The sequence below is a fragment of the Pollutimonas harenae genome, from assembly GCF_004153685.1.
GTDB classification, from domain to species: Bacteria; Pseudomonadota; Gammaproteobacteria; order Burkholderiales; family Burkholderiaceae_B; genus Pusillimonas_C; species Pusillimonas_C harenae.
Map to the genome: position 1 here is coordinate 1,255,897 of NZ_SDQD01000001.1, position 174,736 is coordinate 1,430,632.

Below are 174,736 nucleotides of genomic sequence, written 5' to 3' on the forward strand. Positions count from 1 at the left end.
GTCGTACCCTGGCAGGCCACCCAGTTCTCCCTCTTCTCCGAATCCAGAGATACGGCAATGTATCAGCCGAGGAAAGCGTTCGCTGATCTCGGAAAAATCGTTCACACCCCATTTCTTCCAGGTGCTCATTTTGAAGTTCTCAATGAGCACGTCGGCTGATTCCAGCATATCAAAAAGCAGTGAGATGCCTTCTGGGCGTGATAAGTCCAATGCCAGGTCTTTTTTGTTGCGATTCAGGCCTACGTAGTATGCGGCGGTGTCGTGTACGAACGGCGGACCATAGGCTCGGGTATCGTCCCCGGTGAAGGACTCGACCTTGATCACTTCGGCGCCGTGATCGCCCAGGATTTGTCCCGCCAGGGGGCCGGCCAGCACCCGTGATGCATCAATAACGACCGTGCCGTCCAAAGACGCTTTAGGAAAATTATTCACTGCTGATTTCGCCTTTTAACTTGTGTGAAGACAAGCAGTGAATTCTAGGTATACTTTTTTTATGTGTCAATATGCAGTATATAATACTGCATAGCGAGTTATTAGCTTATGCGATTTTTGTCTTTTTCGTGATGTAATGCGACTTCGAATTCAAGCGGTGAACACATGGCACGTACCTCAGAATTGCTAACCGATACTTCCAGTTCGCTGGACGAGAAGAAGGCGTCGCGCCATTTCGTGACGGCATTGGCCCGTGGCCTGGATATTCTGGCGCTGTTTACCCGCGAGGTGACAGAACTGGGCAACGAGGAAATAGCCCGCAGGACGGGGTTGCCGCGCGCAACGGTTACGCGGCTTACGTACACGCTGGTCACCACACGTCATCTCGTTTATATGCCCGCAACACGCAGGTACAGATTGGGTGCGGCCTCACTGTTGTGGAGCTATGCTGCGTTGGAAAATATGCAAGGAGCGGCAGCGATTCGGCCTTTTCTGCAAGAGCTGGCTAACCAATTGTCTGCATCGACGGTTGCACTCAGTGTCAACGCTGGTCTCGAGATGGTTTACGTGGCTCATTGCGCAGGTCCATCGCTATTTTCTATTAGAACTGGCGTAGGGACACGCTTGAAAATCTGGGAGTCGGCTGCAGGCAGAACTTACTGGAGCGCAGCACCCACCAAAAGACGCAAGCAGCTATTGGCTGAGCTGGACTCCTTGAGTGCCCAGGAGGCAGAACAAGCCAGAGAGCAGCTGTTTGAGGCGGACAGGGAGTTTGTACAGTATGGCTTTTGCACCAGCATCGGAGGCTGGCGTGCTGGCGTGAATGCTGCAGGTTGCCCGGTATATACAGGCAACGAAGGGATAGATGGTGGGATATACGTCGTGACGTGTGGCGGAACCCATCCTGATTTCAGCCAAAGCATAGTGTGTGACAATGTTGGGCCAAAGCTGAAAGACTTTGCACGATTCATTGAGCCCAAGCTCGCCAATTACGCTCGGTAAATTTCATATGCGTCTTGGTGTTTCAGGCCTCAAGAAAGCTGGCGCCTCGGCATAGTAATTCCTTGTCATTCAGTCAAGCTCGAACTGGCCGACGATAAAATCAATAAACACTCTTACCCGGGTCGGCAGATTCTGTCGGCTGGGGTAGTACAGAAACAGGTCGGCGGGTTCCGGTAGAAAATCCGGCAGCACTACTTTCAGGCGCCGGGCCGCCACATATTTGTTCAAGTCCCATTCCGAACGGACCATGATGCCATGGCCTTCCAGTGTCCAGCCTAGTGCGATATCGCCGTCGTTGCTCGACATGGCGCCCTTTACCTTGATGACTTCCGTATGCTGCTGATGCGAGAAACGCCATATGCCATGCGCTTCGTCATTCTGGTTATGGATAATGCAGCGATGGTGTGCCAGGTCGGCCAGTGTTTTTGGCTCTCCGTGCTTCTTCAGGTATTTGGGCGAGGCGCACAGGTAGCGGCGGTTGCTTAACAGACGGCGAGCCACGAGGCGCCGGTCGGGCAGGGTGCCGAAGCGTATGGCCAGATCGATGTTGTTGGCCACCAGGTCCACCGGTTTGTCGGTAACCTGCAAATCAAGCTCGATATCGGGATATTTCAGGGCAAACCTGGAGGCCAGGGCCGAAATGCGCCTGCGGCCAAATCCCAGGCTGGCATTTACGCGCAATAGACCACGTGCTTGCCGTCCATGATTGATAACCGAGTCTTCCATGGCCTTGATGTCGGCCAGTATGCGCCGGGCCTGCTCTAGAAACAGCTCGCCTTCGCTGGTCAGGCTGATGCTGCGTGTGGTCCGGTTGGCAAGACGCACCCCCAGGCGATCTTCCAGTTGCATCAGTTTGCGCGTGGCGGCCGGCGGCGTGATGTCGAGCGCACGCGCTACAGCAGACAGATTCTTGTGCTGCGCCAACAGCACAAAGAAGGAAAGCGTCGAATCCATATTTATTAATTAAATGCAATAGTGTATTTATTATAAGTAAATAAACTTGGGCCCAAGAGTGGTTAATCTGTCTATGTCCGCGCTGTCAGGCGCCACCGTCATATCCTTCAAGTAAAGCCACATCATGAAAATTCTGGAAATCCGCGAAGTCACGCTGCCCATCAGTTCGTCCATCCGCAATGCCTACATAGACTTCAGCAAAATGACGCTGAGCCTGGTCGCCGTCATGACCGATGTCATCCGTGACGGCAAGCCGGTGGTGGGCTATGGCTTTAATTCGAATGGTCGTTATGGGCAGGGTAACCTGATGCGTGAGCGATTCATTCCCCGGGTGCTGGCGGCTGATCCCGCTAGCCTGATGAACGGAGCAGGAGACAACCTGGATCCTCACAAGATCTGGGACTGTATGTACACCAACGAAAAACCCGGCGGCCATGGCGAGCGCTCGGTAGCCATAGGCACCATAGACATGGCGGTTTGGGATGCAGTGGCCAAGATTGCCAACAAGCCTTTGTTTCAGCACTTGGCGGACGAATACGGTAATGGACAGCCCAACCGCAAAGTCTTCGTCTACGCGGCAGGAGGCTATTACTATCCCGGGCAGGACCATGGCAAGCTCAAGGACGAGATGCGCAGTTACCTTGATCGTGGCTATACCGTGGTCAAGAAGAAAATCGGAGGCGCCTCGCTCGACGAAGACCTGCGACGCATCGATTCAATACTGAGCGTTCTGCAAGATGGTCAAAGACTGTGCGTGGACGCCAACGGACGCTTCGACCTGGACACCGCCATTGCCTACGCCAAGGCGCTTTCGCAATACGACCTGTTTTGGTACGAAGAGCCGGGCGACCCCCTGGATTTCGAGTTACAGGCTGCCCTGCGCAGTTACTACAAAAATCCCATGGCTACCGGCGAGAACCTGTTCTCGATGCAGGACGCCAGGAATCTGATCCGCTACGGCGGCATGCGCCCCGACCGCGACTGGCTGCAGTTTGATTGCGCACTGAGCTACGGCCTGGTCGAATATTTGCGCACTCTGGATATGCTGCATGAACATGGCTGGTCGCCCAGCCGCTGCATTCCTCATGGCGGGCACCAGATGTCGCTGAATATAGCGGCCGGCCTGGGCCTGGGTGGTAACGAATCCTACCCGGATTTGTTCCAGCCTTTTGGCGGCTTCCCCGATGGCGTGAAGGTCGAGAACAGCTACATCACCATGCCCGATCTTGTCGGCATAGGCTTTGAGGGCAAGGCCGATCTGTACAGCCAGATGCACAAGCTTTCTGATTGAAGCCTGAACAAGGGGGAATAACCATGAAACTGGACGCGAGCGCTGAGGCCTTGATTGCCTTTACCCAGCAGCAAAATAATCCGCCTTTGGGGGCAGTGCCTGTTGCGCTGTCACGAAAGCAATCGAATGCGGTGCGTGCGCAATTGCAGCCCGACTCTCCTGTTCTTGCCAGCGTAGAAGATGGCGAGATAAACGGGTCCAAGAGCGCTATTCCATTCAGGATATATCGGGCAGTTGCCGATTCCACCAGCGTGCCAGCTGTGGTTTTCTTTCATGGTGGCGGTTTTGTTCTGGGCGACCTGGATAGCCACGATATCGTGTGTCGGCAAATATGCCATGAATCCGCTTGTACGGTGATCGCCATTGATTACCGTCTAGCCCCGGAACACAAGTTCCCCGCGGCGGTAGACGATGCCATTGACGCCACAGCCTGGGTGCGCGAGCATGCCGCAGAACTCAATATTGATGCCGACCGTATTGCTTTGGCAGGTGATAGTGCGGGGGCCAACCTGGCGACTGTCGTGGCCATCGACATGAAGCGCAAAGGCTTGCAGCCACTGGCACTGCAGATATTGTTCTATCCGGTCGTGGATCAATACGCTGAATACGACAGCAAGCAACGCTATGGAAGTGGCTATTTGCTTACGCGGTCAGCGATCAATTTTTATGCTGATCAGTATTTCGGAAGTGAAGGCGATAAACAGGATTGGCGGGCGTCACCGATGCTGCATGACGACTTGTCTGGCCTGCCCGAGGCTTTGGTCATTACTGCAGGTTTTGATCCCCTGGTCGATGAGGGGGAAGCCTATGCCTTGCGCTTGTCACAAGCAGGCGTTCGAACCACTGTACGGCGGTTTCCGGGGCAGGTCCACGGCTTTATCACGCGGGGCCGGATCATACCTGAAGCGTTCGAGGCCATTCAGGAAGCAGCCCTATTGCTGCGGACACGCCTCGCATAAGCCGGGATGATTGCTGACTGAAAGCCAGAATAATTAACGGTTCAACAAGGAGAGAAGACTATGTTTGGAGATGGGAAATTCGCGATGCACGTGGGCAAGACTGTAGCAGTGGCAGCCCTGTTGGTGGCGAGTACGGCTTGGGCGCAGGACAAATATCCGGCCAAGATGGTGGAGGTCGTTGTCCCCTGGACGGCAGGCCAGGCTACCGATATTGCGGCCAGGACCTTTGCCGAGGAGCTGACTGCCAAGCTGGACGAGACTTTCTTCATATCCAATAAAGCGGGTGCAGGTGGTGCGGTTGGCAGCGCCTATGTGGCACGCGCCAAGACAGATGGTTATACCTTGCTGGCCGCCTCGACGGGTTCAGTCATTGTCAGTCCGCTATTGAACATAACCTCTTATGCTGCCTCTGATTTTGTGCCCGCAGCCATGATTGCAAAAAGCCCGTCGATATTGATTACAGCATCGGATTTCCCTGCCAAGAACATTAACGAGTTGATCAAGCTGCTTAAAGATAACCCGGGGAAATATACATTTGCTTCATCTGGCAATGGATCGGCCACCCATCTGATGGCAGAAGCATTTAACATGGGTTATGGCATTGAGGCCACACACGTACCTTACAAGGGCAGCTCTGCCGCCTTGACCGATGTGTTGGCCGGGCGCGTGACGTATATGTTCGATACGGTGGCGTCGGTGTCGGGGCAGCTGAAGGCCGGTAAGGTAACCGCCTATGCCATTTCTTCCAAGGATCGCAGTGCGTCGGTGCCTGATATTCCTGCCATTGCAGAAGTGACTGAGCTGAAGGACTTTGATATTGCATCGTGGATAGGGTTGATGGCGCCGAAAGGCACCTCCCCGGAAAGCCTGAGCGTCATCGAAGAAGTGGCCAGCGCATACTTGAAGACTCCCGAAGCCAAAGCCAAGTATCAGGGCATGGGGCTGGGAATTAATCCCATGTCCAATCAGGAGTTCCAGAAAGTAGTCGACCGTGAGGTTGAACTTTATTCCGGTTTGCTGGAGAAACTGGGATTGAAACAGTAGCGCCTCGATATAAGGGAAGCTCATAAGAATGGGCGGCACTTATGAAGTGCCGCCCATTCTGTTTATAACCCCTGCAGTGCCTACAGCCTATTCGATCTTGATGCCGGCACGTTTGATGACGCCGTCCCATTTTTTGACTTCATTGTTGACCAGAGTCTTGAATTCGGCCGGTGAGCTCGCGACAATTTCGACGCCTTGCTTATTGAATTTATCGATGACTGATTGTTCATGCAACATGTCGACCATGCCGGCGTTGACCTTTTTAATGATCTCGTCGGGCGTCCCTGCCGGAGCCTGCATGCCAAACCAGACGTAGACTTCATATCCTGGGACACCCGCCTCGGCTACGGTTGGGGTGTCGGGCAGCAGCGGCGCACGCTTGGTGCCGGTTGCGCCCAGGGCATTCAGTTTGCCGGCCGAGATATTCGGGTAGACGTTGGGAAGGTTATCGAACAGGACGTCGATGTCGCCAGCAAGCAGGGCGGTGACGGCGGGCGCGCTGCCTTTGTATGGAATATGGGTCATTTTGGTGTCAGTCATTTCCAGAAATAACTCCATCGACAGATGGTTGGACGAACCTGAGCCAGTGGATCCGTAATTGAGTTTGCTCGGATTGGCCTTGGCGTAATCGATCAGCTCTTTCACGCTCTTGAACTGGGAATCAGCCCGTACGGTAAGAATGTTTTGCGTGCTGCCCGCCCATATGACAGGTTCAAAATCCTTTAGTGCATCGTAAGGCATTTTTTCGCCGTACAGGCCGGGCAGCGCTGAAAACGGCAGTGGCGTAATGAGCAGGGTATAACCATCAGGCTTGGCCTGTGCGACGGTCGTGTTTCCAATCAGGGTATTGCCGCCAGGCTTATTTTCCACCACTACCGACTGATCCCAGGCTTTGGTTAGGTATTCGCTGGCTGTTCTGGCCAGGGTGTCGTTGAATCCACCAGGTGTGTAAGGGACGACGAGGCGCACGGGCTTGTCAGGATAAGATTTAGTGTCGGCTGCGGCGGCGCTTAATGAGGCAAGGGCCAGGCTGAATCCACCTAGCAATAACGTCAATTTACTTATTTTCATGGTTGTCTCCTCGACTGTGTAATCGTTATTGGTACTTAGAATTTCACAACATATCCCGGCCCATCGATCACCGGAAAATCTTTAAATATGGACTCATCCACTTCTACGCCAAGACCCGGGCCGGACGGTGGTTCGACGCAGCCGTCTTTACCGATAGAGAAGGTTGGGCCAAACATATCGCGAAAAGGGTTGAACTGCGAGACACAAGCCTCGAAGTATCCGGAGTTCTCGGTCGCGGCAAGAAAATGCAGGCTTGCCGCATGGTTCAGGCCTGTTGCCGAGCTGTGTGGGTTGATAGGTATGCGAAAGGCGGAAGCCAGGGCCGCGATTCTAATTGCTTCGGTGATCCCGCCCGTCTTGGACAAGTCGGGTTGCCAAACCTGTACCGCGCCAGCCTCCAGCATTTGTGCGAACTCAAAGCGCATGAAATGATTTTCACCGGCGGCCAAAGGGACTAGCGGGGTGATTTTGGCGGCTTCGCGGTACGAGGCGAAATCGTTGCATGCAAACGGCTCTTCGAGCCAGCCGGCGTGAATATCCGCCAGCACAGGCAGGACACGCCGCGCTTGTGCGATGGTATAGGCGGTATTTGCATCGGTCAGGATGTCAATGTCGTCGCCTATGGCTTTACGAACATGCAGGCTACGCTTGATATCGTCCTTTACGTTGTCGCCCAGTCGCAGCTTGATGGCTCGATAGCCTTGTTCGATGTATGACTGAGCCTCTTCTGCCAAACTTTGTTCAGGCTGGTAACCCAGTGCGATACCGCCTGCGTAGGCGGGAAGGCGTTTATGCGAACCACCCAGCAACTCATACAAGGGCATGTTGGCAGCCTTGCCCCGGATGTCCCATAAGGCCATGTCAATGCCTGATAGGGCCATGGCAGCGCCCGCCCCCAGGCCGTGGCTCGAGAATTGCATGCGATGCACGCGCTGCCATGTGCCCACGACATCGGTGGCAGACATGCCCACGAGCATAGGTGCCAGGGTATTGTGTATGTGGCTGACAATGGCGCCGGGGCTACGGCCTGGATGTGACTCGCCATAGCCCACGAGGCCTTCGGATGTGTCAACCCGGACAATAATGGCGTCTCGCTTCAAGGTGCTGCCCACACCCATGGTGACGGTTTTTCCCTCAGGCAGGCGATAGGAAAGCGGGATAGCGGTGATGCGGGTGATGTTCACTGTTTCTCCTGGTTCTTAAAACATTCGGGATTGACGATATTGCCGGGGCGTTCACCGCGGATCAGAGCGAGCACTGTACTGACAGCCATCAGACCCATGGCCCGCTCGGCATCGCCAGTTGTGCCGGCCAGATGTGGCGTGAGCATAACGTTGGGGTGGGCGCGCAGCCTGCTGTCCGTGGGCAGAGGCTGGGTGGTAAACACATCCAGCGCAGCGCCAGCAATGCGACCGGATTCGAGCGCCTGCACCAGGTCTGGTTCATTGATTACCGGTCCTCGTCCAACATTGATCAACACCAGGCCAGGTTTGGCGTACGAGAATATCTGGCTGTTCAGCATGCCCCGTGTGTGTTCGGTTAGCGGGCAAGCCACCACAATGAAGTCGCTGCCTTCAAACAACGCTTCCAGGCTCATTGCGGTGATATTGCCTGGCAGCTTGGACGGGGTGCGCGTATGGGCGGCAACCTGCATGTCAAACCCGCCCATGGCTATCTGTGCAATACGCTTGCCTATGGCACCAAAACCTACTATCCCCAACTTACGGCCCTGCAGCTCAAAGGTGCTTGATCCGGCGGTTTTCCGCAGACCCCAGTTTCCCTCACGGACTTGTTGATCAAAATGCCGGAAACGGCGGGCGCTTTCCAGCATAGCGGCGATGGCATATTCGGCCACGGCATTGGCATTGACTTCGGGGGTGTTGGCCACGGGCAGCCCATGCTGTGTTGCGCTGTCGACTGGGATGAAATCCAGTCCGACGCCATGGCGAACGACGCCGCGTAATGTATTGGGTTGGTCAAAAAGATCAGCGGGCAGCTGCCGGCGCACAATCAGCCCCTGGACACTTTGCACCTCAGCGTACAGTGTCTCTGTTGCGGCAGCGGTGTCCAGCTTTGAGTCCAGAGTAAGGACAGTTGCAACAGCTCTTAATTCAGCGTCGGCCTCGGGATGAATGGCATCGGTCAACAGGATTCTGGGTCTGGCTGCTTCAGGTATCATGATTTTTGTGGGCGTTGGCAAGGTGGTCGATCAGCGTTGGTACCGGCGATTGTTCAAGACCCGCATTGGCGGCTTGCGCATACAGCTCTTTGATGGCTTGCGCGACCGAGCCTTGGGTGTCTTGTTCTTCGGTCATGGTGCAGTAGTACCCCATGTCCTTCAATGCATTGGACATGGAAAAACGGAAGCCGGATGAGTCTTCTGATTCGATGTAGGGACGCAAGCGGTTCAGCACGACTCCGCCTCCTCCGCCTGCGGCCAGGATGTCGCAGAATGTTTTAGGGTCGGTGCCTGCTTCGCGCGCGCATGCCGCTGCCTCAGCCAGTACGGCCGAGAATCCCAGCGATACGTAGTTATGCAGAAGCTTCATCTGATGGCCAGCCCCCACGTTGCCAGCGTAGGCGATATTTTCAGAGTAGCTCTGAAGTACAGGAAGGCACTCTTCGAAAACCTTGCGGTCGCCGCCCACGATCAGGTTCAATTTACCCTCGGCGGCTTCTTTGGGCGTTCGGGTCATGGGCGCATCCAGGAAGCGCCCACCGGCTTTCTGCACCGCTGCCGCGATCCTGAGGGTGGATGAGGGTATGGCAGTGGAACAGTCAATGACTGTAATTCCTTGCTTCAGGCCCTCGAGCACGCCGTCCTTCTGGAAGAGGATTTCTTCTACCTGGGGCGAGCCTGTGACACAGAGGATGAGTATGTCGACCTGGGCGGCCAGGTCGGCGGCGCGCTGGCTGGTCTTTGCGCCAGCCTTCAGCAAATTGTCCAGGGGCTGGTTGCCGGGGTGCTCAAGCACCGTCAATGGAAAGCCGTTACGCAGCAGGCTGGCAGCGATGCCCGAACCCATCAGGCCGGCGCCAATCAGGCCGATTTTTGTTTGTTGTTCTGTCATTGGAATTTCCTGGATATGGCTGGGTTCGGTTTATGGAGTACCCAGTCCGCCGGCGCAGATATATTTGATCTCGACATAATCATCGACGCCATACTTGGAGCCTTCGCGTCCGACACCCGATTCCTTGATGCCGCCGAAGGGGGCCAGTTCGGTGGAGATGATGCCTTCATTCAGGCCTACGATGCCGGTTTCCAGTGCTTCTGCAACACGCCATGCGCGGCTGTAGTCGGAGGTATAGAAATAGGCGGCCAAGCCAAACGGCGTGTCGTTGGCAAGCCCAATGACTTCTTGCTCGGTGCTGAATCGTATCAAGGGAGCCACAGGTCCGAAGGTTTCTTCCTGCATGAGCTTGGCCTGCCGGGAAACATTCAACAGGATGGAGGGCTCATAAAACAGGCCGCCCAGCTTATGTGCACTACCGCCGGTCAGGGCAGTGGCGCCGCCGGAAACTGCGTCATCTATGTGCTCTTGCACCTTATCGATGGCCGCTTGATCGATGAGCGGACCCAGGTCGGTGTTTTCCTCCAGGCCGTTGCCCACGTGCAGAGCCAGTACTGCCTGTTTAAGACGTTCAGCGAATGCGTCATAGACGCCCTCCTGGACAAAAATCCGGTTTGCACACACACACGTCTGACCCGCGTTACGGAATTTCGATGCCATGGCGCCTGCTACGGCCAAGTCGAGATCGGCATCATCAAAGACGATGAAGGGTGCGTTGCCGCCCAGTTCCATGGATATCTTTTTCATGGTGCCTGAGCACTGTTGCATTAAGTACTTACCCACGCTGGTGGATCCGGTGAACGAGAGTTTACGGACGATAGGGTTGCTGGTCAGCTCCTCACCCACAACGCCTGAATTTCCGGTCACTACATTGAGTACGCCGACAGGTATGCCGGCTTGCTGCGCCAGTTCGGCCAGTGCGAGCGCCGAATAAGGCGTAGCGGTGGCAGGCTTGATGACGATGGTGCAGCCGGCAGCTAGCGCTGCGCCGGCTTTGCGGGTGATCATGGCATTGGGGAAGTTCCATGGGGTGATGGCGGCGACCACGCCCACTGGCTGTTTGATGACCACGATACGCCGGTCGGCGCTTGCAGAAGGAATGACGTCACCATAGACGCGTTTTGCTTCTTCGGCAAACCACTCCAGGAACGAGGAACCATAAGCAATCTCGCCGCGGGACTCTTTAAGGGGCTTGCCCTGCTCGAGGGTCAGCAACGTGGCCAGATCTTCCTGTTGCTCCATGCATAAGTCGTACCAGCGACGAATCAGCTGTGAGCGCTGTTTGGCTGGCATGGCACGCCAGGCGGGAAGTGCCCGGTTAGCTGCGTCGATGGCCTGGCGTACATCCTCTGTGGTAAGAGCGGGTATGGTGCCAAGCACAGATTGATCAGCGGGGTTGGTAACGTCAATGGTTTTGTTATTGGATGCGTCGACCCAATTGCCGTCTATATGACATTGCTGGCGAAAGAGTGAGGGGTTTCTCAGTTTCATCATTAAGGCCTCGTGCAAAGGTAAGAAGGATTATTCAGTAAGTTGTCTGGCCTGGTGCCCTGATAAAGAGCGTCCAGACCATTGATGAGCAACCAGCCCATCGCGTCGCGTGTTTCCTGAGTGGCGCTTCCCAGATGGGGGGAAAGAAAGACATTGTCGAGCTCGCGATATCGGGGATCGATATCGGGCTCATTGGCAAATACGTCCAGCCCTGCCGCAAAAAGACGGCCAGTGGCCAGGGCAGTGATCAAGGCGTCATCATCTACAAGCTCGCCGCGCGATATATTCACCAGCACGGCGCGTTCGGGCAGAAGTGCCAGGCGTTGGGCGTTGATGATTCCTTTTAACTGGGGGGCGCCAGGTACGGCAATCACCAGTACGTCGGCGACTTTCAGAGCATCGTCGAGGTTCGCGTGATAAGTTGCGTTGGCAGCCAGTTCAGGTGAAAGAGGGCGCCGATTGTGGTAATGGATCTCCATGCCAAAAGCCCGGGCCCGCACGGCGATTTCGCGTCCAATGCGGCCCATGCCAAACACGAGGACACGTTTTCCTTTCAAGCCTGTGCCTAGTAATTGAGTCGGGCTCCAACCCGTCCAGCTGCCACTGCGCACCATGCTGTCTGCTTCGTGGCCGCGGCGGCATGCATTGAGCATCAGCATCATCGCTATCTCTGCGCAGGCGTCGCTCAGTACGTCGGGCGTATGCAATATGCCTATATCCAGGTCTTGGGCTGCTGCCATGTGGATATGGTCGTAACCCACCGAAAGCGTCGCGACATAACGCAAGGTGGGCGCAAGCTCGCGCAGAACATGATCAGTGATTCGTTCAGTGGCGCTGGCGAATAATATTTCGCAGCCTTGCGTGTTCTGGATGATCTGGTCCGGGGACAGGATGCTGTCATTCTCGTTGACCCGCAAATCGTAACGCGCCCGCATAGCGGTTTCCACATTCTTGGTGAACCGACGGCACAGAAAAGCCTTGGGTTTTGTCACGCTGGGTTCCATCCTGTGAAATGTCTCCTGATTTTTTAGTACTATTAATTCATATGACAAATTTGTCAAGAGGTTTTTAACCTGCTAGTATTTAAATCAGTCTTCAAGGGCTAGCCCTTGATCCGGCCGCGAGGGGTGAACTGGCTCGCAGCGATAGAACGATAAAAAAGGCAGCCGCACTTTATGCAAACAAACCAGCCAGCCAACGAAAGAACGCTATCTGATCGGCTTACAGACATGCTGGCCCGAGAGATACGCAGCGGCGCGTATCCCGTGAACTCCCGACTTCCCACCGAAAAATTCATGACAGAAGAATATGGGGTAAGCCGTACGGTTGTCCGGGAAGTCCTGTCGCGTCTCAAGTCTGCTGGTCTGGTGGAAACCCGCCAGGGTAGCGGCACAGTAGTGCTTGATCCCGCCTCCAGTGACGCGTTCAGATTGGGGCGCCCCGATGACGATCCGGCACGCGGCGTCCTGCGCATTATTGAATTGCGTCGTGGCCTGGAAGGCGAGATGGCCGCTTTGGCTGCGGCACGGCGCAGTAAGCAAGACATGCTGCGGATTAACCGGGCGCTTGCCGCCATAGACAATGCTGTGGAATTGGACGGCGATGGAGTAGAAGAAGATCTGGCTTTTCATATTGCCATTGCACAGGCCACAGGAAACCCGCATTATCCGGAGCTGTTGGGCATGCTTACGCGAGCCCTGAAAGATGCCATACGGGTGACGCGTGGAAATGAAGCGCGCCAGGCTCAACTTGCCGAAGATGTGCGCAAGGAACATGAGGCGATACGCGCTGCCATTGAAGCGCAAGATTCCGAAGCAGCCAGAGTTGCGGCATTTCGTCATATGTCGAGCACTGCCCAGCGCATACAGAATGTTGATACCGAATACTGGAAAGGCGCCAGCAGCGCCGCAGCGGGGCGCCTGGCTCGTACACGCCTGGCCGCTGAGCTCAGAAAGGCAAAGTAGCTGGCGCCCGTGGGTACAAAGTATGGCCGCCAATTACGGCGGCCATAAGGTTAGCTCAAGACGGCCAGTTGTTTTCTGGATATCAGTTCGAAGTCAATGTTTGCACCCAGACCGGGCTCTGTTGGTGCGAGTACCATGCCCTCCTGGTTGACGGTGATGTCGTTGATCAACCCATATTTTTGCGCCTCATCGGGCATCAACACTTCAAATAATTCCGTGTTGCGAATAGCCATGGTGACGTGAAGATTGGCCACGTTGTTCAATGAGTTTCCGCCATGGTGAATTTCGAAATTCATACCGAACGCTTCTGCAAGGTGGGCCGCCTTCAGGATGGTGGTGATGCCTCCTTTGACTGCAACGTCGCCGCGCAAGAAGTCAGTAGCTTTTGCCGTCAGCCAGGCAACATAGGTGTCCAGACCAGCAATCGGGTACTCCGTCGCCATGATGGGTATGTGAAGCTGTTGCTTGAGTTTCTGGTAGTTGTAGATATCCCATTCCGTCAATGGGTCTTCGTACCAGTAAAAGTTCATGTCTTGTATTGCGCGTCCGACACGAAGCGCTTGTGGGTAGTCGTAGCCCCAGGTGGAGTCCAGCATCAATTTGTAATCGTCACCTACGGCCTTGCGTACCGTTTCGCATAAGCGGATGTCTTCCTGCCAGTTTTGCGGTGGATGAATCTTGTAGGCAGCCCAGTTTTTTGACTGAAATGACAGCGCTTGCTCTGCGTAAGATTCATGATTCGGTAGTACGGCGGAACTTGCGTAGGCGGGAATACGGTCGCGGTATGAGCCGATCAGACGGTGAATAGGCAAGCCGGCAATCTTGCCGGCAATATCCCATAGGGCGATATCGACAGCTCCGATGGAGCGGATGCTGGCATTTCTTGCGCGCTGCCAAAGCGTCTTGTTCAAGGCCTCGCGATCCAGCGGATTTTTGCCCAGTAATGCAGGCTTCAGGAAGCTTATCAGGCCGGGGCCATCCATATCGGCCGGGTTACGCGCCGAGCCCAGGAAGGCGTGTCCTACCGGGCCTTCATCTGTAGAAATTTCGAGCAGACCCAGCTTGCTTTCACCCCCAAAACTGCCGGTGTGTTTGCCGTAGCTTGTTGCGGTGATGCCGTCCCAGGAAAAAAGGGTCAGCTTGACGTCAGTGATCTTCATTGTGGCCTTCTCCTCCATCAGTTATTTTTAGTATTATGAATTAGTATTACATATTGGTGTGTAAAATAATGCTCTGGTTTAGGGTTGGCGATCTTGAGGGTTTTGCTTATCCAGCTGAATCGACAGCAACAACAACAATAAGCCGCCCAAAGCCAGAAGCGAACCCACCCAACCGGTCGATGCCCAGCCAAAGCCGTGAGCGATGGCCATGCCGCCCAGCAAGGGCCCAAGCGCGTTTGCAAAATTGAAGGCTGAATGATTCAGCGCTGCGGCCAGACCTTGTGCATTGCGAGCTATATCCATCAGTCGGGTCTGGAGCACGGTGCCTAAGGCACCACCGATGCCGATAAGAAACACAGTAATGGAAACACCCCACAGGCTGGAGGCCGTAAAACTGAACAGGGCCGTGGTGGCAGCACTCCAGATTAGTACTCCGCCTATCGTGGGGATGAGTGCATGGTCGGCTAATTTCGGTACCAGGATATTTCCTGCTGTCATGCCCAGGCCGAAAATACCCAGCACTAGTGGCACGGTTTCGGGTGACGCCATGGTGACCTGCATCAGGGTGTCTGCAAGATAAGTGTAGACGGCAAATAGTCCGCCAAATCCGATGGCTCCGATGGCTAGCGTCAGCCAGACCTGGCCCTGCCTGAGCGCGCCCAATTCGCGCAGCGGACTGGCGCCCGGTGCCGTGGGCGTGTTGGGAGCCAGCAGGACAAGTAAGGCCACCGTCAATGCGCTAGTGAATGCAACCAGCGCGAACCCCCAGCGCCACCCGATGGACTGGCCCAGCCAGTTGGCCAAGGGCACGCCTATGATCGTGGCCACTGTCAGGCCAAGAAACATGCGTCCGACGGCTTGATTGCGTTTGTTAAGCGGGACTAACGACACGGCGACCAAGGCTCCGATGCCAAAGTAGGCGCCGTGCGGCAGGCCACTGAGAAAACGCAAGACCAGCATCCATTTGTAGCTGGGGGCGAAGGCTGACAGCGCATTGAACAGGGCGAACATGGCCATGAGCCAGATCAGCATGGTGCGCCGGCGAACGCGCGCACCCAGCACAGTCAGGACGGGTGCGCCGATGACAACGCCCAGCGCGTAGGCGCTAATCACATGACCGGCGGTAGGTGCATCGACACCCAGGTCCCTGGCAAAGTAGGGCAGCAGGCTCATGGTGGCGAATTCCGTCGTCCCGATGGCAAACGCGCCGACGGCCAGGGCGAAGAGTACCCAGCCTGATGAATGGTTTTTGCTTGATTGAAGTGAGGCGGGCATGATGTAGCCAGGAAATACTGGGCTAGGGTAAACCCCGATTATACTGTTGGGCTATGACTTGATCATGGCCGTGCTGCGCCGGATTATTGAATCAGAATCCACAAAGCGCCGCAAAATTGGCCCATTGCAAGCGCATTTCCGGCGATAGATAACCGGCGAATGCCAGCGCCATGACCAGCAGCACTGCAGCAAGACCCAGATAGCGCCACAGCCCTTTTTGGGGCAGGGGTGCGTCAGTTTCGTGCAGGTGGTTATCGTGCGTAGTCATGGCCGTATATCCTTAAGCGGGCGCAGGTATAGCCCTGGCTTGCTCTTTGATCGGTAGGCAAAGTACTGCTGCAACAACGGCCAATACAATGCCTGCCCACCAGACTATTGTATAGCTGCCGGTCGTTTGATACACATAACCACCCATCCAGACGCCGATGAAACTGCCTATCTGGTGTCCAAGAAAGACAATGCCCGAGAGCGTGGCCGCGTAGCGCAGGCCATAGATCTGGCCAATCAACCCTTGTGTAAGCGGAACGGTGCCCAGCCAGAAGACGCCCATCCAGGCGGCGAACAGATAGGCGACGAGGGGGGTGGTGGGCAGCGCGATCAGAAAAAGAATGCCAAAGGCGCGCAGGAAATACACACCCGCCAACAGTGTTTTTTTGCTAAGTCGCTCCCCCAGTTTGCCGGCGTAGAAGCAGCCAAACACATTAAAAAGACCAATAAACGCGATCGCTGTGGCGCCATGGGTGGCGGTCAGGCCGCCATCGACCAGGAAAGCAGGCAGATGCAAGGTAATAAAGGCCGTGTGGAAGCCGCAGACGGCGTAGCTCCAGAACAGAAAGTGAAATGAGCGATCGGCAACGGCTTGTCGGACGGCGGTCTTCAGGCTGTGTTCGCCTCGCTGGGTTTCCGGCTTACCTCTTACGAAATAGGCCAATGGCGCGCCAACCGCCACGAGCATGGACAGCACCCATATGGCGCCGGTCCAGTCCATGCTGCTGATCAGCAACTGGCCGGTTGGCACCACGGCAAACTGACCCAGTGAACCGCCGGCACTGGCGATGCCCATGGCCGTGCTGCGGTATGCAGCAGGCACGGCGCGGGCGACAACGGGAAGAATGACGGGAAATGTGGTGCCGGCCTGACCCAATCCGACCAGCACACCGGCCGTCAGATATAGCGACAGTTCGTCGGTGGCGAACCGCATGCCGATCAGGCCCAGTGTGCCCAATATGGCGCCCAGCACAATGGTCCGGCCTGCACCGTAGCGGTCGGCCAGCATGCCGAAGAAAATGCAGCCTATACCCCAGACCAGGTTCTGGATGGCGAAAGCCATGGAAAACACATCACGGCCCCAGCCATGGGCGGTACCCATGGGTTGCATGAACAGGCCGAAGGTGGCGCGCACGCCCATGACCAGCAGCACAATGAGCGCGCCGATATACAGGGTGCGTAAATAGGGGGTTGGGGCGTGAGAGGACATGTGGGTGGACCTGAGTCGGCCCCTGGGGGGCGCCTGCCAATGAAGAACGTCAGATATTAGCACCGGCAGGGCGCTTTTATTTGAAAAGGCATTTATGAGGGCATCAATACCCTGGTTGGCTTCAGGAGCGTGGCTTGGACCGCTTTTCCATGAATGCCTGAACGGATCGGGCATGGTCGTCGGATTTGTGCGCCATGGCCTGGAAGGCGGCGGATAATTCAAGCACGGTATCAAGGCGGTTGTGCTGCCCTTCACGTAGCAGGCGTTTGCTCATGCGTACGGCCTCGGGAGAGTTGGCCGCGATGCGCAGTGCAAGCTTGCGGCTTTCGTTCAGCAGTTCTTCGGCCGCTACCACTTTCGATACCAGGCCCCACGCATAAGCTTGTTGCGCGTCGATGGCATCACCCGTCAGCGTCATCTCGGCGGCGCGCGACATGCCGATCAGGCGTGGCAGAAACCATGCGCCGCCGTCGCCCGGAATGATGCCCAGCTTGACGAAACTCTCGGCGAACCTGGCGTGCTCGGAGGCAATTCGAATGTCGCACATGCAGCTCAGATCGAAGCCTGCACCGATGGCCGGTCCATTGACTGCGGCAATGGTAGGTACTTCGAGTTTGTAAAGGGCCAGCGGCAAGCGTTGTATGCCTTCGCGGTACTCATGACGCAAAGCCATGCTTTCGTACTCAGGCTTGAGCTGGCGCTCCATTTCGTCGATGCTGCCGCCAGAAGAAAATACCTTGCCAGCACCGGTGATGATGACCACGCGGGCGGTGTGCTCGGTTTCGATGCGTTCGAACGCAGCCAGGAAGGCATTGACCATGGTGTTGCCCGTCAGGGCATTGCGGGTGGGTGGATAATCCATGGTCAGCGTGACTATGCCGTGCTCGTCCTGTTCAAAATGGAGAATGTCGCTCATGCCTCTTCCTTGCAAATGTTGGAATATTCAGTGTGTGGGTTTGGTTTTGTTTGTGATGGCCATCCGGCATCGTTGCTGTAAAGTACTGCTGATACCGATTTGATGTCAGTTTCAAGCCCAATAATATTAGATAGCACACGAGACATGTTGAAATGATGATAGATACACTCGAGCTCACAGAGATTCCGGCTGAAGATGAGGCCTCGCGCGCTGAGATTCGCGCCTTCCTGATGCAAGCAGTAAGCACCCTGGAGCCTGATGTCCGGGCGCGATCCTGGCTGGGTTTTGATGCAGGCTTCAGCCGCAGCCTGGCTGAGCGTGGCTGGCTGGGCCTGACCTTGCCGGTCGAGTACGGCGGGGCTGGCAAGGGGCCTTTTGCGCGTTTTGTGCTCTCGGAAGAGCTGCTGGCGGCAGGGGCACCGGTCTCGGCGCACTGGATTGCCGATCGTCAAAGCGGGCCGCTCATCCTCAAGTATGGCACCGAGGCACAGAAGCAGTTTTATTTGCCTCGCATATGCAAGGCGGAAGCTTTCTTCTGCATAGGCATGAGTGAACCAAATTCGGGCTCCGACCTGGCCAGTATCAAGACCAGGGCCACGCGCAACGCGCAAGGCTGGACGCTTAACGGCAGCAAGATCTGGACGACCAACGCACAGCATTCCCAATACATGATTGCTCTCGTGCGCACTTCAGGTGAAACCGCCGATCGCTACAAGGGTTTGTCGCAAATCATTGTTGACCTGAGTCTGCCGGGAGTTACTGTGCGGCCCATCAAGGATATGGCGGGCGACGCCCATTTTTCCGAGGTGTTCTTTGATAACGTGCAGTGTCAGGAAGATGCGCTGATAGGCACCGAGGGTGATGGGTGGGCGCAGGTCAATGCCGAATTGGCTTTCGAGCGCAGTGGCCCGGAGCGCCTGTACTCCAGCATGGTGTTGCTTGAAAGCTGGCTTTTGCATTGCCGCCAGGCAGATGTCTCCGATGCGCAAACGGCGACCGCGCTGGGCACAATCGTTTCGTGGCTTGCTGTCTTGCGATCCATGTCAATTTCGCTGACGGCCAAGCTAGTGCGTGGGGAAAGTCCCGCCATCGAGGCAACGCTGGTCAAAGACCTGGGTACAGAGATCGAGCAGGCCATACCCAGAATCATTGGTGATCTGATGGGCGCTACACCCGATGTCGACATCCCGGTTTCCTTACGCAGGACATTGGTTTATCTGGAACAAATGGCGCCATCGTTTTCTTTGCGTGGTGGTACGCGTGAAATTCTACGTGGCATCATCGCGCGCGGCCTGGGATTACGGTAGGAGCACTCATGGATAACTTATTTACAGATTCGGTAGAACGCCTGTTTGCCGAGATCGCTACACCCGAAGTGATACGCCTCATCGAGGGCGGTGGTCGCGCCGATGCGCTTTGGCAAGGGCTGGAAGACTCCGGCTTTCTCGATGTTTTATTGCCCGAAGAGTCTGAGGGGGCCGGGTTGTCGCTGGCCGATGTCTTTCCCTTGTTTTTGCTGGCGGGGCGTTACGCTGTCCCTGTTCCTTTCGTGCAAACCCTGCTTGCACGCGCCTGGCTGCATGCTGCAGGTATCAAGGCCCCGCCGGGTTCGATCGCCATAGCGGGCTTTGGTGTGCGTCAACATGGCGATGCGCTGGAAGCAGGTACGGTGGCTTTTGGCCGTGTGGCCGATTGGGTGCTGGCACAAGTGGAGGCGCAGCACGTATTGCTGCCGGTCGCCGCAGGCCGGCGTGAACTTGACTCCGGTCATGGCAGCTTGAACGCAAGCTTGCGCTGGGCCGCCCAGCCCACCGATGCCGTGTTGATAGCGGCCGACGCTTTGCCCAGGATTGGTTTGGCCGCGTTGGCGGCCGCAAGTCATGCCCCCTTGCTGGCGGGTGCGGCCAGTCGCGTACTAGAACTGACGCTGGATTACGCCAATCAGCGTACACAGTTTGGAAAAAACATAGGGCGCTTCCAGGCTATCCAGAATCAGATCAGCATCATGGCCGAGCGTACGTGGGCGGCGCGAATGGCGGCCCAGCTGGCCTGTCAGGGTAGCGGCTGGGAGCCTGGCTACTTGCGTGCCGCAGTGGGTAAAAGCCGTTGCAGCGAGGCCGCGGCAGTTATTGCTGATATCGGGCACGCTGTACATGGTGCCATCGGTATTACCGAAGAATACGATTTACAGCTATATACCAGGCGACTGCGTGAATGGAGGCTGGCCGCCGGTACGGAAACCTATTGGGCTCGTCAGATAGGTACCCACCTGCTGCAGCAGTCCAACCATACGGCACTTTCCTTTATTTGCGAAGATATTTCGCCTTGAGCCTCGTGCTAGCATCGTAGCCATTCGGTTTTCTCATATCGAACGCTCATGCTCAGATGGCTTGCAGGGCGCGGCGCGGCGCCAAGAAAAATATCGCGTGAACTGGCGCATATTACGCCCGAGGCCTGGCTTACGGTATTGAGCGGCCTGCCTTTCCTTGCAGGGCTGACCCCCTCCGAAAGTGAAGCCCTGCGCCAGCGGGCGGCATGGCTGTTGGCCAGCAAAAACTTCAGTGGGGCGCAAGGCCTGGCATTGACCGACAACATCATGCTGTCAATTGCTGTTCAGGCAGCCCTGCCTATTTTGAAATTGGACCCGGCACTATACGAAGGCTGGATAGAAATCATTGTTTATCCGGGTGGCTTTCTGACTCCGCACATTGAAACCGATGAAAGCGGGGTGGTGCACGAATATATGGCCGAGGCATCGGGCGAGGCCTGGGAAGGCGGCCCGGTCATTTTGTCATGGGCTGATGCCGGGCCGGGCCGGCAGCAACACGCCAATGTGGTCATCCACGAGTTTGCTCACAAGCTTGATCAGTACGGTGGAGATATTGACGGTATGCCCAGCCTGGAGGCGCATGCACAATTGCGGCCACACCAGTGGGGCACTGTGCTGGAGCAGTCGTTCGATGCATTCAGCAAGGCACTGACGGCTGTGGAGGACTCGATCCCGCAAGATGTTGATCCCGAGTCAGCAAGCGCGGCAGCCTGGTTCGACACGCTGCCGCTGGATCCTTATGCCGCAAGCAATGAGGCCGAATTTTTTGCAGTGAGCTCAGAGGCTTTTTTTGTGAATCCCGGCCCGCTGGCCAAGGGTCTGCCGGACTGGTATACCTTGCTGGCACAGTACTATCGGCAAGACCCTTTGCGCCGGCTGGCTTAGCCTCGACCAATAAAGGGCATTTTCGTGGCCATGACGGTCATGAACTGCACATTGGCATTCAGTGGCAGACTGGCCATGTAAAGTACGGCGCGGGCGACATCTTCGACGTCCATCAGGGGTTCGGGTCTGGTCGAGCCGTCTGCCTGCAGCACACCGCGATTCATGATTTCCGTCATGTCGCTGGCAGCGTTGCCAATGTCTATCTGGCCGCAAGCAATATCGTATTGGCGTCCATCCAGCGAAGTGGCTTTGGTCAGGCCGGTGATGGCATGCTTGGTGGCGGTATACGACACCGCATTCGGACGCGGCGCATGTGCCGAGATGGACCCATTGTTGATGATGCGGCCGCCTTGCGGTTGTTGCGTCTTCATCAGGTGGAAGGCGCCTTGGGTGCATAAAAAGGCGCCGGTCAGGTTGATGTCGACGGCTGCCTTCCATTGCTCGTATTCCAGATCTTCCAGCGACACCGCTCGCGCAAAAATGCCAGCGTTGTTGAACAGCAAATCGAGGCGGCCAAAATGTTCTGTGATTTGTTCAAACAGATGTTTGACCGCTGCAGGGTCGCTGATGTCAGTGGGGACGACGAGTGCGCGTACACCTTGGTCACGCACTTGCTTGGCGGTTTCTTCCAGAGGTTCCTGGCGGCGCCCTGCCAGGGCGATCGAATAGCCGGCGCCTGCCAGTGCAAGCGTGATGCTTTTACCAATGCCCGAACCTGCGCCAGTAATCAGCGCAAATTTTTCCTGTGTTGCCATTGCCTGCTCCTTAGTGTGGCCTTTCTGTATGTGCAGGGCATTATACGAGTCGATGCCCAGGGCGCCACCTGCATGATCAATCCGCTGTGGGTTTCTTCATGCGCTGCGACCACTCCCAGGCAATATCGCGTTGCACCCTGGCGTTGATGGCTGCGGTGATCAGCATGGCCAGCAGTGCTCCCAAGGCAGCAAGAGCCATGTCTTTGTGGGCATCCCAGATATCGCCCTGGGTGCCCAGATAGTGCATGCCCAGGTCACCGCCAAAAATCATGGCAGCACCCCATTCAATCAGTTCGTACAGTGCCGAGGTGCTGAGCGTAAAGTCCAGCGGCAGGAAGTACGCCCAGAAGCCGCGCACCTCGACGATGCGCAGAAAGAATTCGCGTATGGGGTAGGCGAGCAGCAGCCCATATGAAAAGTGCACCAGGCGGTCGTAGTGGTTGCGTTCCCATCCGAATACGCTGTTCAGGGTGTGTCCGGTCTGGGCCTGCCACCATTGATCGTAGGGGACCTCGGAGTAAGTGTAGTGGGCCCCCAGAGTGTGCAGTGACAGGAACAGCAAGATCAGCAACAGTGCAGCATTGGAGAAGCGGAATTGATGCCGGATGAACCAAAGCAGGCAGAGCAGCGCCAGAACCAAGGCGTTTTCGAGCAACCAGGCTGAGCGGTCGCTGGGGTGGATGGCCAGGACTATCCACAGAATGGCATAGGCTGCTGCCGCAATCAGGACGATCTTGCGGCCGCCAGGCCACTGGAGTGTTTCAACTTGGGCTTGTGCCGACATCTTTTACCTCTAGCGCGTGTGTTCAGATGCAGTGTGCCGCAGGAAGCAGGCCGCCAGTTACTCGGGCATTGTCGCAGAAAAAATGTCGGAGTCATTCTGGGTGACTATGTTGGGCAAATACACAGAGGACGGCTTGGTGGCAAAATATGGCTGGACGTCGCGGATGGCCGCTGGCGGGTATTGCCCTCACAGATCACATGACAGAAACACCTTTCCGCTGGCGCCAGATTGTCATTCCCGCCTTCGGGCCTTCCTTGTTGTTTGGCATTTCCAACGGTGCCATATTGCCCGTCATAGCCCTCAGTGCCATCGCCTTGGGCGCCTCGCACGCCATGTCCGGCGTTATCGCTGCGCTCATTGGTTTCGGTTCCCTTATGTGCAATATTCCCGCAGCCGTGATTACCTCCCGCTTCGGAGAGCGACGGTCATTAATGGGGGCGGCTGTTGTCGGTGCGTGCGCCTTGGCGATATGCATACAAGCGCATCATCCGGCGGTACTGGCGCTAGGGGTGTTCCTGATGGGCATGGCGACGTCGGTTTTCTATCTGGCCCGTCAAGCCTTTCTCATGGAGGCTGTCCCACTCAGCATGCGGGCACGGGCGTTTTCGACCCTGGGTGGTACCCAGCGCATGGGTATGTTCATTGGTCCTTTCGCTGCAGCCGGGTTGATGCATTTCATAGGGCTGAACGGTGCGTATCTGGTCGCCATCGTGGCGCTGCTCGGTGCTGGCGCCTTATCGTTTGTCTTGCCCGAGCTGCAGCCTCGGGCCGAAGATTCGGCGGTGGCACAGCCACGGCCGCGCATGGCAACCATCGCCGCCGAACACAAGAGGGTTTTCCTGACACTGGGTCTGGGCTGCATGCTGATTGCCGCCATGCGGGCTTCGCGGCAGGTCGCCATTCCCTTGTGGGCTGACGCTATTGGTTTGAGTCCGACGACAACCGCCCTTATCTTCGGCTGCGTGTCCTCCATAGATATGCTGGTGTTTTATCCGGCCGGGAAAATCATGGACCAGTATGGGCGGCTTTGGGTGGCTTTGCCTTGCGCCTTGACGCTGGCCGTGTCCTTGCTGGCCATACCCTTGACGGCCACCATGATCCCCTTTGTGCTGGTTTGCCTGCTCATGGGCCTGGGTAATGGCATAGGCTCGGGGATCGTAATGACACTGGGCGCCGATGGCGCGCCGGCAAACGCCCGCCATGAGTTCCTGGGGATATGGCGGCTGATTACCGACACGGGCACCAGCGCCGGCCCTTTCATTCTTTCCGGTATTACGGCGCTGCTTTCACTGGGTGCGGGCATTGCCGTCATCGGTACATTCGGGCTGGGGGCGGCCTGTATCTTCTGGCGTGCACTGCCGCACACGCATGCGGTGAAGGATGCTTAGCGGCTAGGCAGGAAGTTAACCGGAGTTGCGCAGCCCGGCCGCAATGCCATTGATAGTCATGTGTATGGCGCGTTGGCTGCGGCTCTCTTCGCCATCGTCCTGGCTTTCCTGCGCCTGGCGATGACGTCGAAGCAGCTCTACTTGCAGATGATTCAATGGGTCTATGTAGGCGAAGCGTTCGCTCAGTGCGGCGCCCAGCTGTTTATCCTTGGCCAGCAGGTCGTGCTGGCTTATCTTCCTGAACATACTTAGTGTCAGATTGAATTCGGCCTCGATGCGGCCAAATACCTGCTTGCGCAGCTTTTTGTCGGGCACCAGGCTGGCGTAGCGCCGGGCTATTCCCAGGTCTGTTTTGGCCAGTACCTGTTCCATATTCGACAGCAGGGCCCTGAAGAAGGGCCATACTTCGGCCATTTCCTGCAGTTGCGCTAGGCGTAGCGCGGGTGTGGCAGGTGAACCGTCGCTGCCTTTTTCAATATAGCTGTGCAAGGCTGTGCCCATGCCATACCAGCCGGTCAGCATAAGACGACACTGTGCCCATGAAAATCCCCAGGGTATCGCACGCAAATCCTCGATCTTTTGGCTGGACTTGCGTGAAGCAGGGCGGGAGCCGATGTTGAGGCCGGCAATTTCCAGGATGGGGGTCGAGGCAAAGAAATAATCGTTGAAGCCGGGCGTACCGTAGACCAGGTCGCGGTAGCTCTGTTGGGCGACGTTCGACATGACGTCCATGGTTGCGCCAAACCGGGACATATTCTTGTCTTCGGACTGCGACGTGGAGGGGCCGGTGACCAGGCTGGTTTCGAGCACGGCGGCGACGAAGTTTTCGAGGTGCCAGCGGCCGACTTCGCTGTCTTTGTATTTGCCTTGTATGACTTCGCCCTGCTCGGTCAAGCGTATCTGCCCGTTGACGGTGCCGGGAGGTTGGGCCTGGATGGCTTCGAAACTGGGGCCGCCGCCTCGCGCGACCGAACCGCCACGGCCGTGGAACAGGCGTAGCCTTACCTTGTGTTTCTTGAAGACTTGCACCAGTTGTCGTTCGGCGAAATACAGCGACCAATTGGAGGTCAGGTAGCCGCCATCTTTATTGCTGTCGGAGTAGCCCAGCATGACTTCTTGCACGCCGTCCTGGGCGCTTTTTATCCGTTTGGCGACTTCAGGCAGGCCCAGCCATGTGTCCATGATTTCGGGGCCACGCATCAGGTCGGGAATGGTTTCGAACAGGGGAACAACCATCAAGCCGTCGCTGCCGCGGTCCGGCGCTTCGCCAGCATCAGGTGCGATCAGGCCGGTTTCCTGCTGCAGTACGAGTACTTCCAGCAGGTCGCTGAGTGTTTCGGTGTGCGACACAATAGATTGCCGAATAGCGGCGCTGCCATATTTGCGTCGGCAGGCGGCGGCCATGCGCAAGATGGCCAGCTCTTTCTCGGTTTCGGGCGTATAAGATACCCAGGGTGACACCAAGGGGCGGATCTGCTGGATCTCGTCGCGCAGCAGACTGATGCGATCTTCTTCCGGGAGGCTGCGGTAGTTGACTGGCTTGTTGTTCAGGCGCACGCCTGCCGCCTTGAATAGCTCGGTGAGTACGCGCTCATGCACGTCGGAACTTTGACGCAGGTCGACACTGGCAAGATGAAAGCCAAAGATGCTGGCCGCCTGCAACAGACTCGAAAGGCGCAGTTGCGCGATCAGGCTGCCATGATGCTGATCGAGTGAATCGGCAATGACTTGCAGATCGTGCAGGAAGGCGGCCGGGGTTTCGTAGGGAGGGGCATCGTAGGTGGGACGCAAGGCCAGCTGGCGTCCAGTCAACGTCACGGCGGTGGCCGCCAGGCGAGCATACAGGTGTATGAAGGCACGCCGATAAGGTTCATCGACCCGGTGGGCCGAGCTGTCCTGGCTGACCAGGGAAAGCGCAATCAGCTCTGGACTGGCCGTGCCCAGGGTGCGCGATAAGGAGACCTCGGTACCCAGAGCTTTGATTTCCTGCAGGTAGTGCCGTAGAACATGTGTGGACTGCCTGAGCAAGGCCTGTTCAAGCGTTGAGGCATCGACGTTGGGGTTGCCGTCGCGGTCTCCGCCTATCCAGCTGCCCATTTGCAGAAACGGCGGCAGCGGCCGGGTTTTGATGTCGAAGAGCTTGCGCTCGGGCCGCAAGCGGGTGGCCAAATCCTGATAGAGGCGTGGTATGGCGGTCAGGAAGGTGCTGGTGTAGTAGGTCAGGGCATTGTCGATTTCGTCGAGAACAGTCAGCTTCTGGCGGCGCAGCATGCGTGTTTGCCATAGTGTGGCCACCAGGCCCGTCAGGGTTCGATCCAGCAGCTTGCGTTCCGACGGCGTCAGGTTGGCGTCGCTTTGTGCCAGCTGGCGGGCGATCTCGCGATGCAGGTCGAGCGTACTCTTGCGCTGTACTTCGGTGGGGTGCGCGGTCAGCACCGGGACAATGCAGGTGCTTTCAAGGTAGCGCAATATCTTGCGGTTGCCGACGCCTTTGCTGTGCAACAGATCAAGTGCGTGCTGCAGGCTGCCCCGCATGGGTGTATCGGCGTGCAGCTCGTGGTGCCGCTGGCGCCGGTTCTGGTCGCGGTCTTCGGCAATATTGGACAGATGCAGAAAATAACTGAATGCCCTGGCGACCGAGTTGGCTTCCTCGTCGGGGAGGCGGGCAATTTGTTGCTCCAGCACGCGACTGTCTGCCGGGTTGCCTTCGCGCCGGAACTTGACTGCTGCGCGGCGCAATTTTTCAATGACGTCGTAGGCCGCCTTGCCTTCACATTCTTTGATGACCTCGCCCAGTGTCTTTCCAAGCTGCCGGATATCGTTGCGCAGAAAAGCGGGTTCCGTACTGGTGGCATTGGGTTGGTTCACAAAGTCTCCTGGGGGGGGGCGAGTGTCTTGTATGGCCTTACGGACGGGACACTAGGGTTATAAGGCGATAGTAGCAATTCTCAGTGTCAAGAACCGTCAATTTCGGTCCGCAGAACCAAAATGTAACACTCCTGGAGGCCACTGCTTGCTAGCATAAATAGCGGCAGTCATCATTCTGCTGAAAAAGGAATAAGGAGAACTACATGAAAGTATCTATGCGTGCTGGACGAATCACTACTCTCGTCGCTATGGTGGCACTGATGGCTGGTTGTGCCAATATGAACGAGATGGGCACTGGCGGTAAGACAGCTGTTGGTGCAGGCGCGGGTGCTGCAGTAGGTGCTGGCTTGGGTGCCCTGATTGGCGATAGCAGCAAGGCGGCTGCTATTGGTGCAGGTATCGGTGCCGTAGCCGGCGGTATTGTCGGTTATAACTGGAAAGGCGTGAAGAATGACGTCGAAAAATCCGGCGCCAGCAATCTGGGCGTAGATGTCACTGAAATGCCCGATGGCACATTGCGTGTGAATATTCCAAGCAATGTTTCGTTTGACACGGGTAAGTATGCCTTGAAGCCAGCCTTGCTGCCGGTGCTTGACAGCGTCGCCCGTGCCTTGGTGCAGCATCCCGAGCTGCGTGCCAAGTCCATTGGCTATACCGACAGCACTGGTTCGGCGCAAGTGAATCAGACCTTGTCGGTGAACCGCGCACGGGCAGTAGCCAACTATCTGTCTAACCAAGGTGTGCCTGTTGCCAACTTGACGGCTGAAGGTCGTGGCCCAAGCAACCCCGTCGGCGATAACGCAACAGCTGAAGGCCGGGCAATGAACCGCCGGGTCGAACTGTATTTGTACGCTGTACAGCAGTAAGGCGATTGCGGTAAAACAAATCGGGCGGCCCGTTAAAAGGCCGCCCGATTTGTTTTTGCGGCATGAATGCGGTGGCAAGTTATGGAGCAGTTGAACAACAAACAGTAAGTAAAAGAAATAATTATGGTCATTAAGTTAGTTTGTTTTTTAAATTAAAGGCATAATAAGTCGGATTGGAATAAATTGTTACTTTAGAAAGGTCTGGGCCAAGGCTGTCTGGGGAACTGACTTGCCAGCTCCCCAGCCTCAAAATGGGGTTGATGTCATTGATGAGGGGGCGTCTTATGAAGCAGGATCTGAATATATTGTTTTTCGTGCCTCGAGCCAGGGCCGGAACGGTCCCCGACCGGATGGAAAGAGTCAGAGGGCTGCAGGAAAGCGGGTTTCAGGTGCAGCGCTGCACCACTATCCCGATGCTGCACAAATGTTTGCAGGCAAGCGCGTCGGGCGGCATGCCGCCTGTAGTGATTCTGGCGGGCACATTGCTTGAAAACTGCTCCGCTACAACATACTTGCGCGCCTTGCATCCATCCATGGGCATCGTGGCCATGGTGGGTCCCAGGCAAGACGCAGAAGTCATACGCCTGTTGCAAAGTGGCGTCGATAATCATTTTGTACATACCGCCTCCAACGAGTTGCTGGCGGCTATCCTGTTCCGCTTACTTGCCCGGTCCGACAGCGGTCCGGCTTCTGCCGAATCCGTCTCCAGCGTCACGAAGGGCAACTGGTCGTTGAAAGACCAGGCCTGGAGGCTGATCAGCCCAGACGGCGTTGAGATTGCCTTGACCACGGGTGAAAGAGCCTTTCTGTCTGTACTGTTTCACGCACCTGATCGGCGAGCAACGCACAGTCAGCTTGCCGATGCCGTCGATCAGGATTATGCCCTGGCCTCGGCCCGGAAACCTCAGGGACGCCTGGGTGTACTGGTCAGCCGCATGCGTCAAAAGTGCTCCAGGCTGGGGGCGCCGCTGCCATTGAAATCGCTGCACAATTGGGGCTATATGTTTACCGGGCCGGTATAAATTCATGGTGGCTCGCGGCGACGGCCTGCGTCGCCGGCTGCCAGGTCACGACTGATATCTATGTATCGATAAGTCGTCGCTGCGTATGGCGGTAGGCTTGCCCGATACAATATCGGCGATCAATTGGCCGCTGCCGCATGCCATGGTCCAGCCCAGGGTACCGTGGCCAGTGTTCAGGAAGAGATTGGGCAAGCGAGTGGGCCCCACTATCGGGGTGCTGTCAGGCGTCTTGGGACGCAGGCCCGTCCAGAATGATACGTCGCCCGATACATAACTACCCGGAAACAGGTCGCTCAGCACCATTTCAAGCGTTTTTTTGCGCCGCTCATCCAGGCGCTTGTCGAATCCGACGATTTCGGCCATGCCACCTACACGTATGCGTTGGTCAAAACGTGTCACGGCAATTTTGTAGCTTTCGTCCAGCAGCGTGGAGACAGGTGCGCGGCTTTCATCGGCAATAGGAACCGTTATTGAATAGCCTTTCAGCGGATAGACCGGCAGTTTGCCTATATGCTTGAGCAACTGTGTGGACCATGAGCCGAGGGCGACGACGTAGGCGTCAGCGGTCATCAGCCCGGCGTCGGTTTCCACACCCGTAACACCTGAGCCATCAGCATGCAGGGCCTTTATCACAGTGCCATAGCGGAAGGATACGCCCAGTTTCTCGGCTTCAGCCGCCAGCTTGGTGGTGAACAGATTGCAGTCGCCGGTTTCGTCGTTGGGCGTACGTAATCCACCCACCAATTTGTTTTTGGTCAGGGCCAGTGCGGGTTCGGCTCTTTCGAGCTCATCGCGCCCAAGCAGTTCGTAGCGTATGCCTGCATCGTGCAGCACTTTCATGTCCTGGCCGGCAGCATCAAGTTGTTGTTGCGTACGGAACACCTGAAGCGTCCCTTGGCGGCGCCCTTCATACTGGATGCCTATTTCGTCACGCAGGGCGTCCAGGCAGAGGCGGCTGTAGCCCGACAGCCTGAGCATGCGCTCTTTATTGGTCGCGTAGCGGCTGGCCGTGCAATTACGCCACATTTTATAAATCCATTGCAGCTGGAACAGAGACCCATCAGGTCGAATGGTCAGTGGCGGGTGTTTGGCGAACATCCACTTGACTGCTTTGAGTGGCACGCCGGGAGCCGCCCAGGGGCTGGAGTAGCCGTAAGACACCTGGCCCGCATTGGCAAAGCTGGTTTCCAGCGCTGGCCCGGCCAGACGTTCGATGACGGTGACCTCATGGCCCTGGCGGGCCAGATAATAGGCGCTGCTGACGCCCACTGCGCCAGCTCCTAAGACGATGATTTTCATTTGATCCGGAAAAATATGGCTTGATTCAGGCATGTTAGGGCAGGATGCCTAGCAATTTTTAATGAAGAAGTCGGTTTTCCAGTGCTTTATATGGTTTCCAACGCAAAGAAGGCGGTTTTCAGCAATAATTACTGATGCGGATATTCCACCATGCAAATCGCCTCACGAGAGGCAGCTCATCAAGGACAATACAGTGAGAATTCAAAGAACCCCTGTATCGGCTTTAGACAAGCTCGACCGGCATATTCTCGATCTTTTGCAGCGTGATGGGCGCATGTCCATGACCGAGCTTGCTGATGCCGTGGGCCTGACGGTTACGCCGTGCATAGAGCGGGTGCGTCGCCTGGAGCGTGATGGCATTATCACCGGCTACCATGCCAGGGTGGCACCCGGAGCGCTTGATGCCGGCTTGCTGGTGTTTGTCGAGATATCAATGTCCAGCAAATCAGATCGTACTTTCGATGATTTCCGGCGCGAAATCCTGTGCATCCCGCAAGTTCAGGAATGCCATCTGGTGTCGGGAGATTTCGACTACCTGGTCAAGGCCCGCATCAAGGAGATCAGCCAGTATCGCAATCTGCTGGGCGACATTTTGCTACGCCTGCCAGGTGTCACCCAGACCAAGAGTTGCGTGGTCATGGAAGAGGTCAAGGAAACACTATTCATCGCGGCCCAGAAATAACCGGAGGCCGGCAAGGCGTCGTCTGTTTGCGTAGTTGCCTGGTTCAGGTCTTGGCCATCAAGTCACGCGAGCGCGCAAAAACCATATTGTCGCGGTGCATGAGTTCCGGGTCGGACATCGACCCTAGAATGTCTATGATGTGACTACTGGGCTGGCGCATGATGCGCCGGGTGTCGGCGGCCGAATAATTGATGAGTCCGCGGCCGCACTCTACACCATGCTGGTCTACACAGGCCACGACATCACCACGCTCAAACTCACCTTCCACTGCCACCACACCTATCGGCAGCAAGCTCTTGTGGCCTTGCGTCAGTGCCCGCACGGCGCCGTCGTCGAGGGTGATGCGGCCTCGCAGGCGCAAATGATTTGCCAGCCATCGCTGGCGTGCCGAGCGTACGGGAAGTATGGCACGCAGTTCGGTACCTATGGCTTCGCCTCCCGCCAACCGGAGCAGTACATTGGGCTCGCGACCAGAAGCAATGATGGTATGGCCACCGCTATTGGCGGCCCGCTTGGCAGCCAGAACCTTGGTCAGCATGCCGCCGGTGCCTATGCTGCTGCCAGAGCCGCCGGCCATGGTTTCCAAGGCGGGATCACCGGCCTGACCCAGGGCGATAAACTGGGCATCGGGATTCTTGCGCGGGTCGGCGCTGTACAGGCCGGACTGGTCAGTCAGAATGACAAGGGCTTCGGCCTCGATGAGATTGGTCACCAGTGCCCCTAATGTGTCGTTGTCTCCGAGGCGGATCTCGTCGGTGACGACAGTATCGTTTTCGTTCACGATGGGGACAACGCCCAGGCCCAGCAGGGTATACAGCGTGCTGCGTGCATTCAGATAGCGGCGCCGGTCAGCCAGGTCTTCGTGCGTCAGCAGGATTTGGGCTGTACGTATTCCGTGGCGTGCAAAAGCGGCTTCGTAGGCCTGAGCCAGGCCCATTTGTCCTACAGCTGCTGCTGCCTGCAACTCATGCATGGCATTCGGGCGGCGTGGCCAGCCCAGTCGAGCCATACCTTCGGCGATAGCGCCGCTGGATACCAGAACCATCTGTTTGCCCTGGCCATGCAATTGGGCAATTTGCTCGGCCCATTGTTCGACAGCGAGGGTGTCTATGCCTTTGCCTTCGTTGGTGACGAGCGATGAGCCGACTTTGACGACCAGACGTTTGGCGTATGAAACGGCAGAAGACGAGGGTTTGGATTCGGCCATGGGTTGGGGGCGATGAATACGGGACTCAAACAGAGTCGGAACGTGTGTCGTCGAAGCGTGGGTCTTCGGCAATGTAGCTGCCATCGGCCTTGTCCTGGGCGATATTGGCTTGTTCGCGTTCTGCGTCCAGCCATTCCTGCAGGCGCCAGGTGAGCTCTTGTGCACCTTCGCCGGTCAGGGCCGAAATACCAAAAACGGGACCGGTCCAGTCTAGTGCGTCGCACAGACGTTGTTTTACGTCATCGGGATCTTCGACCATATCGAGCTTGTTCAGCACCAGCCAGCGCGGCTTTTCGTACAGGTCTTTGTCATACAGGCGCAGCTCTTCAGCGATGGCGCGAGCATCTTGAGCGGCCTGATCGACCGGATCGATGGAGGGATCGGGTGACGAGACGTCGACCAGGTGCAGCAATACCCGGGTGCGAGACAGATGGCGCAGGAACAGGTGCCCCAGGCCGGCACCCTCAGAGGCGCCCTCGATAAGGCCGGGAATATCTGCGATGACGAAGCTGTGCGAAGGTGAGGTGCGGACCACTCCCAGATTGGGGTGCAGCGTGGTGAAAGGGTAGTCGGCGATCTTGGGCCGCGCGTTGGATACCTTGCTGATAAGGGTGGACTTGCCGGCATTGGGCAGGCCCAGCAGACCAACGTCGGCCAGTACTTTCAGCTCCAGCTTGAGCTTGCGCTGCTCGCCTTCCTGGCCGGGCGTAAATTGACGGGGAGCCCGGTTGGTGCTGGATTTGAAATGCAGGTTGCCCAGCCCGCCGTGGCCGCCCGCCGCGAGGGTGGCGCGCTCGTTGTGGCGATCCAGATCAAAGAGTTGTTCGCCGGTTTCGGCATCGAAAATGGTGGTGCCTACGGGCACACGCAGCGTGATGTCGGCAGCAGCAGCGCCGTACTGGTCTGATCCTCGACCATTTTCGCCGTTTTTGGCGCGATGCAAGCGTGCAAACCGGAAGTCGACCAGGGTGTTGATGTTGCGGTCGGCGACAGCATAGATGCTGCCACCCCGGCCGCCGTCGCCACCGTCGGGCCCACCCTTGGGAATGAATTTTTCGCGGCGAAAGCTCGCCGCGCCATTGCCGCCTTTACCGGCAATGACTTCGATGGTTGCTTCGTCTACGAATTTCATTGTGCTGTGACTTATAAAGAGGGGGGGGGCTGCCCCCGGCTTGCGTGATGCCTTGCGGGCAGGGCCTGGCGTGATGCCGTGAACCTGCCGATCTATTCTAAAACAAAAAGCCCTGCCTCAAGGGCAGGGCTTTTCTGCGGGTGTGTGCCGATGATTACTCGGCCGCAATCACCGATACGGTGCGCTTGTTCAGTGCGCCTTTGATGGCGAACTTGACAGTGCCGTCTACCAGCGAGAACAAAGTGTGATCTTTGCCTATGCCGACGTTCACACCGGGGTGGAACTGTGTGCCGCGCTGGCGAACAATGATGGAACCAGCCGAGATGGCCTGACCACCGTAGGTTTTTACACCTAGCCGTTTCGATTCTGAGTCGCGGCCGTTACGCGTTGAGCCGCCGCCTTTTTTCTGTGCCATGTTTAGCTCCTGCTATACAAAACCGTTAAGTCTATCGTTAAGCCGTGATGGCTTCGATGCGGACTTCGGTGTAATTTTGACGATGACCTTGACGCTTTTGGTAGTGCTTGCGACGGCGCATCTTGAAAATCTTTACCTTGTCGTGGCGGCCTTGTGCAAGAACGGTAGCCTTGACCACGGCACCGGCGACCAAAGGCGTGCCAATTTGCAGCTGCTCGCCTTCGCCAACCGATAAAACCTGGTCTAGCGTGATTTCTTGTCCAATGTCTGCCGGTATCTGTTCTATCTTGAGTTTTTGACCTGCAGCAACACGATACTGTTTGCCGCCGGTTTTTATGACCGCGTACATGTGGGAATTCCTAAAATAAAAATCTTGGCTAAAATGCCAAGCTCATGATTCTACCGTGTTTTATTCGTAAGCGTCAAGCTGCAAACCCCACTAGGATCGGTAGTCGGCATTGATGGTGACGTATTCGTGCGAAAAATCGCAGGTGTAGACGGTTTCGCTGGCCTCACCGCGCCCCAACGCAATGCGCATGGGAATTTCGGCCTGCTGCATGACACGCTGACCGTCTTCTTCCTGGTAGTTGGGGTGGCGGCCACCCTGGCTGGCCACCATGACGTCTCCTAGCCACAAATTGACGCCGCTAACGTCAAGGTCGGCGATACCGGCATAACCGATGGCGCACAAGATGCGCCCCAGGTTGGGGTCTGATGCATAGAAGGCCGTCTTGACCAGTGGCGATTGCGCCACCGAATAGGCTACTTTCAGTGCTTCTTCGGGGGTCTTGGCCTGTTCGACATGCACCGTCATGAATTTGGTGGCGCCTTCGGCGTCACGTACGATTTTCTGGGCCAGCTCGGTGGCGGCTTCAGCCAACGCTTTGTATAGCGGAGCATAAAGCGGGTCGGAGACGGATTCGATGCGCACTGCGCTCTGGCCGGTGGCCATGACAATGAACGAGTCGTTGGTGGAAGTATCGCCGTCAACCGTAATACGGTTGAACGAAAGGTTGGCAATGCTGCGTACCATGTCGGTGAGCAATTCAGGTGCAATACCAGCATCGGTGGCCAGGAAACCCAGCATCGTGGCCATATTGGGCCGTATCATGCCAGCGCCTTTGCTGATGCCCGTGATGGTAATGGTGTTGTTACCCAGCGCTACGCGGCGTGACACGATTTTGGGTTGAGTGTCGGTGGTCATGATGCTGTGAGCGGCCATGAACCAGTTGTTGTCCGCTGTGTCGGCCACGGCCTGCGGCAAAGCCGCCACCAAGCGATCGAGCGGCAAGGGCTCCAGGATGACGCCGGTGGAAAAAGGCAGTACCTGTTGTGGCTTGATATCGAGGATATTGGCCAGTTCGACGCAGGTTTGTGTTGCCGCTTGCAGGCCGCTTTCGCCAGTGCCCGCATTGGCGTTGCCGGTATTGATGACCAGCGCGCGTATGCCCTGACCTGCGGCGAGATGGGTTTCGCAGACCTGCACCGGGGCGGCGCGAAAGCGATTGAGCGTGAATACGCCTGCTACGCTGCTGCCTTCCGCCAGACGAAATACTGTCAGGTCGCGATGATTGGCCTTGCGTATGCCGGCCTCGGCAGCGCCGATCTGTACGCCTGCAACAGGGTGAATATCTGATTCCGAAGGGATGTATAGATTGACAGCCATGAATGCGCCAGCAGTAAAAGGTTCAAAACCTTGATTTTAACCCGGTAATCAGTGGAAAAATCAGTTTCGGCCCGAGAGCTGGGGTTGTGCCAGCAGCTTCAGTTCGCCTAGTGCTTCGAACAGGTTGTTACGGCTTTTTTCCGAGAGGCCCCCGAGCATGGCCCGTACCCATTCTTCATGCGATTGTGCCATTTTCCGGAAAATGCGCTTGCCCTTGGTGGTGAGGCGGATCAATGAGCTGCGGCGATCGCTGGCTACCTTCACGCGTTCTACCAACCCTTCTTTTTCGAGCTGATCGGTGATGCCTGTGATATTGCCATTGGTCACCATCATGTGCCGTGATAATTCGCTCATTTTCATGCCACCAGGCACGCGCAGCAATTGCGCCATGAGATCAAAGCGGGGCAGGGTGGTTTCGTATTCGGTGCGCAGACGGCTGCGCAGCTCGCTTTCTATCAGATTGCAGCAGGTGAGCATGCGTAGCCACAGGCGCAAATCTTGATGGTCTTCGGGCGCTGCGCGGCTTTCCAGATCGGGCACATTGTGTGCGGGCCCTGGAGCGATGGGGGGCATGGAGTGACTCATAAGCGGTAGCGGCGGTATCCCGAATGTTGTTGTGGCATCGATAGTTTAATCTTCAATTACATTTTCGTGGGAAATGTCCGGCGTGAACAAAATATCTTGCAAGTCATTTTCTTTGACTATATAGTTTAAGCTTAAAGAATATCTGCATAAGGCCACGCTGCATAGTGCACATGGTTGGCAAAGTGGAATACCCGGAGACGACATGAACATCGTATGCATAGGCGGCGGCCCGGCAGGTTTGTATTTTGGCCTGCTGATGAAATTGCATGATCCCGGCAATGAGGTCATCATCGTCGAGCGCAATCGACCCTACGATACCTTTGGCTGGGGCGTGGTTTTTTCAGATGCCACGCTCGATAACCTGAAGCAGGCAGATGCCATTTCTGCAGAGCAGATCAGTGCGGCCTTCAATCACTGGGATGATATCGAGATCCACTTTAAAGGCCAGAGCCTGCGCAGCAGCGGCCACGGCTTCATAGGCATAGGCCGCAAGAAACTCTTGAATATCCTGCAAGAGCGTTGCGAGCAGTTGGGCGTGCGCCTGGTGTTCGAAACCGACGTGACCGACGACCAGGCTATTGCCGAACAATATCAGGCGGACCTGCTCATAGCGTCCGATGGCTTGAACAGTCGCATACGCACCCGTTACACCGAGACTTACCGCCCTGACATCGACACCAGGCAATGCCGATTCGTCTGGCTGGGCACTCACCAGACTTTTGACGCCTTCACCTTTGCCTTTGTGCAAACCGAGTACGGCTGGTTCCAGGCGCATGCCTATCAGTTTGAGCCTGGCATGTCGACATTTATTGTTGAAACCCTGGACGAAACCTGGAAGGCGGCGGGGTTGGACACCATGAGTCAGGAAGACGGCATAGCCTATTGCGAGCAATTGTTTGCGCCGTGGCTGGATGGCAATGCATTGATCTCCAATGCCGGTCACTTACGAGGTTCCGCCATCTGGATACGTTTTCCGCGTGTCATTTGCGACACCTGGGTGCATCAGCAAACCCTGCCTAGTGGCCACAGCGTGCCCGTGGTCCTGATGGGTGATGCGGCGCACACGGCGCACTTTTCCATAGGCTCGGGTACCAAGCTGGCACTGGAAGATGCCATAGAGCTGCATGCCTCACTCAAGGCACATCCGGGTGATGTGCAGGCCGCACTGACTCACTACCAGGAAGTGCGTAGTGTCGAGGTCCTCAAAATCCAGAATGCTGCAAGAAACTCCACAGAATGGTTTGAGAACGTCCAGCGTTATGCTCAGCTCGAGCCGCAGCAGTTTGCCTATTCCCTGTTGACCCGTTCGCAACGCATTTCGCACGAGAACCTGCGGTTGCGTGACGCAGCCTGGCTGGCCGATTACGAGCGTTGGCTGGCTGTCAGGGCGGGCATGGCGCCAGATGGCCAGCCTGCCGTACCGCCCATGCTCACCCCTTATAAGGCACGCGACATCCGTCTAAAGAACCGGATTGTGGTGTCTCCTATGGCCATGTATTCCAGCGTAGACGGTATGCCTGGCGATTTTCACCTGGTGCATCTGGGCAGCCGGGCCATGGGCGGAGCCGGTCTGGTCATGGTCGAGATGACCTGCGTGTCGCCCGAAGCCCGCATTACGCCGGGATGTCCCGGCTTGTGGAATGATCAGCAAATGCAGGCCTTCGCGCGCATTGTGGATTTTGTGCATCAGAACAGTGATGCGCACATAGGCATGCAGCTGGGCCATGCCGGACGCAAAGGTTCGACACGGGTCAGTTGGGAGGGCACCGACATGCCGCTCGCCGAAGGCAACTGGCCGCTGGTCTCCGCTTCGGCCCTGCCTTATATCGAAGGGGTGTCGCAGGTGCCGCAAGCCATGTCGCAAGCTCAAATGGATCAGGTCTGCGAGCAGTTTGTGCAAGCGGCGCAGCGAGCGGCGCAAGCAGGCTTTGACTGGCTGGAGCTACATTGCGCGCATGGCTATCTGCTGTCCAGCTTCATTTCGCCACTGACCAATCAGCGCAACGACGAATACGGTGGCTCGCTCGAGAACCGCCTGCGTTACCCATTGCGTGTGTTCAATGCCATACGCGACGTCTGGCCGCAACACCTGCCAATGTCAGTGCGTATTTCGGCGCACGATTGGGTAGAAGGCGGGATTACCGCCGACGATGCCATACAGATTGCCATGCGTTTCAAAGAGGCGGGAGCCGACTTGATCGACTGCTCTTCCGGACAAGTCAGCAAGGCCGAGCAGCCCGTATATGGCCGCATGTATCAAACACCTTTTTCCGACCGCGTGCGCAACGAAGCGGGGATACCCACCATTGCGGTCGGTGCCATCTTCGAGGCCGACCATGTCAACAGCATTATTGCGTCGGGGCGTGCTGACCTGTGCGCGCTGGCACGGCCCCATCTGGCTGATGCCGCCTGGACCTTGCGTGAATCGGCCCGTATAGGCTGCACCGAGGTGGACTGGCCGCGTCAGTACTTCCCGGCCAAGAAACAGCTGGAAACCAATTTTGAACGGGCCGCTGCCTATGCGCAGCCGGTAGGCAAATGAGCACCGATAAAGTATTGGCAGGGCGTCACGCGCTGGTGACCGGCGGATCGCGTGGCATCGGCTATGAAACTGCCCGACGTCTGGCCGAGTTGGGTGCGCGTGTCACGATTACGGGGCGTGATGTGGCTGCATTGGCGCTGGCGGCAGACGAACTTGCCCGCTATGGCGACATACACACCGAGACGGGTGATGTGGCGCAAGGCGATGATGTCCAGCGTGTCTTTGACCAGGCCAGGCAGCATGGCGGTCCCATAGACATACTGGTCAACAATGCCGGGCAGGCGCTTAGCCAACCCTTTGAAAGAACAGACTTCGCCGCCTGGCAGCAGATGCTGGCCGTCAACCTGACAGGTGTCTTCCATTGCATGCAGGCTGCTTTGCCTGATATGCGAGAGAACGGCTGGGGGCGCATTGTGAATATTGCGAGTACCGCCGGCCTGATCGGCTACCAGTATGTCAGTGCCTATTGTGCCGCCAAGCACGGTGTTGTCGGACTGACGCGAGGGGTTGCCCTGGAAACCGCCAAGCAGGGGATAACCGTGAATGCGGTGTGCCCGGGCTATACCGAAACCGATATTGTGCGCGATGCCGTCAGCAATATCAGCCGGAAAACCGGCCTGACGGCCGAGCAGGCCCAGGCCAAACTGGCCAACCGCAATCCGCAGGGCCGCCTGGTTCAGCCGCAAGAAGTGGCCGATGCCGTGGCCTGGCTATGCAGTCCCGGCGCAAGTTCCGTAACGGGCCAAGCCATCCCTGTCGATGGTGGGGAAGTGATGGCGGGGTAAAGCACACCCAAGTCCCGTTAGCTACAGAACACAAAGGAGATCTACATTGGAATCAGTCGTACATACCATGACGCATCACAAGCGTCCTTATGCCGATTACCAGGCCCAGCACTTTCTGTGGTCGGTGTCGGCCGATGGCAAGCTCGCCACGCTCACTTTGAACCGGCCCGATCGCAAGAATCCATTGACCTTCGATTCCTATGCCGAAATCCGCGACCTGTTTCGCGGGTTGGCATATGCCACCGATATCAAGACGGTGGTGGTGACTGGTGCGGGTGGCAATTTTTGCTCGGGTGGCGATGTGCACGAAATCATCGGGCCACTCACCAAAATGAGTATGCCCGAGTTGCTGGACTTCACACGTATGACGGGTGATCTGATCAAGGCTATGCGCGCCTGCCCTCAGCCTGTGGTGGCCGCTGTCGATGGCATATGCGCGGGCGCCGGGGCCATGATCGCATTGGCAGCCGATATGCGGATAGGTACGCCCCAGGCCCGGACAGCCTTTTTGTTCACGCGTGTAGGCCTGGCGGGTGCCGATATGGGAGCCTGCACGTTGTTGCCCCGCATGATAGGTCAGGGCCGGGCGTCAGAGCTGCTCTATACCGGTCGGGCCATGAATGCCGATGAGGGTCTGGCATGGGGATTCTTCAATAGTTTGCATGAGTCCGGCGCCGTGCTGGATGCGGCCCAGGCTCTGGCTCGGCAATTGGCCGACGGACCGACCTTCGCGCATGGCATCACCAAGAAGCTGCTGCATCAGGAGTGGAATATGGGCGTGGACGAGGCCATAGAGGCCGAAGCCGAGGCACAGGCCATTTGCATGCAAACCAAAGATTTCCGGCGTGCCTATGATGCCTTTGTGGCCAAGCAGAAACCGGTATTCGAGGGTGATTGAATGAGCGATACGCGTTGGCTGGATTGGCCTTTTTTCGAAGAGCGTCATCAGCAATTGGCAGCCCAGGCGAACGCCTGGTGTGCCCAGGCATTATCGAATATAGACCACAGGGACACCGACCAGGCCTGCCGCACGCTGGTGGCCGAGTTGGGCCGTGCCGATTGGCTGCGCGTGGCAGTTCCCTCAGGGCCTGACGGTCTATGGGGTGGCCGCTGGCCGCAGATCGACTCGAGGTCTGTCTGCATTATGCGCGAAACGCTGGCCCGTCATGATGGTCTGGCGGACTTTGCCTTTGCCATGCAGGGTTTGGGTAGCGGCGCGATCTCCATTGCGGGCAGTGATGCCTTGCGGGAAGCATATCTGCCCAGCGTTGCCAGAGGCCAGGCCATTGCCGCCTTTGCCTTGTCAGAACCTGATGCGGGCTCTGATGTGGCTGCCATGACGTGCAGTGCAACACGAGATGGCGATGACTATGTGCTGAATGGGCGGAAGACCTGGATATCCAATGGCGGTATTGCCGATTTTTATTGCGTGTTTGTGCGTACAGGTGAAGCACCCGGTGCACGAGGCATCAGCGCTTTCGTGGTCGATGCCGATACACCGGGTCTGACGATCGCCGAGCGCATCGACGTGATGGCGCCGCATCCACTGGCGACCTTGAACTTTGACCAGTGCCGGGTGAGCGCCACGCAACGGCTGGGAGAGGCTGGGCAGGGCTTCAAGATCGCCATGATGACGCTGGACATCTTCCGGTCATCAGTGGCTGCCGCTGCATTGGGTTTCGCGCGGCGCGCCCTGGACGAAGCCTTATCACGCGCGACGTCGCGCCGTATGTTTGGGCAGGCGTTGGCCGATTTGCAGCTGACACAGGCCGCCCTGGGCGAGATGGCCTGCGAGATCGATGCTGCCGCCTTGCTGACGTATCGGGCAGCCTGGCTGCGCGACGTAAAGGGTGTCAGGACAACGCGCGAAGCGGCCATGGCCAAGATGGCTGCCACGGAGTCGGCGCAGCGCGTCATAGACCGGGCCTTGCAGATGTTTGGCGGTGCTGGAGTGGTGTCGGGCGCGCCTGTCGAAAAACTATACCGGGAAATTCGCGCCTTGCGCATTTACGAAGGCGCGACCGAGGTCCAGAAATTGATTATTGCCCGCGAGTTGTTGAAAGAACATCAGGCCTGACCGCTACAAGAAAGAATACAGGAGACAACAATGGAAGCATCCGCTTATACAGATACTTTTGCGCGGGACCATCTGCCCCCGCCTGAGCAATGGCCGGAACTGCTGCTCGAGGACAATCCAGATGTCGATTATCCTGCGCGGCTGAACTGCGCCGTCGTGCTGGTCGATGATGTAGTGAGCCGCGGCGATGGCGATCGCATCGCCTTGCGTTGGGTTGAAGAGGGCCGGCCATGCAGCATGACGTATCGTGACCTGATGGCCCTGACCAACCGTATTGCACGGGTCCTGACTGAAGACATGGGACTGCAATCGGGTAATCGCGTGCTCTTGCGCGGACCAAACAATGTGATGATGGCGGCGTCCTGGCTGGCAGCGGTCAAGGCAGGCATGGTGACCGTGCCCACCATGCCTCTGTTACGAGCGGGCGAGTTGAAGAAAGCCATAGACAAGGCCGAGATCAGTGCGGTGTTGTGCGATCAGAGGCTGTCGGAAGAAATAGCGCATTGCCTGGACAAGAACCATGCCGCTTACTGCCCGACTCTCAGTCAGGTACTGTATTTTCATGACCAGAGCCCAGGCAGCCTGGATGCACTGGCAGCCGCCAAACCCGATGATTACCAGGCATGCGATTCGGCCATTGATGATGTGTGCCTGATTGCCTTTACCAGCGGTACCACGGGCAAGCCTAAAGGCTGCATGCATTTTCATCGCGATGTGCTGGCCATGTGCGACACTTTCTCCCGCCATATCCTGACTATGCAGGCGGACGATATTGTCTGCGGCACGCCGCCGCTGGCGTTTACTTTTGGCTTGGGCGGCCTGCTGTGTTTTCCGCTAAGAGTGGGGGCGTCGGTCGTACTAACTGAGAAACTGACACCGGATGAGCTGCTGGCCACTGTCCAGAACTTTGGCGCCACCATGACGTTTACCGCACCGACTTTTTACCGGCAGATGGCCGCCCTGGTCGGTAAATACGATTTGTCGACGCTCAGGACCACAGTCTCGGCTGGCGAATCGCTGCCCGATGCGACGCGCCAGCTATGGAAAGAGGCCAGTGGTATAGAAATGACTGATGGCATAGGGGGCACCGAGATGATTCACGTCTATGTGTCCAGCGCAGGCAAGGACGTAAGGCGTGGAGCCATAGGCAAGGTCGTGCCGGGCTATATCGCACAAGTTGTTGATGAGCGCTTCCACCCGGTCGAGCCTGGCGTGGTGGGCCGGCTGGCTGTCAAGGGTCCGACCGGATGCCGTTATCTGGAAGATGAGCGTCAGCAGGTTTTTGTACAGCATGGCTGGAATTTGCCTGGCGATACTTTTGCTATGGATGAAGACGGCTATTTGTATTACCAGGCCCGTAATGACGACATGATTATTTCTTCGGGCTACAACATTGCTGGTCCGGATGTGGAGGGGACTTTGCTGCTGCACGAGGCCGTGGCCGAGTGTGGTGTGGTGGGCAAGCCTGACCCGGAACGGGGCAGCATAGTGAAGGCTTATGTGGTGCTGAAACCAGGTTTCGAGGGTGATGCGGCCCTGGTGAAGGCTATACAGGATCACGTCAAGGCGGCGATTGCGCCTTATAAATATCCGCGTGAAATCGAGTTTACAGACAGTTTGCCTCGAACGGAGACGGGCAAGCTGCAGCGTTTTGTCTTGCGCACTTTAGCTACTGAACAAGGAAAATAATATGGATATCTTGCAACCGCCCAGTTGGATTGAGCCTCGGGGTTACGCAAATGGGATCATGACGGAAATGAAGGTAGGCAGCCGGTTGTTGTTTGTTGGCGGTCAGGTGGGCTGGAATGAGCGGCAGGAGTTCGAGACGGATGATTTTGCCGAACAGGTGGGGCAGACGTTAAGGAATATTGTGGCTGTCTTGAATGCGGGTGGGGCGGGGCCTGAGCATATTACGCGGATGACGTGGTATGTGGTTGATAAGCGGGAGTATGTGGCGGCGCTGCGGGATGTGGGACGTCATTATCGGGACGTGATAGGGCGCCATTTTCCAGCGATGACTGCGGTGGAGGTGGCGGATTTGATTGAGGATAGGGCTAGGGTGGAGATTGAGGTGACGGCGGTGGTGCCTGGGCATTGAGGTTTGGGTCATCATGCTTGATGAAAGAAACTCATTCTTCACGCTAGGATGCTTTTTTAGGCATCTGTTTTTTTGTTTTTTTAAGAACGGCCTGTGCGACAGGGGCTGTTCCGGCTAGGCGTGCTGCAGCCTTGCCTCCCTCAGACAGCCCCTTTGATGCAATTAAAGTGCAGCTCAATTACAGCTTGGCGAAGACCTCTTCTGCTGCTTCCAGCGTCGCTGCGATCACTGCATCGTCGTGCGCGCCGGAGATAAAGCCGGCCTCGAACGCCGACGGTGCAAAATGCACTCCGCGGATCAGCATGCCGTGGAAAAACTTGTTGAAACGCTCGACATTGCAAGCGGAGACTTCAGCGAACGACGTAGGAACGGACTCTGAAAAATACAGACCGAACATCCCGCCTACATAGTCCGTGCTCATGGCCACCCCTGCGGCGGCGGCTCGCTGAGCCAGGCCTTCTGTCAGCTTGCGATTCTGCTCGGCCAGCCTGTCGTAAAAGCCGGGTTCAGCCAGCAGTTTCAAAGTGACCAGACCCGCAGCCACGGCTACCGGATTGCCCGATAGGGTGCCTGCCTGATAAACGTTGCCCAGCGGGGCGATGTGTTCCATGATGTCGGCCCGACCACCAAAGGCGCCCACTGGCATGCCGCCGCCAATTACCTTGGCCAGCGTGGTCAGGTCGGGGGCGATGCCGGTCAGCCCCTGGACGCCTTGGGGACCTGCGCGGAAACCCGTCATGACCTCGTCAAAAATCAGCAAGGCGCCATATTGGGTGCACAAAGAGCGCAGTCCTTCCAGAAAGCCCGGCTGTGGTTTGACCAGGTTCATATTGCCTGCGATGGGTTCCACGATAATGCAGGCGATGTCTGAACCATGCTGCTTGAATGCTTCTTCCACCGCCTCCAGCCGATTGAAATCCAGTACCAGCGTGTGCTTGATGAATTCGGGCGGCACGCCGGCCGAGGTAGGGTTGCCGAAGGTCAGCATGCCCGATCCGGCCTTCACCAGCAGGCTGTCGGCGTGGCCGTGATAACAGCCTTCGAACTTGATGATTTTGCTGCGGCCCGTAAATCCGCGTGCCAGCCTGATGGCCGACATGGTTGCTTCTGTGCCTGAGCTGACCAGCCGGACTTTTTCTATGGATGGAAGGCGCGCAACAATGGCTTCTGCGATCTCGATCTCGGCTTCTGTCGGTGCGCCGAAGGACAAGCCGTCGATGGCTGCCTCTTGCACAGCACGGATGACCTCTGGATGAGCGTGGCCCAGAATGGCTGGCCCCCAGGAGCCCACGTAGTCAATGTATTGCGTATCTTCGGCATCCCAGACATAGGGCCCTTGGGCTCGCTTGATGAAACGAGGCGTTCCGCCCACCGAACGGAAAGCCCTGACGGGAGAGTTCACGCCGCCGGGGATGGTTTGGCAGGCGCGTTCAAATAATTCAGTATTGCGGGACATAATTCAGGACTCTATGCGGAAAAATGAAGGTCGAGGACAATAGGATAGCAAGCGCGGCTGGAGCCGGCCTTAGTCGAACAGGATTTTGCATTGGGCGGCTGTGGCCTGGATGTTGCTGCTTTCGAACAGACCGCTGATGAGGGCGATGCTGTCGGCCCCGGCATGAATGAGCGGACCCGCGTTATCGGCGGTAATACCGCCTATGACGACTACCGCTGCGCGAGGCTGCTCTTTACGGCTTTCGACCAGCATGCGGCCCTGCTCTATATGCTCTAGTGTCGCACGTACTGCATCAGGCTTCACCCGAGAGGGGTACATGGCACCAAAGGCAATGTAATCGACTCCTGCCGCCAGGGCGGGTACGGCCAGCGCGGGTTGGTTATAGCATGAACAGCCTATGATTTTTTCAGGCCCTAATGCCAGGCGGGCTTCGGCAAGGCTGCCGTCGTCGCGTCCGATATGCACGCCGTCAGCATTGATCAGTGCAGCCAGGCGCCAGTCGTCGTTGACGATGGACACCACTTGCAACTGCCGGCAAGCGTCGATTACCTGCCTGGCCTGGGCCAGACCCGCTTCGGGCGAGGCCGTTTTTCGGCGCCATTGCAGTGCGGCCATGCCGCCACGTGCGGCGGCTGCGATGGCTTCAAGCAGCTTGTCAGTGTCGTCCCATTCAGGCGTAACGCCGTATAAGCCCTGTGGAAATCGTAAGGACAGACTCATGATGCGGACCGGTTGATCAGGCGGTGACCCATGCCTGGTTGAAAAGTGCGTGCTGTCAGCGGTGTGGAGAGCTGAATGGCTGCCTCGACCGCCTGCGGCACCTTGTGGCCCATAGCCAGTTGGGCTGTGATGGCGCAAGCCAGAGGGCCGTCGGGGTCGGCCAGGCGCGCTACGGGAGGCTGCCAATTCCAGCTGGAGGTTTCATTGCCAGCCCCTTGCAGCAGGTAGCTGCCATGGCCGGGACGCAAGGGGGCGCCGGAGGACAGGACCCAGTTGGCGCCATATTGCAGCAAGGCCTGGACCGGCGTACCTGCATGTGCCAGAACACCCTGGTTTTCCCATTGCGCAAGCAAATGATGATCCGCCACTACAATGTCGGTCTGCGGAAGCAGCAAATCCAGAATAGCCATTTGCAGCGTTTCGGTATCCAGGTCTTCCAGCAAGGACTCGTCGGGGACGGGAGCCAGATGCAGGACCAGGGGCACGTGGTTGTAATCGGCAGCGATCTGGGCTAGTACACTTACGGATTCGGGCGTGTACAAAGGTCCTATTTTGATGGCTTGCACGTTCATGTCTTCGAGCAGGCAGCGGGCCTGGTCGTCGATCAGTTCGGGAGCAAGGGGCTGAATATCTTCGGTGCCAGCTGTGTCTCGCACCAATGTGGCCGTCAGGGTCGACAGCGGATGGCAGCCCAACGAGGCGCAGGTAACCGCGTCGGCAGGCAGGCTACTCGACCCGCTTGGGTCAAAAGGGCCGAAAATAAGTACAAGTGGCGGAGTGGGGGCTTGCACGGCGGTAATATCCAAGTATTGCTATTGGGTTTGGCAGTATCGTCCCCATTCTAATAGAAGGATGCGGAATCCGCCGGATTCCCAATTTATACATTTCAGTGAGTAACAATAAAATGCGTACATGGATGTGTCTGATTTGCGGTTGGATATATGATGAGGAAGCTGGCTTGCCTGAAGAAGGCATTGCGCCCGGAACCCTCTGGGAAGACGTCCCGCCCAACTGGGTTTGTCCGGAATGCGGGGCCCGTAAAGAAGATTTTGAATTAATAGAGGTCTAAGCATCGAGGCAGTCATTGCTACTTTCTGGAGAGCGCGTCGTGAACTCATCAGCTAAGCAGTCCGACGCAACATCCAGCGTCAATTTTTCCCAACAACTCTTGCTGGCCATGCCGGGCAAGGTGTCGGGCAATCTGGCTAACACCGTTATTTACGTATGCGAGCACACCGATCAGGGTGCGCTTGGTCTGGTCATCAACAGACCTACAGACCTGACTGTCGGTGGTCTCTTGCAGCGTATTGACCTGGATTTGTCGCTCGAAATCGGTCCTGTCCAGGATTCCCCGGTGTATTTTGGCGGGCCGGTGCAAACCGATCGCGGCTTTGTGTTGCATGCGCCTGTGGGTGGCTATAGTTCCAGTATTCAACTGGGCGATGTGGCGCTCACGACTTCTCGTGATGTCTTGCAAGATGTGGCGCAGGGCAAGGGGCCCGAACAATTATTGATCACCCTGGGTTATGCGGGCTGGGGTGCCGGACAACTAGAAAGCGAAATGTCGCAAAATGCCTGGCTGAACGTGGGCGCTACCAACGACATTCTGTTCAAGACGCCGTCCGAAAACATGTACCAGGTTGCATTGGCCCAGCTGGGCATCGATCCACTGATGCTGGCGGGCGAAGCGGGCCATGCCTGACAGCACCTTGCTCGCCTTCGACTACGGCACGAAAAAAATAGGCGTGGCCATAGGCAATACATTGACCCGTCAAGCCCGGCCACTCGATATTCTTTTTCCTGTTACCCGTGAGCAGCGATTTGCAGCCATTGCCAGCTTGTTGAACGAATGGCAGCCCGATAAGGTGGTAGTGGGCCTGCCTTTGGCCACCGATGGCTCAGAGCAGTATGCCAGCTTGCGATGCCGCCGTTTTGCCAACCAGCTGCATGGTCGCTTTGGTGTGGAAACCGTGTTGGTTGATGAGCGGGGCTCCAGTATGGAGGCCCAGCAAATGCTGGGTAATAATACAGACGACGACGCCGTAGCCGCAGCGGTTATCTTGCAGCGCTATCTCGATGGGCTTGCCCAGTCATCATAAACAAAGGGATCGGATTGGGGATTTTGCTTTTCTTGCTGCGCGTGAGCTGTGTTGCGATACTGATTCTTTTTGGCTTGCTATTGGTGGTCCTGGTTTTTCCGGTGGCTTCACTGCAGATACGTACGGCTATGAGCCTGTATTGGTCGCGCTTGTTGATGCGCGTTTGCGGGGTCAAAGTGCGAGTGCGCGGCGAACCCCTGCGGACGGGGGCTGTGCTGTGGGTAGTCAACCATGTGTCCTGGGTAGATATCTTTGTGCTTAACAGTATTCGTTCCACGGCGTTTGTGGCCAAGAGCGAAATCAGGCGCTGGCCGATGATCGGATGGCTGGTGGCCGGGGCCGGTACGGTGTTTATCGAGCGGGGCAACCGCAACGCTATCCGAGCGGTCGCCGAGCAAATGAAGGGTCGTTTCAGTCAGGGCGAGGTTGTCGGTTTATTTCCGGAAGGAACCACTTCCAGCGGTTTTGATGTCGGTCCCTTTCACTCCAGTTTGTTCGATGCGGCGCTGCGGGCTCATGTAGATGTCCAGCCAGTCGCCTTGCGATTCTTCCATCGCGGCCAACGCAGCGATTACAACGCCTTCGTGGGCGAGCAGAATCTATTGCAAAACCTCTGGTACTTGCTGGGTACGACCGGGGTGGTCGTCGACGTTGCCTTCCTCGAGGCCATGTCGGCCGATACCTGTGAGCAGATGGGGCGCAGCCAGGTCGCCGCGCGTGCCCATCATGTCATACGGCAGGCAGTGATTGGCAAAGCGGATCAGTGACGCCCAGGACTTTGATACTGCTTGCAGGCGACCTGCACCACTTTATGGTCGCTCATGCGGACAGCGGTCAGTTCCCTGCCCCATATGCAGCCCGTGTCCAGACAGATCGCATCGGGTCGTAGCATCAGGCCCAGTGTTGACCAGTGCCCGAATACGATGGTGTCTTGTTGCGCGACGCGGCCCGGTACATCGAACCAGGGCATGAGATGAGGGCTGGCGACCGGCGCCTCTTTGTGCGAGAACTCCATATGTCCGTCCGCAGTGCACATGCGCATGCGGGTCAGGGCATTGACAATCACCCGTAGCCGTTCGTCGCCGCGTAGCTTGTCGTCCCAATATGTGGGCTCGTTGCCGTACATGCGCTCGAGCATGTTTTTCCAGTCGGGACCTTGCAGGGCCGATTCGATTTCCTCCGCCAGCATGAGCGTTTTTTCAACACTCCAGGCGGGCAGTACGCCGGCATGGACCAGCAGATGGCCTTGCTCGTAGTGAGCCAACGGGCGGTGCCGCAACCAGGTAATCAGTTCTTGTGAGTCGGGGGCGTCCAGAATGTCGTGAATGGTGTCTGATTTACCTGGCTTTTTGATGCCGGCAGCGATGGCAAGGAAGTGCAGGTCGTGATTGCCCAGTACGGTAGTGGCTCGGTCGCCCAGGGCCATGACACGGCGTAGTGTACCCAGAGAGTCCGGGCCTCGGTTGATCAGATCACCGGCGAACCAGAAGTGTGTGCCAGGGTCGTCAGCAATATCGGGATGCGTCAGCAGGGCTTGCAAGGGGGAGCAGCAACCCTGGAGGTCGCCGACCATCCAGATGTTGCCGCCTGAGTCAGTAGTGGTCATACAGTGGACTTGCTCCACGGCCAGCGTGTTTGATTGAAGCGCCGCACATTATGCTGGTTCTCCATGAGCGTCAGGGCGCCCAGGGCCAGTCCCAGGGCACCCAGGTTGGGCAGCAGGGCAGTTACCCAGGGAGCCCACTGATTGAGCATGCCCACGTTCAGTGCCAGCTGGTTCAGCATGAAGAAGCCCACACCCAGCAAAATACCGATAAAGACTTTGCTGCCAACGCCGCCGCGCCGTGTTTGCATGAAGCTGATGGGGGCAGCAATGGTGATCATTACCAGCAAGGTAAACGGATAGGCCATTTTGCGCCACAGGGCGACGATCTGCCTGTCGGTTTGCAAACTATTGTTTTCCAGATAGTCGATGTAGTCCAGCAGAACGCGTATGGACATGCGTTCGGGCGTCAGGACCCGGGCGATCAGCCTTTCCGGCGTCAGGCTGGTTTTCAGCGTGCGTTTGGGCAATGTTTCCAGGAGTGTAAGCGGCCCATCGGGCTGGACTGCGTTAGCCAGAGTGGAAAGTGAGTTTGCTTTGACAGTGGTTTGCTTCACGTCGCTAAGCACTAAGGTACCGTCAGTAAACTGTCCTTGCTTGGCGGTCGAGAAGCGAGCCAGTTCTTGCCCATTCTTGAACTCGTACAGGGTGATGTCGGCGACATTGCCGCTGGATTTGAGTTGCGCAATATTGATGATGCGTGTCCCGTCTTCGTTGTCCGACTCTTTGAACCAGTATCCGCTGTTCAGGCGGCCGCCACCCGCTTTGCCCAGCAGGGTCAGGCTGGCCTCGCTGGATTTGATCTCGGCGGCTGGCGTAATGATTTCGGACAATATGAAAGCCCCAAATACCAGGGGAATAGTCACGATCCAGAGCATGGTCAGCAATTTCATGCCGCTGACGCCGGAAACCCGCAAAATGACCAGTTCATTGCGCTGCGCCAGCCCCGCAAGCGCCAGAATGGCGCCGATCAGTAGGCCTATGGGCAGAAGATCGTATAGCGTTGTAGGCAAAGCCAGAGCCTGCATGTAAAACAGGTTCAGCAGTGTGAACTGGTTGCTTAGGTTGTCGAGCTCTTCGATCAGAGCAAAAAAGGTGAACAGGCCGATCAGCGCCATCAGTACCACCATGGTGGAGCGATAGATTTCTTTGGCGAGATAACGGCGGGCAGTGCGCATGAAAATGGTTTGGTGCCTGAACAGGACAGCACAGATAAAAATGCAAGCTTAACATTTGCCGGGGTGGTGATGCCGCCCGGGCCCAGCTCGTTGCCTTAGGGGATATCCACCATACGCATGCGTTTTTGTATGGTGGCCGTGCGCGAGTTCAAGTACGAGGTGTTGCGGTGTTCGTCGTAATAGTCTGGTCGAGGCAGCATGGACGCCAACTTGGCGGACTGGTATCGGCTCAGGCCGCCGGCGCTAGTCTTGAAATAATGTCGGGCGGCAGCTTCAGCGCCGAAAACGTCGCTGCCCCACTGGGCGATATTCAAGTACAGCTCAAGTATGCGCTCTTTGCTCATCACGAACTCGATCATGTAGGTCAGGACGAGTTCCTGAGCTTTGCGCAGATAAGTCCGCGACTCCGACAAAAACAGGTTTTTGGCCAATTGCTGAGTGATGGTTGAGCCGCCGCGTCGCTTGCTTTTGCCGCGTTCGGCTTGCTTCTGGTTGTATATCCAGGCCTTGCGTATGGCGTCCCACTCGACGCCCTCGTGCTCGACGAACTTGGAGTCTTCCGACGCCACTACGGCACGCTTCAGATGATTGCTGATCTGGTCGTAGGGTACCCATTGAAACTTAAGGGATGCGTCGGGGTCGCTTGCCCTGAGCTCATTCAGGGTGGCCTTCATGAAGGCGCTGCTGCTGGGGTTTTTGACGCTGAGCCACAACACCATCACAAACAAGCCGAACAGATAGAGTAAGGCGGCTGCCAGTGCAGCCAGTAAGGCGACAAACACGACTTTGGTCTTATTGATTTTCCGGGTGCTCATGGTTCAAGTATAAAGCGCGAGGCGCAGCGCCTTGAGCACCGCAGAGATTTCAGGTCTGGTGCCGTGCCATATCTCGTAGCTGGCGGCGGCCTGTCCCACCAGCATGCCCAGGCCGTCGGCCACCTGTGCCGCACCTTGTTCGCGGGCCTGCAGCATGAAGGGCGTGTCCTGGCTGGCATACACCATGTCGTAGGCCAAGGCGCCTGATGCGTAGAGTCCGCCAGGCAGATCGGGTGGTGTGCTCCCCAGACTGCTGGAGGTTGCGTTGATGATGATGTCCCAGACACCGCTCGCCTGCTGCAGGGCTCCGGCCGAGAGCCGCCCGGTAAATTCTGGCATATGCCCAAGGATATGTGCCTGCAGCTGTTGGGCTCGCTCGGGATTACGGTTGGCAATGTGCAGCCTGGTGCACCCGGCTGCCAGTAATGGAAAAACAGCTCCCCGGGCTGCGCCGCCCGCGCCCAACAGCAAAACACGTTTTCCGGCCGGACTGTAGTCCAGGCGTTCGAGGTCTTTCAGCAGGCCCTCGCCATCGGTATTGCAGCCATGCAGGTGGCCGTTTGCCATCCAGAGCGTATTGACTGCGCCAGCCAGGCGCGCGCGAGGAGTCAGGTGCGCTTGCGCCAGGACAAAAGCTTGTTCCTTGAAAGGCACGGTGATGTTCAAACCCGTGCCGCCGTGTGCAAAGAAATCTTTGCAGGTATGGGCAAAGCCGTCCAGCGGTGCCAGGATGCGGTCGTAGCAAAGGGAGATGCCGGTCTGGCTGGCAAACGCTTCATGTATGAAGGGTGAGCGGCTGTGTGCAATCGGGTTGCCGACCACACCGAATCGCATCAGGGATGTCGTCGTTGTCATGGAGAATGGGTTGTCAGGGATTGATGTTCAAAATGCCATGTGCGCGTAATGGCGAACACATCGGTGTGCTGCGCGATGGCCGCCGGAAGGGGAGCAAAAGGGGCCGCCAGTTGCACGATGCGTGCGGCGGCCAGGTTTAGCACGGCATGACTGGATGGCCGAGTGATTTCCACTTTTGCCAACGAACCATCCTGTCGTATGTAAACCGTCATTTGCAGACTGCCGTATAGTTTTCCTCGGGCCTCGGCCGGGTAATGCTCGGTACCCAGCAACTCGATTTTTTGGCGCCAGGCTTCAACATAGGCGGCGTAGTCCACCGCCTGGGCAGAGGGCCCTGAAAACTGCATTCTCGGCTGTGCGTTGTATTCTTCAATACGTTGCTTGATAGCGCTGATTTTTGCATTGAGTATCAGGCTGTCCTGCTCCAGTTCGTCCTCGCCTTGTTCCTGGATGGGCTCATTCAGTTCTGACTGCGGGCTTTCGGGCGGGGCTTGCTGCTTTGACACCAGCAGGGTGTACAGACGCTGCTGTTCTGCCTCGAGCTCTTGCTGACGCTTGCGCAGCGCTGCCAGCACGATCTGGTTGGGTGATTCGGCGACGGTGCGGGGCAAAGGTGAAGCCGCCTGCCCCGCTTCCGCCTCGCCGCCGCCATGCAGCTGGTTTTGCGCCAGCATCCTGGGCTGCCGTGGCGCAGTTTCTGAGCGGGCATTGACCAAAGTGACTTCCAGCGCTTCCGGTATGGGTGCAGGTGCTTGTGGTGCCACGAAACGCAGCGTCAGCAGAAGTCCGTGGATGGCCAGCGATAATACCAGGGCAATACGCAAATAATCGTTGCGAGGTGTCGGTATTCGCAGCAGGGCGGCAAGCGTGGACATGGTTGGCCCTTGATCTATGAAAGGCCCTAAGCCTCGACCACTTCACGCAGGCGGCAGTCGATCTCCAGGCCCAGTTCATCGAACCCCATGATATCGAGGCTGACCACCTGGCCGCGCTCAAGCTCGGGTAGTGCAGCAACCCGGGTCACAAAGGGCGCGCAGTCCAGGCGAACCAGGTCGTCGCGAATGATGCTGCCCTGGACGGTGGTGATGCCTTGCTGCTGCAGCCAGCGCAGACACCAGTAGCGTTCCATGGCGGACTGGTAGTCGCTCCAGGCCGTATATTGCGACTCGAAAGCGCCGATAATGGCATATAGGTCGGCATCTTTGGGCTTGAAGGGGGCAACCAGGCGGGCCGATACACCGTGTTCTGCAGCTGCCAATATCTGCCACTGATTGACCAGGTCGACGTAACGCCTTAGCGGTGACGTGGACCAGGCATATTGGGGCACGCCTATCGCTTCATGAGGTAGTGCATGGGTGGACATCCGTACCCGGCCGGCTTGCTGGGAACGGTAAATACCTGGTACGCCATGCTGGGCCAGCAAGCCCCCCCAGGTGTTGTTCGCCAGTATCATGTATTCGGCCACCAGCCTGTCCAGCGGTGCATTGCGCCGCCGAGGCACCAGTTGTACCCGCGAATCGGGGTTGTCATGCGGGCCGTCCAGTACAAAGGAGTATTCGACCCGATTATTGTTTTCGGGTTTGCCACGTACCTGTTCGCGTTGGGCCGCAAGCTGTATGGCCAGACGCCATAGTGGGCGCAACCATTCGCCATAGGGAAGTGCAGCATCAGGATCATTCAGTGCTTCTTCGGTTACTTGCGCATCCAGTGTGTTATGCCGCAAATTCTCTTTTACAGTGATCCGCTCCAGACGTGTCTCAGAAGAAAGGACTTCGCCGGTTGACAGGTTGGCCGTCACGTACAGTGACAGGGCAGGGCGCTGCTGACCTTCATCCAGCGAAAAAGCGCTGATCAGTTCGCGGGGCAGCATGGGAATCTTCAGGCCAGGAATGTATACCGTCGACATGCGTCGCCGGGCGAGCTTGTCGAATTCATTATCGCGACATACCGCCAGGCCTGGTACGGCAATATGTATGCCTACTCTGACGGTGTTTTCATCGATGGTGCTGACCGACAGGGCATCATCAACCTCGATCGTGCTGGAATCGTCCACCGAATAGGCAATGACGTCGGTGACAGGAAGATCGCTTCCCACTTCTTCCAGTGTGACGGGAGCAAACTCCGTGCCTTGCGGAAAGTGGGTGGATAAAAACTGGTGTTGGCGCAAGGCCAGGGCATGGGGCCAGGCGCCCAGCGACAATAGCAGTTTTTCGGGGCTGGTCCCGGTTTGGTTCACGGCCGCTTCGAAAGCCTTCCACTGCAGGGTGTTCTTGTCAGGCCGTGTCAGCAAGGAGGACGCCACTTCGGCGATGGGTTCGGGCAAGACCCCAGCCATCATTTGATCGGTCCACTCCTGTTGCTGGGCGGCTTGCTTTTGCTTTTTTTCGATGGCAGCCAGCGCGGCAGCCAGTATGTCGGGAGGGGCGGGCCGGTAGCAGCCCTTGCCGCGGCGGTGGAAATAGGCGGGCGCACTGTTCAGCGCAAAAATCAGTGCAGCCTTTTCGACCGCAGAGGGTACGTGTCCAAAATAGTCTTCGGCAAAAGCGGTGGCCTCAAATTCTTCCTGAGGCGCGCACTCCCATAGAAAGTCGATTTCAAGCGTCTGCGCCAGGGCCTCGGCCTGTGTCATCAGCTCGGCGGGGACGGGTTGCTCAAAGTTGAACAATACAGCGGCATTCTTGATTTTGCTGCGTTTGCCCGATTCGGACTCGACCTGCATGGTGGAGTCGCTTTGCGAGAAGATTTTTTGTGCCTTGAAGTTGCCGCTTTCTTCGTAAAGAACGTACATAATGATCCGGTGAGATGCGCATAAGCGCGCATCGTTGGGTAAAGGTTTATTTTAGTGCGGACTGTGTCAGTCAGAGTTCAGTGCAAATGCCAGGACGTCAGGCAGATACTGATCGAAATCGGATATGCCGTGATCACTGCCTTCAAGAACCTGGCCTTGGCAGCCCTGGTACCAGTCGACCATCTCCTGCCAATCGAGAACTTCGTCGCCCTTGGCCGCCAGCAGATAGTAACGTTCGGGGTGGGCAGGCTTGCCTGCGGCCATATCAGCCAGCTCGTCAACATGTTCGGGCAGGAATACAAAAGGAGCCTCTGAATGGTACATGGTGTGCTCGCCCACCTGGGTGGCCAGGTCGCGGGCGGCGTACACCACCGGGTTCATGACGATCGCACGGCACTTCCAGTGCTCGGCCAGGCAGGTGGCGTAGTATCCGCCCAGTGATGAGCCAGCAATAACCAGGTCTTGGGCGGGGCGCAGACCATGTGTTTGCCTGGCTTGTTCTATCAGGTGATGGCCGAGTGCCAGCGCCCGTTGCGGGCTGGCTGGCAACTGTGGGCAAACCCAGTCGTCTGCCAGCCCCCGCTCCTGCATGGCCTGCGCCATGAGCCTGGCTTTGTACGATTTGGGGGAGGAACGAAAACCGTGCAAATAAAGAATCATGGCGCGCCTGTATATATGATGGGGTGCTTGGGTGGGAGCCCGCTTTACAAGCGGTTGAGCAGCTTCTGATGTACGCCGCCAAAACCGCCGTTACTCATGACCAGCACAGAATCACCAGGCCGGGCTGCCTGGCAAATCGCTCCCACCATTTTATCCAGATCGGAATAGCTGGAGGCACGTGCGCCCAAGGGTGCCAGTACAGCAGCGGGATCCCAGCCCAGTGCGTGCTTGCCGCTGGCTGCGCCAAAGCAAAAGACAAGGTCAGCCTGCGCCAGTGCTTCGGGCAGGCGTGCTGCCATGGCGCCCAGTTTCATGGTGTTGGATCGGGGCTCGAGCACAGCCAGAATACGGCGATTGCCTACCTGTTTGCGCAAACCCTCCAGAGTGGTGGCGATGGCGGTAGGGTGGTGCGCAAAATCGTCATAGACATCGACTTCGCTTGCGGTGCCGCGCAGCTCCATGCGGCGCTTGACGCCCTTGAAGGCTGAAAGCGCTTCGATACCCGCTTGCGGCTCAACGCCGAGGTGCTCGGCGGCGGCCAGGGCGGCCAGGGCATTCATGCGGTTATGTTCGCCGGTCAGTGCCCACCGGACAGTGCCGGTATCCTGCCCTTGGTGCATGATCCGGAAATGGCTGGCGTGGTCGCTGGCTTGCGCTTCCCATAATCCGCCAGGGCCGAAAGTTTGCACTGGTGTCCAGCAACCGTGCTCCAGGACTTGCTCGAGTGCTGGACTGTCGGCGGGCCGGATGATGCGCCCTTGAGCGGGAATGGTGCGCACAAGATGGTGGAACTGAGTTTGGATGGCCGCCAGATCGGGGAAAATATCGGCGTGATCGTACTCCAGATTATTCAGGATGGCAGTGCGAGGACGGTAGTGCACAAACTTGGATCGTTTGTCGAAGAAGGCGGTGTCGTATTCATCGGCCTCAATCACGAATAAGCGTCGCTCTGGCTGAAAGCGGGCCGAAACCTTCAGGTCGTCGGCAATACCGCCTATCAGGAAGTTGGGATGCCGGCCCGCGTGTTCGAGTATCCAGGCCAGCATGGAGCTGGTGGTGGTTTTGCCGTGTGTGCCTGCCACGGCCAGTACATGCTGGCTGCGCAGCACATGCTCGCCCAGCCACTGCGGCCCCGACGTGTAAGCCAGGCCTTGGTTCAGAATGGCTTCCATGAGTGGGTTGCCACGTGTCACGACATTACCCACGACAAACAGGTCGGGCTTGAGCGCCAGCTGATCGGTCTCGAAACCTTCGATCAGGCGTATGCCCTGTTCTTGCAGTTGCGTGCTCATGGGCGGGTAGACGCCGGTGTCGCAGCCCGTAACAGTGTGTCCGGCCGAGCGGGCGATCAGGGCCAGCCCACCCATAAATGTGCCGCAGATGCCAAGTATATGTAGATGCATTTCAAACCTCCGGGAGTCATTGTAGTGATTCTGGCTCACCCGTTGAGGCGGTGCTATCATGATTGAGTCTATCGAACATATTTCCGGATCTCATCACCATGACAAGGCGAGTTTTTTTGCGCCAGGCCGTTGCTGCGGCTGCGGGCGCTGCAGGCCTGTTGGGGCCATTTTGGCAGGCCCATGCCAGTGTGCTGCCTCCCGATTCGTTTTACGCCCATTCCTTTCCCGACTTGCAAGGTACACAAACCGAACTGACACAGTACCTGGGCAAACCGCTGGTGCTGAACTTCTGGGCCACCTGGTGCCCGCCCTGTGTCAAAGAAATGCCTGACCTTGATGCACTGCATAAAAAATATCCCGACATTCATTTTGTCGGGCTGGCAGTCGATACTGCCAAGAATATCGAGAGATTCAATCAAAAAGTGCAGGTAAGCTACCCCTTGTTGGTCGCGGGCCACGGTGGCATCAAGCAGATGCGTAGCCTGGGCAACAAAAATGGCGGTTTACCCTTTACCGTGGTGTTCGACGAAAAAGGTCGCATTTCCAAGCAAATACTGGGCCAGATCAAACCTGAAGAGCTTGATCGCTACTTGGCTGGCCTGGGCTGAAATCCTCTTCTTTCGCACGGCTGTCCGAATAAAAGACACTGAATGAGTGGAGGTCAGCAAAGACAATTTACTACGCTTTAATGGACAAATGCCGTTATTTAGCGTAAAAAGGCGGTCTGTCTTCACAAAAAACTTGCCATGGCGCAGCACATCCTCGTTTTGCACGGCCCCAACCTGAATCTGCTCGGTACCCGAGAACCAGAGATCTACGGTCGACAAACCTTGGCAGATATCAATCAGCACCTGACGCAGTTGGCCCACGAAAGCGGGGCCGCACTCACCGCCTTTCAAAGTAATCACGAAGGCGAGCTGGTCGACAGGGTGCAGGCCGCCCATCAAGACCGCACCGATTTCATTATCATCAACGCGGCGGCCTATACACATACCAGCGTTGCCCTCCGGGATGCGCTCGCTGCTGTCGATATTCCTTTTGTCGAAGTACATTTGTCCAATGTGAACAAGCGGGAGCCTTTCCGCCATCATTCCTACCTGGCAGACACGGCCCAGGGCGTGATCGCGGGGCTGGGTTCTTTCGGTTATGAAGCAGCCTTGCGCTATGCCTTGAACAGCTAGTCGCAGGACCACATATTTTTAATTTTTCAACTATCAACGCTCACTCTGTGCCATGGCGACAGAGTGATGTCACGGGAAGTTCGTATGGATCTAAGAAAACTGAAAACCTTGATTGACCTGGTCGCAGACTCCGGGATTGCCGAGCTGGAAATCACCGAAGGTGAAGGCAAAGTCAGAATCGTCAAATTCTCGCAATCCGTGCAGCCTGTTGCCTACGTTCCCGAAGCCGCTCCGGTTGCCGCAGCGCCGGCACAGGCAGCTGCGGCTCCTGCAGCCCCAGCTGCGCCCGCGGGGCATGCAGTCAAGGCGCCGATGGTGGGTACTTTCTACCGGGCACCGAATCCAGGTGCATCGCCCTTTGTGGAAGTAGGCCAGGCCGTTAAAGAAGGCGAACCTCTGTGCATTATCGAAGCCATGAAGCTGCTCAACGAAATTGAAGCCGACAAGTCGGGAGTGATCAAGGAAATCCTGGTTGAGAACGGCGAGCCAGTTGAATATGGTCAACCCCTGTTTGTAATTGGTTAATCCATGTTTGAAAAAATCCTTATAGCCAATCGCGGCGAGATCGCTTTGCGCATACAGCGCGCCTGCCGCGAGCTTGGCATCAAGACGGTAGTGGTTCATTCCGAGGCCGATCGCGAAGCCAAGTATGTACGCCTGGCCGACGAGTCGGTGTGCATAGGCCCTGCCCCAGCCCGGGATAGCTACTTGAACATGCCGGCCATCATTTCGGCGGCCGAAGTCACCGATGCCGAGGCCATCCATCCAGGTTACGGGTTTCTGGCTGAAAATGCCGACTTTGCCGACCGTGTCGAGAAAAGCGGCTTTGTATTTATCGGACCTCGCCCAGAATCCATCCGGATCATGGGTGACAAGGTTTGCGCCAAGCGAGCCATGATTGAAGCGGGTGTTCCCGTCGTGCCCGGCTCAGAGGGCGCCTTGCCAGAAGATCCCGACGAAATTTTCCGCATCGCACGCGAAATCGGTTACCCAGTCATTATCAAGGCGGCCGGTGGCGGTGGTGGGCGCGGCATGCGTGTGGTGTACACCGAGGCAGCCCTGCAGAATGCCGTCGCCATGACGCGCAACGAGGCGGGCGCCGCATTCAATAATCCCGAAGTCTATATGGAGAAGTTCCTCGAGAACCCTCGCCATATCGAGATTCAGATCCTGGCTGATGGCGGTCGCAATGCCGTCTGGCTGGGCGAGCGTGACTGTTCCATGCAGCGACGCCACCAGAAAGTCATCGAAGAAGCCCCTGCTCCGGGCATTACGCGGCGTCTTATCGAGCGCATAGGCGAGCGTTGCGCCGAGGCATGCCGTAAGATGAGCTATCGCGGTGCGGGTACCTTTGAGTTCCTGTATGAAAATGGGGAGTTCTTTTTCATTGAAATGAACACCCGCATCCAGGTTGAGCATACCGTTACCGAAATGATAACGGGCCTCGATCTTGTCCAGCAGCAAATCAAGATTGCCGCAGGCGAAAAGTTTCTGTTGCGCCAGCGCGATGTGGTCTTCAGAGGGCATGCCATCGAGTGTCGTATCAACGCCGAAGATCCGTTCAAGTTCACGCCCAGCCCCGGACGCATCACCAACTGGCATACTCCGGGTGGGCCGGGAGTGCGCATGGACTCGCACGTATTTTCCGGCTACACCGTACCACCCAACTACGACTCCATGATCGCCAAGCTCATTACGTACGGCGACACTCGCGAGCAAGCCATCGCACGCATGGAAATTGCGTTGTCCGAGATGGTGGTTGAAGGGGTGCATACCAATATTCCTTTGCATCGTGAGCTTATGCAAGATGCCCACTTTGTTAAAGGCGGCACCAGCATTCACTATCTGGAGCATAAGCTGGCGCAGCGCCCTTAAAAAGGAACACTCATGCGTGAACTCGTGCTGAATTGCCTGGAGGCGCAGGCCGAGGCATTGTCCGATCTCTTGCTGGATGCCGGTGTGTTGTCGGTTTCGGTAGAAGATGCCGACGGCAACACCGAGGCCGAAAGCCCTCTGTTTGGCGAGCCTGGGCTTGAGCCCGATGTTCAGGCCTGGAACCGCAATCGTCTGGTAGCGCTGCTGCCCGACGGTCTGGATCCGGCACTAGTGGTCGAGCAGGTGCGTGAGTCTGGCCTGGCAGACTACAAGGACGATGAGTGGAGCCTGCGCGAGGTGCCCGACGCCGATTGGGTACGTCTGACACAAGCCCAGTTTCAACCCATCCAGGTGGGCGAGCGCATCTGGATTGTGCCCAGCTGGCACCGCGACAACCCGGATGTTCCAGCCAGACACGAAGAGGGTGGCGCGCAGAACGCCATCCATATCGAACTCGATCCTGGGCTGGCATTCGGTACGGGCAGCCATCCTACGACGCACCTCTGTCTGGAGTGGTTGTCTGCCCACTTGCAAGGCCAGGAAACCCTGCTCGATTATGGTTGTGGTTCAGGGATATTGGCCATTGCCGCAAAAATGCTGGGCGCCGGAATGACCCATGCCGTCGATATCGATGAGCAGGCAGTGCAATCGACCCGCTACAATGCACAAGTGAATCAAGTGACGCTTGATGCCATGTTGCCCGATACGCTTGCAGACGGGCAGTATCAGCTTGTCGTGGCTAATATTTTGTCCAATCCGCTCAAGTTGCTCGCGCCCATGCTGTCCGGACGAGTACAAGCCGGTGGTCATCTGGTGTTGTCGGGCGTGCTCGAGCGGCAGGCCGAAGAAGTCGCACAAGCTTATGCTCCGTGGATGGCAATCAGCGTTTGGCAGGCCCGCGAGGGCTGGGTATGTCTTCATGGGCGCCGTGCCTGAGCACGTAGCTCTTTTTTACGCTTATGGACCTGACTACGCGCTGCCCTGAATGTGGCACAACGTTCTCCGCAAGCCTTGAGCAACTTCAGTTGCGCAAGGGCTATATACGCTGCATAAATTGCGCTCATATTTTTGATGGCTTCGAGGCAGTAGTCTCGTCTGGCGCGGATGCCGCGCGATCTGCCAAAGAGCCGTCGGTTCGTCCGGATCTGCCCGAGCCACCAGAGCCGCCGGCACATCGTGAGCCGTCCATGCCCATGCCCAGCGTATTAAGGCAAAGGCCTGCCGGAGGCAATGAGTCCGAGCATCACATCACATCCGCCGCGCCTGGCCGCGATACGGCATTCACCATCTCTGCCGGTACATCGGCAAGAGCGTCGAACTCACGGCAAGACCACACCTTCGGCCTGAGCCCTGACCCTATTTCCGCCACACCCGAACCCACCATGAGCGTGTCTCGTGCAGAGATAGCGGAGCCTGTTGTTCACGAGACATCGTCCAACAGCAGCCCTCGTTCCTCCCGGGTCTATGTCGATCCTCGGAAGGCTGGAGAGCAGCAACTCAGTGAAAGAGTCCGAGGCGCAGATAGTGTGGAGCATTCTGCGACAGCGAGTGTCGGCCGACTGGTGTGGCGTCTGCTGGTCTTGCTGGGCCTCTTGGTCTTGCTGGCGCAAGCCGTCTATGTGTACCGCGCACAAATCGCGAATAATGTTCCGGTTTTACGCCCGATGCTGGAACGCGTGTGTGTGGCGCTGGAATGCAAAGTTCCCTATGCCCGGCAGATAGATCAGATTTCCATCATGAACTCTTCATTGCGTTCGGGTACCGGTGCTGCTGTTGGATCAGCCTCGGCCGAGAAAGCCGATAAGGCTGCTGCAGATGGCCAGACACCACCGCCGATGTTGTTGCAGCTGACCATGCGCAATAATTACAACAAGCCGCAAGAGTGGCCCACGCTGGTGCTGGACCTGACCGACTTGTCGGGCACACGTGTCGTCAGGAAAAACTTGCTGCCAGAAAGCTATTTGCCTGCGAATGTCCTGGGCCAGCCCTTCAGGGCAGGCGAAGACATATCTGTGAGCGTGCCTATCGTCCTGAAAGGCGTCAAGGCAAACGGCTACCAACTCGATAAATTCTTTCAATAACGCGAGCTATGACTGACAAGGTTCTTATCTGTGGTTCTGTGGCCTTCGATACCATTACGGTATTTGAAGGACATTTCAAAGATCATATTCTGGCCGACAGCATACAGTCGCTCAGCGTATCGTTTTTTGTGCCTACCATGCGCAAGGAGTATGGTGGGTGCGCAGGCAATATTGCCTATAACCTGAATCTTCTCGGTGGAAAGCCGGTGCCGGTGGGCACGGTGGGGCCGGATGCCGCAGACTATATTGCATCTATGCAGCAACTGGGCATTGATACCAGTCTGATTCGAGTCCTGCCCGATATGTATACGCCGCAATGCTTCATTACCACCGACCTGGACAACAACCAGATTGCATCGTTTCATCCTGGCGCAATGATGCGTTCGGCAGAGAACGACTTGAGCGGGCAAAATGCCGCCTGGGCGATCGTGGCGCCCGACTCGAAGGATGGTATGTTTGCCCACGCCCGTCGTCTGCATGCCCAGAACACACCCTTTATTTTTGATCTGGGACAGGCCATGCCGCTGTTTTCTGGCGAAGACCTGCACGAAATGCTGCAGCTGGCCCAGATATTGACTGCCAATGACTACGAGGCCAGCATTATTGAACAGCGCACCGGGCGCAGCGTAGCCGATATTGCGCAAGACATGCAGGCGGTGGTGGTCACGCGGGGTGCGGAGGGCGCCACACTTTATGCCGACGGCACTGAAACGCACATTGCCCCCGTGAAGGCTAAGCAGGTCGTGGATCCGACAGGCTGCGGCGACGCGCATCGCGCAGGCTTGTTATATGGCCTTACGCAAAACTGGTCTTTACTTGATGCATGTCGCTTGGCGAATGTGATGGGTAGCTTTAAAATTGCGTCAAAGGGGCCGCAGAATCATCGCCCCTCACGCGCAGAGATCAGCACAGTCCTGAAGCAATACTACGGTCTGACCTCGCTGGAGCAAAACCCAGCTCATTAATGGTGTGCTGCAGGCGTTTTGCCTGGCACGTGTTTTACAAGGAGTACTCCATGAGTTCATTTCATTTTTCGCCCGCAGGCGGGCGTCCCGCTCGCCTCCTTGTTATGGCTGCATTGGCCGGCTCGCTGGCTGTGTTGGCAGGGTGTGCCAACGACACCGCCTCGTCGTCGGTGTACACCTTTGATCAAGCTCAACGCGAACAAATCGTGCGCCTCGGTACGGTCGAGTCTGTGCGTAGCATTACCATACAACAAGATAGAAGCAGTGGCGCCGGAGCTTTGGCCGGGGGCGCGCTGGGCGGGGTGGCTGCCAGCACCATAGGTGGCGGCACTGGCCAGGTTCTGGCCACAATCGGTGGCGGTATCCTGGGCGCCATGGCGGGTAACGCCGTCGAAAACCAAATGGGCAGAACTCAGGGGCTTGAAATTACCGTCAGGCTCGATAACGGCGAAACCCGAGTAATCGCGCAGGCCGCCGACGTCGCCATTAGTGCTGGCCAGCGTGTACGACTGATCAGTGGCAATGGTCCGACTCGTGTCGCTCCTATGTAACTGAGCCTGAGGCTCAGAAAAAAACAAGGGGCGCCACAAGGCGCCCTTTGTTTTGATGCGCGTTTTACTTATACGCCAAAAAGCGAAAATGCAAAATGCTGCAACACCATCATGGCCACTTGCGCCAGAATCAGCAGTACCAGTGGTGAAAGATCGAGTCCCCCAAGATTAGGCATGATGCGCCGTATGGGGTCGAGCAAAGGTGCAGTCAGTGTGTGCAGTATGGCCATGATGGGCGCCATCGGATTGACCCAAGACAATATTGCCTGTATCAGGGTAGCCCATAAGATCAGGTTGAACGCCCATTTGAGCATGGTCAGGAACGCTGCAATGAGCGCCGGCAGCAAACTTTGCACAGAAGGCAGCATGCCGGTAAGCAGCGTCCAGGTGAGCAGCAGAAAGATGAATGCCGTCAGCCAGCAGGCTACCAGGCTGGGCCAGTCAATTCGGTTTCCCGGAGCAATAACCTTGCGCAAGGGTTGAATCAGCCAATTGCTCAGGCGCAGCACCCCTTGTGAGTACGGGTTGAAAGGATGCAGGCGTATTGCGTAGATCCAGGCGCGGACGAGCAGGGCTATGCCGAATAAAGAGAAAACAATGCTGATAATGAAATGAAGGACGTTACTTAACATGGTTGGGCTACATTTGATTTCAGACGGCTCATTGTCGCACGCATGGCGGCGCCATGAAAAAATTTTATTGAAGATAAAAAGAGAACTGCCCGACCGAAGTCGGGCAGTTTATGGAACCGCTTAGAGAAAACGCATTACACGTTGATACCCGGGTTTTGCCGGCAAAATCTGGGTATCAGGGGCGGCCGCCCGTGGGGAAAGGCCACGATGCTGCTGGGTTAATGGTTTTCTTTGCGTCGGATGCCGGGTTGCTTGCCTTGGCGGCCTTGGCGGCAGCTTTGGCGCTGGGCTTCTTGGGAGCGGCTGCCTTTTTGGCTGGTGCCTTTTTAGCGATCGCCTTTTTTGCTGGCGCTTTCTTGGCTGCCGGCGCGGTCTTTTTTGCTACTGCTTTTTTTGCAGGGGCTTTTTTTGCTGGCGCTTTTTTGGCGACTGCCTTTTTGGCTACAGCCTTTTTAGCTACGGCCTTTTTTGCCGGCGCTTTTTTAGCAACAGCCTTTTTCGCCACTGCTTTCTTGGCAGGAGCTTTTTTGGCAGCTACTTTTTTGGCTGGTGCCTTCTTGGCGACCGCTTTTTTCGCTACCGCTTTTTTGGCGGGTGCTTTTTTAGCAACTGCTTTTTTAGCAACAGCCTTTTTGGCTACGGCCTTTTTAGCAACCACTTTTTTGGCAGCTGCTTTTTTAGCAACTACTTTCTTTGCGGGTGCTTTCTTGGCGACAGCTTTCTTGGCTACTACTTTTTTTGCAGGTGCTTTTTTGGCAACGACTTTTTTAGCTGGTGCTTTTTTAGCGACTGCTTTCTTTGCAGCTACCGGTTTCTTTACTGCAGCTTTCTTGGCGGGTGTTGCCTTTTTGGCGGGTGCAGCTTTTTTAGCTACCGCTTTCTTGGCGGCCTTTGTGGCTGTTGCCATAGTAATGCTCCTTGAGATCGAGTCTAAGAGAACGTCCACCCATTTGATATGGCCCCCACGAACAGGGTGCGACCCATCTCAAATGGCGCAAGCGTGCAAAGTATATTGCACCTTGCACGCCCTAGAGTCTAACGTAAGCTTTTACTATCTTCCAAGCATTATTCCCAGCTTAATGCTCCGCCGGTCTGATATTCAATGACTCGAGTCTCGAAAAAGTTACGCTCTTTTTTCAGATCGATCATTTCGGCCATCCATGGGAAAGGATTTTCTTCTTGTCCGAAAAGAGGTTCGAGACCGATTTGCTGGCAGCGTCGATTGGCAATAAAACGCAAATATGATTTGAACATCGATGCATTCAAACCGAGTACGCCGCGAGGCATGGTGTCTTCAGCGTAAGCATATTCAAGGTCTACAGCCTTTTTGAACAATTCGCGCAGCTCTTCACGGAACTCGGCTGTCCACAAATGCGGGTTCTCGAGTTTGATCGTGTTGATGAGATCAATACCGAAATTGCAGTGCATGGATTCATCGCGAAGTATGTACATGTACTGCTCGGCGGCGCCCGTCATTTTGTTCTGGCGGCCCAACGCAAGTATTTGCGTAAAACCAACATAAAAGAACAAACCTTCCATCAGGCATGCAAAAACGATCAGTGATTTAAGTAGGGTTTGATCGGCTTCCAGCGTGCCGGTTTCGAAGTTTGGGTCGGCAATGGCATCGATGAACGGAATCAGGAATTCATCTTTGGCGCGGATGGAGGGCACTTCGTTGTAGGCGTTGAAGATCTCCGCCTCGTCGAGGTCGAGACTCTCGACGATGTATTGGTAGGCGTGTGTGTGTATGGCTTCTTCAAAAGCCTGACGCAGCAAGAACTGCCTGCACTCTGGTGCGGTGATGTGCCGGTATGTACCCAGCACAATGTTGTTGGCGGCCAGCGAATCGGCGGTGACGAAGAAACCAAGGTTGCGCTTGACGATGCGGCGTTCGTCTTCAGTCAGGCCGTTAGGATTTTTCCAGAGCGTGATGTCGCGCGACATATTGATTTCTTGCGGCATCCAGTGGTTGGCGCAAGTCGCCAGGTATTTTTCCCAGGCCCATTTGTACTTGAAAGGCACTAGCTGGTTGACGTCGGTCTTGCCATTGATGATGCGTTTGTCGGCCGCACGCACGCGGCCCGCAGCGTCGGCCGTAGCGTTGCCTGCATTCTGCGCGGGAGGCATGGCATTGTTCAGGCCATTTTGTTGCGGATGTGGCGCAGGGTTCACGTTATTGCCGGCTGGTGCTGCGCTTGGCGTAGCGGGGGTATCGTCCCAATTCAACATGGTTCTTTCCTGTATTTGATTATTGGCAGGCTTCGCATTCTTCAAAGCCTTCGTCGCCGGGGCGCATGGTGCACACGGCGCCCAGTACTTCTGCTTCGGGCAATGCTGCGACAGCAGGTGCCGATGCTGCGGCTACCGGGCTGGTGCTGCCTGATGACACGGCATTGAGTTCACCGCCGCGGCCGGTTGATTTCTCGGCATTGGTGGCGCCGATCGAGCGCAAGTAATAAGTTGTCTTCAGGCCACGTACCCAGGCCAGCTTGTAAATGTCGTCGAGCTTCTTGCCCGAGACACCCGCCATGAAGATATTGAGCGACTGTGCCTGGTCTATCCATTTGGAACGACGTGCGGCGCATTCGATGACCCAGTTGGGGTCGATTTCGAAGGCGGTTGCGTAGAGTTCGCGCAGATCGGCAGGAATGCGGTCGATACGAGCCAGGCTGCCGTCGAAATATTTAAGATCGGCCACCATGACTTCGTCCCACAGATTACGCTCTTTCAGGTCGTGCACCAGGTAGTCGTTGACCACGGTGAACTCGCCAGACAGATTGGACTTGACGTACAGGTTGCGGTAGTTGGGCTCTATGCATGGCGAAACGCCGATGATGTTCGAGATAGTTGCCGTCGGTGCAATCGCCACGCAGTTTGAGTTGCGCATGCCGTGTTGCTTGATGTGCGCACGCAGGGCGTCCCAGTCTAGCGTGCTGCTGTCGTCGACTTCTACATAACCACCGCGTTCTTCGCGCAGCATGGCCAGCGTGTCTTGCGGCAAAATACCGCGATCCCACAATGAACCTTTGAAGCTGCCGTAGTGGCCGCGTTCGGCCGCCAGCTTGCTGGAAGCCCAGTAGGCGTAGTAGCAAGCCGCTTCCATGGAACGGTCGGAAAACTCGATGGCGGCGTCGGAGGCAAATGGTACGCGCATCATGTGCAGGCAATCCTGGAAGCCCATGACGCCCATGCCTACCGGGCGGTGACGCACGTTGGAGTTGCGCGCCTTGGGTACGGCGTAATAGTTGATGTCGATCACGTTGTCGAGCATGCGCATGGCAATGGTAGCGGTGCGCTCGAGCTTTTCGTGGTCGAGCACATACTGGCCGTTCGCATCTTGCTTGAGGTGGGCGGCCAGGTTGATCGAACCCAGGTTGCACACAGCGATTTCAGAGTCGTTGGTATTGAGCGTGATTTCGGTGCACAGATTGGAGCTGTGGACGACGCCGACGTGCTGCTGGGGCGAACGGATGTTGCAAGGATCCTTGAAGGTAATCCAGGGGTGGCCGGTTTCAAACAGCATGGACAGCATCTTGCGCCACAAAGAGGTGGCGGGAACCTTCTTGAACAGAGGCAGCTCGCCACGCTCTACTTTGTCTTCGTAGCCCAGGTAGGCTTCTTCGAACTCTTTGCCGTACTTGTCGTGCAGGTCAGGGGCGTCGGAAGGCGAAAATAGTGTCCATTCTCCGTTCTCCATGACGCGTTTCATGAACAGGTCAGGGATCCAGTTGGCCGTGTTCATGTCATGCGTGCGGCGGCGTTCGTCGCCGGTGTTTTTGCGCAGCTCAAGGAACTCTTCGATATCAAGGTGCCAGGTTTCGAGATAGGCGCAGACCGCGCCTTTGCGCTTACCACCCTGGTTAACGGCAACAGCGGTGTCGTTGACCACTTTAAGAAAGGGCACGACGCCCTGGCTTTCGCCATTGGTGCCTTTGATGTGGCTGCGCAGGGCGCGCACAGGTGTCCAGTCGTTACCCAGGCCGCCTGCGTATTTGGCCAGCAGGGCGTTTTCTTTGATGGCGTCGTAAATGCCGGCCAGATCGTCGGAGACGGTCGTGAGGTAGCAGGACGATAGCTGCGAGTGCAGGGTACCCGAATTGAACAGCGTGGGTGTGGAGCTCATGAAATCGAATGACGACAGAATTTCGTAGAACTCGATGGCCCGCGCTTCGCGGTCGATCTCGTTAAGCGCAAGACCCATGGCGACACGCATGAAGAATACCTGTGGCAACTCGATGCGGCGGCCGCGCAGATGCAGGAAATAGCGGTCGTATAGGGTTTGCAGGCCCAGGTAGTTGAATTGCAGGTCGCGCTCGGCCTTCAGGGCAGCAGCCAGCTTGGGCAGGTCGAACTGGGCGAGCTTTTCGTCGAGCAGACCGCCTTCGATGCCGGCTTTCAAGAACTGCGGGAAGTACTCGGCATAGCGGGTAGCCATGCTGGATTGCGAGACCTCTTCGCCCAGAACTTCCTTGCGGATGGTGTGTAGCAGCAGCCTTGCAGTGACCTGGCTGTATGAGGGGTCGAGCTCGACCATGGCGCGCGCCGACAGAATGGCCGACTTGAATACTTCGTCGACGGGGATGCCGTCGTAGATGTTCTTGATGGTTTCCTTGAGAATGGCTTCGGCATCAATGTCGTGTGGCAGATTCTTGCCTGCGTCAGTGATGGTTGCGCGCAAGCGCTCCAGATCCAGCGGACGCTGGACGCCATTGTCGGTGACATTGATGGTCGGTTGATCGGCTGTCGCAACGGCTGGCGCACTTTGCGCGCGCTCTTGTGAGCGCTTTTCGCGATACAAGACATAGGCGCGTGCCACGTCATGCTCGCCCGAACGCATGAGGCTTAGTTCGACCTGGTCTTGAATTTCTTCTATGTGGAAGGTGCCGCCGCTGGGACGGTTGCGCACCAAAGCATTAACTACTTGTGCAGTAAGACTTTCGACCAGTTCGCGTACACGCGCGGAGGCGGCGCCTTGTCCACCATTGACAGCCAGAAAGGCCTTGGTCATGGCGATGGCGATCTTGCCCGGTTCGAAACCTACGACTACCCCATTACGACGAATGATATGGAAGTTATTCCATTGCTTGTCGTGACTGCTTTCAGTGGGGGCTGGAGCCGCTGGCTGGCGGAGAGTGGCGGTGCCGGACTCGGACGTTTGTGTGGTCTGCATGAATGCTCCTGGGACGAAATATGACGCGCATGCGAGTGCGTGTTCAACAGCGTTTTATTTTGGTGGTGGACTGCAAACTACGTGGCTTGCTACTGGTGGTGAAGTGTAGCCGTTTAAGGCTACGACCACAATATGTTGTGGTTGTTTGTTTAGTGAGCACTAATTGTAGTGAGCGTAGCCAGACGAAGCAAGCGGGAAAAGGGCTTGATTTTTTATTTTTTTGTGGTTTCTCAGTGGGCTTGCATACGGCACGGACGCCTAATGCCCGGCAGGCCTTGCCTCACCCCGTTTTTTATCCGGCCAAACGGGAAATCGTGAAAAATTGTTAACGGAAATAGTGGGTGCGCCCAGTCTTGATTGCAACAATGCCAGTCTGTTGCGATAAGGCTTGATGCTGGCCATTTTGACATGCCCGAAGCCGCGCACCATGAGAGGTAATTCGGCCAGCTCCAGCGCCAGGTCATAATTGGAGGCATCCAGCCTGGCCAGCATATTGAGTACCGCCGCCCGATACTCGTCGATCAGGCGTCGTTCCAGCTTGCGTTCGGACGTATATGAAAAAATGTCCAGCCAGCTGCCACGCAAAATTTTTCCGTAGGCCAGAAGCCCAAAGACTTTTTCCGTAGCAGGCCCAAGGCTCAGCTTGCGTGGAATGCCGGTATGCGGGTCGCGACGTGCCAGTATTGGCGGAGCCAAGTGAAAGCGCAGCGAAAACTCACCTTCGAACTGGTCATGCAAAGATTGACGGAATGTGCCGCTGGTAAACAGGCGTGCAACTTCGTACTCGTCCTTGTAGGCCATGAGCTTGTGCAAGCCTTGTGCGACAGCTATCGTCAGGCGTGGTCGCCCCTGTGGCCTCAGTGCTTTCTCTGCGGCCAGAACCTGGTCGACCAGCTCACTATATTGTTGGGCGTAGGCCGCATTCTGGTAGGTGGTCAGCTGGGTCCGGCAGCGTGTCAGGACCTGATCCAATGTTTCCGGGGCATGGATGATGACGGCCTGCTCCCGGGTATGACTGGCGGGCTCGAGTGCTGCCGGATCAACGGCAACCAGCCGGCCTAGCTGAAAGGCTCTTTGATTGGCCTGTATAGCCACATTATTCAGCTCGAGTGCGTGCATGATGGCTTCCAGGCTCAAGGGGATGGCACCGCATTGCCAGGCAAAGCCCAGCATCAGCATATTGCTCATGATGCTGTCGCCGAACTGTTTGTTGGCCATGGCATGCGCTTGCAGCAACTTGCTATGGCGGTCTCCCACCGCATTGCGCAGCAGCGAGACGAGTTCTTGCGGGTCGAGATTGGCCTGGGGGTCCTGGGTGAACTCGGGCGTGGGTGCCAGATAAGTGTTGATGATGGACAGGGTGTGTGCGTGGCGCAGGGTTTGCAGGACTTCGGGTTTGCTGGCGGCCACGGGGTCGCAAAGAATGGCCACATCGGCTTGTTGCAAACCTATGCGCACGGCGCCCGTCGGCCGGGTGTCGGACGACAGGCGAATGTGGCTGATGACGGCACCGCCTTTCTGGGCAAGGCCGGTAATGTCCAGTACCGAGGCTGCCCGACCTTCAAGATGAGCCGCCATGGACAAGATCGCCCCGATGGTGATGATGCCCGTGCCGCCTATACCGGCGACCAACACGTTGCAGGCATTGCCGCGAGGCTGAACGTCCGGTAGTGGCAGTTTTGTGATCAGTGCCTGCAGACGCTCATGGTCGGCGGGGGAGGTATGGGACGCCTTGCGGGGTGTGCCGCCAATCACCGATACAAAACTGGGACAAAATCCGTCGACACATGAGTAGTCTTTGTTGCAGCTGGACTGGTCAATCGCACGCTTGCGACCAAACGGAGTTTCCACCGGCGTCAGGGAAAGACAGTTGGATTGCGTACTACAGTCGCCGCAGCCCTCGCAGACCTCGGCATTGATGAACAGTCGTCGGGCTGGGTCGGCAAGGGTTTTCTTTTTCCGGCGTCGGCGTTTTTCGGCAGCGCATGCCTGGTCATGGATCAGTACCGTCACGCCCTTCACCTCGCGCAGCTCACGCTGCAGGGCATCCAGCTCGTGGCGATCATGTACTGTGACACCCGCCGCGAGCGGTATTCCACGATACTTGCCCGGGTCGTCGCTGGTAATGGCCACACGCTTGACGCCTTCGCCCAGCATTTGCTGGCAGATTTGCGGAACGGAAAGCGATCCATCCACGGGCTGACCGCCGGTCATGGCGACCGCATCGTTGAACAGAATCTTGTAGGTGATATTCACCTGGGCGGCAACCGCCTGCCTGATGGCCAGGTAGCCCGAATGGAAATAGGTGCCTTCCCCCATATTCTGAAAGATATGCGGCGTACGGGTGTAGCGCGACAACCCTATCCAGTCGGCGCCTTCGCCACCCATCTGGGTGAGTCCGCTGGTCGCGCGGTCCATCCAGGTGGCCATATAGTGACAGCCCACGCCGGCCAGGGCCTGGCTGCCTTCCGGCACTTTGGTTGAAGTGCTGTGCGGACAGCCCGAACAGAAGTAGGGTCGCCGGGTGAGGTGTGTGGAGATGAGCGGAGCACTGGCAGCCGGACTGCCGATATCTGATGGGCTTTCGTCATTGAGTACAAGGGCTGCTGCCTGTTGCAGCCAACTGCGCAGTGCCGTGACAAGCAGGGAGGGGCATAGCTGACCCTCTTGCGGTATCAGTACCTGGCGATCCAGGTCGAGCTTGCCCATCACCGTCGGGTGTTGTGCCTGGTTGTACAGCATGTCCTTGATCTGGCCCTCTATAAAAGGCGCTTTTTCTTCAATTACCAGTATATGGTCCAAGCCTTGAGCGAACTGCAGAAAGCCAGCTTCGTCCATAGGCCAGCTCAGGCCCACCTTGTAGTGGCGCAGCGCAGGCAAGGTTGCATGAGGATGCTGGTGCCCTAGCAGTTGCAGGGCGTCCTGTGTATCCAGAAACGCCTTGCCCGTTGTGACGATGCCCAACCTGGCTCCGGGTGCTGGGTCGACGAGGCGATCCAGTGGGTGCCGGCTTGCAAAAGACTTGACTGCTTGCAGGCGCTCGGTCATGCGGTGTTCGATGGCAGGGGTCAGGAACTCGCGTGCGCTGTACTCAAGGCTGTCGTGCTTATCATCGGGGGCAGGCAGGCTTGGTGCTGCCTCCAGCGTAAATGAGCGGCCGCTTTCCACCGTTTCCGTGACCGCCTTGAGGGCGACCCATGCTCCGCTGTAGCGCGAAAGCGCCCAGCCCCATAGACCGAACGCTTCGTATTCTTCGACAGAGGCCGGATGCACGATAGGGATGCCCCAGGCCTTCAATGACGATTCGCTGGCGTGCGGAATAGAGGATGAGGCGGCTGTGTGGTCGTCGCCCACGATCATCAGCACGCCGCCGTGGCGTGATGCGCCTGCGGCATGACCATGGTGAATGGCGTCGCCGGCGCGATCCACGCCTGGGCCTTTGCCATACCACATGGCAAATACGCCATCGACCTGGCGGTCTTCGCGTACTCCCGCCTGCTGAGTGCCCATGATCATCGTGGCGCCCAGATCTTCGTTGATGGACGGTAGAAAACTGATTTGATGCTCGTCCAGATGGGACTGTGCACGCCACATAGCGAGATCCACTCCGCCCAAGGGAGAGCCGCGGTAGCCCGTGACAAATCCGGCGGTGTTCAATCCGCGAGCCTGATCGACACGCCGTTGCGCCAGTACCAAGCGCACAAGTGCCTGGGTGCCGGTCAGGAAAACACGGCCTGTCGTTGCGGTCAGGTTGTCGTCCAGCTTGTACTCATAGTCAATCTGTGGCGCTGCCATGGAGGTCTCCATCAATACTCCCATGATAAAGACCCGCAAGCAGGCATTTATTGCGTATTCATCGCGTAGAATCCCTAGATAACGAAATAAACATTTCGATATCTAGGAAAATATGGACAAAATTGATGTAAAAATCCTTAAGGCGTTGCAGGAAGACGGCCGTGCCTCAGCCCAGCAGCTCTCCGACCAGGTCGGTCTCTCGGCTGCGCCGGTATGGCGCCGGGTCAAGACGATGGAGGCGGCTGGTGTCATCCAGGGCTATTACGCTCAGGTCGATCGCCGCAAGGTCGGTTTACAGGGCTGCATGTTTACTCAAATCAGCCTGGAGCGGCACTCGGCCGAAATCGTTGAAAATTTTGAACGTTCTGTGCGAGATGCACCTGAAATCCTGGAATGCTACGCCGTGACAGGAGACAGCGATTTTTTGCTCAAAATACTCGTTGCCAGCCCGGAGGACTACGATCGTTTCCTGCACCGCTTTCTGTTCAACCTGCCCGGCGTGCGTCAGACCCGTACCATTGTTGCGCTGCGTGAAATCAAGCATGATTTGAAGCTGCCTTTGTAGTGATCTGTAGCCTATGCCTCCTGGTGGCCGACGCTCCAGTCAGTCCCGGATCAGCATGGGCAGCACGTGTTCAGGTAGAATTATTTTGGACTTAATCACGGGCCGCCGTCTTTGGACAGGCGGCCATGCCACATTCTGTTTGTGGTTTTGTAAGGAAGGTTTTATGTATATCCCCATCCTACGTCAACGCACAATATATGCAGGCTTGCTTGTCGCGGGGCTGTTGGCCGGCTGCGCGGCACCTAGCGAGCCTCCGGCTCCCAAGGCTGAAGCGCCCAGCTGCAAGGCGGCCAGCAATGATGCGCTGGTGGGCAACTGGCTCAGTATACGCAAGCAAAAAGGCGTGGCAGGGGAACTGCGCACGTTGTTTACCCTGCATGCCGATGGCACTATGGCCTATACCGAACAGCTCAAGCGCAACAGTAAGCCATCGCAGGGCTTGTCTGAAACGGGTTGCTGGGAGCACCAGCAGCAAACCCTGACGATGCGTACCCTGCACTCGAATGGGGTTCTGGTCAATCTTGAGGACCCCATTTATACCAATCAGTACACCATCGTATCGGCTACCAACAAGGTGTTGTCGTTGAAAGACACTGAGGGCGCCTCAATGACCGCGAGACGCATGTCGCCAGGTTATCGCCTGCCGTTTTAGCCTTTTGCTTGAAGGGCATTGGCGGTTTTTTGTCTGTCCCGGTCCAGCATGCCGTTGGCCGAATGCCATAGATGCAGTCGCATTGCCTCATAAGCCTGCTCTGGATCGCCTGCCAAAATAGCTGCCGCAATGGCTTCGTGTTGTTCAATGGAGTTCTTGATGATCTGTTCTGCACCGATAACTTGTCGTAGCAAGGTCATGAACATGGCCAGCTGATACCGGTCGATCAGCTCGGCCAACTCGGGGTTGTCACTTATTTTGACGATGGCCTGATGAAACTCCCGGTTATGGGCAATGAATGAAGACATGACGAGTCTGTCTTTTTGTGCCTGGCCTTGCTTTACGATGGCTTCGAAGTATGCACGATTCTTGCCCAGGTCGATCCGTTTCGCAGCCAGGCGCGCAGCCTGCCCCTCCAATGCTTCCCGTATTTCGAAAAGATGGATGATTTCCGTGCGTGTGAGGCGGCGTACGATAGCCCCCCGATTTGGGATCAGTTCTATCAACCTGTCGGCAGCCAGACGCCGGAAAGCTTCTCGTAGCGGGCCTCGGCTGATGCCCAGCTCTTCAATCAAGTCTCGCGAAATCAGTCGTTGTCCGGGCACCAGTGTGCCATCCAGAATTTGCGATTTCAGGATGGCAGCGACGCGCTCGACCGTATCACCGCTTCTGGTAACGGTTTCAGGCGGCTCGACCGTGGTGGAGTTCTTTTTTTTCAACATTCAGAGGGACATTATAGTGACAGGTGTATGAATATAGTCTAATCTAAAAGTGTAGGACAAAAATATATAACACTTACTTCCTAATAGACAGGAGACAAATATCATGCTCAAACCTCTCAAGAAGTGGGCCATGCGTAGCCTGCTTGTTTCGGGTGTATTGGCCGCAAGTCATGCCAGCGCCATGAATCTGACCGTCACACATTGGGCCGATGGCATGTACGGCACACCTTTTGCCGTTGCGCTCGAAAAAGGCTTCTTTAAAGATGCAGGCGTCGATGTCACGGGGTTTATCACCTCCAAGGGTGGCGGAACCACCGTGCGTAATGCGCTGGCTGCAGACGTCCCTTACGGCGAGGTGGCTTTGTCGGCAGCGATTGCCGCAATCAAACAGGGCGTCAAGCTCACCATTGTGCATGCTGGCGTGATAAGCCTGGCGGACAACGTCTGGGTGGCCATGAAGGACTCCCCTTTGTCGTCCATCACCGACTTGAAGGGCAAGCGGCTGGGGTATAGCAGTCCTAAGTCGGTAACTGACATGGTGTCCACCATAGCCCTGACCAATCGTGGGTTGTTGAAAGATGTCGAGCGCAAGACGGTGGGCAGCCTGAGTTCGGCCTACACAGCCCTGCGCGAGGGCGGAGTCGATGTCATCTACATGACGGAACCGGTGCTTAGCCGTGAGAAAGACAATATCAAGATCGTCTTCAAATCCGGCGATGAAATTCCAAAGATGACGCAAACCGTGGGTGTTGTTCGCAGTGATTACCTGAAGAGCAATCCTGATGTCATCAAGGCCATTATCGAGGGTCGCCGCAAGGGCGTTGAATACCTGCGCGAGCATCCCGATGAGACGGCTGAAATTCTGGCCAAGCACTACAAAATGGATGTAGCCATCACTACATCGGCGATCAATGACATCCTGGCATCAAAAGGTACATACTGGAGTACCGGGAAATTTGATTACGAAGGCATGAACGCCATGCTCGAAGGCCTGGTGCTGGTCAAGGCAATCGAACCGGGGCCGTTTGATTGGTCCGAGATCGTCGATGAAAGCCTGCTGCCCGCTGACCAACGCAGCAAATAACGCTGTCGATGAATATGGCATCCGTCAATATCACAGAAGCCGACCCCGTAGCAGTGCGCCCACGGGCGCATGTTACGGCCGAAGAAGTCAGCAAGGTTTTTACACGGCCCGACACCGGAGAATCCTTTCATGCTTTGGGGCCTGTCAGTTTTGAGCTGAGGCAAGGAGAGTTCTTCTCTGTTGTGGGTCCGTCGGGCTGCGGCAAATCAACCTTGCTTGATCTGGTTGCGGGCCTCAGCGCCCCGACCGACGGACGTATTCATTTCGAAGGAAACGAGGTAAAGGGACAAGTGCCCGAGGGGGTCGCTGTTGTATTTCAAGAGGATGCGAGCTTTCCCTGGCTGAATGTCTTCGATAATGCAGCGTTCGGTGCACGTCGAAATGGCTTGCCGGAGGTTGAAATCAAGGAGCGGGTCGATCATGCCCTGGCGTTTATGGGTTTGAGTGACTTTGCCAAATCCTATCCGGCTCAGCTGTCTGGCGGCATGCGGCAGCGTGTGTGCATTGCCCGGGCCATGGTATTGCGCCCGCGCCTGATGCTGCTTGATGAGCCTTTTGGTGCGCTGGACCAGCAAACCCGCTTGCTGATGGGTGAAGAACTGCTCAAGCTATGGCGCGCAACGGATTCCACCGTTATGCTGATCACGCATTCCATCGATGAGGCGGTCCTGCTGTCGGACCGCATAGGTACCATGTCGGCCCGACCAGGCCACTTCATCGACATTCTCGAAACAGGGTGGCGACGCGACCGCGGCAGTGAGACTGCCATGGATCCAAAGTATGGGGCGCTGCAATCCCGGATATGGGGAATGCTGCGTAATGAGTCGCTTAAAGCGCTGGGGGTTGGTGCATGAGTTCGTCGGCATTGGCAACGCCGGCCCCTATGCATGAGAGCCAAGGCAGCAGACTATGGCGCAAGCATCGTGTCGTCATTCTGCGATGTCTGATCATTATTTGTGGTGTTGCTTCGCTCGAGCTGGCTAGCAGGTTGGCCTGGATAGACCCCGTCTCGTTCATTCCTCCGTCGGAAATGGCTGCCAGCGCCTGGAATATGGTTTGGGAAGGAACCTATCAGGAAGATATCCTCCTGACCTTGTCCTCGGCAGGGCTTGCGGTGCTGCTGGCCATGTTGACGGGTTTCCTGTTCGGGCTGATGCTGTACAAGCTACCGAGGCTGCGTCGTGTGCTGGATCCGCTGCTGCTTTCCTACTACGCAGTGCCCATCTTTGTGTTCTACCCCATGCTGATCGTCCTGTTCGGACTCAATCGCTGGCCGCTCATCGTGCTGGGCTATCTGTTTGCATTGGTTGCGATGGCGGTGAATACCTTGAACGGCCTGGAGCGTATTCCCGTCGTGTTGTTGCGCACGGCAAGGGTGTTGCGCATGGGGCGTGTGCAGGAAGTGTGGCTGATCAAGTTGCCGGCCAGTCTTCCCTTTATCTTCACTGGAATCAAGTTGACGATTGTGTACTCCTTCATTGCAGTCATTGCTGGCGAGTTCTTGCTGTCGGGAGCAGGATTTGGCTACCAGATCGCATTCGCCTACAACAATTTCGACAACCAGACGATGTACGGATTGATGTTGCTTCTGCTGTTGTTTGTCGGAACCATCAACCTGATTTTGCATACGGTAGAGCAGCGCCTGTATCAGCGCCGTGTGCTGAAGGAGGCCACATGAGTACGGCAATCCGTACACGGGGACAGTCAGCAGCCCGACAACAATGGACAGACGGACTGCTGCTGGTGCTGGGCCTTGCCATCGCATGGAAGTGTGCCAGCTGGGGCCTCGGCGTAGAGGTCTTGCCTGGTCCCTGGCGAACGCTCCAGCAACTCATGCACGAGTTGCTGGAGCCTGATTTTCCCGCTCATCTGGCGGAAACCAGCAAGGCGTTTTTTACAGCATTGCTGATTGCTGTCGTGGCAGGTGTCGGTCTGGGGCTTTTCCTGGGTGCCCGACGCCTGGCAGGTGATGTGATGGAGCCGATACTGATCGCGCTGTACTCCATCCCAAAGATTTCTTTGTATCCGGTGATCTTGCTAATGTTCGGCTTGGGCTTATCGGCCAAGATTGCGTTCGGTGTAATTCACGGCATTATTCCCATCACAATATTTACGATGACGGCGGTGCGTAATATTCCCCAAGTCTATCTGCGTACTATCAAGGCCCATCGGCTTACGCCGTGGCAGGGCGCACGCCATGTGCTCGTTCCTGCCACCATACCCGAGATTGTCGCGGGTCTGCGCATTGGTTTTTCTCTCACCTTGCTGGGCACCTTGCTGGGCGAAATGTTTGCGTCCCAGCGTGGCATAGGCCACATGCTGATGCTTGCCATTGACCGAAACAATCCTCCTACCATTATGGCGCTGTCCTTAATGCTTTTTTTATTTGCCACCGTGGTAAGTATTGGGCTGTTGCGGTGGGATCGCCATCTACGGCGTGGCATTCAACCTAGAGGTACGGAATGACGACCAAGCAAACACTCAAATGAAGCAGACGCTCTTCGACAAAATCTGGAATGCACACGAAATTGCCTGCTTGCCGGGGGATATCAGCCTGCTGCATATCGACCGTCATCTGATGCATGAGCTGACAGGTGTGGATGCCATGCGGATACTTGAGGGGCGGGGTGTTCCTGTACGTAATCCCGGGCTCACCTTTGCCACGCTGGATCACGTCACCTCGACGCGACCGGGCAATTGTGCCGGCGATGCGGGATGGAGCAGCGATATGATCAACGCCATGCGCAAGGATACGGTGGCGAAGGGCATCGCCCTGTTCGACAACGATGATGGTCGCCGAGGTATTGTGCATGTTGTTGGTCCTGAGCTAGGCCTGAGTCTTCCCGGAACGACGATAGTGTGCGCAGACAGTCATACCTGTACGCACGGAGCTTTTGGCGCATTGGCCTGGGGAATTGGCTCTTCGGAGCTGGTGCATGTTCTGGCCACGCAAACCATACGCCAGAGGCGGCCCCGAACGATGCGCATCAAGCTTGGAGGGGTGGCGCGAGAAGGAGTCACCGCCAAAGATATTGTTTTGTATGTAATTGGTCAGTTGGGTGCATCAGCAGGCACGGGTCATGCCGTCGAGTTCGCGGGCCAGGCAGTTCGAGACCTGGATATGGAGGGGCGCATGACACTTTGCAATCTTTCGATTGAGCTTGGTGCCAAGATAGGCCTGGTTGCACCGGATGAAACCACTTTTCGTTATCTGAGAGGGCGTGAATTCAGCCCCAGGGAAGAAGTTTTCGATCAGGCAATGGCGCACTGGGCAACACTGCCCTCCGATTCCGAAGCGACGTACGAGCAAGAGGTTGAACTGGACATCAGCGGGATATCGCCTCAAGTGACGTGGGGTACCAGTCCCGAGCATGTTGTTGGAATTGACGCGTATATTCCGGATCCCCATCAGGAAAAAGACAGTAAGCGACGTCAATCGTTGATCAGTGCGCTTGAGTATATGCAGCTGAAGGCGGGGCAGCGTATCGATCAGATCAGGATAGACAGGATTTTCATTGGCTCTTGCACCAACAGCCGTCTGTCTGACTTGCGGGAAGCGGCGCAAGTGCTCAAAGACAGACATATTGCGCCGGGAGTCACTGCCTGGGTTGTTCCAGGCTCCCTGCAAGTGAAAAAACAGGCAGAGAGTGAGGGGCTGCATAAGATATTCGAAGCCGCAGGCTGCCAATGGCGTGAGCCGGGATGCTCGATGTGTGTCGGGGCAAATGGCGATCTGGTGGGAAATGGAGAGCGTTGCGTATCCACATCGAATAGGAATTTCGTAGGCCGCCAAGGGCCAGGAGCCATGACACACCTGGCCAGCCCGGCGGTTGCCGCTGCCAGTGCGGTTGTGGGGACGATTGCCTCACCTGCCATGGCGAGGCAGATGCCATGAAGCCATTCGTCTTATGCGAGACCCATGCGGCTCCCCTGGTACGCGACAATATCGATACCGATCTGATTGTGCGCATAGAAAGAATTGCGCAGCTGAGGCGCGGCCAGTTCCAGCCTTGGGCCTTTGAAACCTGGCGCTACTTGCCCGATGGCTCCGAGAACCCTGATTTCGTCCTGAATCAGGAGCCCTACCGGCAGACGCAGATCATCATGAGTGGCGCTAACTTTGGTTGTGGCAGCTCTCGTGAAATGGCGGTATGGGCACTCGAGGAGTTCGGTATTCGCTGTATCGTGGCAGAGAGTTACGGTGATATATTTTTCAATAATTGTCTGCAGAACGGTTTGCTGCCGGTGACCTTGGACCGCGAGACGATTCATAGCCTCGTGCAGGCGTCATTATCGGGCGACAAGATGTCCGTCGATCTGCGGCAATGTACTATCACGACCGCTGCCACGGGCAGCATTGCCTTTGTCGTTCCGGAAATGCAAAGACAGGCACTGCTGCAAGGGCAGGACGACATAGCGCAGACCTTGGCCATGCAGGACCAAATCGACGCCTTTCAGCAGCGCGATCGTCAAAGTCGCCCCTGGGTGTACTGAGTGCCCGGCAGCTTTGCCGGGCGGCTATGGCAGTCAGACGGCAGACAGCCGCTCAAGCACCCGTTCGCGCCCCAGTATGGCCAACACGGCACCTATCGCTGGGGTTTGCTTTTGGCCCGTAGCTACCAGGCGTAGCGGAATAGCCAGCTTGGGCATTTTTACGCCATGTTCTGACAGCATGTCCTTGATCAGGGCATCCAGCGCTTCGGTGGTCCAGTCTGGCAAGGCGCGCGCTTTTTTCGCGAAATCAGCCAGCAGGCTGCGGGCGGCTTCGTCAAGGTGTTCGGCCTGCAGTTCAGGACTGGCGGCTGTGTAGGGCGCACAGAACAGCATGGCGCCGTCGGCCAACTGGTTCAGTGTTTCGGCACGATCCTTCAGCAGGCCCATCACCACTTGCAGGTTGATGGCGTCGGGGTCGCCCTGTCGCTGACGAATACGAGGCGCTACGCGTTCGGCCAGGTCTTCATTGCTGCTTTGCTTGATGTAATGCGCATTGACCCAGTTCAATTTCTTGGGGTCCCACTGAGCGGCTGATTTGGTCAGGTTGCGCGTGTCAAACCATTCCACCAGTTGTTCACGGCTGAACAGTTCGTCGTTGCCGTGGCTCCAGCCCAGGCGGGCAAGGTAATTGATCATCGCTTCAGGCAGGTAGCCTTCGTTGTCGTATTCCATGACGTTGACGGCACCGTGGCGTTTCGACAGCTTTTCGCCATCGGGTCCGAGTATCATGGGTACGTGTCCATATTGCGGCAGAGTGCCGCCCAGGGCGCGTAAAATATTGATTTGCCGGGGCGTATTGTTGACGTGATCGTCGCCGCGCAGCACATGAGTGATTTTCATGTCCCAGTCATCGACCACAACACAGAAGTTGTAGGTGGGTGTGCCGTCGGGACGGGCAATGATCAGGTCATCCAGTTCGCTGTTGTCGAAACTGATGGGGCCTTTGATCAGGTCGTTCCAGCCGGTTGCGCCTTCCTGGGGGTTCTTGAAGCGCACCACAGGCGTACGGTTGGCAGGTACGGGTGGCAAGGCTTTGCCGGATTCGGGCCGCCATGTGCCGTCGTAGCGGGGTTTGAGTCCGGCAGCGCGCGCCTTTTCGCGCATGGCCTCGACCTCTTCGGGACTGCTATAGCAGTAGTAGGCGGTGCCATCCTTGAGCATTTGGGCAATCACTTCACGGTAGCGATCCATGCGTTGCATCTGGTAGAAAGGACCCTCGTCGGGCTGCATGCCCAGCCATTGCATGCTGTCAAGAATGGCTTGCACGGCCTCGGGTGTTGAGCGTTCCAGGTCGGTGTCTTCTATGCGCAGCACGAAAACACCCTGATGGTGGCGAGCAAAGGCCCAGGAAAACAGCGCAGTGCGAGCTCCCCCCAAGTGCAGGTATCCGGTGGGTGAAGGAGCGAAGCGGGTGCGAATAGCGGAAGAGGTGGACGAGGTCATTGTTAATCGTTAGGCTTGAGCAAGTAATCGTCCTATTTTAGAGTACAGATCAATTACCGTTGAAATTCGGATAAAACATGCCGCGACATCGCCTTGCCGCATTATTTGAACCCAGCAGCGTGCTGGTGCTGGCCGACCGTCCCCTGCCTCTGGAGCAAGGCGCATCGCCCTGGCTGAAAAGCACTGCCGTATTTTTTGCTGTCGTCCCGGGTGAGCCCATTTCTGTGCCCGACAGCCTGCCCAATATCTCAGGATCGCGCCTGGACCTTGCTGTAGTGTGTGTGGGGCCAGACCAGGTTCCCGAAGCCCTCGAGGCCCTGAAGCCGTGTCGGCCACGCGGTCTCATACTGCTGCCCCACGAACATGCTTCGAATAATCCACTGGAAAACATGGTGTATTGCCGCAGTTGGGGCAAGCTGAATGATTGCGTTGTGCTGGGTCCTCGTTCCTTCGGGGTGCAAAGACCACATCTGGGCCTCAATTTCAGTCATCAGGCCAAGACGGCGCTGAGCGGGCGCGTTGCGCTGGTTGCGCAGTCGCGCTCAATTACCGCTGCGGTCCTCGATTGGGCTGAAGATATCAATCTGGGGTTTTCAGCCGTGGTATCGCTGGGCGATGAATCCGTCGTCGACGTGGCGGATGTGCTGGACTACTTGTCCATGGACGCGCGTACCGACAGTATTGCGCTTTATCTTGAAGAAACCTCATCCTCCAGGCGATTTACCAGCGCCTTGCGTGCGGCCGCCAGTGTGAAGCCGGTGGTGGTGCTCAAGGTGGGTTATGGCACCGAGCAGACCTCGGCCCAGGATGCCGTGTTCAATGCGCTGCTGCGCCGGGCGGGAGCGGTGCGCATACGGTATTTTGTTCAGCTGTTTTCCGCCCTGAAGGTGCTGGTTTATACGCGGCGTCCGCGCGGGCGCAAGATTGCCTTGTTTTCGAACGGGCAGGGTGCGTCGCAATTGGCGCTCGACGTCATGAGCGACAACGAGGCAGTCGTGGCCGCCGAGCTCACCCAGGCGAGCATCAAAGCCTTGGGAGAATGCCTGGAGCCCGCTGCAGACACGAGTAATCCTGTCGTGAGCTACTCGGGCCTGACTCCGGCCATCGTGCAGCGAGTCATTGATATTTTGGTGGCTGACCCCGGAGTGGATGGTGTTCTGGCACTGCTTTGCCCCGATCCATTATCCAATCTCGACGAGGTGGCCAGTCAACTGGCGGCTATTGCCCCTGATGCACGCAAACCCATCATTACCTGTTTCCTGGGCGATGCCCATATGCGGCCCTTGCGCCACAGGCTCGACGATGTCGGCACGCCAGCCTTTCGCACCCCCGAGTCTGCCGCCAATGCTTTCGGTATTCTGGGCGCTTATCACTACAACCAGACTTTGTCACAACAGACACTGCCGCCCGAACCCTTGAGCAAACCGCCCAGGCTTGATGAGGCCAGAGCGTTGGTCAGCAGAGCACAAAGCGAGCGCCGCCACCATCTGAATGCACAGGAGTGCAGGCAACTGCTCGATTGTTTTCATGTGCCGGTGCAGTATGCACAAGCACCCGGTATTCCTGACGACGTGTCCTGGCCCATGGCGATACGGGTGCAGCGTGATCCAAAGTTTGGTCCTTACATTATGTTCGATTCGGGCGGGCAGGCCGCCGCAATCACGAATGCCCACCAAGCGGTCGAGTTACCGCCCCTGAACAGCTATCTGGCGCGAAAGCTGGTCTTGCGCAGCAGTTTGTGGAACCGTGTGCTGTCGCGCCAGCTTACTCCTGTAGCGTTCGAGAGTTTGCTGGAAGTGCTTGAGTGCATCTCAGAGCTGGTGAGTGAAGTGCCGGGATTGGAATCCCTGGTCATCGACCCCTTGTATGCAGACGACACGCGTTTGTCGGCATACGATGTGCGGGTGTGTTTGAGCAGTGCTTCAATGCTGGTGCTGCCCGAGACGACTGGGTATCGGCATATGACCATACATCCGTATCCACGTCGTCTGGTGCAGGCCAAAGAGTTTTCTGATGGCACGCCCTGGCTGCTGCGGCCGATACGGCCAGAAGATGCCCAGCCTCTGCAGGACTTCGTGCGCGGTCTGTCCGATGAGTCGCGCTATATGCGTTTCGTATCCATGATGCGCGAGCTCACGCCGCGCATGTTGGCACGCTATACACGCATAGACTATGACCGTGAGCTGGCTTTAGTGGCAACCGTGCAAGTGCCCAACCCTGAGCATCGCGGCTATCCACGAGAACAAATCGTTGGCTTTGCTCATTATTTGCGCAATGCCGATGGTCGCGGGGCGGAATACGCCCTGGTCATTGGCGATGACTGGCAGCGTCGTGGCTTAGGGGCGCAACTGATGGGCGGTCTGATTGATGCAGCCCAGGAGCAGGGGCTTACCTATATAGATGGGCTGGTGCTGTCCACCAACCGCCCGATGCTAAGCCTAATGACTCACTTGGGCTTCCAGAACGATCATGATCACGAGGACCCGACCATGCGGCGGGTTTGGCTCGATTTGGGTGAAACCAAGCGTCACGGCTAGTGTTTTGCTTGGCTTCGGACTTCTAGCAACCCCACTGGCCTGCCTTGCTCCAAAGCCAGAAGGGTCAAGCTAGTGTCTTGCGCAAAAACGCCGCGATATCGTCGATTTCTTCCAGGCATACCGAGTGCGGCATGTTGTAAGTGTTCCAGTTGACCGAGTAAGCCATGTCCAGCAAGATTTGATGGGTTGCTTCGGCGCGCGGCAGTACGACGACCGGGTCCATGACGCCATGGGCCAGGAAGATGGGCGTGTCCTGATTGGCGGCGTGGCGCTCTGCTGCCAGAGTGTTTGCCAGCGGCAAGTAACCCGACAGGCCTATCAGGCCTGCAAGCTTCTGAGAATGGCGCAGGCCCGTCTGCAAGGTCATGGCGCAGCCTTGCGAGAAGCCTGCGAGTACGATATTGCTGCTGAGGATGCCGCGTTGATTTTCTCGTGCAATCAGGGCTTCGACCGCTTTTTGAGAGGCATGCAGGCCGGGGGCGTCTTCACGGCGGACCAGGTCAGGAGCAAAGATGTCGTACCACGCGCGCATGCTCATGCCATTGTTGATGGTGACCGGTCGGACGGGGGCGTGCGGAAAGACAAAACGAATGGCGGGCATGTCGTTCAGTTTCAGCTCGGGTACCAGGGGAGCAAAATCATTGCCGTCGGCACCCAGTCCGTGCAACCAGATAACTGCGCGTGTGGGGTTGGTGCCGGTTTCTATTTCGATGCATTCCAGGATGTCTGCGCTGCTCATGATTGCTCCGTATCGTCAAGCGATTTAAGTGCCTGGAACAGTGCGCGGTAGTGTTTGCGCTGGGGTTCTTGTCCGGCTTGCAGTTGGGTGTTGGCCTGCGCTTCCTTGCGGCCTGCGCGTATCAGGGTGTGCAGCTGCTGGGCGTCTGCGCCAGGGTACTCGTTCAGTAAGCCGGTCAAGGCCGCATCGTCGGACAGCAGCAGATCGCGCAGGGCTTCGAGGCGATGCATGGCACGTGTCTGCTCGCGCGAGCCGTTCTTCCAGGTATCGAGCTGTGTGCGTATGACGTCGGCATCGGCTTCGCGCATGAGCTTGCCGACATAATGAACTTGCCTGCGGCGCCCTTCGCGGCTGGTCGTGCGCTGTGCCAGGCGTATTGCCTCATACAGTTTTTCTGCCAGCGGCAACTGCTTGAGCTGATCGGGCGAGAGCTCGATCAGTTGTTTGCCCAGGTCTTGCAGCGCAAGCATTTCACGCTTGACTTGCGATTTGCTGGGGCCGTCGTAGCCGTGGTCGGCATCGTCGTGGGTATCGGTGGGAATATTTGACATAAACCGTATCGTATCTTAATCCGGGGCGGATTGAAGCCAGAGTCTACAGGTACAATTCCAGCATTAGACTTTTGCTTGAGCCTTCATGAGCGACACCTCCGCATCCTTTCTCCCCATTGCTGAAAATCAGGCGCGTTTCCGCGAGCTGGTCAGCGATGCCCTGTCCCACGCGAAAACCCTGGGCGCATCCGATTCCGCTGCCGAAGTCTCCGAAAGCCGGGGGCTATCGGTATCGGTACGCAACAACGATATCGAAACGGTCGAACAAACACGTGATCGTTCCCTTGATGTCACTGTTTTTGCCGGTCAGCGGCGCGGATCGGCCTCGACTTCCGATTTTTCGCCCGAAGCGTTGCGTGAAACTGTCGAGGCCGCCTGGCACATTGCCCGCTATACCGCTGCGGATCCTGCTGCCGGATTGCCAGACGCCAGCCTGCTGGCGACTGATATCCCTGATCTGGGGCTGCATTACCCCTGGGGTGTCTCGGCCGAAGAGGCCGCGAAGCTGGCCATACAGGCCGAAAGTGCCGCCCGCAAAACCAGCAAACTCATCACCAATACCGATGGCGCGTCGGTAGACACCTACGAAGGCCATTTTGTGCTGGGTAACAGCCGTGGTTTCATGGGAGGATATCCCTATTCACGCCATAGCTTGTCGGTCGCGCCGATTGCCGGTCGCGGCGCCAACATGCAGCGCGACTATTGGTACACGACAGCACGCGCTGCCAACAATCTGGCCGATCCGCAAGCCGTGGGTCGCTATGCCGCCGAGCGCACCCTCGCCCGCCTGTCCGCTCGCCGTATTAAAACCGGTCGTTTTCCCGTGCTCTTCGAGGCACCTTTGGCCATAGGCCTGCTGGGAGCGCTGGTGCAGGCGACCAGTGGCGGGGCGTTATATCGCAAGGCCAGCTTTCTGCTCGAGTCGCTGGGCAAACCGGTCCTGGCCGACCATCTCGATGTATTCGAAAATCCGCTGATCCCTGGCGCCATGGGCAGCTCTACCTTCGATAGCGAAGGGGTGCGGACAACAGCCCGCAACGTCGTTCTGGCGGGTGTTTTGCAAGGCTATTTTCTGTCGACCTACACGGCACGCAAGCTGAACCTGCAAACCACCGGCAATGCGGGTGGTTCGCACAATTTGCAACTCAGTTCGCGCCTGACCCACCCCAACGACGATTTCAAGGCCATGCTCAAGAAAATGGGCACCGGCTTGCTGGTAACCGAGCTGATCGGTCAGGGTGTCAATTATGTAACTGGCGACTATTCGCGTGGTGCATTCGGCTATTGGGTTGAGGGCGGTGAAATCCAACATGCCGTTCAGGAAGTCACGATAGCGGGTAATCTGGCCGACATGTTGCGTCAAATCGTAGCCATCGGCGCCGACACCATCACGCGCGGATCCAAGACCACCGGATCCATTCTGATCGAGCAAATGTCCATTGCAGGGCAGTAATTGGTTACAACATTCATCGCACGGTGTAATATCGTGGGTGGTCGTACTTCTGCAAAAAATATTTGAATGCCGAAAGGAGAGCTTTACATGCAGCGTCGTTCATTTCTAAAAAAAGCGGGCCTTGGGGCCGTGGCGGGTTCCGCCGCTGTTGCCGCACCCGTGTTTGCGCAAAGCAACCCCAAAATCAGCTGGAAAATGACTTCCACTTATGGGCCTTCGCTTCCTCCTCTTTTCTCCACCGCAGAAATGTTCTGCAAAATGGTCGAAGAAGCCACTGATGGCAATTTCTCCATCCGCCTGTATCCGGGCGGTGAAATCGTTCCCGGCTTCGGCGTCATGGATGCTGTTGGCAATCGCACAGTAGAGTGCGGCCAGACCGCCTCTTACTACTATTATGGCAAAGATCCTTCTTTTTGCTTCGACACAGCGGTTCCCTTCGGCCTGAATACGCGCCAGCTGAACGCCTGGATGTACGAAGCCGATGGCCTGAAGCTGATGCGTGAACTGTTTGCGCCCCGCCATATCATCAACTTCCCTTTGGGCAATACCGGTACGCAAATGGGTGGCTGGTACCGCAAGGAAATCAAGTCTGTCGAAGATCTGAAGGGCCTGAAAATGCGCACGGCCGGGTTTGCCGGCGAAGTGCTGTCCCGCATGGGTGTGATTCCTCAGCAAATTCCTCCTGGTGATATCTACCCTTCGCTCGAAAAAGGTACGCTTGACGCCGTCGAGTTCGTGGGTCCCGTCGACGACGAAAAGCTGGGCTTCCAGAAGGTTGCCAAGTACTATTACTACCCGGGCTGGTGGGAAGGTTCCGCGCAAGTATCGCTGTATGTCAACGATACTGCCTACAACGAGCTGCCCAAGCAATATCAGTCCCTGATCGATATCGCTTCGCGTGCTGCCGGTTCCAGAATGGTCAGCAACTACGATGCCAACAACCCGGCCGCCTTGCGCCGCCTGATCGGCAGCGGCGCAGTGCTCAAGGCATTCCCGCGCGACGTCATGGACGCTTCCTTCAAGATGTCTAACGAGGTCTACAAAGAATTCTGCGAAAAGGATGCGGGTTTCAAAAAAATCCACGACAGCTATATGGGATTCCGCGATGGCATCGTGCCATGGTTCCGTGTCGCTGAAGGTTCCTACGACAACTATCTGGGCCTGGCTCTGGCCAACCAGAAAAAGTAAATTTCTTTGCTGCGGCCCGGGTCTCCGGGCCCAACAGCCCCGCCACCCAGATGCACTTCTGTTAGGCGGGGTTTTTTCATGCGGCAGGATGCGGGTGCTGCGTTCTTGCGGCTGACTTGCGTTGTTTTGCTGTTCGGTTTGCACTTGTCATTTTCTGTTTGCTGGCAAAAGTCAGCTAATGTGTTAAGATTATGGGCTTTTCTGGCTAATTGCACGGGCGAAACACAACGCTTAGGCAGGTTGGGCTGCAAATCCCGGCCAGAAAAAACCTTTGTTTTTGCCGAGAACCCGGCAAAAAGGGTTTGCATGACGCCTTTTGGCAACCTTGTGTTGGCCAGGTGCGCAAGCTTATTTTTCTTTTATTAGGACCCATCATGAAGACCTTTGTGGCCAAGCCGCATGAAGTCAAGCGTGACTGGTACGTGATTGACGCCAAGGGCAAAGTCCTCGGTCGTGTGGCCAGCGAAGTCGCACGTCGTTTGCGCGGCAAGCATAAGCCAGAATTCACGCCTCACGTTGACACCGGCGATTACATCGTCATCATCAACGCTGCCGACATCGTTGTAACCGGTAATAAGTCGCAAGACAAAAAATACTATCGCCACTCGGGCTATCCCGGCGGTATTACCGAGACCAACTTTCAGAAACTGCAAGAGCGTTTCCCCGGCCGCGCCATCCAGAAAGCCGTTAAAGGCATGCTGCCCAAAGGGCCGCTGGGTTACGCCATGGCCAAGAAGCTCAAGGTTTACGCAGGCGCCGAGCACCCACACAGTGCTCAACAGCCCAAACCGCTGGAAATCTAAGGATAGGTCATGATCGGTAATTGGAACTATGGAACTGGGCGCCGTAAAACGTCGGTCGCTCGTGTGTTCTTGAAAAAAGGATCGGGCAAGATCGTTGTCAATGGCAAGCCCGTCGATGAATACTTCGCTCGCGAAACCGGCCGTATGGTCGTTCGTCAGCCCCTGGAACTCACCAACCATCTGGAATCGTTTGATTTTCATATCAACGTTCATGGCGGTGGTGAAAGCGGTCAGGCCGGTGCAGTACGCCACGGCATTACCCGTGCGCTGATCGACTACGACGAAACGCTCAAGTCGCCGCTGAAGCAAGCTGGGTTTGTCACGCGCGATGCCCGTGAAGTCGAACGTAAGAAAGTCGGTTTCCACAAGGCACGTCGCCGCAAACAGTTCAGCAAGCGTTAATCTGCTGTACTCGGGCCTGCGGGCCTTGCAACACAAAGCCCTCAGCCCGCGCTGGGGGCTTTTGCCATTTGCCCCCCCCAATATGGCTGAAAATACAGGCAAGTTTGTCATGGTGCGCCACCCATGAGCTTCAGGCTTGTTGCATAATCTTATTGTTGTTCAATATTTTTTGGGATTTATTATGACTTCGGCAGCGGCATCTCGGATCAAGGTGGGTATTGTGGGCGGCACGGGCTATACGGGCGTCGAGCTCTTGCGCCTGCTTTCCCAGCACCCCTATGTTGACCTCACGGCCATTACTTCGCGCAAAGAAGACGGCATGCCGGTGTCTGCTATGTTTCCCAATTTGCGCGGACGTGTAAACATCAGCTTCCAGACACCCGAAAAAGCGGCTCTCGAGCAATGCGATGTCGTGTTTTTTGCTACGCCTCATGGGGTAGCCATGAACCAGGCCCAGCACCTGCTCGAGCACAAAGTACGCATCATCGACCTGGCTGCCGATTTCCGCCTGCAAGATACCCAGGTATTCGAGCGCTGGTACAAAATGCCGCATGCCTGCCCATCTGTGCTGGCCGATTCTGTATATGGGCTGGTCGAACTCAACCGTCAGAAAATTGCCGATGCCCAGGTCATTGGTAATCCCGGCTGCTATCCCACCACAGTGCTGTTGGGTCTTGCTCCGTTGCTTGAAAATGGGCGCAAGCTTGTGGATACCAGCAATATTATTGCCGACTGCAAGTCGGGGGTCTCGGGTGCGGGTCGCAAGGCTGAGGTTTCCACGCTGTTTTCCGAGGCCAGTGATAACTTCAAGGCTTATGGTGTGGCAGGGCATCGCCATCATCCAGAAATTTCCGAGCAATTACAGCGTATTGCAGGTGCCCCGGTGGGGCTGGTCTTTGTGCCGCACCTGGTTCCCATGATACGTGGCATGTTCTCTACGATTTATGCGCGCATCTTGCCCGAAGCCCGCGATACCGACTTCCAGGCCCTGTTCGAGCAACGCTATGCCAACGAAGAGTTCGTCGACGTCATGCCTGCGGGCAGCCTGCCCGAAACACGCTCGGTGCGGGCGTCCAACCACTTGCGTATTGCAGTGCATCGCCCAGAGGGCGATGATCAACTGGTCATTCTGGTTGCCCAGGATAACCTTGTAAAAGGGGCGTCGGGCCAGGCGGTACAGAATATGAATCTGATGTTTGGCTTCCCCGAGTCGGCCGGATTAACCCACGTGGCTGTCCTGCCGTAACACCTGTTTGCTGCATTGCGGGAACTCACTCCCGCAAAACCGGTCTGTTTCTGCATGAGCAATAAAGATTCGGTAGTGCATGAGGGTCAGGTCAGCAGTCCCACCCGCCCGTCGGGTGGCAAGCTGTTGGCTGTGCTGGCCTTGCTGGTGGGTCTGGTGGCGGGTGCGGTGGCCGCCAGGTACTGGTTTCAATCCGAGGCCAGCCAGCAGTACAACAGTATGCAGCAGCAGCTGCAAAGCGAGCTCGACACCCGCAACAGCGAACTCGAGGGTGCCCGCGCCAAAGCTGATGCCCTGGAAGGTAAGCTGATGGTCGAAGAAAGCACGCGCAAAGGGCTGGAAGCCGGTATGCAAACGCTGCAATCCGAGCTGGGTCGCGTGCGCGATCAGCTGGCATTCTTCGATCAGTTGCTGCCGCCCGGCCCCAAAGGGTCTGTCAGCATACGCGCCCTTGAAGTCGAGAGGCTAGGCCCCACCTTACAATATAAGGTGCTGCTTATGCGTAATGCACCCGACGACGCTTTATTCACCGGCAGTATGCAGTTTATGGCCAATGGAACACAGGCCGATGGCAAAGAGGCAAAAATCATCCTGAAGGCAGTGATGGCGCCTGGTATGCGCGAGCCCGATACCGCTGCAGCAGAAGAGGCGGTAGATGTCAGCAAGTTTTCCCTGAGCTTTGATGAGTTTCAGCGAGTAAACGGACTGCTTGATCTTCCTCAGGGCTTTGTGCCAAACAGCGTCACCCTGAACGTTTTCGAAGACAAAAAGATACGCGTGTCGCGTACGGTAAAGCTGCCGGCGACCAATTAGTCACTACGTGGCAAAGTCAGCCCTATGGGCACGCCTTTGCGGCCAGTGGTATAGTAGTTTTATATTTGCAACCCCTGATGGTTGCCATGGAGTACCAAATGATTGCGCAAACCGAAACCATTGATCTGCAGGCGCCGCCGTCGCCGCTGATTTTCACCGATGCAGCCGCCCATAAAGTCAAAGAGCTGCTGGCTGACGAAGACAATCCCGAGCTCAAGCTACGTGTATTCGTGCAAGGCGGTGGGTGTTCTGGCTTTCAATATGGTTTCACCTTCGATGAAACCACCAACGATGACGACACAACCATAGACAAGGAAGGCGTGCAGCTGCTGGTTGATCCCATGAGCTTCCAGTACCTGGTGGGGGCCGAAATCGACTACAAAGACGATCTCGAAGGCGCTCAGTTCGTTATTCGCAATCCCAACGCCAATTCTACTTGCGGTTGCGGCTCCTCGTTCGCGCCCTGATCAAATAGGGTATTTGCACCCCAGTATCGTTGCCTGGCCAGCCCCTGTTACCGCGGGCAGGCCGGCGGCTTGCCCGTAATCGTGGGCCCAGGCCAGCCATGCAAAAGCCAGCGCTTCCACCATTTGAGCAGGTATGTTCAGTGCAGAACTGGAATACACCCGCGCCTTGACCAGGCTTTGCAGATCCCGCATCAATCCTTGATTCATCGCGCCGCCACCACAGACAATCAGCTCTGCCGAGTCGGGAGCGTGCTCGTGTATGGCCTGAGCTACCGTGCTGGCCGTCAGCATTTGCAGCGTGGCCTGGATATCCTGGTCACTTAGTTTTTGTGTTTCGAATTGGGCCAGGCGTTGAGACAGCCAGTCCCAGTTAAACAGGTCGCGCCCTGTGGATTTTGGCGGTGGCTGCCTGAACCAGGGTTCGCTGTTGATCAGGTGTGCAAGCAATGCTGAGTTGCTGTTACCCGTTTTGGCCCAGTCGCCGTTCGCATCATAAGCACGCCCCGTTTTGGCTTGTACCCATAGGTCAAGCAGGACATTGGCAGGCCCGGTGTCGAAACCACGAATGCCGCCTGCCGTATCCAGCAATGTAATATTGGCAATGCCGCCCAGGTTCAATATGGCACGAGGCTGTTCACCCGAAAAGAGCGCATGATGAAATGCCGGCACCAAAGGTGCGCCCTGGCCGCCTGCCGCGACATCGCGTGACCGGAAATCGGCAATCACAGGGATACCTGTGCGCTGTACGAGCAGGGCAGGTGCATTGAGCTGAATGGTATAGCCGGCGGAAGGGTGATGGCGTACTGTCTGGCCGTGTGCGCCAATTGCGCTGACTTGGCCAGGCCCGACGTCAGCCTGACTGAGTAGTTCCAGGCAGGCCTGGGCATAGAGCTCGGCCAGCGCGTTAGCCGCCAAGGCTGCCCGGTTCAGCTCATTGGGGCCGGGAATATTCAGTGCCAGGAATTCCTGACGCAAGGATTCTGGCATGGGCAGCGATACCGAACCCAGAATCCGAGGCTGCCGGGGGGTGGAAAAGTCGGCCAGCACGGCATCTACACCGTCCGTACTGGTCCCGGACATCAGCCCTATATATAAGGTGTTGGACATGAAAACGCGTGGCGGATCGTTGTAGCCATTAACGGGCTGCAACCTGAAGGTCATCGCTGTGCATGCTGGCCAGGAAGTTCATGTGGTCCTGGTATAGGGCGATTGTTTTGTCGAAGGCCTTACGCTGTGACTTGTCGAGCGTGCGGGCGACAGGCAGATCGACGGACAAGGGGTCAATAGGCTTGTTGTTGACGCGGAATTCGTAATGCAGGTGTGGCCCGGTGGCCCAGCCGGTGGAACCCACGTAGCCGATCAACTGGCCTTGACTGACCTTGTCACCCTTTTTAAGGCCTTTGGCGTAGCGGCTTTGGTGTGCATAAAGCGTACTGTAACCATTATGATGCTTCAGGATGATGGTGTTGCCATAACCGCGCTGCTTGCCCTTGAACTCGACTACGCCATCGGCGGTGGCATGAATAGGGGTGCCGCTTTGGGCTGCGTAGTCAACGCCTTTGTGCCCGCGCCACACGCCGTGCACGGGGTGCTTGCGCATGCCGAAAGTGGAGCTGATGCGGGTGAATTTCAGGGCAGAGCGCAAGAAGGCGCCTTTCAGACTGGCTCCGTCGAAGTCGTAATAGCTGCCCGTTTGGCCTTCAGGTGCAAACCAGACGGCTTCATAGGTTTTGTCGCGATTGCGGAAGTCGAGCGCCAGGATACGGCCGGAGCCGACATCGTGCCCATTGTGTGAATAGGTTTCGTAGACAATGCGAAAGCGGTCGTCGCTGCGCAGATCCCGGATGAAATCGATCTTGCTACCGAGGATTTCGGTCATTTGCATGGTGATGGCATCGGGAATGTTGGCGGCATCGGTGGCGCCAAACAGAGAGTTCCGGATGACTCCTTCGGCCATTCTTATTTGTGTGCTGGCTGCTTCGGTGTGCTCGGTGGCATTAAAGCCGCCGTCGTCACTGGGAGTTATTTCGAGCCAGCGCGATACGGGCTTTCCTTGCTCGACTGCATACGGCGTGTGATGGTAGCGAAGCCAGGCCAGATTGCCGTCCTGGTCGAGCGCAGCTTGCAGGTTGCGCCCTGGATAAAGTTTGTAGATGGAGCGTGCGTTCTTGTTCTGGATCAGGAAGGGCAGCAGGCCCGGCTCTTGCACATGCAGGCGTTGTAACAAAACTGCCAGGGTATCGCCAGCGCGGATCAGGGTTTGGCCGATGAATGGAGCAGAAAAATTGTTTTGCGCCTGAGGGAAGGGCGAGGGTAAATCGAGTGTTTGACGGGCTTCGTAAACGACGGGCACCTCGGGGGGCTGGACTACAGCCAGCGCCGCAGCGGTAGCGAAGAGCCCTAGTGCAACGACGGCAAGGCCGTTACGAAAAAAGTGGTGTGATCGATGAGAACGTACGATGGCTCGATAAGAGGGAGTGGCAGGGGTCCCTTTCTTGAACATAAAGCAAAAACCTAGAAATGCGCTGCTGAATTAGACGGATATTGCGCTCGCACGTTATGCTAGCGTATTAAGCTCTATTTTTCGAGCTTTATTTTACTTTTTTCCTTTCTGAAATCCCTTCTTATGCCGTCGTCCGAAGCGCCCGTTACCCCACAAATCGAAGAATATCTGCGCATTGCCAAACGAGGCTGCGACGAACTCCTGGTTGAGTCGGAATTCGTCAAGAAGCTCGCCCGCAGCCAAGCTACGGGTGTGCCTCTGCGCATCAAGCTGGGGCTGGATCCCACAGCGCCCGATATCCACCTGGGCCATACCGTAGTCCTGAATAAAATGCGCCAGCTGCAAGATCTGGGGCATACCGTCATTTTCCTGATTGGCGACTTTACCTCGATGATTGGCGATCCCAGCGGACGCAATGCCACGCGGCCTCCACTGACCGCCGAGCAGATCCAGGAAAATGCCAAAACCTATTATGCCCAGGCCAGCATGGTGCTCGATTCCGCGCGTACCGAAATTCGCTATAACTCCGAATGGTGCGATCCCCTGGGTGCACGTGGCATGATCCAGTTGGCGTCCCGCTATACCGTGGCGCGCATGATGGAGCGCGAAGACTTTACGCGGCGTTTCAAAGGGGGTATCCCCATTTCAGTGCACGAGTTTCTGTATCCCCTGATGCAGGGCTACGATTCGGTTGCCTTGAAATCCGACCTGGAGCTTGGCGGGACTGATCAGAAATTCAACCTTCTGGTTGGCCGCGAGCTCCAAAAAGAATATGGCCAGGAGCCGCAATGCATCCTGACCATGCCCCTGCTGGAAGGCACCGACGGGGTAGACAAAATGTCCAAGTCAAAAGGTAACTATATAGGAATCACCGAAGCGCCCGATTCCATGTTTGGCAAGCTTATGTCAATTTCCGACACATTGATGTGGAAATATTTCGAGCTATTGTCTTTCCGCTCCATGGACGATATCGCCCAGCTGCAAAATCAGGTAAAAAGTGGAATGAACCCGCGTGATGTCAAAGTCATGCTGGGCCAGGAAATCGTGGCGCGCTTTCATACACAGCAGGCTGCACACGACGCTCTGGCCACATTCGAAGCGCGTTTTCGCGATGGAGCCATTCCCGAAGACATGCCCGAAGTACAACTGGGTGCCGCTCCACTGGGCATACTCAAGGTACTGCGCGAGGCCGGTCTGGTCACCTCGGGTGCCGAGGCGCAGCGCAATGTCGAACAGGGGGGGGTCCGGGTTGACGGCGACCGCATCGAAGACAAGGCGCTACAACTTCAGGCCGGTACCTATGTCGTTCAAGTAGGCAAACGCAAATTTGCCCGTGTCACATTAACAGGCTAAACGCCAATCGGCCGCCAGCCGCCATAGGAGTTCACCATGAAACTGACCAGTGAATCTTTTGTAGACCAGGGGGTCATTCCCGAGCGCAATGCCTTTGGCAAAATAGACGGACAAAATCATGTGGCGCTTGCGGGCAATGCCAATCCGCAGCTGTCGTGGTCAGATGCGCCAGCCGCCACACAATCGTATGTGGTGATCTGCCACGATCCCGACGTTCCCAGCAAGCCTGATGACGTCAACCAGGAAGACCGTGAAATTCCCAGCACCCTGCCACGCGTCGATTTCTACCACTGGGCCCTGATCGACATTCCGGCGTCTGTCTCTCATATTGCCGAGGGGGCTTATTCTGAAGGGATTACGCCGCGTGGCAAGGCTGGTCCGCTTGCGCTCGATGGCACCCGTCAGGGCGTCAACGATTTCACCACCTGGTTTGCTGCCGACCGCGACATGAATGGCGATTATTTCGGTTACGACGGTCCGTGCCCGCCCTGGAATGATTCCATTCCGCATCGCTATATTTTCACGGTGTACGCTCTTGATATTGCCGAGCTGCCCTTCGAGGGCCGCTTTACCGGCGGAGATGTCATCAAGGCCATTCAAGGCCATGTACTGGCGCAGGCATCGATAGTGGGCATCTATACCCTGAATCCCCGGCTGGTAAACACCGCCTCCTGACTCAGGGGCGCGTAGGTGAAGTGCTATTCAAGTTAAAATAGGCGATTACCTTTCGCCATACGCGTAATTACCTTCAGGATATCTTCATGTTTGACCGTTCTCGTACTCTCGATCTCGTCGATGCCGACGTCTGGGCAGCCGTTCAAAAAGAAAACGTTCGCCAAGAGCAGCACATCGAACTGATTGCGTCTGAAAACTACACCAGCCCTGCAGTGATGCAAGCCCAGGGTACCCAACTGACGAACAAGTATGCAGAAGGCTATCCCGGCAAGCGCTACTACGGCGGTTGCGAATATGTCGATATTGTCGAGCAGCTAGCTATCGACCGCCTGAAGGAAATTTTTGGTGCCGAAGCCGCCAACGTACAGCCCAACTCCGGCTCTCAGGCCAATCAGGGTGTTTACATGGCCGTCCTCAAGCCGGGCGATACGGTATTGGGCATGAGCCTGGCCGAAGGCGGCCACCTTACCCATGGCTCGCCCGTCAACGCGTCAGGCAAGCTCTATAACTTCCTGTCGTATGGCCTGGATGCCAACGAAGAGCTCGACTACGACCAGCTCGAGAAACTGGCCAAAGAGCACAAGCCCAAGCTGATTGTTGGCGGCGCGTCGGCCTATGCGCTGCGTATAGACTTCGAACGCATGGCTCGCATCGCACACGACAACGGCGCCTTGTTCATGGTCGATATCGCCCACTACGCTGGCCTGGTAGCCGGTGGTGCGTACCCTAATCCCGTGCCACATGCCGACTTCGTTACTTCGACCACCCATAAATCGCTGCGCGGCCCACGTGGCGGCGTCATCATGATGAAAGCCGAACACGAGAAAATCATCAACTCGGCGATCTTTCCTGGTATTCAGGGTGGTCCGCTGATGCACGTCATTGCCGCCAAGGCTGTGGCCTTCAAAGAAGCGCTGTCCCCCGAATTCAAAGAATATGCCGCCCAAGTCGTCAAGAACGCCGACGTGCTGGCCCGTACCCTGGTCGAACGCGGTTTGCGCATCGTATCGGGTCGTACCGAAAGCCACGTCATGCTGGTCGATCTGCGCGCCAAAGGCATTACAGGTAAAGAAGCTGAAGCGGCACTTGGCCAGGCGCATATCACCGTCAACAAAAACGCTATCCCCAACGATCCCGAAAAGCCTTTTGTCACCAGTGGCGTGCGCCTGGGTACACCAGCCATGACAACACGTGGCTTCAAAGAGGCTGAAGCCGAGCTCACAGGCCACTTGATTGCCGATGTGCTCGACAACCCTCGCGACGAGGCTTCCATTGCCGCCGTACGCAAGCGCGTCAACGAATTGACCGCAAGCCTGCCGGTCTACCGTTAATACGGAAGGGGTTCCGGCTGTGCCGGAACCCATCAAGGCGGCGGAGTCCACTCACCATGAAATGCCCATTCTGCAGCAGTTTCGATACGCAGGTCATAGACTCCCGGGTTTCCGAAGAGGGCGACACCATACGCCGTCGGCGTCGCTGCACAGCCTGCGACCGCCGCTTCACCACCTACGAGCGCGCCGAGTTGGTCATGCCAACGGTAGTCAAGCGCAATGGCACGCGTACCGAATTCGATATCAACAAACTGCGGGCCAGTTTGAGCCTGGCATTGCGCAAGCGTCCGGTCAGCACTGAAGATGTCGATGCCGCCGTGGCACGCATCGAAGAGAACCTGTTGGTCAGCGGTTTGCGTGAGGTTGAATCAGGCCATGTGGGTGAGTTGGTCATGAACGAGCTGCGTAAGCTCGACCAGGTCGCTTATGTGCGCTTTGCATCGGTCTATAAAAGTTTCGAAGACATCGGCGAGTTCGTCAAAGCCATTGACGAAATCAAGGTTCCCTCCAGGCCGTGAAGCCTGATCTGCACATGACGGATGAAGACTGGATGCGCCAGGCCCTGCGGCTGGCTGAAACTGTCTTGTACATTACCGCACCCAATCCGCGTGTGGCTTGTCTGATTGTGCGCGATGGCCAATTGCTGGCCGAAGGTGCCACCCGGCAGGCCGGTGGGCCGCATGCCGAAGTCATGGCTTTGCGCCAAGCGGCCGAGCGCGGCATAGATGTTGCGGGTACGACCGTTTACGTAACGCTTGAACCGTGCAGTCACTATGGCCGCACACCACCCTGTGTTGATGCATTGATCGCTGCCAGGCCGGCGCGCGTGGTGATTGCCATGGGCGACCCCAACCCGCTGGTCAGTGGTCAAGGCGTTGCCAAGCTGCGGGCAGCGGGCATTGCCGTCACCACCGATATTTGTACTGAAGCAGCACTGGCGATGAATCCGGGTTTTGTGGCCCGCATGACCCGCAAGACGCCCTGGCTCTGGTTGAAGCTGGCCGCTTCCCTGGACGGCCGTATTGCGTTGGCCAATGGCCAATCGCAGTGGATTACCGGACCGGCTGCGCGCGCTGACGGCCATCACTGGCGCGCGCGCAGCTGTGTAGTGCTGACGGGTATTGGTACTGTCGCGGCCGATGATCCGTTGATGAATGTACGGCACGTTGAAACTGCGCGGCCACCCATCAAGGCTATTGTCGATACGCAGCTTCAGGTCAGCGAGCAGGCTCGCATCTTTGACGGGACACCGGTCTGGGTATTTACCTGCGTTTCAAATCCGGAAAAAGCTCAAAGACTGGCTGATCGGAACGTGCAGGTTGTGACCTTGCCTGCGGTAAATGGCCGGGTTGACCTGCATGCCATGATGCGCTGGCTGGGCGAGCACGACATCAATGAAGTGCACGTCGAGGCCGGCGCCCGGCTTAGCGGTGCCCTGCTGCAAGCGCAGTGCGTTGATGAGTTGTTGGTCTATATGGCGCCCATGCTGTTGGGCGAGGGCATAGGAATGGTTCACATGGAGCCCTTGCAGCAGCTGACGCAGGCCCAGCGGTTCGAATTCATACACACGGCGTGTGTTGCGCCTGATGTGCGCCTAAGCGCGCGACATATAGATCATTGGAAGACTTTGCTGCAGGCGCTGCAGCAACAGAATTAAAAGGTAAAGCATGTTCACAGGCATTGTTGCCGCCGTTGGCAAAATCATCGAGGTCACACCGTTCAATGAGGGCCAGAAAGACGCAGGCGTTCATTTGAAGATACAGGTGCGGGATTTTCTGCGTGACAGCACCAAACTAGGCGATTCCATTTCCATACAGGGCGCCTGCATGACGGTCGTGGCCCTGGAGCCAGACAGCTTCAGTGTCGACGTCTCGCGGGAAAGTCTTAATCGCACTGCAGGCCTGGATGCGGTGGGTGAAGTCAACCTTGAACATGCCTTACGCCTGGGCGATTCGCTGGACGGCCATTTGGTGTCGGGCCACGTCGATGGGCTGGGGCAGGTCAGCCGTTTCGAACCAGTGGGCGAATCCTGGGACTTGCGTATCAAGGTGCCGCAAGCGCTGGCCAAGTATATGGCCTACAAAGGTTCGGTCACCGTCAATGGCGTCAGCCTGACCGTCAATCACGTGGACGATAGCGCTGATGGCTGTGAAATTCATATCAACCTGATTCCGCATACCGTGCAAGTCACGACGCTTCAGCATTTGGCGGCGGGTGTGCCCGTCAATCTGGAAATCGACACAATCGCACGATATGTTGAACGTATGATTAGCCTGCGGGACTGCTGATAATACATAATAAGCTGGTTTCTGATAGAATGGCGGACTTCGCTTTATGCAAATAAAGCCAGAATCAGGACAGGTGGCCGAGCGGTTGAAGGCGCACGCCTGGAAAGCGTGTATACGTGAATAGCGTATCGGGGGTTCGAATCCCCCTCTGTCCGCCAGTTATTCCAAACCCTTGATTCCTAATGAATCAAGGGTTTTTCTTTGGCTGAAAGACAAAGAAGTCTACGAGGCTCGCAAGTTCATGAATATTTGGGTTGATGCTGATGCCTGCCCTGTTGTCATCAAGGACATTCTGTATAGGGCGGCGCAACGATTGGAGCAGCCACTCACCCTGGTAGCCAACCAGATGCTGCGCACGCCGCCGTCTTCCTTGATCCGGGCCGTCCAGGTGCCGCGAGGATTCGATGTGGCGGACGACTATATTGTTGAACACATGTCTGCCGGCGATCTGGTCATCACGGCCGACATTCCGCTGGCAAGCGAGGTGTTGGCTAAGGGGGCACTGGTACTCAGCCCGCGCGGCGAGCGTTACACCGCCGACAGCATAAGTGAACGCCTGTCGATGCGAGACATGATGGAAGAACTGCGTAGTGCTGGCGTCGATACAGGTGGGCCAGCCGCTTTCAGCCAGGCGGATAGGCGTGCATTTGCCAACGCTCTGGACCAACTGTTGCAGAAAGCACTATGGAAAAACGCCACCAGAAATCAATGAATCTCCGGCTCGTCCCCGTCCTCTTCTTTCCCTCGAGCAAGAAAGTCAAAATCGCATCCGGTATCAGCCTGGCCCACATGCTTCAGGTATAGGGTGCCGTAGCCGCGCTTGAATTTTGGCTTGGGTGGCGTCCACGCGGCGCGTCGGGCAGCCATTTCCTCGTCGCTGATCAATACATTGAGGCGCCGTTGCGGCACATCAAGCTCGATGATGTCACCGCTGCGTACCAAGGCCAGCGGCCCACCCACATGAGATTCAGGGGCAATATGCAGCACGCAGGCGCCATAGCTGGTGCCGCTCATGCGTGCATCGCTGATGCGCAGCATGTCGCGCACGCCGGTGGCCAGGATTTTTTTCGGTATGGGCAGCTGTCCCCATTCGGGCATGCCTGGTGCGCCTTGCGGACCAGCCTCGCGCAGTACGATTACGCTATTGGCGTCGATGTCCAGATCGGGGTCGTCGATGCGGTCAGACATATCGTTATAGTCTTCGAATACGACGGCGGGACCACGATGCACCAGCAAATGCGGCTCGGCGGCTGGTGGCTTGATGATGGCGCCGTCGGGGGCGAGGTTGCCGCGTAACACGGCCAGGCTGTCGCCCGACTGCAAAGCCTTGTTCAGCGGGCGAATGACATCTTCGTTCCAGCAGCGTGCGCCGGCAATACTCTGGCCCAGGGTTTGACTGGTGACGGTCAGTGTGTCCAAATCGAGATGTGCCGCGCCCAGGTGATTGAGCAGGGCACGCAAGCCGCCCGCGTAAAAGAAGTCTTCCATCAGATACTGGCCGGCTGGCCGGATGTTGGCCAGCACAGGGGTGCTGCGGGCAAGTTCGTCAAAGCGCTGCAAATCAAGCTCATAGCCGCTGCGCCGTGCCATGGCGATCAGGTGTACGGCGGCATTGGTTGAGCCTGACAGGGCCAGGGCGGTCACGACACCGTTATCGTACGCGGCGGGTGTGAGGATCTGATCAATGGTCAGGTCTTCCCACACCATGTCCACGATGCGCTTTCCGGTCAGCGTGGCCATTTGTGCATGGCGCGAATCGGGCGCGGGTATGGAGGCGGCACCGGGCAACGTCAGGCCCATGGCTTCCGTCACGCTGGTCATGGTCGAGGCTGTGCCCATGGTCATGCAGTGCCCGGGTGAGCGAGCAATGCCGTTCTCGACATTGCTCCAGTCTTGCTCGGTGATATTGCCGGCACGTAGTTCGGCCCAATATTTCCAGCTGTCCGAGCCAGAGCCCAGCGGGGCACCCTGGTAGTCGCCACGCAGCATGGGGCCGGCTGGCATGAATATGGTGGGCAGGTTCATCTCGATGGCGCCCATGATGAGCGCTGGAGTGGTCTTGTCGCAGCCACCCATCAACACGACGCCGTCTGCCGGATAAGAACGCAGCAGTTCCTCGGCTTCCATGGCAAGCAGGTTGCGATAGAGCATGGTGGTCGGTTTCTGAAAGGGTTCCGACAGACTCAGTGCCGGCATTTCAACCGGAAAGCCTCCGGCCTGCCAGATGCCACGCTTGACCTCTTCGACCCTTTGCTTGAAGTGCGTATGGCAGGGGTTGATGTCGCTCCAGGTGTTCAGGATGGCAATGACGGGCTTGCCCGCATAATCCGACGCATGAAAACCCATTTGCGCCGTGCGCGAGCGGTGACCGAAGCTGCGCAGATCTTTCACGCCATACCAGCGGTGGCTACGTAGTTCTTCAGGTTTCTTCTTTCGTTCTGACATGATGGTTCAATGTGATTGAGTGCTTGGCGTGATGGCGTGCTGCGGGTGCATGTTTGCAGCCTTTATGCGTCATTCCAATTGGTGGGCTGCTGCAAGCGCTTGCTGAAGTAGTGCCGACTGCCGCGCCAGTTCTTCGTCGGAAGCAAGTGGCGCTGGTGCGAAGCTGAGGCCCTTCTGTTCGATATAAGCGGTCGAGGTAATGTCGGTGGACGCAAACAGAGGCACGAGATGCGCATGTACGTGGGCAATATCGGTGCCGGTGCACAGGAAACTGACGCGTTCGACACCATGTATGCCTTTCATGGCCTTGGAAAGGCGCTGGCCCAATTGAATGAAGCGCGCGGCAAGTGCCGGTGGCATATCATCGAAATAATCGTGATGCTCGCGTGAAACAAGCAGCACATGCCCTGGCCGTATGGGATGAATATCAAGAAAAGCCACGAAGTCGTCATCTTCGTACACAATGCTTGCAGGAATTTTCTTATTTGCTATAGAGCAGAAAATACACGGCTTGTGCAGGGCTGCAGGCGTGGTTGTAGCGGCTGATGTCATGGCAGTGCCTTCCAAGTGTGAACACAGGTTTGTTCTGCACTTTACCAGCTTGTGCGCCGCCTGACTGCAGTGACTTGTTGTTCCGCTCCTGGCGGTCAGCCATTGAAAAGAACCCGGCTTTCGTATCAGAAGGTGGATGTGGACGTTGCGTTCTCGCCGTGAGCCTGTATGCGTGTCAACACCGCCGCGACTATGCGATCGCAGCGATGGCCGGCGAAAGAAAATACATCGTTGATTTCTTCGCCCATTTCCTGCCGTAATGTCTTGCGCAGCAGGGCGCGTGAGCGAAAGTAGCGCGTGCGGACTGTAGCGAGAGGTATGCCCAGGCATGCCGCCGTTTCTTCTACGCTGAATTCTTCTACTGCGCGCAGCACGAATACAGTGCGGAATACGTCGGGCAGACGGTCAATGTGGTTTTCGAGAATATGGCGTGTTTGAGTACGCCACAGGCCGTTTTCGGGCTGATTGATGGTGTATTCATCCATGGTAGTGTCTGCCGTAGTGTCGTCACGCGATGCGTCGTTGTTGAACTCGAGCCAAGTGGATTGCCGGTTGATCTTACGTAGCCGCTTTCTGGATTCGTTTACGACGATTTGCACCAGCCAGGTCGACAAGGCGGCTTCGCCGCGAAACTGTGCCATGGCCCGATATGCGCAATAAAAGGCTTCCTGCACGGCCTCTTCGGCATCTGCATCGTTGCGCAGGATGCTGCGAGCCACCCGGTACAGACGCTGGTTGTAGCGGCGCATCAGTTTTGTCAGGGTATCCAGATCGCCCGCCGCGATGCGCTTCACGATATCGGCATCGCTTGTGCTGATGTCGTCGGTTTGTACAAGAGCTAAAGACATAATAGGGCCTGGCAAATAATAGGGTTATTCAATTAGAGACCGCAAGCGCTTATTGCGTTCCCGGGTCTACCTTGCCCCGCATGCGCTTTACCTCGCTGCGCACTGTTTTGCCTTCCAGACGCCTGCGCTGTGACCCCAGGGTGGGCCGGGTGGGTCTGCGTGGTTTGGGCGGCAGCGATACGCTGTCGACCAGCTCCTGTAGGCGGATAATGGCCTGAGCCTTGTTTTGCTCCTGGCTGCGGCTGTTTTGCGCTTTGATCACCACCACGCCTTCGGCGGTGATGCGTTGATCGCGCAAGGCCAGCAGCCGCTCTTTAACCGGCCCCGGCAAAGAGGAGTCGGGAATGGAGAAGCGCAAGTGAATTGCGCTGGATACCTTGTTGACATTCTGGCCGCCAGCGCCCTGTGCGCGTATGGCGGTAAAGACCATTTCGTCTTCCGGAATGGAGATTGCTGGTGTGGACATAGGTAATAGTTTAGTCCCCGTCCGGCTCTTCTGGAATGAAAATGCTTGCTTTGTCTACAGGAATACGTTGTGGATTTTTTTGCTGCCGGTTGCTACATTAGATGCAAAGAAAAGGAGAGAAAATGTCAGAGGCAGAATTCGATTATGTGGTTGTCGGGGCAGGAACGGCAGGTTGCCTGCTTGCCAATCGGCTCAGCGCCGATCCGTCAAATCGTGTTTTGCTGATCGAAGCAGGTGGTAAAGACAACTATCACTGGATACACATTCCGGTGGGCTATTTGTATTGCATAGGCAATCCGCGTACCGACTGGCTGTACAACACCGAGCCTGACCCGGGCTTGAATAGCCGCGTACTGCGTTATCCACGTGGCAAAACGCTGGGCGGTTGCTCCAGTATCAACGGCATGATTTACATGCGTGGCCAGGCACAAGGCTATGATCACTGGGCTTCTCTGGTGGGTGATGATGCCTGGAATTGGCAAAACAGTCTGGCTGATTTCAAGGCGCACGAGAACCACTACCGGCTGGATGGCATCAAGCCAGGCCAGGGGCAGGCTGACGATGCCGGTGGGTTTTCCGCCTTGCATGGTAGTGGCGGTGAATGGCGGGTCGAAAAACAACGACTGCGCTGGGATATCCTCGATGCCTTTGCAAAGGCGGCTCAGCAGGCAGGTATCCCCGCAACTGACGACTTCAACCAGGGAAGCAACGAAGGTGTCGGTTATTTCGAGGTGAATCAAAAAGATGGCTGGCGCTGGAATGCGGCCAAGGCTTTCTTGCGGCCTGCATGCGTTTCGCGCCCTAACTTCACGCTTTGGTCCCAGGCTCAAGTCGTGGGCCTGCATATAGAACGTCAGGCCGATAATAGTCTGCGTTGCCAGGGGGTCAGGGTTCGCCGAGGCGGACAAACAGTACTGGTCAAGGCACATAAAGAAGTGGTGCTGAGTGCCGGCAGCATAGGCACGCCGCAATTGTTGCAGCTATCGGGCCTAGGGCCAGCCAGCCTGTTGCAACAACACGGCATAACGGTATTGGCCGACAAGCCCGGGGTAGGCGCTAATTTGCAGGATCATCTGCAAATACGTACGGTATTCAAGGTTCAGGGTGTTAAAACCTTGAATACGATTGCCTCCAGTTTGTGGGGCAAAGCCATGATAGGGCTGGAATATGCCATGAAGCGCAGCGGCCCCATGAGTATGGCCCCATCGCAGCTGGGGGCTTTTACCCGCAGCGATCCGACGCAAATCCACCCCAATATCCAGTACCATGTGCAGCCGCTCAGTCTGGAAGCCTTTGGTGAGCCTCTGCATCGCTTTAATGCCTTTACGGCCAGCGTATGCAACCTACGCCCCGAAAGCCGCGGTACGGTACAAATCAAAAGCAATAAGCCCGATGATGCGCCGGCCATTGCACCCAACTACCTGAGCACCGAAGCCGATCGTAAAGTGGCGGCCGACTCTTTGCGTGTCACGCGCAATATCGTCGCACAAGATGCATTGGCGGCGTACAAACCCGAAGAATACAAGCCAGGTGTCCAGTATCAGTCAGACGATGAGCTGGCCAAGCTGGCAGGCGATATTGCCACGACCATTTTTCACCCGGTAGGTACCGCCAAAATGGGTAAGGCAGATGATCCACAGGCCGTTGTCGACGCACACCTGAAGGTTTATGGTGTTGCTGGTCTGCGGGTGGTTGACGCGAGCATCATGCCGACCATAACCAGCGGCAATACCAACAGCCCCACACTGATGATTGCCGAGAAAGCTGCGCGTTGGATTCTGGCTGGGCAATAAGCTAAAACGGGTCGCAAGCGTTACGGCGTGTCGCGGCCCGAAGCTGCGGGCAGCTGGGTCATAGTTCGCTCCCAACGTTCCAGGGGCAATGGCGGCTGCTGTTGCCAGATGCGTCGGATTACTGCACCCAGCTCGGCCGTGTCACGCTCGCGCGGCCAGTATACGGGTGTGACTGCCTGCCAGCCATGGTTGGGTCCGGTGCGCTCGGCCATGAGAAAACGAAACGAATAGTGGCCGGTGCCCAAGCCCATGCGCAAATCGGAGGCGACCAGCTGTCCTTCGATGGCGTCGTAGCGTAGCCAGTCTCCGGTAAACCAGCGTAAGCCGGCTAGTTGCGGTGATTCGGGCAGATTGTCGGCCAAGGCCGTGTTCAGGGGGAGCTTGATGTGTTCTGGGGGTGACGTGTCGAGCAGGCTGCTGATGGTTTCGATGTAATGGTCATCTGCAGTGCGTGCGACGATACGCCAAAGCAGAATATTAAAAGGTTGAGGAGTCGAGAACATACTCACCACAGTTTCACCTTGCTCGGTCAGTCTATGCTGGACGCGGTCCTCGATGACGGCTTTGGCGGCCACAGAAAGCACGAGATAGCAGGTGCTCAGCCCCAGGCCCCAGCACAAGGTACGCGTCAGGGCGGGGTGCTTGCCCATGACCAGTCCGGCAATCACGACTGACAACAAGGGAAGGGTGTAGAAGGGGTCGATGATGAACAGGCTGGACCAACTGGTGGGTGTAGGCTTGAAGGGCCATAACAGTTGGGTGCCGTAGGCGGTAAAGGCATCCAGCAAGGTATGGGTGATCAGTACCAGCCAAATGGCCAGGAACAGGCGGCTGGCCCCGTAGTCCGGACAAGGCCGCCAGCGTCGTGCAAGCAGGGTGAACAGCACCGACAGGCCAGTCAGCACAAACAAAGAGTGCGAGAAGCCTCGATGGTTGATCATATTCAATACGGGGTCCCCGTAATCGATCAGCACATCAAGGTCGGGGAGCGTTCCCAGCAGGGCGCCAGCCACCAAAGCCTTGCGCCCATGAAAACGGCCGAGCATGGCGCCTTGAATGCCGGCGCCCAGCACGGCCTGAGTCAGTGAATCCATACTGCCTGTAGCGTGTGTTGTTAAATGAACTAGCTGCAGTTTACGCTGATGACCATGTCCTGCTCGTCTACGCGCAGGTTCAATCTTTGTGGGTTGTATTCCATGGTAATCACGTCTCGTGGCCTGAGGATCCTGGCCTGCTTGGCTCCGGATTGGTCGCGATAGGTTTCCAGCAGTTCGGGAGTGGCCTTTTGGCCCACCGCCGATTCAGCCAGGTCGGCGTTGCATTGCTGATTGTTAGTGGAGGAGGATGAGGCAGATGCCGGATCGAAGGTGTCGGAACCCGTGCCTTGCGTGCCAGAGGCGCAGCCAGCAAGGGTGGCCACAGCAAGGACAGCGCCAAAAATCAGTGTGCGTGTCATAAGCAATCCTGTTTGTTGTCCAGAACAGACCTAATATAGTAATGGAAATGCGAGGATGAATCGGCTAACCGTGCGATAACGTTAAAATAACGGCTGTGGCACTTGCCCCGGCTGTTCAGGGCGACACAATATTTCTTTTCAAGGTTATGGCTAATTTCATTGTTGCGGCACTTTATAAATTTGTGACGCTTTCCGACTATCAGGCTATGCAGCAGCCGCTATTCGACTTTTGCGAGTCGCAACAGGTAAAGGGGACTTTGCTGCTTGCCGAAGAAGGCATAAACGGAACGATTGCGGGCACACGTGCAGGCATCGACGCGGTGCTCAACTACCTGCGCAGCGATCACCGCCTGACCGCGCTCGAGCATAAAGAGTCGTGGGCTGAAAAAATGCCCTTTTATCGCCTGAAGGTCAAACTCAAGCGCGAAATCGTGACCATGGGGGTGCCCAATATTCAGCCCGATACCATGGCAGGTGCCTACGTCAGGCCCGAAGACTGGAATGCACTGATTGACGACCCCGATGTGGTGGTGATCGATACGCGCAATGACTACGAAGTGGCCATAGGTACTTTTAATCGTGCAATCAATCCACATACCAGCAGCTTTTCAGAATTTCCTCAATGGGTGCAAGAACAGTCGGGCGAAGACGGCGTGCTGGGTAAAGGCCGCAAGGTCGCCATGTTTTGCACGGGCGGCATCCGCTGCGAAAAGTCCACCGCCTATCTGCGTTCGCAGGGTTTCGACGAGGTCTACCATTTGCAGGGTGGCATCCTGAAATACCTCGAAACCGTCGCGCCAGAAGATTCCCGCTGGGATGGCGATTGCTTTGTGTTCGACGAGCGTGTTTCCGTCAGGCATGGACTGGAGCCGGGCGAGTATGAGCTGTGCCGCGCATGCCGGCTGCCACTAAGTGCTCACGACAAGGCTTCAGAACTTTACGAAGAAGGCGTCAGTTGTCCGCATTGCCATGGCACACATACTGACGAGCAACTGCAGCGTTTCAGAGAGCGTCAGAAGCAAGTGGAGCTTGCCCGCAAGCGGCATCAGCGCCACATCGGCGTGCGCATTTGAAACCGGTTCTGTATTCTTTTCGGCGTTGTCCTTATGCCATGCGTGCTCGCCTGGCCATTGCGGTCAGCGAACGCCAGTGCGAACTGCGGGAAGTGGTCTTGCGCAACAAGCCACCGTCTTTACTGACGGCTTCTCCCAAGGCGACGGTGCCGGTGTTGCTTGACACCGATGGCTGGGTCATAGATCAAAGTCTGGACATCATGCTGTGGGCCTTGCGGCAGAATGATCCCGGCCAGTGGCTGGTGCCGCAGAAGGGCACGCTCGACAAGATGCTGGACCTTATCGGTGAGTGTGACGGCCCATTCAAGCAGGCGCTGGACCGCTACAAGTATCCGCAGCGCTATGAACAGGCAAGTGGGGCACAATACCGGGACCAGGCCGTGGCGTGGCTAGCCGGATTGAATCAACGGCTCGAAGATTGTGATTTTTTATTTGGCGACCGGCCAGCCTTGGCCGATATGGCCATAGCGCCTTTTGTGCGGCAATTCGCGCATACTGATCTGGATTGGTTTCAGGCGCGACCCTGGCCGCACTTATGGCAGTGGCTGCAAGCCTGGATGCAGGGCAGTTTGTTTGAGCAAGTCATGCACAAATACCCGCCCTGGCAGGAGGGCTCGCCTGGCGAACCCTTCCCCTGATTTTGACTCCAGATCAAGCGTGCGCCTTGTCGGCTTCGCTAGCTTTACGCCACCAGTAAGGTCTGCACTTTGTCCGTTATTCCATGCCGGGCACGACAGTTGAGAATCCGCCGTCAACATGGGTGATTTCTCCGGTAATGCCGGCAGCCAGGTCCGACATCATGAAAGCGGCCACATTGCCCACGTCCTCGATGGTGATATTGCGGCGCAGGGGGGCATGGGTTTCAACATACTTGAGTATGGTCGAGAAATCCTTGATGCCGCTGGCCGCCAGTGTTTTGATGGGGCCGGCGGAAATCCCGTTGGCGCGTATGCCCAGCGGGCCCAGTGAGGCAGCCATATAACGCACGCTGGCTTCAAGCGAGGCCTTGGCCAGCCCCATGGTGTTGTAGTTGGGAATGGCTTTTTCGGCACCCAGGTAGGTGAGAGTCAGTACCGAGCTGTTGCGGCCCTTGAGCAGTGGCAGGGCTGCCTTGGCCATGGCTGGAAAGCTGTATGCTGAAATGTCGTGGGCGATGCGGAATGCTTCACGGCTCATGCCCTCGAGGAAATCGCCCGAGATCGCCTCGCGCGGTGCAAAACCAATCGAGTGGACCAGGCCGTCCAGGCCATCCCAGCGGGATTGCAAGGCTTTGAACGCATCGTTGATTTGCTCGTCTTCGGACACATCACAGGAAATGACGATGTCGCTGCCCAGTTCTTTGGCATATTCCGATACGCGATCTTTGAAACGCTCGCCTGCATAGGTGAAGGCCAGTTCGGCACCTTGTTGTTTGCAGGCCTGTGCAATGCCGTAAGCAATCGAGCGGTTGGACAGCACGCCCGTAACCAGAATGCGTTTGCCGTTCAGGAAACCCATATGATGATCCTTTTCTTGTATAAGTATTTTAGCCGCGTATGCCCGTGCCGGGAACGCGCAGACGCTTACCCTTGGACAGTAGATTGCCCTTCAGGTTATTGAGTTTGCGCAGCTCGTCGACCGAGGTGTTATAGCGTTTGGCCAGTGAAAACAGTGTGTCACCGCCCTGAACCGTATGAGTGCGGACATTGGCACCACGTCGCAGTACACGCACGTCGCCTTTTTTGCGAGAGCCCTTGCCCTGTGTGCTGGAGGGGGTTTGCGGCACTTCGAGCGAGGCCAGCTGAATACCGCCGCGGGCGTGATTGGCCGGCACAAGCAGGGTTTGCGCCACTGCACGGCTTTGTCTTTTGCTTAGGCCATTGACGGAGCGCAGTGTACCTAGGCTGATGCCGTGACGTTTGGCAATGGCTGCGTAAGACTCGCCTTTTTTGCTTTTATAGGTATCCCAGGAGCTGAGCTGACCCTTATAGGCTTCGAGATTGGCATTGAAAATATCAACACGGTTGGTGGGGAGCAGCAAGATGGGATTATGCTCGGCCAATATGACGGGACGATTGAAGGATGCGTTAAGCGCCTTGAACTCGTCCAACGGCATTTCAGCCAGTTCTGCCGCTACTTTCAAGTCGATGTCTTGCGTCTTTTTTACCGTAGTGAAGTATGGCGTATTGTTGACTGCAGGCAGAGTAATGCCGAACTTTTCGGGGTTGGCGATAATGTTTTTGATGGCCTGTAGTTTAGGCACATAGTTGCGCGTTTCATCAGGCATTTTGAGGGACATGTAGTCGGCGGGCATGGAGGCCCTGACGTTTTTTTCCATGGCCCGTTTCACCGAACCTTCGCCCCAGTTGTACGAAGCCAGCGCCAGATACCAATCACCCTGAAAATCATACAAATACGCCAGATAGTCTAGCGCGGCGTTGGTCGAGGCGACGGGGTCGCGCCGCTGATCGCGCCACCAGCTTTGCTCAAGCTTGTAATGTTTTCCGGTGCTGGGAATGAATTGCCATAGCCCCGATGCCTTAGAGCGCGAAAGGGCCGTCGGGTTGTAGGCGCTTTCCACAAAGGGCAGCAAGGCCAGTTCAGTAGGCAGGCCGCGACGATCCAATTCGTCGACAATGTAATACAGATACTTGCCTGCCCGGCGGCTCATGGTCTGGACTGATTCAGGGTGCGAAGCGTAATACGCCGTCCATTGCTCGGTCAGGTCGCTATTCAGATTGGGTATGGCAAAACCGCGCCGTATGCGGTCCCACATGTCGCGCGGCGGATGGGTCAGGTCGACGGTACGTGAGGTTTCTTCAGCCGTGTAGTATTTCTTGCCCGAGGCATAAGGGTTTTGCGAGTTTTGGGTGGCGCAGCCGGCCAGTACTGCTACGATAAGCAGAACAAATATTCGTAAGCAGTTCATTGGCAAGTCATTTAAAGTTGTTCTTCCATTCGCGCAAACAGGCAAAAATGTCTACAGGTGTTTCCAGCCCGGTGCCTGCGTAGCTGGCAGCTGCCTTTGCCACAGATGTTTGCGATACTCTTAAAAAAGGGTTGGTGTCGAGTTCCAGCGCGATATTCGAGGGCAAAGTAGGCATGCCGTCGGATCGCAGCTGTGAGTCTGCTTCCCACCGTTGCTGCAAAACCAGATTGCCGGGCTCTACCTGCAGGGCCCAGCGCAAATTTGCCAGGGTGTACTCGTGAGCACAACATACGAGTGTGTTGGCCGGCAAAGCCCGTAGTTTACCCAGAGAATCCAGCATTTGGGCAGGTGTGCCTTCAAATAAACGACCACAACCTGCCGCAAATAAGGTATCGCCACAAAAAAGCACGGGTTTTCCCGTAGATAATGTGCCGTGGTAGGCGATATGCCCCGCCGTATGGCCGGGAACATCGAGAATACCTAATTGCAGCCCAACGTTGGGGAATTGTACTGTATCGCCTTCCTGCAAGCGGTGATCGCAAGCAGGAAGTCTTTCTGACGCCGGGCCGTAGACGGGAGCGCCTGTTCGCTGTTGTAATGCCAGGACCCCGCCCACGTGGTCGGCGTGGTGGTGGGTCAGTAAAATGGCGTCCAGCACAAGTTGACGCTGCTTGAGCACCGCCTCGATCGGGGCGGCCTGGCCGGGATCCACCACGACAGCGTGGCCATCTTTGCAGACCAGCCATATATAGTTGTCCGCGAAAGCGGGTACCGGAATAAGTTCAGTAGTCATCATAAAGCCAGGGAGTCAATGTGTCGGTGGATCAACCTCTTATTCTAGAGCTTGCCGAGTGGCTGGAGACGCCACCCGGCCAGTATGTACGAGGCTGGGAACAGAAGCAGATAGATGCCATGGTCTGTAATGCGTTTGGCTATCATGCCATACAAATTGGCCTGCCACATTGGGATTTGTTGCAAGCCAATCGTATCCCTTTTAAGGGGCGTACTCGTGTGCTGTTCGAGCGTGCGGCGGAACAGGGGGCGGCCGTGGTGGCCGATCCCGAGTCCTTACCGTTCGATACACAAAGCATAGACTTGCTGATTTTGCCGCATGTGCTCGAGTGTTCGAGCAACTCCCATCAAATTTTGCGTGAGGCTGAGCGGGTGCTGGTGCCCGAAGGGCGTATTGTTATCTCCGGTTTCAATCCCTGGAGTCTGTGGGGCGTTAGCGATCGCATCCCTGGGCTGGACCCTCTACTGCCCATACCGGCACATCTACAGGTGTCGCTGCCCAGGTTGAAAGACTGGTTCAAGCTGTTATCCTTCGACCTCGACCGGGGCCGTTTCGGCTGCTACGCTCCGCCATGCAGTGAGCAGGTTTGGCTGGATCGCTGGGCATTCATGGAAAAAGCGGGCGACCGCTGGTGGCCGATATGCGGTGCGGTCTATGTGGTGTCCGCCGTTAAGCGGGTGGCGGGCATGCGTTTGGTCGGGCCCTCATGGAAGAAAAGGGCTAAGGCCAAGAAGGTTGCGCGCCCGGCAGTCGTGACTGGCCGCCATTATTAACAAGCCTGGACAAGCAGCAAAGCAGGTAAGCAAGCAATGAGTAATGATCAAGTTGAAATCTGGACCGACGGAGCCTGTAAGGGTAATCCGGGTATGGGGGGCTGGGGTGCGCTGCTGCGGCAGGGCCGTCATGAAAAAACCCTGTACGGCGGAGAGCCTGGCACGACCAATAACCGTATGGAGTTGATGGCGGTTATCCAGGCGCTCAAGGCCTTGAAGCGCCCATGCCAGGTGACGGTACATACCGACTCCCAGTATGTGCAAAAGGGCATGAGCGAATGGCTGGCAAACTGGAAGCGGCGAGGCTGGCGTACCGCTGATAAAAAGCCAGTAAAGAATTCAGATCTTTGGCAGGAGCTGGATGCTCTGGTGGAGCAGCATACGCTGACTTGGCGCTGGGTACGTGGGCATGCCGGCGACCCGGGCAACGAGCGCGCAGATCAGCTGGCTAACCAGGGGGTGGAACGCGCTCGGGCACAACAAAGCGCGAGCCTTGTATAAAAATCGCGCAACTCGAATCAATCCAATGCTAAAGTCACCAATTGTGTCGCTAAAACCCAAAATCATTCTCAGATGAAAAACTCCACTGTTGGTGTCTTGCTGGTCCTTGTTCTGGGACTGGTGGTTGGTGCTGTGGGTATGCGCTGGTACGAAGGCGAAGGCTACGCAGCTGAGCAGGCGCCGGCAGTCAGCCCAATTGCGGCTGCTCCGGCTAAAAGTAAGGCTATTACCGTCGAGGTGGCGCCCGTCAAGCAAGTATCGCTGGCCCGTGGCGTCTCGGCGGTAGGAACGTTGCGTTCCGAAAATTCCGTCATGCTGCGCCCTGAAATTACCGGCCGGATTGCCGAAATCAACTTTCAGGAAGGGGGCAAGGTCAGCCGGGGCCAGCTGCTGGTGCGTCTGGACGACAGCGTGGCCAAGGCGCAGCTACAACAGGCGCAGGCCAACCTCAGCCTGGCCAGCAGCCAGTATCGACGGGCACAGGAGCTCACCAAGCAGGGCTTTATCAGCAAGCAGGCTCGTGACGAGTCGGCCAGTCAGCTCAAGGTGCAGCAAGCTGCCACGGCCTTGGCTAAAGCCCAGTTGGAGAAAACAGCAATACTTGCTCCTTTCGATGGCTTGATCGGTTTGCGCAATGTGTCGGTGGGTGATTACGTCAGCCCGGGCATTGATCTGGTGCCTCTGGAATCCGTTGATCCGCTCAAGGTGGATTTCCGAATTCCCGAGCAGTTTCTGGGGCAAGTCCATGTGGGGGCCAGGCTTGTGCTAAGTTTTGATGCCCTGCCTGGACAGCAACGCGAAGGCGAAGTGGGCGCCATCAGCCCCCTGGTTGATGTGGGTGGACGCTCCATTTTATTGAGAGCCCTGGTGCCCAATAGTGACAACGCCCTGCGTCCGGGCATGTTCGCACGCGTACGCCTCCAGTTCGCCGATGCCCAGGGCCTGGTCGTGCCCGAAACGGCACTGATACCGTCGGGCGAAGAGCAGTATGTTTTTCGCGTTGAAAATGGTCACGCCAGACGGGCAGTCGTCAAGGTCGGCCAGCGCCGTGCCGGCCAGGTCGAAGTGCTTGAAGGCCTGCAGGCCGGCGATCAGGTGCTCACCACAGGGCTGCAAAAAGTGCGTGATGGCGATCCGGTCCAGATCCGCCCCGCGGCCGCATCCGGCAACGGTCTGCCTGACAACTCTTGATCGGCGCCTATAGCTATGGTTCTATCTGAAGTTTGTATCAAGCGGCCGGTCTTTGCCACAGTGTTGTCACTGATCATCGTGCTGATTGGCCTGATTTCCTACGATCGCCTGACAGTACGAGAGTATCCGGCCATCGACGAGCCGGTGGTCTCGGTCCGTACCGACTACAAGGGCGCCTCGCCCGAGGTGGTGGAGTCGCAGGTAACCAAGCCGCTTGAAGACCAGCTGGCAGGCATCGAAGGGGTCGATGTCATGACCTCGCGTAGCCGGTCAGAGCGTAGCTACATCAATATCAAGTTCAATCTGACGCGCGATCCCGATGCGGCCGCCGCCGATGTGCGCGACAAGGTGTCGCGCGCGCGACGCTACTTGCCCGACGAAATCGACGAACCCATTATCAGCAAAGTGGAAGCCGACTCTTCTCCCATCGTTTATGTGGGGGTAGGCATGGGTAACTATAGTCAGCTGGAAGCGTCCGACTACATCAACCGCTATATCAAGACACGCTTGTCGGTATTGCCCGGTGCCGCTGAAGTACGCATCTATGGTGAGCGACTGCCATCCATGCGTATTTACATAGACCGCAGCAAGCTGGCGGCCTATGGCTTGATCGTGCAGGACGTTGAGTCGGCATTGCGTGAGCAGAACGTGTTGATTCCGGCTGGTCGTATCGAATCACGACAGCGCGAATTCACAGTCACCTCATCCACTGACTTGCAGTCAACCGAGCAATTTCGCAACGTCATTGTGTCGACGGTCAATGGCTATCCGGTTCGTCTGTCTGACGTAGCCGATGTACAGATAGGGCCGCTGGATGACCGAGTGCTGGCACGCTTTAACGGCCAGTCCAGCCTGACCATAGGCATCACCAAACAGGCTACGGCCAACCCCCTGGAATTATCCAGTTATGTACGCCAGGAGGTCGAGGAGCTCAATCAGAACTTGCCTGGCGGCATGAGCCTGGCCGTGACTTACGATTCGTCTGTGTTCATCCAGGAGTCCATCAAGTCGGTGTACTCCACCGTAGCCGAAGCCATTGTCCTCGTGGTGCTGGTCATATTCTTTTTTCTGCGCAGCTTGCGGGCCAGCCTGATTCCGATCGTGACGATACCTGTGTCGCTGATCGGCGCCTGCGGCATCATGTACTTCATGGGCTTTTCCATTAACACGCTTACCTTGTTGTCTATGGTGCTGGCAATAGGTCTGGTGGTTGATGACGCCATTGTGATGCTGGAAAACATCTTCCGACACATTGAAGAGGGCAAGACACGTATTGAAGCAGCCTTTCTTGGTGCCAAGGAAATAGGCTTTGCCATTATCGCCATGACTCTGACTCTGGTGACGGTGTATGCACCCTTAGCCTTTGCTACCGGTCGTACGGGACGCCTGTTTATTGAATTTGCCCTGACGCTGGCCGGTGCGGTGCTGGTGTCCGGGTTTGTGGCCTTGACGCTCACACCCATGATGTGTTCGACTGTGCTGCGCCATCAGGCTGGCCATGGGCGTCTGTATCTGCTCATCGAGCGTTTTCTGGTGTGGCTGACCAACAGTTATCGTAACGGCCTGGCGCGTGCTTTGCGCCATCGATTACTGGTTGTGTTGCTGGGTCTTGCGGTCGCCGCAGCCAGTGGCGTGTTGTTCAAGGTCGTTAAAAGCGAGCTGGCGCCGCTGGAAGATCGTGGTGTGATCTATGGCATGCTCAATGGCCCGGAAGGTGCCACCATCGATTACATGATGCAAAGCGTGGAGCGGGTCGAGCAGTTGTATACAACGGTTCCGGAAATGGAAGCCAGCCAGTCGTTCATTGGCTTTCCTACCGTTACCGATGGCATTGTCATTATGCGTCTTAAGCCCTGGGACCAACGCGATCGCGCCCAGCAAAGCATCGCTAGCGAGCTTCAGCCTCATTTTGCGGCCCTATCGGGTGTGAAGGCGTATCCGGTCAACCCGCCTTCACTAGGACAGCGCTCTACATCCAAACCCATCGATTTCGTGATCATGAGCCAGGTTTCGTACCCGGAAATGGACAGAATGGTCAATGAGTTCGTCAGTGCCTTGCGCGACTACCCGGGCCTGCAGAATATCGATACCGATCTGCGTCTGAATACACCGGAATTGCGGGTCGAAGTCCAGCGTGACAAACTGGCTGATGTGGGTGTTGATGTCGGCGATGTCGGTCGAACACTGGAATCCATGCTGGGTGGGCGGCAGGTAACCCGTTTTCGCGACAGCGGAGAGCAGTACGACGTTATCGTTCAGGTAAAGAAACAGGACCGTGCCGACCCCGCCGACATATCAGATATCTACGTGCGCACGGCGGAAGGCGGTATGGTGCAAATGTCCAACTTCCTGAACGTCTACGAAAGCGTATCGCCTCAGTCGCTGAATCACTTCAACCGTTTGCGGGCAGTCAAGGTACAGGCCTCGATTGCTCCCGGTTATGCCTTGGGCGAGGTCCTCGAGCATATGAATCAGGTGGCGCGTGATGTCTTGCCGGCCACGGTGCAGCTGGACCTGGACGGCCAATCGCGCGAGTTCCGCGATTCGGCGGGCAGCATTTACCTGGTGTTCGCGATGGCCCTGGCCTTCATCTACCTGGTGCTGGCCGCTCAGTTCGAAAGCTGGCGCAACCCGTTCATTATCATGCTCTCCGTTCCGCTATCCATGACCGGCGGCTTGCTGGCCTTGTGGCTGACGGGCGGAACCTTATCCATTTACAGCCAGATCGGACTCATTACCCTGGTGGGCTTGATTACCAAGCATGGAATTTTGATTGTTGAGTTCACCAATCAGCTCAGGGCCGAAGGTGTAGAAAAGTTTGAGGCTGTCGCTCAGGCTTGCGTCATGCGGCTACGGCCTATACTGATGACCACGGGTGCCATGGTGTTGGGAGTGCTGCCGCTGGCATTTGCCGCCGGTGCGGGCGCCGAGTCACGCCAGCAAATAGGTTGGGTGCTGGTGGGTGGGCTCAGCCTGGGGACCTTATTGACCTTATTCGTGGTGCCCGTGGCTTACACACTGATTGCCGGACCCGTCAAATCCAGAGCGACAGTGGATGTGGCTGAGCACCCGGTCGAACCACAGCCCCAATCGTCTGCGCACTAGCGTAAGGTGTCTCAGCGGATTTATGAAGAAACAGGATTGTTATGCGCCAGATAGTGCTTGATACAGAAACCACCGGGCTAGACCCTGCACAAGGCCACCGCGTCGTTGAATTGGCCTGCGTTGAAATGGAGAACCGCATCCTGACCGGCCGGCATCTGCATCTGTATCTGAACCCCGACCGCGATAGTGACCCTGAAGCCCTGGCCGTACATGGCCTGACAACCGAATTCTTGTCGGGCCACCCACGCTTTGAAGAGGTTGCCCAGCAGCTGGTCGAGTACGTCAAAGGTGCCGAAGTCATCATTCACAACGCGGCCTTTGACGTCAAATTCCTGAACGCCGAGCTCACCCGGATAGGCTTGCCTGCCTTCCATACTATGTGCGGCAAAATTACCGACTCGCTGCTGCACGCGCGGGAACTGCATCCCGGCAAGCGCAACTCGCTGGATGCCTTGTGTGAACGCTATGGCATCTCCAATGCCCATCGCACCCTGCACGGCGCTTTGCTCGACTCCGAGCTTTTGGCCGATGTCTGGCTGGCCATGACGCGTGGCCAGGATGCCCTGCTCATGGATTTCGAAGACGACGGAGGCACCGGCGCCAATGGCATGCGGCTGGAGCAGTTTGATGCATCAGTGCTGAAGGTTGTACTGGCGGATGAAGCGGCGCTGCAGGCGCATAGCGAGTATTTGGCTGACCTGGATAAAGCAGCCGGCAAGCCTTGCGTATGGCGTGGTGTGCAGGAGGCCTAGTCTAGGGCATAGGTGGTGACTGCTTGTGCTAAACTACCGCCTCTATTCTCGCAAGCTCCTATTCAGCGCAGCTTCGGGGCGGTTAGCTCAGTGGTAGAGCACTGCCTTCACACGGCAGGGGTCACTGGTTCGAACCCAGTACCGCCCACCAGAATTTCAGAGCCATATCAAGCGTTTTGTGCCGTAAAGCATAAACACTACTTGCTTCGGGGGAGATCGTGGCGACTGACACTGAACAACGTAAAATGTCAGGTCTACAGCCTCTACATGCTTCCTTTATGAACCTTGAACGACTTCGTCGCGAATTTCCCGACTTCGATATAACAACCCTGCCGCCCCTGCCCGAAGGGTATTTCGACGCATCGAGCTATATCGATGCCGCTCCTTCATTCGAGAACGAAGAGCGCGGCTTGAAAGTGTATGTCGACTACGCCAACTATGCCGACCGCGAATCCGGCAGGAGCCAGCGCTTCTGCGTTTCGCGCTACGACGAGGACGCTGGCGACTTCGAGGACGTCGCCCTGTCGACTAACGATTGGGCCGAGGTCACGCGCTTCCTGACCGCCTGAACGCCTTCGCCAGGGGCGATCGGTTTCCGCTCCTATTGTCGGATGATCAATCCCGCGACCGCGTGCGCTGAGCCGCATCATAGTAAGCGGCCGAACGTGTGACGTCGGCTACGCCAATTCCAGTGTGATCAATCATTGCACTATTGCTCCTTTGATGCCCAAACTCTTGAAGATGCGAACATCTAGGTCCCGTTATTTACCGTGTATCGTATTCCCCATGTGCCGCTGCGCCAGCGCGATATTTTTCGCCGCCTGCGCGGATTGAGCAGTCGCACGCACGACCTCTGCATGATCAGCCTTACCGCAGCGAATCAATGCTGCCGCGGATTCTGCAGCCAGATCGTAATCGCGGCTGTCGTCCCAGGCGACTAGCAACTTCGATGGCGCAACGAAGAGGAAGGCCCAAGTCCCGGTACGCAACTCCAAAGCGATTCCTCGCAGTCCCATCCAGAATTGACGCAAGCACAGGCACTGCAGCGGCACCCTCAGCAAGCAGCTCTTTCTCGGCTTCTATCATGGTTTCTGTGCTGAGGAGCCTTTCAAATAGAATATTGGACATAATTCAGCATTGATTCCGAATGGTTAGCAGTATTCTGAGCCGACGCCCAGCCGCGGCTTCTGGCCGAAAACTTATATTAAACGCAGTCGCTGTTAAACGACCCAAAACAGTCTTATATGGGCGCGTGTTTGTCCCTGCTCATTATTTGAACGCATGGCTGGAAGTCACCGGTATCGAGCCCTGGCCTGCTGATCACATCGACAACTTCAAGACACTATTACTTAAGGGAAATGAGACAAGCGACGGGTACGAGTGTCGCCAGCCCCTGAGTTCATCACATCCCGAAAACCTGCTTTTCAGCCGTGGAAAAGCTTGCCACCCATTGTTTTATTGTGGAAATGTTTTTTGGCCCGTTTAACTGATTGGGTGCAGCTGGCAAGGCGTAGGGTCCCATCACGATTTCTTGGTGTAGGCGGAGCACCAGCCCTTGGCGGACACCTGTTTGCCGCTGAAGATCGGACAGGGCCCCCAGGCGTCGCCGGGCTTGCCCTGGAACAGCTGGCAGTTGCTGCATTCTTCGCCAGCCACGTATCGCGCCTGTTTCGCCTTGTCGATCTGTGTAGCGTCGTGTTTGTAACCCATGGCTACGGCGGTCGGATCGGACTCGCTGACTTTAGCCGTGTCGGCAAAGACGTGGCGCGAAAGTGCCAAGGATGAGGCCAGCCCAATGCTGGAAACCAGAAAAGTACGTCGAGATGATTGCATTATTGACTCCAGAGGTCGTAAACGATTCATCCCTCTCCCTTATTGTTCTAGGCTTTATTGTTGATCCATTCAGCTTACAAATAATTGACGTGTGTATTGCTCCGTCTATCGAGGGTGATAAAGTCGCCAAGACTATCTATACCTAATTGGAATCATTTGAGTCTTTTAAAGTATTGGATTAGATAAATCAGCATAAGCATAATTGTCATAGATAGAGCTGATTAATAGCTCTACACACTGAATCCCACCCAATAGAGGTGCTCAATGGAGAAGACAATGGTGCGAACTTTCCGTACGCTAATGCTTGTTGCAGGTTTCACGGTAGCCTGTGGTGCAACTGCTGCCGAAAAATACGAGCTGACACTTTCAACATATCTGCCACCGTCTTACGAATACATTTATAAGCCGCTGGAGTCTTTTGCTCAACGGGCAGAGGAAAAGAGCCAGGGCCGTCTCAAGATCAATATCTTTCACTCCGGCCAGCTATTCGATGGCTACGAGGAGCTCGCGGCGCTCAGTCGTGGTGACATCGATATTACAAACTTCTCGGGCTCATACGCTGGCGGGTCGATTCCCGCCTTGAATATTTTTACCTTGCCTTTCTTGTTGAATGATATGGCGCATCTGCGGCGAGCGGTAGATAATGGTTTGCTTGATCTGGGGATCAAGGAGGAGCTGGCATCCCAACATAATGCAATCATTCTGGGCGTAGCGCCGTTTGATCCCTATGAGCTTTACACGCGCGATAGTCCGGTGTTGAAGGCTGATGATTTCAAGGGCAAGGTATGGGCAACCACAAGCGCCACGGATGCGCGTGCGGTTCAGTTGTTGGGTGGCTCGCCCACGGGGATGTCCTCGTCTGAACTTTATCTATCGTTCGACCGTGGCGTAATCAATGCCACGCCGCGTCCATTGATTACGGGCATGGGTCGTAGCCTGTATGAAGTCGTTAAACATTTGTCACTTGTTAATCTGGCAGTCGATACATCTATTCTCACTATCAATAAATCGAAATTCGACGCTTTGCCAAAGGACTTGCAGGACATCTTGGTGGAAAGCGCCAGGGAGCGCGACGCCGACCAGTTCCGCCGCGTGGGTGAGTATGTGAAAGTTGCGTTAAAGACTTTCGAAGATAAGGGTATGACTATCCATCGCATCTCGCCGGAAGCTCGTGAAGACATGAAGGTAAAGACATCGCAAGCGATCAAGGAATGGACGGAACAGGTTCCAAATGGCGAAGCCTATCTCAAATTAATCGCGGAAACCGCAAGGCCTAATTGAATGACTGCTTGTGGTTTGGTTTTTGGTTCGGCCTGATTGCCGGGCGTTTGACAGGGGTTGACTATGCAAAGAGATAATGCAAATACAGCAGGGGGATTCTACGGGTCGTTGAATTTTGGTTCACGTCCTGTGCTTCTCGTGGTCGATTTTCAGCGAGGCTTCACAGAACCGGGCCTGACGCCGCTGGCCTCAAACTGCGATCAGCCCATTGCATCGCTCAACACATTGATTCGCGCATTCCGAGGCAAAGGGCCCATTATCCATACGGTTGTAGCTTATCGCAATGTCAGGGTGGAGGCTGGGCCATTCTTGGTGAAGTGCGCCTCGCTAGCCACCTTGGAAGATGGGAGTGCCGCGTGCGAGATCGATCCACGTATCGATTTTGATGAGTCAAATGACCTTATCATTAAGAAAACGCAGGCCTCAGCCTTCCATGGTACCAGCCTGGCTAGTTTGCTTAGTGCTTATCAGTGCGACTCCCTTATTGTCACTGGCTGTACAACCAGCGGGTGCGTGAGGGCCAGTGTGGTGGATGCCTTGCAAAATGGCTTCTCGCCTTTTGTTCCCGCAGACTGCGTGGCGGATCGATCCCAGGCGCAGCATGACAGTAATCTGGTAGATATGGCATCCAAGTATGCACAGGTTTGTAGCGTCACAGACTTAATAGACTATTTGGGCCAGTGATATGACAGGCCGGCCTGATAGGCGTGCCTGACTGTTCCGTAGCAGGAGTCATGTATGAGTATTTCGAGAATCCCAGTCTTGCTCAGCAGGATTGCAGTGCATCTCGCTGAAATTTTGCTGGTTGTGTTGATGGCCATAACTGTTTATGCCGTAGTCGCGCGTTATTTGTTGAATGCGCCCAGCCTGTACGCCATGGAAGTATGCACCTATTTATTGGTTGCCATTTCCTGGCTTTCTATAGGTTGGGTGCATTACGAAGACCGTCATATTTCAGTGGAGTTTGCACCGACTAAGTTGAAGGGAATGGCAAAGAAAATTGCGCATTGGGTCAGCGAGGCTACAGTCCTTTTTTTTTCTTCGGTATTGGTATGGGCCGGATATAACGTGGTTCAGACTGCAATCGAGAAAGGATATAAGTCGCCTTCGTTGCTGAAGGTGCCATTATGGATTCCCTATGGCTTCATCCCCATCGGAGCAGGGCTTTTGATATTGATTTCGCTCACCAAATTTCGCAGCAAGCCGACATCACTCCCCGAAGCGAACAGGGAGATATGATTGGACTCGACCACTATTTTCACACTGATACTTTTGACCTTTGGTGGCCTCGTGGTTGTGGGTGCTCCCATTTTCGCGGCATTGGGCGTGGCCAGTATCCTAGGCATGTTTCTGCAAGGCGGCATAAATGCTTTGAATGTGATCCCGTCGATATTGCATAGAGGCTTGGCAAGTTATTCATTGATCTGTATTCCGCTCTTTATCTTGATGGGTGAAGTCATGGCCCGTACAAGTATCGGCGGCAAGCTCTATAACTTGTTCTACGTATGGCTGAACCGGCTGCCAGGTGGCCTGGCGATTGCGAGTGTGGGCAGCTCTGCCGTTTTTGGCGCCATGAGTGGTGTGAGTGTGGCGGGTGCCGCTACCATTGGTCGGTTTGCCATCCCGGAAATGTTGAAACGGAATTATGATCCTGGTTTGGCTGGAGGATCGGTTGCTGCGGCCGGGTCGTTAGCCTTGCTCATTCCGCCAAGCATCGGTTTTGTGCTTTACGGTGAGATGGCAGAACAGTCCATTGGCAAGCTCTTTACCGCAGCCATCTTCCCTGGGCTGCTTTTGACCGGGCTGATGATGGGCTACCTGTACGTGCTCATCAAGGCCAAGCCGCATATGGCGCCACGGGGGGCGAGCCGAGTCTCCGCTGCAGAACGCTGGGCAGCATTGAAATACATCTGGCCGGCGTGTCTGATGATTCTTGCGGTTCTGGGCACTATTTACTTTGGCATTGCGACTCCGACAGAGGCGTCGGGCATTGGTGCACTGGGGGCCTTTCTGATTGCGGCCTTCATGCGTGAGTTGAGCGTTAAGCTTGTGGTTGGTATTTTGCGATCCACGATCGTTACGTCTGGCATGATACTTCTCATACTGGCAGCAGCCCTGCTTTTCGGGTACATCATGACGCGCCTGATGATTCCGCAAAAAGTTATCGGACTGGTGGCAGAGCTTAATCAACCTGGCTGGATGGTCTTTGCGATATCCTTGCTGTTCCTGATCGTCATCGGCATGTTTTTGGATATCGTTTCCGTCATTTTGATCACGACGCCGATCTTGCTCCCGATTATTGTGGCAGCGGGGTACGATCCCATTTGGTTTGGTGTCATCATGATCATTGCGTGTGAAATGGCTGTGATTACACCACCAGTAGGTTTGAATCTGTATGTGATTAAAGGCATTGCGCCGCAGATCACCTTGGGAGAGATTATTCGTGGTGCTGTGCCTTTCGTGCTGGTGCAGATGCTTTGCATCATCATCCTTACGGTATTCCCATCTATTGCGCTTTGGCTGGTCCGATAGTAGGGCAGAGCGGTTTTTTCGAGCCCTTGGGCGAGCCGTGCAATGAACATCAACCAGCTGAAGTATTTTGTGGCCCTGGCTGAAGAACTGAACTTCACTAGGGCGGCGAGGCGGCTGCATATTTCCCAGCCGCCGCTCAGTAAACAGATCGCTCTGCTCGAAGAGGAGCTTGAGGTACGGCTCTTCAATCGCACAAGTCGTCGCGTAGAACTCACCGAAGCTGGGCGTATTTATCTTTATGAAGTCAAAGCCATCCTGGCTCGGCTGAGCCGGGCCACCGCGCGCGCACGGTCTGTCGAGCAAGGCATGGAAGGCATTGTTGAGGTTGGTCTTTCCAGCTCACATTTTCTGGGTCCGGTACCGCAATTGATTGCCCAGTGCAGCATGCTGGCGCCGGATATACATCTCGTACTGAATGAGATGCGGCCCAGTGACCAGATTCTGGCCTTGATGGATCGTACTATCGATATCAGCATCGGTCGCTCGCGTGCGGTCGTGGACGGCGTGTTCAAAAGCGTTCTTCTTTGGCATGATCCGCCTGTTGTAGCCATGCTGACATCGCATCCACTGGCTGAATACAATCAGCTCCAGTTGAAGCAGTTGATGGGGCAACGCCTAGTCCTGCTCGAGCGGGATAGCTCATCGTTTGCCTCTGGCTTTCATACACTATGCACCCAGATGGGGATGGATCTTCGGCGTTCACAGCTTGTTGAGGAGGTGCCCGCGCTGCTCTATCTGGTGGAGGCCGGCCTGGGTATTGCGGTTGTTCCTGCCTCAGCGGCTCGCCGTGTCATGGGATTGGTCTCGCGGCCCCTTATCGACCTGCCGCTCAGTATGGATGTGTACGCACTGGTGCGGCTGGACAATACCAAAACTGCAATCTGGACGTTTATTGAGTTGGCCCGTCAGTTTCAGAGTGCCGTGTCACAGTCAGCAAGCGATATTTTCCCGGTATAGCTTGTGCCCTGATAGCGCTCGCAGATCCAGGGTATCAACGGCCTAGTCGAGCTCGCGAGCCCCTCTGCCGGCCACATCACTGGCGAGACGATCAGCGTCTCGGGTGGTGTCGCAATCTGAGCAAACAAAACGGCCGTGGGGCAGCTTACGGCCGACGCGACGTCACTGCTGGACATGGAGCTGTAAGGCATGCTCGAGGTGGGCGAGCTGGTCGGATCACCTAACTAGTGAGGGTTATAAGTGTCAGTCGGAACTAGGGGTGATATAAAATTCTAAAAATTCGATTGGAGTCCAAAGATGGCTGACCGGCTGGCCGCGCTGATGGTGCATTTTCCAGTGAACGCGCATGTATTTAATGCGGGTCCTCTATGCGGCTTCAACACAGTAGAAGGCGATGGAACGCACGGGCAGCTGCATCTTGTGTGTAGTGGCGCTGTCGAAGTTCGGTATGGCACAGATTCATTGCATGTCGAACAGCCAAGCCTGCTGCTGTTCCCTCGGCCGTTGACGCACCACTTCATTACCGACCCGCAGCGCGGCGCAGACATGGTCTGCGCGAATCTATCGTTCGAAGGCGGGGGAAGCAATCCTATTGCATCAGCATTGCCGGAGCTTGTGTGCTTGCCGATAGACGATATAGCGGGTGCCGAGCCGGTGTTGGCTCTCTTGTTCGAGGAAGCATTCGAGCAGCGTTGTGGGCGTATAGCGCTTATCGAGCGGCTATTTGAAGTGGTGATGATCCAGGTATTGCGTGAGCTAATGGAAAAGGGACAGGTGCAGGGCGGTCTGTTGGCTGGTTTGTCTCATGCGCGCTTGCGCAATGCGCTGGTAGCGATGCACGAGGCGCCGGCGCAGGAATGGACCCTCAATACACTGGCAGGGGTATCTGGCATGTCACGAAGTGTATTCGCCACGACGTTCCGTGAAACAGTCGGCGTGACCGCGGGGCAGTACCTCCAGGGTTGGCGCGTGCGCTTGGCACAGAAGGCCCTTCGTCGCGGGCGCCCTTTGAAAGTGGTAGCAGCCGAAGTCGGTTATGGCAGTGAAGCTGCACTGTCCCGAGCATTCAAGGCTCAGTCCGGGCAATCGCCTCGCCAGTGGAAAGCTGGCTGACCATAGTGCTGGCAACTGGTGCACGTTGTGAATGTATCCCAAACACGCGTTAAAAGGCCGACTGCGGGGCCCTGCAGTCGGCTTAAAACGGTTCTTCTCAGTCTTCAAGAAAGTTCAGCAAATCCTGGTTGAAGCGCTCTTTATGCGTTTCGGTCAGACCATGCGGCGCGCCGGGGTAGACGATCAGCTTCGCCCCTGCGATCTGGGCCGCGGAAGCCTTTCCTGAGATATCCAAAGGCACGATCTGGTCGTCATCACCATGAATCACCAGCGTGGGCACGTCGAACTTTTTTAGGTCCTGACGGAAATCGGTGGCTGAAAAGGCTGCGATGGAGTCGTAGGTGTTCTTGTGGCCGGCTTGCATGCCTTGCGCCCACCAGCTGTCGATCAGACCTTGCGAGACCTTGGCATCCGGACGATTGAAACCATAGAACGGACCGGAGGCGATGTCTATGTACAGCTGAGAGCGGTTCTCTAAAGAGCCCTGGCGCAGGCCGTCGAACACTTCTATGGGCAGGCCGCCTGGGTTATCGGCTGTTTGCAGCATCAGGGGCGGCACGGCGCTGACCAGAACGGCCTTCCTGACCCGGCTGGTGCCGTGACGGCCGATGTAGCGTGCCACTTCACCGCCGCCAGTAGAAAAGCCTACTGCCGTGACGTCTTTGACGTCCAGTGCGCTGATCACTGCGGCGAGGTCGTCGGCGTAGTGATCCATGTCGTTGCCGTCCCAAGGCTGGCTAGAGCGCCCATGGCCGCGGCGGTCATGGGCGATGACGCGATAACCCTTGTCGGCCAGAAAGATCATTTGCGATTCCCAGCTATCCGAGCTAAGTGGCCAACCATGGCTGAGGGTGACGACTGGGCCGTCTTTAGGACCCCAGTCCTTGTAGTACAGACGCACGCCGTCGGCCGTGACGACGTAGTTTCCGTCCACGGTAGCCTGGGCCGCTATTTGCGTGAGGACATTGGATTGTGCTGCTTGTGCAGGTAGGCCAGCTTGTAGCGACGTGGCGAGAAGGCCGGCAGCGATGGTACGAGTAGTGGTGTTCATGGTGGTAACTCCTGTGTTGGGTATATGAGCGAGCGGTGTTGCCCGATAAGACGTATTCTGCGCGTCTGGCCCAAACTATTGATGACGTAAAGTTCTAAAAACTTGATCAGGAGTACGGAACTGTTTTTTCTTCACATTAACGGACTTGGCTTAACAGGAAGCGGGCGCTTGCAGCCAGTTTCCACGTTAGATTGGTATCGAGACGTTATATTGAGACTGAGAATGAAAAAAATGACTTTAAAAAGCCGGCTGCTATAAGCCAATGCTGGCGCGGCTCTTTCCTCGCGCGGTATGCATAAGGCCGAGTGCTACAATTCTGCGCTTCTTGTGCACTTTTCAGCACGCCGCTTTTCGATGCTAGGTTCATCGGAATTTCCACTACGCCCTTCCTGCTCATGCCCCTTCCGGCTCCGGCTTACCTTCAATGATTATTCTTAAGAACGTGACTTTGCGTCGCGGCAGCAAAGTATTGCTCGACAAGACCTCTGTTGCGCTCAATCCCGGTGAAAAAGTGGGCTTGGTCGGCCGCAATGGTGCGGGCAAGTCTTCCTTGTTTGCGGTGCTTAACGGCACATTGCACGAGGATGGTGGTGAGTTTTCGATTCCGGCACAGTGGCGCATGTCGCAAGTGGCGCAGGACATGCCCGAAACCGAGCAAAGCGCAACGGATTTCGTCGTAGAGGGCGATACGCTCTTGCTGGCTGCGCGAGCTGAAGTGGCTGCATCCGAAGCCAGCGACGACGGCATGCGTATGGCGCATGCCTATATGGCCTTGCATGACGCAGGTGAACACGATGCCCCCGCTCGGGCGCAGGCCTTGATTCTTGGCCTCGGTTTCAGTGTGGCCGAGCTGAGCAGACCGGTAAACAGTTTTTCGGGCGGATGGCGTATGCGTCTGCAATTGGCGCGTGCCCTGATGTGTCCGTCGGATTTGCTGTTGCTGGATGAGCCGACCAATCACCTGGACCTGGATGCTTTGGTGTGGCTGGAAGCCTGGCTCAAGAACTATGCCGGAACGATGGTTGTGATTAGTCACGACCGGGAGTTTCTGGATGCTGTCACCAATGTCACATTGCATATAGACCAGGGCAGGCTGGTGCGCTATGGCGGCAATTACAGCAAGTTCGAGGACATGCGGGCAGAACAAATGGTGTTGCAACAGGCTGCGCATGCCAAGCAACAGGAAAAGGTTGCCCATCTGCAAAAATTCATTGACCGATTCAAGGCGAAGGCCAGCAAGGCCAAGCAGGCGCAAAGTCGTGTCAAGGCACTTGAACGCATGGAAAAGGTTGCGCCCATTCTGGCCGATGCCGAGTTCCAGTTTGAGTTCAAGGAGCCCTTCAGCCTGCCCAACCCCATGTTGTCGATGTCTGCGGCAAGCTGTGGCTATCCGCCACCCGCAGATTCGTCAGCAGGCACAAAGCCGACCGTCATTGTCCAGAACATCAATCGCTCCGTTCTGGCTGGGCAGCGCATCGGTATTCTTGGCGCCAACGGGCAAGGTAAGTCGACGCTGGTAAAGACCATTGCCGGTGCATTGCAGCAGATCGCGGGTGAACTCATCACTGGGAAAGGGCTGAATATCGGCTATTTTTCGCAGCAGGAGCTGGATGTCTTGCGACCCGCCGACAATCCGCTGGAGCACATGATTCGACTGGTGCGGGATACGCCAGCCGCTGTACGCCCCAGCGCCATGGAGTGCCGGGAGCAGGGCTTGCGCAATTTTCTGGGCACCTTCAATTTCAGTGGCGACATGGTCAAGCAGGCCGTCGGTAGCATGAGTGGTGGCGAAAAAGCGCGTCTGGTGCTGTGCATGATAGTTTGGCAACGTCCTAATTTGTTGCTGCTTGACGAGCCGACCAACCATCTGGATCTGGCCACCCGCGAGGCGCTGAGCGTTGCCTTGAATGAGTTTGAAGGCTCAGTGATGCTGGTAAGTCATGACCGTGCTTTGTTGCGTTCCGTCTGTGACGAATTCTGGCTGGTGTCGCAAGGTGGCATGAAGGACTTCGAAGGGGACCTGGACGATTACCAGGTCTACCTATTGGAAGAAGCCAAGCGCCAACGTGAGGCCGCAGCGCCCCGAAAGGCCGCCTGAGCGGCCTTGAATCAATAACGTTCGAGCCAGTGTGCATAAGGTGCTGGCAGCGTCCAGGATGGTTTGTCGACCTTCAGCTCGCGAGCAGCCTGATAGGCCCAATGGGGATTGGCCAGATGGGCCTTGCCGGCCAGGACCAGGTCAAGCTGGCCGTCTTGAATGGCTTTTTCTGCAAGCTGAGGCTCACCAAAGCCCCAGGCACTTGACACGGGAATGCCTGCTTCGCGACGCACGCGCCCAGCGATGGGCCCCAGGAAGGCAGGGGCCCAAGGGATTCTGGCTTTGGGCGTATTGAAGCCTATGCTGACGCTCATCAAGTCCAGTCCGTCATCCTTCAGTTGTCGTGCCAGCTCAATGGATTCGTTCAAGGTCTGCTCGTCATTGCCATCGAATTCCAGAACACCGAAACGTACGCACAACGGAAAACGTTCAGGCCAGACTTCACGTACGGCAGCGAAGGTTTCGCGCAGAAAGCGGCTACGGTTTTCATGGTTGCCGCCATAGGCGTCGGTACGCAGGTTGGAGTGCTCGGAAAAGAAGCTTTGTGCCAGGTAGCCGTGGGCGAAGTGCAGCTCCAGCCATTCGAAACCCGCTTCGCGGGCCCGCTTGGCCGCAGCCACGAAATCATCGCGTACTTTGGCGATGTCTTCCAGGGTCATTTCACGAGGTTGTTTGCTTAGGTGCTTGCCGTAGGCGATGGCTGAGGGTGCCAAGGGCTGCCAGCCGCGCGGGTCATCGCTGGCAATGTGGTCATCTCCCTCCCAGGGCCGATTGGCGCTGGCCTTGCGGCCGGCGTGGGCAATCTGTATGCCCGGCACAGCGCCTTGTTTTTTAATGGCCTGTACGATAGGCACAAAGGCCTGCGCCAGCTCGTCGCTCCAGATGCCTGTACAGTTCGGCGTGATGCGGCCTTCTGGCGAGACGGCCGTAGCTTCGACGATGACCAGGCCGGCACCGCCTCGCGCCATACCGGCATAATGTGCATGATGCCACTCGTTAGCCCTGCCGTCGATGGCCGAGTACTGGCACATGGGGGGCACTGCGATTCGGTTGCGCAGAGTAATGTCTTTGAGAGTAAACGGCTGAAACAGTGCTGGCATGATGGTTTCCTGTTGGAATTGATGCTATGGTTCGATAATATTCGAACAATAAGAGAAATACAAATCACTGTATAGAATGCCTGCCATGAAACCCTTTACACATCCTGAACCTGGCGACTTTATTATGGAGCGTGTGCTTTATGCGCTTAGTGACCCAGTACGTCTCGGGATAGTTCGGCATCTGGCGCGTGTGCCCGAAGCCAGCTGCAATGAACTGGGCAATGGCAGGCCCAAGTCCAGCATGTCACATCATTTTCGGGTGCTGCGTGATGCCGGACTGGTGCGTAGCTACAGCGTAGGTACTACCCATATGAATTCGCTGAGACTGGACGATATGGAAAGCCGCTACCCAGGCCTGTTGAATGCTGTGCTGAGCCAGACGAAAACCTAGCTCCAAGCCACTGGGTGCATCCGGGCTCAATATTATTTTTTTGTCACACGGAAAATTTCTTTGCGCCCGCAACGCAAATTACCGCGCCTAGCGTGACGATCAGCATCATCCAGCTCACGGATTCGTGCAGCAGCAGGGCCGCCAGCCCAAGCCCCATAAAGGGTTGGAGCAACTGTAATTGCCCGACGGCGGCAATCCCCCCTTGGGCCAGGCCACGGTACCAGAATATGAAACCGATCAACATACTGAAAAGCGAAACGTAAACCAGACCAATCCAGGCTGAAATACTTACCACTTCGAACGATGCAGGCAGGGTGAGTAGCCCTAAGGGCAGCATGATGGGCAGCGACAAGACCAGCGCCCAGCTAATCACTTGCCAGCCACCCAGTTTGCGGGAAAGGCTCGCGCCTTCCACATACCCTAGGCCGCACACAACGACGGCGGCCAGCATCAGCAAGTTGCCTTGCAGTGAAGCCTGGATGTCTTCCATGGCTGCATAGCCGACGACAAATGCACTACCTAGTATCGAGAACAGCCAGAAGATGGCCCGGGGGCGTTCGCCGCCACGCAGCACGGCAAAGACTGCAGTACACAGAGGCAGCAGGCCGATGAATACTATTGAGTGTGCGGAGGTGATGTGTTGCAAGGCTAAAGCGGTGAAAAGCGGAAAACCGACTACGCAACCCAGGGAGACCAGGGTCAAGGACCGTAAATCTGTGAGTTCGGGGCGGCGCTGGCGCAACCAGATCAAAAGCACCAGGCCCAGCAGGGCGGCAATGGTTGCTCTTGCACAGGTCAGGAATATGGGGTTGAAGTCGGCCACCGCAGCACGTGTGGCTGGCAGTGAGCCCGCAAAGATGGCTACGCCTATGAACCCGTTGATCCAACCGCTAGTTGTTTGTTTCATTGTTCAATCTCTTGATGAGTTGCCAGTTGAACATTCAAGGTTGGGTGTTGCAAGGAACAATCCAGTACAATTAAAAATAACTGTAATGTAAACAATAGCAGTACAGATGGCCTCAAGGCATGAAGCAAAATCGTACACGAATCAGCGACGTGATGGACGAAATTCAGTCCAGAATTACATCCCGCACTTATCTGCCCGGAACGCGCCTGCCGTCCGTGCGTGCGCAGGCACGGGCCATGGAGCTCTCGGTTTCAACAGTCGTTGAAGCCTACGAACGACTGGCGGCAGAAGGCTTTATCAGTGCTCGCCGAGGGTCGGGTTTTTATGTAACGGGGCCTGTGGCTCCGCTAGCCTTGGCGGAAATCGGCCCCAAGCTCGACCGGGAGGTCGATCCGTTATGGGTGTCCCGCCAGTCGCTGGAAACCGATGGCACAGTCCTCAAGCCAGGCTGCGGCTGGCTTCCCGCAGCATGGATGTATGAATCCGGAATGCGTCGAGCCTTGCGTACGTTGGCCAGATCCGACACGGCTGAGCTGGCTGAATACGCCACGCCGCTGGGCCATCCAGCCTTGCGCAAGTTTCTGGCCCGTCGTATGGCTACCACCGGCGTCGAGGCGGCCCCGGATCAGATTATGCTGACCGACTCGGGAACTCAGGCAATCGACCTGATTTGCCGTTTTCTGCTCGAGCCCGGCGATACGGTATTGGTGGACGACCCTTGCTATTTCAACTTCCATGCTTTGCTCAAGGCGCATCGAGTGCGAGCTGTGGGCGTGCCCTACACACCAAACGGGCCGGATGTGGCCGCCTTCGAAACGGCTCTGCAGAATCATTCGCCCAGACTCTATATCACCAATTCAGGCATACACAACCCTACGGGTGCGGTGTTGTCCCCGGTTGTTGCGCATCGACTGCTGAAGCTTGCAGATCATGCGGATCTTGTCATCGTCGAAGATGACATCTTTGCCGATTTTGAAACCAACCCGGCGCCCAGGCTTGCCGCCTTCGATGGCCTGTCACGAGTTATCCAGATCAGCAGCTTCTCGAAAACGGTCTCGGCTTCCTTGCGCTGCGGCTATATCGCCGCGCGCCCGGATTGGATCGAGGGGTTGATTGACTTGAAAATCGCCACCAGCTTTGGAGGTGGGCGGCTGGCTGCCAATATCGTCCTGGCCGCACTGACCAACAGCGGGTATCGCAAGCATATGGAAATGGTGCGACTACGCCTGGCCGGAGCCATGGAAAAGATTTTGCCCCGACTCGATGAGATTGGTGTGAAGCCTTGGTTTGTTCCTCGGGCCGGCATGTTCCTTTGGTGCAGGTTGCCAGCAGGCATGGATGCGGCGAGCATTGCCCGATCATGTCTGAAAGACAAGGTAGTGCTGGCACCCGGCAATGCTTTCAGCCAGTCATTGAGTGCAGGTGATTTTTTACGTTTTAATATTGCGCAATCCACGGATGATAAGATTTTTAATGTTCTGGAACGGGCGCTGTCTGAACAGGCTTGATGGCTGCCCGGAACCATGGGAATAAGCGCATGAACAACAATTCGATTCGTGGCCGGGAATTACTGCTCGAGAACGGCACGCTCAGAGCGGCCATCAACTATGGCAACCCTGTGCTGGCGCAGCGCGGACCCGCCGGCGAACCACAGGGAGTCTCGGTTGTGCTGGCCAGAGTCTTGGCCCAGCGGCTGGGGGCCGAGCTCGAGTTTGTGCCGTTTGAGGCGGCCGGCAAGGTTGTAGAGGCCGCGGCGCAAGGCATTTGGGATGTTGGCTTCCTGGCCATTGATCCCATGCGTGCCGATCAGGTTTCGTTCACAGCGCCTTATGTACTGATCGAAGGTACTTACCTGGTGCGTGACCAGAGTCCCTATACAACCACCGAACAGATGGATGCATCGGGCACGCGCATCGCGGTAGGCAAGGGCGCTGCCTACGATTTATTCTTGTCGCGTTCGCTGCGGCACGCCGAGATCATACGGGCCGCCACGTCAGCTGAAGCAGTGGACTTATTCCTTGAGCAGGAGCTGGATGCGGCCGCGGGTGTACGCCAGCCGCTCGAAGCCGTTGCCCGAGATCATGCAGGACTAAAAGTGTTGCCTGGTTGTTTCACGGCCATTCGTCAGGCGGTCGTGACGCCGGCAAAGAATGAGGCAGCGCTGCCTTTCCTCAAGGCGTTTATTGAAGAGATGAAGGCCTCCGGCCTGGTCGCCAAAGCTCTACGGGACAGCGGCCAGGATGACGGTCTTGTAGCGCCCGCCGAATAAGTCAACAGGCATATTTCATTAAGCTATCTTTCACAAAAGCAGTACAAAATACTTGAAATACTTAGGAGCTGCCATGTCATTTGAAGGAAGTTGTCACTGCGGTACGGTCAAGTTCAAGGTCGAGGCGCAAGCGCCCGCTGCAGCAATCAGCTGCAATTGTTCGCACTGTCGACGCAAGGGCTTTTTATTGTCTTTTATTCCGGCGCAGCAGTTTACGTTGCTGCAAGGAGACGACGCGCTGCGCTCCTATAAGTTCAATACACATAAAATCGACCATCTTTTCTGCCAGTATTGCGGCACCGAGGCTTTCGCCAAGGGAGCAAATCCCGATGGCTCAACCGTGGTGGCGGTCAATCTTCGCTGTGTGCCGTCGATCGATCTGAATGGGTTGGAGCGTCAGCATTTCGATGGTGCGGCGGCATAAGGAGTTTATGTGCAAATGGCCGTAATTCGTTTGATGACCATCAATCACTATGATGCTGTCATTCAGCTGATGCAAGCAACGCCAGGCGTATCGATTCGCGACGCTGATTCGCGCGAGTCGACCACGCGCTATCTTGAACGCAATCCCGGTCTGAGCTTTGTGGCAGAAGAGGGGGGTGGTTTGGTGGGTTGTGTCATGTGTGGCCACGATGGCCGGCGCGGCTACCTGCAGCACTTGGTTGTTCTTCCCGAGTACCGCCGGCGCGGTATTGCCAGCGCTTTGGTCGAGCGTTGCCTGGGTCGATTGGAGCAACTGGGGATACTCAAGACTCATATTGACGTTTTCCGCAGCAACACGAAGGCACAGGCGTATTGGGAACGCCAGGGCTGGAAGCGGCGCACCGATATCCAGAAATATTCCTATGTTTGCAACGGCAGCATAAACGCCTAGCCTTCGACACGGAATTCAGCCAGGCCGCAACATGCACATCGCCGGATACGAGTGATACCCGAATGGTTTTCCGTCGAAGCAGTGTTGTTATGGTTTGCTTGTTTTTGGTAGGGCTACGATACGGAGCCAGAGGGAATGCTTTAATCGATATGATGTCTGGGTACGAATACTCATGCCTCTTTTCTGGAAATATATGCGTTAAAAGTTGACGTTGTCCTTGCCCTTGGTTTGCAGCATGGCACGCGCTTCGCCTGGCGTGGCGATTTCCAGCGACAGTTCTTCAAGTATGGTGCGTATCTTGGTGACCTGATCGGCGTTGGAGGTGGCCAGCCGGCCTTTGGACAGATACAGGCTGTCTTCCAGACCCACTCGCACATTGCCGCCCAGCAAGGCGCTCATGGTGACGAAGGGCATCTGATGCTTCCCGGCCGCCAATACCGATAAGTAGTAGTCATCGCCGAAAAGCTTATCGGCAATGGCGCGCATGTGCAGCAGGTTTTCTTGGTGGGGGCCGATGCCACCCAGGATGCCGAAAATGCACTGAAGGAAAAAGGGTGGCTTGATCAGACCCCGATCGGCAAAATGTGCGACGTTGTACAGGTGGCCGACGTCGTAGCATTCGAACTCAAAGCGAGTACCCATGGCGGAAAGTTCACTGACCCCACGTTCAATCTGGCCGAATGTGTTCGACAAAATGAAGTCTTTGGTCATGTCCAGATAGGGCTTTTCCCAATCGAATTTGAACTGTTCAATCTTGGCTGCGGCGCCCGAAATATTGAAGTTGAACGAGCCCATATTCATGGAAGCCACTTCGGGCTGGGCCGCTTTTGCCGGTGCCAGACGTTCTTCGAGAGTCATGCCCAGGCCCCCGCCTGTTGTAATGTTTACGATGGCATCGGTTTGTGCCTTGATGGTGGGCAGGAACTGGGCAAACAAGGCGGGGTCCTGTTTGGGTAGCCCCGTTTGGGGATCGCGGGCATGCAGGTGCACCATGGCGGCGCCGGCTTGCGTCGCCGCAATAGCCTCTTGTGCGATTTCCTCTGGCGTAATGGGAAGGTGGGGCGACATCGACGGTGTGTGTATCGACCCGGTCACTGCGCAAGTGATAATGACTTTATTGGATGTTCTCAAGTTGGTCTCCTATTCGGGGCAGCAGATACGCTGTGTGCCGACAGAGGCTAACTCAGAACACTGGAGGTGACAAGCTCGCTGGTGAGTGTCAGCCGTTACCATTGGCCGAAGAATACACCTGCCTTTTTGTACGCGTTCGTGCCCCGGTCGACGGCTTCGTAGCTGACTGTTGTGCGTCGCTTCAGTCCTGCAAACCATGTCAGCAGGCGTTCGCGGCATTCGTTTCGCACCGTGGCGTAGGCAGGGTCCTGACCCAGGTCGTGAAATTGATTGGGGTCTGCGTGCAGGTCGTAAAGCTGTTCGGGCTCGTCCAGCCAGTACACGTAGCGCCACTGGTCTGTGCGGACGGACCAGGCGCGGGCATTTTTCGGTGTCTTTTCGGTGAGCAGCCTTGAAAGCCGATAGCTGTAATCGAGCTCTGAGAAAACACAATCCCGCCATTCTATGGGCTGGCCACGCAAAATGGGCAACAAGCTGTGCCCTTCCAGGCGGTGCGTGGGTAGTGGTTGGCCCAGCCAGGCCAGGATGGTGGGCAGAATATCTACGGACTCCACCATTCTCGACTCGATTGAGCCACGAGTCGCGTCGGCTTCAGCGGAAGGATCGACCACAATCATGGGTACGCGCTGCACGGTGTCGTAGAACAGTTCTTTCTCGCCCAGCCAGTGATCTCCCAGGAAGTCGCCATGGTCAGCCGTAAAGACAATCAGAGTGTTGTCCATGAGTCCGGTGCGTTCCATGTGCTCGAATAGTCTGCCCAGGTGATCGTCCAGCTGCGTAATGAGTCCCTGATATGCAGGCCGTACAGTGCGTATGCACTCATCCATCGAAAAGCTGATGCTCTCTTCGTGCTGACGGTAGGCAGCCAGCACGGGATGGGCATTGTGCTTTTCGTCCTCGTTGCGTACGACAGGCAGACATTGATCCGGGCTGTACATGGCGTGGTAGGGGGCGGGCGCAATATAGGGCCAGTGCGGTTTCACATAGCTTAAGTGCATGACCCAGGGCTGGTCACCTTCTTGCTGCATGAACTGCATTGCTTGGTCCGTCATGTAGGCTGTTTCGGAGTGTGCTTCCTGTACCAGGGATGGGTATTGGGCGTTTCGCATATGCCAGCCGCTGACGGATTGTCCGTCGGGGCCTCGGGCGGAAATAACGAAATCGGTCCAGGGATCATTGGATACATAGCCGTGACGGCGCAAGTAGGCCGGATAGCCGCTTTCCTCGCCTGGCTCATGGTGGCCGTCGTAACGATCAATTTCTTCGAAGCCGCCGTTGCTCAGCAGGCGGCCCAATTCGCTACCACCATCCAGTGCCAGGCGTTCCAGGCCTGCGTGGTCCACCATGACGTGAGTTTTGCCGGCCAGTACCAGCTTGCGGCCACTGGCACGCAAGTATTCACCGAGAGTCATCTCGCCCACCGACAAGGGCACACGATTCCAGGTCGCCCCATGCGTCGAGGGATAGCGGCCCGTGTAGTAGCTCATGCGTGATGGCCCGCATACGCCAGAATTCACAAAGGCGCGTTCAAACTGCACCCCTCTCTTTGCAAGCGCATCGATATTTGGTGTGCGGATGAATGGATGGCCATAACATGCCAGATGATCTGCACGTAGCTGGTCTGCCATGATGAAAAGAACGTTTTTGGCTGAGCTCATCAATGTTGCCTGATGCGTATCTGTTGTCTATTTATTTGGTAACAACGAAACCTGATGCTTTGACCACAGGCGCCCACTGCGCGCGGAATGCCTCCACCAGTTTGCCGGTTTCCTGTGCGTTGGCTGAAACAGGAATGAGATCGCCATCTTGCAGGGTTTTGCGTACTTTGGGGTCGGCAGTGACCGATTTGATGACTTCACCCAGCATCTCGGCTTTGTCCTTGGGCATGGCAGACGAGGCAAAAAATGTGTTCCAGCCTGACGCCTGCAGGTCGATGCCTGCTTGCTTGAAGGTGGGGACGTCGGGCAGCGCTGCTTCGCGCTCTTCGCCGGAAGAAGCCAGTATGCGTATGCGCTTGCCTTGATGCTGGCGTGTCAGCACATCCAGGGTGTCGATGGCAACCGGAACGGCGCCGCCGATCAGGTCGGTGATGACCGGGGCCGAGCCCCGGTAGCCGATGATCTGACCCTCAGTACCGATTTGCTGGGCCAGCATCAACCCAAAGAAGTGCGGCAAACTACCTGTTGCTGGAACACCGATATTGAACTGCTTGGGATGCGTCTTTGCCCAATCCACCAGTCCTTTCATATCCTTGATGGAGCTGTCTGCCGAGACAGCCACGCCAAAGCCATATTCCGTCACCATGGACACGGGCTGGAAATCGTTCTTCGCATCGTAGGGCAGGCTTTCAAAGACAAGAGGAGCGACGACCATGACCGCCGGATTGCCCAGCAACAGCATATTGTCATCGGGATCGGCATTTTTGACATGTTGAGCTGCAATACGTCCGCCCGCTCCGGTCTTGTTCTCGACAAGGACCGACACCCCTAGCTTGTCTTGCAGGCTATCCGCCACGATGCGTGCAGCGCGGTCGGTGGCGCCGCCAGGCGCATAACCGACAACGATGATGAGCGGCTCGGAGAGTTGTTTCACAGAATCTTGTGCAGCGCTGGCACTGGAGGCGGCAAACAGGAGGCAGGGCAACAAGGCTGCACGAAAGGCACGTTGGATCATGACGGGGTCTCCTCAGACTTGATTTGTCTTAATATTGGGTGGGAGCTTAGCAAGCAGGGTATTAATTGTTCTAATCAAGTATCTGGTTTCTCAGGGAAAGCTCTGACGCATAAGCATGAAAAAGACAGACTCCACGCTCAAGCCAGTACCTGTTGCCGTTATGTCGGACGAGCTGCCGACGCTGGGCGACCTGATGATGTTCAGGTTGTATCGCGCGTGGTCGGCAGGCAACCCTATTTTTACCCGCCTGTGTGAAGGGCGTTTCAACATTACGCGCCGCGAGTGGCGCTTGCTGGCCATCGCGGCACAGCATGACAGCCTGACTTCCACACAATTGGCCCACGCGGCTATTCTCGATACGCCACGCACCTCTCGTGCGGTGAGCTCTTTATGTAGCAAAGGCTTGCTGGCACGCAGTCGTGATTCCGGTGATGCCCGCACTGTGCATATCAGCATTACCTGCCAGGGCCGCACTTTGTATCATCAGATCATGCCGGTGGTTGTGTCGCTGAATAATATGATTTTTCAGGACCTGGATGCGGCTGAGCTACAGGCGTTGACAATCATGCTGGACCGGGTTGTGCGCCGGGCGGAGCAAATGATCGAAGACGATCTGGTCAAGGAAAGACCCCATAGGAGCCGTCCGGGGAAAGCATAGAGGCAAGTGCGTCAGGCGGTATTCAAGAGGGGTGGGATTCACGTAATATCAGGTCTTGCGTGCAGTATTGTTCAATCTTTTTGCAAATTACCGTATCACCTTCATGTCCACCAAGCCTCCCCGCGCTTTGCGCCGTATTTTTTCCCTGAATGACTTTGAGCGTCCGGCCCGCAAGAAGTTGCCGCGGCCCATTTTCAGCTATATCTACAATGGGGCAGACGAGGAGGTATCGCTCGCGCATAATCGCACGGCATTCAATGATTACCTGCTGTTGCCGCGTATGCTCGAAGACGTATCGGCACGCTCTCAAACAATAGAACTATTCGGGCAAACCTACAGTTCGCCTTTCGGTATCTCGCCGGTGGGCCTGGGGGCCTTGTATGCCTATCGGGGTGATATCGTGCTGGCCAATGCCGCCGCTCGCGCCAATATTCCTGCCATCTTGAGTGGAGCCTCGTTGATACCCATGGAAGAGGTCGCCCGCCAGGCGCCCAACACTTGGTTTCAGGCCTACATGCCAGGAGACGTCGAGCGTGTCGATGCCTTGCTGGCACGCGTCAAGGCAGCCGGTTTCAATACTCTGGTGGTAACGGTTGACCTTCCTGTATCGGTCAACCCTGAAAACTATATACGCAATGGTTTCAGTTCGCCGCTGCGACCCAGTGTGCAACTGGCCTGGCAGGGCCTGAGCCATCCGCGCTGGTTACTGGGCACTTTTGGCCGAACCCTGTTGCAGCACGGTATGCCGCATCTGGAAAACTGGCGTGCTGAGCGCGGGGCGCCGATTCTTTCTGCCACAATAGAAAAAGACCTCCAGGCACGCGACCATTTCAATTGGGGGCATATGCGCCAGATTCGCGACCGCTGGCAAGGCACGCTGATCGTCAAGGGTCTGGTGCGCTGGCAAGACGCCGTACGGGCCAGGGATGCCGGTGTTGATGGCATCATTGTCTCCAACCATGGGGGCCGGCAAATGGATGGGTCGGTTTCACCTTTGCATGTCTTGCCTGAAATCGTCAAGGCGGTACCCGATGTGGTGGTCATGATGGACAGCGGCATCCGGCGCGGCAGCGACGTCATCAAGGCTTTGTCGCTGGGTGCCCGTTGTGTTTTTGCGGGCCGGCCCTTCAATTATGCATCCAGTGTGGCGGGCGGGGCAGGGGTTGATCACGCCATAAATATCCTGCAAACCGAGCTACATCGAGCTATGGCGCTGCTGGGCTTGAACCGGCTGGAAGAGCTGGATGGCACGATGGTGCGCCACGTCGATAGTTTGCGGCCTGCTCGCTCGCCCTCTTCAACCCTGCGCCAATAACCTGATCCTGCTGCTTGCACACTTTCGGTCCAGTCCTATGAAAACTTTGTTTTTGGCCAGCTTGCTTGCTTTTTTGCTTGCATTGCTGATTTCCAGCGCATACGAACCGAAGCCACTGGAAGCGCAACTCATGCATTTGCAGCTTGAACAGCGTCTGCCCGAGGCTGCCCATGAGCTCGCTGAGGAACCTGCTGACATCCAGGCGCTTTTTCTTGCCTACGCCGACGATCCGGTATTGCTGGCCAAGGCAAGGCTGGCTCTGCTGCGCTATTCCAATCTGGCAAGACCCGTGTTCCAGTCTTTTGGCGCCAGCCAGGAGTTTCAGAACGTTCTGAGGCGCTACGGAGAAGACGTCATCTTGCCGATCCACTATTTCCTTACGCATGAAATCCTGACGCTCGAACTCATGCGTGGCTTAAGCGATACGGCCAAATCGGCCCTGGATTCGTTCCGAGGGCTGTGGGGTGATGGTGATGCCTCTGCGTCGACCGACACCAGCGGCGTGCTGTCTGGTGAAGAACGGGGCAGATATGCCATTCAGTTTCTTAAGATCGAGGGCTATGATTTTCTGGGACAGTTTGTGGTGAGCCCGGACGGAGAGGTCGGCTGGGTCCAGACTGAGCGTGTGCTCGAAGGCATCAACAGCTTTTTTGGGAGCGGTGTCAGGGGTCTGGAAACCCGCTTGCTGCGTGATGAAGCCGTGCGGCTTGGTGATGTGGGCTGGGCTGCGGTCGACGTGGCCATTGGTGCTAGCGCGTTCAAGATATTGCGTATGGGGAAAGCAGGTTCCGCCAGCGCCCGCTCCCTTACTTTCTCTGAGCGCTCTGCAGCGCTGGGGTCCGGTTTATGGCGAGGCAGCCAGATCGGCACGCGATTGGTCAAGTACGGCGCGCCGGCTGTGCTGGCTTATATCGCCGTTCGACATCCCAGCATCATCAACTCCATGCTGGGTGCAGCAGCCGAAAAACTCGGATTGCCGGTGCTGTGGGTGCAGATAGCAGGCTGGACGCTGTTGCTGCTGCCAATCATGTTGTTGCTGCGTTTCGTCCTGCGGCCGCTGGTCTGGATAATGGCCGGCTTGGTCCGCATGCTTGGCTGGCTAGACACGATGTTGCGCAGACGCAGCCACACAGCAACGGCTGTCTATCGCCCTCGGTACGAGCGTACCCTGTAGTGGATTTCCGTTAGTCCAGCCCCAGCATTTCTTTCAGTTCGGGCAGAACATGCTGGGCTGCATGCTCGCCTTCTTCGATGGCCTGGGCGGCGCGGTGGTAATCCATCAGAGCAAGATTGGCCAGGCGTGGCCGGATCAGTATGTCGGCGGGCTCGCCGGCCAGGCGGCTGCGGGTGATGCGTACCTGCATGATATTCAGGCTGATGCTCAACACGTCGAATATGGATGGCAGCGGAAGCGATGAAGCAGGGCCATTCGATGCATCTGCACCGTTCTTCAGTCGCCCCAGCTTTAGTGGCAACTTGTCGAGCATGGTCGACAACGCTGTTGGTGTGGCTTGAGCGTCGGAGTTTTCGGAGGCCCGTCCCAGGTCAAAGTGACGCCCGATCAGATCGGAGTTCAGGTCGACGGCAATGACGATGTCGGCGCCCATCGCGCGACAGAGCGATACAGGTACAGGATTGACCAGTGCACCATCCACCAACAAGCGACCGTCCATTTCAACAGGTTTGAACAGGCCGGGCAGAGCGGCTGATGCACGTACTGCATCGATGACGGGGCCTTCGCGCAACCATACCTCACGCCCCGAGATGAGCTCGGTGGCAACGGCGCCATAAACTTTGGGCAATGAGGCGATGTCCCGTTCACTGAAGTGTGAGCGCAAATAGGTAAACAGTTTTTCGCCGTGAATCAGGCCGCCGGTAAGGGTGAAATCGAGCAGGCCCATGACGCTTTGCCAGGTCAGGCTGCGCACCCATTTTTCGAGGGGCTCGAGCTGCCCATCGACATAAGCGGCTCCGACCAAAGAGCCTATGGATGTGCCGCACACAATATCGGGCGTGATGCCGGCCTCTTCAAGCACGCGTATAACACCTATGTGCGACCAGCCGCGTGCCGAGCCACTGCCCAGGGCGAGTCCGATCTTGGGTTTGCTCAGTTGCATGCGCGTTTACTTTGAAAAGGGCAGAGGCCAGGCCCCTTATATTACGGAATCCCTGAAGCTTGCGCAGTGAAGTCTGGTCGCCGCAGGTCAGGATATCCCGCTTAATTGATAAACCAGCGTGTCGAGTCTGGTCAGTCCGCGCTCCTTGAATTTGGGTTCCTTGTCGAGGATAGCGCGCTGGTCGATCAATTTGGCCTGGCTGTGGGCTGCGTATAAGTTTTGTACTTCAGCGTCATTGACGGCAAAGGGCGGGCCGTCCATTTCGTTCTGATCATAATCGAGCGTAAGCAACAGGCCGCGATAATTTTTTGCCAGTTGACCATAAACGTGCACAACGTAGCGTTGGCGCATGGCGGCCGGCAGGGCGACCAGGGCGGCGCGATCGTAAGCACCCTGGCATGTGGCCAGGGTGTCTGCGCCAATGTCGAAGATATCGCCGCAGATCAGCTCAATATTTTCGCAACGGTAATGAGTACCTTCAGAACTGGTGTGTACGGTTGGCTGCAGTTTGTTTTCAGCGAAGAACTGCTCTATGGGTTGCTGGGCCAGTTCGATGCCCAGCACGTCGTGGCCTTGCCCGGCCAGCCAGATCATGTCCAGCGACTTTCCGCACAGGGGAACCAGTATGCGGCTGCCCCTGGGGCGTTCTAGCGAGGGCCAGTATTTTTGCAGCAGAGGCGTGACTCGCTGCTGGTGAAAGCCAGTTTGCTCGTCGCGCCAACGCGCTCGCCAGAAATCGGGTTCCATCGTTAATCCTTTTACGCTTCAATACTAAAAAAATCCAGGGCATTGCCGGCGCTGATGCGCTGCTTGTCCGGATCGCTCAGCCAGGGGCTTTCTGCAACCAGCTTGCCTATGTTTTGCTCGCCCAGAGGGAAAGGGTAGTCAGAACCCAGCATGACGCGGTCTGTACCCATGACATCTGTCAGCAGCCGCAAGGCGCCGGTGTCGAATACGGCGCTGTCTACGTAGAACCGGTTGGTATAGCTTGAGGGGCGCTGCGGACAGTCCTGACGGACGATATCGCGACATTCCCAGGCGTTATCGACGCGGCCCAGCAGAAATGCAAAGCTGCCGCCACCATGGGCAAAGCACAGCTTGAGGCTGGCGGGTATGCGTTCGAAGGCACCTGACAATATCAACGACAGTATGCTCAGTTGTGTTTCGGCAGGCATGGCAACCAGCCACGGCAGCATCCATTTTTTCATGCGGCCATCGGTCATCATGTCCCAGGGGTGCGCCAATATGGGTATGTTCTCGTTGGCGCAATGGATCAGGAACTGCACCAAGTGCTCATCGTCCATATCACGTGCGCCCAAGTGGCTGCCTATTTGTACGCCCAGGTGACCGCTGGCTTTGGCACGCGAAGCCTCTTTACAGGCCAGTTCAATATCTTGCAACGGCACTTGTGCCAATGCCTTGAGCCTAGTTGGGTCGGCAGCACAATGCTCCAGCGCAAGGTCATTCATTTGCTCGGACCAGGCGGCAGTTTTGGTGGCGGGAAACTCATAGCCGAACATAATGGGCGTGGCGCAGACAATTTGCAGATCTATGCCGTGCCTGTCCATTTCTTCCAGACGCAGTTGCGGGTCCCACAAGGCCCGGTACACGGGTCGGAAGGGGTCCGAACCTTTCATGATCTGGCCGGTTTCACCGCTGTTTTCCACGTGCAGCCAAGGTGCTTTTTCGGCATCCAGCTTTGCCGCCTGCGCCTGCGAGATATGTGGAAAAAAATGCGAATGCGTATCGATTTTTTTCATGTCGCGGCTTTTCCTGGGTGCAGTTTTCCACAGTTCGGGCAACGGCGTTTTTCGGTGGATTCGTAAAAGGCGTTGAACAGCGGTGGCAAGTCTTTGACTATGCTTTGCAGCTGAGTTTCAACCCTATGCACCAGATGCCCACAGCCATCTTCGGCTTCACAATACCATTCGAAGCCATCCTTCAGGCCTTCGGGTCGCTGACGTTCGATGACCAGACAGGCGCTGCCGGTTTCGGGGCGTTGGGGTGAATGACGGACGTGGGGAGGAAGCAGGAAGATGTCGCCTTCCTTCAGGTCGACGCGCTCGCGCTTGCCATCTATCCAGAGGTTCAGATAGGCATTGCCGCGCAATTGATAGAAGAACTCTTCCAGTGGGTCATCGTGATAGTCGGTACGACTATTGGGTCCGCCCACCACCGTGATCAGGAAGTCGCTGTCTTGCCAGACTTGCTGATTGCCTATGGGCGGTTTGAGCAAGTGGGCGTGTTCGTCGATCCAGCGTTCGAAATTGAACGGTTTGCCATGGGTGAGCATATGGGCCTCCATAATCGGTATCAGACTGATACGGGCAGATAGGCTACAGCCTTGATTTCTATCAGCAGATGAGGGTGGGGCAGTTGATGCACGGCCACCGTTGTGCGGGTAGGGCCATCGGCCGAGAAAAATTCAGCGTAAACCTCGTTGTACCCGCCAAAATCGTTCATGTTGACCAGAAAGGCGGATATTTCCACTAGGTGTTCGAGGCCTGCACCCTCACTGGCAAGAATATCGCGAATATTTTCGATCACGGCGCGTGTCTGGGCACGAATGTCCAGGCTGACCGTACCCATGGCGTCGGCCGATGCACCCGCAAAACTATTGTCGGGTCGGCGCGAGCTGGTGCCGGAGACAAACAGGAAATCGCCCGCCCGCTTGATGTGGGGAAACGCGCCGCGCGGTGTGGCTTTACCGGTGACGACGCGAGCTGTATTGGTGGTGCTCATGCTTGATCCTTCAGTTTAGAGCTTGATGCAGACGGTGCTGATTTCAGAGTAGAAGTCCAGCGAATAGCGGCCACCTTCGCGCCCCAGGCCCGATAGCTTGGTGCCTCCGAACGGCGTGCGCAGATCGCGGGTGAACCAGGTGTTGACCCACACGATACCTGTTTCAAATTGACTGGCAACCCGGTGTGCCCTGGAAAGGTGGGTGGTCCAGACGCAGGCCGCCAAACCGTAGGCACTGTCATTGACACGGGCGATGACTTCTTCTTCAGTATCGAAGGGCGACAGGTGGCATACCGGGCCGAAGATTTCTTCGCGCATGCAGCGTGCGCTGTCGGGCAAACCGGCCAGTATGGTGGGTTGCACATAGGCGCCCTGATCGCGTTCGTCGCCAAAGCGAGGCACACCACCGCCGGCGACAATCGTGGCGCCTTCCTCGCGCGCGAGCTGGTAATACGACAAGACTTTGTCGCGATGCTGCAGTGAAATTAGCGGACCCATATCGACATTGGGCGCGTCCGGGTAGCTGACGACAAGCGCTTCGCAACGGCGCTTGAGCTCTTCAAGAAAACGTTTGAACAGCGGGCGCTCTATGTAGACGCGCTCGGAACACAGGCAGACTTGACCAGAGTTGGTGAAACTGGAGCGCATGACGCCTGCTATGGCGGCTTCAAAGTCGGCATCGGCGAAGACGACGGCGGCATTCTTGCCACCCAGTTCGAACGAGACTTCTTTGACTCCTTCGGCAGCTGCTTTCATGATGGTGGTACCGGTGCGCGATTCGCCGGTAAACGTGATGGCTGCGATGTCGGGGTGGGAACTCAGGTATTCCCCCGCAGAATTGGGACCAAAGCCGTGTACCAGGTTGAATACGCCATGAGGCAGTCCCGCGGCCTGTATGACTTCGGCCAGTAGGGTGGCCGAAGAGGGGGTTTCTTCTGAGGGTTTGGCCACGACGCAGTTGCCCATGGCCAATGCCGGCGCTACTTTCCAGGTAAGCAAGAGCAGGGGCAGGTTCCAGGGGGAAATGATGCCGACAGTCCCCAAAGGCTTGCGTGTGATGTAGTTGATGATTTTGGCCCCGTCGGGGGCGATGCCTTCGAACATTTCGCTGGACCCGGTTTTGATCAGGTCGGCGAACGTTCGGAAGTTGGCGATGCCGCGTGCAACATCCAGGCTGCGCGCTTGATGGACGGGGCGTCCGGTATCGCTGACTTCGGCCTGTACGAATTCGTCGAAACGTTGCTCGATGCCGTCTGCAATGCGGTGCAGCAAGGCTGCACGTTCATTGAGGTTCAGGTGTTTCCAGGTATCTTGCGACGCTCGGTTGGCGGCGGCGACAGCGTGCTGCACGGTAGCCGCATCGGCTTCGCACACCATGCTGACCAGCTGTCCGTTGACTGGATTGATATTGGAAAACCGGTGCGGTGTTTCCAGCCATTGGCCGTCAACGAAGCACCGGAGCAGCGGTACATCGGCCATATTGTCTCCGGATTTGTTTTTTATTATTCTATTTTATTCAGCGTGTGCCGGCTCGACCTTTCTGGCAGGGCGAGCCGGCCCAAGAGTTACTCGACGGCTTTTACCATGTCTTCGATGACCTTTTTGGCATCGCCGAAGACCATCATGGTCTTGTCCATGTAGAACAGTTCGTTGTCGAGGCCGGCATAGCCTGCGGCCATGGAGCGCTTGTTCACGATGACGGTACGTGCCTTGTAGGCTTCGAGAATAGGCATGCCGGCGATGGGCGATTGCGGATCGTTCTTGGCGGCCGGATTGACGACGTCGTTGGCGCCCAGCACCAGCACGACATCGGTTTGTCCGAACTCGCTGTTGATATCATCCATTTCGAAGACCTGATCGTAAGGCACTTCGGCTTCGGCCAGCAGCACGTTCATGTGGCCAGGCATGCGGCCGGCCACGGGGTGGATGGCGTATTTGACGGTCACGCCGTTTGCAGTGAGCTTTTCAGCCAGTTCTTTCAGGGCATGCTGGGCACGAGCCACGGCCAGGCCATAGCCCGGCACGATGGTGACCGATTCGGCATTGCTCATCAGGAAGGCCGCGTCGTCGGGGCTACCCGACTTGACGTTGCGTTGTACGGCGCTGGCGCCACCTGCGGCTGCGCCGGGCTCGGCGCCAAAGCCACCCAGAATCACGTTGAAGAAAGACCGGTTCATGGCCTTGCACATGATGTACGACAGGATGGCGCCCGATGAGCCCACCAATGACCCCGCAATAATGAGCATGGGATTGTTCAGCGAGAAGCCTATGCCGGCTGCCGCCCAGCCCGAGTAGCTGTTGAGCATGGACACCACCACAGGCATGTCGGCCCCACCGATAGGAATGATGATGAGCACGCCCAGCACGAAGGCCAAAGCCGTCATGATAATGAAGGGCAGCCAGGCCTGGGTGGCCATGAACCACAAGCCGCAGCCTATCATGGCCAGCGCCAGCACCAGATTGACCATGTGCTGTCCGCTGAACACCACGGGTGCACCCTGGAACAGGCGGAACTTGTATTTGCCCGACAGTTTGCCGAATGCAATCACGGAGCCTGAAAAGGTAATGGCGCCGACAAAGGTGCCGATGAACAGTTCAATCCGGTTGCCCGTGGGGATGGGATCGCCAGGCAACGTGATGCCAAAGGCGTGGGGCTCGGCCACAATGGCAACGGCAATGGCCACGGCGGCCAGGCCTATCATGCTGTGCATGAAGGCAACCAGCTCGGGCATTTTGGTCATTTCGACCTTTTTGGCCATCAGCGTACCGATGCTGCCGCCTATAAGCAGGCCCAATATGACCCAACCCAAGCCTATGCCAGCCGTGCCCTCGCGGGCCAGGCTGACGATGAGCGCTGCAGTGGTGACGATGGCAATGGCCATGCCCACCATGCCGAAGGCATTGCCCCGGCGCGAGGTGGTGGGGTGCGAGAGACCTTTGAGAGCCTGGATGAAGCACACCGAGGCGATCAGGTAAAACAGGGTAACCAGGTCGTGCGAGATCATGCCTGGCCTCCGGTGTTGGCTTTCTTTTCTTTCTTCTTGAACATTTCGAGCATACGTCGGGTAACCAGGAAACCGCCAAAGACGTTCACGGCGGCCAGTGCCACGGCAAAAACGCCCATGTAGCGTGCCAGGCTGCTTTCAGTCAGTGCGGCAGCCAGCATGGCGCCAACGATGACGATGGCCGAGATGGCATTGGTAACGGCCATGAGCGGCGTGTGCAGCGCGGGCGTTACATTCCAGACCACATGGAAGCCCACATAGACGGCCAGTACGAAAATAATAAAATTGATCAGGGTGGGGCTGACTGCTTCCATCAGGCGCTCCTTAGTACAGTGCCGTCCTTGCAGACGAGGCAGGCAGTAACGATTTCGTCTTCTTGCTGAATGGCCAGTTCGCCTTCGGCGTTGCTGATCAGCTTCATGAAGTCCAGGATGTTGCGGGCATAGAGCGCGGATGCGTCGTGCGGAACCAGCGCAGGCAGATTGCTGTAGCCGATCAGGGCGACACCGTGCTTTTCAACAATCTGGTCTTTTTCTGACAAGGGGCAGTTGCCACCGCGCTCGACGGCCAGGTCGACGATGACCGAGCCGGGCTTCATGGCCTGGACGGTTTCGGCGCTGATCAGTTGAGGGGCGGGGCGTCCGGGGATCAGGGCGGTACTGATGACGATATCGGCCTGCTTGCAGCGTTCGGCCACCAGCGCGGCCTGACGCGCCATCCAGGCGGCAGGCATGGGCCGGGCGTAACCGCCCACGCCCTGGGCGATTTCGCGCTCTTCGTCGGTTTCGAAAGGAACGTCGATGAACTTGGCGCCCAATGATTCGATTTGTTCCTTGGCGGCGGGGCGTACGTCAGAGGCCTCGACTACCGCACCCAAGCGTTTGGCAGTGGCGATGGCTTGCAGCCCCGCCACCCCGGCACCCAGCACCACTGCGCGTGCCGCCTTGAGCGTGCCGGCAGCGGTCATCATCATGGGAAAGAGGCGTCCGTATTGATTGGCGGCCAGGAGCACCGCCTTGTAGCCCGCCAGGTTGGCCTGCGAGGACAGGACGTCAAGGCTTTGTGCGCGGGTGATGCGTGGGGCGGCCTCGAGGGCGAAGGCCGTCAGGCCGGCAGCGGCCAACCGGGCCAGCCCTTCCTGGTCGAAGGGGTCGAGCATGCCGACGAGCACGGCGCCGCTTTTCATTTGTGGCAATTCGCTGGCGTCGGGCGCCTTGACTTTCATGATGAGCTCGGCGCCCAGGGCCTGGGCGGCATCGACGATTTGTGCGCCGGCCTGGACATAAGCGTCGTCAGGAAAATGAGCGCGTGCGCCGGCCCCTGATTCGACCAGCACGGTATGTTTGGCCGCCACGTATTTCTTGACCGTTTCCGGCGTCGCGGCCACGCGTGTTTCGCCCGTCAGGCGCTCACGTGGGATTCCTATTTGCATGAAGCTTCTCCACCTTGGGTGTTCATATTTTCTGGCAGTAACTATACCTGAACTACTGACAGTTATTTGCAATTTGCCAGCCCGAAATCCGTTAGACTGGCAATACCACCATTACGTTAAAGAGGATACAGACATGGGACTACTCGATTCCATCACTTCCGCCATGGGCGGCAGTGATACTCAGGGCTCCACCCAGGCTGGGCTGCTGCCGGCGCTTATGGAGCTGGTCAACAACTACCCCGGTGGCTTGCAGGGCTTAATGCAAAAGTTCCAGGAAGCCGGCTTGGGCGGCGTAGCGGCCTCATGGGTAAGTAATGGTCCAAACGAGGCTGTTACGCCGGGGCAATTGCAGTCTGTGCTGGATGATGACATGGTCAGCCAACTGGCGCAGCGTTCGGGGCAAGACAACGATACGGTACTCAGTACCCTTTCTGGCTTGCTGCCCAGCCTGGTCGACCAGGCGACTCCCGAGGGTGAAGCCAGTTTGCAGTCGGCTCAGGGCGGTTCCCTTTTGGGGAGCTTGACGGGTATGCTTGGCAAGCTTTGATCTTGCTGCACTGAGACCCGTGCCTGACAGAGCCCTTTACAGGGCTCTGTTTGCGTGGGACTTAGGCTTTACTGGCTTCCAGCGCCTGGGCCAGGTCTGCCAGAATGTCGTCGATGTGCTCAAGGCCTATCGACAGGCGCACCATGTCTTCGCCCACGCCGGCAGCGGCGAGCTCTTCGGGGCTGAGTTGCCGGTGTGTGGTCGAGGCGGGATGGCAAGCCAGTGATTTGGCATCGCCAATATTGACCAGACGCAGTATCAGCTGAAGCGCATCGATAAAGCGCGCACCTGCTGCCGCACCACCCGTGATGCCAAATGACATGATGCTGGCTGGTTTGCCGCCTGTATATTTTTGTGCCAGGTGATGCTCGGGGTGGTCTTCCAGACCGGCATATTGCACCCACGATACTTGTTCGTGTTGCTTCAGGTATTGCGCAACTTTCAGGGCGTTTTCGGTGTGGCGCTCCATGCGCAAGGACAGCGTTTCGATGCCTTGCAGCACCAGGAATGCATTGAAAGGCGACAGTGCTGCGCCTGTGTTGCGCAGGGGCACCACGCGGCAGCGACCTATGAAAGCGGCCGGCCCGAAGGCTTCTGTGTAGACCACGCCATGATAGGACGGGTCGGGCTCGTTCAGCATGGGGAAGCGCTCTTTGTGCTCGGCCCAGGGAAATTTTCCGGAATCGACGACGGCGCCGGCGATGGTGGTGCCATGGCCGCCCATGTATTTGGTCAGGGCGTGAACCACGATGTCGGCACCATGTTCGAATGGGCGGCACAGTGCGGGTGAGGCTACGGTGTTGTCGACAATCAGCGGCACACCGTGGCGGTGGGCAGCTTCGGCCAGAGCCTGAATATCAATGACGTTGCCGGCCGGATTGCCTATGGTTTCGCAAAACACAGCCTTGGTCTTGTCATCGATCAGGGCTTCGAGCGCTGCTACGTCGTTGTGGGGCGCAAACTTTACCGTAATGCCCTGGCGTGGAAATGTATGGGCAAACAGGTTGTAGGTGCCGCCATATAGCTTGGCCACCGACACTATGTTGTCGCCGGCCTGTGCGATGGTCTGGATAGCATAGCTGACAGCCGCCATGCCGGAGGCGACCGCCAAGGCCGCTACGCCGCCCTCGAGCGCTGCAACGCGTTCTTCCAGTACCCCGTTGGTGGGGTTCATGATGCGGGTATAAATATTGCCAGGTACTTTCAGGTCGAACAGATCGGCGCCGTGTTGCGTGCTGTCGAAGGCGTAGGACGTGGTCTGGTAAATAGGGACCGCAACAGATTTGGTGTTGGGATCTGGCTGGTAGCCGGCATGGATGGCAAGTGTCTCGAATTTCATGGCAGGTCTTCTTGGTTGATTGGGTATGACAGCCTGTTAGCATACCTGCATCGCGCGGCTGGGCGGGAATATTCCCTAGAATATTGTCGCATTTCCATATATCTTTTGGTAATAAGTGAATTAAATTTGCTTTTTACTTTTTGTAAGCAAGTTGGCGGAAAAATCAACTTGGCATGAATATTTACAGCGACTTGAGTTAGCATATCTAGTTAGTCGCCGTAAATGGCTTATTGGGGCGCTCCCGCAGTTTTAGAGGCCGTAAATGAAAGTTTGGTTGAAACGAGTACTGATCAGTCTCGTTGTGGTGTTCCTTGTCGCTTTGGTCGGCATTGCGATTTTCCTCCTGACGTTTGACCCAAATGCCTATAAGAACAAGCTGGAAGAGGTCGTCTACAACCGCTATCAGCGCAGTTTGACCATCAAGGGTGATATCGAGCTTTCGCTGTTTCCCCGCATAGGCTTATCGGTCGAGGATGTCTCGCTATCAAACCGCAACAGTACTGATACTTTTGCATCCATAGACAGTGCGCGCTTTGCCGTGGCTATCTGGCCCCTTATGTTCAACCGCCTGGTTGTCGACCATGTGGCTGTAACCGGCTTCAAGGCCTGGGTAACACGCGACGAAGAGGGGCTGTTCAATTTTCGTGACCTGATCGACCGACCAGGCGCTGCCCTTGGCATGATGGCGCCGTCGCTTGCAGTCAAAAGTCTGCTTCCCACGGCGCGGGCACAAGAACTGCCCGCTAACTTGTCGTCAGATGCCGTTGTCTCTGTCTCTGCCTCTGGCTCGGCTCAAAGTGCTGATTTGCAGATCGATATTGCCGGCCTCGATCTCAAAGAGGGTGAAATCCATTTCTATGACAATGTCAGCGGTGCCGTAGGACGTATTGAGAAACTGGAAGTGAATACTGGGCGCATGACAGCCAATCAGGCTTTCGATGTTGCCCTGAAAGGCAAGCTAAAGGGCGAGTATCCAGTAGCGGACGCCAATATCGAAGGGCAGGCACTGGTCTTGTTCAATCCGGATCAAAAATCTTATTCGGCTCAAAAGATCAATGTTGTGGCCAACGGGCTGTTGGGATCGCTGGCTGCTAAATCAGCGACCTTGCGTGGCAACCTGGCTTACAGTGCCTATTCGCAAATGCTCAGCGCCAGCAATCTGGAGTTTCTGGTACAGGGCGAGATCCAGGGCGAGACGCCTGTAAAAGGGTTTGAAACCTCATTAAGCGTGCCTCAACTGAAAGTTGACCGCAGCCAGGCTGAACTCAAGGTCGAGAAGCTGGCCTACCGCGCCAAGGGAAGTACGCCTGATCAGGCCTTTGAGGTTGCCTTCGACGCACCCAACCTGGCTATCTCGCCCGAGTCGGCAACAGGTGCGCCCATTGCGGGTACCGTCAAACTCAGCAAGCCCAACCAGGTTCTTGGCATCACCTTGGGCATGAGTGGCATAGGCGGCAATGCCAGCAAACTGACCCTGAAAGAACTCAAGATCGATGCCGGACTGAAAGAAGGCAATAGGCTGGTTCAACTCAAAATGAGTTCTCCTGCCAGCTGGGATGTATTCGGCGAGGTAGGCGGTTTGTCTGCCATGCAGGGAGACGTCAAGATCGAAGATGCGGCCTTGCCTGGCGGCAGCTTCGCATTTCCTTTTATCGGCAGTTTGCGCGCCGATCTGATCAAAGATGAGCTAGCCAGTGAAATCAATGCCGTGCTGAGCGGCAGCAAACTCGATTTCGGATTAAATGCCACACAACTCAGTGACCCCAAGTTTGTATTCGATCTGACCGCCGACAAGCTGGATTTCAATACCCTGTTTCCTCCCGCCATTGTGCCAGCCCCTGAGGCTGCGGACGCTCCAGCTGATGCGGCCAAGTCTGACGATGCGGCTAAGACCACATCCAGGCAGCCTGGCAAGGCCCCCACCAAGGCTGAAGAAACCTTCGAGCTGCCTCGCTTGTCGTTTCTTGACTCCGGCGACCTGACCGGAACCATTTCCATTGATGAGCTGAAAATTCAAGAGATCGAGGCTCGGAAGTTTGCTGCTAAGGTGAGCGCGGCACAAGGTAAGTTGAGTATTACTGGGGTCAAGGCCGAGCTGTACGGCGGCACGCTGAGCGGCACGCTTGGTGCGACCTCCAAAAACGAAGTATCGGCCAATCTGACATTGTCCAAGGTTGCCCTGGAACCCCTCCTGCAGGCGCTGGTCCACGAAAACCGCCTGTCGGGACGAGGTACGGTCAAGCTTGAACTGGCCAGCCAAGGCACCACAGGGGCGGCCCTCGAGGCCGGCTTGAACGGAACGGCAAAGCTGAGTATTCGTGATGGCGCCATTACGGGTATAGATTTGGCCCAGACACTGCGTGAAGTCAATGCTGTGGTGCGCAATATGTTTAGCGGTCAACTGCCTGAGGTTGCATCCAAGTTTGATAGCGCACGCAAGACGGACTTTACGGCGCTTGATGCCCTGATCAATTTCAACCAGGGTCAGGGCACCATCAAGACACTCAAGGTGGCCAGTCCTTTGCTGCGTATCACCCAGGGTACGCCGGCCACACTGGACCTGGTCAATGATCAGCTCGATATCATGGTTGACGTGAATGTAGTCAATACCAGCACCGGGCAAGATGGCAAGGCTCTCGCCGACCTGAAAGGCGTGACAATACCCGTGCGCATCTCAGGACCCTTCGGCAAGCCAGGCTATCAGGTTCAATGGAAAGACGTCAGCAGCGATGTTGTGAAAGATGCCGTCAAGGGCGGCTTGATTGATTTGCTCTCCAATCAAATTGGCCAGTCAGGCAAGACCGAGGATGGCCAGGCGGCACCCAAGTCCAGTACTGATTCGGTCAAGAGCATAGGTGATGCATTGAAAGGATTATTGGGCAAATGACACACGCTTTTTATTTTCCAGTTGCCGCTTGCGGTGGTACCGCCCTGGCGGCCGCCGCAGCTTACGATAAGCGCTGGCTGGTGGTCGATGCAGCCGGACACTGGCTGACGCAAAGTCATCATGAGCAATTGGCTGATATCCAGGTCGAGCCGCGCCTGGGCTATCTGGTGCTGCGGGCTCCAGGCATGCTCAGGCTCGATATACCGCTTGATGTCATTGAAGACGACGACAGCGTCCGGAGCGTGGCCACCGTAGGCACTCAGCAGGTCGATGTGGTCGATGAGGGCGAGCTGGCCGCGACATGGCTGACGAAGTTTCTGGGCCAGCCATGCAGGTTGGTCAAGGTGCACCCCGATGCGGGCAGGGTGCTTTGGCCTGAACTGTAGCGGTCGAGATCAGGCCGTCAGGGCCTGATATTTGGCCATGAGTTGATCGTGATCTTCGGGGTGGTCAAGGTCGAAAATAATGCATTCGACGGGGCAAACGACCTGACATTGCGGTTCATCGAAATGACCCACGCACTCGGTACATTTGGCCGGCTCTATTTCGTAGATTTCCGCGCCCATGTAGATGGCATTGTTGGGGCATTGCGGCTCGCAAACATCGCAATTGATGCATTCTTCAGTAATGCGCAGCGCCATGGTGATTCCAGAGTAAAGCAAACAGATAACAAAACAAGCGGCCTTGTGTTGCAACAAGGCATGGCGACAGTGTAATGGAGATTGGCCGCCGCTTGCGTATTAACCCTGTTTGCTTTGTTCTTGTTCGTCGCGTCGGCTCTTGGCCTTGCTATGCAGCCAGCGCTCTACCGACGGAAATACAAATTTGCTGACATCGCCGCCCAATATTGCGATTTCGCGCACAATAGTGCCGGAAATGAACTGGTATTGGTCGGAAGGGGTCATGAAGAGGGTTTCGACCTCGGGGAGCAAGTGGCGGTTCATGCCGGCCATCTGGAACTCATACTCGAAATCAGACACGGCGCGCAGTCCCCTGACAATGACGCGGCCGTTCTGCTCGCGCACAAAGTCCTTGAGCAGACCAGCAAAACTTTTGACCTCGACGTTGGTGTAATGGCCAAGCACTTCCTGGGCAATTTCGACACGTTCCTCGACAGTAAAGAACGGCTTTTTGGCGTGGCTATGGGCGACACCCACGACGACATGGTCAAACAGGCCGGCTGCGCGGCGTACCAGGTCTTCGTGACCACGCGTGAGGGGGTCGAATGTTCCGGGATAGACTGCAGTAATCATGCAAATTCCGAGTTTTGAAAAATTGAAGTGTGCCTGGATGGCAATGCCGCAAGTATTCGGGCCGCCAGTTGGAACAAGTTATAGCGCGCTCATTCCTGTAGGCTTATTTCAGGATTATTGACTGTTTTTTGCGTTGCAGCAAATCTTAGCAGATGATAGCGTACATGTCCCGCCTTGCCTTGTCTCAGGATTTCGAACGGCTCGGGCGGTTCTATGGCCGATTCAGACTCAATATACAACAAGCCATCGGGTGTGAGAACTGTTGGTAGCCCGCCCCACAAGCGATCCAGCCAAGCCTCGCCGAAGGGTGGGTCCAGCATGATCAAATCGAAGGAGTTTTCAGTCATGCGCTTGAGTGCTGTCAGGGAGTCGCCTGCATGAATGCGTACATGATCGGCCTTGAGTTTTGTGCGCAGCGCCCGCAAAGCCGCGATGGCGGGTGGGTGGGATTCGACCATTTGTACATGTGCCACGCCGCGCGACGCAGCCTCGAAGCCCAATGCGCCGGTACCCGCGAAAAGGTCCAGCACGCGCTTTTTGGAGTAATCGCCGTCCCAAAAGTGATGCAGCCAATTGAACAGTGTTTCCCGCACGCGATCGGGGGTCGGGCGCAGCCCGGCGGCATCCACAACCGGAATGGGCGTTTTGCGGTAATCACCGCCTACAATACGTACTACGTGTTTCTTCATGCAAGATCCGAAGTGTCGGAATTCTGTGTGGGTTAATTCTCTTTCGGGTAGTGTAAATCGTATGTTCAGCTTTTTTAAAAAGAAAACGCAGAAACCGGCTGATGATGCCGGGCAGGCGGCCAAAGAAGACAGTGTGGATCAGGAGGTCGACCAGGCGGACCCGGCTGCACTGCCCGCAGCTGCAGGCGTCACCGAAAGCGATGTTCAAGCCATAGAGCCGGAGGCGACGCAGGATATGGTCATCGAGCCTGAAGCCAGGCCTGTTGAAACTGTCGATCCTCCTCCTGAAGCGCAGCCCATTCCGGCGGTCGAAGAAGCTCCGGAAATAGTGCCAGATCCCGAGGAGCATGCCGTAGCGGTCTCAGAGACCCCCGCCATGCCTGCGCCTGCCGAAAAAGGGTCCTGGCTCTCTCGTCTGAAAAAGGGCTTGTCGCGCACCGGACAAAGCCTGGGAGGGCTGTTTGTTGGTGTCAAAGTCGACGAGTCGCTTTTTGAGGAGCTCGAAACCGCGCTCATTATGGCGGATGCCGGTGTCGAGGCCACTGGAAAATTGCTCACGGCCTTGCGTGCCCGTGTTCGTAAAGAACGGCTGGAGGACGCCGGCCAGGTCAAGGCTGCCTTGCGTGATATCTTGGCTGATCACCTGGCTCCTCTCGAGAAGACGTTTCCTCTGGGTAAGGCAACACCGTTGGTCGTAATGATTGCAGGCGTGAATGGAGCAGGGAAAACCACGTCCATAGGCAAGCTGGCGAACCACTTCCAGGCGCAAGGCGCCAAGGTGTTGCTGGCGGCCGGCGATACTTTCCGCGCTGCGGCGCGCGAGCAATTGGTGGAGTGGGGCGCGCGCAATAATGTTGCCGTCATCGCGCAAGATGGTGGCGATCCGGCAGCTGTGGCTTTTGATGCTGTCAATGCCGGTCGTGCGCGTGAAGCAGGCGTCGTCATGATAGACACGGCAGGCCGCTTGCCCACACAGCTGCACCTGATGGAAGAGCTGAAGAAAATCAAAAGAGTCATAGGCAAGGCCGATGACGCTGCACCACACGAAGTGCTGTTGGTCATAGACGGCAATACCGGACAGAACGCCATCGCCCAGATACGTGCATTTGATGCAGCCTTGAATCTGACCGGCCTGGTAGTGACCAAACTGGATGGCACAGCCAAGGGCGGTACGCTGGCTGCGGTGGCAGCCGGTAGCCAGGGGGTGCGTCCTGTGCCGGTCTATTGGATAGGCGTCGGCGAAAGCCTGCACGACTTGCAGCCTTTCGTGGCCAAGGAGTTTGCGGCTGCCTTGCTGGGCGACTAGGCTGGCGCTATCAGTTGCTCCAGGACTGACAGCAAGCAAGACTGAAACGGCACGCTGGCGGCCAGCGCTCGAGCGGCGGGTTCGGCGCGATAACAGGGCGCCAGATACTGCCGCAGTTCAATATACGGCTCTGTCTGTGGTGTATGAAACCGTTTCGTGTACAACCTGTGACAGGACAGCAAACGCCGGATGCCTGCGCGCATGTGCTGAGCATACGCAGCCCGCAAGTCGGCGCTTGCCTGTGTGTCCTCAGATGCAGCCAGCGGCATCGCGTTGCGAACGACCTGATTCAGACATTCATTGATGTATAGCTGGTAGGCTTGTTGAAGGCTCATGTCCGCAGTCAATGTAATGTTTTTGGCCGGCTGTGGTGGAAATAGTCGCGCTGGTTCTGCTGGCCTCATCGCATCAGAGTGCTGGTCGGTGGGGTAGGCGAAGCGCGACAGTTGGCTGCCTCGTTCTGCCTTGCTGCGAAAATCCAGCATCAATTGATAGCGCGCCAGCCAGTTCCGGCCAAGTGCAAATAAATGATCGGCGCTGCCCTTGATCTGCTCCAGCTCGAGCTCACAGACCGCCAGCTCGTGCGAACCAGACCGGATGAGGCCTTGGTCGTAAGCAAGCTCGACGGCACAGTCGGATTCGTCCTGGCGCAGCACCAAACGCTGGATGTCGGTTTCGTAGCGCAACAGCAGCGGCTGCTTGAGTTCGCTGAAGAATGGCTCCAGGGCGGTATTCCGGTAGGCAGAAAGATCCAGTTCGGGCTCGGTGCGTGGGTGGTTGATTTCTATGCGTGTCAACTCGTCGGGACCGGGCGCTTTGATGGTTTGTACCCAGCGGTCGCCCTCAAGACGCAGGCGCAAGGCCATGCCAGCCTGGGCCAACTGCTTGTCTTGCGTATCGAAATAGCGGGCCCGTAAGGTAATGGTACTTGCACCGGCGTTGCGCAATTCGGCCTCTAGTGCCGCCCTGCCGACAGGGGGCACATAAAGTTTCAGTTCGCGTTCAAGCATCGTCGATCCCTGTATGGTGATGGACGAATATTACCGCAGCGCCTGCCTGCTGCCAGACTGCTTCAGTGCTTGTTGCGTCAGAGCAGGGTTTTGCGGGCGCGGGTAATGACGACTTCAGCGATGATGACGATGCTGAAGATCAGCAGCAGGATCAGGGCAACCTTGTCCCACTGGAAGAGATCCATTGCACTATTCAGGGCCATGCCTATGCCGCCGGCGCCTACCAAGCCCAGGACCGCTGATTCGCGCACGTTGATGTCCCAGCGTAACAGCACAATAGACCAGAACGCCGGGCGTATCTGGGGCCAGTAGCCGTAAGCAATAATCGAACCTTTGCTGGCGCCAGTGGCGGTCAGGGCTTCGATGGGGCCGGGATGGGCGTCTTCGATAGCTTCGCCCAGCAACTTGCCTATAAAGCCAATGGAACGGAATGCAATGGCTATTGTGCCTGCCAGGGGGCCGGGACCGAATATGGCAATAAACAGCAGCGCCCAGACCAGGGAATTGATGGATCGGCTGGAGACCAGGATGAACCGGGCGATGAAGTTGATAGTGCGATTGGGCGTGAGGTTGTTTGCAACAGCCAGGCCAACCGGGATAGCCATGATAATGGCCAGAATAGTGCCCATCGTGGCCATGTGCAGGGTTTCGACCAGGGCCTGCTGGATGGAGCCTGGAAAGCTGCGCCATGAAATCGGCCACATCCGGTGCAACAGATCGGCCATTTGCGTAGGTGCGTCGTACAGGAACTCGGGTATGACGTCGATGGTGCGGATGGACTGGACTATGGCCAGAACAAAAATCAGATACAGGGCGAAGCGCAGCAGGCGTTGGCCAGGCGTATAGCGTACCCAGGTGCTGGGGAAGGTTTGCAGCTGGGCGCTCATGCGTCGTCCTCGATAGGGCGTGGCGTGCCAGATGGGGCGTAGGCCTTTTTCCTGAAAAGCGATGTCGGTGATACGTTGTCGAGCAATATGGCACGTACGACACCCGCCAGGAGCTCACCCACCATAATGATGGCGATGATGGTGGCCAGGATGGTGCAGACGAAATCGTAGTCGAAACGCTGGAACGCCGAGAATAGTGTGCCGCCTATACCGCCCGCGCCCACGATGCCTACCATGGTGGAGTTGCGCAGGTTAGAGTCCATTTGGTAGGTGGAAAAACCTACAAATCGGGCAAACACTTGGGGCAGCACCGCAAAAATAATGACGTTGGCAAACGATGCGCCAGTGGCGCGTACTGCCTCGACCTGCTTGAGCGAGATCTCTTCGATTGACTCGGTAAACAGTTTGCCGATGAAGCCTATGGAGGCCACCGTAAGCGCCAATACGCCGGCCAGCGCACCAAAGCCCACGGCCTTGACGAAAATAATGGCCACGATGACGGGGTGCAAGGCACGGCACAACGACACAACAGTGCGTGCGGGCCAGGTGGCCCATACTGGCATCAGGTTGCGGGCGCCCAGCAAACTTAGCGGCAGCGCGAGGATGATGCCCAGAGTAGTGGCCAGCACGGCGATTTCCAGACTTTCGGCAATGCCCTTCCAGAGGACGTCGAGCCGCTCAACGCTAGGTGGAAACATGCGCGCCAGGAATTTTGCGCCATGACCCAGACCGGCTTCGAATCTGTCCCATGAAAAGCCCAGCTGCGTGGCGGCAAAAAGCATGTAGACCACAAGCAGCAACAGGCCCCACTTGACCCTGGGAGACAGCGCGAACGGTTTGGTGGCGGACGGGCTTGCAGGAACTGCTACTGGAGCCACGACTCGCCCCCGTAGATTTCCTTGAGCACGTCGGTGCCGAGTCCGTCGGCCTGGCCGTCGTAAACAATATGGCCGCCCGACATACCGACGATGCGCGAAGCATAACGCTTGGCCAGCTCGACATCGTGAATGTTGACAATGACAGGAATGCTGAAGGCACTTCCTTGCTCGGTGAGCAGCTCCATGATTTCGACAGAGGTCTTTGGATCGAGGGAGGACGTGGGTTCGTCGGCCAGCAGCAATTGAGGTTGTTGCATCAGGGCGCGGGCAATACCTACACGCTGACGTTGTCCGCCAGAGAGTGCATCGGCGCGCTGGTTGGCAAAGCCAGCCAGGCCGACGGTTTCGAGCAGACTGTTGGCGTATTGGATATCGGCCGGCTCGAAATGACGCCGCCAGGCGTTAAACGGCGAGGTATAGCCCAGACGCCCGGTCAGGAGATTCTCCATGACGGTCAGGCGTTCGACCAGATTGTATTCCTGAAAGACCATGCCTATGCGGCGGCGGGCTTGCCGTAGCGAGGCCCCCCTGACCTTGGCAAGGTCTATGCTGGTACCGTCTTCTTCAAGAATAATGGTGCCGGCGGTGGGATCGATAAGCCGATTGATGCAGCGTAATAGTGTGCTTTTGCCTGTTCCCGACGGGCCGATGATGGCGGTCAGACCTTTACCGGCGACGTCGAGATTGATGTTTTTAAGTACCGGCTGGTTGGCACGGTACTCTTTGACCAGGCTGTTGATGCGTAGTGTTGCCCCCATAGCGGATTATTTCTTCTGGCTGGCTTTGTCGTAGGCTGAACGGGTAAAGCTTTCGCCACCTGCTTTGGCTACGTTGCGCACAATGGCCCAGTCTTTTTTGTAGGTAACCGGGTAGAAGCGGTCAGCGCCATCGAAGGCTTCTTGCATTTCGGCAGGGAAGCGGTAGTCGTAAAAGCATTTGAGCATTTGATCGCGGAACTTGGGCTCAAGATCGTAGGCATAGGAAAACGACGAGGTCGGGAATTTTTCGCTGGTGTACAGAATGCGGAAATCGTCTTCGTTGACCTGCCCGCGTTCTGCCATGCGGTGGAAGACATCGGAGGCGACGGCGGCGGCATCGTAGTCGCCCGAGTTCACGCCCATAATGGATTGGTCGTGTTTGCCTGAGTACAGGAATTCATAGTCTTTGCCCGGCACCAGGCCTTCGTCGGGAAACAGCGCGATGGGCGCCATATTGCCCGAGTTGGACGATGGCGACGTATGTGCGACTTTTTTACCCTTCAGGTCAGACAGTTTCTGGAATGGGCTGTCTTTCTTGACGATAAGGATGAGGTTGTAGCCTTGGAAGCCATCAGCTGTGCCCTTGACGGCGAAAGGTACAGCACCGGCCAGGTTGACGGCAAAGTTGGTGGGGCCGGTGGAGAAGCCGCCCACATGCAGTCGGTTCGAGCGCATGGCTTCGATTTCGGCTGCATTGCTCTGGACCTGATAGAAGACAACCTTGCGATCGACGCATTCGGACAGATATTTGGTAAAAGGCGAAAAGATTTCAGCATAGACAGCCGGATCTTCAACAGGCGTGTAGGTGAACACGACCGTGGATGGGGTTTTGAGCTTGTCTGGATCAGTGGGCGTGTCGGCGACCAAATCATTGTTGGCATCGCAATACATGGTGTCGAGATCGCCCCGGTTGGGACAGGCGTCTTGTGCGTGCGCAACTTGTGCGGCACCAAAAATAGCGAATAGCGCGCTGAAGGCGAGCACCTTGGATTGTTTCATGATCGGGTCTCCGGTATTTGCGCATAATTCATGCGCACTATTAATTTAAGTATCAATCATATTATATGAATATGACTTATCATCATATTGTCATTATTCTTGATTGTGTAATCCGGATTTTTCTGGTTTTATTGTGCGATGTCTGCCAGGCTACGATGCCCCAACTGCCGCGAAATGGCGGCGGCACAGTGTTTCAGGGCCTGGGCAATAGAACCTTTGGGCGATGCGTCGAACAGGGTGCTGGGACCCAGACTGGTCAGGGCCAGTGCAATATTGCCCGAATGATCGAACACAGGTACCGATAGAGCGTCGATGCCTGGCAGGGGATTGCCCAACGCAGTGGCCAACCCGGCTTGTCTGACTTCATCGACCATTTTCTGCAAGGCCTGCGGACTTGGCCGCCATGGTGTGGCGCTGGTCACAACCGCCTGATCGTCCAGCTCGCGCTCCATATAGTGTTGGGCTACTTTGGGCGGCAGCCAGGCAACGAATACCCGTCCTGTTGCAGTATGCAGCATGGACATGACCGTACCGTTGCGCATGTTCACATGCACCGGGTAGCTGGCCTGGGAAATATGGATCATGGTTGGGCCATGTGAGCCCAATACAGCCAGGGCCAGGGTATGGCCTATCTGACCGGCCAGCTTGTTGAGGTGCGGCAGGGCTACGCGCACCGGATCCAGGCGCTGCAGGCTGACCAGTCCCATTTGCAGTGCAAAGGGCCCCAGCTCGTATTGGCCGGTCGTGCCGTCTTGCTGGACGAGGCCGACACGAGTGAAACTGACTAAGTAAGGATGCGCCTTGGCCGAGGTCATGCCGGCACGGGCTGCCAGATCGCGCAAATTGAGCGGAATACCTGCGTCGACCAGCGTCGCCAGCAATGGAAAGCCGGTTTCCACAGACTGGATGCTGCGCCGTCCGTCATTTGCAAGGGCTGAAGTTTTGTTTCCAGACATAGAGAACCGCCACGTTATAGGAGCCTTCCAGCGATATTACCCCGCCACGCCCGGTTGCAGGCGCAGCGGGGGGCCTTTTTTGCCGCCGGGCCGCCCCAAGGCAAAAAGCGCCCCCTTGGGGGCAGCGAGCCAAAGGCGCAGCGTGGGGGCCATTTTTGCCGCCGGGCCGCCCCAAGGCAAAAAGCGCCCCCCTTGGGGGGCAGCGAGCCAAAGGCGCAGCGTGGGGGCCTTTTTTGCCGCCGGGCCGCCCCAAGGCAAAAAGCGCCCCCTTGGGGGGCAGCAAGCCAAAGGCGCAGCGTGGGGGCCTTTTTCCCTTTTCAGGCGTTAAAATGGCTGAACTTTCCATAGGGCCAATAAACATGAGCAACACCCGCGACGCGGACTTGGATGCAGTGTCATCCTACGATATATCACCCGTTCCCGAAATTGTGGCCGAGCTGCGTGCCGGCCGTATGGTCATTCTGGTTGACGAAGAAGATCGCGAAAACGAAGGCGATCTGGTCATGGCGGCCGAGCACATTACCCCCGACGCCATCAACTTCATGGTGACCCATGCCAGGGGCCTGGTATGCCTGACGCTGACCGAAGAGCGCTGCAAACAGCTGGAACTGCCCCTGATGGCCAGCCGCAACGGTACACGCTTCGGCACCAATTTCACGATGTCGATTGAAGCTGCCGAAGGTGTCGAGACCGGTATCTCAGCGGCAGACCGCGCCCGTACCATACAGGTGGCAGTGGCTCGTGATGCCCAGCCGTCCGACCTGGTCCAGCCTGGTCATATTTTTCCGGTTCAAGCTGTGCGTGGTGGCGTGCTTGTGCGTGCTGGCCACACCGAGGCGGGCTGCGATCTGACCGCTCTGGCAGGTCTGACCCCCGCCGCCGCTATCTGCGAGATACTGAAGCCCGATGGCACCATGGCCAGACTGCCCGATCTGATACTTTTTGCACGTGAGCACGGCCTGAAAATTGGCACCATTGCTGATCTTATTCAATATCGCAGCGAACACGAGTCCATGGTCGAGCGCATTGCGTCGCGTGATGTGCAAACACCTTGGGGCGAATTCCACGCGGTGGCCTATCGCGATCTGGCATCGGGCGCTTTACACCTGGCCCTGGCGCACGGCAATATTTCACCCGACACCGAAACTCTGGTCAGGGTACATGAGCCCACCAGCATGCTTGATGTCTTGTTCCACGATGCCACCGCCCATAGCTGGAGCGTATCTGATGCGCTCAAGGCCATAGTGGCTGCGCCAGCAGGCGTTCTCATCATGCTTAATTGCCAGGGCTCTTCCGAGCTGCTCTTTGATCAGTTCGAAGCCTGGAATCAGCAGCAGGCCACACAAGCGCCCATACCCGACCGCGAAGGCCGCTACGGCTTACGCACCTACGGCATAGGCGCTCAAATCATGCTCGACTTGAATGTGGGCAAGGCCCGTCTTTTGGCCAAGCCCAGAAAAATGCCCAGCATGGCAGGCTTTTCTTTAACCATAACGGGTTACGATAGCGAACCTCCTTCCACACCCTAACAGGAACTATTGACTATGAACCCTTATACCTTGTCTCCCGATCTGAATGGGGAAGGCTTGCATATTGGCATCGTGCGGGCTCGTTTCAATGAAGAAATCGGCCTGACCGAGCTTGACGCGTGCCTGGCCGAGCTGGCCGAAATGGGCGTCGACGAGCGCGACGTCATGGTGGTCTCGGTTCCCGGAGCACTTGAACTCGGTGTTACGCTGGCCCAAATGGCGGAAACCTTCGAGTTCGATGCACTGATCGCATTGGGTGCAGTCATTCGCGGCGAAACCTACCATTTTGAGATCGTCAGCAACGAAAGCGCTTCGGCCATCAGCCGCGTGTCGCTTGAAACCGGCATCCCGGTAGCCAACGGTGTGCTCACCACCGATACCGACGAACAAGCGGAAGCCCGTGCCGCTGAAAAAGGCCGTGACTGCGCACGTGCAGCCATCGAAATGGCCAATCTGGTCGCAGCGCTCGAGCCTGAAATAGATGACGACGACGAAGACGAAGACGAGGACGACGAAGACGAGGACGACGATTTTGACGACAAGTAGAACACAGGGAGCGCCTTCGGGCGGCTCCGCCCGTAGTAATGCTCGTAGCGCGCGCAGGCGCGCGCGCGAGTTTGCCTTGCAGGGTATTTATGCCTGGCTATTGCGTGGCGACGCCGGGTTGCAAGAGGCAGGTGAGATCGACGCACATATACGCGACGATGAAGAGTTTCACGATGCTGACGCAACGTGGTTCAAAACATTGCTGCATGGGGTGCTGCGCGAAGCTCCCGCCTTGCGCGAACGCTTCATGCCTCACGTCGACCGGCCACTTGAAGAACTCTCGCCCATCGAGCATGGCATCCTCCTGATCGGCAGTTACGAGCTTGTCCATCACATCGAGGTGCCCTATAAAGTGGCCATCAACGAGGCGGTCGAGCTGGCCAAATCATTTGGCGGTACCGACGGGTTCAAGTTCGTCAATGGTGTGCTCGATAAAATGGCCGCCGATGTCCGTCCGCAAGAAGTTCAGGCTGCCCCGCGACGTTAGTCGGCATCTGCTCAAATCAAGTGTCAACCGGCCCTAACGAGTTCGATCTCATCGCCCGCTACTTCACGCGTCCGGCGCCTTCGGGCTTTCTGGGCGTGGGCGATGATTGTGCTTTATTGAAGCTTGCGCCAGGATACAACCTGGCTACCAGTACCGATTTGCTGATCGAAGGTCGTCATTTCTTCTCGGACGTCGACCCGAAGGCGCTGGGCCATAAGGCGCTGGCCGTCAATATCTCTGACCTGGCCTCCATGGGAGCACAGCCCCTGGCCTGTCTGCTGAGTTTGTCTTTACCCGATGTGAAGGCTGATTGGCTGAAAGCCTTCTCCGACGGGTTTTATGCGCTGGCCGAGCGAGCCCACTGTCCGCTGCTCGGGGGAGACACCACACGCAGCACTGGGGGGGTGATCATCAATGTCACAGTCATGGGGCAAGTAAAGCCCGGGCAGGCTTTGCTGCGGACGGGTGCCAAGGTGGGTGACGATATTTGGGTAACTGGTACGTTGGGTGCTGCCGATATTGCCTTACGCTTGTTGCAAGGCCGCCTGCCTGCCAATAATGATCTGCTCAAGGCCTGCAGGGCGGCGCTGGAATGGCCTGAGCCTCCCTGGGCATTTGGCAAGGCCTTGGCAGGTATCGCCCATGCAGCGCTCGATATTTCCGATGGCCTGGCTCAGGATCTTGGGCATATACTCAAAGCCAGTGCTTGCGGCGCAGAGCTGGACTATCCGGCATTGCCTTTGCATCCTGCCTTGCATGGGATGGATGCGGATCTGGTGCAAGAGGCTGCCCTCGCCGGAGGAGATGTTTATCAACTTTGCTTCACGGCGTCGCCAGACCGCAGCATTCGTATACAGGAGCTGGCAGATCGGGCACAATGCCGTGTCTCACGTATAGGCCAAATCGTGGCCGAGCCCGGTTTGCGCATCCGTGGAGCCGACGGAGTTCTCATCGAGCCGTCCTTTATCGGTTTTGATCATTTTTCCTGATATACCACAGGCGCTTACATATGCCGGCCATGGACCCATCTGCAATAAACGATACCAAGCCTGAACCCACACCCTCCTGGGTGTTCAAGTCGGTTCCCCGAGTGATTGCATTTGGCCTGGGTAGTGGCCTGCTCAAGCCCGCTCCAGGCACCTGGGGCACCTTGATGGGCTGGCTGCTGTGGGTATTGGTGATCGGGCGGTTGTCCGATACAGCGATTGCCGTGAGCATCATTGCAGCCTTTGCTTTGGGCTGCTGGGTCTGCCAGCGCACTGGCGTCGAGATGGGGCGGCCCGATCATGGAGGCATGGTCTGGGACGAAATCGTGGCTTTCTGGCTAGTCTTGTGGCTTACACCAGACGGTCTGATAGCGCAGTTGCTGGCATTTGTTGTGTTTCGCCTTTTCGATATTATCAAACCGCCGCCCATTCATTTCTTCGATGGTCGTTTCAAAAATGGTTTCGGGGTCATGTGGGATGATATTCTGGCGGCGGCATACAGCTTGCTGGTAATCGCCGTACTGGTCCGACTCGAGGTGCTTCCATGAACAATGACACTGTATCGCTGTATGCGCCCAGACTGGGAAACCTGTTGGTAGACAATGGCTGGATGTTCGCTTGTGCCGAGTCCTGCACGGGTGGTCTGTTGGCTGCTGCCATGACAGACACCCCAGGGTCCAGTGCCTGGTTTGATCGCGGCTTTGTCACCTATAGCAATCAGGCCAAGATCGAGCAACTGAGGGTTAGTGCTGACACGCTGGATCGATTTGGCGCTGTCAGCGAAGAAACTGCCATGGAAATGGCTGCTGGCGTGTTGGCTGCCACCAAGTTATCGCAGCTAGCCATATCGACCACCGGCATAGCGGGGCCGGGCGGCGGGACACCGGGCAAGCCAGTAGGCATGGTGTGCTTTGGTTTCGCTCAGCGAGCCGGCAAGGGTGTGGTGACGCGAGCTGTGACCAAAGTCTTCGACGGCGACCGGGCTCAGATTCGCAACGCGTCGGTGGCATTCGCCCTGAAGACCGCCCTCGAGATCATCGAGCCGCGTTGATGGCGTCGCGCGTAGCGCGCGCTGCCTGAGCCGCTGCCTCGCGCCAATTGTCGCCGCCGCTGGCATACAGAATGGCACGCGACGAATTGATCATCATGCCGGTACCCTGACTGTTACGGCCGGCTTTTACCGTGGCCGGGATATCACCACCCTGTGCACCAATGCCTGGAATCAACAGGGGCATATCTCCTACGCGAGCCCTTACTCTGGCGATTTCTTCAGGAAAGGTCGCTCCAACTACTAGCGCGCATTGTCCGCTGGTATTCCATTTTTCGGCGGCCAGCGATGCCACGTGCAGGTACAGGGGCGTGCCATCTGCCGACTCAATGAACTGCAAGTCGGAGCCGCCCGTGTTCGACGTACGGCAGAGAATAATGACCCCTTTGCTTTTCCAGGATAGATAGGGTTCGAGTGTATCGAAGCCCATATAGGGGCTGACGGTAACGGCATCGGCCTGATAGCGTTCGAATGCTTCCCGGGCATACTGCTCGGCGGTTGAGCCGATATCGCCCCGTTTGGCGTCGAGCACAATGGGTAGGCCTGGATGATGCTCAAGAATATAGTTGCAAAGCGCTTCCAGCTGGTCTTCGGCACGCTGGGCCGAAAAATAGGCGATTTGCGGTTTGATGGCACAGGCATAGGGTGCCGTGACATCGATAATGGCGCGGCAGAACTCAAAAATGGCGTCTGATCGTCCTTGCAGCTCGGCAGGGAAACGTTGCGGGTCAGGGTCCAGGCCTACGGTAAGCATGGAGTTGGACGTGGCCCAGGCCTGTTGCAATTTTTGAGTAAAGATCATGGAACGGTCGATAGAAGAGTGCGTATTGGATAGCCTGAGATTATAGGCGCAAGGTTTGTTCCGTCTTTGCCGGCTGCGGCAAGGTACCGGAGCTTGCAATGTTGCGGCGCGTCTGTCTTAGAAAAAGTGAGAGGCGATGACGCTCAGCCAGACTACTGCGCCAAACAGAATGGACAGCATGACAGCGGCACTGCCCAGGTCTTTGGCACGCCCTATCAAAGGATGTTTTTCCAGGGTAATGGTGTCGGCCAAGGCCTCCAGGCCAGAGTTCAACAGCTCGATGATCAGCACAAAGAACAGCGTACCCAGTAGCATCAGGATCTCGCCCAGGCTGCGTCCCAGCCAGATGGCAATAGGCGTCAGGATGGACACCAGCAGCAACTCCTGACGGAAAGCGGCTTCATGGCGAAATGCGGCACCCAGGCCTTGTGCCGAATAGCGCAAGGCATTGTATAGGCGACCTATGCCGCCTTTACTTTTGTAGGGTGAGTTGATCGGAGTCATGGGAATCCAGGCATCGAGTGGTCGCTCATTATAGGGCTCCTTTTTGACAATCAGACGGGCGGGGCCCTATCTAAATTGTTGCTTCTGTGCTTTCTGCCCAGTTCGCTCGGGTTTGCCGGACACTGGCACATGACAATAAAAAAGCCTCCGACGAATCGGAGGCTTTTTGCAGGTATCCGGGCGCGGGCGCCCGGATAATGGTCTGGCAACAAGCAGGCTTAGAAGCCGCCCATGCCACCCATACCGCCCATGCCACCCATGTCGGGCATGGCAGGAGCAGGCTTGTCTTCAGCGATTTCAGCCACTGCGGCTTCAGTCGTGAGCAACAGGCTGGCTACCGAAGCAGCGTTTTGCAGTGCAGTGCGGGTTACCTTAGTGGGATCCAGCACGCCTTGCTCAACCAGGTCACCGTATTCGCCGGTAGCGGCGTTGTAACCATAGTTGCCCTTGCCGTTGGCGACGTTGTTGACAACAACGCTGGGCTCATCGCCGGCGTTGGCAACAATGGTGCGCAGCGGAGCTTCAACAGCGCGCAGGACCAGCTTGATACCAGCTTCCTGATCGACGTTGTCGCCTTTCAGCTTGGCAATAGCAGCCTTGGCACGGATCAGTGCAACACCGCCGCCAGGAACAATACCTTCTTCAACGGCAGCGCGCGTGGCGTGCAGAGCATCTTCAACGCGGGCTTTCTTTTCCTTCATTTCGACTTCGGTGGCAGCGCCAACACGAATCACAGCAACACCGCCTGCCAGCTTGGCAACGCGTTCCTGCAGTTTTTCACGGTCGTAGTCGGAAGTGGCTTCTTCGATCTGAACGCGAATTTGCTTGACGCGTGCTTCGATCGACTTGCTGTCGCCGGCGCCATCGATGACGATGGTGTTTTCTTTGCCAACTTCAATGCGCTTGGCCTGGCCCAGGTCTTCCAGCGTGGCTTTTTCGAGCGACATGCCGGTTTCTTCGGAAATCACAACGCCGCCGGTCAGGATGGCGATGTCTTCCAGCATGGCCTTGCGACGATCGCCAAAGCCAGGAGCCTTGACAGCAGTCGTTTTCAGGATGCCGCGGATGTTGTTGACAACCAGAGTAGCCAGAGCTTCGCCTTCGACGTCTTCAGCAACGATCAGCAGAGGACGGCTGGACTTGGCAACTTGCTCGAGCACGGGCAGCAGATCACGGATGTTGCTGATTTTCTTGTCGAAAATCAGAACATAGGGGTCTTCAAGAACCGAGACTTGTTTGTCGGGGTTGTTGATGAAGTAGGGCGACAGATAGCCGCGGTCGAATTGCATGCCTTCGACGACGTCCAGCTCGTTGTCCAGCGATTTGCCGTCTTCAACGGTGATCACGCCTTCTTTGCCGACCTTGTCCATGGCGTTGGCGATGATTTCGCCAATCGAGGCATCGCTGTTGGCCGAAATGGAACCAACCTGAGCGATTTCCTTGCTGGTGGTGCAAGGCTTGGACAACGACTTGAGCTCTTCAACAGCGACTGCAACAGCCTTGTCGATGCCGCGCTTCAGGTCCATGGGGTTGATGCCGGCGGCAACGTACTTCAGACCTTCTTCAACGATGGACTGGGCCAGCACGGTAGCCGTGGTGGTGCCGTCGCCAGCGTTGTCGGACGTCTTGGAAGCAACTTCCTTGACCAATTGAGCGCCGATGTTTTCGAATTTGTCTTTCAGTTCGATTTCTTTGGCAACCGATACACCGTCTTTAGTAACGGTAGGCGCGCCGAAAGAGCGATCGAGCACCACGTTGCGGCCTTTGGGGCCCAATGTGGTTTTGACAGCGTTGGCGAGTGTGTTTACGCCACGGACGATGCGCACGCGGGCGTCATCACCAAATAAAACTTGCTTAGCAGCCATTCTAAAATTCCTTGTTTGATTCGGGTGTGATTACAGAACCACGGCGAGGATTTCTTCCTCGCGGATGACGAGAACTTCTTCGCCATCAACCTTGACCGTTTGACCGGCATACTTGCCGAACAGAACCTTGTCGCCCACTTTCAGGTCAACAGGCTGAACTTTGCCGTCGTCGGACCGTTTGCCGGGACCAACAGCAATGACTTCACCCTGGTCGGGCTTTTCAGTCGCACTTTCAGGGATAACAATACCCGAGGCTGTGGTGCGCTCGTTGTCCAGACGCTTGATGATCACGCGATCATGCAAAGGACGCAGTGCCATGGAGGAACTCCTGTTCAAAATTTATGGTTAACAATAAAAAAGCTGAGAGGATGATGTTAGCACTCAACCCCTTCGAGTGCTAATTATAGGGACGAAGTATGAATCTTCAAGAGGGGGAGAGTAGCTTGTTACAAATTTTGGTTGTTGTCGATTGCTGTTGTCGATTGTCATTGAGTTTGGCAATTACGTCATTCAGTTTGGCAATTGTCCAATTTCATCGAGTTTTGGACTCCCGCCACTGAGTTTTGAACTCCAAAAAAGCAGCAAAATCTAGTGCCGATGCGACCTACGAGCAAAAAATGGGCTTCATGTGGGTACCAAAAAAGCTTTGTTTTGGTGGCTTTCTGGGCGTGGATGCTCTTATCAGGGGTAGCCAGATCTGCCGACTCCTTTCGACCCGAAGACGACGTTATAGCGAAGTCATCGACCGCTTTGGCGATGCGTCAGAACCGGCCCTGCAAGCGCAGGTGGCGAGGGCGCTGAACAACAAGGGTTACAGGCTAGGCGAAACGGGCGACAACGCGGGCGCTATCGAGACCTATAGCAAAGTCATCGACCGCTTTGGCGATGCGTCGGAATCGGCCCTGCAAGCGCAGGTGGCGACGGCGCTGAACGGCAAGCGCATCGCGCTAGGCCAAACGGGTGACAGCGCGGAAGAGACCGAGAACTAAAACGAGGTAATTCACCGCTAGATCTTAGAAACCGAGTAATGTTACGGCCGAGCAGCGCTTGCAGGAGATTGAATGCCGTATCTCAAAGTACAGCGGGAACTCAGATGGCCGGTTCTGGCCGAAAATTGACTTTCGCACCCGAGCACGCAACAGGGCGATGCATTAATAACCCGCTATTCAGAGTTCCGGAGAAATGATTGTGTCAGGTTCTATGACCGCCGGAAGACGCCCAGACGCCCGTAGGGCAGCAATCTTTTCGGCGAGCGGATCAGCATGGTATTTCAGGTCGTCTTTGAAGATTGCGGTACGTAGGCACTTCGCAACGATCAGCTCCAGATCATGGATTGGATCTGCACGATAGGTTAACCAATAATCCTCGTAGCTTTCTGAATCGAATACGTCGGGCGCGGCGCCATGAATGACGGCCCCGCGCACCCGCATGAGCAGCCGCAATCGCTTCTCGTCGATCGACGGATCGACGATGGCTTTTACAAACTTTACCGCCGCTGCCGTGTGGCCGTGTTCGACGCCTAGCAGGGCATCCAGCGCCATGCAGAGCGGCGCAAACCGTTCACGCGGATTAAGGAACCAGGCCCGATAGAAATATTCCAAAGCGCGCAGTTTTGAGCGTGTTGGCCGATCCGTCGCGGTGAACAGTGAATTCAACTCCGTAAGCCAAACGTGATCCCCCGAAGTGACCAACATGTCATGCATAAGCGGCGGTGTATGGCCTTCGTCGCTTAGGGCGACGGTAAAACCGTTGTCCAGGGTGCACCTGCCGCCGAATATCTTCCGTCCTGAGAACAAGAAACGATACCGGGGCAATTGTGTTAGTGCGATCGCTCCCAGAACTGATGCCGCCATTTTCTCTGAAATCTGCGGCAATGGAGATCGAACGCCCAGCCAACCAACCACCGGGCGGCGAATGCCCTCCCACTCCAGAATTGGAGGAAAGTGGGTACCGTCAAGCGCCATCCTGCGAGCATCGGTGATAACGTGCGAGTGTGAAAGTTGCTCAGCAGAGACCAAGAAGAAATTGTCGGCCTCCAACGAATTCACTACATTCAACGTCAATAGTGGGAATAGCGACAGCTTAGGAACTGGACTGAACATGGGCGATGCGGCCAAGCATTTGGCCAAGGCCACCTTATTCGCTAAATTCATGGCGGCGCCATAAGAGCCGGATGAACGAGGAGGGAAGTTGTTACCGCCGATATGCCAGAAATTCGCAGTAACAAAGCTGGTTATCATGGACCGTAAGTCACCGATTGAGATAAGGCGCAAGTATGGTGCGCCATGTCGGCGCACATACAAAACAGCATCCAGGTACTCCCGGCCGCGGGTGAATATTTCTGTTCCGAACTGCATGTCCCAATGTGGAGCACCGGGCTTCCCGAACATGAAGGAGCTCAGCAGGTTTCCACTTGGATAAATGGCAGAAACAATCTTCTCAGCGCATTCGAGGTGCAGAGCATCGGTCATAAGTCAGTGTAACAGCGTCTATTCAACGTCATCGTCCCACTGGCGCAAACAAGGAGTAAGTCGCTTTGCCATGAGCGCCACGCAGGCAGACCTGACGGCCGCTCTTGGCCGATTGTAGCCAAAGCCCGATGACTCAGTCCGACCCAGAGCAGCAAGTTGCGTTTCCCGATAGCAGCCGTTCAGCAAGGCCGAATCGCGATCACCCGGCCAGCAATTCCGCGCAACA

Annotated in this window: 175 protein-coding genes and 2 tRNA genes (1 of these 177 cut by a window edge); 90 read left to right on the plus strand and 87 right to left on the minus strand. The window is 56.6% G+C overall.

Annotated features, from left to right (window positions below):
- Positions 1–432: the beginning of a CaiB/BaiF CoA transferase family protein gene (locus ERD84_RS05920; protein ID WP_245150613.1), read on the minus strand. Its footprint begins 765 nt before the window's first position; 432 of the gene's 1,197 nt are visible here — the first part of the coding sequence; the start codon lies at positions 430–432; its stop codon lies off the left edge, out of view.
- A 165-nt stretch (positions 433–597) separates the two neighbouring features.
- Between ERD84_RS05920 and ERD84_RS05925 the strand changes: the two genes are divergently transcribed.
- A complete protein-coding gene (locus ERD84_RS05925; protein ID WP_130038671.1) occupies positions 598–1,434 on the plus strand; it encodes an IclR family transcriptional regulator in 837 nt (278 codons plus the stop codon).
- Positions 1,435–1,503: 69 nt separating this feature from the next.
- Here the strand turns inward: ERD84_RS05925 and ERD84_RS05930 are convergent, their stop codons facing one another.
- A complete protein-coding gene (locus ERD84_RS05930) occupies positions 1,504–2,388 on the minus strand; it encodes a LysR substrate-binding domain-containing protein (protein ID WP_130038672.1) in 885 nt (294 codons plus the stop codon).
- Between the two features lie 124 nt (positions 2,389–2,512).
- Here ERD84_RS05930 and ERD84_RS05935 point away from each other — a divergent pair, with 124 nt between their 5' ends.
- Genes ERD84_RS05935 through ERD84_RS05945 form a run of 3 tightly spaced genes read left to right on the plus strand, consistent with a single transcriptional unit; the run spans position 2,513 to position 5,682 of the window.
- Complete coding sequence (locus ERD84_RS05935; protein ID WP_130038673.1) at positions 2,513–3,679, plus strand: mandelate racemase/muconate lactonizing enzyme family protein; 1,167 nt, start codon at positions 2,513–2,515, stop codon at positions 3,677–3,679.
- 23 nt (positions 3,680–3,702) lie between these two features.
- Positions 3,703–4,638 carry an alpha/beta hydrolase gene (locus tag ERD84_RS05940; protein ID WP_130038674.1) on the plus strand — a complete coding sequence of 312 codons (936 nt, stop codon included), beginning with the start codon at positions 3,703–3,705 and terminating at the stop codon, positions 4,636–4,638.
- Positions 4,639–4,698: 60 nt separating this feature from the next.
- Complete coding sequence (locus tag ERD84_RS05945) at positions 4,699–5,682, plus strand: Bug family tripartite tricarboxylate transporter substrate binding protein (protein ID WP_130038675.1); 984 nt, start codon at positions 4,699–4,701, stop codon at positions 5,680–5,682.
- An 87-nt stretch (positions 5,683–5,769) separates the two neighbouring features.
- Here ERD84_RS05945 and ERD84_RS05950 read toward each other — a convergent pair whose 3' ends face one another.
- The 6 genes from ERD84_RS05950 to ERD84_RS05975 are packed head-to-tail and all read right to left on the minus strand — an operon-like array spanning position 5,770 to position 12,307.
- Positions 5,770–6,753: a tripartite tricarboxylate transporter substrate binding protein gene (locus ERD84_RS05950; RefSeq protein ID WP_130038676.1), complete on the minus strand. Its 984-nt coding sequence runs from the start codon at positions 6,751–6,753 to the stop codon at positions 5,770–5,772.
- A 35-nt stretch (positions 6,754–6,788) separates the two neighbouring features.
- Positions 6,789–7,937 (minus strand): mandelate racemase/muconate lactonizing enzyme family protein, encoded by a 1,149-nt coding sequence (locus ERD84_RS05955; RefSeq protein WP_130038677.1) that lies wholly within the window; start codon positions 7,935–7,937, stop codon positions 6,789–6,791.
- On the minus strand, positions 7,934–8,932 hold the full coding sequence (locus ERD84_RS05960) for a hydroxyacid dehydrogenase (protein WP_130038678.1): 999 nt from the start codon (positions 8,930–8,932) through the stop codon (positions 7,934–7,936). Before ERD84_RS05960 ends, ERD84_RS05955 begins: the two co-directional genes overlap by 4 nt.
- Positions 8,922–9,824 (minus strand): NAD(P)-dependent oxidoreductase, encoded by a 903-nt coding sequence (locus ERD84_RS05965; protein ID WP_130038679.1) that lies wholly within the window; start codon positions 9,822–9,824, stop codon positions 8,922–8,924. The genes ERD84_RS05960 and ERD84_RS05965 overlap by 11 nt, the downstream gene beginning before the upstream one ends.
- A gap of 30 nt (positions 9,825–9,854) precedes the next feature.
- Positions 9,855–11,315, minus strand: coding sequence for an NAD-dependent succinate-semialdehyde dehydrogenase (locus tag ERD84_RS05970; protein ID WP_130038892.1), 1,461 nt, complete (start codon positions 11,313–11,315; stop codon positions 9,855–9,857).
- Positions 11,316–11,317: 2 nt separating this feature from the next.
- Positions 11,318–12,307 carry a 2-hydroxyacid dehydrogenase gene (locus tag ERD84_RS05975; RefSeq protein ID WP_245150614.1) on the minus strand — a complete coding sequence of 330 codons (990 nt, stop codon included), beginning with the start codon at positions 12,305–12,307 and terminating at the stop codon, positions 11,318–11,320.
- Between the two features lie 183 nt (positions 12,308–12,490).
- Here ERD84_RS05975 and ERD84_RS05980 point away from each other — a divergent pair, with 183 nt between their 5' ends.
- On the plus strand, positions 12,491–13,279 hold the full coding sequence (locus ERD84_RS05980; RefSeq protein ID WP_130038681.1) for a FadR/GntR family transcriptional regulator: 789 nt from the start codon (positions 12,491–12,493) through the stop codon (positions 13,277–13,279).
- 50 nt (positions 13,280–13,329) lie between these two features.
- Here ERD84_RS05980 and ERD84_RS05985 read toward each other — a convergent pair whose 3' ends face one another.
- From ERD84_RS05985 to ERD84_RS06000, 5 genes are all read right to left on the minus strand, one after another.
- A complete protein-coding gene (locus tag ERD84_RS05985; RefSeq protein WP_130038682.1) occupies positions 13,330–14,439 on the minus strand; it encodes an enolase C-terminal domain-like protein in 1,110 nt (369 codons plus the stop codon).
- 78 nt (positions 14,440–14,517) lie between these two features.
- A complete protein-coding gene (locus tag ERD84_RS05990) occupies positions 14,518–15,714 on the minus strand; it encodes an MFS transporter (protein ID WP_130038683.1) in 1,197 nt (398 codons plus the stop codon).
- A 91-nt stretch (positions 15,715–15,805) separates the two neighbouring features.
- Positions 15,806–15,982 (minus strand): hypothetical protein, encoded by a 177-nt coding sequence (locus ERD84_RS15950; protein WP_167667273.1) that lies wholly within the window; start codon positions 15,980–15,982, stop codon positions 15,806–15,808.
- A 12-nt stretch (positions 15,983–15,994) separates the two neighbouring features.
- Positions 15,995–17,191, minus strand: coding sequence for an MFS transporter (locus ERD84_RS05995; RefSeq protein ID WP_130038684.1), 1,197 nt, complete (start codon positions 17,189–17,191; stop codon positions 15,995–15,997).
- Between the two features lie 121 nt (positions 17,192–17,312).
- Positions 17,313–18,107, minus strand: a complete 795-nt coding sequence (locus ERD84_RS06000) for a crotonase/enoyl-CoA hydratase family protein (RefSeq protein WP_130038685.1) — start codon at positions 18,105–18,107, stop codon at positions 17,313–17,315.
- 155 nt (positions 18,108–18,262) lie between these two features.
- Between ERD84_RS06000 and ERD84_RS06005 the strand changes: the two genes are divergently transcribed.
- Genes ERD84_RS06005 through ERD84_RS06015 form a run of 3 tightly spaced genes read left to right on the plus strand, consistent with a single transcriptional unit; the run spans position 18,263 to position 21,321 of the window.
- Positions 18,263–19,414, plus strand: coding sequence for an acyl-CoA dehydrogenase family protein (locus tag ERD84_RS06005; protein WP_130038893.1), 1,152 nt, complete (start codon positions 18,263–18,265; stop codon positions 19,412–19,414).
- A gap of 8 nt (positions 19,415–19,422) precedes the next feature.
- Complete coding sequence (locus ERD84_RS06010) at positions 19,423–20,436, plus strand: acyl-CoA dehydrogenase family protein (protein ID WP_130038686.1); 1,014 nt, start codon at positions 19,423–19,425, stop codon at positions 20,434–20,436.
- Between the two features lie 48 nt (positions 20,437–20,484).
- Positions 20,485–21,321, plus strand: a complete 837-nt coding sequence (locus tag ERD84_RS06015; protein ID WP_130038687.1) for a M90 family metallopeptidase — start codon at positions 20,485–20,487, stop codon at positions 21,319–21,321.
- Here the strand turns inward: ERD84_RS06015 and ERD84_RS06020 are convergent.
- Positions 21,318–22,076 carry an SDR family oxidoreductase gene (locus tag ERD84_RS06020; RefSeq protein ID WP_130038688.1) on the minus strand — a complete coding sequence of 253 codons (759 nt, stop codon included), beginning with the start codon at positions 22,074–22,076 and terminating at the stop codon, positions 21,318–21,320. The genes ERD84_RS06015 and ERD84_RS06020 overlap by 4 nt on opposite strands.
- Positions 22,077–22,152: 76 nt before the next feature.
- Complete coding sequence (locus ERD84_RS06025) at positions 22,153–22,860, minus strand: DUF2238 domain-containing protein (protein ID WP_130038689.1); 708 nt, start codon at positions 22,858–22,860, stop codon at positions 22,153–22,155.
- 197 nt (positions 22,861–23,057) lie between these two features.
- Here ERD84_RS06025 and ERD84_RS06030 point away from each other — a divergent pair, with 197 nt between their 5' ends.
- Positions 23,058–24,248 carry an MFS transporter gene (locus ERD84_RS06030; protein ID WP_130038894.1) on the plus strand — a complete coding sequence of 397 codons (1,191 nt, stop codon included), beginning with the start codon at positions 23,058–23,060 and terminating at the stop codon, positions 24,246–24,248.
- Positions 24,249–24,263: 15 nt separating this feature from the next.
- Here the strand turns inward: ERD84_RS06030 and ppc are convergent, their stop codons facing one another.
- Complete coding sequence (ppc, locus tag ERD84_RS06035) at positions 24,264–27,116, minus strand: phosphoenolpyruvate carboxylase (protein WP_130038690.1); 2,853 nt, start codon at positions 27,114–27,116, stop codon at positions 24,264–24,266.
- A 248-nt stretch (positions 27,117–27,364) separates the two neighbouring features.
- Here ppc and ERD84_RS06040 point away from each other — a divergent pair, with 248 nt between their 5' ends.
- Entirely contained in the window at positions 27,365–27,982 is a 618-nt protein-coding gene (locus ERD84_RS06040) for a YiaD family glycine zipper/OmpA-like lipoprotein (protein WP_180001920.1), read from the plus strand.
- A 284-nt stretch (positions 27,983–28,266) separates the two neighbouring features.
- Entirely contained in the window at positions 28,267–29,004 is a 738-nt protein-coding gene (locus ERD84_RS06045; RefSeq protein WP_130038691.1) for a response regulator transcription factor, read from the plus strand.
- A 45-nt stretch (positions 29,005–29,049) separates the two neighbouring features.
- Here the strand turns inward: ERD84_RS06045 and ERD84_RS06050 are convergent, their stop codons facing one another.
- A complete protein-coding gene (locus ERD84_RS06050) occupies positions 29,050–30,303 on the minus strand; it encodes a D-amino acid dehydrogenase (RefSeq protein ID WP_130038692.1) in 1,254 nt (417 codons plus the stop codon).
- Between the two features lie 193 nt (positions 30,304–30,496).
- Between ERD84_RS06050 and ERD84_RS06055 the strand changes: the two genes are divergently transcribed.
- Positions 30,497–30,985: an Lrp/AsnC ligand binding domain-containing protein gene (locus tag ERD84_RS06055; protein WP_130038693.1), complete on the plus strand. Its 489-nt coding sequence runs from the start codon at positions 30,497–30,499 to the stop codon at positions 30,983–30,985.
- A gap of 43 nt (positions 30,986–31,028) precedes the next feature.
- Here ERD84_RS06055 and proB read toward each other — a convergent pair whose 3' ends face one another.
- From proB to ERD84_RS06085, 6 genes are all read right to left on the minus strand, one after another.
- Positions 31,029–32,192 carry a glutamate 5-kinase gene (proB, locus tag ERD84_RS06060; RefSeq protein WP_130038896.1) on the minus strand — a complete coding sequence of 388 codons (1,164 nt, stop codon included), beginning with the start codon at positions 32,190–32,192 and terminating at the stop codon, positions 31,029–31,031.
- Positions 32,193–32,217: 25 nt separating this feature from the next.
- Entirely contained in the window at positions 32,218–33,324 is a 1,107-nt protein-coding gene (obgE, locus tag ERD84_RS06065) for a GTPase ObgE (protein ID WP_130038694.1), read from the minus strand.
- A gap of 154 nt (positions 33,325–33,478) precedes the next feature.
- Positions 33,479–33,739 (minus strand): 50S ribosomal protein L27, encoded by a 261-nt coding sequence (gene rpmA / locus ERD84_RS06070; protein WP_130038695.1) that lies wholly within the window; start codon positions 33,737–33,739, stop codon positions 33,479–33,481.
- A 37-nt stretch (positions 33,740–33,776) separates the two neighbouring features.
- Entirely contained in the window at positions 33,777–34,088 is a 312-nt protein-coding gene (rplU, locus tag ERD84_RS06075) for a 50S ribosomal protein L21 (RefSeq protein ID WP_130038696.1), read from the minus strand.
- 90 nt (positions 34,089–34,178) lie between these two features.
- Entirely contained in the window at positions 34,179–35,405 is a 1,227-nt protein-coding gene (gene argJ / locus ERD84_RS06080) for a bifunctional glutamate N-acetyltransferase/amino-acid acetyltransferase ArgJ (RefSeq protein ID WP_130038697.1), read from the minus strand.
- A 60-nt stretch (positions 35,406–35,465) separates the two neighbouring features.
- A complete protein-coding gene (locus tag ERD84_RS06085) occupies positions 35,466–35,978 on the minus strand; it encodes a MarR family winged helix-turn-helix transcriptional regulator (protein ID WP_245150615.1) in 513 nt (170 codons plus the stop codon).
- Positions 35,979–36,192: 214 nt separating this feature from the next.
- On the opposite strand from ERD84_RS06085, the gene ERD84_RS06090 reads away from it, so the two are divergent.
- From ERD84_RS06090 to ERD84_RS06115, 6 genes are all read left to right on the plus strand, one after another.
- Positions 36,193–38,532: a bifunctional salicylyl-CoA 5-hydroxylase/oxidoreductase gene (locus ERD84_RS06090; protein ID WP_130038699.1), complete on the plus strand. Its 2,340-nt coding sequence runs from the start codon at positions 36,193–36,195 to the stop codon at positions 38,530–38,532.
- Entirely contained in the window at positions 38,529–39,317 is a 789-nt protein-coding gene (locus ERD84_RS06095) for an SDR family NAD(P)-dependent oxidoreductase (protein WP_130038700.1), read from the plus strand. Before ERD84_RS06090 ends, ERD84_RS06095 begins: the two co-directional genes overlap by 4 nt.
- 67 nt (positions 39,318–39,384) lie before the next feature.
- Entirely contained in the window at positions 39,385–40,215 is an 831-nt protein-coding gene (locus ERD84_RS06100) for an enoyl-CoA hydratase family protein (RefSeq protein WP_130038897.1), read from the plus strand.
- The gene (locus tag ERD84_RS06105) at positions 40,216–41,394 is read left to right on the plus strand and encodes an acyl-CoA dehydrogenase family protein (RefSeq protein ID WP_130038701.1); all 1,179 of its coding nucleotides are present in this window, start codon (positions 40,216–40,218) and stop codon (positions 41,392–41,394) included.
- A 30-nt stretch (positions 41,395–41,424) separates the two neighbouring features.
- On the plus strand, positions 41,425–43,083 hold the full coding sequence (locus tag ERD84_RS06110) for an AMP-binding protein (protein WP_130038702.1): 1,659 nt from the start codon (positions 41,425–41,427) through the stop codon (positions 43,081–43,083).
- Between the two features lies 1 nt (position 43,084).
- On the plus strand, positions 43,085–43,492 hold the full coding sequence (locus tag ERD84_RS06115; RefSeq protein ID WP_130038703.1) for a RidA family protein: 408 nt from the start codon (positions 43,085–43,087) through the stop codon (positions 43,490–43,492).
- A gap of 178 nt (positions 43,493–43,670) precedes the next feature.
- Here the strand turns inward: ERD84_RS06115 and hemL are convergent, their stop codons facing one another.
- The 3 genes from hemL to thiD all read right to left on the minus strand — a co-directional run bounded on the left by hemL (position 43,671) and on the right by thiD (position 46,459).
- Complete coding sequence (gene hemL, locus ERD84_RS06120) at positions 43,671–44,948, minus strand: glutamate-1-semialdehyde 2,1-aminomutase (protein WP_130038704.1); 1,278 nt, start codon at positions 44,946–44,948, stop codon at positions 43,671–43,673.
- 69 nt (positions 44,949–45,017) lie between these two features.
- A complete protein-coding gene (gene thiE, locus ERD84_RS06125) occupies positions 45,018–45,668 on the minus strand; it encodes a thiamine phosphate synthase (RefSeq protein ID WP_130038705.1) in 651 nt (216 codons plus the stop codon).
- The gene (gene thiD / locus ERD84_RS06130) at positions 45,665–46,459 is read right to left on the minus strand and encodes a bifunctional hydroxymethylpyrimidine kinase/phosphomethylpyrimidine kinase (protein WP_130038706.1); all 795 of its coding nucleotides are present in this window, start codon (positions 46,457–46,459) and stop codon (positions 45,665–45,667) included. The genes thiE and thiD overlap by 4 nt, the downstream gene beginning before the upstream one ends.
- A 113-nt stretch (positions 46,460–46,572) precedes the next feature.
- On the opposite strand from thiD, the gene ERD84_RS06135 reads away from it, so the two are divergent.
- The 4 genes from ERD84_RS06135 to ERD84_RS06150 are packed head-to-tail and all read left to right on the plus strand — an operon-like array spanning position 46,573 to position 48,534.
- Complete coding sequence (locus ERD84_RS06135) at positions 46,573–46,737, plus strand: rubredoxin (protein ID WP_073102607.1); 165 nt, start codon at positions 46,573–46,575, stop codon at positions 46,735–46,737.
- Between the two features lie 39 nt (positions 46,738–46,776).
- Positions 46,777–47,370, plus strand: coding sequence for a YqgE/AlgH family protein (locus ERD84_RS06140; protein ID WP_130038707.1), 594 nt, complete (start codon positions 46,777–46,779; stop codon positions 47,368–47,370).
- Positions 47,363–47,767, plus strand: coding sequence for a Holliday junction resolvase RuvX (gene ruvX, locus ERD84_RS06145; RefSeq protein ID WP_130038708.1), 405 nt, complete (start codon positions 47,363–47,365; stop codon positions 47,765–47,767). The genes ERD84_RS06140 and ruvX overlap by 8 nt, the downstream gene beginning before the upstream one ends.
- A gap of 14 nt (positions 47,768–47,781) precedes the next feature.
- Positions 47,782–48,534 carry a lysophospholipid acyltransferase family protein gene (locus tag ERD84_RS06150; protein WP_130038709.1) on the plus strand — a complete coding sequence of 251 codons (753 nt, stop codon included), beginning with the start codon at positions 47,782–47,784 and terminating at the stop codon, positions 48,532–48,534.
- On the opposite strand, the gene ERD84_RS06155 is transcribed toward ERD84_RS06150, so the two are convergent.
- From ERD84_RS06155 to mpl, 8 genes are all read right to left on the minus strand, one after another.
- Complete coding sequence (locus ERD84_RS06155; RefSeq protein ID WP_130038710.1) at positions 48,528–49,373, minus strand: symmetrical bis(5'-nucleosyl)-tetraphosphatase; 846 nt, start codon at positions 49,371–49,373, stop codon at positions 48,528–48,530. The genes ERD84_RS06150 and ERD84_RS06155 overlap by 7 nt on opposite strands.
- Complete coding sequence (lptG, locus tag ERD84_RS06160) at positions 49,370–50,548, minus strand: LPS export ABC transporter permease LptG (protein WP_130038711.1); 1,179 nt, start codon at positions 50,546–50,548, stop codon at positions 49,370–49,372. Before lptG ends, ERD84_RS06155 begins: the two co-directional genes overlap by 4 nt.
- A gap of 95 nt (positions 50,549–50,643) precedes the next feature.
- Positions 50,644–51,363, minus strand: a complete 720-nt coding sequence (gene mtgA / locus ERD84_RS06165) for a monofunctional biosynthetic peptidoglycan transglycosylase (protein ID WP_130038712.1) — start codon at positions 51,361–51,363, stop codon at positions 50,644–50,646.
- 3 nt (positions 51,364–51,366) lie between these two features.
- Positions 51,367–52,218, minus strand: coding sequence for a shikimate dehydrogenase (gene aroE / locus ERD84_RS06170; RefSeq protein WP_130038713.1), 852 nt, complete (start codon positions 52,216–52,218; stop codon positions 51,367–51,369).
- Positions 52,215–53,093, minus strand: coding sequence for an energy transducer TonB (locus ERD84_RS06175; RefSeq protein ID WP_130038714.1), 879 nt, complete (start codon positions 53,091–53,093; stop codon positions 52,215–52,217). Before ERD84_RS06175 ends, aroE begins: the two co-directional genes overlap by 4 nt.
- A 26-nt stretch (positions 53,094–53,119) precedes the next feature.
- Entirely contained in the window at positions 53,120–55,006 is a 1,887-nt protein-coding gene (locus ERD84_RS06180) for a ribonuclease catalytic domain-containing protein (protein ID WP_130038715.1), read from the minus strand.
- A gap of 66 nt (positions 55,007–55,072) precedes the next feature.
- Positions 55,073–55,666 carry a YqiA/YcfP family alpha/beta fold hydrolase gene (locus ERD84_RS06185; RefSeq protein ID WP_130038716.1) on the minus strand — a complete coding sequence of 198 codons (594 nt, stop codon included), beginning with the start codon at positions 55,664–55,666 and terminating at the stop codon, positions 55,073–55,075.
- A gap of 44 nt (positions 55,667–55,710) precedes the next feature.
- Positions 55,711–57,069, minus strand: coding sequence for a UDP-N-acetylmuramate:L-alanyl-gamma-D-glutamyl-meso-diaminopimelate ligase (gene mpl, locus ERD84_RS06190; RefSeq protein WP_130038717.1), 1,359 nt, complete (start codon positions 57,067–57,069; stop codon positions 55,711–55,713).
- A gap of 98 nt (positions 57,070–57,167) precedes the next feature.
- On the opposite strand from mpl, the gene ERD84_RS06195 reads away from it, so the two are divergent.
- The 8 genes from ERD84_RS06195 to ERD84_RS06230 all read left to right on the plus strand — a co-directional run bounded on the left by ERD84_RS06195 (position 57,168) and on the right by ERD84_RS06230 (position 63,722).
- Positions 57,168–57,677, plus strand: coding sequence for a TlpA family protein disulfide reductase (locus ERD84_RS06195; RefSeq protein WP_130038718.1), 510 nt, complete (start codon positions 57,168–57,170; stop codon positions 57,675–57,677).
- 138 nt (positions 57,678–57,815) lie between these two features.
- Entirely contained in the window at positions 57,816–58,250 is a 435-nt protein-coding gene (gene aroQ / locus ERD84_RS06200; protein WP_130038719.1) for a type II 3-dehydroquinate dehydratase, read from the plus strand.
- A gap of 84 nt (positions 58,251–58,334) precedes the next feature.
- Positions 58,335–58,775: an acetyl-CoA carboxylase biotin carboxyl carrier protein gene (accB, locus tag ERD84_RS06205; protein WP_130038720.1), complete on the plus strand. Its 441-nt coding sequence runs from the start codon at positions 58,335–58,337 to the stop codon at positions 58,773–58,775.
- A 3-nt stretch (positions 58,776–58,778) separates the two neighbouring features.
- On the plus strand, positions 58,779–60,125 hold the full coding sequence (gene accC, locus ERD84_RS06210; protein WP_130038721.1) for an acetyl-CoA carboxylase biotin carboxylase subunit: 1,347 nt from the start codon (positions 58,779–58,781) through the stop codon (positions 60,123–60,125).
- 12 nt (positions 60,126–60,137) lie between these two features.
- The gene (gene prmA / locus ERD84_RS06215) at positions 60,138–61,061 is read left to right on the plus strand and encodes a 50S ribosomal protein L11 methyltransferase (RefSeq protein ID WP_130038722.1); all 924 of its coding nucleotides are present in this window, start codon (positions 60,138–60,140) and stop codon (positions 61,059–61,061) included.
- Positions 61,062–61,084: 23 nt separating this feature from the next.
- Positions 61,085–62,206 (plus strand): zinc-ribbon and DUF3426 domain-containing protein, encoded by a 1,122-nt coding sequence (locus ERD84_RS06220; RefSeq protein WP_130038898.1) that lies wholly within the window; start codon positions 61,085–61,087, stop codon positions 62,204–62,206.
- A gap of 8 nt (positions 62,207–62,214) precedes the next feature.
- On the plus strand, positions 62,215–63,171 hold the full coding sequence (locus ERD84_RS06225; RefSeq protein ID WP_130038723.1) for a carbohydrate kinase family protein: 957 nt from the start codon (positions 62,215–62,217) through the stop codon (positions 63,169–63,171).
- 50 nt (positions 63,172–63,221) lie between these two features.
- Positions 63,222–63,722: an outer membrane lipoprotein gene (locus tag ERD84_RS06230; protein WP_130038724.1), complete on the plus strand. Its 501-nt coding sequence runs from the start codon at positions 63,222–63,224 to the stop codon at positions 63,720–63,722.
- 68 nt (positions 63,723–63,790) lie between these two features.
- Here ERD84_RS06230 and ERD84_RS06235 read toward each other — a convergent pair whose 3' ends face one another.
- The 5 genes from ERD84_RS06235 to ERD84_RS06255 all read right to left on the minus strand — a co-directional run bounded on the left by ERD84_RS06235 (position 63,791) and on the right by ERD84_RS06255 (position 73,319).
- On the minus strand, positions 63,791–64,354 hold the full coding sequence (locus tag ERD84_RS06235; RefSeq protein ID WP_130038725.1) for a YggT family protein: 564 nt from the start codon (positions 64,352–64,354) through the stop codon (positions 63,791–63,793).
- 175 nt (positions 64,355–64,529) lie between these two features.
- Entirely contained in the window at positions 64,530–65,261 is a 732-nt protein-coding gene (locus ERD84_RS06240; protein WP_130038726.1) for a histone H1-like DNA-binding protein, read from the minus strand.
- Between the two features lie 158 nt (positions 65,262–65,419).
- Positions 65,420–66,583, minus strand: a complete 1,164-nt coding sequence (locus ERD84_RS06245) for a ribonucleotide-diphosphate reductase subunit beta (protein ID WP_130038727.1) — start codon at positions 66,581–66,583, stop codon at positions 65,420–65,422.
- Positions 66,584–66,602: 19 nt separating this feature from the next.
- Positions 66,603–69,524, minus strand: a complete 2,922-nt coding sequence (locus ERD84_RS06250) for a ribonucleoside-diphosphate reductase subunit alpha (protein WP_130038728.1) — start codon at positions 69,522–69,524, stop codon at positions 66,603–66,605.
- Positions 69,525–69,782: 258 nt separating this feature from the next.
- The gene (locus tag ERD84_RS06255; protein ID WP_130038729.1) at positions 69,783–73,319 is read right to left on the minus strand and encodes an indolepyruvate ferredoxin oxidoreductase family protein; all 3,537 of its coding nucleotides are present in this window, start codon (positions 73,317–73,319) and stop codon (positions 69,783–69,785) included.
- A 112-nt stretch (positions 73,320–73,431) separates the two neighbouring features.
- On the opposite strand from ERD84_RS06255, the gene ERD84_RS06260 reads away from it, so the two are divergent.
- Together ERD84_RS06260 and ERD84_RS06265 are read left to right on the plus strand one after the other, a co-directional pair.
- Positions 73,432–73,884, plus strand: coding sequence for an Lrp/AsnC family transcriptional regulator (locus ERD84_RS06260; protein WP_130038730.1), 453 nt, complete (start codon positions 73,432–73,434; stop codon positions 73,882–73,884).
- Between the two features lie 163 nt (positions 73,885–74,047).
- On the plus strand, positions 74,048–74,536 hold the full coding sequence (locus ERD84_RS06265) for a hypothetical protein (RefSeq protein WP_130038731.1): 489 nt from the start codon (positions 74,048–74,050) through the stop codon (positions 74,534–74,536).
- Here the strand turns inward: ERD84_RS06265 and ERD84_RS06270 are convergent.
- The gene (locus ERD84_RS06270; protein ID WP_130038732.1) at positions 74,533–75,258 is read right to left on the minus strand and encodes a GntR family transcriptional regulator; all 726 of its coding nucleotides are present in this window, start codon (positions 75,256–75,258) and stop codon (positions 74,533–74,535) included. The two genes, ERD84_RS06265 and ERD84_RS06270, sit on opposite strands and share 4 nt — an antisense overlap.
- A 103-nt stretch (positions 75,259–75,361) precedes the next feature.
- Here ERD84_RS06270 and ERD84_RS06275 point away from each other — a divergent pair, with 103 nt between their 5' ends.
- The 6 genes from ERD84_RS06275 to leuD are packed head-to-tail and all read left to right on the plus strand — an operon-like array spanning position 75,362 to position 80,836.
- The gene (locus ERD84_RS06275; protein WP_130038733.1) at positions 75,362–76,342 is read left to right on the plus strand and encodes an ABC transporter substrate-binding protein; all 981 of its coding nucleotides are present in this window, start codon (positions 75,362–75,364) and stop codon (positions 76,340–76,342) included.
- Positions 76,343–76,350: 8 nt separating this feature from the next.
- The gene (locus ERD84_RS06280) at positions 76,351–77,196 is read left to right on the plus strand and encodes an ABC transporter ATP-binding protein (RefSeq protein WP_130038734.1); all 846 of its coding nucleotides are present in this window, start codon (positions 76,351–76,353) and stop codon (positions 77,194–77,196) included.
- A 29-nt stretch (positions 77,197–77,225) separates the two neighbouring features.
- Positions 77,226–78,020: an ABC transporter permease gene (locus ERD84_RS06285; protein WP_130038735.1), complete on the plus strand. Its 795-nt coding sequence runs from the start codon at positions 77,226–77,228 to the stop codon at positions 78,018–78,020.
- A complete protein-coding gene (locus ERD84_RS06290) occupies positions 78,017–78,808 on the plus strand; it encodes an ABC transporter permease (protein WP_130038736.1) in 792 nt (263 codons plus the stop codon). The genes ERD84_RS06285 and ERD84_RS06290 overlap by 4 nt, the downstream gene beginning before the upstream one ends.
- Before the next feature lie 19 nt (positions 78,809–78,827).
- Positions 78,828–80,237, plus strand: coding sequence for a 3-isopropylmalate dehydratase large subunit (leuC, locus tag ERD84_RS06295; RefSeq protein WP_130038737.1), 1,410 nt, complete (start codon positions 78,828–78,830; stop codon positions 80,235–80,237).
- Positions 80,234–80,836 (plus strand): 3-isopropylmalate dehydratase small subunit, encoded by a 603-nt coding sequence (leuD, locus tag ERD84_RS06300; RefSeq protein ID WP_130038738.1) that lies wholly within the window; start codon positions 80,234–80,236, stop codon positions 80,834–80,836. The genes leuC and leuD overlap by 4 nt, the downstream gene beginning before the upstream one ends.
- A 33-nt stretch (positions 80,837–80,869) precedes the next feature.
- Here leuD and gltX read toward each other — a convergent pair whose 3' ends face one another.
- Positions 80,870–82,279, minus strand: coding sequence for a glutamate--tRNA ligase (gene gltX, locus ERD84_RS06305; protein WP_130038739.1), 1,410 nt, complete (start codon positions 82,277–82,279; stop codon positions 80,870–80,872).
- 77 nt (positions 82,280–82,356) lie between these two features.
- Here gltX and ERD84_RS06310 point away from each other — a divergent pair, with 77 nt between their 5' ends.
- Complete coding sequence (locus ERD84_RS06310) at positions 82,357–84,816, plus strand: bifunctional acetate--CoA ligase family protein/GNAT family N-acetyltransferase (RefSeq protein ID WP_130038740.1); 2,460 nt, start codon at positions 82,357–82,359, stop codon at positions 84,814–84,816.
- A 64-nt stretch (positions 84,817–84,880) separates the two neighbouring features.
- On the opposite strand, the gene ERD84_RS06315 is transcribed toward ERD84_RS06310, so the two are convergent.
- Together ERD84_RS06315 and yjgA are read right to left on the minus strand one after the other, a co-directional pair.
- Entirely contained in the window at positions 84,881–85,555 is a 675-nt protein-coding gene (locus ERD84_RS06315) for an alpha/beta hydrolase (protein ID WP_130038741.1), read from the minus strand.
- Entirely contained in the window at positions 85,552–86,106 is a 555-nt protein-coding gene (gene yjgA, locus ERD84_RS06320; protein ID WP_130038742.1) for a ribosome biogenesis factor YjgA, read from the minus strand. The genes ERD84_RS06315 and yjgA overlap by 4 nt, the downstream gene beginning before the upstream one ends.
- Before the next feature lie 85 nt (positions 86,107–86,191).
- On the opposite strand from yjgA, the gene pmbA reads away from it, so the two are divergent.
- The 7 genes from pmbA to erpA all read left to right on the plus strand — a co-directional run bounded on the left by pmbA (position 86,192) and on the right by erpA (position 92,478).
- Positions 86,192–87,559, plus strand: a complete 1,368-nt coding sequence (gene pmbA, locus ERD84_RS06325; protein WP_130038743.1) for a metalloprotease PmbA — start codon at positions 86,192–86,194, stop codon at positions 87,557–87,559.
- Between the two features lie 87 nt (positions 87,560–87,646).
- Positions 87,647–88,747: a TRAP transporter substrate-binding protein gene (locus ERD84_RS06330; protein ID WP_130038744.1), complete on the plus strand. Its 1,101-nt coding sequence runs from the start codon at positions 87,647–87,649 to the stop codon at positions 88,745–88,747.
- A 374-nt stretch (positions 88,748–89,121) separates the two neighbouring features.
- Positions 89,122–89,550 carry a 50S ribosomal protein L13 gene (rplM, locus tag ERD84_RS06335; RefSeq protein ID WP_130038745.1) on the plus strand — a complete coding sequence of 143 codons (429 nt, stop codon included), beginning with the start codon at positions 89,122–89,124 and terminating at the stop codon, positions 89,548–89,550.
- 9 nt (positions 89,551–89,559) lie between these two features.
- Positions 89,560–89,952 carry a 30S ribosomal protein S9 gene (rpsI, locus tag ERD84_RS06340; RefSeq protein ID WP_130038746.1) on the plus strand — a complete coding sequence of 131 codons (393 nt, stop codon included), beginning with the start codon at positions 89,560–89,562 and terminating at the stop codon, positions 89,950–89,952.
- A 181-nt stretch (positions 89,953–90,133) separates the two neighbouring features.
- Positions 90,134–91,198: an N-acetyl-gamma-glutamyl-phosphate reductase gene (gene argC, locus ERD84_RS06345; protein WP_130038747.1), complete on the plus strand. Its 1,065-nt coding sequence runs from the start codon at positions 90,134–90,136 to the stop codon at positions 91,196–91,198.
- A gap of 54 nt (positions 91,199–91,252) precedes the next feature.
- A complete protein-coding gene (locus ERD84_RS06350) occupies positions 91,253–92,011 on the plus strand; it encodes a DUF6776 family protein (protein WP_130038748.1) in 759 nt (252 codons plus the stop codon).
- A gap of 98 nt (positions 92,012–92,109) precedes the next feature.
- Positions 92,110–92,478 carry an iron-sulfur cluster insertion protein ErpA gene (erpA, locus tag ERD84_RS06355; RefSeq protein ID WP_130038749.1) on the plus strand — a complete coding sequence of 123 codons (369 nt, stop codon included), beginning with the start codon at positions 92,110–92,112 and terminating at the stop codon, positions 92,476–92,478.
- Here erpA and ERD84_RS06360 read toward each other — a convergent pair whose 3' ends face one another.
- Together ERD84_RS06360 and ERD84_RS06365 are read right to left on the minus strand one after the other, a co-directional pair.
- Complete coding sequence (locus tag ERD84_RS06360) at positions 92,479–93,585, minus strand: anhydro-N-acetylmuramic acid kinase (RefSeq protein ID WP_130038750.1); 1,107 nt, start codon at positions 93,583–93,585, stop codon at positions 92,479–92,481.
- A 28-nt stretch (positions 93,586–93,613) separates the two neighbouring features.
- Positions 93,614–94,981 carry a M23 family metallopeptidase gene (locus ERD84_RS06365; RefSeq protein WP_130038751.1) on the minus strand — a complete coding sequence of 456 codons (1,368 nt, stop codon included), beginning with the start codon at positions 94,979–94,981 and terminating at the stop codon, positions 93,614–93,616.
- Positions 94,982–95,104: 123 nt separating this feature from the next.
- Here ERD84_RS06365 and tyrS point away from each other — a divergent pair, with 123 nt between their 5' ends.
- The 8 genes from tyrS (at position 95,105) to ERD84_RS06405 (ending at position 101,340) form a co-directional block, all read left to right on the plus strand.
- Positions 95,105–96,334 (plus strand): tyrosine--tRNA ligase, encoded by a 1,230-nt coding sequence (gene tyrS, locus ERD84_RS06370; RefSeq protein WP_130038752.1) that lies wholly within the window; start codon positions 95,105–95,107, stop codon positions 96,332–96,334.
- 36 nt (positions 96,335–96,370) lie between these two features.
- On the plus strand, positions 96,371–97,009 hold the full coding sequence (locus ERD84_RS06375) for a YbhB/YbcL family Raf kinase inhibitor-like protein (RefSeq protein ID WP_130038753.1): 639 nt from the start codon (positions 96,371–96,373) through the stop codon (positions 97,007–97,009).
- A gap of 86 nt (positions 97,010–97,095) precedes the next feature.
- The gene (gene glyA, locus ERD84_RS06380; protein WP_130038754.1) at positions 97,096–98,340 is read left to right on the plus strand and encodes a serine hydroxymethyltransferase; all 1,245 of its coding nucleotides are present in this window, start codon (positions 97,096–97,098) and stop codon (positions 98,338–98,340) included.
- Positions 98,341–98,396: 56 nt separating this feature from the next.
- Complete coding sequence (gene nrdR, locus ERD84_RS06385; RefSeq protein WP_130038755.1) at positions 98,397–98,858, plus strand: transcriptional regulator NrdR; 462 nt, start codon at positions 98,397–98,399, stop codon at positions 98,856–98,858.
- Positions 98,859–98,872: 14 nt separating this feature from the next.
- Positions 98,873–99,997 carry a bifunctional diaminohydroxyphosphoribosylaminopyrimidine deaminase/5-amino-6-(5-phosphoribosylamino)uracil reductase RibD gene (gene ribD / locus ERD84_RS06390; RefSeq protein WP_130038756.1) on the plus strand — a complete coding sequence of 375 codons (1,125 nt, stop codon included), beginning with the start codon at positions 98,873–98,875 and terminating at the stop codon, positions 99,995–99,997.
- 10 nt (positions 99,998–100,007) lie between these two features.
- A complete protein-coding gene (locus ERD84_RS06395) occupies positions 100,008–100,628 on the plus strand; it encodes a riboflavin synthase (RefSeq protein ID WP_130038757.1) in 621 nt (206 codons plus the stop codon).
- Positions 100,629–100,695: 67 nt separating this feature from the next.
- Positions 100,696–100,786 (plus strand) — tRNA-Ser (locus tag ERD84_RS06400).
- A gap of 83 nt (positions 100,787–100,869) precedes the next feature.
- Complete coding sequence (locus ERD84_RS06405) at positions 100,870–101,340, plus strand: YaiI/YqxD family protein (RefSeq protein ID WP_130038758.1); 471 nt, start codon at positions 100,870–100,872, stop codon at positions 101,338–101,340.
- Here ERD84_RS06405 and araD read toward each other — a convergent pair.
- The 4 genes from araD to arfB form a co-directional block, all read right to left on the minus strand.
- Positions 101,334–103,073 (minus strand): L-arabinonate dehydratase, encoded by a 1,740-nt coding sequence (gene araD, locus ERD84_RS06410; protein ID WP_130038759.1) that lies wholly within the window; start codon positions 103,071–103,073, stop codon positions 101,334–101,336. The two genes, ERD84_RS06405 and araD, sit on opposite strands and share 7 nt — an antisense overlap.
- Positions 103,074–103,142: 69 nt before the next feature.
- Positions 103,143–103,625 (minus strand): HIT family protein, encoded by a 483-nt coding sequence (locus ERD84_RS06415; protein WP_130038760.1) that lies wholly within the window; start codon positions 103,623–103,625, stop codon positions 103,143–103,145.
- Between the two features lie 125 nt (positions 103,626–103,750).
- A complete protein-coding gene (locus ERD84_RS06420) occupies positions 103,751–104,473 on the minus strand; it encodes an RNA polymerase sigma factor (protein WP_130038761.1) in 723 nt (240 codons plus the stop codon).
- 49 nt (positions 104,474–104,522) lie between these two features.
- Complete coding sequence (gene arfB, locus ERD84_RS06425) at positions 104,523–104,939, minus strand: alternative ribosome rescue aminoacyl-tRNA hydrolase ArfB (protein ID WP_130038762.1); 417 nt, start codon at positions 104,937–104,939, stop codon at positions 104,523–104,525.
- A gap of 122 nt (positions 104,940–105,061) precedes the next feature.
- Here arfB and ERD84_RS06430 point away from each other — a divergent pair, with 122 nt between their 5' ends.
- Entirely contained in the window at positions 105,062–106,732 is a 1,671-nt protein-coding gene (locus ERD84_RS06430) for a GMC family oxidoreductase (RefSeq protein WP_130038763.1), read from the plus strand.
- Positions 106,733–106,752: 20 nt separating this feature from the next.
- Here ERD84_RS06430 and ERD84_RS06435 read toward each other — a convergent pair whose 3' ends face one another.
- Together ERD84_RS06435 and ERD84_RS06440 are read right to left on the minus strand one after the other, a co-directional pair.
- Complete coding sequence (locus tag ERD84_RS06435) at positions 106,753–107,826, minus strand: metal-dependent hydrolase (RefSeq protein ID WP_130038764.1); 1,074 nt, start codon at positions 107,824–107,826, stop codon at positions 106,753–106,755.
- Between the two features lie 29 nt (positions 107,827–107,855).
- A complete protein-coding gene (locus ERD84_RS06440; RefSeq protein WP_130038765.1) occupies positions 107,856–108,188 on the minus strand; it encodes an I78 family peptidase inhibitor in 333 nt (110 codons plus the stop codon).
- A 146-nt stretch (positions 108,189–108,334) separates the two neighbouring features.
- Here ERD84_RS06440 and trhO point away from each other — a divergent pair, with 146 nt between their 5' ends.
- Complete coding sequence (trhO, locus tag ERD84_RS06445; RefSeq protein ID WP_130038766.1) at positions 108,335–109,261, plus strand: oxygen-dependent tRNA uridine(34) hydroxylase TrhO; 927 nt, start codon at positions 108,335–108,337, stop codon at positions 109,259–109,261.
- Between the two features lie 38 nt (positions 109,262–109,299).
- Positions 109,300–109,899 carry a glutathione S-transferase gene (locus tag ERD84_RS06450; RefSeq protein ID WP_130038767.1) on the plus strand — a complete coding sequence of 200 codons (600 nt, stop codon included), beginning with the start codon at positions 109,300–109,302 and terminating at the stop codon, positions 109,897–109,899.
- 76 nt (positions 109,900–109,975) lie between these two features.
- Here the strand turns inward: ERD84_RS06450 and fabI are convergent, their stop codons facing one another.
- Genes fabI through gloB form a run of 3 tightly spaced genes read right to left on the minus strand, consistent with a single transcriptional unit; the run spans position 109,976 to position 112,962 of the window.
- Positions 109,976–110,758: an enoyl-ACP reductase FabI gene (gene fabI / locus ERD84_RS06455; protein WP_130038768.1), complete on the minus strand. Its 783-nt coding sequence runs from the start codon at positions 110,756–110,758 to the stop codon at positions 109,976–109,978.
- Positions 110,759–110,786: 28 nt separating this feature from the next.
- Positions 110,787–112,169, minus strand: coding sequence for a transglycosylase SLT domain-containing protein (locus ERD84_RS06460; protein ID WP_130038769.1), 1,383 nt, complete (start codon positions 112,167–112,169; stop codon positions 110,787–110,789).
- A gap of 7 nt (positions 112,170–112,176) precedes the next feature.
- Positions 112,177–112,962, minus strand: a complete 786-nt coding sequence (gloB, locus tag ERD84_RS06465) for a hydroxyacylglutathione hydrolase (RefSeq protein ID WP_371743137.1) — start codon at positions 112,960–112,962, stop codon at positions 112,177–112,179.
- Positions 112,963–112,982: 20 nt separating this feature from the next.
- On the opposite strand from gloB, the gene ERD84_RS06470 reads away from it, so the two are divergent.
- The 7 genes from ERD84_RS06470 to ERD84_RS06500 all read left to right on the plus strand — a co-directional run bounded on the left by ERD84_RS06470 (position 112,983) and on the right by ERD84_RS06500 (position 119,853).
- On the plus strand, positions 112,983–113,735 hold the full coding sequence (locus tag ERD84_RS06470) for a class I SAM-dependent methyltransferase (RefSeq protein ID WP_167667275.1): 753 nt from the start codon (positions 112,983–112,985) through the stop codon (positions 113,733–113,735).
- 36 nt (positions 113,736–113,771) lie between these two features.
- Entirely contained in the window at positions 113,772–114,236 is a 465-nt protein-coding gene (rnhA, locus tag ERD84_RS06475; RefSeq protein ID WP_130038771.1) for a ribonuclease HI, read from the plus strand.
- A gap of 72 nt (positions 114,237–114,308) precedes the next feature.
- The gene (locus ERD84_RS06480; RefSeq protein WP_130038772.1) at positions 114,309–115,427 is read left to right on the plus strand and encodes an efflux RND transporter periplasmic adaptor subunit; all 1,119 of its coding nucleotides are present in this window, start codon (positions 114,309–114,311) and stop codon (positions 115,425–115,427) included.
- 15 nt (positions 115,428–115,442) lie between these two features.
- Positions 115,443–118,532, plus strand: coding sequence for an efflux RND transporter permease subunit (locus ERD84_RS06485; protein ID WP_130038773.1), 3,090 nt, complete (start codon positions 115,443–115,445; stop codon positions 118,530–118,532).
- 41 nt (positions 118,533–118,573) lie between these two features.
- Entirely contained in the window at positions 118,574–119,284 is a 711-nt protein-coding gene (dnaQ, locus tag ERD84_RS06490) for a DNA polymerase III subunit epsilon (RefSeq protein ID WP_130038774.1), read from the plus strand.
- A 76-nt stretch (positions 119,285–119,360) separates the two neighbouring features.
- Positions 119,361–119,435, plus strand: a tRNA-Val gene (locus ERD84_RS06495).
- Positions 119,436–119,562: 127 nt separating this feature from the next.
- A complete protein-coding gene (locus ERD84_RS06500) occupies positions 119,563–119,853 on the plus strand; it encodes a hypothetical protein (protein WP_130038775.1) in 291 nt (96 codons plus the stop codon).
- Between the two features lie 192 nt (positions 119,854–120,045).
- On the opposite strand, the gene ERD84_RS06505 is transcribed toward ERD84_RS06500, so the two are convergent.
- Positions 120,046–120,279: a hypothetical protein gene (locus tag ERD84_RS06505; protein ID WP_130038776.1), complete on the minus strand. Its 234-nt coding sequence runs from the start codon at positions 120,277–120,279 to the stop codon at positions 120,046–120,048.
- 526 nt (positions 120,280–120,805) lie between these two features.
- Positions 120,806–121,117, minus strand: a complete 312-nt coding sequence (locus tag ERD84_RS06510; protein WP_130038777.1) for a high-potential iron-sulfur protein — start codon at positions 121,115–121,117, stop codon at positions 120,806–120,808.
- Between the two features lie 276 nt (positions 121,118–121,393).
- On the opposite strand from ERD84_RS06510, the gene dctP reads away from it, so the two are divergent.
- The 6 genes from dctP (at position 121,394) to ERD84_RS06540 (ending at position 127,000) form a co-directional block, all read left to right on the plus strand.
- Complete coding sequence (gene dctP / locus ERD84_RS06515; RefSeq protein WP_245150617.1) at positions 121,394–122,398, plus strand: TRAP transporter substrate-binding protein DctP; 1,005 nt, start codon at positions 121,394–121,396, stop codon at positions 122,396–122,398.
- A gap of 63 nt (positions 122,399–122,461) precedes the next feature.
- Positions 122,462–123,082, plus strand: a complete 621-nt coding sequence (locus ERD84_RS06520) for an isochorismatase family protein (RefSeq protein WP_130038779.1) — start codon at positions 122,462–122,464, stop codon at positions 123,080–123,082.
- Positions 123,083–123,136: 54 nt separating this feature from the next.
- Complete coding sequence (locus ERD84_RS06525; RefSeq protein WP_130038780.1) at positions 123,137–123,637, plus strand: TRAP transporter small permease; 501 nt, start codon at positions 123,137–123,139, stop codon at positions 123,635–123,637.
- A gap of 51 nt (positions 123,638–123,688) precedes the next feature.
- Positions 123,689–124,930, plus strand: a complete 1,242-nt coding sequence (locus tag ERD84_RS06530) for a TRAP transporter large permease (RefSeq protein WP_280634398.1) — start codon at positions 123,689–123,691, stop codon at positions 124,928–124,930.
- Between the two features lie 42 nt (positions 124,931–124,972).
- The gene (locus ERD84_RS06535; protein WP_130038782.1) at positions 124,973–125,887 is read left to right on the plus strand and encodes a LysR family transcriptional regulator; all 915 of its coding nucleotides are present in this window, start codon (positions 124,973–124,975) and stop codon (positions 125,885–125,887) included.
- A gap of 297 nt (positions 125,888–126,184) precedes the next feature.
- Positions 126,185–127,000, plus strand: coding sequence for an AraC family transcriptional regulator (locus ERD84_RS06540; protein ID WP_130038783.1), 816 nt, complete (start codon positions 126,185–126,187; stop codon positions 126,998–127,000).
- Positions 127,001–127,097: 97 nt separating this feature from the next.
- Here ERD84_RS06540 and ERD84_RS06545 read toward each other — a convergent pair whose 3' ends face one another.
- Complete coding sequence (locus ERD84_RS06545) at positions 127,098–128,051, minus strand: alpha/beta fold hydrolase (protein ID WP_130038784.1); 954 nt, start codon at positions 128,049–128,051, stop codon at positions 127,098–127,100.
- A 424-nt stretch (positions 128,052–128,475) separates the two neighbouring features.
- Here ERD84_RS06545 and ERD84_RS06550 point away from each other — a divergent pair, with 424 nt between their 5' ends.
- Positions 128,476–130,149, plus strand: a complete 1,674-nt coding sequence (locus tag ERD84_RS06550) for an ABC-F family ATP-binding cassette domain-containing protein (protein ID WP_130038785.1) — start codon at positions 128,476–128,478, stop codon at positions 130,147–130,149.
- Positions 130,150–130,160: 11 nt separating this feature from the next.
- On the opposite strand, the gene ERD84_RS06555 is transcribed toward ERD84_RS06550, so the two are convergent.
- A complete protein-coding gene (locus ERD84_RS06555) occupies positions 130,161–131,249 on the minus strand; it encodes an NADH:flavin oxidoreductase/NADH oxidase (protein ID WP_130038786.1) in 1,089 nt (362 codons plus the stop codon).
- 85 nt (positions 131,250–131,334) lie between these two features.
- On the opposite strand from ERD84_RS06555, the gene ERD84_RS06560 reads away from it, so the two are divergent.
- A complete protein-coding gene (locus tag ERD84_RS06560; protein ID WP_130038787.1) occupies positions 131,335–131,640 on the plus strand; it encodes an ArsR/SmtB family transcription factor in 306 nt (101 codons plus the stop codon).
- A 43-nt stretch (positions 131,641–131,683) separates the two neighbouring features.
- Here the strand turns inward: ERD84_RS06560 and ERD84_RS06565 are convergent, their stop codons facing one another.
- Positions 131,684–132,547, minus strand: a complete 864-nt coding sequence (locus tag ERD84_RS06565; protein ID WP_130038788.1) for a DMT family transporter — start codon at positions 132,545–132,547, stop codon at positions 131,684–131,686.
- Between the two features lie 119 nt (positions 132,548–132,666).
- Here ERD84_RS06565 and ERD84_RS06570 point away from each other — a divergent pair, with 119 nt between their 5' ends.
- The 4 genes from ERD84_RS06570 to ERD84_RS06585 all read left to right on the plus strand — a co-directional run bounded on the left by ERD84_RS06570 (position 132,667) and on the right by ERD84_RS06585 (position 135,690).
- A complete protein-coding gene (locus tag ERD84_RS06570; RefSeq protein WP_130038789.1) occupies positions 132,667–134,055 on the plus strand; it encodes an aminotransferase-like domain-containing protein in 1,389 nt (462 codons plus the stop codon).
- 29 nt (positions 134,056–134,084) lie between these two features.
- Positions 134,085–134,816, plus strand: a complete 732-nt coding sequence (locus ERD84_RS06575) for an ABC transporter substrate-binding protein (RefSeq protein WP_130038790.1) — start codon at positions 134,085–134,087, stop codon at positions 134,814–134,816.
- Between the two features lie 73 nt (positions 134,817–134,889).
- Positions 134,890–135,240 (plus strand): GFA family protein, encoded by a 351-nt coding sequence (locus ERD84_RS06580; RefSeq protein WP_130038791.1) that lies wholly within the window; start codon positions 134,890–134,892, stop codon positions 135,238–135,240.
- A gap of 15 nt (positions 135,241–135,255) precedes the next feature.
- On the plus strand, positions 135,256–135,690 hold the full coding sequence (locus ERD84_RS06585) for a GNAT family N-acetyltransferase (RefSeq protein ID WP_130038792.1): 435 nt from the start codon (positions 135,256–135,258) through the stop codon (positions 135,688–135,690).
- Positions 135,691–135,888: 198 nt separating this feature from the next.
- On the opposite strand, the gene kce is transcribed toward ERD84_RS06585, so the two are convergent.
- The 3 genes from kce to ERD84_RS06600 form a co-directional block, all read right to left on the minus strand.
- Entirely contained in the window at positions 135,889–136,821 is a 933-nt protein-coding gene (kce, locus tag ERD84_RS06590; protein WP_130038793.1) for a 3,5-dioxohexanoate:acetyl-CoA acetone transferase, read from the minus strand.
- Between the two features lie 95 nt (positions 136,822–136,916).
- Positions 136,917–138,479: a sulfatase-like hydrolase/transferase gene (locus ERD84_RS06595; RefSeq protein WP_130038794.1), complete on the minus strand. Its 1,563-nt coding sequence runs from the start codon at positions 138,477–138,479 to the stop codon at positions 136,917–136,919.
- Positions 138,480–138,510: 31 nt separating this feature from the next.
- A complete protein-coding gene (locus tag ERD84_RS06600; protein ID WP_130038795.1) occupies positions 138,511–139,494 on the minus strand; it encodes a tripartite tricarboxylate transporter substrate-binding protein in 984 nt (327 codons plus the stop codon).
- 115 nt (positions 139,495–139,609) lie between these two features.
- On the opposite strand from ERD84_RS06600, the gene ERD84_RS06605 reads away from it, so the two are divergent.
- The 3 genes from ERD84_RS06605 (at position 139,610) to ERD84_RS06615 (ending at position 142,641) form a co-directional block, all read left to right on the plus strand.
- Positions 139,610–140,152, plus strand: a complete 543-nt coding sequence (locus ERD84_RS06605; RefSeq protein WP_245150618.1) for a MarR family winged helix-turn-helix transcriptional regulator — start codon at positions 139,610–139,612, stop codon at positions 140,150–140,152.
- A 103-nt stretch (positions 140,153–140,255) separates the two neighbouring features.
- A complete protein-coding gene (locus tag ERD84_RS06610; RefSeq protein ID WP_130038796.1) occupies positions 140,256–141,467 on the plus strand; it encodes an alpha-hydroxy acid oxidase in 1,212 nt (403 codons plus the stop codon).
- A 37-nt stretch (positions 141,468–141,504) separates the two neighbouring features.
- Positions 141,505–142,641, plus strand: coding sequence for a hypothetical protein (locus ERD84_RS06615; protein ID WP_130038797.1), 1,137 nt, complete (start codon positions 141,505–141,507; stop codon positions 142,639–142,641).
- Between the two features lie 10 nt (positions 142,642–142,651).
- Here the strand turns inward: ERD84_RS06615 and rssA are convergent, their stop codons facing one another.
- The 9 genes from rssA to ERD84_RS06660 all read right to left on the minus strand — a co-directional run bounded on the left by rssA (position 142,652) and on the right by ERD84_RS06660 (position 150,763).
- Complete coding sequence (rssA, locus tag ERD84_RS06620; protein ID WP_130038798.1) at positions 142,652–143,584, minus strand: patatin-like phospholipase RssA; 933 nt, start codon at positions 143,582–143,584, stop codon at positions 142,652–142,654.
- A gap of 87 nt (positions 143,585–143,671) precedes the next feature.
- Entirely contained in the window at positions 143,672–144,331 is a 660-nt protein-coding gene (locus ERD84_RS06625) for a thiopurine S-methyltransferase (RefSeq protein ID WP_130038799.1), read from the minus strand.
- Between the two features lie 11 nt (positions 144,332–144,342).
- Positions 144,343–145,344: an amidohydrolase family protein gene (locus ERD84_RS06630; RefSeq protein ID WP_130038800.1), complete on the minus strand. Its 1,002-nt coding sequence runs from the start codon at positions 145,342–145,344 to the stop codon at positions 144,343–144,345.
- Positions 145,341–145,877 carry a 3-hydroxyanthranilate 3,4-dioxygenase gene (locus ERD84_RS06635; protein WP_130038801.1) on the minus strand — a complete coding sequence of 179 codons (537 nt, stop codon included), beginning with the start codon at positions 145,875–145,877 and terminating at the stop codon, positions 145,341–145,343. The genes ERD84_RS06630 and ERD84_RS06635 overlap by 4 nt, the downstream gene beginning before the upstream one ends.
- 20 nt (positions 145,878–145,897) lie before the next feature.
- Positions 145,898–146,326: a RidA family protein gene (locus ERD84_RS06640; RefSeq protein ID WP_130038802.1), complete on the minus strand. Its 429-nt coding sequence runs from the start codon at positions 146,324–146,326 to the stop codon at positions 145,898–145,900.
- A gap of 15 nt (positions 146,327–146,341) precedes the next feature.
- Positions 146,342–147,805 (minus strand): 2-hydroxymuconic semialdehyde dehydrogenase, encoded by a 1,464-nt coding sequence (locus ERD84_RS06645; RefSeq protein ID WP_130038803.1) that lies wholly within the window; start codon positions 147,803–147,805, stop codon positions 146,342–146,344.
- An 86-nt stretch (positions 147,806–147,891) separates the two neighbouring features.
- Positions 147,892–149,331 carry an NAD(P)(+) transhydrogenase (Re/Si-specific) subunit beta gene (locus ERD84_RS06650; protein ID WP_130038804.1) on the minus strand — a complete coding sequence of 480 codons (1,440 nt, stop codon included), beginning with the start codon at positions 149,329–149,331 and terminating at the stop codon, positions 147,892–147,894.
- Positions 149,328–149,645, minus strand: coding sequence for an NAD(P) transhydrogenase subunit alpha part 2 (locus ERD84_RS06655; protein WP_013744670.1), 318 nt, complete (start codon positions 149,643–149,645; stop codon positions 149,328–149,330). The genes ERD84_RS06650 and ERD84_RS06655 overlap by 4 nt, the downstream gene beginning before the upstream one ends.
- The gene (locus ERD84_RS06660; protein ID WP_130038805.1) at positions 149,645–150,763 is read right to left on the minus strand and encodes a Re/Si-specific NAD(P)(+) transhydrogenase subunit alpha; all 1,119 of its coding nucleotides are present in this window, start codon (positions 150,761–150,763) and stop codon (positions 149,645–149,647) included. The genes ERD84_RS06655 and ERD84_RS06660 overlap by 1 nt, the downstream gene beginning before the upstream one ends.
- A 133-nt stretch (positions 150,764–150,896) precedes the next feature.
- Between ERD84_RS06660 and ERD84_RS06665 the strand changes: the two genes are divergently transcribed.
- Positions 150,897–151,310 carry a YidB family protein gene (locus tag ERD84_RS06665; protein WP_130038806.1) on the plus strand — a complete coding sequence of 138 codons (414 nt, stop codon included), beginning with the start codon at positions 150,897–150,899 and terminating at the stop codon, positions 151,308–151,310.
- 61 nt (positions 151,311–151,371) lie between these two features.
- Here the strand turns inward: ERD84_RS06665 and ERD84_RS06670 are convergent, their stop codons facing one another.
- Positions 151,372–152,649, minus strand: a complete 1,278-nt coding sequence (locus ERD84_RS06670) for a bifunctional O-acetylhomoserine aminocarboxypropyltransferase/cysteine synthase (RefSeq protein WP_130038807.1) — start codon at positions 152,647–152,649, stop codon at positions 151,372–151,374.
- Positions 152,650–152,911: 262 nt separating this feature from the next.
- On the opposite strand from ERD84_RS06670, the gene ERD84_RS06675 reads away from it, so the two are divergent.
- A complete protein-coding gene (locus tag ERD84_RS06675) occupies positions 152,912–155,536 on the plus strand; it encodes an AsmA family protein (RefSeq protein ID WP_130038808.1) in 2,625 nt (874 codons plus the stop codon).
- Positions 155,533–155,922: an MOSC N-terminal beta barrel domain-containing protein gene (locus ERD84_RS06680; protein ID WP_130038809.1), complete on the plus strand. Its 390-nt coding sequence runs from the start codon at positions 155,533–155,535 to the stop codon at positions 155,920–155,922. The genes ERD84_RS06675 and ERD84_RS06680 overlap by 4 nt, the downstream gene beginning before the upstream one ends.
- A 9-nt stretch (positions 155,923–155,931) precedes the next feature.
- Here ERD84_RS06680 and ERD84_RS06685 read toward each other — a convergent pair whose 3' ends face one another.
- The 3 genes from ERD84_RS06685 to ERD84_RS06695 all read right to left on the minus strand — a co-directional run bounded on the left by ERD84_RS06685 (position 155,932) and on the right by ERD84_RS06695 (position 157,478).
- On the minus strand, positions 155,932–156,177 hold the full coding sequence (locus ERD84_RS06685) for a YfhL family 4Fe-4S dicluster ferredoxin (RefSeq protein WP_130038810.1): 246 nt from the start codon (positions 156,175–156,177) through the stop codon (positions 155,932–155,934).
- Between the two features lie 99 nt (positions 156,178–156,276).
- Positions 156,277–156,789, minus strand: a complete 513-nt coding sequence (gene coaD / locus ERD84_RS06690) for a pantetheine-phosphate adenylyltransferase (protein ID WP_130038811.1) — start codon at positions 156,787–156,789, stop codon at positions 156,277–156,279.
- Between the two features lie 89 nt (positions 156,790–156,878).
- A complete protein-coding gene (locus ERD84_RS06695; RefSeq protein ID WP_130038812.1) occupies positions 156,879–157,478 on the minus strand; it encodes an RsmD family RNA methyltransferase in 600 nt (199 codons plus the stop codon).
- A 61-nt stretch (positions 157,479–157,539) separates the two neighbouring features.
- Here ERD84_RS06695 and ftsY point away from each other — a divergent pair, with 61 nt between their 5' ends.
- A complete protein-coding gene (ftsY, locus tag ERD84_RS06700; RefSeq protein WP_130038813.1) occupies positions 157,540–158,784 on the plus strand; it encodes a signal recognition particle-docking protein FtsY in 1,245 nt (414 codons plus the stop codon).
- Here ftsY and ERD84_RS06705 read toward each other — a convergent pair.
- The 6 genes from ERD84_RS06705 to ERD84_RS06730 all read right to left on the minus strand — a co-directional run bounded on the left by ERD84_RS06705 (position 158,781) and on the right by ERD84_RS06730 (position 164,272).
- Positions 158,781–159,794, minus strand: a complete 1,014-nt coding sequence (locus ERD84_RS06705) for a CYTH domain-containing protein (protein WP_130038814.1) — start codon at positions 159,792–159,794, stop codon at positions 158,781–158,783. The genes ftsY and ERD84_RS06705 overlap by 4 nt on opposite strands.
- A 77-nt stretch (positions 159,795–159,871) precedes the next feature.
- Positions 159,872–160,681 (minus strand): phosphonate ABC transporter, permease protein PhnE, encoded by an 810-nt coding sequence (phnE, locus tag ERD84_RS06710; RefSeq protein WP_130038815.1) that lies wholly within the window; start codon positions 160,679–160,681, stop codon positions 159,872–159,874.
- A complete protein-coding gene (gene phnE / locus ERD84_RS06715; protein WP_280634393.1) occupies positions 160,678–161,559 on the minus strand; it encodes a phosphonate ABC transporter, permease protein PhnE in 882 nt (293 codons plus the stop codon). The genes phnE (ERD84_RS06710) and phnE (ERD84_RS06715) overlap by 4 nt, the downstream gene beginning before the upstream one ends.
- Positions 161,547–162,317: a phosphonate ABC transporter ATP-binding protein gene (phnC, locus tag ERD84_RS06720; protein WP_130038816.1), complete on the minus strand. Its 771-nt coding sequence runs from the start codon at positions 162,315–162,317 to the stop codon at positions 161,547–161,549. The genes phnE (ERD84_RS06715) and phnC overlap by 13 nt, the downstream gene beginning before the upstream one ends.
- A 6-nt stretch (positions 162,318–162,323) precedes the next feature.
- A complete protein-coding gene (gene phnD / locus ERD84_RS06725; RefSeq protein WP_130038817.1) occupies positions 162,324–163,316 on the minus strand; it encodes a phosphate/phosphite/phosphonate ABC transporter substrate-binding protein in 993 nt (330 codons plus the stop codon).
- Between the two features lie 128 nt (positions 163,317–163,444).
- Positions 163,445–164,272, minus strand: coding sequence for an IclR family transcriptional regulator (locus ERD84_RS06730; protein WP_130038818.1), 828 nt, complete (start codon positions 164,270–164,272; stop codon positions 163,445–163,447).
- Between the two features lie 359 nt (positions 164,273–164,631).
- On the opposite strand from ERD84_RS06730, the gene ribBA reads away from it, so the two are divergent.
- Genes ribBA through ERD84_RS06765 form a run of 6 tightly spaced genes read left to right on the plus strand, consistent with a single transcriptional unit; the run spans position 164,632 to position 168,871 of the window.
- Positions 164,632–165,801 (plus strand): bifunctional 3,4-dihydroxy-2-butanone-4-phosphate synthase/GTP cyclohydrolase II, encoded by a 1,170-nt coding sequence (gene ribBA / locus ERD84_RS06740; RefSeq protein ID WP_130038902.1) that lies wholly within the window; start codon positions 164,632–164,634, stop codon positions 165,799–165,801.
- A 15-nt stretch (positions 165,802–165,816) separates the two neighbouring features.
- Positions 165,817–166,347: a 6,7-dimethyl-8-ribityllumazine synthase gene (gene ribH, locus ERD84_RS06745; RefSeq protein WP_130038820.1), complete on the plus strand. Its 531-nt coding sequence runs from the start codon at positions 165,817–165,819 to the stop codon at positions 166,345–166,347.
- Positions 166,334–166,834: a transcription antitermination factor NusB gene (gene nusB / locus ERD84_RS06750; protein WP_130038821.1), complete on the plus strand. Its 501-nt coding sequence runs from the start codon at positions 166,334–166,336 to the stop codon at positions 166,832–166,834. The genes ribH and nusB overlap by 14 nt, the downstream gene beginning before the upstream one ends.
- Before the next feature lie 20 nt (positions 166,835–166,854).
- Positions 166,855–167,823: a thiamine-phosphate kinase gene (gene thiL / locus ERD84_RS06755; protein WP_130038822.1), complete on the plus strand. Its 969-nt coding sequence runs from the start codon at positions 166,855–166,857 to the stop codon at positions 167,821–167,823.
- Positions 167,824–167,843: 20 nt separating this feature from the next.
- A complete protein-coding gene (locus tag ERD84_RS06760; RefSeq protein ID WP_130038823.1) occupies positions 167,844–168,368 on the plus strand; it encodes a phosphatidylglycerophosphatase A family protein in 525 nt (174 codons plus the stop codon).
- Positions 168,365–168,871 carry a CinA family protein gene (locus ERD84_RS06765; RefSeq protein ID WP_130038824.1) on the plus strand — a complete coding sequence of 169 codons (507 nt, stop codon included), beginning with the start codon at positions 168,365–168,367 and terminating at the stop codon, positions 168,869–168,871. Before ERD84_RS06760 ends, ERD84_RS06765 begins: the two co-directional genes overlap by 4 nt.
- Here ERD84_RS06765 and pyrF read toward each other — a convergent pair.
- The 4 genes from pyrF to ERD84_RS06785 form a co-directional block, all read right to left on the minus strand.
- Positions 168,855–169,670 carry an orotidine-5'-phosphate decarboxylase gene (gene pyrF / locus ERD84_RS06770; RefSeq protein ID WP_130038825.1) on the minus strand — a complete coding sequence of 272 codons (816 nt, stop codon included), beginning with the start codon at positions 169,668–169,670 and terminating at the stop codon, positions 168,855–168,857. The two genes, ERD84_RS06765 and pyrF, sit on opposite strands and share 17 nt — an antisense overlap.
- 117 nt (positions 169,671–169,787) lie before the next feature.
- Positions 169,788–170,174: a diacylglycerol kinase gene (locus ERD84_RS06775; protein ID WP_130038826.1), complete on the minus strand. Its 387-nt coding sequence runs from the start codon at positions 170,172–170,174 to the stop codon at positions 169,788–169,790.
- 218 nt (positions 170,175–170,392) lie between these two features.
- Positions 170,393–172,039: a chaperonin GroEL gene (groL, locus tag ERD84_RS06780; RefSeq protein WP_130038827.1), complete on the minus strand. Its 1,647-nt coding sequence runs from the start codon at positions 172,037–172,039 to the stop codon at positions 170,393–170,395.
- Between the two features lie 30 nt (positions 172,040–172,069).
- Positions 172,070–172,357, minus strand: a complete 288-nt coding sequence (locus ERD84_RS06785) for a co-chaperone GroES (protein ID WP_013744695.1) — start codon at positions 172,355–172,357, stop codon at positions 172,070–172,072.
- A 245-nt stretch (positions 172,358–172,602) separates the two neighbouring features.
- On the opposite strand from ERD84_RS06785, the gene ERD84_RS06790 reads away from it, so the two are divergent.
- Entirely contained in the window at positions 172,603–173,028 is a 426-nt protein-coding gene (locus ERD84_RS06790; RefSeq protein ID WP_130038828.1) for a hypothetical protein, read from the plus strand.
- Between the two features lie 177 nt (positions 173,029–173,205).
- Here ERD84_RS06790 and ERD84_RS06795 read toward each other — a convergent pair whose 3' ends face one another.
- A complete protein-coding gene (locus ERD84_RS06795; RefSeq protein WP_130038829.1) occupies positions 173,206–174,510 on the minus strand; it encodes a hypothetical protein in 1,305 nt (434 codons plus the stop codon).
- 18 nt (positions 174,511–174,528) lie between these two features.
- Positions 174,529–174,736 (minus strand): hypothetical protein (locus ERD84_RS15995; protein ID WP_209019814.1); only part of this gene is annotated, 208 nt, incomplete at its 5' end.

Bases quoted from the DNA above. Each gene is read 5' to 3' on its own strand.
- proB (WP_130038896.1), bottom strand. From the start codon at position 32,192: ATGGCCGAATCCAAACCCTCGTCTTCTGCCGTTTCATACGCCAAACGT.
- ERD84_RS06270 (WP_130038732.1), bottom strand. From the start codon at position 75,258: ATGTTGAAAAAAAAGAACTCCACCACGGTCGAGCCGCCTGAAACCGTT.
- ERD84_RS06360 (WP_130038750.1), bottom strand. From the start codon at position 93,585: ATGTCCAACACCTTATATATAGGGCTGATGTCCGGGACCAGTACGGAC.
- lptG (WP_130038711.1), bottom strand. From the start codon at position 50,548: ATGCGCACTGCCCGCCGTTATCTCGCCAAAGAAATCTATCGCTCCACC.
- ERD84_RS05940 (WP_130038674.1), top strand. From the start codon at position 3,703: ATGAAACTGGACGCGAGCGCTGAGGCCTTGATTGCCTTTACCCAGCAG.
- ERD84_RS06285 (WP_130038735.1), top strand. From the start codon at position 77,226: ATGCATGAGAGCCAAGGCAGCAGACTATGGCGCAAGCATCGTGTCGTC.
- ERD84_RS06600 (WP_130038795.1), bottom strand. From the start codon at position 139,494: ATGATCCAACGTGCCTTTCGTGCAGCCTTGTTGCCCTGCCTCCTGTTT.
- ERD84_RS06765 (WP_130038824.1), top strand. From the start codon at position 168,365: ATGAACAATGACACTGTATCGCTGTATGCGCCCAGACTGGGAAACCTG.
- ERD84_RS06420 (WP_130038761.1), bottom strand. From the start codon at position 104,473: ATGTCTTTAGCTCTTGTACAAACCGACGACATCAGCACAAGCGATGCC.
- ERD84_RS06545 (WP_130038784.1), bottom strand. From the start codon at position 128,051: ATGAACACCACTACTCGTACCATCGCTGCCGGCCTTCTCGCCACGTCG.
- ERD84_RS06405 (WP_130038758.1), top strand. From the start codon at position 100,870: ATGAATATTTGGGTTGATGCTGATGCCTGCCCTGTTGTCATCAAGGAC.
- argJ (WP_130038697.1), bottom strand. From the start codon at position 35,405: ATGGCTGTCAATCTATACATCCCTTCGGAATCAGATATTCACCCTGTT.
- ERD84_RS06635 (WP_130038801.1), bottom strand. From the start codon at position 145,877: ATGCTCACCCATGGCAAACCGTTCAATTTCGAACGCTGGATCGACGAA.
- fabI (WP_130038768.1), bottom strand. From the start codon at position 110,758: ATGGGTTTCCTGAACGGCAAACGCATTCTGGTTACGGGCGTGCTGTCC.
- ribBA (WP_130038902.1), top strand. From the start codon at position 164,632: ATGAGCAACACCCGCGACGCGGACTTGGATGCAGTGTCATCCTACGAT.
- ERD84_RS06265 (WP_130038731.1), top strand. From the start codon at position 74,048: ATGTATATCCCCATCCTACGTCAACGCACAATATATGCAGGCTTGCTT.
- leuC (WP_130038737.1), top strand. From the start codon at position 78,828: ATGAAGCAGACGCTCTTCGACAAAATCTGGAATGCACACGAAATTGCC.
- ERD84_RS05925 (WP_130038671.1), top strand. From the start codon at position 598: ATGGCACGTACCTCAGAATTGCTAACCGATACTTCCAGTTCGCTGGAC.
- prmA (WP_130038722.1), top strand. From the start codon at position 60,138: ATGCGTGAACTCGTGCTGAATTGCCTGGAGGCGCAGGCCGAGGCATTG.
- aroE (WP_130038713.1), bottom strand. From the start codon at position 52,218: ATGACAACGACGACATCCCTGATGCGATTCGGTGTGGTCGGCAACCCG.
- ERD84_RS06535 (WP_130038782.1), top strand. From the start codon at position 124,973: ATGAACATCAACCAGCTGAAGTATTTTGTGGCCCTGGCTGAAGAACTG.
- ERD84_RS06670 (WP_130038807.1), bottom strand. From the start codon at position 152,649: ATGAAATTCGAGACACTTGCCATCCATGCCGGCTACCAGCCAGATCCC.
- ERD84_RS06310 (WP_130038740.1), top strand. From the start codon at position 82,357: ATGCCGCGACATCGCCTTGCCGCATTATTTGAACCCAGCAGCGTGCTG.
- ERD84_RS06230 (WP_130038724.1), top strand. From the start codon at position 63,222: ATGAGTTCATTTCATTTTTCGCCCGCAGGCGGGCGTCCCGCTCGCCTC.
- ERD84_RS06175 (WP_130038714.1), bottom strand. From the start codon at position 53,093: ATGTCCACGCTTGCCGCCCTGCTGCGAATACCGACACCTCGCAACGAT.
- ERD84_RS06560 (WP_130038787.1), top strand. From the start codon at position 131,335: ATGAAACCCTTTACACATCCTGAACCTGGCGACTTTATTATGGAGCGT.
- ERD84_RS06255 (WP_130038729.1), bottom strand. From the start codon at position 73,319: ATGGCAGCGCCACAGATTGACTATGAGTACAAGCTGGACGACAACCTG.
- ERD84_RS06595 (WP_130038794.1), bottom strand. From the start codon at position 138,479: ATGAGCTCAGCCAAAAACGTTCTTTTCATCATGGCAGACCAGCTACGT.
- ERD84_RS06275 (WP_130038733.1), top strand. From the start codon at position 75,362: ATGCTCAAACCTCTCAAGAAGTGGGCCATGCGTAGCCTGCTTGTTTCG.
- nrdR (WP_130038755.1), top strand. From the start codon at position 98,397: ATGAAATGCCCATTCTGCAGCAGTTTCGATACGCAGGTCATAGACTCC.
- ERD84_RS06510 (WP_130038777.1), bottom strand. From the start codon at position 121,117: ATGCAATCATCTCGACGTACTTTTCTGGTTTCCAGCATTGGGCTGGCC.
- ERD84_RS06045 (WP_130038691.1), top strand. From the start codon at position 28,267: ATGAAGCAGGATCTGAATATATTGTTTTTCGTGCCTCGAGCCAGGGCC.
- ERD84_RS05945 (WP_130038675.1), top strand. From the start codon at position 4,699: ATGTTTGGAGATGGGAAATTCGCGATGCACGTGGGCAAGACTGTAGCA.
- ERD84_RS06135 (WP_073102607.1), top strand. From the start codon at position 46,573: ATGCGTACATGGATGTGTCTGATTTGCGGTTGGATATATGATGAGGAA.
- phnC (WP_130038816.1), bottom strand. From the start codon at position 162,317: ATGGGGGCAACACTACGCATCAACAGCCTGGTCAAAGAGTACCGTGCC.
- ERD84_RS06350 (WP_130038748.1), top strand. From the start codon at position 91,253: ATGAGCAATAAAGATTCGGTAGTGCATGAGGGTCAGGTCAGCAGTCCC.
- ERD84_RS06415 (WP_130038760.1), bottom strand. From the start codon at position 103,625: ATGACATCAGCCGCTACAACCACGCCTGCAGCCCTGCACAAGCCGTGT.
- ERD84_RS06625 (WP_130038799.1), bottom strand. From the start codon at position 144,331: ATGGAACCCGATTTCTGGCGAGCGCGTTGGCGCGACGAGCAAACTGGC.
- ERD84_RS06480 (WP_130038772.1), top strand. From the start codon at position 114,309: ATGAAAAACTCCACTGTTGGTGTCTTGCTGGTCCTTGTTCTGGGACTG.
- ERD84_RS06365 (WP_130038751.1), bottom strand. From the start codon at position 94,981: ATGTTCAAGAAAGGGACCCCTGCCACTCCCTCTTATCGAGCCATCGTA.
- obgE (WP_130038694.1), bottom strand. From the start codon at position 33,324: ATGAAATTCGTAGACGAAGCAACCATCGAAGTCATTGCCGGTAAAGGC.
- ERD84_RS05950 (WP_130038676.1), bottom strand. From the start codon at position 6,753: ATGAAAATAAGTAAATTGACGTTATTGCTAGGTGGATTCAGCCTGGCC.
- gloB (WP_371743137.1), bottom strand. From the start codon at position 112,962: ATGACTACTGAACTTATTCCGGTACCCGCTTTCGCGGACAACTATATA.
- ruvX (WP_130038708.1), top strand. From the start codon at position 47,363: ATGCCTGACAGCACCTTGCTCGCCTTCGACTACGGCACGAAAAAAATA.
- ERD84_RS06235 (WP_130038725.1), bottom strand. From the start codon at position 64,354: ATGTTAAGTAACGTCCTTCATTTCATTATCAGCATTGTTTTCTCTTTA.
- ERD84_RS06525 (WP_130038780.1), top strand. From the start codon at position 123,137: ATGAGTATTTCGAGAATCCCAGTCTTGCTCAGCAGGATTGCAGTGCAT.
- ERD84_RS06615 (WP_130038797.1), top strand. From the start codon at position 141,505: ATGAAAACTTTGTTTTTGGCCAGCTTGCTTGCTTTTTTGCTTGCATTG.
- ERD84_RS06440 (WP_130038765.1), bottom strand. From the start codon at position 108,188: ATGACACGCACACTGATTTTTGGCGCTGTCCTTGCTGTGGCCACCCTT.
- ERD84_RS05960 (WP_130038678.1), bottom strand. From the start codon at position 8,932: ATGATACCTGAAGCAGCCAGACCCAGAATCCTGTTGACCGATGCCATT.
- ERD84_RS06105 (WP_130038701.1), top strand. From the start codon at position 40,216: ATGAGCGATACGCGTTGGCTGGATTGGCCTTTTTTCGAAGAGCGTCAT.
- ribD (WP_130038756.1), top strand. From the start codon at position 98,873: ATGACGGATGAAGACTGGATGCGCCAGGCCCTGCGGCTGGCTGAAACT.
- ERD84_RS06280 (WP_130038734.1), top strand. From the start codon at position 76,351: ATGAATATGGCATCCGTCAATATCACAGAAGCCGACCCCGTAGCAGTG.
- ERD84_RS15950 (WP_167667273.1), bottom strand. From the start codon at position 15,982: ATGACTACGCACGATAACCACCTGCACGAAACTGACGCACCCCTGCCC.
- ERD84_RS06570 (WP_130038789.1), top strand. From the start codon at position 132,667: ATGAAGCAAAATCGTACACGAATCAGCGACGTGATGGACGAAATTCAG.
- dnaQ (WP_130038774.1), top strand. From the start codon at position 118,574: ATGCGCCAGATAGTGCTTGATACAGAAACCACCGGGCTAGACCCTGCA.
- ERD84_RS05980 (WP_130038681.1), top strand. From the start codon at position 12,491: ATGCAAACAAACCAGCCAGCCAACGAAAGAACGCTATCTGATCGGCTT.
- ERD84_RS06695 (WP_130038812.1), bottom strand. From the start codon at position 157,478: ATGAAGAAACACGTAGTACGTATTGTAGGCGGTGATTACCGCAAAACG.
- ERD84_RS06225 (WP_130038723.1), top strand. From the start codon at position 62,215: ATGACTGACAAGGTTCTTATCTGTGGTTCTGTGGCCTTCGATACCATT.
- ERD84_RS05930 (WP_130038672.1), bottom strand. From the start codon at position 2,388: ATGGATTCGACGCTTTCCTTCTTTGTGCTGTTGGCGCAGCACAAGAAT.
- ERD84_RS06020 (WP_130038688.1), bottom strand. From the start codon at position 22,076: ATGGCAACACAGGAAAAATTTGCGCTGATTACTGGCGCAGGTTCGGGC.
- ERD84_RS05970 (WP_130038892.1), bottom strand. From the start codon at position 11,315: ATGAAACTGAGAAACCCCTCACTCTTTCGCCAGCAATGTCATATAGAC.
- araD (WP_130038759.1), bottom strand. From the start codon at position 103,073: ATGTCAGAACGAAAGAAGAAACCTGAAGAACTACGTAGCCACCGCTGG.
- rnhA (WP_130038771.1), top strand. From the start codon at position 113,772: ATGAGTAATGATCAAGTTGAAATCTGGACCGACGGAGCCTGTAAGGGT.
- ERD84_RS06760 (WP_130038823.1), top strand. From the start codon at position 167,844: ATGCCGGCCATGGACCCATCTGCAATAAACGATACCAAGCCTGAACCC.
- gltX (WP_130038739.1), bottom strand. From the start codon at position 82,279: ATGACCTCGTCCACCTCTTCCGCTATTCGCACCCGCTTCGCTCCTTCA.
- ERD84_RS06435 (WP_130038764.1), bottom strand. From the start codon at position 107,826: ATGGATTCACTGACTCAGGCCGTGCTGGGCGCCGGCATTCAAGGCGCC.
- ERD84_RS06650 (WP_130038804.1), bottom strand. From the start codon at position 149,331: ATGATCTCGCACGACCTGGTTACCCTGTTTTACCTGATCGCCTCGGTG.
- argC (WP_130038747.1), top strand. From the start codon at position 90,134: ATGACTTCGGCAGCGGCATCTCGGATCAAGGTGGGTATTGTGGGCGGC.
- ERD84_RS06665 (WP_130038806.1), top strand. From the start codon at position 150,897: ATGGGACTACTCGATTCCATCACTTCCGCCATGGGCGGCAGTGATACT.
- ERD84_RS06565 (WP_130038788.1), bottom strand. From the start codon at position 132,547: ATGAAACAAACAACTAGCGGTTGGATCAACGGGTTCATAGGCGTAGCC.
- ERD84_RS06040 (WP_180001920.1), top strand. From the start codon at position 27,365: ATGGTGGCACTGATGGCTGGTTGTGCCAATATGAACGAGATGGGCACT.
- ERD84_RS06540 (WP_130038783.1), top strand. From the start codon at position 126,185: ATGGCTGACCGGCTGGCCGCGCTGATGGTGCATTTTCCAGTGAACGCG.
- ERD84_RS06010 (WP_130038686.1), top strand. From the start codon at position 19,423: ATGGATAACTTATTTACAGATTCGGTAGAACGCCTGTTTGCCGAGATC.
- ERD84_RS05985 (WP_130038682.1), bottom strand. From the start codon at position 14,439: ATGAAGATCACTGACGTCAAGCTGACCCTTTTTTCCTGGGACGGCATC.
- ERD84_RS05990 (WP_130038683.1), bottom strand. From the start codon at position 15,714: ATGCCCGCCTCACTTCAATCAAGCAAAAACCATTCATCAGGCTGGGTA.
- mpl (WP_130038717.1), bottom strand. From the start codon at position 57,069: ATGCATCTACATATACTTGGCATCTGCGGCACATTTATGGGTGGGCTG.
- ERD84_RS06680 (WP_130038809.1), top strand. From the start codon at position 155,533: ATGACACACGCTTTTTATTTTCCAGTTGCCGCTTGCGGTGGTACCGCC.
- groL (WP_130038827.1), bottom strand. From the start codon at position 172,039: ATGGCTGCTAAGCAAGTTTTATTTGGTGATGACGCCCGCGTGCGCATC.
- rplM (WP_130038745.1), top strand. From the start codon at position 89,122: ATGAAGACCTTTGTGGCCAAGCCGCATGAAGTCAAGCGTGACTGGTAC.
- ERD84_RS06460 (WP_130038769.1), bottom strand. From the start codon at position 112,169: ATGAACTGCTTACGAATATTTGTTCTGCTTATCGTAGCAGTACTGGCC.
- ERD84_RS06240 (WP_130038726.1), bottom strand. From the start codon at position 65,261: ATGGCAACAGCCACAAAGGCCGCCAAGAAAGCGGTAGCTAAAAAAGCT.
- ERD84_RS06555 (WP_130038786.1), bottom strand. From the start codon at position 131,249: ATGCCAGCACTGTTTCAGCCGTTTACTCTCAAAGACATTACTCTGCGC.
- ERD84_RS06610 (WP_130038796.1), top strand. From the start codon at position 140,256: ATGTCCACCAAGCCTCCCCGCGCTTTGCGCCGTATTTTTTCCCTGAAT.
- ERD84_RS06015 (WP_130038687.1), top strand. From the start codon at position 20,485: ATGCTCAGATGGCTTGCAGGGCGCGGCGCGGCGCCAAGAAAAATATCG.
- ribH (WP_130038820.1), top strand. From the start codon at position 165,817: ATGAACCCTTATACCTTGTCTCCCGATCTGAATGGGGAAGGCTTGCAT.
- ERD84_RS06025 (WP_130038689.1), bottom strand. From the start codon at position 22,860: ATGTCGGCACAAGCCCAAGTTGAAACACTCCAGTGGCCTGGCGGCCGC.
- ERD84_RS06250 (WP_130038728.1), bottom strand. From the start codon at position 69,524: ATGCAGACCACACAAACGTCCGAGTCCGGCACCGCCACTCTCCGCCAG.
- ERD84_RS06605 (WP_245150618.1), top strand. From the start codon at position 139,610: ATGAAAAAGACAGACTCCACGCTCAAGCCAGTACCTGTTGCCGTTATG.
- rssA (WP_130038798.1), bottom strand. From the start codon at position 143,584: ATGCAACTGAGCAAACCCAAGATCGGACTCGCCCTGGGCAGTGGCTCG.
- trhO (WP_130038766.1), top strand. From the start codon at position 108,335: ATGGCTAATTTCATTGTTGCGGCACTTTATAAATTTGTGACGCTTTCC.
- ERD84_RS06785 (WP_013744695.1), bottom strand. From the start codon at position 172,357: ATGGCACTGCGTCCTTTGCATGATCGCGTGATCATCAAGCGTCTGGAC.
- glyA (WP_130038754.1), top strand. From the start codon at position 97,096: ATGTTTGACCGTTCTCGTACTCTCGATCTCGTCGATGCCGACGTCTGG.
- ERD84_RS06395 (WP_130038757.1), top strand. From the start codon at position 100,008: ATGTTCACAGGCATTGTTGCCGCCGTTGGCAAAATCATCGAGGTCACA.
- ERD84_RS06730 (WP_130038818.1), bottom strand. From the start codon at position 164,272: ATGTCTGGAAACAAAACTTCAGCCCTTGCAAATGACGGACGGCGCAGC.
- ERD84_RS06315 (WP_130038741.1), bottom strand. From the start codon at position 85,555: ATGAGCAGCGCAGACATCCTGGAATGCATCGAAATAGAAACCGGCACC.
- ERD84_RS06180 (WP_130038715.1), bottom strand. From the start codon at position 55,006: ATGTACGTTCTTTACGAAGAAAGCGGCAACTTCAAGGCACAAAAAATC.
- ERD84_RS06580 (WP_130038791.1), top strand. From the start codon at position 134,890: ATGTCATTTGAAGGAAGTTGTCACTGCGGTACGGTCAAGTTCAAGGTC.
- ERD84_RS06795 (WP_130038829.1), bottom strand. From the start codon at position 174,510: ATGACCGATGCTCTGCACCTCGAATGCGCTGAGAAGATTGTTTCTGCC.
- ERD84_RS06660 (WP_130038805.1), bottom strand. From the start codon at position 150,763: ATGCAAATAGGAATCCCACGTGAGCGCCTGACGGGCGAAACACGCGTG.
- ERD84_RS06550 (WP_130038785.1), top strand. From the start codon at position 128,476: ATGATTATTCTTAAGAACGTGACTTTGCGTCGCGGCAGCAAAGTATTG.
- hemL (WP_130038704.1), bottom strand. From the start codon at position 44,948: ATGTCCCGCAATACTGAATTATTTGAACGCGCCTGCCAAACCATCCCC.
- ERD84_RS06640 (WP_130038802.1), bottom strand. From the start codon at position 146,326: ATGAGCACCACCAATACAGCTCGCGTCGTCACCGGTAAAGCCACACCG.
- ERD84_RS06050 (WP_130038692.1), bottom strand. From the start codon at position 30,303: ATGAAAATCATCGTCTTAGGAGCTGGCGCAGTGGGCGTCAGCAGCGCC.
- ERD84_RS06430 (WP_130038763.1), top strand. From the start codon at position 105,062: ATGTCAGAGGCAGAATTCGATTATGTGGTTGTCGGGGCAGGAACGGCA.
- phnD (WP_130038817.1), bottom strand. From the start codon at position 163,316: ATGAAACAATCCAAGGTGCTCGCCTTCAGCGCGCTATTCGCTATTTTT.
- accB (WP_130038720.1), top strand. From the start codon at position 58,335: ATGGATCTAAGAAAACTGAAAACCTTGATTGACCTGGTCGCAGACTCC.
- accC (WP_130038721.1), top strand. From the start codon at position 58,779: ATGTTTGAAAAAATCCTTATAGCCAATCGCGGCGAGATCGCTTTGCGC.
- ERD84_RS06775 (WP_130038826.1), bottom strand. From the start codon at position 170,174: ATGACTCCGATCAACTCACCCTACAAAAGTAAAGGCGGCATAGGTCGC.
- ERD84_RS06375 (WP_130038753.1), top strand. From the start codon at position 96,371: ATGAAACTGACCAGTGAATCTTTTGTAGACCAGGGGGTCATTCCCGAG.
- ERD84_RS06575 (WP_130038790.1), top strand. From the start codon at position 134,085: ATGAACAACAATTCGATTCGTGGCCGGGAATTACTGCTCGAGAACGGC.
- rplU (WP_130038696.1), bottom strand. From the start codon at position 34,088: ATGTACGCGGTCATAAAAACCGGCGGCAAACAGTATCGTGTTGCTGCA.
- ERD84_RS06090 (WP_130038699.1), top strand. From the start codon at position 36,193: ATGAACATCGTATGCATAGGCGGCGGCCCGGCAGGTTTGTATTTTGGC.
- ERD84_RS06195 (WP_130038718.1), top strand. From the start codon at position 57,168: ATGACAAGGCGAGTTTTTTTGCGCCAGGCCGTTGCTGCGGCTGCGGGC.
- ERD84_RS06330 (WP_130038744.1), top strand. From the start codon at position 87,647: ATGCAGCGTCGTTCATTTCTAAAAAAAGCGGGCCTTGGGGCCGTGGCG.
- ERD84_RS06005 (WP_130038893.1), top strand. From the start codon at position 18,263: ATGATAGATACACTCGAGCTCACAGAGATTCCGGCTGAAGATGAGGCC.
- leuD (WP_130038738.1), top strand. From the start codon at position 80,234: ATGAAGCCATTCGTCTTATGCGAGACCCATGCGGCTCCCCTGGTACGC.
- pmbA (WP_130038743.1), top strand. From the start codon at position 86,192: ATGAGCGACACCTCCGCATCCTTTCTCCCCATTGCTGAAAATCAGGCG.
- phnE (WP_130038815.1), bottom strand. From the start codon at position 160,681: ATGAGCGCCCAGCTGCAAACCTTCCCCAGCACCTGGGTACGCTATACG.
- ERD84_RS06085 (WP_245150615.1), bottom strand. From the start codon at position 35,978: ATGCCCCCCATCGCTCCAGGGCCCGCACACAATGTGCCCGATCTGGAA.
- ftsY (WP_130038813.1), top strand. From the start codon at position 157,540: ATGTTCAGCTTTTTTAAAAAGAAAACGCAGAAACCGGCTGATGATGCC.
- ERD84_RS06705 (WP_130038814.1), bottom strand. From the start codon at position 159,794: ATGCTTGAACGCGAACTGAAACTTTATGTGCCCCCTGTCGGCAGGGCG.
- dctP (WP_245150617.1), top strand. From the start codon at position 121,394: ATGGTGCGAACTTTCCGTACGCTAATGCTTGTTGCAGGTTTCACGGTA.
- ERD84_RS05935 (WP_130038673.1), top strand. From the start codon at position 2,513: ATGAAAATTCTGGAAATCCGCGAAGTCACGCTGCCCATCAGTTCGTCC.
- ERD84_RS06485 (WP_130038773.1), top strand. From the start codon at position 115,443: ATGGTTCTATCTGAAGTTTGTATCAAGCGGCCGGTCTTTGCCACAGTG.
- ERD84_RS06630 (WP_130038800.1), bottom strand. From the start codon at position 145,344: ATGAAAAAAATCGATACGCATTCGCATTTTTTTCCACATATCTCGCAG.
- ERD84_RS06290 (WP_130038736.1), top strand. From the start codon at position 78,017: ATGAGTACGGCAATCCGTACACGGGGACAGTCAGCAGCCCGACAACAA.
- tyrS (WP_130038752.1), top strand. From the start codon at position 95,105: ATGCCGTCGTCCGAAGCGCCCGTTACCCCACAAATCGAAGAATATCTG.
- ERD84_RS06030 (WP_130038894.1), top strand. From the start codon at position 23,058: ATGACAGAAACACCTTTCCGCTGGCGCCAGATTGTCATTCCCGCCTTC.
- ERD84_RS06675 (WP_130038808.1), top strand. From the start codon at position 152,912: ATGAAAGTTTGGTTGAAACGAGTACTGATCAGTCTCGTTGTGGTGTTC.
- thiE (WP_130038705.1), bottom strand. From the start codon at position 45,668: ATGAGTCTGTCCTTACGATTTCCACAGGGCTTATACGGCGTTACGCCT.
- ERD84_RS06245 (WP_130038727.1), bottom strand. From the start codon at position 66,583: ATGTTGAATTGGGACGATACCCCCGCTACGCCAAGCGCAGCACCAGCC.
- coaD (WP_130038811.1), bottom strand. From the start codon at position 156,789: ATGATTACTGCAGTCTATCCCGGAACATTCGACCCCCTCACGCGTGGT.
- rpsI (WP_130038746.1), top strand. From the start codon at position 89,560: ATGATCGGTAATTGGAACTATGGAACTGGGCGCCGTAAAACGTCGGTC.
- ERD84_RS06655 (WP_013744670.1), bottom strand. From the start codon at position 149,645: ATGGAAGCAGTCAGCCCCACCCTGATCAATTTTATTATTTTCGTACTG.
- ERD84_RS06500 (WP_130038775.1), top strand. From the start codon at position 119,563: ATGAACCTTGAACGACTTCGTCGCGAATTTCCCGACTTCGATATAACA.
- ERD84_RS06095 (WP_130038700.1), top strand. From the start codon at position 38,529: ATGAGCACCGATAAAGTATTGGCAGGGCGTCACGCGCTGGTGACCGGC.
- ERD84_RS06260 (WP_130038730.1), top strand. From the start codon at position 73,432: ATGGACAAAATTGATGTAAAAATCCTTAAGGCGTTGCAGGAAGACGGC.
- ERD84_RS06155 (WP_130038710.1), bottom strand. From the start codon at position 49,373: ATGACCACTACTGACTCAGGCGGCAACATCTGGATGGTCGGCGACCTC.
- ERD84_RS06110 (WP_130038702.1), top strand. From the start codon at position 41,425: ATGGAAGCATCCGCTTATACAGATACTTTTGCGCGGGACCATCTGCCC.
- rpmA (WP_130038695.1), bottom strand. From the start codon at position 33,739: ATGGCACAGAAAAAAGGCGGCGGCTCAACGCGTAACGGCCGCGACTCA.
- pyrF (WP_130038825.1), bottom strand. From the start codon at position 169,670: ATGATCTTTACTCAAAAATTGCAACAGGCCTGGGCCACGTCCAACTCC.
- ERD84_RS06520 (WP_130038779.1), top strand. From the start codon at position 122,462: ATGCAAAGAGATAATGCAAATACAGCAGGGGGATTCTACGGGTCGTTG.
- ERD84_RS06450 (WP_130038767.1), top strand. From the start codon at position 109,300: ATGCGTGCTCGCCTGGCCATTGCGGTCAGCGAACGCCAGTGCGAACTG.
- ERD84_RS06685 (WP_130038810.1), bottom strand. From the start codon at position 156,177: ATGGCGCTGCGCATTACTGAAGAATGCATCAATTGCGATGTTTGCGAG.
- yjgA (WP_130038742.1), bottom strand. From the start codon at position 86,106: ATGTCAAATATTCCCACCGATACCCACGACGATGCCGACCACGGCTAC.
- ERD84_RS06220 (WP_130038898.1), top strand. From the start codon at position 61,085: ATGGACCTGACTACGCGCTGCCCTGAATGTGGCACAACGTTCTCCGCA.
- ERD84_RS06100 (WP_130038897.1), top strand. From the start codon at position 39,385: ATGACGCATCACAAGCGTCCTTATGCCGATTACCAGGCCCAGCACTTT.
- ERD84_RS05965 (WP_130038679.1), bottom strand. From the start codon at position 9,824: ATGACAGAACAACAAACAAAAATCGGCCTGATTGGCGCCGGCCTGATG.
- mtgA (WP_130038712.1), bottom strand. From the start codon at position 51,363: ATGAGCACCCGGAAAATCAATAAGACCAAAGTCGTGTTTGTCGCCTTA.
- aroQ (WP_130038719.1), top strand. From the start codon at position 57,816: ATGGCGCAGCACATCCTCGTTTTGCACGGCCCCAACCTGAATCTGCTC.
- arfB (WP_130038762.1), bottom strand. From the start codon at position 104,939: ATGTCCACACCAGCAATCTCCATTCCGGAAGACGAAATGGTCTTTACC.
- ERD84_RS06185 (WP_130038716.1), bottom strand. From the start codon at position 55,666: ATGATTCTTTATTTGCACGGTTTTCGTTCCTCCCCCAAATCGTACAAA.
- erpA (WP_130038749.1), top strand. From the start codon at position 92,110: ATGATTGCGCAAACCGAAACCATTGATCTGCAGGCGCCGCCGTCGCCG.
- ERD84_RS05995 (WP_130038684.1), bottom strand. From the start codon at position 17,191: ATGTCCTCTCACGCCCCAACCCCCTATTTACGCACCCTGTATATCGGC.
- ERD84_RS06115 (WP_130038703.1), top strand. From the start codon at position 43,085: ATGGATATCTTGCAACCGCCCAGTTGGATTGAGCCTCGGGGTTACGCA.
- ERD84_RS06000 (WP_130038685.1), bottom strand. From the start codon at position 18,107: ATGAGCGACATTCTCCATTTTGAACAGGACGAGCACGGCATAGTCACG.
- ERD84_RS06585 (WP_130038792.1), top strand. From the start codon at position 135,256: ATGGCCGTAATTCGTTTGATGACCATCAATCACTATGATGCTGTCATT.
- ERD84_RS06645 (WP_130038803.1), bottom strand. From the start codon at position 147,805: ATGGCCGATGTACCGCTGCTCCGGTGCTTCGTTGACGGCCAATGGCTG.